Source organism: Actinoplanes xinjiangensis (assembly GCF_003148685.1).
Taxonomy (GTDB): domain Bacteria; phylum Actinomycetota; class Actinomycetes; order Mycobacteriales; family Micromonosporaceae; genus Actinoplanes; species Actinoplanes xinjiangensis.
Genome location: NZ_QGGR01000009.1, coordinates 1 through 230,686, shown reverse-complemented (window position 1 = coordinate 230,686; position 230,686 = coordinate 1). Strand labels below are relative to the sequence as shown.

Genomic DNA, 230,686 nt, shown 5'->3' with positions numbered 1-230,686 from the left:
CGCCCGGCCGCCGACCACGACACCGCCGCGGGCGACCTTCGTGCCGTGCTTCAGGTAGGGCTCGAAGACCTCCCGCAATTTCGCGGCGTTCTTCTCCGAGAGGTCGATCTCGTACTGAATGCCGTCGAGCGCAAACTTCACGGTCTCGTCGGCGTCGACACCATCGATGTCATCGACCAGCTTGTGAATGATCTGCTTGGCCACGCGCCGTTATCCTCCCGAACACAGGTTCTCTCCCCAGCAATGGGAAGACAATAACGCCAGGGGCGCATCACCCGTCAATGGCGGGTGGGTAATTGTTACTCCGGGCGGACCAACGGGAAGAGGATCGTTTCCCGAATGCCGAGGCCGGTGAGCGCCATCAAGAGCCGGTCGATTCCCATTCCCATGCCACCGGACGGCGGCATTCCGTACTCCATGGCACGCAGGAAATCCTCGTCCAGCTGCATCGCCTCGGGGTCGCCACCGGCCGCCAGCAGCGACTGCGCGTGGAACCGCTCGCGCTGGATCACCGGGTCGACCAACTCCGAATATGCGGTGGCGAGTTCGAATCCGCTGACGTAGAGATCCCACTTCTCGGTCAGGCCGGGGGTGGTCCGGTGCGGCGCGGTCAGCGGGGCGGTCTCCTCCGGGAAGTCCCGGACGAAGGTCGGCTGGATCAGGCTGTCGGTCACCAGATGTTCGAACAACTCCTCGGCGAGCTTGCCGGCACCCCACTTCGGGTCGGCTGAGAGCTGCACCTTGTCCGCGTACCGCTGGAGCTGGGCGAGATCGGTGTCGATGGTGACCTCCTCGCCGAGGGCCTCGGAGATCGCGCCGAACAGGGTGATCTGCGCCCACTCGCCGCCCAGGTCGAGCTCGGTGCCGTCCTGGTGGGTGACCACATGCGAGCCGGCGACCGCGAACGCGGCCTCCTGAATCCACTCCCGCACCTGCGCCTGCATGACGTTGTAGTCGGCATACGCCTGATAGGCCTCGAGCATGGCGAACTCCGGCGAGTGCGTGGAGTCCATGCCCTCATTCCTGAAGTTGCGGTTGATCTCGAAGACCCGATCGATGCCACCGACCACGGCACGCTTCAAAAACAGTTCCGGAGCGATCCGGAGATAAAGATCGGTGTCGAGTGCGTTGCTGTGCGTCACAAACGGCCGTGCCGCGGCGCCGCCGTGGAGCAACTGGAGCATCGGAGTTTCCACCTCGAGGAAATTCCGGCGGAACAGCGACTCACGCAGGCTGCGGACCACGGTGGCCCGGGTACGCACGACGTCACGGGCCTGCGGCCGGACGATGAGATCGACATAGCGCTGCCGGACCCGGGTCTCCTCGGAAAGCGGCTTGTGCGCCACCGGAAGTGGCCGCAGCGCCTTCGCACTCATCGCCCAGGAATCGGCGAGAACGGAGAGTTCCCCACGCCGGCTGGTGATCACCTCGCCGGTGACCGCGACCAGGTCGCCGAGGTCGACCACGCCCTTCCAGTCGGCCAGCGCCTTCTCCCCCACCTTGTCCAGCGAGAACATCGCCTGGATCTCGGTGCCGTCGCCGGCGCGCAGGGTGGCGAAGCAGAGCTTGCCGCCGTTGCGCACGAAGATCACCCGGCCGGTGATCGACACCTTGTCGCCGGAGGCGGTGTCGGTGGGCAGGTCCGCGTAACGCGCGCGGATCTCGGCGATCTCGGCGGTCCGCGGGACCTCGACCGGGTAGGGCGGCACACCCTCGGCGAGCAACCGGTCCCGCTTCGACCGGCGGACCCGCATCTGCTCGGGGAGATCCTCGGCGGGGTCGATCGCTGGCGTGTTCTGCTCGGTCACGGCAAGACTTCCTTCTCGGTGCTGGGACCTCGAAAGCCTACTCAGGCGGGATCAGACGTTCCGCTCATATACCATCCGCAGCCCGATCAGCGTGATCATCGGCTCGTGGGCGGTGATCGTGCGGCACTCGTCCTTCACCAGCCAGGCCAGACCACCGGTGGCGATCACCGCGCGGACCGGGCCGATCTCCTCGATCATCCGCTCGACGATCCGGTCGACCTGGCCGGCGAAGCCGAAGTAGAGCCCGGCCTGGAGACACTCGACGGTGTTCTTGCCGATCACCGAACGCGGCTTCGTCGGCTCCACCTTGCGCAGCTGGGCGGCACGGGCGGCGAGCGCGTCGAAGGAGATCTCGATACCCGGCGCGAACGCACCGCCGAGGAACTCACCCTTCGCGCTGATCAGATCGAAGTTGGTGGTCGTACCGAAATCGACCACGATCGACGGTCCGCCGTAGAGGGCGTGCGCGGCGAGCGTGTTGACCACGCGGTCGGCGCCGACCTCCTTGGGGTTGTCGATGGCGAGCTGCACCCCGGTCTTCACACCCGGCTCGACGACCACGCTGGGCACGTCGTCGTAGTAGCGCTTCAGCATGGTGCGCAGGTTGCGCAGCGCCGCCGGGACGGTCGAGCACGCCGCCACCCCGGTGATCTCCACGGCATCGCCGGCGAGCAGGCCACGGAACTTCAGGCCCAGCTCATCGGCGGTCGAGGCGGCATCGGTCTTGATCCGCCAGTTGTGCACCAGCTTGTCGCCGTCGAAGGTCGCCAGCACGGTGTTGGTGTTACCGATGTCAATGCAGAGCAGCACGGAGGCCCCTAAGAATCACAATCAAGACCCTTATCTTGTACGGCCACGACTCCCCCGAACGCACCGGGACCGTCCCGCGGCCTTCGCGACCGCCCGGCCCGGCCGCGACCCTCGCGACCGGCCCGGTGGCCACGGGGACGGTCAGCGCGCCCGCAGATCCAGCGCGATGTCCAGAATCGGCGACGAATGGGTCAGCCCGCCCACCGACAGATAGTCCACTCCGGTCGCCGCGTAGGCGGCCGCCGTCTCCAGGGTCAGGTTGCCGGTCGCCTCCAGCTCGACCCGGTCGCCGACCGCACGGACCACCTCGGTCAGCAGCTCCGGCGTCATGTTGTCGCAGAGCAGGAAGTCCGCCCCGGCGGCGACCGCCTCCTCCGCCTCGGCGAGGGTGGTCACCTCGACCTGCACCGCCACGTCCGGGAAGGTGGTGCGGACCAGCTGGTACGCCGCGGTGATGCTGCCCGCGGCCAGCTTGTGGTTGTCCTTGATCATGGCGACGTCGTAGAGCCCCATGCGCTTGTTGGTGCCGCCGCCGGCCCGGACCGCGTACTTCTCCAGCACCCGCAGGCCGGGTGTGGTCTTGCGGGTGTCGAGCACGGTGGCGCTCGTGCCCTCCAGGACGTCGGCCCACCGGCGGGTGTGGGTGGCCACCCCGGACATCCGGCACAGCAGGTTCAGGGCGGTGCGCTCGGCGGTCAGCAGCGCCCGGGTCGGGCCGGTGATCACGGCCAGGACGTCGCCGCGGCGCACCCGGTCACCGTCGTCCACCCGGGCCTCGAAGGCGGCCCGGCCGGCGCTCGTCGCCGCGAAGACCTCGGCGGCCACCAGCAGACCCGCCACCACACCGTCGGCGCGGGCCACCAGCTCGGCGGTGTCGGTCTGCGTGGCCGGGATGGTGGACTCGCTCGTCACGTCACGCGGTGGGTCACCGAGGTCCTCGGCGAGCGCGGTGAGCACGATCCGCTGAACCTCGGCCAGATCGAGGCCGAGATCGCCGACCGGAACCTCGTCCCCGGGAAGGTCCTCGCCGGGAGAGAGGGTGCCGCCGTCGGTAATGGTCACGCCGAGCCCCCTTGCTTCGCTGCGGTGCAGTCGATCACGCTGTGCCCTCCTGGAAGTCCTGGGTCAGCACGCCGTCCGGGCCGACGGCGTTGAGCAGGTGGCCGCGCCACTCGTCGGCCGCGTTCGGGTGGTCCTCGCGCCAGTGGCAGCCGCGCGTCTCCCGGCGGCTGCGGGCCGCCGCCACCAGTGTGGCCGCCACCGTCAGCAGATTGGTGACCTCCCACGCCGCGGTGTCGGGCGTGGACCGCTGCTCGGCCAGGCGGGCCAGCTCCTTGGCCGCGGTGTCCAGCGAGTCGGCCGAGCGCAGCACCCCGGCGCCCCGGGTCATCGCGCGCTGCAACTCGGTGCGGATCGCCGGGTCGGCGACCCAGGCCGGCCCGATCGCCGCGGCACGGGCCGGCTCGGCCTGCCCGGGCAGGTCCCGGGCGATGTCGTCGGCGATCCGGCGGGCGAACACCAGGCCCTCCAGCAGCGAGTTGCTGGCCAACCGGTTCGCGCCGTGCACGCCGGTGCAGGCGACCTCGCCACACGCGTACAGCCCGGGGATGCTGGTGCGGCCGTGCAGGTCGGTGCGGACGCCGCCGGAGGCGTAGTGGGCGGCCGGGGCGACCGGGATGAGGTCGGTGGCCGGGTCGACGCCGGCGGCCCGGGTGGACGCCATGATGGTCGGGAAGCGGCCCTCGAGGAACTCTCGCCCGAGGTGCCGCGCGTCCAGGTAGACGTGGTCGGCGCCGGTGGCCCGCAGCACCCGGTAGATGCCCTTGGCGACCACGTCACGGGGCGCCAGCTCGGCCAGCTCGTGCTGCCCGACCATGAACCGCTCGCCGTTCTCGTCGACCAGATGCGCGCCCTCACCCCGAAGCGCCTCGGAGATCAGCGGCCGCTGCACCGCGTCCACCGCCGGAGCCGCGGAGGCCTCTCGGGCGGAACCCGCTTCCGCGATGCCCGCGGTGACGAACGACGTCGGATGGAACTGCACGAACTCGACGTCGGTGACCTCGGCGCCGGCACGCAGCGCGAGCGCCACCCCGTCGCCGGTGGAGACCGACGGGTTCGTGGTGGACGAGAAGATCTGGCCCATCCCGCCGGTGGCCAGCACCACGGCCCGGGCCAGGATCGCGCCCACGCCGTCCTCGGAGCCCTCCCCGAGCACGTGCAGGGTGAGCCCGCAGGCCCGCCCGTCGGCGGCACGCATCAGGTCCAGCACGAGCGCGTGCTCGACCAGCCGGATCCAGGGGTCGCGGCGGACCGCCTCGTGCAGGGCCCGCTGCACCTCGGCACCGGTCGCGTCGCCGCCGGCGTGCACGATCCGGTCGGCGCGGTGGCCGCCCTCGCGGGTCAGCATCAGCGAGCCGTCCGGGTTGCGGTCGAACTCGGCGCCCCGGCGGATCAGCTCCCGGATACGGGCCGGGCCCTCCTCGACGAGCACCCGCACCGCCTGCGGGTCGCAGAGCCCGACGCCGGCGATCTCGGTGTCATACGCGTGGGCCTGCGGAGTGTCCAGCGGGTCGAGCACCGCCGCGATGCCGCCCTGCGCCCACCGGGTCGAACCGTCATCGATGTTGACCTTGGTCACGACGGTGACGTGCAGGCCCTGCTCCCGCAGGTAGAGGGCGGCGGTCAGGCCGGCGATGCCGGAGCCGACCACGACGACGTCGGTGGTCTCGGTCCAGCCGGGCTCGGCGGCGGCAAGCCGACGCGGCAGTGCCGGTAGATCCGCGAGAGATGACATGAGGTTCAGTACACTCCGCGGCCGCGGATCCGTCGCGCCGGGGGCGGCATCAGTGGTCACCGTTACTTGTACTGGACCGGGAGGGCCTTCGTCCCCTTGCCCTTGAGCGAGCCGGTCAGCTCGGCACCGTCCATCCAGAGGTAGCAGCGCACGCCGTGGTCGCCCTGTGCCCAGACGTCGGCGTTGCCGGGCAGCGACACCACACCGGTGCGGTACTGGAGGTCGCCGTCGTCGGGCACGCCGACATATCTCGCGGCCAGGGTGCGGCAGCCGCGGTGGAACTCCTCCCACGCGGCGTCGCCCTTGGGATAGGCCACCTTGTCGCCGGCCGTCCACACCCCGACGAACTCGGCGTTATGTTTGCTGCCGCACGGGGCCGGCGGCATCCGCGTGATCGCGCCGGCGTCGTCGAGCTTGATGGCGTAGCAGGTCAGGGCCAGCGCTGAGGCCGCGTCGGCGAGCGCACCGCGCAGGCTGCCGGTCCGCTGGATCAGGGCGCCGTCGTTCTCGATCGAGTCGAGTTCCACCACCTCGCAGCGGAACCAGCGGCTGCCACCGCTCCATGCGGCCGGCGACGGGTGGGTGACGCCGATCCACAGCCGGGCGTGCCGCCACGGGCCCCCGACGTACTGCGTCGTCTTCTGATCGCAGATCCGGTAGGCGGCGCGGGCTCCGGCGGAGGCGCCGGACGGCGGTTCGGCCGCGTCGGCGGCGGGCCCGGAGTACTCGCCGACGAAGACGGTCTCGGTGCGGTGCAGAACGCCGCAGTCGGTCTCCTCGTAGGTGGAGCGCGGGCCGGAGACGGCGAAGTTGGAGAGATGGCATGTCTCGGCGACCGGCACGAAGCCGGTCGCCGGAGACATCGCACCCCAGTCGTTGGTCAGGTCCCCGTCGACATCGCCACCGCTTCCGCAGCCGGCGACGGCGAGAAGAGCTGCCACAGCGACCATCCCCCATCGGAGTCGCATGAACCGTGCCTCCCGAGCCTCGGCAGCTGTATCCGATTCGCCCACTGTATGGGCATATCTCAGGCTCGGGAGGTGGAATGCCGAATTATTGGACGGAAGCCAGCGTCAGGTCTCCACGTACCAGGTCACCGGCCATGCCCTCGGCTGCGGCGGCCGGATCGGCGCCCAGCTCGATGATCCGGTTATCGGCGTCCACGTGCACGATCCGCGGCTGCCAGGCCCGCGCCTCGGCGTCCTCCATCTGCCCGTAGGAGATCAGGATGACCAGGTCGCCCGGGTGCACCAGGTGGGCGGCCGCGCCGTTGATGCCGATCACGCCGCTGCCCCGCTCACCCGGGATCACGTAGGTCTCCAGGCGGGCGCCGTTCGTCACGTCGACGATCGCCACCTGCTCCCCCGGGATCAGGTCGGCCGCCTCCAGCAGATCCAGGTCGACGGTGACCGATCCGACGTAGTGGAGGTCCGCCTGGGTCACGGTGGCCCGGTGGATCTTCGACTTGAGCATGGTCCGGAGCATCAGGCGCCCTTCTGGAGAGTCAGCGGAACGTTGTCGATCAGACGGGTGGCGCCGACCCGGGCGGCCACCAGCAGGCGCGCCGGGCCCTCGTCCGGGGCCGGGCCGAGGTCCGCCCCGGTCAGGGAGAGGTAGTCCGGGCGTACCCCCGGCTCCTCGGCGAGAACCTTGTGGGCGGCCGCCAGAACCGCCTCGGCGTCGCCGTGCGCCGTGCCCTCGCGCAGGGCGCGGGAGAGGACCAGCGCGGCGTTGCGCTCCTCCGGCGAGAGATAGCGGTTGCGGCTGGACAGGGCGAGACCGTCTTCCTCGCGTACGGTCGGAACGCCCACGATCTCGGCGGGCAACTCCAGGTCGCGCACCATCCGGCGGATCAGCGCCAGTTGCTGGTAGTCCTTCTCCCCGAAGTACGCCACGTCGGCGCGGGTGAGCATGAGCAGCTTCTCGACGACCGTGAGCATCCCGGAGAAGTGCCCGGGTCGGCTGGCGCCCTCCAGGATCTCGCCGAGCGGCCCCGGGTGCATCGTGACCGACGGCGCCCCGTGCGGGTAGACGTCGTCGCGTCCCGGGGCGAACACCACGGCCACGCCCTCGGCCCGGCAGGCCGCCAGGTCCTCGTCCAGAGTCCGCGGATATCTCTCGAAGTCCTCACCCGGCCCGAACTGCAACGGGTTCACGAAGATCGTCACCAGCACGAACGCGGACCGCTCCCGGGCCACCCGCATCAACTGCCGGTGTCCCTCGTGCAGCGCGCCCATCGTCATCACCACGGCGATCTCCCCGGTCGCCGCGTCCAGCGCGGCGGCCAGGTCAGCGCGGGTGTGCGCCAGAACGGTCACGCGTCGTCCCCTTCTCGTCGTGTACGGCGGCGGTCCGGGAGTCGTGTCCGGCCCGGGACAGCACGTCCAGCAGCGCGGTGGCGTCCTGCGGCCGCAGTCGCCCGGAGGCGATCGCCCGGTCCGCGGTGCGCCGGGCCATCGCCAGGTAGGCCGGCACCGCGTCGGCCGGCATCCGGTCCAGGTGCTTGGCGACCGTGCCGGCGTCACCGCGGGACACCGGGCCGGTCAGGGCGGCGTCGCCCATCCGCAGCGCGTTGTCCAGCGCCGCGGTCAGCAGTGGGGACAGCACCCGGCCCGGCTCGCCGACCCCGGCCGCGCGCAGCAGGCCGGCGGCCTCGTTGACCAGGGTGACCAGGTGGTTCGCGCCGTGCGCCAGGGCGGCGTGGTAGAGCGGGCGGGACTCCTCGGCCACCCACTCGGGCACCCCGCCCAGGTCCGCCACGAGCCGGGTGGCGAACACCCGGTCCGGAGCGGTCACGCCCCAGGCGATGCCGGGCAGGCGCTCCAGGTCGGTGTCCGCCCCGGTGAAGGTCATCGCGGGGTGCAGGGCCATGCCGTTCACATCGCCCAGCACGTCCAGTCCGTGAGCCCCCGAGGTGTGCGCCACCACCTGGCCGGCGCGCAGGGCCCCGGTCCGGTCGAGGCCGGCGATCACGGCGGCCAGGGTGTCGTCGGGAACGGCGAGCAGCAGCAGATCGGTGGCGGCGCGGGCCACCTCGTCGGCCGGGAGGATCGCGGCGCCCGGCAGGAGGCGGGCGGCCCGCTCCCGGGAGGCGGCGGAGACGGCGGCGGCGGCGACCACCCGGTGCCCGGCCGCGTTCAGTGCCGCGCCCAGCACGGCACCGACCCGGCCGGCGCCGACGACGCCGACGGTCAAAGCGTTCATCTGGATCCAGTCCTCGTTGCAGGGGTACCGGTCGAGCGCCAGTATGCGCCGTTTTAACACGCCGGTGACAAGCACGTGTGAAGAACAGCACCGGCGTCGATGCACCGCCCCGGCACGCCCCTCCCGATCGGCCACCGCCCCGCCCTCCTGAGACAGCCGGCGGTCTGCGGGCGGGGCTTCGGCTGGCCCTCACCGCTGTCTCAGGCCGTCCGAGACAGCGGTGACAGCCAGCCGGCCCGCGGTCTGCGCGCGGAAGTTCGGCTGGTCCTCACCGCTGTCTCAGGCCGTCCGAGACAGCGGTGACAGCCAGCCGGCCAACGGCCTGCGCGCGGGAGTTCGGCTGGCCGGCCCGCGCCGTGCGGTGGATCACGGGACGGGTGGTGCGGGTGGGTGCGGCGGGCGGCGTACCGGAGAAGGGTGTTGAAGTTGGGCCTAGGGTGTCGGGATGGGTGTCGGGTGGCGGTTGGCCATGCAGGCGGCGCTGTACGGCGGTGACGGCTTCTTCGTCCGCGAGCGCGAGGGCCCCGCTGATCACTTCCGGACCAGCGTGCACGCCTCGCCGCTGTTCGCCGGCGCACTCGCACGCCTGGTCGAGCGGGTCGACGCCGACCTCGGCCATCCCGACGTGTTCGACCTGGTGGACGTGGGCGCCGGCCGCGGGGAGCTGATCACGGCGCTGCTGGCGTCGTTGCCGGGCCCGCTCGCCCGGCGGATCGTTCCGGTCGCGGTCGAGGTGGCGCCGCGTCCGGCCGGGCTGGATCCGGCGGTGCACTGGCGACGGGACGTGCCCGCGGAGATCACCGGGGTGCTGGTGGCGACCGAATGGCTCGACAACGTGCCGCTGGACGTGGTCGAGACGGACGAGCACGGCCGGCTGCGGAAGGTGCTCGTGGACCGGGCCACCGGGGTCGAGACGCTGGGAGCCGAGGCCGACCCGGCCGACCTGTTCTGGATCAGCCGCTGGTGGCCGGGGCCGGGACGGATCGAGATCGGGTGGCCCCGGGACGCGGCGTGGGCGGATGCGGTCGGCTCGATCCGGCGCGGCGCGGCCCTTTGCGTGGACTACGGGCACGTCAGGGCGGAGCGGCCGGTGCTCGGGACGCTGACCGGGTTCCGGCGGGGCCGGCAGGTGCACCCGGTCCCGGACGGCGGCTGTGACGTCACGGCGCACGTGGCGATGGACGCGGTGGCGTCCGCGCCCGGGGTTCCCTATCGGATGGTGCGGCAGCGGGAGGCGCTGCGGGCGCTCGGTGTGGACGGTTCGCGGCCGCCGCTGGAACTGGCCCGTACCGATCCGGGCCGCTATCTGCGGGCGCTCGGCGAGGCCGGGGCGGCCGCCGAGCTGACCGATCCGGCGGGGCTCGGCGGTCACTGGTGGCTCTGGCACACCATCGGCCTCGGCGATCGTGGCACGATGCTCGGGTGAGCGACGCCCTGCGGGAGATGACAGTAGGCACCGGAGCCGGGCTGGACACGGCCGACATGGTGCTCAACATCGGCCCCCAGCACCCCTCCACGCACGGTGTGCTCCGGCTCAAGCTCACCCTCGACGGTGAGCGAGTGATCGCCTGCGAGCCGATCGTCGGCTACATGCACCGCGGCGCCGAGAAACTGTTCGAGGTGCGCGACTACCGGCAGATCATCATGCTGGCGAACCGGCACGACTGGCTCTCCGCGTTCTCCAACGAGCTGGGTGTCGTGCTGGCCGTCGAGCGGCTGATGGGCATCGAGGTGCCCGAGCGGGCCACCTGGCTGCGGATGGCCCTAGCCGAGCTGAACCGGGTGCTCAACCACCTGATGTTCCTCGGTTCCTACCCGCTGGAGATCGGCGCGATCACGCCGATGTTCTACGCGTTCCGCGAGCGGGAGACGCTGCAGGCCGTCATGGAGGAGGTCTCCGGCGGCCGGATCCACTACATGTTCAACCGGGTCGGCGGCCTCAAGGAGGAGATCCCGGCCGGCTGGACGAAACGGGCCCGGCAGGCGGTCGCCGCGGTCCGGCGCCGGATGCCGGACATCGACAACGTGATCCGGCGCAACGACATCTTCATGGCCCGCACGGTCGGCGTCGGCGTGCTGAGCGCGGCCGACGCGGCGGCCTACGGCGCCTCCGGTCCGGTGGCCCGGGCGAGCGGTCTGGACTTCGACGTACGCCGGGACGAGCCGTACCTCTTCTACGACCAGATCGACGTGCCCGTGGTGACGCGGACGTCCGGGGACTGTCACGCCCGGTTCGAGGTGCTGCTGGAGCAGGTGATGGTCTCCCTCGATCTGGTCGACGAGTGCCTGGACCGGGTGGACCGCACCGGCGGCCCGGTGAACGTGCGCCTGCCCAAGGTGGTCAAGGCACCGGAGGGGCACACCTACGCGTGGACCGAGAATCCGCTCGGCGTCAACGGCTACTACCTGGTGTCGCGGGGCGAGAAGACGCCGTGGCGGCTCAAACTGCGGACCGCGTCCTACGCCAACGTGCAGGCGCTGGCCACGCTCATCCCCGGCTGCCTGGTGCCCGACCTGATCGCGATCCTCGGGTCGATGTTCTTCGTCGTCGGCGACATCGACAAGTGAGCGGTCACCAGTTCTCCTGGCTGCTGTAACCGGGGTAGCCGGCGAAGTCGTCGAGGGTGCCCACGTTGGTGTCGTTCGCGGACGGGCGGTGGCGGCGGGCCTTGTACTCGGCGCTCATCTCGGGGTCGTCGCCGCCGGCATAGCCGTTGGTGGCCCCGAAGTCGCCGTCGGGGGCCTCCGGCCGGCCGTACTGGGTGCCGCCGGGGCGGACCGTGACGGCCGCACGGGCCGGCGGGGGCGCCATCATGCCGTTCGGGCCGGGCGGCATCGCGCCGGGGACCGACGCGGCGGCACGGGGGCGCGGCACCGGCCGGCCGATCGGGGGCCCCGGGACCGCGGCGGCACGGGCCACCGGCACGGCGGGCGGAACCGCGGCGGCACGGGCCACCGGCACGGCGGGCGGAACCGCGGCGCTGGCACGACCGGCGGGCACACCCTGCGCCGCGAAACCCTGCGCCGCGAACCCTTGCGACGTGACACCTTGCGCCGCGAACCCTTGCGACGTCGTGCCCTGCGCCGCGAAACCCTGCGACTGGGCCGGGGAGACGGGCTGGACGATGCCGGGGACCGAGGCCCGGCCGCCGGTTGCTCGCGCCGGCACCGGCGCCGGTGCCGGCTGCTGGTAACCCTCGTCCTGGTAGCCGGGATCCTGGTAAGCCGGATCCTGGTAGCCGTCGTCCGGATACCCGTCCTGGTAGCCGTCCTCCTGGTACCCGTCCTGATAGCTCTCCGGCTGGTACCCCTCCTGGTAGCCCTGCTGCTGGTAGCCGGTCGTCTGGTCGTCGTACCCGTACCCGGTCTCCTCGTAGTGGTACTCGGGTTCGGGCTCGTCGAGGACCACCGGCTCCGGCTGGTGCACGAACGTCGGCCGGCCCGGCGGCGGAGTGAAGGCGGCCGGCGGCGCGACCTGGGCCCGCCCACCGGGGTGGTGCGCCGGCGGCGGTGGTCCCGGGTCCACCTCGGGACCGGCCGGGGCAGCGGTCGCGAACTCGGCGCGCAACTGCCGCCGCAGCCCGTCCACCTCCTCGGCGACCCGGTCCTCGACGTCCATCCGGAGCAGCACCGGATCAGCGCGGACCAGCATCGACGCGCCGATCAGCACGACGCTGACCGCCATCAGCAGGACCGCGAAGCGGATCGAGCTGGAGTCGCCGCCGATCAGCACGACGGCGGCTGCGATCGGGGCGAGGACCACACCCGCCCAGACGAGGCCACGGAGCAGTCGCGCGCTGTGTCCTGATTGGGTGTCCCGTTCCGGCATGGCCGCAGATGTTACCGAGACCACGTCTCTGACAAAACAGCCGAACGTGGTACGGCACATTCGGCCGGTGACGTGGGGACCCCGCGGCTACGGGGTCCCCACTGGTCAGCGGGTACCGCGCCAGCCGCCGAGGGAGGCCAGACCGACGATCCAGCCGACGAAGAAGCCGTACCCGGCGCCGGATCCGGCCGCGTTGAAGGCGCCCAGCAGCGACGGGTTGGTGAGGAACAGGGTGGCCAGGAGCGCGGCGAACGCGCCCGCGAAGATGTACGCGGCCCAGCCGGCCAGGAACTGGCTGACCGTGCCGCGGGCCCGGGCCAGTTGGGAGCCGGGCAGCAGGTAGAGGAAGACGAAGGTCAGGACGACCACGAGGATCGCCTTGAGGTCGCCGACGATCACGTCACGGAGCGAGTCGTCGGTGTCGAAACTCCACGACGGCCAGGCCAGCAGCCGCAGCCACCAGCCACCGGCCGTGTTCGGGTTCGTGTTGTCCTGGGCCCAGTCCGAATACCACGGACTGCCGAAGACCAGGACGAGTATGAGCGCGGCGAGAGTACCCGCACCGGGTGCGGACTTGTAACGGTTTCCGAGAGCCATTCCCAGCTTTTTCCCAGCCGGGTCCGGCTTTCAAACGACAGCCGTCACTACCTGCTCGAACGTCCCGACACTACCTGCTCAGATAGTCGATGAACGCGGCACGTAGCAGCGGTTCCCGGTCGCCGAGGTCGCGGCCCTCGAACTCGCGCCACAGGGCGACGGCCTCGTCGACGGTCGGGCCGATCGAGTTCGGCGCACCGTCCAGGGAGGCGGCGTCACCGGCGTCCGGCAGGTTCTTGAACACCGACCAGAAGAAGCCCACGTCGTGCTTGGCGCGGGCCTTGGCGAAGGCCTGCTCCCGCAGCGACTCGGTGGTCAGGGCGTCCAGTTCGGCGAAGCTGGGCGAGGTCATGTCCGAAAGCATACTTTCAGCGGGTGGCGCCCCACGGGCCGTCGTCCCATCGGTCGCTGCGGGGTGCCGGGGTGGCCGGGGTGTTCCAGGTCTCCGGCAGGGTCGGCGACCAGTTCGCGCCGCCGGACGGTGCCGCGTTCCAGTCCTCGCCGGCACGCGAGGCGTACGGGCTGCCGTACGACTCGACGAAGCGGGTCACCACCAGACCGGCGGCGAAGACGGTGCCGGCGATCGCGAACAGCGCGATGTCCAGGTCGCGGAGGTTCTGGTACCGCAGGAACAGGGTGAGCGCGGTGACCGCGAACAGGGTGCCGAAGATGCCGCCGCGCCGACCGTACGCACTGGTGCCGGCGAGCAGGGCCAGGCCCATCGCGATGCCGGTCCACTCGAACCCGGTCCCCGGGACGATCGGGCCGTCCGCGCCGGCCGCGATCAGCACCCCGGCGCCGGTGGCGAACAGCGAGGACACGACGAGCGTGAGGATGGCCGGTACCGCGGCCGCGGTACTGCGGCGCTGGGCCGGGTCGCCGGTCGGGCGCATCCGGCCGAGGAACCGGCGCACCGGGCCGAGCGCGCCGAGCGCCGCACCCAGCACGGCGAGCACCGCGAACGCTCCGAACAGCACGAACGCCTGGCTGGTCGGATCCCAGTCGCCCTGCACGGCCACCGGCTCGGGACGCAGCTGGACGTAGACGATGACACCGCAGGAGGCGGCCAGCGTGGCGGCCCAGGCGGGCACGTGCAGGACGGTCACGATCAGGCCGGCCACGAGACCACCGGCCGCGGCGAGGATCAGCGCGGGGACCACGGCCTGGGCCAGTCCCTTGTCGCTGTTCTCCGCATACTGCATGGCGGCGGCCAGGGCGATCGGGCCGAGCGCGAGGTTGGGCACGCCGGCCCGCAGGGTGAGGCCCGCGCCGAGGGTGAGCAGCCCGATCGCGGCGCCGGTGACGAGCAGCGCGTCCAGAGCCGGCCGCTCGAGGGCCGCCGGGTCCTCGCGCTGGAGCAGGAACCCGAGGACCGCGGCGAGGACCAGGAGGATGACCTCCCAGCCGAGGTGGATGCCGAGCCGGTCGCGCCCGTCCTCCTCCACCGCGGGGATCGCCCCGGTCGTGGTCACCGGGTTCTTGAGGGACTGGTCGAGCGTGGTGCCGGCGGTATCGTCGTACTGCACCCGTCGCCGGTAGGCGGCCGGATCGGGATCGGTCGTCTCGTCGCCGGGCCGGCGGAAGGTGGTGTCGTCGTACGCCATGGTCCGCGCCTCCTTACGCCTCCACGAGCGGTCCGAGGCGCACGCTACTCCTGGCTCATCCCCGCCCGCCGCAAAGCATACGGAAACGAGACCCGCTCAGTTCAGAGCGGAATATCGTTCGAAGATCGTCAACGGACTATGGCCGACGGAACCGTCGACGAGGTCACCGCCGGGGCGTCGGCCGGTCCGAGTCGTCGTCCTCGCGGTCGGGCCGGTCCGGGACGCGGCAGGCCCGCTCCAGCCAGAGTGCGGCGGCGATCAGGGCGATCGCGGTGACCAGCGTGGTCGCCGCGGTCGGCACGCTCGACCCGGCCTCCTTGGTCGGCTCCAGCAGCAGCCAGATCAGCAGCCCGGCGGAGAACCCGGCGGACAGGGCGCCGACGAGCGAGGAGGCCTTGGCCAGGGCGGCGAAGCGGGCGACGGCCAGCGGCTGGACCGGGAGCGCGCCGGGCCTGCGCTCGATCCGGGCCGCGGTGTTCTGCGCCAGGTAGGCCTCGGCGATCGCCAGCACACCGAGCACGCCGGCACCGGTCCACGGCAACGGCGAGATCCGGTAGAAGAGGTCGTTGGTGGAGATCAGCAGCCAGGCCACCGCGGCGGCGGCGAGGGCGGCCACCACCAGCGTCGACATGCTCGTCGGCCGCAGCGAGGGATCGGTGTTCCGCGGGGATCCGGGGTCCGGGTTGACGCTCACTCCATCGACTCTAACGACAGCTCCGGACAGAGCGTGACACCGGCGACGTCGGCCGCCACCTCCGGCGACGTCAGCAGCGCGGCGATCGGGCCGTACCCGGGCAGTTCGGCGTCCGGCCGCACGGCGTGCCACGGCACCAGCACGAAGGCCCGCAGGTGGGCACGCGGGTGCGGCAGGGTGAGTTCGGGGTCGCCGCTGACGACCGGGGTGCCGTCGTCCGACCAGACGGCGATGACGTCCACGTCCAGGGTGCGCGGCCCGAAGCGGCGGTCCGGGTCGCGGACGCGGCCCCCGGCCGCCTCGCACGCCCGGGCGCGGGTCAGCCAGTCCCGGGCGGTCGCGGTCCGATCCTCGACCAGGACCACGGCATTGAGGTACGGCGGTTGGGCGCCGTCTCCCCAGGGCGGCGTCCGATAGACCCCGGAGACTCCGACGACGGCCGTGCCCAGTCGTTCGACGGCGGCGCGGAGGTGGGCGTGGGAGTCGCCCAGGTTGCCGCCGATCGAGAGGACCGCCCCGGTCATGACGCGGCCCCGCCGGGCTGCCGACCGCTCACGACCGGCTCCGGCGCAGGGTGACCGCCACGTCGGCGAACTCGTGCGGGATCGGTGCCTGTGGTTTGTGCACGGTGACCTCCGCGGACTCGACCCGGGCATCGGCCAGGCAGACGTCCAGCAGCCGGTCGGCGAGGCGTTCCAGCAGATTGACCGGTTCGCCGGTGAGCACGCCGACCAGTGCGGTCGCCAGCTCACCGTAGTGAACGGTGTCGGCCACGTCGTCGCTGCCCGCCGCCGGGCCCAGGTCGAGATCGAGGGTGACGTCCACGACGAAGTCCTGGCCCTCCGCACGCTCGAAGTCGTAGACACCGTGGTGGCCCCGGGCCCGCAGGCCGGTCAGCGTGATCCGTCCGGTCATCTCTTCTCCCCGGTGTCGGTCGGCCCGCCGAGGGTCGTGGCCGCGCGGGACGGACCAGGCCGGGCGGGAGCGGTGGTTCGCGGTCGGGGGCGGCTCACGGCGTACCGCGGAATCGTGGGGAACCCGTCGCCCGCCAGACGGCGAGCGCGTCCGCGGTCGCGCCCACCTGGTGGACCCGGACGCCCCAGGCGCCGGAGGCGACCGCCAGCAGTGAGGTGGCGAGGGTGGCCGCCTCGCGGCCGTCGACCGGCCGCGGCATGCCGTCCGGACCGGCCAGCAGACGACCCAGATAGGTCTTGCGGCTCGCCGCGAAGAGAACCGGGAAGCCGAGGCCGACAAGAGCGTCCAGGTGGGCGCTGAGCGCCCAGTTGTGCTCGGGCAGCTTCGCGAAACCGAGTCCCGGGTCGAGGACGATCAGGCCGGGGTCGACGCCGGCCGCGATCGCCGCGTCGGCCCGCTCCCGCAACTCGTCGCGGACCTCGGCGACCACGTCGTGATAGACGGCCAGTCGCTGCATGTCGCGCGAGTGACCGCGCCAGTGCATCAGGATCCAGGGGCAGCCGGCCGCGGCCGCGACCGCCGCCATGCCGGGGTCGGCGAGTCCGCCGGAGACGTCGTTGATCACCACGGCGCCGGCGGCGAGGGCGGCCTCGGCGACCGCCGCACGGGTGGTGTCGATACTGACCGGTACGCCCTGGGCGAACAGCCGCTCGATCACCGGTACGACCCGGGCGATCTCGGTCGCCGCGTCGACCCGCTCGGCACCCGGCCGGGTGGATTCTCCGCCCACGTCGATGACGTGCGCGCCTTCCTGAAAAAGTCCGACGCCGTGCTGAACCGCGGCGTCGACGTCGGTGTATCTACCACCGTCAGAGAAGGAGTCCGGCGTCACGTTGAGGACACCCATCACGACCGGGTGATCCACACGTAGCAGATCAGCCCCCGTGAGCTGCGCGTCTGTCGGCGAATTGGACACAGGTGAAGGGTACGGGGCAGCAGTGATTCGAACAGGCGTACGATGCCATGTGACTGTGAATCACGCACTCCTTCACCTTGGGTAACGAAACGGGCGCTTGTTGCTCGCAAGTACGAGCCGTACTCTTCGGATCTGGGCATCATGAAGTGACCGAAGAGAGCAGAGACGAGCATGGCAGTGCCCGAACGACTCACTCGACGCGGTGAGTCAGAGGTAGCACCATATGGGCGTTGCCGTACGGCTTCACAACTGCAGCGTGTCCGTACCCCCCACGGACACCGGGAGGTTTACCGATGATCGCCACCGAGTTCCTCATCCTGGCGGCCGAGCCGGCAGGCAACATCAATACCGAAGGCATCGTCACCTTCTTCGCGAGCAACATCGCACCGATCCTGCTCGCCGTGCTCGGCGTCATCTTCATCGGCCGGGCCAGCCGTGGCGAGATCTCGAAGGTCCTCACCAGCTCGGCGATCGCGATCGTGGGCCTGGCGTTCATCGCCGGCGCCGCGACGCTGTTCTTCGTCGGCGAGTCGATCATCGACCTGATCTTCAACTGAGATGCGGCTCCGGACCGACGACGACATCTACCGGGCGCGCCTGGTCTACCTCGGCCCGCCCGGTTACACCCTGCCCGTCCATCTGCCCTACGCGCAGTACGGGATGTTCGTGGTCCTGGTGCCGCTCTTCATGGCGATCCACTATGCGCTGACCCTCGAGTTCGACCCGTTTCCGGCCTGGGAGATCGCCCTGGCCATGGTGACGACGTCGTACGTTTTCCGGCATGTCGACCCGGACCGTCCGGCTCGCGTCGTCATCCGTACCGCGCTCACCGACTGGCGCCGCACCCGCGAGCCCGCCGTGGAGCAGCGCGATCCCAGGCTTGTCGCCACTCGCATCCGGGTTCGGGAGGAGTTGGTATGACCAGTTGCCAGGTCGTCCGCGCACGTGAGGCCCACGCATGACCGGAACGTATCCGCACGGGCATCCCCGGGCGGCCGCCTCGTCCCCGGGCAGGCAGAGTAACGGTGTGCGTTCGGACAACTACTCCTCGCCTGATTCGCTCGACGACGCGGAAGACCTCGTCGCCGCGCCGGGACACGGTGGAGTGGGCGTATTCCAGGCGCCACAACCCGTGCGGCCGCGCGCCACCGTCGTCGACTCCAGTATGGACATCGACTCGCCGTTCCTGGACCTGTTCGGTGGAGCCGCTGTTCCCCGTACGAGTGATCCGCAAACCCCGGCCGCCCCGCCGGCGGCCTCCGCGCCCCCGGCTCCCGTGCCGGTCCCGTTGCCGGTACCGGTGCCAGTCCCGGTGCCAGTCCCGGTCCCGGTCCCGGACAGCGCGCCCTTCACGCGGGCGCCCGCCGGACCCGAGCCGGACTTCTTCCGGGAGAACGGGCACGCCGCCGCGCCGGCACCCGTCGATCCCGATCCGGTCGACGACGACGACCACGAGTGGACCGACTTCGAGGAGTGGCCGCCGCCCGCCGCGCAGCCGCCCGCTCTCTGGCAGCAGCCCGAGCCGGTGCAGGCCCCGGTTCCGCTTCCGGTCCCCGCGCCCGCCCCGGCACCGCTGCCGGTCCCCCCGCCGGAGAAGGCGCCGGCCCGGCGCTCCGAGAAGGCACCGGCCCGTCGCAAGGAGAAGAAGGAGCCGAAAGCGGCCCCGCTGCGGCCGCAGAAGCTCAAGTTCAAGGACCGCGATCCCTCGGTCGAACTGGCCGTCAGCGAGATCGCCGGGCACCTGACCTTCACCCAGAGCACCGTGACGGCGTGGTATCACCTGCCCGAGGTGCGCTGGGCGTTCCGGCCCGACGCCGAGCGGGAGGCGCTGCTCAGCGCCATCTCCGAGCAGTATGCGGGCCTCGCCGGCTTCCGCCTGCACCTGCGCCGCACCACCCGCCCCTTCCCGGCCGACGAGTGGGCCCGCACGGTCGACTCGTTCACCCCCAAGCCGCTGCCCGACGTGCACGGCGCCACCTCCTGGTCCGATCACCTGGTCGCGGCACAGCGGCACCTGCTGTCGGTCAACCACGCCGAGGGGCAGACGTTCCTCGGCGTGACGTTCGCCCGGCGCTCGCTCGGCGACACGTTCACCGAGCGGATCCTGCGGGCCTTCGGCAAGGGCACCTCCGACGGTGAGCGCCGCAAGCTCGGCCGGACCGTCGAGCAGTTCGACGAGGTGCTCAACGCGTTCGGCATGCGCGGCCGGCGGGTCACCCCCCAGGAACTGGAGTGGCTGCTCTACCGCTCGGTGGCGCTCGGCATGGCCCCGCCCGGACTGCTCTCCCCGGTCACCAACGGGCACTGGGAGACCGGCGACCTGCTCGCGCTCACCGAGGCGGTCGAGCGGTACCGGACGCCGTACGGGTCGACGGTGAAGCTGGTCAACCGGATGTCCGGCGAGGAGCGGCACGTCGCCGTCCTCTCCGTCGGCCGGATGGAGCCGCTGGAGATCCCGGAGAAGCACGAGCCGTGGATGCACTTCCACGAACGGCTCCCGTGGCCGATGGAGCTCTCCTCGCGGATCGACATCCTCGGCTCCAACAGCTCGTTCAAGAATCTCGAGCACCGGCTCCGGATGATCCGGTCCCAGCAGCTCGACTACGCCGAGCACGGCATCGACGCTCCGCCCGAGCTGGAGCGCCTCGCCAAGCGGGCGCTGGTGATCGGCGACGAGATGACCACCGGGCTGCCGACCGACTCCGCCCGCGCGCACGGCTGGCACCGGCTGGCGGTCAGCGGCGCGACCCGCGAGGAATGCCTCGAACGCGCCCGGCGGCTCATCCAGCTCTACTCCCGGGAGCTGCGGATCTCCCTGCAACACCCGAAGAACCAGGACCAGCTGGCGCGGGAGTTCATCCCGGGCGAGCCGATCGCCAACACCGGCTACGTCCGCCGGATGCCGGTCAAGCTGATGGCCGCGGCCCTGCCCCAGGCGGCGTCCACGGTCGGTGACCGGCGCGGCGACCTGATCGGGCGGACCGCGGGCACCTGCCGCCGGCCGGTCTTCCTCGACCTGCACTTCCCGATGGAGGTACGGGAGCGTTCCGGGCTCGGCGTGCTGGTCGCCGAGCCGGGTGGTGGCAAGTCGACCCTGATGGGCGCCCTCGGCTACCTCAACGCCCGCCGTGGCGTCCAGGTGACCCTGCTCGACCCGTCCGGACCGCTCGCCCGGCTCTGCCAGATGCCGGAGCTGCGGCCGTACAGCCGGGTCCTCAACCTGACCGGCTCCGAGCAGGGGACACTCGCACCCTACTCGCTCATCCCGACGCCGGTGCGGTCCGAGTTCCCGACCGGGCCGACCGGCGACCGGGAGTTCGAGATCGCGGTCTCCAACGCCCGCGCCGAACGCCGCATGCTCGTCCAGGACATCTGCTCGATGCTGGTGCCGCCGCAGGTGGCCAAGGAGGCGTCCACCGCCACCCTGCTGCGCCACGCGGTGCGCCAGGTGCCGGCCGAGGAGACGTCGACCCTCGACGACGTCGTGCGTACCCTGCAGGCCCTCGACAACGATGAGGGCAAGGAACTGGCCAACCTGCTCCTCGACACCGCCGAGATGCCGCTGGCGCTGCTCTTCTTCGGCCACCCGCCGGCGCACCTGCTCGGCGCCGACGCGGCCCTCACCGTGATCACCATGGCCGGGCTGCGACTGCCCGACCTGAAGATCGAACGCGAGTACTGGTCCGCGGAGGAATCCCTGGCCCTGCCGATGCTGCACACCGCCCACCGGCTGGCGGTCCGCCGCTGCTACGGCGGATCGATGGCCTCCCGCAAGATGGTCGGCCTGGACGAGGCCCACTTCATGGAGGGCTGGCGCTCCGGCCGGTCCTTCCTGGTCCGGCTCGCCCGCGACTCCCGGAAATGGAACCTGGCCGCCTTCGTGGCCTCCCAGAACCCGCGCGACATCCTCGGCCTCGACGTGCAGAACCTCGTCTCCACCGTCTTCGTCGGCCGGATCGCCGAGGACCAGGAGATCGCCTCCGAGGCACTACGGCTTTTGCGGGTCCCCGTCCACGACGGGTATGAGGCGACGCTCGCGTCGCTCTCCCAGGTCGACTCCGCCTCCCAGCACCGGCTCGGCTTCCGAGAGTTCGTGATGCGGGACGTGGACGGCCGGGTCCAGAAGGTGCGCGTCGACGTGTCGTACGTCGACGGACTGCTCGAACACCTGGACACGACACCGGGCGTGGCGCCGCCGACGACGGCTGTGTCACTTCCGTCCGACCTGGAGGTTTGAGATGGTGCGGCGGGGGCTGGCGTTTCTGGCGGCGTTGCTCGTGCTGACGGTGGCGTCGATAGCGTGGGCGGTCGCCACACCGGCAGCGGCGGCGGCCGCCCCGCCGGCTCAGGTCCCCGGCGGCGCCTGCAGCGTCGAGGAGTGGCAGCAGAACTTCAAGGGCTGCGTGGACCGGCTCGCCGAGGTCGTCGACACCCGCGTCGGATGTCTCAACCCGCCGACGCCGAACACCCCGGACTCGGGGCTCGCCGGCTGGTTCGCCGAACGCCCCGCCTCGTCCACCAAGAACAGCTTCCCCGGCATCTACAGCGACTACGGCTACGCCGGCTACACCTTCGTCACCTATGACCTGGAGGGTGGCTGCGCGTCGCCCATCGTCGACGCGGATCAGAAGTTCGAGACCACCATCGCCAACGGCGAGTTCATGATCGCCACCGCGGTGATCGGGGCCTCGAACGCTCTCCGGGAGCGCGCCTGGAACCCGGAGACCCTGTGGGGCTGGGCCGATCCGCTGGTCGACCAGGCCACCAAGGCCGTCTACCAGAAGGTGTTCACCGTCTTCGGCGTGGTCACCCTCGCCGTGGTCGGCCTCTACCTGCTCTGGCGGTCCCGGCAGGCGGAGATGGGCGCCGCGACGACCACGGCCGGCTGGGCGATCTTCATCATGGTCGTGGTCACGGCCATCGCGGCGTGGCCGGTGCAGTCCGCCAAGCTCGCCGATCAGAGCCTGATCACCTCGCTCAGCGTCGTCCATGATGCGGTGGGACCGCAGCCCAAGGAACTGGTCGGCGAGTGCGCGCTCGGGCCGGAGGCCTGCAAGGACAACCGCCCGCCCGCGGTACGTGCGAGTGACACCGCGACCGAGACCATGCTCTACCGCAACTGGCTGCGCGGGGTCCTCGGCTCCGCCGACAGCGAGACCGCGAAGAAGTATGGGCCGGCGCTATACGACGCCCGCTCACTTCGGTGGGACGAGGTGGAGAAGATCCGTTCCAACCCGGCTACCCGCGATGCGACGCTGGAACGGAAGAAGACCCAGTGGATGAAGGTCGCCGAGCAGATTCGGACCGAGAATCCCGAGGCCTACGAATACCTTCAAGGTGCCAAAGGCATGGAACGGGTCGGCGCCGGCTTCATCGCGATGCTGGCGGCGTTCATGTACGCGATGTTCGACATCACCGCGTCTATCCTCGTCCTTCTCGGCTTCCTGATCTTCCGCTGGGCCGTGATCGCGGCGCCGATCCTGGGCACCATCGGTCTCCTGCGACCCGCGAGCGGCGGTGTCCGACGGCTGGGTAACGCGGTGGTCGCCGCAATCTTCAACATCGCCATCTTCGGCACCGGGGCGGCGATCTACCTGTTCGCCGTCGACCTGGTGATGAACACCGCGAGTCTGGCCGGCTGGCTCCAGGTGGTCCTGGTCTGGCTGTGCGGCGTGGTCGGCTGGCTGCTGCTCCGGCCGTACCGCCGGATCACCCAGCTCGGTGGCAAGGACGGCGCCGGCACCATCGCCTCCGGCGGATCCTGGCACCGGCGGTTCTTCCGCGACATGCGCGAGGCCGCGAAGCTGGAGGTCGCCGAGGGCGGCGGCACCCGCGAGCCGACCTTCGGCAAGGGCATGCTCGAACAGCGCAGCCTCCGGCCGGAGGCGCGCCTGGAGGATGCCTCGACCGTTCCGCGCCGCGAGGTCGAGGTCGTTCCCGCCGCGGCCCCGACCCGTCCGGACGGCAACGAGACGGTAGGCGATCAGAGCCCGGCGCCCGTGACGGCCGAAAAGGATCGGGCCACCCCGGCCCGCGCCCGCGGCGGCTCCGGCTGGACCGAACCCGATGTCTCCGAGCGGCCCGCCTCCTACGCGATCTACCGGCCCGAAACCGGGGCGACAAGTGAGGAGCCGGCCAGCCCGCGGGTACGTTCCGAGGCACGGTGAGTGGAATGTCCGGGCTGATCACACGCACCCTCAACGGGATCTTCCGCTCCCGCTGGGGAGTCGCCATCGTCCTCGGTGCCATCGTGCTGGCGGTCGTCGGGATCGGGCGGCTCTTCTCGGACGGGGCGGCCACCGCGCCCCTGGGCGGGAGCAGTCCGGCACCGGCGATCAGCATCGATCCGTTGGACGACGACAGCATCGCCTCGTCCGATCCGCCGCCGACCCCGAAGACCGAGCCCGGGCGGGCGCAACCGGAAGCGGTGGCGTACGCGTTCGCCTCCGCCTGGGTCGACCACAGCGACATCACCGCGAAGAAATGGCTGAGCCGCCTCCAGCCCAACGCCACACAGACCCTCACCGAGCAGCTGCGGGGAGTCGACCCGGCCGCGGTGCCGGCCGACCGGGTGATCGGTAAGCCCAGCCTGGTCGCGGTCAGCGACACCCTGGTGAACGCGACCGTGACGATGGACAACGGCAGGCTGGTCCTGCGGATGGTGGCGCCGGACGGCGCCTGGCTGGTCGACGGCATCGACTGGGTGCCGGCATGAGCCTCCGGCGCCCGCGCAAGGCGGTCCTCATGGTCGCCCTGGTCGTCACGCTCGCTCTGCTCTGCTGCGGTGGCAGTGTCACCCTCCTGCTCTGGAACGGGCTGCGCAACGACAGCGGCGACCGTTTCATCAACGCCTCGCTGGCCTGCGGAAAGGGCGGAGCGCTCGACCCGGACACCGCCCTGCCGGAGATCAGTCCCTACGACACGGGACAGATCCGCAACGCGGCGATCATCATCAACGTCGGGGCGGACATGAGCCTGCCGCCGCGGGCGTGGGTGATCGCGGTCGCGACCGCGATGCAGGAGTCCAATCTGAACAACCTCGGGCATCTCGGCGAGCGGAACGACCACGACTCGCAGGGCCTCTTCCAACAGCGGCCGAGTTCCGGGTGGGGATCACCGAAGCAGGTCCGCGACCCGATCTACGCGAGCACCAAGTTCTACGCGAAGCTCAAGACGGTCCGGGGCTGGGAGAAGATGGCCCTGACCAGAGCCGCTCAGGCGGTGCAGATCAGCGCCTATCCCGACGCGTACGCCAAGCACGAACCGGTGGCGACGCAGATCGTCAACCTGCTCGCCAACGGCGCCGCCAACGCCGTGGGTGATTCGGTGACACCGCAGTGCGCCGTGTCCGGAGCGATCGCCGCGTCGGGCTGGACCATTCCGCTGAAGGGCCCGGTCGGCTCCGGGTTCCGGACCGCCTCCCGCCCCAGCCACCAGGGTGTCGACATCAGCGTGGACAAGTACCGGCCGATCTATGCGGTGGCCAGCGGCACGGTCTCGGTGGTCAAGTGCGACGAGGACTTCCGCGGCCGCAAGTCCTGCAATGTGGACGGCTACCCGGGTAAGGGCGGCTGCGGGTGGATGGTCGAGATCGTCCATGCGGGCAACGTGATGACACGCTACTGTCACCTGGTGCAACAGCCCTTCGTGCGGAGAAACCAGCAGGTCGTGGCGGGTGAGCAGATCGGGCGCGTCGGCAGCAGCGGCAACTCGTCCGGCCCGCACCTCCACTTCGAGGTGCACCTGGGCAACGACCGGTCGAGCACGGGCGCGGTCGACCCGGTCCAGTTCATGCAGGGGCAGGGCGCCCCGTTGGGCAACGAGGGATGAGCAGCGGATCGATGCCGGACCCGTTCAGCGGCCGGCGTGACGGAGCGCTGGACTCGCCCCGTCCGATAGTGCCCACCCCGGCGACCATGGCCGGCGATCTGCGCGGCCGACGCGTCCTCGTCGGGCTGCCCGGCCACGGCTGGCGGGGTGATCTCCGGGCCGACGAGAAGGTGATACAGGGCAGCCGCACGTACGTTCCGGTGATGCCCGAGTCGGAGTGGTACCGCGCGGAGGCCGAACGTACCGAGGTCTTCGCGGCCCTGGTCCCCGTCGAGCGGGTGTGGGTCGAGGAGCTGGGCTTCGCCGGCACCACGACACCCGGTGCGAAGGTGAATCAGCTGGTCTCCCTCGACGAGCCGCCCCGCCGCCCGCCGGTGTCCGCCATCGACGCCGACACGCTGACCGGCCGCCGGGTGACACAGATCCTCGATGACGGCAACGAACGGCGTGATCTCCGGGCGGTGACCGAGTCGCACGTCAGCGACGACGGGACGGTCAGCGTGCGGGTGGCGCAGGAGCTCGACTGGTACCGCTGGGGCTGGAGCGGCAAGCTGCCCCGCACGCTCGAGGTGCCCGCGCACCTGGTCTGGGTCGAGTAGTACTCAGCCGATCTTCGTGGCTCCGCAGACACGCCACCCGTCCTCTTCCACCACCGCGAACTGCCAAGAGGTGCTGTCCCGGCCGGCCCGGCCGGAGATCGTGCGCGTCAGATCCGCGCTCACGGTGCCACTGGTTCCCGTGACGTTGACGTCCAGACTCGACCAGGTGACCGAGATACCGACCGCAAAGTCCTTCTCCCGTTTCACCGTGTCATCCCGGAACTGCACGATCTGCTGAAAATCACCGCCCGATTTGCACTGGTAGAGCAGCGCCTCCTGATCGTTCCTGGCCACCAACGTCGCCGCCAGGAAGCTGTCCACCACCGCGTCCGGCTCGGTCCGCTTGACCTCGGTGGCCTCGTCGTAGAGAACGAAGAAGGCGCCCACCCCGCCCACGCACAGCAGAGCCAGGAACCCACCGGTCAGAGCGAGAGCCAGCCGGGCCCGGCGGCTCTGGAGACGCCCTCGCCGCACACCCGGCCGGCTCCCCGGCGGTGCCGGCTTGATCACGGCCTCACCATCCGTCCGGGGCGCCGGTGGCGTGAAGCCGGCGTCGGTCTCAGGCTCTCGCGGTCCCATGTGTACGACAGTAGTTCGTCCACCGGCCCCGTCCATGATCGACATAGCGCGTGGGCCGTCATCATCCCCGATCGAGGGTGATGAACTCGGTCTCGGATCCCCAGTACCGAAGCACCTCGACCACCGCGTCCTTGATGACGGTGAGATCCGCCGCCGGGATCGGCTCGCCGTCCTCCCAGGCCGGAATCACCGGCAGATAGATCCCGTGACTTCCGATCCCCCGATCGACCGGCAGAATCATGCTGCGGCCCCGGTAGTCGGCCCGCAGAGTCTCCCGGTCGACGCTGCGCAGCACCACGCCCGTGTCCGTCCGCGCAGCCTGGCTGCGGATGTTCTCGACGCCCATCCCATCTCCGTCCGACGTCACGCTTCGGGATCGATGACACCAATCTTCGTCACTGCGGGATTCCGATCCAAGGCCGGCCTCTCCACGGTGTTCCAGATGCTGTTCACCCGCGGGTTGTGCGACCAGGCCGTCACCTCGCCCTGAGCGCCTTCGGCGTACCTCTCGGAAAGCCTTGCCCAGACCCCTTCGGCCTGGTCGGACCGGATCGGCGAGCGATCCTCGAAGAGGAGCATGTCGTCGAATCGTGAGCCGCCCGGCGTCTGTTCCAGTGTCACCCGGGTGACGCCGTCGGTGTGTTTCTCGGCGATCTCACGCATCCGGGTACCGTCCTCGAGCTTCCCGGAGTAGAAGTTGGCGCCGTCGACCGGGCTGCGGACGTCGGCTCGTTCGACCTCACGCATGAGCCGGTGGAATTCGGAGTTCTGGCCGAAATGGCGGGCCAGTTGCCCGGCGTGCTGAGCCGCGGCTTTGGTCCCGGCGGTGCGCAGCAGCGCCGCCGCCTGGGTGAACATGTCCGCGATCTCGCCCTCGACGACCTGTAGCGCCTTGTGGACGAGTTGCCGGCACGCGACCCTGCTGGCGGCGACGAAGATCGGGATCTCGGCGAGGGTGACGCCGGCCGTCGCGACGGAGGTGGCGAGCGCCTGACCGACCTGGAAGGCAAGGAGGGTGAGCTGGGCGAGGTAGGCGGTCTTGAGGGCGACGGTGACGCCGGCCATGGCGATGAGGCCGGCGCCGATGAGTTCGACGGCGGTGGCGGCGTCGTCGAGGTGCCGCCCGGGCCCGTCCTCACTGTTCCACCACTGTTCGAAGGCGTCCACGGAGGCGCCCTCGTTCTCCAGCCAGACCCGGCGGGCGGCTGTGTCGGCCTCGACCGCGTGCCGGCGCAGCCGGGTGGCGTGTTCGATCCAGGCGAGGCCGTCGGCGTGCAGGCGGTCCTCGTCGGCCTGCGGCCAGCTGAGCCCGAGCCAGGACAGCGGCTCGGTGAGCTCAGCGGGCAGCTCGATGGTCATGACGGCCCCCCGGGGCGCGAGGCGGCCGGCTCCATGGTCATGACGGGCTCCCGGGGCGCGAGGCGGCCGGCGCGGTGGCCGTGACCGGTTCCGCGGTGAGCCGGGCGGCGGCTTCGGCGTCGACCGCGGCGATGGCGCGGGCCTGGGTGTGCAGGTCGATGGCGGCCTCGCCGATCTGCTGGACGTGGCTGCCGAGCGCCTGCAGGGCATGGCCGAGCACGGACTGGTAGGCGAGGGCGAACATGCTGCCGCTCTCGTCGTCACCCCAGGGCGCGGCCGGTCCGGTGACGGTGGTCTCCAGGGCGGCGATGTCGTCGGCCATCCGCTGGGCGATCCCGGCGAGGGCACTGCCGGCGGCGGCCACGGTCTGCGGGTCGAGATGCACGCGTACGTTCATCGCCGGCCCGCCCGCCGGGAGAGGTCGTGCAGGGCCGCGGAGATCTCCGCGAAGCGCCGTTCGGCCGCGGTGTTGACGTCGGCGACGGATGCCTCGAAGTCGGGTACCGGCAGGCCGCCCTGGGCCGCGGTGATGGCGTCGAAGAGGGCGGTGCGCAGTTCCTCGACGGTGAGTTCGGTGACCTGCGGGTCGAGGACGACGTCCCACAGCCGGCCGGTGCCGTCGAGTTCGATGCGGACGAGCCCGTCGGCTCCCTCCCCGACGGAGGCGATGTAGTCGGGGGAGGTTTCCGCCTCCCGGGTGGATCGGGCGTGCTCGTCGTACCCCTGGGTGACGTCCATCTCGGCCTCCCTTCGTGCGGTTCCTGTGCAAGCGAGTACCGCTGTTACACGCTCCGAGTTCAAACCGGCACGCAACGTTTCGCCGGAAGTCGAGATTGGACGGATGCGGCCGGGTCCGGCACGAAAGTCACACCGGGTACGCAACGCGGTGACCGGACGGGTCTGGGATAGGTTTTATTCCGCGGACAGGAGGTGATGGCAGTGGCGGATTCGACTCTGCGGGTCCGGCAGGCCGCTGCTCTACACCGGCAGGCGGTGGCGACGGCGGATGCTGCCGCGGTCGCACTGGAGGCGTTCGCGCCGGCCGCTGCCGACCCGCGTGAGCAGCATCGCCTCGCCGACAGATTGCGGGCGGCCGCGGCGCAGCTGGCGCCGGGCTGGCTGGGCTCGACGCTGGGTGCCCTGTCGACGGTGGCGCCGCTCGGCGGGACGGCCATTCCGCAGTTCGTGCGGGTGGGCCTGGCCCAGCCGCTGGACGACGTGCGGTTCCCGGCGGTGGTGCCGCTGCTGGGCACCGGCCATCTGACGGTCGACGCGTCGGCCACCGATCCGCGGGTGTTCGGGCTGCTGCGGTCGCTGCTGCTGCGCCTGCTGGCGACCGCTCCGGCGGGCTCGCTGCTGGTGCGTGCGGTGGACGGTGTGGGCGGCGGCGCGGTGTTCGCGCCGTTCGAGGAGCTGGCCGATGCCGGTCTGATGTCACCGCCGGCCACCGATCGCCAGGGTCTGCGCGACGTGCTGGCCGAGGCGGAGAAATGGCTGCGCCCGGCGCGGGCCGGGGCGGGCCGGCGGACCCGGCGTGACCGGGTCCTGCTGGTGGTGATCGCGAGCCTGCCGGAGATGACCGAGGGCGAGGAGCTGCGGCGGATCGCGGCGCTGGCCCAGCAGGGCCCCGACTCGGGGCTGCACCTGATCGTGGCGGGCTGGCCACCACCCCCGCTGACCGCCGAGACGACGCAGGCGCCGCTGCCGCGGACGACGGCCATCTCGGTGCGTAACCCGTATGCGATCGTCGGCGATTCGCCCGGCGGCACGTTCGGGTCGGCGCCGGAGACGCGGTGGCTGAACGCTCCGGTGTTCCTGGACGAGGATCCCCCGCCGCATCTGATCGACGCGGTCTGCCGGGAGCTGGCGGCCGATTCGGCGGAGGCGTCCCGGGTGGCGCTGGCCGATCTGCTGCCGGAGCCGGCCGAGGAGCTGTGGTCGCAGGACGCGGCGGCCGGTGTGGAGACCGTGGTGGGACATCACGGTGACGTGCCGCTGGTGCTGCGGTTCAACGACCTCACCCCGCACTGGATGGTGGGTGGCCGGTCGGGTGCCGGCAAGACGGCTTTCCTGATCAACGTGCTCTACGGGCTGGGCGCCCGCTACAGCCCCGACCAGTTGGCGCTCTACCTGCTGGACTTCAAGGAGGGCGTGTCGTTCTCCGAGTTCGTGCCGACCCAGCGGGACCGGACGTGGCTGCCGCACGCGCGGGCCGTCGGCGTCGAGTCCGACCGGGAGTACGGCCTGGCCGTTCTGCGTGAGCTGGACGCCGAGATGGGCCGCCGGTCGCTGGCGTACAAGCGGGCCGGGGTGTCGCGTTTCGCGGATCTGCGGGCGGTCGCCGAGGAGGAGGGCCGGGGCCGTCCGATGCCCCGGGTCCTGTGTGTGATCGACGAGTTCCAGGTGCTCCTGGCGGGTAACGACCCGATGGCCGCCGAGGCGGTGGCGCTGCTGGAGTCACTGGCGCGCAAGGGCCGGTCGTATGGGATACATCTGGTCCTGGCCAGCCAGACGGTGCTGGGTGTCGAGGCGCTGTATGCCAAGCGCGACTCGATCTTCGGTCAGTTCCCGGTCCGGATCGCGCTGCCGGGTGGCGGTGACGTGCTGGAGCCCACCAACGACTCGGCGGCGGGCCTGCCGATGGGCAGCGCGGTGGTGAACACGGCGGGCGGCCTGGGCGGTCCCCGGGGCGCGACCCGCGGGCACGAGCGGGTGGTCCGGTTCCCCGATCCGCACGCCGACCAGACGCTGCTCAGTGACCTGCGGCACCGGCTGTGGACCGGCCGGGACCCGGAGTCGCAGCCGCCGAAGGTCTTCGCGGGTTACGCGCAGCAGCATCTGGCCGACGACCCGACCTATCGGGCGGCGCTGGCGGGCCGGGTGGCCCGGCCGGCCGCGATGCTGGGCCGGGTGATCGACGTGGCGCTGTCGACGGCCGCGTTCCCGGTCGACTCGTCGCCGGGCCGGCATCTGGCGATCCTGGGCTCCCAGACGGCCGGCGCAGAGGCGCTGGACGCGGCGGCCCGCAGCCTCGCCGCCTGTCATCCGCCGCGGACCGCCCGGTTCGTGATCGCGTCGCTGGTGGCCGAGGGGGACGCACGGGCGGCGGCGCTGACCGCCGAGGTCGGGCACCGGCAGGACGTCGAGGTCGTCGACGCCGCCGGTCTGGCCGCTGAGCTCGCCGCGGACCGCCCCGGGTACCGCGTGGTGTTCGGGATGGACGCGGCTCCTCCGGGCACGCTGGGCGGCCTGCGGCAGCTGTTGCGGGAGGGCCCGAGCCACGGGGCGCATCTGCTGTCGTGGTGGCGCGGTGTGCGCCGGTTCAGTGAGGAGACGGGCGGCAGCATGGGCCGGGAGGACGTGGCCGGGCTGCTCTTCCTGAACGTGCCGCAGTCCGAGGTGTCGCTGCTGCTGGGCCGGCCGGTGGACTGGCAGCCCCGGGCCAACCGCGCGTTGCTGCACGACAGGCACGCCGACCGCACGGTGACCGTGGTCCCGTTCGTAGACCCGGAGAGTGACGAGCCGTGACCGAGCAGGCCGAACAGCACGGTGTGATCCCGGTGCAGACGGGGCCGCCCGTGCCGGGCCCGTGGGAGGAGTACCTGGCTGCCGCGCAGGAGCTGGACGCGGTGCGCCGTGCGGCGAGTTCGGTGGCCGGGGAGCATGCCGCGACGGTCGCTGCCGCGCGGCAGGAGCTGACCTCGGTGCGGGCGCGGCTGGCACCGCAACGGGCGAGGCTGGCACGCGATTTCCGCGTACCGGAGAATGATCTGATGCCGCACCCGGCGGACCAGGCGGCGGCGATGGAGCGGGTGGCCGGTGGGCCGCCGGCCGTCCTGTCGGCGCTGCGCGAGGCCCGGGCCACCGCGGACGCCGCGGACAATGCCTTCGTCGGGCCCGGTCCGACCGGTCCGGAGCGGCCGTGGGCGCGCAACCTGGTGGTGTACGGGCCGTTCGCCGTCGCGGTGCTGCTGGTGCAGGTGCTGCTGTTCGTGGTGGCCCCGTCCGGGTCACCGTCGACGCCGGCGCTGCTGTGCGGGTTGAGCATACCGCTGCTGGCGTTCGGGCTCGGCTGGGCGACGATCGGGTTCGTCTACGGCGGTGAGGGTGTGCCGGTCGACCGGACGCCGGTGGTGGGCCTGATCACGTGCCTGACGCCGGTGCTGCTGACCTGCGCCGGCACCGGCCTCGAGGCGCTTTTCTAGAGAGGGGACGCGGTGGCGAACGTCGAAGAGGTCAAGGTCAACGTGGCTGCCACGGTGGACGGTGCGCAGCGGGCCGTCGCCGGGATCAAGGCGGTGTCCGACCAGCTGGACGAGGCGCTGGCCCGACTACGGGTGACCGCGGTGGGTTCGTTCCATCCGGCCGCGGCGGCCGCGATCGCGCAGCTGGAGCAGGCCCGGACCCGGCTGGACGAGTCGGTACAGCTCACCCACGCGGCGATCGACTCGGCCAACCAGTTCCGCAGCACGATCTGACCCCCGCTCCGGGCAGGACCCCCGCTCCAGGCAGGGAGAAGGCCGGCCCTGCGGGCGCGGAGAGCGGCCCGCCGGCACGGAAGAGGCCGGCCAGCGGCCCGCCGGCATGGAAAAGGCCGGCCCGCGGGTGCGGACCGGCCTTGACGAGGCTGTTCAGCGGGCGTTTATCAACGCCATCACTTCGGCGCGGACCTTGCCGTCGGTCTGGAAGCCACCGCGGACCGCGCTCGTGACGGTACGGGCGCCGGCCTTCCGGATGCCGCGCATCTCCATGCAGAGGTGCTCGCATTCCAGGACGACGATCGCGCCGCGGGCACCGAGCTGCGCCATCAGCAGGTCGGCGATCTGCGACGTGAGGCGTTCCTGGACCTGCGGGCGGCGTGCGAAGACCTCGACGAGCCGGGCCAGTTTCGACAGGCCGGTGATGCGCCCGTCGGTGCCGGGGATGTAGCCGATGTGCGCCACACCCTTGAACGGCAGCAGGTGGTGCTCGCACATGCTGTGCAGCTCGATGTCACGGACCAGGACGAGTTCCTCGTGGTCCGCCTCGAACGTGGTGGTGAGCACGGTGGCCGGGTCGACCCGGAGCCCCGCGAAGAGTTCGGCGTAGGCCCGCGCGACCCGGGCCGGCGTCCGTTGAAGCCCGTCACGGTCCGGGTCCTCACCGACGGCGATGAGGATCTCCCGGACCGCTTTCTCGATCCGCCCGAGGTCGACGGCCTGCTCGACCGGTGTACCGGTGAGCTTGCCGTCGACCAGCCGGGCGGCGAGATAGTCGAGTTCATCCGACAAGTTGATCAGTTGCTGCTTTCCGAACCGTTCGCATTCGGGTTGTGCCCGACCGCGATCTGCCCGTCGGCCTCGGCCTGAGCCTTCAACTTCTCCCGCTCGGCGGGGGTGACCACCGGCGGTGCCTCGGAGGGGAGCCGCTTGCCGAAGCCGTTGAACGGCGACATCGGCGGGCGCTTGGCCACCCGGGCACAGATCCGGTTCATGTCGTCCTGAGTGATGGTTTCCTTCTCCATCAGCTCGAGGACCATGCTGTCGAGCACGTCGCGGTACTCGACGAGGATCTCCCACGCCTCGTCGTGCGCCAGCTCGATCAGGGCCCGGACCTCGCCGTCGATGTCGGCGGCGACCGCGTCCGAGTACGACTTCTCGTGCCCCATGCTGCGGCCCATGAACGGCTCGTCGCCGGTGGTGCCGTACTTCACGGCGCCCAGCTTGGAGCTCATGCCGTACTGCGTGACCATGGCCTTGGCGAGGTTGGTCGCCTTCTCGATGTCGTTGCCGGCGCCGGTGGTGGGCTCGTGGAAGACGAGCTCCTCGGCGGCCCGGCCACCCAGCGCGTACGCCAGGGTGTCGATCATCTCGGCCCGGGTCTGCGTGTACTTGTCCTCGGTCGGCAGGACCAGCGTGTGACCCAGCGAGCGGCCACGCGGCAGGATCGTCACCTTGTGCACCGGTGCGGAGTGCGGCAGAGCGTAGGCGACCAGCGCGTGTCCACCCTCGTGGTACGCGGTGATCTTCTTTTCCTTGTCGCTCATCGCCCGGGTGCGGCGCTCGGGGCCGGCGATGACCCGGTCGATCGCCTCTTCGAGGTACTCGTTGGAGATCGCCCGCTTCTCGTGCCGGGCGGTCAGCAGCGCGGCCTCGTTGATCACGTTGGCCAGGTCGGCGCCGGAGAAACCGGGCGTGCGGCGGGCCACCGAGTCGAGGTCGACGTCGGGCGTGAACGGCTTGCCCTTGGCGTGCACCCGCAGGATCGCCTTGCGGCCCTCCATGTCCGGGTTGTCCACCGGGATCTGCCGGTCGAAACGGCCCGGGCGCAGCAGCGCGGGGTCGAGGATGTCGGGCCGGTTGGTGGCCGCGATCAGAATCACGCCGCCCTTGGTGTCGAAGCCGTCCATCTCGACGAGCAGCTGGTTGAGCGTCTGCTCACGCTCGTCGTGGCCACCGCCCATGCCGGCGCCACGGTGCCGGCCCACGGCGTCGATCTCGTCGACGAAGACGATCGCCGGAGCGTTCGACTTCGCCTGCTCGAACAGGTCGCGGACCCGGCTGGCACCGACACCGACGAACATCTCGACGAAGTCGGAACCGGAGATGGAGTAGAACGGCACACCGGCCTCACCGGCGACGGCCCGGGCGAGCAGCGTCTTACCGGTACCCGGGGAGCCGAAGAGCAGCACACCCTTCGGGATCTTGGCGCCGAGAGCCTGATACTTCGTGGGGTTCTGCAGGAAGTCCTTGATCTCCTGCAGCTCCTCGACCGCCTCGTCGGCACCCGCCACGTCGGCGAAGGTCGTCTTCGGCGTGTCCTTGGTGATCATCTTCGCCTTGGACTTGCCGAAGTTGAGCACCCGGGAGCCGCCACCCTGCATCTGCGACATGAACAGCAGCAGGAGGACCACGAGAATCGCGATCGGCAGCAGGTTGATCAGAATGCTGAGCAGAATGTTGTCGCCGGAGACCGAGACGTCGACCGGGCCGGTCACGAACTTCTGGGCCCTGGCCTGCTCGGCTTTCGCGAAGACCTCGTCGGTCAGCTCATAGGGATACTGAGCCTCGATCTGTTTGGTGGACTTGCCGTCGAACGTCTCCGAGTTGGCGAGATCGATCTGGAGCGTCTGCTCCTTGTCCTTCTGGACGATCTTCTCGATACCGGCGCTGTTCAAACGGTCAAGCGCAACCGATGTCTCGACCCTCTGGTAGCTCGGACCACTGGTGAAGAGCATGCTCAGCCCGAGTACGCCGATGATCACCAGAATGATCCAGACCACCGGGCGGCGGAAGAAACGCGTACGTTCCATACTGTTGTCGGGCGCCAAGCGCCCGGACCCTCCTGATCGGCCGTCCTGGTCACCTCAACGTCGCCGCCCACCGGCGGCTGCCGAGGCCGTTTCCGGCCCCAGCCCCTCCGGCGCTTGTGACACCACGCCATCGGTCACTCGACCGTACACCGTAGGTACCGACTACGAACCCGTGAGCCCGCAGGGCGAACTAGGCATACGCCCGGTTCAATCAGGGCGGTTCAGGTGCAAAAACGCCCATAATGAACCAATACTGAGAACACGCTGAGAAAGCGGTTCAGCTACGGGCGTACACCTCAGGCTTGAGAACGCCCACATAAGGCAGCTCCCGATACCTCTCGGCGAAGTCCAGGCCGTAGCCGACCACGAACTCGTTGGGGATGTCGAAACCCACGTACCGAACCGGGACCTGCACCTTGACCGCGTCGGGCTTGCGGAACAGCGCCACCACCTCGACGCTGGCCGGCTGCCGCGACTCCAGATACTTCATCAGCCAGGAGAGGGTCAGACCGGAGTCCACGATGTCCTCGACGACGAGCACGTGCCGTCCGGCGATGTCCCTGTCCAGATCCTTCAGGATCCGCACCACGCCCGACGAGGTCGTCCCCTGCCCATACGACGAGACGGCCATGAACTCCATCTCGGTCGAAGGGCCGTGCTTGCCCAGCGCCCGGGCGAAGTCGGCCATGAACATGACCGCGCCCTTCAGCACACAGACGAGCAGGATGCCGTCGTCGGCGCCGGTGTGGTCCACGGACACCTGCTTGGCCAGTTCGTCGATCTTCTCCCGGATCTGTTGCTCCGAGATGATCACGTGGTCGATGTCGGTGTCGTACCAAGAGCCATCAGCCATGGCCCTAAGCCTGCCGTATGGAAGTTACCGTTCAGCGAACGGGGCCGGTATCCGAACCGGAGGCCTCAGCTGATACCGGCGGGAACCACCCGCACGAGGTCATCCGAACGGCGTGCCACCCCGATTCCGGCGGGCAGGAACACCGGTCCCTGACCGTGCCAGTCGGTCACCAGCGCGTCCAGGGCGACCACATGCCCGTACGCCAGAGCCCCGCCCGGCGCACCCAGCTCCCGCGCCCACCGGTGCAGCGCCCGGCCCCGGATCGCCGGCAGCATCGCGGCCAGCACCGGCACCGACAGCCCCACCTCCGACCGGGCCGACTCCAGAGCCTGCGCCGACAACTCGTCCAGAGCGGCGTTGTCCGCCGCGACCAGCGCCGCCGTCCGGGCCAGATTGGGCAGAACGGCCGGGCCCAGCGCGTCGACCAGGGCCGGCAGTGCCGAAGCGCGGACCCGCGAACGCGCGTACGCCGGATCGGTGTTGTGCGGATCCTCCCAGGGCGCCAGGCCCAGGGCGGCGCACGCCTTCCGGGTGTCCGCCCGGGCCACCTCCAGCAGCGGCCGCCGGAAGACCCCGCGCCGCGCCGGCATCCCGGACAGCCCGCGCGGCCCGGCGCCCCGGGCCATCGCCAGCAGAACCGTCTCGGCCTGGTCGTCGCGGGTGTGCCCGAGCAGGACCGCGGCGGCACCCAGCTCGTCGGCGGCCGCGCTCAGCGCCGCATACCGCGCGGTCCGGGCGGCCGCCTCCGGGCCACCGGGCAGGCCGGCCACCGAGACGGTCTCGATCCGCACCGGGTCCAGCCCGGCGTCACGCGCCCACGCCGCCACCGACCGGGCACGCCGGTCCGAACCCTCCTGCAGACCGTGGTCGACCGTGACGAGGCCGACACGGCGGCCACCGAACCGGGCCGCCGAAGCGAGTGCCAGAGAATCGGCTCCACCCGAGCAGGCCACCAGGATCAGCGCCTCTCCGGGAAGGTCGGCCAGGCCCCGGCGCACCGCCATGCGCACTGCCGCCACCGGCGGCGGGATCCTGGCCATGGTCAGCCGTGCACCCGCGCCACCCAGGCGTCCGGGTCGCCGAGCTCCTCCAGCCGGGGCAGCGTCAGCGGGGACTCGAAGATCTTGTTGAAGCCGGCCATGCCGACCCGCTCGTGCACACCGTGGACGAACTTGCGGCCCTCCGCGTACTGCCGCATCTTGACCTCGATGCCCAGCACCCGGCGCAACGCCTTCTCCAGCGGGTTGCCGCCCTCGCGGCGCCGGTTGAACTTGGCCCGGATCGACTCGACCGTGGGGATCACCTCGGGGCCCACCCCGTCCATCACGAACTCGGCGTGCCCCTCCAGCAGCGTCATCAGGGCGGTCAGCCGGTCGAGCACGGCACGCTGCCCCGGGGTCTGCACGATGTCCAGCACGGACACCCGGCTCTCCTCGTCACGCAGCGCCTCGGAGAGCGTGGCCACGCCGCGGCGCAGCCGCTCCAGGACGTGCTCGCCACCCTGCGAGGCGTCGACGAACGCCTGCACCTCGCCGAGGAAGTAGCCCCGCATCCACGGGACCGCGGTGAACTGGGTGCGGTGGGTCACCTCGTGCAGGCAGACCCAGAGCCGGAAGTCACGGGGATCGGCGTCGATCTTGCGCTCGACCTCGACGATGTTCGGCGCGTTCAGCAGCAGCTGACCCGGCTCGCCGGAGAACACCTCATACTGCCCGAGGACACGGCCGGACAGATACGCCAGCACCGTCCCCGCCTGCACCCCGGTCACCCGCGAACCGATCGCGTCGACCAGCGGGCTCGGCTCCTTGTCGCCCGACAGCCGGGTGACCAGCGGGCCGATCACCCGTTGCAGGCCGGCGATGTTCACCTTCGCCCAGTCCCGCCGGTCCACCACCCGGACCGGCGGCACCTCGGTCTGTGAGGTCAATCCGGTGTACGCCGCGACGTGCACCGCCGCCTCGTCAGTCAATGCCCGCAGCTCGGACACCACCTGAGTGGCCTCCTCGAAGGAGACCGCCGGCCCCGATTTCGACAGCGCGCCCGCGGTTGCGGCGGCCAGATCCCAGTCAACGAACTGCGCCATGCAGCCCACCGTACCCGCGCGGTTCCAGACCGCACTCAGGTGAAACCCCGGATCAACGGGGACTCACCCGGAGATCAGCAGCCGCACGCCACCAACCTGGCCGCCACCTGGTCGATCGCCGCCCGGGCCGCGAGGACGTCCGCACCGCCCTTCGCCATGATCGCGAAGGCGAGCACCCGCCGCTCCCGGGTGACCAGCACCCCGGCCAGCGTGTTCACCCCGCTCAGGCTGCCGGTCTTGGCCCGGACCACACCCTGCGCCGTGGAATTGTCGCTGGGGGTGGCGAACCGCGTCTCCAGGGTCCCCGACCAGCCGGCCACCGGCAGCCCGTTGAAGATGTTGCCGAGCACGGGTTCCGAGCCGCCGGCCGCCAGCGCCAGCGTCTCCACCAGCAGGGCCGGCGTGATGACGTTGCGGTTGGAGAGGCCGCTGGCGTCGTACAGCTTCGCCTGGTCCGAAGGAAGCCCCAGCTCGCCCAGCTTGCCGGCCATCGCCTCGGCCGCACCGGCGAAGCTCGCCTCCTTGCCGGCCGCCAGCGCCACCTGCCGGCCCAGCACCTCGGCCAGCACGTTGTCACTCTGCTGCAACATCCAGTCGACGACCTGCACCAACGGCGGCGACTGCACCTTGCCCAGCTCGGCGCCGGGCGTCCAGGGCCCGGCCGGATCCGCCGACGGCGGCGCATCGGCGGCACGGCCCGGAGCCGTGCCCTTCCGCGTCTGCGGGGCACCGATCATCTTCGCGAACAGCTTGCCCGCCGACAGCGCCGGATCGGTGTAACGCGGATCCCCGCCGAACTCGTTGTGCACCGGCTCGATCCGGCCGGCGTTGGTCATCAGCGACTGGATCCGAGCCACCTGACCGCCCGGCGAGACGTCATCGTCGCTCCAGCCCAGCGCCGTCTCCGGCCCCTCGAACAGCGACGTGTCCACCAGCACCCGGGTCGGCTTGACGCCGCCGAGCGCCTTCTTCACCTGCGCGGCCAGGTCGTCCAGACGGGCCGCCCCCGGGAACAGGTCCTCGTCGCCCTCCCGCACCGCGAGCGTCGCGTCACCACCACCGATGATCACCACCTCGCCGGGACTGCTCCCGGCCACCACCCGGGTCTCCAGCCGGTAGGCGGCCCCCCGCGCGGCCAGCACGGTCGCCGCGGTCAGCACCTTCGTGGTCGAGGCCGGCGTGGTCGCCGACGCCGGATTACGCTCGTACAGGATGGTGTCGCTCGCCACATCAAGCACCTGGATGTTCACGGTCGGGCCGAGCGCCTTCGCGTTCACCAGCGGATCCAGCGCCGCCTTGACCGCCGCCGCGTCCGGCACCGCGCCGTCCGCCTCCGCGGCCACCAGAACCGGCGTGGGCGTCGGCTCCGGCGTGGTCGGCGCGGGGGCCGGCGTCGTCCGGGCCGGCTCACCGGTCAGCGCGTCCAGCCATCCGTCGACCGGTCCCGGCCGCACGATGACGCCGACCGCGCCGGCCATCACCACCAGGATCAAAGCCGCAACCACCCATTTGGTACGGGACCCGCGCCCCGAAACCACGGCAGCCGCCGGCGCGCCGTCACGCGATCCGGCCTGGGTTCCGGAAGGCGCGGTGGGCACACTCGCCCGAGCAGCGTTCGACGGTACGACCGCACGCCCGTACTTCCCGGCGTCAGCCGATCCGGCCTGCCCGGCAGCCCCCGCACCCCGCGCGGCCCCGCCGGCGAACCCGGCCTGCCCAGCCCCGGGCACCGCCGGCCGTCCGACGCCGGGCGCAGCCGCCTTCGCCGTCGCGGACCCACCGGCCACCGACGCGGCTCCGGCGACCGGCGCCGCACCACCCGCCGCCCTGCCGACCTGCGCGGCACCCTTCGCCGTCGCTGAACCACCACTGGTCGGCGCAGATCCCTTCGTGGCCGACGAACCGGCAACGGATGCTGCACCCGACGTCGCCGAGCTGCTGCTCGACGCTGTTCCCTTCGCCTGTGCCTGTCCGGCGGCTCCCGCGGCCCCGGCCTGGCCGAGGTTGACGGTGCGGTCCGGGTCCACCGGGCGCTGAAGGCTGACGGTGCGGTCCAGGTCGACCGGCTGCTGCGGACGCGCGGGACGGTTCGGATCCACCGGATGCTGAAGGCTCGCGGTGCGATCCAGGTCCACCGGACGCTGAAGGCTCGCCGTGCGATCCGGATCCACCGGGCGCTGGAGGCTCGCCGTGCGGTCTGGATCCACCGGGCGCTGGAGACTCGCGGTCCGATCCGGGTCCACCGGACGCTGAAGATTCGCCGTGCGACCCGGATCATCGGAACCGGGAGTCACCGGCCGGTCCGCGGCTGCGGTTCGGTCGATCATGGCGGTCTGATCAGGGTCGATCGTCTTGCCCTGATCCGCGGGCCGACCGCGGCCGGCAGCCGATCCACCCGGCTCGGCTGCCTGACCCGCCGTCTCCGAGTCGCGTTGCACCGCCGGCTGACCCGCACCGGCGGCATTGCCGCCCTGTTCCGGTGCGCGGCTCGGCGCGGCTTTCCGAACGGCCTGCCCCTCGGCAGAACCGGCACCCTGATTACTCAGATTCGTGGCGCGGCCCGAACCGGCACCCTGATTACTGAGATCCGTGGCACGGCCCGAAGCGGCGCCCTGATTGCTCAGATCGGTAGCACGACCCGAACCGGCGCTCTGATTGCTGAGGTCCGACGCGCGACCCGAACCGGCACCCCGGTTACTCAAATCCTTGGCGCGACCCTTATTGGTGAGGTCCGACGCAGCGCCCGAACCGGCGCCCTGATCGCCGAGGTCCGGCGCACGACCGATGTCACCGTCCTGGTCGCTGGGGTCCGACGCGCGACCGGAGCCGGCGCCCGAGCCGGACCCAGCGGCCTGACCTGCCTTGATGCCGGGTCCGCTCCCCGAGCCCGACTCGACCGGACGGCTCGGAACAGCACTCCGTCCGGGATCGTCGGCCTGAACCGGCAGGGGGCTCGCACTCTGCTCACCGCCGCCGGTGGGCTCGGGAGTGCGGGCGGGATCGCTGCTGGAGGCGGAGGCACTTATTGGCCCCGGTGGGCCAGCCGCCCAAGCACCAGGCGTTGCACCCTGACCCGATTGCCCACCCGGCCAGTTCCCGGCCGGTCCTGGCCCACTCGGCGGATATTGCCCGGGCTCACGAACCTGCGGCGCGGCAACTCCCTGCCCGGCGTGCCCGACCTGCGGCACAACAGCACCCTGCCCGGCACGCTCCACCGGCGCAGCCACCACAGCGCGACCGCCACGCTCCACCGGCGCGGCCGCCACAGCGTGCCCGGCACGCTCCACCGGCGGAACCGCCGTAGCCTGCCGGGCGCCCTCGACCTCGGGAGCCGTCGCCTGTCCCGGCACGGAAGGGATCCCCGCCCGGCCCGGAGCCACGGGAGTTGTCGGAGCCGCGGGACTGGCCGGACGGACGGGACTCGAGGAGACCGTCGGTTGGCTGGAGGCGGCTGTTGCTCCGGACCCTCCCGGAGCCGTCACCGGACCAGCAGCAGGTCCGTGCGAGCCCGCCGAAGCCTGGGCCGGAACAGAAATCGGTACCCCCGCCGCCGACGCCCCCGAGCCTTGTCCGGGTATGGGCGTTTGTGCACCAGAAGAAGACGCTGGGGATGGCGCCGTGGACGGCGGAACGGTCGAGTTCCCCGAGGCCGACTCGCCGGCGGACTTCTCCCCTTGGAGGAACGTCAGCGGCAGCGGCCCTTGGCCGGGTCGATTCGCTGCGGCGGCCTGCCCTGCGGCGGGGGCCTGCCCTGCGGCCCCGGTTCCGGCAGACGGCATCGACCGAGCGGTCCCCTGGGCGGCATTCCCCGAGGATGGCGGCACCTTCGTCGACGGCCGGACATCGGCACGCCCGGACGCCTCGGACGAGGTAGGCGCATCCGAGGGCTGGTCAGCCAGCGGCCGAGCCACCGACGAGGAGGCGCCCGCAGAGCTGGCGGACGGCGACTCAGGCACGGAAGCCTCGGCGCCGACGGATGCCGGCCCTGCCGCCGGCGTGCCGGCCCCGGCGGTCGCCAGGCCAGATGGCGGAGCAGTAGACGCCGAGCCAGATGGTGGAGCAACAGGCTCTGAGCCGGCCAGCGGCGCGGCAGACGCCGGGCCAGCCGGCGGAGCGACAGGTGACGTGGACGCCGACGGCGCGCTACCACCTGGGGGCTCTTCCTCCTGCCACGGGAAGGGCCGGCGGTCGTCGGTCGTCGATGTCGGAACCGTTACCCCACCGGGCGACGCGGCCGAATCCGGGCGCGACGGATCCACCTTGCCCGTATTGTCAGGCAACGTCGGGGTTGAGGGTGACGAATCGGTCGTTCCCTTACCCTCCATAGGGTCAGGTTGCGAACCCGACACGCCGTCTTTCTCCGGACCGTCATGTGAATCTTGCCTCGTCACACGCCCCTCCTCGCCCGTGGCGTCAGACTTAGGGGAGACTAGCGACATCCGGCACACCGTTGCGCGCGGATCCTGCGGGCCCTTGCTTCCATGCCCCGCTTCCCCGCCCGGCGGACCACCGGTCTATTCAAGCGGGCAAGCAAAAGGGGAGCGAATAATGGATTTCGACGTCTTGGTTGAGATCCCCAAGGGGCAGCGCAACAAGTACGAGGTGGATCACAAGACCGGACGTATCCGCCTGGACCGGACGCTCTTCACCGCGACACAGTATCCGGCGGACTACGGCTTCATCGAGGGCACCCTCGGCCAGGACGGCGACCCCCTGGACGCTCTGGTGCTCATCCAGGAGCCGACCTTCCCCGGATGTCTGGTGCGTGCGCGCGCCATCGGGATGTACCGGATGACCGACGAGAAGGGCCGCGACGACAAGGTCATCTGCGTCCCCTTCGAGGACCCGCGTCAGGAGCACCTGCGCGACATCCACCACCTGGGCGAGTTCGACCGCCTGGAGATCCAGCACTTCTTCCAGGTCTACAAGGACCTGGAGCCGGGCAAGTCGGTCGAGGGCGCGACCTGGGTCGGCCGGATCGAGGCGGAAGCCGAGATCCGCGCCTCCTTCAAGCGTGAGGAAGCCGCCCAGGCCGAGGGCGAGCACGGCGAGCACTGACCGCAAGCTCCCGCGAACCGCTGACGACCGCACCTGCGGGGCCCTGGGCCTCGCAGGTGCGGTCGTATCACGCAACGGTCAGAGCCTCCGGCCGGAACCAGCGCCGTTCACGCAGCGGTCAGAGCCTGCGGCCGGAACCAGCGCCGTTAACGCAGCGGTCAGCTCAGGCCGGAGACGGCGCCGTACAGGCCGAGCACGGCGCAGGCGACCGGGATGACCGAGACCACGATCAGGGCGTCCACGATGTCGGCGGTCCGGCCCAGGTAGGGCGAGGGCGGCCGGTCCGCGTACCGCGCTCCGGCGACGACGGTGACCAGCGCCACCACGACCGCCCCGGCGATCACCGCGGGCAGGGCGTCGCCCGCGCCGCTGAGAAGATCGACGCCGAGGGCGGCTCCGCCGGCGAGTCCGGCGGCGAGCACCGGCACCCGGTGCCGCTGGGTGACGAAGAGGCGCGAGCGCAACAGCAGCGCGAGTGAACTGACCGCGATCAGGGCACGGGACGCGAGCGTCCCGGCGGTGGCGAGCACGGCGAAGGCGCCGACGGCCAGCACGGCGTGGCCGAGGAGCAGACCGGCGAGAATCTCATCGGTACGGGCCACCGAGGCGAACACCGCGCCCCGTTCGGGAAGTTTGCGCACCGGGTCGGACACGGGCCGGGGCGTCTCGTCGGTGATCGATTCGGTGCCCGGCGGCAGGGCGATCGGTGGTAGCGGGGTACGCCCGAACCGCACCGCGAGCAGCGGCAGCATCCCGATCCCGCAGACCAGCACCGAGATCAGGATCGCCGCACCGCCCGCGGCCGTGGTGAACAGCCCGGTGGTCGCGGTGACCGCCCCCAGCAGTCCGACCGCGACGCCGGCGGTGAAGAACCGGGCTCCGGCGGCCACTCCGGCCCCGGCGATCGCCGACACGAGCAGCACCGCGACCGAGCCGGCGAGCAGTTCCGGCCCGCCCATCCAGGGAACCGGGGTGAGGACGCCGCCGGTCTCGTACGAGGTGATCAGAAGGGCCCCGCCGATGAAGGCGTAGGGCAGGGCGTATCCGCCGAGGGCCATGCCGGCGCGGGCGTCCCCGTAAGCCCGCGAGGCGACCGTCCCGACCAGGGTGAGCAGAATCGCGACGCCGAGCCCGACCACGCCCGGTACACCGCCGGAGCCGGCCGCGAGCAGGGCCGGGATGCCGAGGCCGAGGGGCACCGCGGCGGCTGCCAGGGTGGCCGTGCGGCTGGCGTCGGGGGTCCACACGCCGCCCCGTCGGCGGGCGCCCTCGGCGATGGCCTCGACCACGTCGTCGTATTCCAGTTCCGGCCACTCCTCGCCGGCCGGCACCAGGTGGAGCACCTCTCCGTCGCGTACCCCCTGGGGGTGCAGTCCCTGAGCGGTGGCCAGGGCGACGCCGTCGCCGCGCCGCAGCACCCACCCGCCGTGCCGTTCGCCCTCGTCGGCGAGACCCTCGCCGGCGTGCCGCAGCACCTCGGGCAGCAACTCGGCCAGGGGCACCTGCTCGGGGAGGGCCACGTCGACCCGCCGTTGCGGCGCGCTGATGGTCACGCGGGCCAGACCGACGCTCACCTGGTAGTCCTTCCGTTCGTCCACAGCCAGTGACGGAGGTTATGCACATCGACCGGGACGAGGCTGCGGGATCGACGGAACTTTACCTAGAGTGGGCCGGTCGTGAAGTCCCGAGATCTGGCGGGGCTGCCGGAGCCGGATTTCAAGGGGGCGGGGATGGGCACCGTGATGATCAAGCGGGCGGCCCGTCGAGCGGCTCCGGAGATCCCGGAGGGGCAGCTGACCGTCGAGCCGCCGCCGGAGATCCCGGAGGCGACGGGTTCGCGCTGGCAGCAGTGGCTGATGGCCCTGCCGATGCTGGGCGGCACGATGGCCATGGCGATGATGATGGGTCAGGGGCGCGGGGGCGCGTACTCGTACGTGATCGGTGGTCTTTTCGGGGTCTCCTCGCTGGCCATGATGATGACCTCGTTCGGCGCCTCGGGGGCACCGCGCAAGGCGGAGATGATGGCCGCCCGCCGGGAGTATCTGCGGCATCTCGCCTCGCTGCGCAAACGGGTCCGGGAGACCGCGCGGGTGCAGCGGCTCGGCCTGCTCTACCGGCATCCGGATCCGGAGCGGCTGTGGTCGACGGCCGACAGCCACCGGGTGTGGGAGCGGCGTCCCGGCGACCCGGATTTCGGTGTGGTGCGGGTGGGCCTGGGCCCGCAGACGCTGGCGACACCGCTGGTCCCGCCGGTGACCCGGCCGCTGGATGAGCTGGAGCCGATGACCGCGGGCGCGCTGCGCCGGTTCCTCGACGCCTATTCGGTGGTGCCGGATCTGCCGGTGGCAATGTCGCTGCGCGGGTTCGCCCGGGTGTATGTCCGCGGCGACGCGCCGGGCGCGGAGGGGCCGCGGGCGCTGGTCCGTGCGGTGCTGACCCAGCTCGCCGTCTTCCACGCCCCGGAGGATCTGGTGATCGCGGTCTGCGCGGGCCGGGAGGCGCGGCCCTACTGGGAGTGGGTGAAGTGGCTGCCGCACGCGCAGCATCCGACGCTGACCGACGCCCTGGGCCCGGTCCGGCTGGTGGCCGGTGACGAGCCGCGGCTGGCCGAGGTGCTGGAGCAGGTGATCGGTTCGCGCCCGCGGTTCCAGCCCGGTGGCAGCGGCGGGAGCACCCCGCACGTGCTGGTCGTGGTGGACGGCGCGGAGCCGGCCAACACCCGGCTGGACGACGCGCTGGACGGGTTGACCGTTCTCGACCTGGACACCATGCCGCCCCGGCTGCTGGACCGGTCGTCGCTGGTGCTGGAGGTGCGCACCGACGGCATCCTCGGTACCTGGACGATGGATCACGAGAGCGAGGCGGGGCGGGCCGACGGGCTGACCGTCGACGAGGCCGAGTCGGTGGCCCGGCGGCTCGCGCCGCTGCGCCTGGCGACCGCACCGGACCCGGGCGGCGGCACCCCGGCCGCGGCCGAGACCGGTCTGCCGGAGCTGCTGGGCATCCCCGACCCGGAGAACTTCTCCGTAAGCCGCGGCTGGCCGGCCCGCCCGCACCGGGACCGGCTGCGGGTGCCGATCGGCGTGAGTGACGAGGGCATGCCGGTCGACCTGGACCTGAAGGAGTCGGCGCAGGACGGCATGGGCCCGCACGGCCTGCTCGTCGGGGCGACCGGCTCCGGCAAGTCGGAGCTGCTGCGCACGCTGGTGCTGGCGCTCGCGGCCACCCACTCGTCGGAGATCCTCAACTTCGTTCTGATCGACTTCAAGGGCGGCGCCGCGTTCGCCGCGTGTGACCGGCTGCCGCACACCGCCGCCCTGGTCACCAACCTGGAGGACGCGCTGCCGCTGGTCGACCGGATGGCCGACGCGCTGGAGGGTGAGCTGAGCCGGCGGCAGGAGCTGCTGCGCAAGGCCGGTAACTACGCGGGCCAGTTCGACTACGAGAAGGCGCGTCTCGGTGGGGCTCCGCTGGCGCCGCTGCCGACCCTGTTCGTGGTCTGTGACGAGTTCACCGAGATGCTCGAGAAGCGGCCGCACTTCATCGACATCTTCCTCCAGATCGGCCGGCTCGGCCGGTCGCTCGGCGTGCACCTGCTGCTGGCCAGTCAGCGGCTGGAGGACGGCCGGCTGCGCGGTCTGGACACGCACCTGTCGTACCGGATCGGCCTGCGGACGTTCTCGGCGCTGGAGTCCCGGGCGGTGCTCGGTGTGCCGGACGCGTATGAGCTGCCCCGCTCCCCCGGTAACGGCTACATGAAGTTCGGCACCGAGCCGCTGATCCGGTTCAAGGCCGCCTACGTGGGTGGCCCGGTGCGCCGGACCGGCCGCTCCGGTGGGCGCGCCGATCAGGGCGGGGTCCAGGTGCTGCCGTGGACCACCCAGCACGTGGCGGCTCCGGTGGCCGCGCCGAAACCGGTGCGGGCGGCCGACGAGGACGGGCCGAAACTGGCCGACGTGATGATCGAGCGGATGGTCGGGCAGGGGCCGCCGGCGCACCAGGTGTGGTTGCCGCCGCTGGACGAGTCCGCGGTCCTCGACGAGCTGCTCGGCCCGGTCGGTGTCACGCCGGGCCGCGGGCTGACCTTCACCAACCCGGCGTTGCACAACCGGCTTCAGGTCCCGATCGCGGTCATCGACAAGCCGCGGGAGCAGGTCCGCGACGTGATGTGGCTGCAGCTGGCCGGTGCGGCCGGGCACGTCGCCGTGGTCGGTGGCACACAGAGCGGCAAGTCGACGGCGCTGCGGACCCTGGTGTGCGGGCTGGCGCTCACCCACACTCCGACCGAGGTGCAGGTCTACTGCATGGACTTCGGTGGTGGCGGTCTCGGGACGCTGCGCGATCTGCCGCACGTGGGCGGGGTGTTCGCGCGGCTCGATGCGGAGGGTGTCCGGCGTACGGTCGGCGAGATGGTGACCCTGCTCGCCGAGCGGGAGGCCCGGTTCGCCGAGCTGGGGGTCGAGTCGATGGCGGCCTACCGCAGCCGGCGTGCGGGCGGCGGCAACGATCCGTTCGGCGACGTGTTCCTGGTGGTCGACGGCTGGAGCACGGTCCGCAAGGACTTCGACGAGCTGGAGCCGGTCCTCACCGACCTGGCCACCCGCGGCCTGTCGTACGGCATCCACCTGGTGGCCGCGACCTCACGCTGGATGGACTTCCGGCCCGCCGTGCGGGACCTCTTCGGATCCCGGCTGGAGCTCCGGCTCGGTGACCCGTCGGACTCGATCATCGCCCGGCGCGCGGCCGAGTCGGTGCCGGACGCGGCGCCCGGCCGCGGCATGATCCCGCACCCGGCCGACCGGGCCAAGGGGCTGCACCTGCTCACGGTCCGGCCGGAGGTCAGCTCGATCGGTGACACCTCGGCGCTCGTCAAGTCGATCGCGGCGGCCTGGGAGGGGCGGCCCGCTCCGCGGGTGCGCCTGTTGCCGGCGGCGGTGCCGTACACGTCACTGGACGTGGACCGGGGCAGCGGCCTGCGGATCCCGATCGGCATCGCCGAGGCCGACCTGCAACCGGTCGAGATCGACTTCGCGTCCGACCCGCACTTCCTGCTGTTCGGCGACGCCGAGTCGGGCAAGACGTCGTTCCTGCGGTCGATCGCGACGACGCTGACCCGGCGGTTCCGGCCGGAGGAGTGCCGGATCATCCTGGTCGACTACCGCCGCAGCCTGATGGACCTGCCCGAGTCCGAGCACCGCATCGGGTACGGCATGCAGGCCCAGCAGACCCAGGATCTGATCCTGTCCGCCGCCGGTTACATGCAGCGGCGCCTGCCCGGGCCCGACGTGACCGCCCGCGAGCTGCGGGAACGCTCGTGGTGGACCGGGCCGGAGCTGTTCGTCCTGGTCGACGACTACGACCTGGTCGTGTCCGGCCCGACGAACCCGCTGACGCCCCTGGTGGAGTATCTACCCCAGGCCCGGGACATCGGACTGCACCTGGTGCTGACCCGACGGTCCGGCGGGGCGGGGCGGGCGCTCTACGAACCGGTCATCCAGCGGCTCCGGGAGCTGTCGGCGCCCGGCCTGGTGATGTCCGGGTCGCCGGAGGAGGGCGCGCTCATCGGCAACGTCAAGCCGTTCCCCCTGCCACCTGGCCGTGGTCGCCTCATCACGCGACGTGAGGGGACGCGGCTGATCCAGGTCGCCCACGTCCCGCCGTTCCGTGATCCGGGTAAATGAACAGACACCCCGTGCGATTGAGCGGGACGGACCGCAGCGACACGCCGGTACGAGGGAGTAATCTCCCTCCATCGACTGACGATGCGATCCACCGACCCCGCTGCGATTGACCGAAGCCACGACCGACCCGTCTGGAGAATGGCGACGCCGACCCGTGACCAGTGAGCATCGAAAACCGGCCGGACCGGCCGCGTGGGGTGGCACCCTCCGGCGGCCCGCGGCACTGAGCCGCGGCGGACAGCGTCTCGGGGCGGCCGCGCTGGCCGGCCTCATCGCCTTCGGCGTGCCGGCCGGCGCGGGTGCGGCGCCGCTGACGGCTTCCCCATCGCTGGCCGAGCCGATTCTCAACGGTGACAACGTCCGGTCCGACCAGTGGCATCTGGACGCTCTCCGACTGCGCGAGGCGTGGACCTATTCGGACGGTGCCGGTGTCACGGTCGCCGTCATCGACTCCGGTGTCGACGCCCATCACGTCGATCTGGAGGGGCAGGTGCTGCCCGGCGTCGACCTGGTCGACAGCAAGACCGGCGGGGAGAGCGACCCGGTCGGTCACGGCACCACGGTGTCGGCGATCATCGCGGGCCGCAACGACGATCAGGCCGGTGTCGTGGGCATCGCCCCGAAAGCCCGGATCCTGCCGGTCCGGGTGCTGGATGAGGACAATCGTTACGACGACGCCCTGATCGTGGCCAAGGGCGTGCGCTGGGCGGTCGACAACGGCGCCAAGGTGATCAACCTGTCGCTCGGTGGCAGCGGCTCCAGTCCCACTCTCGCCGCCGCCATCGACTACGCGTTCGCCAAGGACGTCGTGGTGATCGCCTGCACCGGCAACGCCACCGGCACGAGCACGGCGAAGACGTCCAACTACGGGGTGTGGTATCCGGCTCGCGAACCGGGGGTGATCGCCGTCGGCGGTACCGAACGCGACGGTGAAGGCCTCTGGGCGGGTTCGATCCGCGGCAAGGAGACCGTGGTGACGGCGCCCGCGACCGACCTGGTCGGGGCCCGTCCGCGCGGCTACTGGAAGGTGCAGGGCACCAGTTTCGCCTCGCCGATGGTGGCCGCGACGGCGGCACTGATCCGGTCCCGCTGGCCGGACATGTCGGCGCCCGAGGTGGTCAACCGGATCATCCGGACCGCGTCGGACCGGGGCGCTCCCGGGCGGGACGCCGAGTTCGGGTTCGGCGTCATCGACCCGGTCAAGGCGCTCACCGCCGACGTTCCGTATGTCACCGGCAACCCGCTCGACAACACACCGTCGCCGGGGGTGGCCCGGTTCGGCAGTGCGCCGGCGTCCGGCCAGGCCCAGTCGGCGCCGCAGGAGAGTGTCGAGCCGACCGGCACCGCTCCCGCGGTTCCGGGCGGCAACACCGGCGGGTGGGCCGCGCCGGCGGATCCCGAGCCGGCCGGTTCGCCGGTGGCCCGCTGGATAGCGATCGCCCTGTTCCTGGTGTCGGCAATCGCCGCCGCGATCACCATCCGCCGCTTCGCGGCCACGACTAACTGACCGCCACCGGGAACTGACCGCCACCGGGGCACGTGGACGGTCGCGAGGTGCCGCCTCAGCCCGGAAGTCGCGTTCGGGCCGTGCCGGGCCGCTCCGGTCGCGTGGCCGCCACGGAAGGATCAGCTGCGGTCGGGGAGGTGTGGACCGTACAGAATGGGTATGGGTTGAATCATGCGCGGGACGGGCGGTGAAGGCTCAGGCGCACTCGCCGGTGCGGACCTCGCGGGTGTTGACCCGGCCGTTCTGGGCGACCGGCGCGGCCTCGTCCGCGGTGAGGGCGAAGCCGACGTTCTTGTCGTCGGCCGCCGCCGCGAAGATGACGCCGAGGACGTTGCCGTTCGGGTCGATCAGCGGGCCGCCCGAGTTGCCACTGCGGACCAGCGACTTGATCGTGTAGATGTCGCGGGTCACGTCGCTGGACTCGTAGATGTCCGGGCCGGTGATGTCGCCGACGTCGCGGATCCGGGCGGACTGCGCGTTGTAGGGCCCGTCCTGCGGGTAACCGAGGACGATGGCGCTGGCGCCGGTCGCGGCCTCCTTGCGGACGAAATTCATCACCGGGGCCTTGAGGCCGGGCACGTAGAGGACGGCCAGGTCACGTTTGGGGTCGTAGACGACGACCTTGCCCTCGATCTGGCGGCCGCCGCTCTCCACGACGACCTCGCGGGTGCCGGCGACCACGTGCGCATTGGTCATGACACGTTCGTTCGCGTAGACGAATCCGGTGCCCTCGATGCGGCGGGAGCAACTCGGCGCCGAGCCGAGGATCTTCAGCACCGAGCTCTTCGAGTCCTTGACCACCTTGGAACCGGCGAGCGCCGGGTCGGGGGCGGCGACCTCGCGGGCCTGGGTACGGGCGAGACCGCCGAAGACGTCGGGGAAGCCGTTGGTGTCGAGGGTGTCGCGCAGCCCGGAGGAGAGGGCCCGCACCTCCTCGGGGACGAGCTCGGTCACTCCACCGAGGATCGCGCTGTCCCGGACCGCCGCGTTGATCCCCGGGAACGGCGTCGAGCCGAACGGGACGGCGACCAGCCAGGCCGCGAAGAGGACCGCGATCACCGAGACGAGCGCGCCGCCCGCGTCGTCGAGATACTGCACCGGCTTGCTCTGGATGACCTGCCGCAGGTTGGTGCCGAGCCAGCCGGCCAGGGTCTGGCCGAGGACCGCGAGGATGAGGATGACGCCGAGCGCGACGACCAGCCGCACGGTGCCGTTGTCGAACTGGCGGGCCAGCAGCGGACCGAGTTGCAGACCGATGAGAACACCGCTGAAGAAGCCACCGAGCGACAGCGCGCCGATGACGAAGCCCTGGCGGTATCCGCTGATCGCGAACAGCACCATGACCACGATCAGGAAGATATCGACCACGGGCACTCACTCAGCGTAGAAGTCGGGAGCCAACTCACGGCACCACCTCATCCGGCGCACCGCCGCGGGCGGCCGGAACGGGGGCGGTGGCGTCCGGCAGTTCGACGATGCGGCCCGGCTCCCAGGGGAGCGCCCAACCGGCCATGTCCAGCAACGCAGCGATCACCCCAGCCGTGAAACCCCAGACGAGCAGCCCCCGGACCTGGAACGCGGGCCCGATCCAACCGCTCGGATGTCGCACCCGAATACGGTTCGCAGGGTCGGTGAGTTCACTGATCGGCAACCTGTCGACGTGAGCGACCTCGGCCGGCTGCAACGGATGCACCGGATGTGGCTTTCGCCACCAGGCGAGAACCGGGCTCACCACGAAGCCGCTGACCGGGATCCACAGTTCCGGCAGGAGCGCCAGGACCTCGGCGGAGGTGGGGTCGAGACCGACCTCCTCCTGTGCCTCGCGCAGCGCGGTGGCCGGGGCGTCGGCGTCCTCCGGGTCGGTGGCGCCGCCCGGGAAGGCGGGCTGCCCGGCGTGGTTGCGCATGGTCGCCGCCCGCTGAAGGATCAGCAGGTCAGGGCGGTCGGGATGCTCCTCGTCCTGACCGATCAGGACCAGGACGGCGCTGGACCGGCCACCGGCGCCGGTCGGCCGCCGCAGCGCGGTGAAATCCTCGGTACGGCACTCGCCGATCCTGGTGAGCAGCGGCTCGAACCAGTCGGGCAGACCGTCCGGTCGCCCCAGCACCTCACCCCGGCTCATCGGGCCACCGTAACGCCGAACTGTTTCCTGACCTGGTCGATCAACTGGTCGACGTCCATGGCGTTGCGATGCACGTACATCCCCCCGTCGGCCTTGATGAAGACGGTGGCGGGCAGCATGGTGACGCCGAGGGCGCCGATGAACCGCTGCTCCGGATCGAAGAGAGTCGGAAAGGTGACACTCCGGTCGGTGGCGAATGCGGCGGCCTTGGACCGGTCGTCGTGGGTGTCGACGCCGATGACGGCGAACCGGCCGTCGGCCCGGTCGGCGAGCCCCTGCATGACCGGAAGCTCCTCGCGGCACGGGCCGCACCACGAGCCCCAGACGTTGATCACCGCGGGGCCGCGCAGGTCGGGGAGTCGTATCTCGGCACCGCCGGTGAAGCAGGGCAGCGTGACATCCGGTATCTCGGATCCGGACCCGCCGGTGAGGCCGTCACATGCCGCGAACGGCGACGGTATCTCCGGCTCCTCCACGGCGTCCGCGCAGCCGGCGAGCAGCATCGCGGCGGTCAGCGCGGGAAGGAGCCGCCTCACGGTTCCTCCGGGGCCGCGACGGCGGCGGCCGGGACCAGGCCGGGATCGACGCCGGCCGCGACCGCCAGGTCGCGTGCCCGCGGGCCCTTGAGCAGTTTCGCCGCCGGCACGGCCTCGGTCGGGCCGGTCCCGTACGACGGGCACATGCTCGCCAGCGTGCAGGCCCCACAGGCGGGTGTCCGCGCGTGGCAGACCCGCCGCCCGTGGAAGATCACCCGGTGCGACAGCATCGTCCAGTCGCGTTTCTCGATCATGCCGGCGACCGCGAACTCGATCTTCACCTCGTCCTGCTCGTCGACCCAGCCGAAGCGGTTGGTGAGCCGCCTGAAGTGGGTGTCGACGGTGATGCCGGGGACTCCGAACGCGTTGCCGAGCACCACGTTCGCCGTCTTGCGCCCGATGCCGGGCAGTTTGACCAGCTGATCCAGCTTGCGCGGGATCTCGCCCCGGTGCCGTTCCAGCAGCGCCTGACCGAGCCCGATCAGCGAGTTGGTCTTGGCGCGGAAAAAGCCGGTGGGCCGGAGCAGCGCCTCCATCTCGGCACGATCGGCGGCGGCGTAGTCGGCAGCCGTCCGGTAGAGCCGGAACAGCTCCGGGGTGACCTGATTGACCCGGACGTCGGTGGTCTGCGCGGACAGGATCGTCGCGACGGCCAGCTCCAGCGGGTTGCTGAAGTCCAGCTCGCAGTGCGCGTCCGGATGGGTCTCGGCGAGCACGCGGGCCATCTTGCGGGCCCGGCGCTTGCGGCCCAGCTCCGTCTCGCCCGCGAGGCGCTGGGGCGCGAGCGTCGCGGCGCGGGGTCGGGTCACCGGTAAAGAGTACGTCGGCCGGTCAGGCCGACGGCTTGATGCTGCCGTCGGTCCCGATGACGGCCGCGGTCTCGGCGAAGTCGGCCTCGGACAGCTCGGCGACCATCTTCCGCCCGCGGTCGTCGGCCTTGTCGCGGGTCGGCACGCCGGCGTCGTTCAGGTAGGTGGAGACGAACTTCCCGTCCACGTACTCACCCTCCCTGGTGAGCGACACGTGCAGCACGCCGGAGTATTTGAGGACGCCGTTGCGGGACAGGGTCCGTCCACCGCCGGCGAAGTTCCCGAGGCTGTACGCGATCAGCTTGCCCTTGTAGAACTCCATGCCCCGGAGCACGTGCGGCCCGTGCCCGACGACCAGGTCGGCCCCCGCGTCGATCACGGTGTGGCTGAACTTGATCGGGTCGCCCCGGTTCTCGCCGAAGTACAGCTCGCTGCCCGGTTTCACGTGCGTCCGGTCGGAACCCTCGGCGCCCATGTGCACCTGCACGACCACGAGATCCGCCTGGTCCTTCGCCTTGCCGATCACCGACGCGGCGGCGTCCAGGTCGTTCAGATCGTTGGCGCCGGCGTACGGCGAGAAGCCGACCACCGCGACCTTGACGCCCTTGACCTCGACCACGGTGATCTGGTCCTCGGCCCCGGTGTGTTCCAGGCCGGCGGCCTCCAGCGCCTCCACGGTGTTGCGGTAGCCCTGCGCCCCGTAGTCCTTGGAGTGGTTGTTCGCCGTGTTGAGCAGCTGGAAACCGGCCTCCTTGAGGTGCTCGGCGTAGGCCGGCGGCGACCGGAAGGCGAAGCAGTTGGGCCGTTTCGGCGTGCCGCACTTGGAGGTGCCGGTGTCGCCGGTGAGCGGCTGCTCCAGGTTGCCCATGACGAGGTCGGATTTCAGCGCCTCGGTCACCGAGTCGAAGAAACCCTCGCCGTCGTTGGCCGGAAGCTTGCCGGGCGCATCGCCCATGATGATGTCGCCGGTCGCCGAGAGACTGATCGACTCGACCTGCGCGGACTCCTCGACCGGTTTCCCGCTGACGCCGGCGGCCGGCGCCGAGGCGGCCGGCGATTTCCAGACCGGGTCGGAGTCACCGCCGCCGCCGAGGCCACATCCCCCCAAAGCGCCACCGGATAGGACGAACGTAGCGATAGTGGCCGCCAGAAGGGGCCGACTTCGCCGGCGGGACCGGGAGTACGAATTCATCGATGCGGACGATACCGTCGTCTCGCAAGCGGTATCGACAGACGAAAGGCCTGTCCTGATATGCCCGGACCGCTGATTTGTGACCGCGGTCAGGGCATTTCCGGTTACCGTCCAGTATCTGGATCAAGGGGTGGCCGCCCGTTTCCCGCCCGCGTGCGCCTAGACTGATCGAGCGCAGACGTTGCGCGTTTTCGAAAGGTGCGGCGATGGATGAGGTACTGGCCCGGAGCGGAATCTTTCAGGGTGTAGACCCGGAAGCCGCTGAGGCGCTCGCCAAGGAGATGGACACGATCGAAGTCCGCAAGGGCGACGTGGTCTTCAACGAGGGCGAGGCCGGCGACAGCCTGTATATCGTTCTGTCCGGCAAGATCAAGCTCGGTCGCCGAGCCGCTGACGGCCGGCAGAACCTCGTTTCCATCATGGGGCCCTCCGACATGCTCGGCGAGCTTTCCCTCTTCGACCCCGGGCCGCGTACGGCCACCGCCACCGCGGTGACCGACAGCCGCCTGGCCCGGTTGAAGAAGTCGTCGCTGCGCCCGTGGCTGAACAACCGGCCGGAGATCGCCGAGCAGCTGCTCCGCGTCCTGGCCCGCCGGCTGCGCCGCACCAACGACGCGCTCGCCGACCTGATCTTCACCGACGTGCCCGGTCGCGTCGCGAAGAACCTGTTGCAGATGGCGGGCCGCTTCGGCACCCGTGACGGCGGTGTCCTGCGGGTGACCCACGACCTCACCCAGGAGGAGCTGGCCCAGCTGGTCGGCGCCTCCCGGGAGACGGTCAACAAGGCGCTCGCCGACTTCGCGTCGCGTGCCTGGCTCCGCCTCGACGGCAAGAGCGTGATCATCCTGGACCCGGAGCGCCTCGCGCGCCGCGCCCGCGTCTGACCACCGCCTGATAAGGGGCTGTTCTTAACCGGACAGCCCCTTAGTCGTGCTGTTCCACCTGTCCGTGTCGCATCACCTCGGCCACTCGTTACGGAGGTGGCCGAGAGGCATCGGTACGGACAGGAGAGGGCGCGGCATTGAAGGCAGGCAGGGGTGTGGCGAGATGACCGTGCTCGACACCACGCTGGACCCGCGTGACCCCGCCTATCTGGAGGGGCGCGGGACCACCCTGGAACGCCTCGCCGCGCTGGAGTCCGCTCTCGACGAGGCCCGGGCCGGGGGCGGCGAGAAGTACGTCACCCGGCATCACGCACGTGGCAAGCTGCTGCCCCGGGAACGTATCGAGATGCTGCTCGACCAGGACAGCCCGTTCCTGGAGCTGTGCCCGGTCGCGGCGTGGGGCTCGGAGTTCCCCGTCGGTGCCAGCGTGGTCACCGGGGTCGGAGTGATCGAGGGCGTCGAGTGCGTCGTGGTCGCGAACGATCCGACCGTGGACGAGGGCGCGGTCAACCCGTACACGGCCGAGAAGATCCGGCGCGCGACCGCGATCGCCACGACGAACCGGCTGCCCCTGATCAATCTGGTCGAGTCGGCCGGTGACAGCGGCTCGGCGGGCGGCCTGTTCCCGCCGGACCTGGTCCCGTCGATCTGCGTGGTCTTCGGCGCCACCACCGGCGACGCCGCCTACCTGCCGGCGCTCTCCGACTACACGATCCGGGTACGCGGGCACGCGAAGGTGCTGACGATCCACCCGCAGCCGATAAACGGTCACGCGGGTGTCGACGTGCGCGCCACCCCGGTGGTGCCGGCCGGTCCGACCGGGCCGGCCGACCAGCTCGCCGAGGACGAACGGGACGGGCTCCGCCTGGCCCGGCAGTGCGTCCGCCGGCTCAACTGGCGCAAGCTCGGCCCGGCACCGCGGACCCGGCGTCCCCTCCCGCCCCGGCACGATCCGGAGGGCCTGCTCACGCTGGCGGCCGCCGAGCCGGCCACGTTCGAGCCGCGCGAGGTGTTCGCGCGGGTTCTCGACGACAGCGACTTCGACGAGTTCAAGCCGGGTCACGGCGCCGCGATGGTGGCCGGGTGGGGTGAGCTGCACGGATACCCGCTGGGGGTGCTGGCGAGCCCGGTCCGGTCGTGTTCGGCGGCCGAGGCGCAGAAGGTCGTCCACTTCCTGCACCTGGCGAACACCACGGCCACCCCGGTGCTGTTCCTGCGGCACGTCGGGACATCCGGCGAGGAGGAGCAGGACACCCGGTACGACGCCCCGATGGCGCACGCGATAGCCCGATCGACCGTTCCGCACCTGGTCCTCACCGTCGGTGACGTGACCGGCGAGCGCACCGATGAGCCACGGTTCCGGTTCAGCTGGCCGTCGGCCGACAGGAGTCGAGCCGATGACGGCGTCATCGATCCACGCGACACCCGTACCGTCCTCGGCCTCTGTCTCTCCGCGGTGCACAGCGCGGCCGTGGTGGGTGCCGGTCACGTCGGCGTGTTCCGATCTTGAAAGGTAGACCAGTGATCCGACGACTTCTGGTGGCCGACCGGGGAGAGGTCGCCCGCCGGGTGTTCGCCACGTGCAGGCTGGTCGGCATCGAGACGGTGGCCGTCTACTCCGACGTCGACGCCGACGCGCCGCACGTCATCGAGGCGGACTACGCGGTACATCTGCCGGGCAACACGCCGTCGGCGACCTACCTGCAGACCGAGGCACTGATCGCGGCCGCCCAGCGGGCCGGGGCCAACGCCGTGCACCCGGGGATCGGCATCCTCGCCGAGGACCCCGACTTCGCGAGCGCGGTGGTCGAGGCCGGGATGATCTGGGTCGGGCCGCCGCCGGCCACGTTGCGCACTCTGGCCGACAAGATCGAGACGAAGAAACTGGTGGCCGAGGCCCAGGTGCCGGTGCTGCCGACCTTCACCGCCCCGGACCAGGTGCCCGGTTTCCCGGTGCTGATCAAGCCGGCGGCCGGTACCGGTGGCCACGGCATCCGGGTGGTCCGGGACGCGAGCACGCTGGCCGAGGCGATCGCCTCCACCCGCCGCGAGGTCGGCGGGGAGGTGTTCTGCGAGCCGTACGTCGGCAACGCCCGCCACATCGAGGTCCCGATCCTGGCCGACGCCCAGGGGGCGGTCGTGCCGTTCGGTGAGCGGGAGTGCTCGGTCCAGCGGCGTTACCAGAAGATCATCGAGGAGACCCCGTCCCCGGCGGTCGACGCGGCCCTGCGTGAGGACCTGTGCCGCGCGGCGATCATCGCGGTCCGGGCGCTGGGTTACGTCGGGTCGGGCGCGGTCGAGTTCCTGCTGGACGCGCAGGGCGACTTCTGGTTCCTGGAGCTCACCCCGACCCTCCAGGCCGACCACGCGGTCACCGAGTGCGTCTCCGGCTACGACCTGGTCCGCCTCCAACTGCTGGTGGCCGAGGGCGGCACCGTGCCGATGCCGGGGCCACCGCCGATCCGCGGCCACGCCATCGAGGTGCGGATCTGCGCCGAGGACCCGGCGTACGCGTGGCTGCCCGCGACCGGCACCCTGCACCGGTTCGCCGTGCCGGACATCGCCGGCTGGTTCCGCCCGCTCGCCCAGCCCGGCCTCCGCCTCGACGCCGGGGTCGCGGACGGGTCGGTGATCGGCATGCACCACGACCCGATGCTGGCGAAGCTGGTGGCCTGGGCACCGAGCCGGCAGGAGGCCGCCCGGATGATCGCGTCGGCGCTGGCCCGTACCCATCTGCACGGGGTCGTCTCCAACCGCGACCTGCTGGTCCGGGTGTTGCGGCACCACGCCTTCCGCGCCGGTGACCTGGACACCGGGTTCCTGGACCGCCACCCGGAGGTGTTCGCGCCGCTGCTCTCCTCGGTCGACGCCGTGCGCCTCTCCTGCCTGGCCGCCGCCCTCGCCGGCGCCGCGGCGCGGCGAGCCGCCGCTCCGGTGCTCAACTCGCTGCCGTCCGGCTGGCGCAACGTCCCCTCGGGTTCACAGACCGCGGTGTACGACGGCCCGACCGGCCCGGTCGAGGTCGGCTACCGGATGAACCGCCGCGGTGACCTGGCCGGCTGGTGGGTCCGGGCGGTCGACCCGGAGGAGCTGGATCTGGCCGGGCTGGGGCAGGCCCCGGTCGCCGGCGAGCACCCGGCGGTGGTCGTGGTGTCGGCCGACAGCGACCGGGTCGTCCTCAACGTGCAGGGCATCCGGATGGCCGTGCACGTTCACCGGGTCGGCGACGTCTCGTATGTGGACAGCCCGGAAGGGTCGGTCGCGCTCCGGCAGATCTCCCGTTTCCCGCTGCCCGCCCCGGAGGCGGTGGAGAGCTCGCTGATCGCGCCGCTGCCGGGTGCGGTGCGCCGGATCCTGGTCGTGCCCGGCCAGCGGGTCCGGGCCGGTGAGCTGCTGCTCACGCTGGAGGCGATGAAGCTGGAACATCCGGTGCACGCGCCGTCCGCCGGGGTCGTCTCGTCGGTGCCGGTCCAACCCGGGGCCGAAGTGGACACCGGCGAACTGCTCGCCGTTCTCGATCCGGAATAAACGGACATGCATCGATAGCGTCGATCCGGTATCGTCCCCCCGTCTTTGATCGACGGGGGAAAATGGAATGGCAGCACGGCACCACGGAGCGCTGATAGCGCTCACCGCAACGCTGGCCCTGGCCGGTTGCGGCAGTGCCCCGGCGGCGCCTCGGGAGAGCGCGACGCCACTGGGCAGCACGACGCCTCGGGAAGGTGCGACGCCCCCGGTGAAGGCGGCGCCTCCAGCCGCTCCCAAGATCGCGCCGACCGCGGCCATCGGTGCGGCGAAATCCGAGATCCGCCGCAACGGCAAGGCCGTCAAGTCCGCGCCGGGCGAGAAGTACCAGGCCGTGGACGCCGTCGTCGACGACGGCGGTGAACAGCACGTCCGCTTCCAGCGCACCCACGAAGGTCTGCCCGTCCTCGGCGGCGACTTCGTCGTCCACTCCACCGCCGACGGCTCCTTCCGCAGCGCCACCGTGGCCCAGGACCAGGCCATCGACATCCCGGCCACCACGAAGATCAGCCGCGCCGACGCGATCGAGACAGCCGGACTGACCGGCAGGACCGAAACCCGCAAAGTCGTCGACGCCCTCGACGGCAGACCGGCTCTCGCCTGGGAGGTCACCGGCCACGCGAAAGTCGTGATCGTCGACGCGACCACCGGGAGGGTCCGCCTCGCCTACGACACCGTGCACACCGCCGAGAAGGGCACCGGCCACGGGCTTCACGCCGGCGAGGTCGAGCTGAACACCACCCGCCGGGCGGACGGCACGTATGCGCTGGTCGACACCGAACGCGGTGGCAACACCGTCCGCGACGCCCTGAACGACTACTACTACTCCGGCATCGGGAAGTACGCCGAGTTCAGCGACAGCGACAACGCCTGGGGTGACGGCACCCGCGCCGACCGCGCGACCGCCGCCGTCGACGCCCTCTACGGCATGGCCCAGACCTGGGACTATCTGAAGGACACCTTCGGCCGCCGGGGCATCGGCGACGACGGCAAGGGCGTCACCGCGTACGTCCACCACTCCACCGACCAGGCCAACGCCGCGTGGTTCGGCACGTCGTGCGCCTGCATGACCTTCGGGGACGGACGGGCGACCGGTGCGCCGTTCACCGCCCTCGACGTCGTGGCGCACGAGATGGCACACGGTCTCACCGACCACACCGCCAACCTGGTCTACCGTGGCGAGTCCGGCGCGCTCAACGAGGCCACCAGCGACATCTTCGGCACGCTCGTCGAGTTCTACGCGAACAACCCGGTCGACCCGCCGGACTACCTGGCCGGTGAGCAGACCCGTACCCGGGAGCCGGCCCTGCGCCGGATGGACGAACCGAGCCTGGACGGCAAGTCGGTCTCCTGCTGGACACCGACCGCCAAGGACCTGGACGTGCACCACTCGTCCGGGATCGGCAACAAGTTCTTCTACAACCTGGCCGTGGGCAGCGGCACCTCACCGTGGGGCCAGAGCACCCCGTGCGGCGACGCCGGCCCGGTCACCGGCATCGGCAACGACAAAGCGGCGCAGATCTGGTACCGGGCGCTCACCCTCTACATGGTCTCGAACACCGATTACGCCGGTGCACGCGTGGGCACGCTGCTGGCCGCCACGGATCTCCACGGCCAGGACAGCGTCGAGTGGAGCGCGGTCGACGCCGCCTGGCGGGCGGTCGGCGTGGACGGGTCGCAGCCGGGCTGGGGCACCCCCGAGTTCGGGCCGATCCCGGACTCCGTGCCGACCCCGCGGGCCGGGGAGACCGTCAGCTACCAGCTGACCGCCCGGGACCCGCAGCGTCAGGAGGTGACCTTCAGCGCCACCGGCCTGCCGCCCGGCGTCTCCATCACCCCGGCCGGTCTCATCTCCGGCGCACCCACGACGAGGGGCGAGTACCGGAGTTCGGTCACCGCGACCGATCCGGACGGCAACAGCACCGAATCGTCGATGCGGTGGGTGGTCAAGGGGCCGCCGCTGGTGGATTCGGCACCGGCGGACATGATCATGCAGATGGGCGCCATCACCACGGTGGGCATCTACCACGTGACCTTCACCGACGCCCCCGATTGGCAGGTCGATCCCACCAACTCGTTCAAGGCGTCCGTCACCGGTGCGCCCGACGGCTTCAACGCGCGCATCCGCTCCCAGGCCCAGGGCACTTTCATCGCCGAGGTCTCCGGCGTCGTCCGTACTCCGGGTTCGGGAACCGCTGTGGTGACCGGCACCGACGCCGACGGTGACCAGGTGACCGTATCGATCCCGTGGGAGGTCCGGCCGGCCAAGACGCCCAGCGCACCGATCGGGGTCCAGGTGACCGGCGGCAACGGCACCGCCCTGGTGACGTGGGACCGGCCGACCCCGGGAATCGGGAAACTGCTGCCCGAAGGCTACGTCGTGCGGGTCTCGCCGGGTGCCGAGACGAGGGTCGGCGAGGACGCCCGGTCGCTCACGCTGACCGGCCTGGATTCCCGCCGCGCCTACACGGTCGGCGTGCGGGCGACCAGCAAGTCGGGTGACGGTCCGGAACAGACGATCACTCTCGCTCCCACCGGCCTGCCGCTGTCCGCGTCGCCGGCGGCGATCACCTACGGCCAGGCGTCCACCGTCAGCGGCCGGGTGCTGCGTGACAACACCACCCCGGTCGCCGGTGCCACCGTCATCGTCGAGCACCGGCCCGCCGGAAAGACGACCTGGAGCCGGTTCGCCACGGTCAGGACCGACAGCAAGGGCGTCTGGCGAGCCACCGCGAAATCCGCCACCACCAGCGCCATCCGCGCCCGCTACACCGGCTCGGCCGGCCTGTGGCCCGCCACCTCCGCCCACGCCTGGATCTCGGTCCGCTACACGATCACCGCCAAGGCGAGCACGACGAAACCCAAGGCCAACAAGAAGATCAACGTCTCGGGTACGGCCAAACCGGCCCGTGGTGGCGTCAACGTCACCCTGCAATACCGGAAGGGCACCCGCTGGATCACCATCACCAGCACCAGGACGACCGCCACCGGGGCGTACACCTTCTCCCGCGCTTTCAAACGCGGCACCTGGCACCTGCGCACCGTCATCAGCGGCGGCAGTTACAACACCACAAGCACAAGCGCATCGGTGAAGATCAAAGTCACCTGAATCGACGTCGATCCGCTATCGTTCCACCGTCTTCAATCGACGGGGGAAGATGGATATGGTCGTACGGCATCGCCGTGCCCTGATCGCAGTCACCGCAACGCTGGCTCTGACCGGCAGCGGCTGCGCGATCACCGAGCAGGAACCCACAGTGGAGTCGGCACAGCGACTCGCCGCAGCCACCCGGGAGCCGGCGCCACCGCCGGCTCCCGGCACGACCGTTTCGGCGACCCCGGCGACGCCGAAACCACGGGCGACCCGCGCCGCGGCGGTCGACGCGGCGCGTACCGAGGTCCGCCGCAACGGCAGGGTCGTCAAATCGGCGCCGGGCGAGAAGTACCAGGCCGTGGACGCCGTCGTCGACGACGGCGGTGAACAGCACGTCCGCTTCCAGCGGACCCACGAAGGTCTGCCCGTGCTGGGCGGCGACTTCGTCGTCCACTCCACCGCCGACGGCTCCTTCCGCAGCGCCACCGTGGCCCAGGACCAGGCCATCGACATCCCGGCCACCACGAAGGTCAGCCGCGCCGAAGCGATCGAGACAGCCGGACTGACCGGCCGAACCCAGGCCCGCAAAGTCGTCGACGCCCTCGACGGCAGACCGGCTCTCGCCTGGGAGGTCACCGGACACGCGAAAGTCGTGATCGTCGACGCGACCACCGGGAAGGTCCGCCTCGCCTACGACACCGTGCACACCGCCGAGAAGGGCACCGGCCACGGACAGCAGGTCGGCAAGGTCGAGCTGAACACCAGCCGCCGGGCGGACGGCACCTACACGCTGATCGATCCGGATCACGGTGACACCACCATCCGCGATGCGAAGAACCAGCACTACTACCTCGACATCGGGACGTACGACGAGTTCAGCGACGCGGACAACGTGTGGGGCGACGGCACCCGCACCGACCGCGCCACCGCAGGCGTCGACGTGCTCTACGGTCTCGGAAAGACCTGGGACTACCTGCGGGACACGTTCGGCCGCGCGGGCGTGGCGGGCGACGGCAAGGGCCTGATCGCGTACGTCCACCGCTCCGTGAACGAGGCGAACGCCGGGTACCGTCCCTCCTGCAACTGTCTGATGTTCGGAGACGGCCTGGCCACCGGCGCCCCGTTCACCAGTCTCGACGTGGTCGGGCACGAGATGGCGCACGCCCTGGACCGGCACACCGCCAACCTGATCTACTCCGGCGAGTCCGGGGGTCTGAGCGAGTCCCACGCCGACATCTTCGGCACGCTCGTCGAGTTCGCCGCGAACAACCCGGCCGACGCCCCCGACTACCTGGTCGGCGAGAAGACGCTGACCCGCCAGCCGGCCCTGCGCCGGATGGACGAACCGAGCCTGGACGGCAAGTCGGTCTCCTGCTGGACACCGACCGCCAAGGACCTGGACGTGCACCACTCGTCCGGGATCGGCAACAAGTTCTTCTACAACCTGGCCGTGGGCAGCGGCACCTCACCGTGGGGCCAGAGCACCCCGTGCGGCGACGCCGGCCCGGTCACCGGCATCGGCAACGACAAGGCCGCACAGATCTGGTATCGCGCGGTCACCGTCTACATGGTCTCGACCACCAACTTCGCGGGTGCCCGGGAGGCGACCCTGCGCGCCGCCGCCGACCTGCACGGCGCGGAGAGCATCGAGCGGAACACGGTCGACGCCGCCTGGCTGGCGGTCGGCGTGGACGCCGCGCAGGTCCCGAACGCCGCACCGGCGATCACCCCGCTGCCGTCCTTCGTGGCGGTGCCGCGGGCCGGGGCGGAGGTCCGGGTCCAGGTCCTCGCCCGGGAGCCGCAGGGCCAGCCGCTGACCTTCAGCGCCACCGGTCTTCCGGACGGCATGTCGATCGATGTGAACGGCCTGATCAGTGGTGCGCCCACGACCCGGGGCCTCTACCCGGTCCAGGTGACGGCCACCGACCCGGACGGCAACACCGACACCAGGAAGACGGAGTTCGTCGTCAAGGGACCGGTGCTGCTCCAGTCGGCCTCCCCACCGGTGATCGCGTACCTCGCCCCCTCCAGTAGGCCCATCTTCCAGGCCCTGTTCGCCGACCGGCCGGACTACTCGATCGACCGTTCCGACACGTTCACGGTGACCGCCACCGGATTACCGGACGGCCTGGCCCTCCACCGCGTGGAGATCGCCGACCTGGGCGTGTACCGGGCCGTCATCGACGGGAAGCCCACGACGGCCGGTTCCGGCACCGCGCTGCTGGTCGCCACCGATGCCGACGGCAACCAGGCGACGGCCTCGATCCCGTGGGAGATCCTGCCGCCGGAGAAGCAGGCCGAACCCACCGCCGTGCTGCTGACCGGTGCCAACGGCACCGCCCTGGTCGAGTGGGACCGGCCGTACCTCGACCCGCGGAAGTTCCCGGTCACCGGCTACGTCGTCCGCGTCGCCCCGGGAGGCGAGACGCGACTCGACGCCGGCGCCCGGTCGCTGACGCTGAGCGGTCTGGACCCTCGACGGGCGTACACGGTCGGCGTGCGGGCGGTCAGCGTGGCCGGTGACGGCCGGGAGAAGACGGTCACGCTGACGCCGACCGGTCTACCGGTGGCCACGTCGCCTGCGGCGATCACCTACGGCGCTACTTCCGTACTCAGCGGCCGGGTCCTGCGGAACAACACCTCAGCGGTCGCCGGGGCCACCGTCGTCGTCGAGCAGCGGCCCGCAGGGAAGACCACCTGGAGCCGGTTCGCCACGGTGAAGACCGACGCGAAGGGCGTCTGGCGGGCCACCCCCAAGCCGGCGATCACCACCGCCTACCGGGTTCAGTACACCGGTTCGCCGGGCATGTGGCCGGCGACGTCGGGCAACGCGTGGACCTCGGTGCGCTACGCGGTCACGGCCAAGGCGAGCACGACGAAACCCAAGGCCAACAAGAAGATCAAGATTTCCGGTACGGCCAAACCGGCCCGCGGCGGCGTCCAGGTCACGCTGCAGTACAAGAAGGGCACCCGCTGGATCACCATCACGGGCACCAGGACGACCGGCACCGGGGCGTACACCTTCTCCCGCGCCTTCAAACGCGGCACCTGGAACCTGCGCACCGTCATCAGCGGCGGTGGCTACAACACCACCGGCACGAGCACGACGGTCAGACTGACAGTCAAATGATCACGCGGGGCGTGGGCCGGTCCGCCGGTCCGCGCCCCGGGTGCGTGTCTCAGCCGCCGAACCATTTCTGGAAGAAGCCCTTGCGGCCCGGAGCGTGCTGCACCGTCGGGGTCTCGTCGAGCGTGGGCGTGCTCGGCGGGATCGGCCGTGGTCGCGGTGGTGGCACGTGGTTCGTCGACGTCGACGTCGAGCGGTAGACGGTCGGCGGCGGCTGCGGTGTGCTCGGGTCCAGGTGCAGGTTGTTGAGCAGGTCGCGCAACTCCTCGGCGGTGGGCCGGGAGGCGGGGTCGTTGTTCATCCCGTAACGGAGCACGTCGGTCAGCGCCCGCGGGGCCGACGGCAGGTCCGGGATCGGCTGGTGGAAGAGGTCCATCAGGGTAAGCAGGCTGGGACTGCGGTTGGTCGCCCAGCGCGGCGGGCGGCCGCTCATCACCGCGTAGAGGGTGGCGCAGAGCGCGTAGACGTCGGCGGCGCCGGACGGGGTGTCGTGGCGGAACATCTCCGGCGGGGCGTAGGCCGGGGTGAGCACTTCCAGGGTCACCGACGAGTCGCGCATCTCGCCGAGCACGGCGAGGCCGAAGTCGGCGAGGACGGCCGCGTTGAATTCGGAGTAGAGGATGTTGGCCGGCTTGACGTCGCGGTGCAGCACCCCGTTGGCGTGTGAGTGCACCAGCGCGTCAGCGATCTTGATGCCGACGTCGCGGGCCTCGACGGCGTTCAGCGGCGCCACCCGCATACGGTCGAGGTACGACCCGTCGCACAACTCCATGATCAGGTAGGGGTGCTGGTCGACCGTGACGCCCACGTCGAACAGGTCGACCACGTGCGGGTGCGACGACATGCGCCCGGCCGCCCGCGCCTCCCGGAGGAAGCGGGCCTGATCGCGGGCGTTGTCGAGGGTCCGGTTCTCCATCTTGATGGCGACGTCACGCCCGACCGAATCCTGAGTGGCGCGATACACGGTGGCATAACCACCGCGCGCCATGACCGACAATCCGGACATGCCTGGCACGTAGGGTACGGGCAGGGCGCCAGGCGGAGTCTCCGTCACGGAATAGAAAATACGCCAGGCCGAGCGAAGATCATCCGGGCACGTCAGACGCGTACGCGACAGTTTCCTCGACGACCGTCACCGCAAGGGTTTTCCGCAGCTCCTCGGCGGCCGCCCGCTCGCTGGCCTGCTCGGTCGAGTGGGCCAGTCGGACCGCTTCCTCGGCCGCGGTCCTTGCCTCCTCGCAACGATCGGCGGCGGCCAGCACACGGGCCCGGACCATGGCGCAGATCACACCGCTGCGGACGTCCTCGGCCGGTGCGGCGGCGGCCCGCTCGATCCAGGTGAGCGCCGTGTCCACCCGGCCCTGGGCGAGCAGCGCCGAAGCGTACGACGCCAGCGCGTGCCGCCGGGAGAAGAGCAGCGACGGCGTCGACGTGTCACTGGCGATCGGCGCGAGCAGCCCGACCGCGGTCGCCGCGTCACCCGACCTGGTCCGCGCCTCGGCCAGCAGCACCCGCGGCCCCACCTGGGCGGGCGCCAGCGGGTTGTGCGGCTCGACCGCGGTCATCACCCGGCGCGCGTCGGCCTCGGCCGTCTCCAGGTCGCCCCGTTGCAGGGCGACGAACCCGCGCAGTGTCCCGGCCATGCCCAGCAGCAGCGGATGCCCGGTGCGGTCGGCATAACCCAGGGCGTCGGTGAGCAGATCGGTGGCGTGGTCCCATTCGCCCAGCCCGCGCGCGATCGCGCCGCGCACCACCAGCGCGAGACCACAGCCCCAGTCGTCGGAGACCTCCAGGAACTCCCGGTACGCCCGGCGTGCCTGACCGTCGGCCGCCCCGAGATCGCCGAGTTCGGCCGCCGCGTACGCCTCGACGACCCGCAGCGTGCCGACCGCCCAGCCCTCGCCGACCCGGTCACCGAACGGCAGGAAGAGCCGGGCCAGCCTGCGTGCCTCCTGCAACCGGCCGGCCAGCAGCCGGGCGAACGCCGTGGTGCCGCGCAGCCAGGCCCGGCCGACCGGGTCACCGAGCTCGGCGAAGAGCCGTGCGGCCCGGCCCAGCACCGCGTCGGTGCCGGCGAAGTCTCCGCGGGTGGTGGTCACCCAGGCCAGGCTCTGCAGCGCCCAGGCCTGCCCGTGCCGGTCCCCGGCCGCGAGCGTCACCTGGTATGCCGCCGCGAACCGGCTGCTCGCCTGGCTGAGCCGCCCGTTCAGGAAGTCGGCCATGCCGAGCCGGCGCATCGCGTTCGCGCGCTCCGGCAGCAGCTGGGCCTCGGTCGCCACGTCGAGGGCCTCCTGCCAGGAGGCCACCGCCCGGCCGGTGTCGCCGAGCGCCTCGTAGGCCCGGCCCACCACGATCATCGCCTCGGCCCGGCAGACCGGTTCCTCGGCGGCGGCCACGGCGATCTTCTCGCCCAGGGCCAGCGCCTCCTCGGCCCGGCCCAGGCGCAGCTGCGCGCGGGCCAGCACCAGCTGGTCGGGCAGCGGGAGGTCGCCCTTGGCCAGGACGGTCGCGCGCTCCGCATACTCGATGGCGGCGGCCGGCTCGATGTCGGCCAGGGCCCGCCGGGCCAGCCGGCCGAGCGCCGCGACGCCGAGCGGGGCGACCTCGCGGGCCGGCGCGTCCGGCCGCAGCCGCACCGCGTCGGCCAGTTCGACCGCATGCTCGGCGTGCAGGGCGATGAACGCGTCCCGCTCGCCGCCGGTCAGGTTGAGCCGGACCGCACCGTCGTGGCCGGGCTGTGGCACACTCTCCGGCGCCGCCCAGGAGGCCAGGTAGGCGTGCCGCTCGGCCAGGTCGCCCTTGCCGATCCCGGCGTACGCCGCCTCCCGCATCAGCGGGGTGCTGAACTGGTAGCCGCCGGACCGCGACCGGTGCAGCATCCGGCGCTGGAGCAGTTCGTCGACGGCGCGTTCGAGTTCGACCGCGACCACCACACCCGGCCGGGTGTCGGCGACCGCCCGGCGCTCCTGGAGCGCCTCCAGCACGCCGCTGGGCACGGTCGCCCCGGCCACCGAGGCGTCCCGCAGCACCGATCGCGGCTCCGGGGAGAGTGCGTCGATCCGGGCGGCGAGGACCGCGGCCAGGTCGCGGGAGAGCAGCCGGCTGCCGAGCGATCCGGCGGCCAGCTGCCACCGGCCGGCCGCGTTGGCCCCGACCGCCGGGGTTAGCGCGCCCCGCTCCATCAGCAGGGTGACCATCTCGGCCAGGTAGAACGGGTTGCCCTGGGCGGTGGCGAGCAGCCGGTCACTGTCGGCCGGGGGCAGCTTGCCACCGTGCAGATAGGAGGTGAGCAGCCGGGACGCGTCGGCGCCGCGCAGCGGGGGCAGACTGTGCACCTCGGCGTCGGCGAGGCGGGTCATCGCGCCGGCCGTCCGCACCAGCTCGGGCCGGCCGAGCAGCAGCGCCACGACCGGGCCGTCCAGCTGGTTCAGCGTGAGGCCGATCGCCTCCAGTGTGGTGTCGGTGGCGTCGTGCAGGTCATCCACGATCACCACCAGCGGCTCCTCGGCGGCGAGCGCGTTGAGCAGGTCGGCGACGGCGATCGAGATGGCCTCGGCGTCGATGCGGCGGGCGGTGGCCGGGCGGTCGGTGGGCGCGGTCGGGCCGACCGTACGGTCCGGGGCCTCGCCGTAACCGAGCAGCACCAGCAGCCGGTCGTTGTCGAGCGTGACGTTGAGCCGGCCGGCCAGTTTGCGCAGCCGCTCGTCGGCGACCGTGCGCGCGACCGTGGTCGCGACGTCCTTGGGCATGCCGGCCGCCTTGCGGACCAGGTCGGCGAGCGGCGCGTACCGCCGGCGCTCGCCGAAGGCCCGGCAGCGCACCCGCAGCACCCGGGCGGCATGCCCGGAATAGCCGGTGGCCAGGCGCTTGACCTCGCCGGCGAACCGGGACTTGCCGATACCCGCCTCGGCGGTCATCACCAGGATCTTGGGAACGCCGGTGTCGATCGCCTCGCCGAGCCGGCCGGAGAACCGGCCCAGTTCGGCCTCACGGCCGACGAACGGCGCCTCGTCACCGAGGCCGGAGCGGGTGCCCGGAGCATCATGCAGACCGAGCAGCTCGTACGTCGGAACCGGCTCCCGTTTGCCCTTGAGGCGCAGCGGCCGCAGCTGTCGCCAGGAGGCGACGTGCCGGGTACCCCCACTGGTCCGCTCGCCGGCATAGACCGTGCCGACCGCGGCGGCGTCGGCCAGCCGGGCCGCGGTGTTCACCGTGTCGCCGATGACCGTGTACTCGATGCCGGCCTGTACGCCGGCGACCACCTCGCCGGTGTTCAGCCCGACGCGCAGCCCGAGCGGGGCGCCGCCGCCGCGCTCGTCGTCGAGCACCCGGCGGACGGCACGCTGCATGCTCAGGGCGGCCCGGACCGCGCGCTCGGCGTCGTCCTCATGGGCCACCGGGGCGCCGAAGACCGCCATGATGCCGTCGCCGGTCAGCTTGTCGACGTGCCCGCCGAAGGTCTTGACCGCCCCGGCCAGCGAGGCCAGCACCCGGTCGGTCACCGCACCGACCCGTTCCGGGTCGAGGTCCTCGGAGAACGAGGTGAAGTCGGAGAGGTCGCCGAAGAGAACCGTGACGATGCGCCGCTCGGCGGCCGGCAGCAGGGCGGCGGCCGGCAGCCCGGCACCGCAGTGATGACAGAAACGGGCGCCCGGAACCGGGACGGTCCCGCAGACGGGGCAGGTCACGGCTGCTCCCGGCGCAGATACTCGATCTGCGCCGCCGCGGACCACTCGGCGGCGAACCGCAGCGCCGGATCCAGGTCCGGATAGACCAGGTCGACGACGGCGCCGGGGGTCTCCGCTCCGGCCGCCATGGCGGCCCTCACCTGCGCCAGCCGCTCCCGGCGATGCCCCAGATAGAAGCGGGCACGCTCGGCGGTGTCGCCGCGGGCCGGTCCGTGGCCGGGCAACATCAACACCTCGGGGTACGCACTGAGCAGCTCCAGGCTGTCCAGGTAGGCCCCCAGATCGCCGTCGGGTGGGGCCACCACCGTGGTGCCCCGCCCGAGCATGGTGTCACCGGTGAACATGGCGCGATCGTTCCCACACTCGACGAGAAAGGACACCGAGTCGCTGGTGTGACCCGGAGTCTCCATCACCCGTATTTCCAGCCCGTTCCCGTCCAGGGACTCGTGCGGGTCGAAAGGCTCACCACCCAGGCAGTGGACCGGTGAGCCGGCCCGCACCGGGGCCCCGCCGAGCAACTCGGAGAGGCGGGCGGCACCCTCGACATGGTCATGATGACCGTGTGTGATCAGAATGCGCTCGATCGGGCCGTGCTCGGCGATCCGGCGCAGATGGCCCTCGTCCAGGGGCCCGGGGTCGACGACGGTGGCCCGCTCGGCGCCGGGCGCCCGCACGATCCAGGTGTTGGTGCCGTCCAGCGTCATCGGCCCCGGGTTGGGCGCCAGCAGCAGCGTCACCCAACCCGGTAGCCGGTCGACCTCGGCCGACTCGGGCTCAGCAGCCCCCATGACCCGAATCGTACGTCGGCCCGGCGACGATGACCGAGACACGATGTCCGATCCGGTCACCATCGGTGAGCAAATACGCTCGAATCACCGCAAGATCACGCCACTTCGGCGATGACCTCGACCTCGACCGGGGCGCCCAGCGGCAGTTCGGCGACGCCGACCGCGCTGCGGGCGTGCCGGCCCTGCTCGCCGAGAACCGCGCCGAACAGGTCGGACGCACCGTTGACCACGGCCGGATGACCGGTGAAGCCGGGTGCCGACGCGACGAAGCCGACCACCTTGACGATCTTCACGACCCGGCCGAGCCCGACCAGGGCGTCGATCGCGGCGAGCGCGTTGAGGGCGCACAGCCGGGCCAGACCGGCCGCCTCCTCCACACTGACCTCGGCGCCGACCTTGCCGGTCTGCGGCAGCTTGCCGTCGACGAACGGCAGCTGGCCGGAGGTGTAGACGTAGTTGCCGGACTGGACCGCCGGCACATACGACCCGACCGGCGCCACCACCGTCGGCAGGGTCAGCCCCAGCTCGGTGAGCCTGGCGTAGGCGTCGACGGCGCCGTCACCCGCGATCGGGGCGGGCGTGGTCACGACTTGGGCCGCTTCAGGTAGGCGACGAGCTGCTCCGGGTTGGGCCCCGGGACGACCTGGACGAGCTCCCAGCCGTCCTCGCCCCAGTTGTCGAGGATCTGCTTGGTCGCGTGGACCAGCAGGGGCACGGTCACGTACTCCCACTTCTGCATGGCTTGCGCTCTCCTGTTCGTCGGATACCGGCACAGCTTAGGACCCGGGCGACCGGCCGGTTGGCTAGGCTGAGCGGAGTCGTGTACGCAGCGCGCACATGCCATCACTTAGTGCAATGAGCGGAGGGTGACATGACGCAGAACGCACGGAATGAGCCGGGCGGGCATCCGGAACCACCGCCGTCACCGGAGCCGGAACCACCCCCGCCGATGCCGCCGGACGATCCGGTCCCGCCCGAACCGCCACACGTCGCCGCCTGGGAGCAGGCCGGGTCCGGTCATCCCGCTTCGCCGGATCACCCTGCTTCGCCGGGCCGGCCCGCTTCGCTGGAACACACCGCCGAGATGATGCCGATCGCGGGCGGGCCGCCACCGGACGTCGACACCGCCGAACATCCGGTGGTGTCGGCCGAGGTGATCCCGCCCACCCCGGTGTGGCACCAGCCGCCGCCGGCCGGGCCCTGGCACGCCCAGCACGAGAAACCCGGCGAGTGGCGGCATCCGCCCCCGGAGCACCTGGCGTACCAGCACTCGCCGCCCGCGGAGATCCAGCCGCAGCCGGAACCGATCTGGATGGGCCCGCCGATCGGCCGGCTGCCGTCCGGAAGCGACCCGCGCCGCCGCGCGACGATGTTCCTCTCGATGGCGTTCGTGGCCACCCTGGCCCTCTGCGGCGGCGGCGCGGTCTCGGCGTACTACCTGCTCCGGGACGCCGACAACCCCGGCTCGCCGGACCCGACCACCGCGGTCAACCGGTTCCTCACCGCGGTCTACACCCAGCAGGACCCGGCCGCCGCGCGTGATCTGGTCTGCAGCAAGTCCCGGGACGAGGCGAGACTGGCCACCCGGGTGGAGCAGATCAGCTCGTACGCGGACGGATATCAGGGCCCGGTCTTCCGCTGGGACGAGCCGGCGGTGACCGATCGGGACGAGGAACGGGCCCGGGTCGACGTCCGCGTGATGATGTCGACCGAGGACGAGAAGGCCGCCGCCCAGGATCTGCGTTTCACCGTCGTACGCAAGACCGGCTGGCTGGTGTGCGAGGTCGCAGGCTGACGGATGCCCGTCCGGCTGACACGTGCCCGTAACGTGGGACGTATGGGCGAACACCGCAACTGGCCGGAGCGGCTGCACGTGGTGACCGGCAAGGGCGGCACCGGTAAGAGCACCGTGGCAGCGGCTCTGGCGCTGGGTCTGGCGGCCGGTGGCCGGCGCACGCTTCTCGTCGAGGTGGAGGGCCGGCAGGGCATCGCCCAGTTGTTCGGGCTGGAGCCGCTGCCCTACGCGGAGCGGCGGGTCGCGCAGACGACCGGCGGCGGTGAGGTCCGGGCGCTGGCCGTGGACCCCGAGGAGGCCCTCCTCGAGTATCTCGACATGTTCTACAAGCTCGGCGCGGCCGGGCGGGCGCTGCGCAAGGTCGGCGCCATCGACTTCGCCACCACGATCGCCCCGGGTCTGCGTGACGTTCTTCTCACCGGCAAGGTGAAGGAGGCGACCACGCGGTCGCGCGACGGCAGCCGGGTCTACGACGCGGTGGTGCTGGACGCACCGCCGACCGGCCGGGTGGGCCGCTTCCTGAACGTGACCGAGGAGACCGCCCGGCTGGTCAAGGTGGGCCCGATCAAGACGCAGAGCGAGGGCGTGGCGTCGTTGCTGCGCTCGCCGATGACCGCGGTGCACGTGGTCACCCTGCTCGAGGAGATGCCGGTCCAGGAGACGCTGGACGCGATCGCCGAGCTGACCGCGCTGCACATCCCGGTGGGCCGGGTGGTGGTGAACGGCGCACGTCCCCCGCTGCTGGCCGGCGGGAAGGTGACGAAGGCGGAGATCAAACGGGGGCTGACCGCGGCCGGCCTTCCGGCGGCCACGGCCACGGTGAGCCGGCTGACCACCGAGGCCCAGGCGCACCTGACCCGGCGCGAGCTGGAGGAGTCACTGCGACTGGAACTGGCCGAGCTCGACCGGCCGATGGTCGAGCTGCCGCTGCTGCCGGACGGCGTGGACCGCGCCGCTCTGGGTGAGCTGGCGGCGCTCCTCATGCGAGCGTGATCCGGGCGACCTCCGATCAAGACGCACTACCCTGAAACGGTGGCTGAATTGACGGCTCCACGGCTCGACGTCGACGGTCTGCTGTCCGACCCGTCCATCCGCATCGTGGTCTGCTGCGGGGCCGGCGGAGTGGGCAAGACGACCACGGCCGCCGCCCTCGGCCTGCGGGCCGCCGAGGTGCACGGCCGCCGCACGGTGGTGCTGACCATCGACCCGGCCCGGCGGCTCGCCCAGTCGATGGGCCTGACCGAGCTGGACAACACGCCCCGGCATGTCAAGGGCATCGACACCGAGCGGACCGGTGGCGAGTTGCACGCCATGATGCTGGACATGAAGCGCACCTTCGACGAGGTGGTCGAGCAGCACACCACCCCGAAGCGCGCCGCGGAGATCTTCGCCAACCCCTTCTACCAGGCAATGAGCTCGACCTTCGCCGGCACTCAGGAGTACATGGCGATGGAGAAACTGGGCCAGCTGCGGGCCGGTGACCAGTGGGACCTGATCGTGGTGGACACCCCGCCGTCCCGGTCGGCGCTGGACTTCCTGGACGCGCCGGCCCGGCTGTCCCGTTTCCTCGACGGCCGGATGCTGCGGATGCTCCTGGCTCCGGCCCGGACCGGCGGCCGCAGCGTGTTCAGCCTGGTCACCGCGTCGTTCGGGCTCTTCTCCAAGACCGTACAGAAAGTCCTGGGTGCGCAGCTGCTGACCGACCTGTCCGGCTTCGTCGCGGCGCTGGACTCGATGTTCGGCGGGTTCCGGCAGCGGGCCGATCAGACGTACCGGATCCTCCAGGACCCGCAGACCGCGTTCCTGCTGGTCGCCGCCCCCGAGCGGGACGCGATCCGGGAGGCGGCGTATTTCGCGGAGCGGCTGGTGGCCGAGCGGATGCCGCTGGCCGGCCTGGTACTGAACCGGATGCACCCCATCGAGCCGGCCGGGCTGAGTGCCGCGGACAGTGAGGCCGCCGCCGACCGGCTGGACGAGACGGGCGACCAGCAGGTGACCGCGGACGTGCTGCGGATCCACGCCGCGCTGCTGCGCCAGGCCGAGCGGGAGGCCGGCGTGGCGACCGGCTTCACCGGGGCGTTCCCCTCGGTGCCGACCACGTCGGTCGCAGCGCAGCCCGCCGACGTCCACGACGTCGACGGGCTGCGAACGATCGGAGCGTTGCTCGCCTGATCACCAGGTTCGCTGATCAGGCGGGCCCCGCCTGATCAGCGGGTGGAGACGAGCACCTTGTCGGCGCCCTTCTCCCGCAGTGCGGCCTCGAACATCTTCCGCCAGCTCGCCACATGCGGGTGACGGCGGAGCAGGGCTCGCCGTTCCCGTTCCGTCATGCCTCCCCAGACGCCGAACTCGATACGGTTGTCCAGGGCGTCGGCGAGGCACTCGTAGCGGACCGGGCAGCTGCGGCAGATCCTCTTCGCCACGTTCTGCTCGGCGCCCTGCACGAACAGCGCGTCAGGGTCGCCACTCTGACATGCCGCCATGCTGGGCCAGTCGCTGATCATCCCCACGGTAAACGTCCCCCCTTGTTTCACCCCCTGACGCCGGGCGGCCCCTGTTCCCCCGTGCCGCATCGGCGTCCGTGTCTCGCCGCACCATCATGCTCTGTAGTTGGGTGATTACGCAACGTTGTCCCTCAAATACGTATAGGCCGGTAGTTCCGGGCATACCGGCAAAGTCAGGGGGGCCGAACGGGGGTATCTTTGGTGCAGAAGCGGGAAAACGGTCCGCCGTGAAGGGTGACAGGTCACACTCGTATCGGGCGGAGTCGTCCTTTCCGACGGGCGGTCGCGTGCATGCTTCGCGTACCCTGCTCGGGTGACCTCCTGGTTTCGCAGACGCGATCACAACATCTTCACCAACGCGACCTCACTACTGGTCTGCGGCCTACTGGCCGGCGTAGTGGTGGCAGCCGCGGCGTTCCCGGCCGCGGCGATGACCGGGCTGGCGGCGAAAGCCGGCGGCCAGACGTTCGCGGGTCTGCCCAGTGAGCTCAAGGAATTCAGCTCCCCGCAGATCACCCGGGTCTACGCCTCGGACGGCAAGACCCAGATCGCGGTGTTCTACGACGAGTTCCGCAGCGACGTTCCGCTGAAGGACATCTCGAAGAACATGCAGGCCGCCATCCTGGCCGCGGAGGACCGCAAGTTCTACGAACACAACGGCGTCGACCTCAAAGGCGTCGCGCGTGCGTTCGTGAGCAACAACCAGGGCGGCGCACAGCAGGGCGCCTCGACTCTCACCATGCAGTACGTGCGGATGTCGCTGGCCTACTCGGCCACCAACCCGCAGGAGGTGATCGACGCCACCGAGGACAGCCCGAAGCGCAAGATCACCGAAATGAAGTACGCGCTGCAGATCTCGAAGCAGCTCTCCAAGGACCAGATCCTGGAGCGCTACCTCAACATCGCGCCGTTCGGAAACCAGACCTACGGCATCTTCGCCGCGAGTCACGTCTACTTCAACAAGAAGCCGAAGGACCTTTCCGTCGCCGAGTCGGCCATGCTCGCCGGCATGGTGAAGGCGCCGAGCAGCTTCAACCCCACCACGCCGAGCGGCCATGAGCTGATCACCGACCGCCGCAACAACTACATCATCCCGGCCATGGTCGAGATGGGCGTGGTCACCGCGGCGGACGCCGAGAAGGCCAAGAAGCAGGCGGTCCCCACCAAGGTCAAGCAGGTCGGCCGTGGCTGCGCCTGGGTGGCGAAGAACAACTGGGGCTTCTTCTGCGACTTCTTCTACCGCTGGTGGCTGGAGCAGGAGTCGTTCGGTGCGACCACCTACGACCGGGAGCGGCGCCTCAAGAGCGGCGGCTACCGGGTGGTCACCACCCTCGACCTCAAGGGCCAGGCGGGCGCCCGCCGGGAGATCTCCGAGCGCCAGTCGGACAACAGCCAGAACGCGCTGCTGCTGGCCGGTATCGAGCCGGCCAGCGGCAAGGTGCGCCTGCTCGCGACGAACCGCAAGTTCAAGCTCGACGACCCGGACAACCCGCAGAACAAGGTCTCCTCCGACCCGAGGAAGGCCAGGGAGGGCATCCGGGGCACCCACCCCAACACGACGAACCCGCTGATGAGCGGTGGCGGCGACATCACCGGTTACCAGTCCGGCTCGGTGTTCAAGATCTTCCCGATCATCGCGGCCCTGGAGAACAACTATCCGCTGAGTTACCCGATCATGGCGGAGAAACAGTACGTCTCCGGCTACATCGTGGGCCCCGGCCCGGCGACCTGTAACGGGCACTTCTACTGCCCGAAGAACGCGGGTGGCGGCGGCGGAAAGATGTACAACATGTGGTCCGCGTTCGCGAACTCGATCAACACGTACTTCATCCCGCTCCAGGAGCGGGTCGGCGCCGACAAGGTCGTCGCGGTGGCCAAGCGCTTCGGCGTCCAGTTCCGCGTTCCCGACCCGGACGCGAAGTTCGCGAACGACCCCGCCTCGGCGAAGCAGTGGGGCGCCTTCTCGCTCGGCGTGTCGGCCTCCACCCCGCTCGACATTGCGAACGCGTACGCGACCCTGGCCGGCGACGGCAAATACTGCTCGCCCACCCCGATCGAGCAGATCAGCACGCAGGACGGCCAGAAGATCGACGTCGGCAAGCCGTTCTGCAACCAGGCCACCACCACGGACGTGGCCCGGGCCGCCCTGGACGCGGCACGCTGCCCGGTCGGCGACTCGGCCCAGCTCGGTTCCTGCAACGGCGCCACCGCCCCGGACACCCGCGGCATCGTGGGCCACCCGGTCTTCGGCAAGTCCGGCACCACCGACGCGGAGAAGACCGCCTCGCTGGTCGTCGGCACCACGAAGATCGTCGTGGCGGGCTACATGGCCAACCCGGACTGGCCGGACCACCGGGACCAGATGAAGCACGGCATCATCAACCCGACCGTTCAGTACACCGTCAAGGAGTACATGAAGGACCGGGAGAAGGCGCAGTTCAAGAAGCCGAAGAGCTCGAAGATCATCTTCGGTGAGCAGCGCTCGATCCCGAACGTGGAATGCGACTCCGTCTCGTCGGCCACCAACCGCCTCGAGGACCTGGGCTTCCACGTGTCGAAGGGCGCCGAGGTCGACTCCGACTGCCCGGCCGGCACCGTCGCCGGCACCGACCCGTCCGGCCGGACGATCCGCGGCGGCGCGGTGGTCCTCCAGATCAGTAACGGCAAGCCGACCACACAGGTGCCCACACCGGGCAACAGCGGCCCACCGGGCGGACCGGGTGGACCGGGTAGGCCCAACTAGCCACAGCACCGGAAACGGGCGGGAGATCGAATCTCCCGCCCGTTTTCCGTACCCCTGGAAAGGTTTTTCGTCAGACGAGCCGGCGCCGCACCTCGGCGGCGACCCGGCCGCCCTCCGCACGCCCCGCCACGGCGGCCTGCGCCGCCTTCATCGCCGGGCCCATCTGCGCCTTGCCGGTGAATCCGCCGGCCGCCAGCGCCCCGGCCACGATCTCGGCGATCTCGGCGTCGGTGAGCTGCTTCGGCAGGTAGCGGTCGAGGACCTCACCCTCGGCCGTCTCCTTGGCCGCCTGGTCGGCGCGCCCCGCGCCGGAGAAGGCGGCCGCCGCCTCGCGACGCTTCTTCGCCTCCTTGGTGAGGACGGCCAGCACCTCGTCGTCGGAGAGCTCACGGGCCTCGTCACCGTCGACCTCAGCGATCCGGACGGCGGACAGGGCCATCCGCAGCGTCGACGTGATCAGCTCGTCCCGGGCCTTCATGGCCGTGTGCAGGTCCTCGTTCAGGCGGTCTTTCAACGTTCCCATGGCGGAGAAACTACCCTTGCGGGCATGCGTAAGCGCTCCCTTATTTCCGCCTTCGCCGCTCTCTCCGCCGCCGGCGCCGCGACGCTCGCCTATGCCGCCCTCGTCGAGCGCAACATGTTCACCCTCCGGCGCTTCGACGTCCCGGTGCTCGAACCGGACGCGGAACCGCTGCGCATCCTGCACCTCTCCGACCTGCACATGATGCCCGACCAGCGACGCAAGCAGGAATGGGTGGCCGGCCTCGGTGGCGCCGACCCGGACCTGGTGATCGTCACCGGCGACAACATGGCCGACCCGGAGTCGCTCCCCGGCGTCCTGCGCGCCCTCGACCCGCTCCTCGGCGTGCCCGGCGCGTTCGTCTTCGGCTCCAACGACTACCGCGGCCCGGTCTGGAAGAACCCGATCCAATACCTGATGCCCGACCGGGAGTACGTCCAGGGCGTCGACCTGCCCGCCGACGAACTGCGCGCCGCCCTGATCGACGCCGGCTGGGCGGACCTCAACAACGCACGGACCGTCCTCAAGGCCGGCGGCCGCTCGATCGAGCTGGCCGGCGTCGACGACCCGCACATCGAACGCGACGACTACCCGTCCGTGGCCGGCCCGATCAGTGCCGGCGCCGACCTGCACCTCGGCGTCACCCACACCCCCGCCTCCCGGGTCCTCGACGCGATGGCCGCCGACGGTTTCGCCCTCCTGCTGGCCGGCCACACCCACGGCGGCCAGGTCTGCGTACCCGGCGTGGGCGCCCTCACCACCAACTGCGACCTGCCCACCTCGATGGCGAAGGGCCTGCACCGCTGGCCCGGCTCCGACGCCTGGCTGCACGTCTCGGCCGGCCTGGGCACCCACCCCACCGCGCCGATCCGCTTCGCCTGCCGCCCGGAGGCCTCCCTACTCACCCTGATTCCCCGCTGAGCTGTGGGTTTGCCTTTCGGGGATACCGGTTGTGGAGGCCCCCTGGGCCTCCGCTAGTATTTATCTCGCAGCAGCGGGGTGTGGCGCAGCTTGGTAGCGCGCTTCGTTCGGGACGAAGAGGCCGTGGGTTCAAATCCCGCCACCCCGACCACAGTTGCAGCAGGTGAGGGCCGGTCTCCGGAAACGGAGATCCGGCCCTGAACTGTTTCTGGGCCCTCCAGGGATGGCTCGCCAGCGGCATTGTTCCCCTCTGATTCCCTCCGCCATCCTTGGGCTACCGCGGACGGCTCGCCACGAACTCGGACATACTGCTGGCAGCCCGCACTACGCCGCATTCAACGGACCTGTCGCATCCACGTCGGCGGTGGCGCCCGACGGCCCGGTCAGCGGCCTCCGGGAGCCGATCTTTCGAGGTGAACAGCATGTCGAAGTCCCTCAAGATTCTTGCCATTGCCGTGTTCGCCGGACTGTCCACCGGAGCCTGCACATCCTCGACGACGGACACCGCGGCTCCCGCGCAGGAGGGAACTGCGTCCGCCACGCCGGCAGGAAAGATCGACACCTCGGTATTCCGAGGAAGCGAATACGACTACATGGTGTTCGAGAGCCCGGAGGAGCTGGCGGGGACGAAGGGCACCACGGCGGTATTCACCGGCGATGTCGAGGGCTTCTCGCAGGGTCGTGTGGTCTCCAGCCCCGGCCTCGAGGAGAAACACGTGGTCATGAAGGTTTCCCTGAGCGAGACCTTCAAGGGAACGCGTGACGGTGACGGCTTCGCCTACGTGGAACTCCCGCAACCCACCTGCGCCGGCGACGTGCCCTGCGCCACCATCGCGGACTTCACCAGGGCCATCCCGGCCGGCACTAAGGTCCTGGTGTTCGGTGAGCCCGCCCCCGAGGCGGCACCTCCCGGTGGACGGCTCCTCGACGACGACGCGGGACGACCGGCCGGTGCCCGCCTCATCCAGCCCCATCCCCAAGGACTGCTCTTCGAGAGCGCGACCGCAACCGGAGCGACCGTTGTCGGGGCCTACGAAGAAGTCGAGAACATGCCCGAAGCCTGGCGCAAGAACCCCTCATCCGGAATCGGCGGCCTGACAGCACGACTCAAAACCGCCGAGATCAGGGACTGACATCCGGCCGATCGGCGATATCGATCATTGCGTCGCGAGTCTTGCCGAGCAGGGCTACATCTACCCACGTCGCCTGTCCCGGCCGGCAGTCGGCCCGCGTGATCCCCACCCGAGTGATCAACGCATCAGAGGGCCAACTGTGGGCCGACCGTGCGAGGGGCCATCTGTTGGGGTACCGCGTACGGGCCGATCATCGACTCCACGACCGGTGCGATGGAGGGACGCTCGTTGAGCTGCATGAGTCTGGTCGCGCGGGCCAGGGAGCCGGTCTCGCCGTCGCGGAAGCCCTCGCGGTAGCCGCGTTCGTAGCGTTCACCACGCCCCAGAGCACGGCCGAGGGCGAAGCAGGACGATCCGGCGAGAGCGAGCAGGAAGAGCATCGCGAAGGGCGTCACAGAACTATCCTTCCGGGGCACAAGCCACTAATTAGGCGAAAATTACCCTAGACAGGCATACTTTGCGCTAGGGCGGAGATCAAGTACGCCAATGGGTGACCGTTTCGAGCCCTTCGCGAGCCCCGTTCCACCGACGCGGGGCGTGCTGCCCGATCGCCGGCAGCTGAGCTCGATGAGCGCCGTGCTGCCCGATCGGCGGGCTCAGCTCGATGAGCGCCGTGCTGCCCGATCGCCAGCAGCCGAGCTCAATAAGCGCCGTGCTGCCCGATTGCCGGGAGCCGGGCTCGATGAGCGCCGCACCGTCGGCTGGAGCGGTCTTCACCGGCGCGCCAGGCGAGATCGCGGGCCGGTGTCGTCCGGGTGGCCCGTGAGCCGGGACCGAGGGCACCGGAGCGGAAGCAGGGGTGCCGTTCGGCGGGTCCGGCCAACCTGACAAGGTGAGACCTTGTGACTGACTCCATCGACCTCGCCCGCAAGGTCCGCAGCGTGAGCCGCCTCACCGGCGAGTTCACGCTCCGCTCCGGCCGCACCGCCACCGAATACTTCGACAAGTACCAGTTCGAGGCCGACCCGGTCCTGCTCGACCAGCTGGCCGAACGCCTCGCCGTCCTCATCCCCGAGGGCACCGAGGTTCTCGCCGGCCTGGAGATGGGCGGCATCGCCGTGGTCACCGCGCTCGCCCGGCACGCGAAACTGCCCACCGCGTTCGTCCGCAAGCAGGCCAAGAAGTACGGCACCGCCCGCCTAGCCGAAGGTGCCGAGGTGGCCGGCCGCCGCGTCCTGATCGTCGAGGACGTCGTCACCTCCGGCGGCCAGGTCGTCCTCTCCACCGGCGACCTGCGCAAACTCGGCGCCCACGTGGACCACGCGCTCTGCGTCATCGACCGTCAGGAGGGCGGCTCCCAGGCCCTCGCCGCCGAAGGCATCACGCTGCGCGCGCTCCTGACCCGAGCCGACCTCGACGCCGCCGCCTGACGGCCCTCCGTTCGACGGTCACCCCACCGGGCGGTGCCGCACAGCCCGGTGGGCCTTCCCCACCACCGCACCCCACCCACGGCAGACGCTGTCCCCGGCCCCGCCGCGCAGGCGCTCCCCACCCAACGGTCGCGCACCGCAGGCGTTCCCCACCCGCAGCCCTGCACGGCAGGCACTCCACACACACGACCCCGCACGGCAGGCACTCACGAAGGGGTCACCAACCCTTCCGCCGCTCCTGAGGGCTCACGCTGGTAGGCGCCCACGACGCCGCTTCTCGGCGCATGCCGGTGGCCGCCGATCTTCTTGGCTGGCCGCCACCGCTGTCCCACGATCCTCGATACAGCGGTGAGCACCAGCCGGCGTTATCCACCGTGTGCGCTCGCGAGCCCTGGACCGGCACGGCCGCCCACGGCGCGCGGTCTTGACTCCGGTAGGGGCATTCGATCTTCGTGGCTGGGAGTCACCGCTGCTTCCAGCGCGGTGAGACAGCGGTGACGACCAGCCGGATGAAACGGTGACCGACCTCGATCGGGCGCGCCCCAGAACGGTGACCCCGGGCTTCCGCCCGGCGGGCGCGCTGCGGTCCGGACCACCGGGGACCTCGCGTGGTAGCCCGGGGACGGGCTGGTTCGGCGGGACGGGCCGGCGCGTACAAGAAAGGCGTCGCCACGCAGCAGGGAGCGCCTGCCGGGCCGTGGACGGCTACCGGGTGGAAGGAAAGGCCCCACGAACCGGAAGACACCGGCTGCCGGGCGGGACGGAGTACGCCGCGACGCGGACGGGGGGTCAGGGGGTGCGTTTGGCGATTTCGGTGGCGATCAGTTCGGCGATCTGGACCGTGTTGAGGGCCGCGCCCTTGCGCATGTTGTCGCCGGTGATGAAGAGGGAGAGCGCCCGCGGGTCGTCCATAGCGCGGCGGATGCGGCCGACCCATGACGGGTCGGTGCCGACGGCGTCGATCGGCATCGGGAATTCGCCGGCTTCCGGGTCGTCGACGAGGATGACGCCGGGGGCGTTGCGCAGCACCTGGCGGGCGCCGTCGGCGGTGACCTCGGAGGCGAAGACGGCGTGCACGGCGACCGAGTGGCCGGTGACGACCGGGACGCGTACGCACGTGGCGGAGACCTTGAGGGCCGGCAGGGCGAGAATCTTGCGGGACTCGTTGCGGAGTTTCATCTCCTCCGACGACCAGCCGTTGTCCGCGAAGTCGCCGGACCAGGGCACCACGTTGAGTGCGAGCGGGGCCGGGAAGGGGCCGAGGTCGTCGCCGACGGCCTGGCGCACGTTGCCGGGGCGGGAGCCGAGCAGGCGGTCGCCGGCGACCTTGGTGAGCTGGTCGTGCAGGGTGTCGATGCCGACCTGGCCGGCGCCGGACGCGGACTGGTAGGAGGCCAGGACGAGTTCGCGCAGACCGTACTCGTAGTGGAGCGGTGCCAGCGCGATGATCATCGCGGCGACGGTGCAGTTGGCGCTGGACACGATGCCGGCCGGGCGGTGGGCGGCGTCCTCGCGGTTGACCTCGGGCACCACCAGAGGCACGTCGGGTCGCATGCGGAAGGCCGACGAGTTGTCGACGACGACGGTGCCGCGGCCGACGGCGATCGGCGCCCACTGCTCGGACACCGCGTCGGGGACGTCGAACATCGCCACGTCGACGCCGTCGAAGGCGCCGGGGGTCAGCTCGTGCACCTCGAGACGCTCGCCGCGGCAGGTCAGCGACTTGCCGGCGGACCGGGCCGAGGCGAGCAGGCGGATCTCGCCCCAGACGTTGCGCCGGGACGAGAGCAATTCGAGCATGACGGAACCGACGGAGCCGGTGGCTCCGACGACGGCGAGCGTGGGCTGCGCCATCGCTCGGGTTACCGGCCTGTACCGCCGTAGACGACGGCTTCCTCGTTGCTACCGAGCTCGAACGCGGCGTGCACGGCACGCACCGCGGTGTCGAGGTCGGTGTCGCGGCAGACGACCGACACCCGGATCTCCGAGGTGGAGATCATCTCGATGTTGACGCCGGCGGCACCGATGGTGGCGAAGAACTCGGCGGCGACACCGGGGTGCGAGCGCATGCCCGCACCGACCAGCGAGACCTTGCCGATGTGGTCGTCGAAGAGCAGGCTCTTGAACTTGACGTCGCCCTTGATCTTGTCGAGCGCGTTCATCGCGGTCTGGCCGTCGGCCTTCGGCAGGGTGAACGAGATGTCGGTCCGCCCGGTGCCCTCGGTCGACACGTTCTGCACGATCATGTCGATGTTGATCTCGGCTTTGGCGACCGTCTCGAAGATGCGGCCGGCCGCGCCCGGCTCGTCGGGCACCCCGACGATCGTGATCTTGGCATCGCTGCGCTCGTGCGCGACCCCGGTGATCAGTGCGTTCTCCACGTCAGGGTCCTCCATCGAGCCGGTGACTAGCGTGCCTTCTTTGTTCGAGTACGAAGAGCGTACGTGGATCGGGACGTTGAAACGCCGCGCGTACTCCACGCATCGCAACATCAGCACCTTCGCGCCGCCGGCGGCGAGGTCCAGCATCTCCTCGTAGGTGATCTTCTTGATGTGCTTGGCGTCGGGCACGATCCGCGGGTCCGCGGTGAAGACGCCGTCCACATCGGTGTAGATCTCGCAGACGTCGGCGTGCAGGGCCGCGGCCAGGGCGACCGCCGTGGTGTCCGAGCCGCCGCGGCCGAGCGTCGTGATGTCCTTGGTGTCCTGTGACACGCCCTGGAAGCCGGCGACGATGGCGATGGCGCCCTCGTCCAGCGCGGTCCGCAGGCGGCCGGGGGTGACGTCGATGATCCGGGCCTTGCCGTGCACCGAGGTGGTGAGCACGCCGGCCTGGGATCCGGTGTACGACCGCGCCTCATACCCCAGGTTGTGGATCGCCATGGCGAGCAGCGCCATCGAGATCCGCTCGCCCGCGGTGAGCAGCATGTCCAGCTCGCGGCCGGGTGGCAGCGGGCTCACCTGGTTGGCCAGATCGAGCAGCTCATCCGTGGTGTCGCCCATCGCGGAGACGACGACCACGACGTCGTCGCCGGCCTTACGGGCGGCGACGATGCGCTCGGCCACCCGCTTGATGCGTTCAGCGTTCGCTACCGACGAACCACCGTACTTCTGCACCACTAGAGCCACGGCGAAACCATTCCTTCGGCGATACGGAACAACGACGCCGGTCAGGGCAGTCGCCACCACACTAGCCGCGCGGCGGCACAGCCTCGACAGGCGATCCCAGAATCCGGCCAACGTCACCGCGACACGCCGGTGACTCATCGGCGGCCGTGTCGCGTGCGGCGTGCCGTCCGGGGGTGAGAATGTCGCGATGCGCCTTCCCTCCGCGTTGCCGGTCGCGCTGTTGACGGCCGTTCTGGCCGGCTGCGGTGTCAGCGACGCCACGCCGGAGCCCGCTCCCGGCCCGCCGTCCGCCTCGCCGTCCGCCGCCGCCCCGGCTCCCGAGGCCAGGAACGAGTTCGCCGGCCTGGCCGCGCTCGCCCTGGACCGCCGGTACGCGGCGCTCTACACCCTGGAGTCCGACGGCTCCAGCCGGGAGATCGTGGCCGCGGTCGCCGACGACGGCACGTGGCGGGTGGACATCCCGGGCGGTGCGCTGGGCGGCACCGCGGGGGTCACCGTCATCAGGGTGCCGGCCGGTCTGTATCAGTGCACGCTGTCCACCCCGAGCGCGCCGGTCAGCCCGACGTGCGTCCGGGTGGCCGAGCGCGGTGACAAGGTGCCCCGGCGGTACGACCCACGCGTGCAGCGCCTGTTCCGGCAGTGGCTGCCCGTCTTCATCGACCGTAAGGCCCCGCTGGCGGTATCCGCGGTGCAGCCGCTGGCCGGTGTGGAGGGCTCCTGTTACGCCGTCGACTCGGTGACCGCCGCACTGGACCGGCCGGTGGACGTCGGCATCTACTGCTATTCCGCGGACGGCATGCTGACCGGGGCCCGGGTGGACTTCGGCCTGCTCAAGCTGGTCCGGCAGGTGGCCGGGCCGAAGTCGTTGCAGCTACCGGGCCCGGAGGTGGCCGGCGAGCCGATGGGGTTGACCGCCCCGCCACCGGCGCCGGTGCCGAGCCTCGTCGCCCCGTCCTGACCGCTGCCGGCTTCCCACGATCCGGGCGTTCGGTTAGCCGATGCGATTTCGATGACGTAACGTGGCTGGCGACATGTGGCAGGTGACTCTTCTCCTTCGCTGCCGCGACGAGGCCCCATTCCAGGCCGGCACCTCGTCGCGGAGGTGACGCGCGCCGCCTGCTCGTCTTTCTCTTGACTGGAGCAGTCCCACATGTCCGTTTTTGATACTCAGCGTCCCAGCGCCATGCCTTTCCAGCGGTACGAGTCGTACCAGAAGCAGTTCCCGGTGAGCCTGCCCGATCGGCAGTGGCCCTCCCGGGTGACCGAGAAGGCGCCCCGCTGGTGCGCGGTCGACCTGCGTGACGGCAACCAGGCCCTGATCGACCCGATGTCACCGGAACGCAAGCGGCGGATGTTCATGCTGCTGGTGAAGATGGGTTACAAGGAGATCGAGGTCGGCTTCCCGGCGGCGAGCCAGACCGACTTCGATTTCGTACGGCAGCTGATCGAGCAGGACCTGATCCCGGACGACGTCACCATCCAGGTGCTGGTGCAGTGCCGCGAGCACCTGATCGACCGCACGTTCGAGTCGATCCGGGGTGCCAAGCGCGCCATCGTGCACTTCTACAACTCGACGTCGACGCTGCAACGGCGTGTGGTGTTCGGTCTGGACCGCGACGGCATCACCGACATCGCGACGACCGGTGCCCGGCTCTGCCAGAAGTATGCGGAGATCCACACCCCGGACACCGAGATCTTCTACGAGTACTCGCCGGAGTCCTACACGGGGACCGAGCTGGAGTACGCGCTGGAGATCTGCTCGGCGGTGATCGACGTGATCGACCCGACGCCGGACCGCCCGCTGATCATCAACCTGCCTGCCACGGTCGAGATGGCCACGCCGAACGTGTACGCCGACTCGATCGAGTGGATGCACCGCCACCTGCCCCGGCGGGACAGCGTCATCCTGAGCCTGCACCCGCACAACGACCGGGGCACCGGGGTCGCGGCCGCCGAGCTGGGCCTGATGGCCGGCGCCGACCGGATCGAGGGCTGCCTGTTCGGCAACGGCGAGCGCACCGGCAACGTCGACCTGGTGACGCTGGGGCTGAACCTGTTCTCGCAGGGCATCGACCCGCAGGTGGACTTCTCGAACATCGACGAGATCAAGCGGACCGTCGAGTACTGCAACCAGCTGCCGGTGCACGAGCGTCACCCGTACGCGGGCGATCTGGTCTACACCGCGTTCTCCGGCTCGCACCAGGACGCGATCAAGAAGGGTTTCGTGGCGCTCCAGGCCGACGCCGACGCCGCGGGCACCGAGATCGACGACTTCACCTGGGGTGTGCCGTACCTGCCGATCGACCCGAAGGACGTGGGTCGTACCTACGAGGCGGTCATCCGGGTCAATTCGCAGTCCGGTAAGGGCGGCGTCGCGTACATCATGAAGGAGGAGCACAAGCTGGACCTGCCGCGGCGGCTGCAGATCGAGTTCTCCGGGGTGGTGCAGCAGCACACCGATTCCGACGGCGGCGAGGTCTCCCCGCAGCAGATGTGGGACTACTTCGCCACCGAGTACCTGATCGAGCACCAGGCGACGACCGCCTTCAAGCTGGAGAGCTACAGCACCGCCACGGTCGACGGCAAGGTGGAGATCGACGCGCAGGTGTTCCACCGCGGTGTGCGGCGGCCGCTGGTCGGTGTCGGTAACGGCCCGATCGACGCGTTCGTGCAGGCCATCGCCCCGCTGGGGATCACCGCCCGGGTGCTGGACTACAACGAGCACGCGCTGACCTCCGGTGGCGACGCGCAGGCGGCCGCCTATGTGGAGGTCGAGGTCGGTGACGTCACCGTCTGGGGTGTCGGCATCGACGCCAACATCGTGAGCGCGTCCATCAAAGCGGTGACGAGCGCGATCAACCGCGCCCGCTGATTGGCGCACTGCAAGATCCGGTACGAGACTGAGCTACGTGCCCCCACGTAGCTCAGTTCTCGTCGCCGCCCTCGTCACTCTGATCACCTCCGCCGGTTGTGAGGTCACCTCCGCCGGCGACCCCGGCAACCCGGACCCCGGCGCCCCGCCGAGATCCGGTGGCGGCGCTGCGGCTCTCGACACCCTGACCGTCGCCGAGGCCCGTTCGATGAAGGGCTACAGCCGGGAGAAGTTCCCGCACTGGCGGGATGCCGGCGAGAACTGCGACGTCCGCGACACCGTCCTCAAACGTGACGGTGACAAGGTCAAGTTCTCCGGTTGCAACGTCGTCGCCGGCACGTGGGACAGCTGGTACGACGGCAAGAAGCTGGACGTGCCCACCCAGGTCGACATCGACCACATGGTTCCGCTCGCCAACGCCTGGCGCTCCGGCGCCGACGGATGGACCAACGACGAGCGCGGCGACTTCGCCAACGACCTGGACCGGCCCCAGCTGTTCGCCGTCTCCGCCTCGTCGAACCGGTCGAAGGGCGACCAGGACCCGTCCACCTGGAAGCCGCCGGCGAAGGACGCCTGGTGCACATATGCCGAGGACTGGATTGAGGTGAAGAGCTACTGGAAACTGACGATCACGCAGAAGGAGAAGGAAGCTCTCACCGACATGCTGGGGACCTGCTGATGAGCAAGACCACCGACATCGTGCCGGGACCGGGCGGCGTGATGACCGACGAGGCCGGCGTCGTCACCGGCGACCTCACCCTGCGCACCGAGCTGTCCGAGGCGGGCGAGGCGGTGCTGTCCGTGCAGTACAAGGACGCCGAGGAGTGGTATGCGGTGACCGGCGGCCGGACGAAACTGACCGACCCGGCCGACCTGGACGCCGTCCACACGATCGCCGTCGGCCTCCTCCACCGCCCGGAAGGCTGACGGTGGCCCCTGGACCGCGCTGGCTACGGTCGGGCGGGTGCGTCTCTTCCGCCTGACCCTCGCCCTGGTCGTGGCCCTGCCTCTGGTCACCGCGACGGCCTCGGTGGCCTCGTTCCGGGAACGTGTGCCGATCGCCCTGACCGGTGTCCTTCCCGCGGTGGCCGACGCGGTGCCGGCGCCGGGCGACGACTTCCAGATCACCGAGGACACCGTGATCGTCGGTTCCGGCGACGTCGCCGGGCAGCTCGCGGCGATCCTGCGACCCGCGACCGGCTTCGTCCTGCCGGTCGTGACGCGGCCGTCGAGGAACGCCGTCCTCCTGCGGCTGGAGCCGGGCCACGGTGACGAGGGCTATCGGCTGGTGATCCGCCGGGAGAGTGTGGAGCTGCTCGCGACCGAGCGGGCCGGGCTCTTCAACGGGGTGCAGACGCTGCGCCAGCTGCTGCCGCCGGCGATCGAGGCGGACGTCCCGCAACGCCGACAGTGGATCGTCCCGGGTGGGACCATCACCGACCGGCCGCGGTACGCCTACCGCGGCACAATGCTCGACCTGGCGCGCCACTTCCCCACGCCGGACGAGATCCGCACCCACATCGACCGGATCAGCCGGTTCAAGATCAACCACCTGCATCTGCACCTGAGCGACGACCAGGGCTGGCGGATCCGGATCGACGCGTGGCCGAAGCTGACCGAGATCGGCGGCGCGCCCGGGACCGGGGTGGGCGGTCACGGCGGCGGCTTCCTGACCAAGCAGGACTACCGGGACCTGGTCCGTTACGCCGCCGACCGGAACGTCACGATCGTCCCCGAGATCGACATGCCCGGTCATGTGAACGCCGCCCAGACCGCCTATCCCGAGCTGACCTGCGACGGTGTGGCGCCGCGACGGCGTACCGACATGCGGGTCGGTTACAGCACCCTCTGCGTCGGCGAGGAGGTCACCTACCGGTTCGTCGAGGACGTCATCCGGGAACTGGCCGAGATGACGCCCGGCCCGTACCTGCACATCGGCGGTGACGAGACGTTCGCCACCTCGCACGGCAGCTACCTGGCCTTCCAGCGCCGGGTGCTCCCGCTGGTCCACAAATACGGCAAGATCCCGTACGGCTGGCACGAGATCGGGCAGTCGCCGGCCGCCACCGGCGCGGTGCTGCAGTTCTGGGGCCGGGAACGCAACCACCCGTCGGTGGCCACCGCGGTCGCCGCCGGCGCGAAACTGATCATGTCGCCCGCGAACCGCACCTACCTGGACATGGAGTACGACCTGCTCACACCCGGCGGTCTCGACTGGGCCGGCGCGATCGAGGTGAGCACCGCCTACGGCTGGGATCCGGCGACCCTGCTCCCCGGCATCCCGGAGCCGAGCATCCTCGGCGTCGAGGCGCCCCTCTGGTCGGAGACCCTGCGCACCCAGGACGACATCGAGTTCCTGGCCTTCCCCCGCCTGGTCGCGATCGCCGAACTCGGCTGGTCCCCCCGCGCCACACACGACTGGAACTCGTTCCGTGCACGTCTCGGGGCCTACGGCCCGCGGTGGGTCCGCGACGGCGTCCGATTCCACCGATCTCCCGAGATCCGCTGGTTCTGAGACCCTCCTCGGGTACGACAGGAGGCCGCCCCGAATCCGGAGCGGCCTCGTCGCGTACCCATGAATGGTGTCAGACCACCGGACCGCCGGGCGTCTCCAACGCGGTCTCCAGGGCGCCGTGGGCGTCCCTCGCCCCGGCGCCGTCCGCGATGAGCTCGGCCTTCACCGCGTGCGACCGGATCTCGCCGGACTCGATCTGCTCCGCCCAGTGGCAGGCCACCCGGTGCGTGCCGGTGCCGATGATCCGCAGGCCCGGCCGTTCGTCGCGGCACCTGGTGGGCTGCGCCCACGGGCATCGCGTGTGGAACCGGCAGCCGGTCGGCGGGTTCGCCGGTGACGGCAGATCACCGGCGAGCAGGATGCGTTCCCGCCGGTCCTCGATCTCGGGGTCGGGCACCGGGACCGCCGACATCAGCGCCCGCGTGTACGGGTGCAGCGGCTGGCGGTACAGGTCGTCGCTCGACGCCTCCTCGACCAGGGCGCCCAGGTACATGACGCCGACCGTGTCGGAGATGTGTTTGACGACCGCCAGGTCGTGGGCGATCACCAGGTAGGTCAGGCCCAGTTCCTCCTGCAGATCCTCCAGCAGGTTGATCACCTGTGCCTGGATGGAGACGTCCAGCGCCGAGACCGGCTCGTCGGCGACGATCAGGTCCGGGTTGAGCACCACGGCCCGGGCGATGCCGATGCGCTGCCGCTGACCGCCGGAGAACTCGTGCGGGTAGCGCGACAGCGCCCACTGCGGCAGGCCGACCGCGTCCAGTGACTTGGCGATGATCTTCCGTCGCTCGGTCCGGTCGCCGCCGAGGCCGTGTGCCTGGAGGCCCTCGGTGAGGATCGACTCGACGTTCTGCCGCGGGTCCAGGCTGGACATCGGGTCCTGGAAGATCATCTGCATGCGCCGGCGCATCGACCGGAGCTGCTTGGCGGGCAGGGTGGTCAACTCGGTGCCGTCGAAGTTCACCCGGCCCCCGGTCGGCGGGGTGAGCTGCAACAACGCGCGGCCCAGCGTCGACTTGCCGCAGCCGGACTCGCCGACCAGCCCGTACGTCTCGCCCTTGTTGATCCGCAGGTCGACACCGTCGACCGCCTTGACGTGCCCGACCACCCGGTCCAGGAAGACACCGCGCTTGATCGGGAAATGCACTTTGAGGTCGTCGACCTCGACCAGCGTTTCGGTCACGACGGCACCTCCACGGTCCGCGACTCGGGATTGACACAGCGGTACGCGTGCCGGTGCACACCCTCGACCAGCGCCGGGGGCTCCCCGACACAGGCGTCGACGCGGCGGTCGCACCGCGGGGCGAAGGCGCACCCGTCCGGCCACGGCAGGACATCGCGCACCGAGCCGCGGATCGCGTGCAGCCGCTCGCCCTTGCCGGCGTCGAGACGCGGGACCGAACCGAGCAGACCCGTGGTGTACGGGTGCCGCGGGTCGGCGAACAACGGCTTGCGGCGGGCCGACTCGACGACCCGGCCGGCGTAGAGCACGTTGACCGTGTCGCACATGCCGGCCACCACACCCAGGTCGTGCGTAATCATGACGAGCGCGGTCCCGGAGTCACGGACCAGGCCGCGCAGCAACTCCAGGATCTGCGCCTGAATGGTCACGTCCAACGCGGTGGTCGGCTCGTCGGCGATCAGCAGCTTCGGCGCACAGGCGACCGCCATGGCGATCAGCGCCCGCTGCCGCATACCGCCGGAGAGCTGGTGCGGGTACTCCTTGAGGCGCCGCGTCGGGTCCGGGATGCCGACCCGGTTGAGCAGGTCGGTGGCCTCCGCGGTGGCCTTCGCGCCGGTCAGGCCGCGGTGCCGGGTCAGGACCTCGGTCACCTGGATGCCGATCGGGATGACCGGGTTCAGCGAGGACAGCGGATCCTGGAAGATCATCGCGACGTCCCGGCCCCGGATGTCGCGCATCGTCCGCTCGTCGGTCTTGAGCAGGTCGGTGTCACCGAACATCGCGGAACCGCCGATGGTCACGCCACGCTGCTTCGGCAGCAGCCCCATCAGTGCCAGCGACGTGACGCTCTTGCCGCAGCCGGACTCGCCGACCAGGCCGACGACCTCACCGGCCTCGACCGAGAACGACACCCCGTCGACCGCCCGTACGGTGCGCTGACCGCGTCGCGCGAAGGTGACGGACAGATCCTTTACATCGAGCAGTGGCATCGCGGCCTCACTTCCGCAGTTTCGGGTCGAGGGCCTCGCGCATCGCCTCACCGAGCAGGGTGAAACCGAGCGCGGTGATGATGATGCCCAGCGCCGGATAGATCGCCAGGCCGGGCCGGATGTCCAGGAATCGCTGCGCCTCGGCGAGCATCAGACCCCACTCCGGGGTCGCCGAGTCCGGGTTGCCCAGGCCGAGGAAGGACAGGGCCGCCGCCTCGATGATCGCGGTGGCCAGGGTCAGGGTCGCCTGCACGATCACCGGAGCCAGCGAGTTCGGCAGGATGTGCCCGATCGCGATCTTGGTGCGCTTCACGCCCAGCGAGGTGGCCGCCAGCACGTAGTCGCTGTTGGCCTGCGCCACCATGGCGCCGCGCAGCAAGCGCGCGAAGATCGGCACCGAGACCACGCCGACCGCGATCATCACGGTGGTCAGGCTCGCGCCGAGCAGAGCGGCGATGCTGACCGCCAGCAGCAGGCTCGGCAGGGCCAGCAGCATGTCGACGATGCGCATCAGCACCGAGTCGACGGCCCGGCCGACCCGGCCGCCGAGGCCGGCGGCGGCACCGGCGATGCCACCGACCAGCGCGCCGATGGTGAGACCGATCAGCGTGGAGATGATGCCGACCAGCAGCGTCTGGCGGGCGCCGACCAGCAGCCGGCTGAGCTCGTCCCGGCCTTGATGGTCGTAGCCGAGCCAGTGTTCGGCGGACGGGCCCGGAATGATGCCCTGCCCAGACCTGACCTCGCCTTTGCCGATGAAATCGGTCGGCGAGTACGGGGCCACCCACGGTCCGATGATCGCCACCAACACGAAGATCACCAGAATCGCGATCCCGACCAGGGCGGTCGGGTTGCGGCGCACCCGGCGGAACGCTTCGGTCCACAGGCTGACGCCGTGCTCGTCCTGCTTCGCCGCGGTCAGTTCGCCGAGGCGGTCGATCTTGTCGGTCTTGGTGCTCATCGGACCCTCACCCTCGGGTCGATCAGGCTGTACGACACGTCGACCAGCAGGTTCACCAGGACGTAGAAGACCGCAATGATCATGATGAAGCCCATCAGCACCGGATAGTCACGGTTGCTGATCGCCTCGTAGAGGAACGCTCCGATGCCGCTGAATGCGAACACCGTCTCGGTCAGCACCGCGCCGGAGAGCAGGCCACCGGTGAGCAGGCCGATCACCGTGACGATCGGCAGCATCGCGTTGCGCAGGATGTGCCGGCCCCGGATCGTACGCTCGTTCAGGCCCTTCGACTGGGCCGTCCGGACGTAGTCCTCGCTCAGCACCTCGAGCACGCTGGCCCGGGTGATCCGCACGATGATCGCCAGCGGAATGCTGGCCAGCGCGATGCCGGGCAGGATCAGATGCCACAGTGCGTCGAGCGCGGCATCCCACTCCCGGGTCATCAGCCCGTCCAGGACGAAGAAGTTGGTGATACGCGTGGCACCGAGCGTCGGATCCTGCCGTCCACTGGACGGGAACAGCTGCAGGTTCTCCGAGAAGATCGCCTTCAGCACGTACGCCAGGAAGAAGACCGGGACACAGATGCCGATCAGTGAACCACCCACCGAGGCGCTGTCCAGAAAGCTGCCACGGCGGCGGGCGGCCAGGTAGCCCAGCGGGATGCCGACGCCGATCGCGATGATCATCGCGGTGATGGTGAGTTCGACGGTCCCCGGGAAACGCTCCAGGAACTCCGTCATGACCTCGCGCTTCGTCGAGATCGAGGTGCCCAGGTCGAGCTTGAGCATGCGCTTCATGAACCGGCCGTACTGGATCAGCAGCGGCTCGTCCAAGCCCAGGTTCTTCCGGATCTGCGCACGCAGCTCCGGGGTGCCGCGCTCACCGAGGATCGCGGTCTCGGGGCCGCCGGGCAGGCGGCGCAACCAGATGAACAGAAGAATCGACAGACCGAACAGCGTCGGAATCAGCTGTAGCAGTCGTCGCACGATGAACCGAATCAAGGCCGCCTCGTAAGGTGGGAGGTCGACAGCGGGCGAGCGTCAGGGTATGACGCCCGCCCGCCGGTAGAGCAATAGGAAGATGCCGGATTACGGCTACGGCTCAGGAGAAGGTGGCCCCGACGAAGCGCTCGTCGGTCAGCGGGCTCGGCGTGATGCCGGTGAGGCCCTTACCGAAGACGATCGCCGGCGGCGAGTGCGAGATCGGGACACCCGGCGCGAACTCCGCGATCGCGGCGTTCAGAGCCTTGTACTTCTCCACCCGCTGGGCCTGGTCGGCCGTGCTGTCGGCGTCCTTGAACTGGGCGAAGAGAGGCGCGTTGTTGAAGCCCCACTCGTCCTTCTGCCGGTCGAACATGGTGCCGATGAAGTTGTAGGCGTCACCGTAGTCACCGGTCCAGCCCAGCAGGTGCAGGTCGTGCGCGCTACCCGAGGTGGTGGCGTTGAGGTAGTCCGGGCTCCACTTCAGCGGAATGCCCTCGACCTCGATACCGACCGCCTTCAGGTCGGCCGCGAGCAGCTCGTAGATGTCCTTCGGGCTCGGCATGTACGGCCGGGTGACCTCGGTCGGGTAGTGGAACTTCAGCTTGAGGTTGCTCGCACCGGCCGCGGCCAGCAGCTTCTTGGCTTCCTCGACGTTGTAGTCGTACTTCTTGACGTCCGCGTTCCAGCCCTCGACCGTGTCCGGCATGAACTGGCTGGCGGCCTTGGCGCCCGGGGGCAGCTTCGAGTCGACCAGGGCCTGACGGTTGATCGCGTACGAGATCGCCTGGCGAACCTCGGGCTTGGCCAGCGCCGGGTTGCCCTTCTGGTTGATCGCCATGTAGAGGATGTTGAACGCCGGACGGGTGAGGACGTTGAAGCCCTCGCCCTTCAGCGGCTCCACGTCCGCCGGGCCGACCAGGTCGAAGCCCTGGATGTCGCCGGAGCGCAGCGCCTGCTTACGGGCGTTCTCGTCGGAGATCGTACGGAAGACGATGGTCTTCAGCTTCGCCTTGTCGCCCCAGTAGGCGTCGTTCCGCTCGATGGTCAGCGACTTGTTCGGCTTGTCCCAGGTCTTGAACTTGAACGGGCCGGTGCCGGTCGGGTGCTCCATCGCGTACGACGGGTACTTGATGTCGTCGGCGGTGCCGGTGATGTTCGACGCCTCGTACTGCTTGAGGGCGGCCGGGCTGTGGATCGCGAACGACGGCAGCATGAGCGCCGACGGGATCTTGCTGGTGACCCGGGTGAACGCCATGTCCACGGTCGTGGCGTCCTTGGCGGTGCACGACTTGAAGAGGCTCGGCGGCAGCTCGGCGCTCTCGTTCTTCGCGAAGCCACCCATCACGTCCTGCCAGTACGGCGTGACGTCCGGGCTCTGCATCAGACCGGTCGAGTTGTACCAACGGTCGAAGTTCGCACAGACCGCCTCGGCGTTGAAGTCGGTGCCGTCGTGGAACTTCACGCCGGACCGGAGCTTGAACGTCCAGGTGGTGCCGGCCGCATCCGGGGTCCAGCTCTCCGCCAGACCGGGCGACGCCTTGGTGCCGCCCTCCTCCGGGCGCACCAGCGTCTCGAAGATCTGCCGGGCGACGCGCAGCGACTCACCGTCGCTGGCGAGGCTCGGGTCCAGCACCTTGGGGTCACCGGCGACACCGAAGACCAGCGTGTCCTTGACGGCGGTGTTGCCACCAGATCCGTCACGCTCGCTCTCGGCGCAGCCGGAAGCTGCCAGAACAGCGACTGCGGCAACCGCGATAGCGGCCCTCCGCCTCGATGTACGCATCGTGCTTCACCTCTGCCTTGTGGGGTGGTCAACGCGGTGGAGTGTGCCACCGATGCGACGGACATTAACGGCCCGGTAAGTTTCCTGGGAGCCGTTGGTATCCAATCGTGTTGTTACAAGGCTGCTTCGTAACGCAACCACCCCGGCACAGAGCGCTCAGACGGCGCGCCGCCCCTCGAAAGCTCGACCCAGCGTGATCTCGTCGGCATACTCCAAGTCACCGCCGACCGGCAGACCACTGGCCAACCTGGTCACCGTGAGGCCCATCGGTTTGATCAGCAGCGCCAGATAGGTCGCCGTGGCCTCACCCTCCGTGTTCGGGTCGGTGGCCAGGATCAGCTCCTTGACCTCACCGGTCCCCACCCGGAACAGCAGCTCCCGGATCTTCAGGTTGTCCGGCCCGATGCCCTCCAGCGGGTTGATCGCCCCGCCGAGCACGTGATAACGCCCCCGGAACTCGCCGGTGCGCTCGATCGCCACGACGTCCTTCGGCTCCTCCACCACACACAACACCTCGTTGGTGCGGCGCGGATCCCGGCAGACCCGGCACTGCTCCGACTCGGCCACGTTGAAGCAGGTCGTACAGAAACGCACCAGGTCCTTGACCTTGCGCAGCGCGGTGGCCAGCCGATTCACATCAGCCGGATCCGCGGAGAGGACGTGAAAGGCGATGCGCTGCGCCGACTTCGGGCCCACACCCGGAAGCCGGCCCAGCTCATCGATCAAATCCTGGATGGCGCCTTCATACACGGGATCAGAACCCCGGCAGGGAGAGGCCGCCGGTCGCCGGGCCCATCTTCGTCTCGGCCAGCTCACGCTGCTTCTCGGCCGCGCTGTGGATCGCCGCGAGCACCAGGTCCTCCAGCGTCTCCACGTCGTCCGCGTCGACCACCTTCGGGTCGATCTTCACCGACTTGAACTCACCCAGACCGGTGATCACCACGGTCACCAGGCCGTTGCCGGCGGTCGCGGACAGCTCGGCCTCGGCCAGCTCGGCCTGCGCCCGGGCGACCTGCTCCTGCATCTTCTGCGCCTGCTTCATGAGCTGCTGCATGTTGGGCTGTGCACCGGGCCGCATGGCACCGCTCCTCGTCTAGTCGGTCAGTTGTCCACCGTCGATACGGCGCGGCGGTCGAAGTTACCGCGCCAGCGTAGCCGCCACCCGATCCATGCCCGCTGCGGCGCCACGACAACCACGCCCGCCCGTCCGGCGCTCGCACCGGGCGCCCCGGTGACGCCCTTCGGGCCGACGGGACGTGGCCGTGGGCATCAGCATGCTGCCGATGACCGGTGGATGCTCCACCGGCGACCTGCATGCCCAGGTCGCCGGGTCCTTCGACGCCTCGGTTTCGCCGGCACCGGTCAGAGTTCGGCGATCTTCTCCGCGCCGAACGCCTCCCGGAGCAACTGCATGGCCAGTTCCTCGCTGCTCTGCCGCGCGGTCTTCTCGTCGATCACGTCGTCGAGCGGCTCGTCCCCCGGGTCGAAACCCTCGTAGGCGGTGGGCGGGCCGTCATACTCCGGGTCGTAGGGCGCCTCCTCGACCGGCGGGGCGTCCGACCAGGAGCGTGCCGCACCACCTCCGGCCGCCACGGCCGGGCGGTTCGGCGCCGCGCGACCCGCCGGAGGCGCGGCCCCGCCACTGCGGGCGTTGGCCAATGCGGCCCGCGCGGCCGCCGCGCCACTGGAACCCTCGACTCCGGTACGCGCAGCCGCCCGGGCCGCCTCCATCGCAGCCGACCTGGCCGGCGCGGCAGCGCTCCGTGGTGCCGCAGCACTATGTGATGCCTGTGGTACCGCCGCCGGTGCCGCAGCACTCCGTGGCGCCGCCGCCGCTGCCGGTGCCGCCGCACCCGGCGAAACCGCGCCTTGGTGAGTAGCGCCCGGTGGAACCGCGCCTTGATGAGTAGCGCCCGGTGAAACCGCGCCTTGGTGAGTAGCGCTCTGCGGAGCAGCCGGAACTGCCGCCCCGCCGAATGCCGAGCCACCGCCGAGCCCGCCACCACCGGAAACCGGCGCCGCCGGTCCACCCCGCGTCACCGCAGAGGCCGGACCTGCTCCGGCGACAGACGCGCCCGCTCCCGGCCGGGCAGGCTCGGGCCAACTCTCCGCCGAGGCATCCCCCGGCGCCCGGGCCGTGGCACCGGTCGCATTCGCCGCTGCCGAACCGGGCCGCACAGGCTCGGGCCATGCGGTATCCGCATCGGCGGCTGCCGCCCCACCGGGCCGAGCCGGCTCCGGCCACCCGGAATCGTCACTCGGTGCCGCCACGGACCTCGCGCCACCCGGGCGCGCCGGTTCGGGCCAGCCGGTATCCGCATCGGCCGAGGCGCCGCCACCCGGACGGGCCGGCTCCGGCCAGCCGGAACCGCCACCCTCAGTCGCAGGCGTGGAGCCCGGCCGAGACGCCTCCGGCCGAGACGCCTCCGGCCGAGACGCCTCCGGTCGAGACGCCTCCGGCCGCGCCGGTGCCGGCCGGTCGACGGCGTTGGGGTTTGCCGGGACGGCGGGAGATGCCGCCGCCGGCCAATCCTCGTCGGCGTCCGCGGCCGGGGGCCGCTGCGGCCGGGACGGGCGTGACTCGGTGCGGCCCGTGTTGCGTTCCGGCGCCGACGCGGCGGCGGCTGCTTGCGGGGCCGGGCGTTCGGAACCACCGGACGGGCGACGACCCGCCGGCTGGTCACGGCCGTCGGCTCGCGACGGTCCCCGGGCCGGACCGGCCTCGCCGACCTCACAACGGATCCGCCACTCGCCGCCCGGAGACTTACGGAACTCGGTGGCGATCGCCTCGCGCCAGTTCAGGAACCGATCCACGAGCGCCTGGGTCGGCGCGGCGAACACGACGGTGTCACCCTCGACGTCGCGGATGCCGATGCCGTACTCCTGCATGGCCCGCACCTTCGGCTGCTGCTGACCGAGGGTGTGCCACGCGGCGCGAACCCGCTCCGATCGCTCGTCGACCGGCTCGCCGCTGTCACCGCCGTCACCGCCGGTCGCCCCGGCCCCCAGGTGGTCTTCCGGCTGCACGCCGGCGGCGGGACAGCTCTCCGTCTGCCCGCTGGCAGCGGGACGGCTCTCCGTCTGCCCGCTGGCAGCGGGACGGCTCTCCGTCTGCCCGCGAGTGGCAGACCGGCTCTCCGGCTGAGCGTTTGCCGCGGGAGGGCTCTCCAGCTGCGGTGAGGGCGGCGCGTCGTGGGCCGGTTCGTCGTCCCAGGGCGGCTCCTCGTCGTAGTCGCCGGAGTCGACCGGGTCGGGATGACCGCCGTCAGCGACCTGGTTCCAGTCCGGTTCGCCGTGCCCACCGGGTTCGCCGGCCGTCGAAGGCACCCCCGGAGCCATCACCGGACCGGACGGTGCCGCGGGACCCGCGGACGGCACGGTCCCAGCGGTGGACGGCACAGTCCCAGCGGCACCGGCAGCGGGCGAATCCGGCTCCGCAGCAACGGACGGAGCGGAGCTTCCCGGCGCACCGGCGTGAATCGGGCCGGTCGTAGCCGAGGAGGTCGGACCCGCCCCGGCTGCCGCCGGGCTGGTCGGGGCCGGGCTGGTCGGAGCCGAGGCGGTCGGAGCCGAGGAGTTCGTGGTCGGGGCGGCTGGTGAAACCGGCCGCGCGGACCCACCGCCGGCCGGACGACCGGAACCGGAGCCGGCCGCCGCCCGGGCAGCGGCGGCAGCAGCCATGGCGGCCGCCTTCCCACCGCCCCCGACCCCGCCACTGCCCTGGGAACCGCCACCACCGCTGTGCGAACCGCCACCGGCGTCACCGACAGAACCGCCAACACCGTGAGAACCCACACCCGCAGAACCGCCGCCATCCCCGGCGGCACTGTCGGCACCGGCCGTCGGGCGGGGCGCCGCGACACCGGTGTCCGCAGCGGGGCGCTCAGCTCGTACCCCCGAACGCTCCAATCTCTCCAGGCGCTGGAGCAAGGCGGAAGCGTCCGCGCCCGGCAGCAGCATGCGGGCGGTGACCAGCTCGAGCAGCAGGCGCGGCGCGGTCGTGCCGCGCATCTCGACCAGGCCGTTGTGCAGGATGTCCGCGCAGCGGGAGAGCGTGGCCGCGCCGAGCCGGGCGGCCTGCCCGGCCATCATCTCCAGCTGGTCGGCGGGGCCGTCGATCAGGCCTTTGGCGACCGCGTCCGGCACCTGCTGGAGGATGATCAGGTCACGGAAGCGTTCGAGCAGGTCGGACGCGAAGCGGCGGGGCTCGTGCCCGGCTTCGGCGACGCGGTCGATGGTGGCGTAGGCGGCGGCACCGTCACCGGTGGCGATGGCGTCGCACATCTCGTCGATGAGGGTGACGTCGGTGACGCCGAGAAGGCCGACGGCACGGGCGTAGGTGACACCCTCCGACCCGGAGCCGGCGATCAGCTGGTCGAGGATCGACAGACTGTCCCGGGCGCTGCCCCCGCCGGCCCGCACGACCAGCGGAAGCACCGACGGCTCGACGGTGACGCCCTCGGCGTCGGTGAGCTGCTGAAGGTACGGCCGGAGCACCGCGGGCGGGATCAACCGGAAGGGATAGTGGTGGGTCCGCGAGCGGATGGTGCCGAGAACCTTGTCGGGCTCGGTGGTGGCGAAGATGAACTTCACATAGTCCGGCGGCTCCTCGACGAGCTTGAGCAGCGCATTGAAGCCGGCCGACGAGACCATGTGGGCCTCGTCGATCACATAGATCTTGAAGCGGCTGCTGGCCGGTGCGAAGAACGCCTTCTCCCGCAGCTCACGGGCGTCGTCGACACCACCGTGGCTGGCCGCGTCGATCTCGATGACGTCGATCGAGCCGGTACCGTCGTTGGCCAGCGACTTGCAGGACTGGCACACCCCGCACGGGTCGGGGGTGGGGCCCTGCTCACAGTTGAGCGAGCGGGCCAGGATCCGGGCGCTGGACGTCTTGCCGCAGCCACGTGGACCCGAGAAGAGATAGGCGTGGTTGAGACGCCCGCTGCGCAGCGCCTGCGACAGCGGCTCGGTGACGTGCTCCTGGCCGATGACCTCGGCGAAGGTGCGCGGCCGGTACTTGCGATAGAGGGCGAGTGCCACTCCTGCCACCTCCTGAACGACCGCGTCATTCTCCGTCGGGGGTCCGACAAGAACAAACGACGTGCCCCGGAAGTGACCGGAAAGCAAGGACCCCCCGTGCACCCGCCAGAGCCCGCTTATCCTTGCTGCCTTCCGGCCCTGGGGAGGTTCACAGGATGACGCCGCACGAGGGGCTGACCAAGAGCCTACCTGGCCGCCCCCAGCCGCGCACGGACCCCCTCCCCGCGGGCGAGCCCACCGAAAGAGTCTGTATTCTGGCGCACGGAGGATTCGCCTAGAGGCCTAGGGCGCACGCTTGGAAAGCGTGTTGGGGGAAACCCCTCACGAGTTCGAATCTCGTATCCTCCGCCAGCTTCACCAGCGGAAACATGCAAGGCCGGACCCAGCGGGTCCGGCCTTCTTGCTGTGGCCGCTTCGACCGGCGTTTGCCGGCCGCTAGATGACCCCGCAGACTCACTCCAACTTGCCCGCCCTACCGGGATCGGGGCCATCGTGCCACCAGCGGTAGCACCCAAGGTACTACCGCTGGTAGGATCCGAACATGAAGATTAGTGTCAGCCTTCCCGAAGAGGATGTCAGGTTCCTCGATGAGCAGGGCGCGAATCGCTCCGCGACCCTCCATGAGGCTGTCACTCTCCTTCGCGACCGGCGACTGGCCGACCAGTACGCAGAGGCGTTCAGTGAGTGGAACGACTCCCCCGACTCGGCTCTGTGGGACACCACGACTGCCGACGGCCTCGCCTCGTGAGGTGGGGCGACATCGTGCGAGTCGATCTGAACCCGGCTACCGGGAGCGAGGCGAACAAGGTCAGGCCCGCGGTCATCGTCAGCAATGACGGTGCCAACCGTGCCGCAGAACGGTTCGGACGCGGCGTCATCACGGTCGCACCGATCACGTCCAATGTCACCAAGGTCTATCCATTTCAAGTGCTGATCGCGTCTGATCAGATCGGTACAGGCCTCACCGCCGAATCCAAGATCCAGATCGAACAGATTCGCGCCGTCGACGTGGCACGCGTCAGCCGGCACCTGGGGCGGCTTCCCACCACCTTGCAGGAGCCACTCCGCGAAGCTCTGGCGCTGCATCTAGGATTGCGAACCGGTCGATCTACCTAGGTCGACGGCGTCAGCCCGTCTCGGTCTCCGTCTCGTTCGGGCTCGACCGCTGATGACCGGAGACATCCGGTTGCCCCACCTCAGCCCTTGAGACGTGCAGGTATGGAAGCGGACGGACGGAGAGACACAGAATTGGAAAGCGTGTTGGGGGAAACCCCTCACGAGTTCGAATCTCGTATCCTCCGCCAGCCTGAACAGGGCAGACGTTGAAGGCCGGACCCCAGGGTCCGGCCTTCACCCGTTGTGCCCCGCGTATCAACGGCCGGTGAGGTGGGTCTATCCTCGGTCCTGAAAACAGTGCGGGCGAGGGCCGGCTCCCGATCGGAGCCGGCCCTCGCCTCTTTCGTTCCGGAGAGCTACTTCCGTTCCGGCGAACTACTCCCGGTCCGGCGAACCACTCCCGGTCTGAAGAGCTACTTCTTGATCTTGACGGTGCCGCTTGTCGCACGGCCGTAGTAGTGACCGGTCCGCTGGGCGACCACGGTCACGGTCAGCTTCCTACCGGCCCACGCCTTCTTCAGCTTTGCCGACGCCGACGTGGCCACCAGCTTGCCGTTGACGCGCCACTCGTACCGATAGGACGTCGCCCCGGGCGACCACACGCCGACCGAGGCCTTGACACTCTTCCCCACCCTGGCCGTCCCGGTGATCTTCGGCCGGGCGGTCGCCCTGGGCGCCGCGCCGTATCCGACGGTCACCCCAGCCGACGACACCGGCGTGTCAGCCCGATGGGCACGCCTGGCGGTCACGGTCACCGTGAGCCGTTTCCCGCGGAGGGCGGCGGGGATGACGTACGCCGCCCCGGTCGCTCCCTTGATCGCCACCCCACCGGCAGCCCACTGGTAGCCGTACGAGCCGGGTGCCGGGCTCCACGTGCCTTGCGCGACCCGGACCGTCGCGCCGACCCGGGCGGTGCCGCTGACCGACGGCGCCCGGACGACGCCGAGCCGGGCGGCCCGCACGGTGACTCCGCCGGCGAGCGTGACGGTGACCGGCCGGAGCCCGGAGGTGGCGACGACGTCCCAGGCGCCGGGTGCCACGCCGGTGACGTCGGCCCGCACGGTGACACTGGCACCGCCGGTGCCGACGGTCAGCACCTGCGCCTGGATCGGTGACGCGCCGGCCCGGGTGAGCTGGATCCGGTCGGAGGAGCCGAACCCGGTACCGGTCAGCACGACGGTGGCGGCTCTGTCGTTCGGCAGGGCGGCCGGTGACACCGAGCCGAGGTGGTAGGCCGGGGTGTCGTCGGTGCGGGTCATCCGGTAGGTCGAGCCGACGGCGGCCACCCGCAGCATGACCGTGTAGTCCTCGGCGGCGGCGAGCCGGCAGCGGACGACCCGCTCCGCGTAGACCTGGCCGGCCGTGAACGGCTGGCCGCAGACGACGGCACCGGCCGCGTCGAGCACGTTCAGGGCGGCACCGGCGGTTCCGGCCGTCCGGGTGAAGGCGAGCGTGGTGAGGGCGCCGGTCCCGGTCACGGTGTAGCAGGCGGCGATCCGGTCGGCGGTGGTGGTCACGGTGGCGCCGTCGGTTCCGGCCGGCAGGACCGGGCAGCCGGTGTCCCGGTCGATCCGCTGGGCGGCCAGCCCGTAGGCGGCGGTGTGGTCACCGTCCACGGCGCCCCGGACCGGGGCGAGCAGCAGCCGGTACGGGGCCGGCCCGCTCAGGGTGCAGGCGGCCGTACCGCAGTCGACGACCGCGCCGGTCGCGTCGATCAGCCGGGCGCTGGGCTCGGGGCCGTCGGTCCGGGGCGGCCGGATCAGGCTGACCACGGCGCCGGCCGGGCTGGGCAGGGCGAGGCAGTGGGTCTGGCCCGGTCCGCTGAACGCCGCCCGGTGCGCGCCGGTGGTCAGGCCCTGGTCGCTGACCGGTTCGCAGCCGGCCGCGGTGACCGGCACGAAGACGGTGCGGAACTGCTCGTCCCAGCGGTTCCAGGCCGCCCGGGCGACAAGCGTGTGGGTGCCGGCCCGGAGGTCGCAGATCTCAGCCGCGATGCAGATCCGGGTGCCGTCGGGGGCGTACAGGTCGTGGCTCTGCTTGGCGTAGTCGGTTCCGACCGCACCCACCAGGTAGCGGCCGGCGGCCGGCACGTGGAGCGCCCGGCAGCGGATGCCTCCGGCCACCGGGCCCGGCACCGTGCCGAACCGGGCCGGCTCGACGACCGGGCAGCCGACCGGAGCGGTGAGGCCGCCGATCCGGACCGTGATCGGTGCGGTGCCGGCCGCTTCGCTCAGGATCCGGTACGGACCGGCCCCCGGGAGCACACAGCCGTCCTCGGGCACGAAGTACTGCGGCCGGCCGCAGACCGGGTCGGCGGCCGCGTCGGCGAACCAGTGGCGGTCGCCGGTGGAGGCGACGACGACCCGCTCGCCCGGGGTCGTGGTGATCGGCTGACAGAGGATCTCCACACCGGTCGCCGGTTGGAAGGTGACGTCCGGGGTGGCCCAGGACGTGCCGACCGCGGGCGCGCAGCCGTCGGCGGAGTTCAGCCGGATCAGGGCGGCCGTGTAGGCGGACGGCGCGTCGAAGTGGTCCGGGCTGCTCAGGTTCAGCGTGTAGGTGCCGGCGGACGGCAGGTCACACTCGACGGGGACGGTGGTGCTCTCGCAGGTGTAGCCGCCGGGGCCGGTGAGCGCCCAGGCGATCTGGGAGATCGTCGTGGACTCGACCAACCGGACCACGTGGGCACCGGCCGCCGCGTCGATGGTGCGGCAGGCGGTCGTACCCGGTGTCAGCTCGCCCTGTGCCAGTTGGGCGGCGGCGAGGTCACCGAACGAACCCACAGCCAGCGTGCCGCATCCGGCGGCCAGCGCCGGTGCGGCGGGCCCGGTGACCGGCAGGCCCAGAAGGAACAGCAGGCCGCCCAACAGGGCGGCACCCCGACGTCTCACGATGACCCCCGCCCGACATGGATCTTGGCAGGGGAGGTTATCAATGACTCGGGCGTACGTGGTGACGGCCCCGTATCGATCTAGATCCGGGCGGCCGCTATCGCGTCGTCGACCTCGGGAAAGATGGCGAAGTAGCGGCTCAGCCCGACCGTTTCCAGGAGTTGCGCCAGGAACGGGTCGGCACCGGCGAAGCTCAGCCAGCCGCCGCGCGAGGCGATCACCTGCTTGCTGACGATGAAGGCGCTGAGTCCGATCGAGTCGCAGAACTTGAGGGCGGTCAGGTCGACCACGATGCGGGGCACCGGCCTCTCCAGGAGGCCGGCCAGGGTGGCATGCAACTGACCGGCGGTGTCGGCGTCGAGTTCGCCGCGGAGGTGCAGCACTGCGACTTCGGCCCGGTGGTCGGTGACTGTTGCGTGCATGATGATCGGCTTCCTACCCGTGCGATGGAGATTCAGCCTAGATCCCGACCATCTCCGCACATCGGACAGCACGTGTGTCAGACAAAGCGAACGGGCCGGACCCACTGGGGGTCCGGCCCGTTCGAGGCTGGCCGGGGTCGGTCAAGCATTTGCGGCGCAGCCGGGGGGCTCCTGGCGCGACCTCAGAGTTCGCGCCACCGCCAGCGTGGACCACGCCACGCGTCGGCCAGGATCATCGCTGATGCCTTGCCGGGGCACTGCTGCACCTTCGACTTGCCCTCGGGGCCGCCCATCTGGGCCTCGACCTCCCATTGCGCGCCGTCGGTGCGGACGTAGACGTCCCGGCGCGCGAGCCGGACGTCGCCATTCCACCAGTGATGCTCAACTCTCACATGACAAATCTAGGACAGACATCGAAGAATCTGCGTAGGCGGTTCTGTGAGAGTTTCTCGACGCCCGGTCGGAACCACATTGTCTGATCCGGTGTATTTGGCTCGCGTGACTTGCGCAACACCCTACGTATTAGGGCCGTCCGCACTCAACTACATACCGTAATTCCTAGCCGTGAGCTGGGACGAAACACCACCGTTACATCCGTGGCGCTGATCATGGAGAACAACCGAACGGACGAGTCTCCACTCCGGCGCTCGGTGGACCCGGCCGACGGGCACGGACAGTAACAGCCCGCAGGGCAGAAAACCAGAGAGCCCGATCCGGGGGATCGGGCTCTCTGTATGGCGGTGGCGGCGGGATTTGAACCCGCGGAGGGCGTAAACCCTCACACGCTTTCGAGGCGTGCTCCTTAGGCCACTCGGACACACCACCGGGAAGTACGTTACCGGACGCCGCAACGGCTTTGCCGCGGGGTCACCCATAACCCAGCGCGACCGCGCTGACCTGGCAAGATCGACGCTCTGGCAACAGAAAAACGGAGGATTGAGATGAGCGTGCACATCGGCGGCAAGCCGGGCGACATCGCCGAGCGGGTGCTACTGCCCGGTGACCCGATGCGGGCGAAGTGGATCGCCGAGACGTTCCTGGAGGACGCGGTCTGCTACACCCAGGTCCGCGGGATGCTCGGCTTCACCGGCACCTGGCAGGGCGTGCGGGTCTCGGTGCAGGGTTCCGGCATGGGCATGCCGTCGGCCTCCATCTACACCCACGAGCTGATCAACGAGTACGGCGTGAAGTCGGTGATCCGGATCGGCTCCTGCGGCGCCCTCGCCATGGACCTGAACCTGGGCGACGTGATCGCCGCGATCGGCTCGGCGACCGATTCCAACATGAACCGGACCCGCTTCGACGGTCTCGTCGACTACGCGCCGGTCGCCGACTTCGGCCTGCTGCGCACCGCGGTCGACGCCGCCGAGGCGCTGGGCACCCCGATCCGGGTCGGCCCGATCCTGGCCGCCGACGCCTTCTACACCGACCGCCCCGACCTGTACGACAGCCTCGCCGACTACGGCGTGCTCGCGGTCGAGATGGAGTCCGCGGCCATCTACACGATCGCCGCCCGCTACAAGGCCAAGGCCCTGACCATCCTCACCGTCAGCGACCACATCAAGCGCGGCGAGGCGATGGATTCCGCCCAGCGCGAGCAGGGCTTCAGCAACATGGTCAAAATCGGCCTGAACACGGCGATCGCCGACGCCTGACCGCGTCGACGGTGGGCCAGGAGCCTCCTCTTGTACGAGCCACCCCGCCCACCACCGCCCTACACCGCCCCGTGGCGGCCACGCGACGTGGCTGCCCACTCCGGCCCGCACCGCGACCGCCGGGCGTATGCGACGGTCACCGGCTGTTTCCCACCGCTGTCTCACCCGCCCCGAAACAGCGGTGGGAACCAGCCGGCCCTTCGCGGCTGGACGTCACCGCTGTCTCGGCTGTGCTGAGGCAGCGGTGGGGGCCAGCTGAGGGGGAACGTCTACCGGAAGAAGTCGCGCATCAGGGTGGCGCATTCGGCTTCGAGCACTCCGGCGTAGACGTCGGGGCGGTGGTTGAGGCGGGTGTCGCGGACCACGTCCCAGAGGGAGCCGACCGCGCCCGTCTTCGGTTCCCAGGCGCCGAAGACCAGCGTCGAGATCCGGGCCAGAACCAGTGCGCCGGCACACATGGTGCACGGCTCCAGGGTGACCACGAGGGTGCAGCCGGCCAGCCGCCATTCGCCGATCCGGGCCGCGGCCCGGCGGATCGCCAGTATCTCGGCGTGGCCGGTCGGGTCCCCGCTCAGTTCACGTTCGTTCCCGGCGGCGGCCAGCTCGGTGCCGTCGGGCCCGAGGATGATCGCCCCGACCGGGACGTCCTCGGGTGAGGTGGACGCGACGGCGAGTGCCCGTCGCATCCACTCCTCATGCTGCACACGGCGTATCACGCCTCGCGCAGCTCCTCCATCTCGTCGCCACACCCGATCTTCTGGCAGATCTCGGCGGTGACGTCGGACGGCAGCATCCCCTCCCTACCGCAGAGGGCGAGCAGCCGCTGGGCGTTGAGCCCCAGATCGCCGAGCAGGTCGGCGTCACCGACCGGGTCGGCGTCCGGGTCGGCCGGCTTGTCCTCGTCGTCCTCCACGGCCAGGTCGTCCAGCCCGAGGGCCGGGGTCTCGATCTCGCCGAGCAGCACGGAACCGATCCGCGACTCCTCGGCGAAGCCCGAGTCCGAGCCGAACACCCGCAGGTCCTCGCCCTCGTCCAGGCGCAGGATGGCGAGGTACTCGTCGTCGCTCTCGACGAACAACAGCGCGAGGTCGGCGTCCGGCTCGGTGTCCCGGAGCGCGTCCACCACCTCGTCGATGTCGGCCAGGACCGCAAGGTCCAGCTCCGACGCCGTCCAACCGTTCTTGCTGCGGGCGACGGCGGCAGCGAAAATCGACACGATCTCCCCCAACACGACTCTTAACTCTCAGCGCCTGACGGTAGCGGGTGCGAGGGCGGGCGCATCGCGCCACGCCTTGACGAAACCGAAGTCAGTTCACCGGGCGGCGGCGATTCGCGATCAACTCGCGGATCCGGAGACCACGCAGACGAGGCGACGGTATCGAATCACGTGTCGATTTCGCCTGGGCCAGAGCGGCCAGCAGCTCTAGGCGGCGACGGCTGCGATCAGGGTCCAGCCGTGGTGGCGAGGGGGCCATGCGACCGAGAGTGCGTCAGCCGCGCGGCGTTCGTCAAGAGTCGATGAGCATGTCGGCAGACCCACTGCTCAGGGCTACCGAAAGGGCACGTCCGGTGGCGGAAATCACCACAGCGGCCAGTCCAGGGTGACGGTCCAGTGGAGGGTGACGAAGAACATCGCGATGGACAGGGCGACCCCGCTGGCCACGGCCACACCGACCGCCACACCCCGGTCGCCGAGGAGCGCCAGGACCACGGCGACGGCCCAGGCGACGAGGGCCGCGCCGATGGTCCACCACGCGTACGACCCCAGACCGCTCCCGAGACTGCCGAACAGCACGAACCACACCGTTGTGGCAGCCAGACCGCTGAGCACCGGCCCGGCCGAGACGGGGTAGGGCTCCCGGTAGACCGGCCGCGGCGGCAGCCCGGTGAACATCGGTGAGGGCGGCAGATCACGGGGTGGCAGATAGCCCGGCGGCGGTGGTGCGGCCGCGGGCCAGGAAACCTGACGGTCTGCCATCTCGTTCCTCCTCTGCACACCTGCCCTGCCAGCCTAGCCATCGGCAGGTCTGCACGATCCCCGGTCTTCTGCCAGGATGGCGCGGTGCGCCTACTCCGTACCCTCTCCGGTCTGACGATCGCGGCCGTGTGCCTCGCCGGCTGCGGTGGCGCCGGTGGGTCGTCCTCGCCGGCCGCGACCCCGAAGTTCGTGGATCCGGCCGCGCAGGCGTCGAGCGCCGGGCCGGCCGGGACGAGCGCCGCTCCGGAGGTGTCCGCGCCGGCGAGCGCGAGCCCGAGCGCGCCGGTCAAGGCGAAGCCGAAACCGAGCGCGGCCGCCACCACGAAGCCGGCGTCGGTGAAGTATGTGTTCCCGGTCGACGCGTCGAACGTGGACTGGAGCAACACGCACTCGAAATACCCGGCGACCGACCTCTTCGTCGATTGCGGCGAGCGGTTCGTGGCCACCACGAGCGGCACGGTGCTGGAGCTCAGCCTCACCGACCGGTATGTGGAGGGCAACCCGGACGGCCCGAACAACGGCGGGCTGTCGGTGGCGATCGAGGGTGACGACGGCGTCCGCTACTACGGCTCGCACCTGAGCAGGATCCAGTCCGGTATCAAGGCCGGGGTCCGGGTCAAGGCGGGGCAGCTGCTCGGCCTGACCGGTAAGACCGGCAACTCCAGCGGCGTCTGCCACGTGCACTACGGCATCTCGCCGCCGTGCGCGAAGACCGGCGACTGGAAGGTGCGGCGCGGGGTCGTCTGGCCGTACACCTATCTCGCGTCGTGGCGTAAGGGTGGTCAGAAGAGCCCGGTCGCCACGGTCACCGCCTGGGCGAAGGAGAACGACTGCAAGGCCTAGAGTCGTCGGAGTGCGGATAACGGTCATCGGGCTGGGACTGATCGGCGGATCGTTGCTGCGGGCGCTTGCGAAGGCCGGGCACGAGGTGGTGGGCTTCGACGCCGACCCGGCCACCCGTGAGCTGGCCGGGGAGAGCGGGTTCCGGGTCGCCGGTTCGGTTCGCGAGGCGGTGGCCGGCAGTGCGGTGGCGGCTCTGGCCGTACCGCTGCCGATTCTGCCGGAAGTGGTCGCCGACCTGGACGGATTCGACGGCCTGGTGACCGATGTGACGTCGGTGAAGGGTCCCGTCCGGGACCTGTTGGCGGGCCGCCGGTTCGTCGGCGGACATCCGATGGCCGGTAAGGAGACGTCCGGTTTCGCGGCGTCCGAGGCCGGGTTGTTCGAGGGTTGTGCCTGGGTGTTGTGCCTGGAGCCGCACGGGACCGACCTCGGCGACTGGCTGCTGCTGGCCGGATTGTTCACCGGGCTGGGCGCGCGGGTGGTCCCGGTGACCGCGGCCGAGCACGACACCGCCGTGGCGCAGATCAGTCACGTGCCGCACCTGTTCGCCGCCGTCCTGGCCCGGCAACTGCTGGCGAATCCGCTGGCCGGAACGCTGGCGGCCGGATCCTTCCGGGACGGCACCCGGGTGGCCGCGACCCGCCCGGAGCTGATCGCGGCGATGTGCGGCGGCAACGGGAGTGCGGTGCGGTCGGAGTTGCACCGGCTCATCGGTGAGCTGCGACAACTGGAGGCCGATCTCGAGCTTCCCGATCCGATCGGCGCGATCACCGACCACCTGCGCCCGGCGTCCGAGGCACGCCGTGCCTGGCCGGCGGCCCCAGGCCGGCCGGAGCCGGTCGCGGCGGACGTCCAGGCACTGTTGGCCCTGGGCCGATCGGGTGGATGGGTGACCGCGGTGAATGGCACGGAGCTTGTCGGAAAGCGGCCAGAAACTGACCGCTTTTCTCCCTAGCGTTAGGGGTGTCCACGACACCAGCCGCAGGGAGTCTCCGATGCCCGGTCAGGTCCGCCCCGTCACCGACGAGCAGGACGGTCTGCTCGCCTACCTCGCCCAGATGCGTTACGTGCTGAAGCTGACCGCGTTCGGGCTGACCCCGGAGCAGCTGCGGGCCACCCCGAGTGCCAGCGCCCTCAGCGTCGCCGGCCTGATCAAGCACTGCGCCTCCACCGAGGAGGGCTGGATGGCGACGGTACGCGGCGAGCAGCAGCCGATGGACTACGGCGCCTACGAGCGCAACTTCGTGCTGGCCGAGGACGAGACCGTCGAGGACCTGTTCGCGATGTACGAGCGGGTGGCCGAGGCGACGGAGAAGACCGTCCGGGACATCGCGGACCTCGACCACCGGGTGCCGATCGACCACTCGGTGCCGTGGAACCCGCAGGAGTACGACTTCTGGTCGCTGCGCTGGGTCCTGCTGCACCTGATCCAGGAGACCGCGCGGCACACCGGGCACGCGGACGTCATCCGGGAGACGGTCGACGGCGCCACGGCGTACCCGCTGATGGCGGCCGCCGAAGGCTGGCCGGAGTCCCCGTGGATGACGCCCTGGAAGCCCGCGGCCTAGGGTTTCTCGCCCCGGTCCACCCGGATCACCCGGCGGTCCGTGACGATGGCGGTGACCAGGTCGAACGGCGTGATGTCGAAGGCCAGGTTCACCGCCTCGCCCCAGGCGGTGACCTCGGCCGCGCCGCGGTCCTCGATCTCCACGTGCGCGCCGGACGGGGTGTCGTGGTCGACGGTGGACTCCGGTGCGACCACCACGAACGGGATGCCGGCCCGCCGCGCGCCGAGGGCGTGCGAGTACGTCCCGATCTTGTTGATCACGTCGCCGTTGGCGCAGATCCGGTCGGCGCCGAGGATCACCGCGTCCACCTCTCCACGGGCCATCAGGAACGGCCCGGCCGAGTCGACGGCGACCCGGTGCTCGATGCCCCAGCGGGTCAGCTCCCACGAGGTGAGCCGGGCGCCCTGAAGCAGCGGCCGGGTCTCGCTGGCGATCACGCCGGCCAGCCGGCCCCGCTGATGCAGCTCGCCGACCACGCCGAGGGCGGTGCCGACGGTCACCGCGGCGAGCGCGCCGGTGTTGCAGTGGGTGAGCAGGCGGGGCGGGGCCCCGCACAGCTCGTCGACCAGGTCGGCGCCGAGCCGGGCCATCGCCGCCGAGGCGGCGATCTCCTCGTCCCGCACGGCGCACGCCTCGGCGAGGACGGCCTCCGGCCCGCGCGGGATCAGGGCGGCGGCCCGTTGCGCGCCGCGGGCCAGATTGACCGCCGTCGGGCGCGCGGTCTCCACCTTCTGTACGGCCACCGCGAGCGCCGCCGGATCGTCGACGTGGATCCGGGCCGCCAGCGCGACGCCGAAGGCACCGGCCACCCCCAGCGCCGGCGCGCCGCGCACCGCCAGCGACTGGATCGCCGCGATCAGCTCTCCCACGGTGTGCAGCCGCAGCACCCGTTCCTCACCCGGCAGCGCCGTCTGATCGATGATCTCCACGGCGCCGTTGACCCAGTCGATGGTCCGCAAGCTATCCCGCCCGTTCGTTGATCCGGTTCAGCACGGTTTCCAGTGTGTCGCGGCTCTTGCCGAGTTGGTCGCTCGCCCACCGCTCCTTGATGGATACCGTGACACCGCCGTGCAGGTCCAGTTCCGCGTTGATCGGGACGGCCTTGGTGATCCGGGTTCCGGTCACCTCCTCGTATGGGACGAACCGGTAGTGCTGGGCCAGGACGGCCGGGTCGTTGTTGGACAGCAGCTCGTGCAGCCGCTTCTCGCCCTCGCTGCTGCTCTTCGGCGCCGGGACGAACAGGAAGCCGCGGTCCAGCAGGATCAGGTCGTGCTCCTGGTCGTCGACCCGCATGTTGGCCATCGCGCCGATGACGTCGGAGCCGCTAGCCGTGGCCCGGGTCTCGACGACCCGGGCCGCCTCGACGTGGATGCCGATGTCGGCGAGCCGCTGCCGGGCCTCGCCGACGGTCTCCGGGGAGACGGCCAGCTTGGCGATCTCGGCGTAGTCGACCGGCCGGCCGTGCCCATCGATCAGCCGGGCCGGTGCGGCCCAGGAGTGCTGCCAGTGGGCCGCGCCGGAGCGCACCGCGGCGAGGGTGATCAGGTCGTCCATCGGGTCGGCGAACGCGGCGGCCGCCTCGTCACGGCCGGCGTCCGGGTAGAACTCGGCGGCCAGCTCGCCGAGCCGGCCGCTCGCGACCAGCTCGAAGATCTCGGCCAGGCCGGCCTCCGGGACGCCGAGACGCCGGGCGGCCGAACGGAACACCCGGTCGGCGCGGCGCTGCTGCACCGCGATGATCGAGGCGGCGGTGAAGTCGGACCAGGGCAGCACGGTTCGCGGGCCGAAGTCGACGACGGCGGCCTGGAGGGCGAGGCCGGCACCGTCGAGCTGCGGCAGCAGGGACGAGGCCGCACGCCGGTCGGGTGCGTGCCGCGTCGGCGGCAGGGCCCGCATGGCCTCGATCCGGACACCGATCGCCGGGTGGGTGTCCCAGCGGGAGGTCTCGGTGTCCGGCTCCTCGTCGCGCAGCCGGGCCAGTTCCTCGGTACGGGCCGCGTAGAGCTGCCCGAACCCGCCGAAGATGTCGTCCGGGGCGTACCCGTGCTCCCAGCCGTAGGCGACGTACCGTCCGAAGTAGAGGTCCCAGGCCGCGGCGACGACCGGCAGCTCCCGCATGGCGCTGACCGCCGCGTCGACGCCGGCCACCCGGACCGACACCTGGTCGGCCTCGAACTCCTGCCGCCGGGTCACCGCGTTGCTGACCAGCAGGTAGAGCCGGCCGTAGCCCTTGAACACCCAGCCGAACACGTTCCATCTACCGACCCGGCCGAGGGTCTCGTGCATGGCGACCCGGCCGCGGTAGGCGACCGCGGAGAGCCGGGTGTGCGAGCCGGAGTAGTGGCCGAGCTCGTGCGCGAGCACCGACCGCAGCTGGTCCACGGTGAAGGTCTGGAGCAGCGGCATGCCGAGGTAGAGCCGCCGGGTGCCACCGATCAGCCCGAGCGCCTTGGTGTCCTCGCTGACGGCGGCGTTGACCTCGGGGACCAGGCGGATCTCGTCGGGTGGCCGGGTGCCGGCCTCGGCGGCCATCTCGCGGACCGTCCGCCACAGGTCGGGCGCCTGCTCGGGGTGGAGGAGCAGGCCCTCGGGCTCGCCCGGCTGCGCGCGGATCGCCTTCCACAGGCCGACGAGCACCGCGCCGACGGCGGCGAGCAGCAGCCAGCTCAGTTTGGCCGCGCCCGCACCCTGGAAGTGCGTCCAGATCTCGTAGAGCAGCCAGCCGACCAGAGCCAGCTGGAGGAGGCCGAGCAGATAGAACCCGACCAGCATGGCCACCGATACGGTGGCGCGTAGCGCGGTTGACATGACCTTTGGTTTCCTCCCCGTGTGGCCGCCCGATCGGACGGCCGTCGGAAGGTACCGATCTCGATATCCGCTGGGCAAGACCAATAGGATCACCACATGTGGCCGTTCTCCCGGGTACCGGACATCGACCCGACGCACGGTGACCCGCGGGCCCGGGCGCTGATCACCGCGATGAGCACACAGGACCGGGAGACCATCCGGGGGGTGTTCGCCTCGCTGCCCGACCCGGACGGGCGGGCCTACCTGATGGAGTTCGCCAGTGAGGTCCCCGGTGTGCAGGACTGGATCGGCCGATGGGTCGCCGACGAGCCCGGGTCGACGCTGCCGCTGCTGATCCAGGGCTGCCACGCGGTCTCCTGGGCGTGGGCGGCACGCGGTTCGGCGTACGCCGAGAAGACGTCGACGGAACAGTTCGCCGGTTTCTTCGAGCGGCTCGCGTTCGCCGAGAAGTGCCTGACCGAGGTCACCGAACGGGACCCGGCCGACACCACGGCGTGGACCTGGCTGACCACCGCGGCACGCGGGTCGCAGGTCGGGCGGGACGAGGCGGCGGCCCGGTTCAACGCGGTCGTCAAGCATGCGCCGGAGCATCTGATCGCCCACGAGCAGCGGCTTCAGTTCCTCTGCGACAAGTGGTTCGGCAGCCACGCCGAGATGTTCGCGTTCGCGCGGGAGGCCCTCGCCCGGTCGACGCCGGGCGGGCTGCTGCCGACCCTGATGGTCGACGCCCACCTGGAGTACTGGCTGCGCCTGCCCGCCGGTGAGGACGAGGCGCACATCCGGGGCGCGGAGGCCCGCCGGGACCTGGTCGTCGCGGCGCAGCACTCGGTGCTGAACGCGGCTTTCCGGCCGGTCTTCGGCTGGCCGGCGCGGGCCAACGGTCTGGCCATGATGCTGTTCCTGGCCGGCGAGTTCGGCTGGGCGGCCCGCGTCTTCGATCTGATCGGCGACCACGTCACGACGTTCCCGTGGCACTACATCACGGAGAGCGGCAACGAGGCGAAGAGATTCGTCGCGGCCCGCAAGGATGCGTACGCCTTCGGCCGCTGACCCCTAGGCTGGCGGCATGCCCTCGTCTCGTGATCCGGTCGCCGACCTGCGGCGTATCGCGTTCCTGTTGGAGCGGGCCAACGAGGCGACCTACCGGGTGCGCGCGTTCCGGTCGGCGGCCGCCGCGGTCGCGAAGACCCCGCACGACGAGCTGGTCGCCCGTGCCGAGGCCGGCACCCTGGCGAAACTCGCCGGCGTCGGCGAGGTCACGGCCCGCTGCGTGACCGAGTCGCTGGCCGGTGAGGAGCCGGTCTATCTGCGCCGGATCGCCGCGACCGAGGGCACCGACCTGCCGGCCGCGGCCGCCGAGCTGCGGGCGGCGCTGCGCGGCGACTGTCACGTGCACTCCGACTGGTCCGACGGCGGGTCGCCGATCGAGGAGATGGCGCTGGCCGCGGCCGACCTCGGGCACGAGTATTTCGTGCTGACCGACCACTCGCCACGGCTCACCGTGGCCCGGGGGCTGACCGCCGACCGGTTGCGCAGGCAGCTCGACCACGTGGACCGGCTCAACGCGGCCCTGCCCGACGGTTTCCGCATCCTCACCGGCATCGAGGTGGACATCCTCGAGGACGGCGGGCTGGATCAGGAGGACGAGCTGCTGGCCCGGCTCGATCTGGTGGTCGGCTCGGTGCACAGCAAATTGCGCGACGACGCGGCGCGGATGACCCGGCGGATGGTGACCGCGATCGCCAATCCGCATCTGGACGTGCTCGGGCACATGACCGGGCGCAAGGTGGCGGCGGCCGGCGAGGGCGACGCCGCGCACCGCAAGGCACGCACCCGGCCGCCGAGCGACTTCGACCTGGACCGGGTGATCGCGGCCGTTCTGGAGCACGGCAAGGCCATCGAGATCAACTCGCGCCCGGACCGGCTCGATCCACCGAAGCGGATGCTCACCGTGGCCCGCGAGGCCGGCTGCCTGTTCAGCATCGACACCGACGCGCACGCGCCGGGCCAGCTGGACTGGCTGGATTTCGGGTGCGAGCGGGCCGCGCTCTGCGGTGTCCCGGCCGAGCGGATCGTGAACACGTGGACCGCCGAGGGCCTCACCCGGTGGACCGCGTCACACCGGTGACGTCCCGTAGGGTCGGCACCTGTGGGACGAATTGACGAACTCGCGAACCGCTACGTCGACGAGTGGGCGGCACTGAACCCGACGGGTGCCACCGCGGCCGGCATAACCGGCTACGACGACAAGACCGACGACCTCTCACCGGAGGGCTTCGCGGCGCAGGCCGACCTGATCCGCCGGACCGTCGTCGAGCTCGACGTGATCGAGCCCGAACACGAGTCCGAGCAGGTCGCCAAGGACGCCATGATGGAGCGCCTCGGGCTTCAGCTCGCCCAGTACGACGCGGGCTACGTCAGCACCGACGTCAGCGTCATCACCAGCGGGCTGCACGAGCTGCGCATGGTGTTCGACGTGATGCCGACCGAGGGCGAGGAGGCCGTCGCCAACATCACCGCCCGGCTGAAGGCGTTCCCCCGCGCGCTCGATCAGTACCGGCGGACCCTGCTGGAGGGTGCCGCCGACGGCCGGGTCAGCGCCCGCAAGCAGCTGCTGGCCGTGGCCGAGCAGTGCGAGGCCTGGACCGACCCGGCCCGCGACGACTTCTTCCACTCCCTCACCGGGCGGCTGCAGGCCTCCGGCGCCCTCGCCACCGAGCTGCGGCGCGGCGCCGAGACGGCCACCGCCGCGACCGCCGCGTTCGGTGCCTTCCTGCGCGACGAGCTGGCTCCGCTGGGCCGGGACAAGGAGGCGGCCGGCCTGGAGCGGTACACGCTGGCCTCGCAGTACTTCCTCGGCGCCAAGGTGGACCTCCAGGAGACGTACCTCTGGGGCTTCGCCGAGCTGGACCGCCTGGAGCGGGAGATGCGTGCGGTGTCGGCGCGGATCGCCGGTCCCGGCGCGTCGATCGACGAGGCGGTGGCCACGCTGGACGCCGATCCGGCTCGGACGATCGACGGCAAGGAGGCGTTCCGGGACTGGATGCAGGCGCTCTCCGACCGGGCCATCACCGAGCTGAACGGCACGCATTTCGACATCGAGCCGCCGGCCCGCAAGCTGGAGTGCCGTCTCACCCCGACCAGTGACGGCGGCATCTACTACACCGGCCCCAGTGAGGACTTCTCCCGGCCGGGCCGGATGTGGTGGGCCGTGCCGGAGACGCAGCAGCAGTTCTCCACATGGCGTGAGGTGACCACCGTTTACCACGAGGGTGTGCCGGGCCATCATCTCCAGATCAGCCAGACTCTGCTGCGGGCCGATTCGCTGAACCGGTGGCAGCGGCTGCTCTGCTGGTCGTCCGGGCACGGCGAGGGCTGGGCGCTGTACGCCGAACGCCTGATGGACGAACTCGGCTACCTGGGTGATCCGGGTGACCGGCTGGGCATGCTCGACGGCCAGTCGCTGCGGGCGGCCCGGGTGATCGTCGACATCGGCATGCACCTCGAGCTGGAGATTCCGCGCGACAATCCGTTCGGTTTCCACCCGGGTGAGCGATGGACACCGGAGCTGGGCTGGGAGTTCCTCCGGGCGCACTGCCGCATGCAGGAGGAGGTGCTCCGCTTCGAGTGGAAGCGCTACCTCGGGTGGCCGGGCCAGGCGCCGGCGTACAAGGTCGGCGAGCGGATCTGGCTGCAGGCCCGCGACGAGGCAAAGGCTCGCAAAGGAAGTGATTTCGACCTCAAGGCCTTCCACCGCGACGCCCTGAACCTCGGCTCGCTCGGCCTCGATCCGCTTCGTAAGGCACTGGCCAGGATTTGAGTCATTCGGGTCTCTCCGTACCGAAACCGGTCGGAGGGGCCCGCTTTTCTGTATCGGCTCGACTACTGTGCGTTGACTAATTCCGCAGAGCAATCACGCAGGCACGATCAGTGAATGCAAAGTCGCCGAGACGTAACAAATCCGAAGTAGAACTCATATTCACGTCTCGCCAGGGCGGCGGATACGATCTCCCGCGGCACCCCTTCCTTGGCCCGAAAACCGCGTGGACTGCAGCGTGGCCGCTCGTACAGCGAAGTCGGGAGTGCCGCGTATCCCCCGATCAGCCGAGCGAACTCTGACCCTTGGAAAGGGGTTTTCTGAGGATTTCTCGGATAGATTGACCCGGATCGGTGCGCCCGCATGGCTACTCTCCGTAGCCCCCCACTGGCCCATCGCGTGTGCATGGCGGAGGACTAAAGCAATGTCAGTCTCGGTGAACAGCCGGCGATCCCGTTTACGCTCCGCCCTCGCGGTGGTGCTGACGGTGCTTGTCGTGCTGCCGACCGCAGTCCTGTTTCTGCGCGTCCTGAACGAGAACAAAACTCAGCGGGACGAGACGGCCCTCAAGCAGAAGGGCATCGAGTATCTCGCCGAGCTTGCGCCGCTGATCAGCGCGCTCGCCGAGTCGCAGTCCTCGTCACTCCAGGGTGTCACCCAGGAGCCGGCCGCGCTGACCGCCGCCGTCGCGCGCGTGCAGGGCGTCGACGCGACCCTCGGCGGCGAGCTCGACACCACGAGTCGCTGGTCGGGGCTCAAGGAGAAGATCGGCCGGCTGCCCGGCGTCACCGGCACCGCCGGGGACGTCTACGAGGCGCACGTCGAGGTCGGTGACCTCGCGCTGGAGCTCTACGGCGCGGTCCGCGAGAACTCGAAGCTCAACCAGGACGCGCAGAGCGACATCTGGTTCCTCCAGGAGACCGTCACGGTCAACATGCCGGAGGCGGTCACCCACGTCAGCCGGATGGGCGACCTGGCGAACATGCTGGCCGCCGCCAAGAACAACCAGCGTGCCCCGCTGCAGGTCCAGTTCGGCGCCGAGGTCCTGGCCGTCGAGGAGAGCGTCGCGGAGCTGACCGACAATCTCCAGGCCGCCGCCGAGGACACCGACAGCTCGACCCTCGCCAGCAACACGGTCAACAACCTGGACTCGTTCCGCCGTGGTGTCGAGGCCGCCAACCGTGGCGCCAACATCGGGCAGGCCCCGGACGTCTCCATCCTGGTGACCGCGCAGAGCACCCTGACCAACGCGCTCAAGGCGCTGGCGACGGTCCTCCTCAAGGAGATGTCGACGCTGCTCGACGAGCGCATCGACGAACTCGACTACCGCCGCGCCGAGGCCTGGGTCATGCTCGTCGTCTCGATCGTGCTGCTGACCGTCGCCGCCTTCTGGACCCGCGTCCGCACCGTCCGGGCCGGCCGCGAGACGGCCTCCGAGAGCGGTCGCGACGTGTCGGTCCAGGGTGACAACCCGCCCGGCTTCGCCGGGGGCGGCTTCGGCGGCCAGCCGGCCTGGGAGCGATAAACGTGCTATTCGGAAAGTTCCGCATCCTGGGCAAGCTGGCCCTGCTGATCCTCGTACCACTGCTCGGCGTCGTCGGCCTGGCCATCCCGGTCATCTACGAGCGCATCGAAGCGGCCACCACCGCTCAGGACACCGCGAACACCGTCGCCCGGGCCACCGCGGTCAGCGCCTCGCTGATCGAACTCCAGGAGGAGCGCCTGCTCTCGGTCGGCTACCTGCTCGGTCTGGTCGAACGGCCGGCCCTGGTGCTCCAGAGCGCCGAGGCCGCCGACTCGGTGGCCGGCCTCGCCGACGACGAGGACGCCCCGCTCGCGCTGCGCCGGGCCATCGCCGGCGCGGCCAAGTTGAACAGCACCCGGCAGAACGTGCTGAACCGTTCGATCCAGCCGCCGACGGTGATCAGCGACTTCACCAGCGCGATCAACCCGCTGATCGAGGGTCTGGGCCTGTCCACCGGTGCCGACCTCACGACCAGTGTCGGCCAGCAGGTCTACGCCCTGGACCGCGCCATGCGCTCCGACGACCTGATCAGCCAGGCGTCGTGCTGGCTGGCCTCCGCGGTGGTCGCCGGCGCCGGCCGCAGCCCGCAGGATGCGGCGCTGCTGCTGAGCCAGTTCACCTCGACCTTCGCGCAGATCCAGTCGATCATCACGTCGTCGCGGGTGTACTTCACCGACGCGCAGTACAAGCTGTACCTGAGCACCCAGCAGGCGTTCACCGCGCGTGTGGGTCCCAAGTTCACCGCCGCGCTGGAGACCAACCCGGCGCTGGCACTGAACGACCTGAAGATCAACCTGCTGTTCCCGTCCCTCCAGTCGGTGACCATCCTCGGTAGCTTCGTCGAGAAGCGCGTGGCGCAGGACGTGGGCGTGGCCGTGGCCGACAACCGGTCGAGCGCCATCCGGCAGTCGGCGCTCATCGGTGGTGGCGCGTTCCTGCTGCTCATCCTGGTGATCACGCTGTCGATCCTGATGGCCCGCGCGGTCGCCCGGCCGCTGCGGCGCCTGACCGTCTCGGCGGACCGCATCGCCCGCGCCGCCGAGTCCGAGCTCGAGCGCGTGGCCGACGACGAGGCCGAGGCCCAGGTCCGGCCGATCCGGCTGGACCCGGTCGACGTCGAGGCCCAGGACGAGATCGGTGACCTGGCCCGGGCGTTCGACCGCGTGCAGACCACCGCCGCCCGGCTGGTGGAACGTCAGGTGCTCGGCCGCCGTAACGTCGCTCAGATGTTCGGCCACGTCGGTCGTCGTACGCAGAACCTGGTCGGCCGCCAGCTGTCCCTGATCGACACGCTGGAGCGCAAGGAGACCGACAGCGACCGCCTGCGCGAGCTCTACCGTCTGGACCACATGTCCAGCCGTCTGCGCCGGAACGCGTCCGCGCTGGTCGTGCTCTCCGGTGGCGCCGGTGCGAACGAGCACATGGCGCCGCTGGGTCTCTCCGACGTCGTCCGTCTCGCCCTCGGTGAGATCGAGGACTACACCCGTGTCGAGGTGGACATCCCCGAGGACATCGTCGTGGCGCCGGCCGTCCTGGCCGACCTGACGCTGCTCCTGGCCGAGCTGCTGGAGAACGCCACCACGTTCTCTCCGCCGCACACCAACGTCACGGTCAGCGCCGACGAGCTGCGTGGCGGTGCCCGCCTCGCGATCATCGACCACGGCCTGGGCCTCGCCCCCGAGCGTCTGGCCGAGGAGAACGCGCGACTGACCCGCCGTGAGCGTCTCGACCTGGCGCCCACCGAGGTGCTGGGTCTCTTCGTGGTCGGCCGGCTCGCCCGCCGGCACGGCATCGAGGTGACCCTCACCGACACCCCGGACGGCGGTCTGACCGCCTGGATCGACCTGAGCCCGTCGCACCTGATCGGCCGCGTGGAGAACCTCTCCCCGATGGCCCCCGCGGCGTACCCGTCGGCAGCGCCGGTCGAGGCCTTCCCGGCCGGTCCGGTGCCGCAGCAGCTCCAGGCTCCCGAGATGCCGATGGCGCCGGCCTACGCGGCGGCGCTGCGCGGCAACACCACCGAGGTGGCCATCGCCAGTGCCGGTGTCCGGTCGGTGCCGGGCAGCCAGCAGCCGTTCGACCCGATCAAGCTCAGCCGGGCCACCCAGGTGGTCGAGGCCGGCACCTCGTGGAACGCGTTCGGCCCGGCCGGGATGCCGGCTCTCGGCAGCGCCCCGGCGAACGCCGACCCGTACGCGGGACAGCCGGTCTACGACGCCGAGCCGGTGTACTCGCCGGGCCCGGCGTACCAGGAGCCGGCGTACCCGTCGGCCGGCAGCTACCCGGAGCCGGTCCAGTCGTACGACCTGGGCACTCCGGTCGCCGGCCGGGTTCCGTCCGCGCTGCCCGAGCTGCCGCCGGCCCAGCCGGCCTGGAGTGCCGAGGCGGCCGTACAGCCCAGCTGGAACGTCCCCGCCCCGGCCGCCCCGGAGATCCCGGTCGCCCCGCCGGCCCCGGTCACGCCGGAGCCGCAGCGCAACGGGACCGGCGCTCCCCTGCGCCGCCGGGTGCCGGGCAGCCAGCTCCCGGCCGAGAGCGTGCCGCACCAGCTCGCCGCGCCCAAGTCGCAGGACGACGCCCTCGCCGCGCGGGCCGCGTTCGACGCCTTCGAGGCGGGTGTCATCCGCGCGCACGACACGAGCGTGTCGATCCCGGCGCCGGACTTCTCCGCACCGAGCTGGAACTCCCCGGCTCCGGTGTCGCCCCCGCCCGCCCCGCAGCAGTGGAACTCCCCGGCTCCGGTGTCGGCCCCGCCCGCCCCGCAGCAGTGGGACGCCCCGCGGTGGGAGACTCCGGCACCGCCCGCCCCGCCCGCGCCCCCGTCCTCGAACGGTGGTGCCCCGTTGACCCGTCGAGTGCCGGGAGCAACCCTCCCGCGCGACGAGATGCAACCGATCACCCCGCCGGCCCCGTCCACGCTGGACCCCGAGGCCGCCCGGGCTCTCATGGATCAGTTCGAGTACGGAGTCGCACTCGCACTGAATGAAAGTCAGCCACAACACGAGGGACAACCGCGATGACTTCCCCTTACTCCCCCGCGCAAAGTCAGCTCAGCGCTGAAGCCAAAACCTTCAACTGGCTGCTTGACTCGTTCACCTCCGGTACCGCGGGTGTGATCGAAGCCATCGCCGTCTCCTCGGACGGTCTGCTGATGGCCATGTCGGCGATCAAGGACCGGCCCAACGCCGAGCGCCTCGCGGCCGTCGTCTCCGGCCTGACCAGCCTCTCCGGTGGGGCTGCGAGCTGGTACCGTCTCGGCGCCCTGAACCGGGTCATCATCGACATGGCGGACGGCTACCTGCTGGTGACCGCGATCAGTGCCGGCTCGGTGCTGGGTGTCATCGCGGACCGTTCGGCCAACCTGGGCACGCTGGCGTACGAGATGACGCTCTTCGCCACCCGCGCCGGTGGCGCCCTGAGCCCGCGCCTGATCGCCGAGCTTAAGAACGCTGTTCAGCAGTGACGTACCCGGACCCCGACGAACCGGTACCTCCGGCGCGAACCGGAGTCCGGCCCTTCCTGCAATCCGGTCCTCAGCACTCGACCGGTGGTTACACCCCTACCGGGGAGCACCCGCCGGTCGAGTCATCGACCAATACGCTGCGCCCGTTCGTCATCACGTCCGGGCGGACCGATGGAGGCGACCCCGACATCGGTATGGAGACTCAGGTGACGTTGGTGCCCGGTGCGCCACCGTCCCGGCTCTCTCCGGAAACCAGGGCGATCGTGGCTCTCTGCGAGGAGAGCCCGATCTCGGTAGCCGAGATCTCCGCACGCCTTCGTCTGCACCTGGGCGTGACCCGAATCCTGGTCGGCGACCTCCGCGCCACCGGCCAGCTCGATGTCCATGTGTTGGACAACGACACACCTGACCCCGACACCATCATGCGAGTGATCCGTGGACTTCGATCCATCAGCTAACCGCGTCGTCGGTACCGCGCGCATACCCGGCGCTCCGGCGCCCAAGAAGGCGCCGGTCCCGGTCAAGATCATCGTGGCCGGCGGCTTCGGGGTCGGCAAGACGACCACCGTGGGCGCCATCTCCGAGATCTCGCCTCTCACCACCGAGGCCGAGATGACCTCGGAGTCGGTCGGTATCGACAACCCCGGCCAGGCCACGATGAAGACCGGTACGACGGTCGCGATGGACTTCGGTGTCCTCACCATCGACCAGACCCTGAAGCTGTACATCTTCGGCACGCCGGGTCAGACGCGCTTCGCCTTCATGTGGGACGACCTGGTCCGGGGCGCTCTGGGCGCCCTGGTCGTGGTCGACACCAACCGCATAGACGACTGCTATCCGGCGGTCGACTACTTCGAGCGGGCCGGCCTGCCGTTCGTGGTCGGTATCAACACCTTCAACGGGCAGATGAGCTACAGCGTCGAGGAGGTCCGGTGGGCCCTCGCGGTGCGTGAAGACGTCCCGGTCATATCCTTCGATGCGCGCTTCCGTGCTTCGGTACGGGACGCTCTGCTCGTGGTACTGGACCAGGCTCTCGACAAGGCCATTCGGATGAAGTCGTAGGGTGTGATCCGGGTCGCCCGGAGACGGATTCCCATGGAACCCGGGGCAGGGCGGTTCCCAAACCGGCCCGCGGAGGGGCACAGTTGGGGTACCGGGCGACCGCGTAGGAAAGAGGACGGTGACGTGCGAGGCGGACTGGACGACGCGCTCGACAAGCTCGCCCGGCGGGACGAGCTGAGGCGCCGGGCCGCCGGAGAGACCAGCGGCACCCCGCCGGCGGTGACCGAGCTGGTCGAGGCGATCGCGGGTGTGGTGTCCCGTAATCCTCAGATGACGGTCACGGTCGGTGTCGAGGGTGCCGGCGATCCGGTGCTGCTCCATTTCGCGATGGCCGACGGCGTGGTGCAGGTGACCGCCGACAATCCGGTCGCCCCGCGGGCCACCGAGGCGGCGCCCCGGCATGCCGACTTCGAGATCGAGGTCGAGGAGCCGGTCGAGGAGCCGCCACCCGCGGCGCCGCCACGGGCGAGCCGCGACGATCAGGACCGGTTCGGCCCGACCACGGACTTCGAGTATGCCGAGCCGACGACCGCGGAGCAGCCGTTCGTCACCAACCGGCACGAGCAGGCCTTCGGGTACGACCAGGCCGGCTACGCCGATCAGGGCAACATCACACCGCATCCGTTCGCGGCGACACCGCCCCCGCCGGTCCCGCCGCATCCCTATGCGGCCGCGCCGCCGCCGTACGCGGAGACCCACGAGCCGCATCCGTACGCCCAGTCGTACCCCGCGCAGCATGCCGAGCAGCAGCAGCCCGGTTTCCCGGAGCCGCTTCCCGAGCCGATCCCGCTACAGGTGGAGCGCCCGGAGGAGACCGAGATGGCGGCCCGCCGCCTGGCGGCGATGCTGCGCAGCGATCCCACTCTGCTCGACGGACCGCAGTAGGTTTTTCTCACTCTCAGTAGCCGCGTAGTCGCGCTCGGGTGAATCACTCTCCGCAATGGTTTGACTCCGGGCCGGAGTGAGGCCCATTTGCCAGAATGGCGCCGATCGCGCCCGGTTTCGCCTGCTTAACGCAGTCTGAGATGTCTGGGTTCGCCCTTTTAGCCGGTCTCCTCCTCCGTTCCGATGATCGCTCTTGAGTGACGCTCGGTAGTTCCCTAATGTCCTATTACGTCCAGGGCAACAGCACGGACGGTAACGACTACGGGGGAGGTTCCGATGACCGCGTCGGACAGCTGGCAGTTCGCGGTCGCCGGTTACGCGGTCCTGCTTGCCTGGCCGATCACCACGGTGGTCCTGGTCTGGTTCGCACTCCGCTACCACGGCACGCACCGCGCCAAGGTCGTCAACCGCTCGCTCGCCGGCGGCAACGGTCGCCCCGACAACTTCTGGATCATCGTCCCGGCCCTGAACGAGGAGGCCGTCGTCGCCAACACGGTCGGCGCCGCCCTCAACCTGCGCGGCCCGGCCGGCACCCTGTCCCGGGTGCTGGTCGTCGACGATGGATCGGACGACCGCACTCCCGAGGTGCTGGCCGCCATCGACCACCCCCGGTTGCACATCATGCGGCGCGAACTGCCGGAGGCCCGGCAGGGCAAGGGCGAAGCGCTGAACGCCGCGTACCGCCACATCTCGATGCTCACCGCGCAGGCGGGTGTGGCACCGGAGAAGGTGGTCGTCGGCATCATCGACGGCGACGGCCAGGGCAGCGAGAACATCCTGGTCGAGGTGTCCCGGCTGATGCGCGACGAGCGCGTCGGTGCGGCCCAGGTGCAGGTACGCATCCGCAACCGCAACCGTCTCCTCGGCGCCGTGCAGGACCTGGAGTTCGGCGCGATCGTCGACGCCTGCCAGAACATGCGCGACGCCCTGGACACCGTCGGCCTCGGCGGCAACGGCCAGTTCAGCCGGCTCTCCACGCTGCAGACACTCGGCACCGCCCCCTGGTCCAGCTGCCTCGTCGAGGACATGGAACTGGGCCTGCGGATGCACCTGAACGGCGTCGGGATCCGCTACACCTCCCGTGCCTCGGTGACCCAGCAGGCGGTGGTCGACGTCCGCCGCCTGACCCGGCAGCGGACCCGCTGGGCCCAGGGCAACATGCAGTGCGCCCGCTACCTCGGCCGGCTCTTCGAGTCGCCGCGGGTGGCCCGGATCGCCCTGGCCGAGATGCTGCACTACCTGCTCTCGCCGTGGGCCAACGCGATCGTCACGGTGCTGCTCATCGGCACCGGGATCGCCGGACTGGGCGGCCTGCTGGTCGGTCACCCGATCGTCTTCATCCCGACCTGGGCCGCACTGGCCGAGAGCCTGGGTGTCTGGCTCGGCGTCACCACCTTCCCCGGCGTGCTCTGGGCGCTGGTGCACAAGCGCAAGCACGGCGACGAGGGCATGCCCCGAATGCTCACCGCCGCCCTCGCGTACCCCGCCTTCCTGGTCCTCGGTCTCGCCGCCACCTATCGCGCTCTGGGCCGGCAGGCCAGCGGCCGCCAGGCCTGGGCCAAGACCGAGCGCCTCGTCGAGGAACCCATCGCCGTCCCCGCCTGATCCCCCTTCACCACAACGAGAGAAAAGGCTCCCCCCGTGTCTCGTGAAGTCCACCTCGTCGGCGGCACCCGCCCCGAAGCCGTCAAGCTCGCCCCCGTCGCCCTCGCCATGCGCGAAGCCGGTCTGCTCACCCCGATCCTGCTGGCCAGCGGTCAGCACCCGACGATGGTCACCCAGGCTCTCGCCGCGTTCGACCTGAAGCCGGACATCACCCTCCAGGTCGAGCGGGAGACCGGCAGCCAGGCCGAACTGCTCACCGCGATGATCCGCGAACTGGACGAGCTGTGGTCGGTACGCACCCCGGCCGCCGTGATCGTGCAGGGCGACACCACCACGAGCCTGGCCGGCGCCCTGGCCGCGTTCTGGCGGCGCATTCCGGTCGTCCACCTGGAGGCCGGCCTGCGCTCCGGTGATCTGGAGTCGCCGTTCCCGGAGGAGGGCAACCGCCGCCTGGTCGCCCAGGTCGCCGCCCTGCACCTGGCGCCGACGCCGCTGGCCGCGATGAACCTGCTGGACGAGAAGATCCCGGTGACCGACGTGCTGATCACCGGCAACACCGTGGTCGACGCGACCCTCGCGGTGGCCGCCCGCAAGCTGCCGTTCGAGAACGCCGACGTGGCCGCGGCCCGGGCGACCGGCGTCAACCGCCTGGTCCTGGTGACCGCGCACCGTCGCGAGTCGTGGGGTGAGCCGCTGGACCGGATCCTGTCCGCGGTCAAGGAGCTGATCGCCCGCTACGACGACATCGACGTGATCCTGCCGAGCCACCCGAACCCGGCGGTCCGCGCGCAGGTGGACGCCGCCCTGGCCGGGGTGGAGCGGGTGACCGTCACCGACCCGCTGCCCTACCCGGACCTGGCCCGGTTGCTCTCCGAGGCCTACCTGGTGCTCACCGACTCGGGCGGCATCCAGGAGGAGGCGCCGTCGTTCGGGGTGCCGGCACTGGTGCTGCGGGACGTGACCGAGCGGGTCGAGTCACTGCACGCCGGCTGCGCCAAGCTGGTCGGCTCGGACCCCGCGCTGATCGTGTCGGAGGCGTCGCTGCTGCTGGACAGCCGGATGCGCCGGGACGCGATGACGGCCGGCGGTAACCCGTACGGCGACGGTCTCGCCGCGCAGCGCACCGCCCAGGCCACCGCCGCCCTCCTCGGTCTCGCGAGTTTCCCCGAGGCCATGCCCGTCGCCCCGTCCGCCCTCAAGACCGGAGCTGTCGCCTGATGCGTACCGCCATCGTTTCCCGCCGCAACGTCCTCGTCGCCGGTGCCGCCGCGGCCGCGGTCGCCGCGGTCGGCTTCAGCACCATGGAGGCGGACGCCGCCACCGCCACCGCCACCACCGCGGGGGGCCGGACCGGCAAGGCGGCTCCCGGTGGGGGCACGGCCAAGACCCTGGTCCTGTACGACACCACGGGCGACTACGGCTGGCTGGGCGAGGTCTACGCCACCCAGGTGGCGAACCTGAGCTCGCACTTCGGCTCGTGGACGGCCGCGCCGGTGACCGGCTACAAGTCCGGTGACCTGGCCGGCTACTCGGCGCTGATCTACCTGGGCTCGACCTACGACGAGCCGCTGCCGGCCGCGTTCCTGGCCGACGTCGCCGCCACCACCAAGCCGGTGATCTGGGTGCGGGACAACGTCTGGCAGCTGACCAAGGTGGACGGTTTCGCCGCGAAGTTCGGCTTCACCAGTGGTCTCTTCGACTTCGCCGACGTCGCCGAGGTGTCCTACAAGGGTCGTTCCCTGACCCGAGGTGCCGACAACAAGTCGGGCCTGATGAACCTGACCGTCTCGGACGCGTCGAAGGTCACCACGGTGGCCGCCGCCAAGCGCGCCGACGGCTCCACGCTGCCCTGGGCGGTACGGTCCGGGAACCTGACCTACGTCAGCGAGATCCCGTTCTCGTACGTCACCCACGACGACCGCTACCTGATCTTCGCGGACCTGCTGTTCGACGCCCTCGCCCCGAACACCAGGGAGCGGCACCGTGCCCTGATCCGGATCGAGGACATCGGCCCGGACTCGGACCCGGCCGAGCTGAAGGCGATCGCCGACTACCTGTCGTCGATGAAGGTGCCGTTCAGCGTCGCCGTCTACCCGCGGTACCGGGACCCGAAGGGTGCCATGAACGGCGGCAAGGCCGAGGACTACACCCTGGCGAAGAGGCCGCTGGTCGTGGCCGCCCTGAAGTACATGCAGGCCAAGGGCGGCACGCTGCTGATGCACGGCTACACCCACCAGTACGGCTCGGTGGCCAACCCGTACGACGGGGTGAGCGCGAACGACTTCGAGTTCTTCACGGCGCACGTCGACGGCAACGACCGGGTGATCTACGACGGCCCAGTCAAGGAGGACTCGGTCGCCTGGGCCACCGCGCGGATGATCGCCTCCGGCGCGGTCTTCGCGGCCACCGGGCTCGGCGCCCCGAAGATCTTCGAGTTCCCGCACTATGCGGCCAGCCCGGCCGACTACCAGGCGGCGAACACGCTCTTCGGCAAGCGGTACGACCGGGGCCTGTACTTCCCCGGCGTGCTGACCGGCGCCAAGTACCACTACGCCCGGCAGTTCGGCCAGTTCTTCCCCTACACGGTGCGCGACGTCTACGGCTCGGTCGTGGTGCCGGAGAACATCGGCAATGTGGAGCCGGACGCCTACAACGGGCACCCGTCGCGGCTGCCGGCCGACCTGATCGCCAGCGCCGAGCGCAACCTGGTGATCCGGGACGGCGTGGCCAGCCTCTTCTACCACGGTTATCTGGGCACCGACTACCTCAAGCAGTTGGTGCCGGGCATCATCAAGGCGGGATACACCTTCGTGAGTGCCGAAACCATGCTGAACGGCTGAGAACCTTGGACGTAGTGGATTTCTGGGTCAGGTCGTGGACCGCCGACGACCTGACCGGGGCCCGCAGACTGCTCGCCCCGGACGTGGAGGCCGAATGGAACCTCGACGCGCCGGTGGACGAGGAGGAACTGCTCCAGGTGCTGCACCGGATCGCCGCGTTCGCGGACGGCGTCACCGTGGTGGCCCGGACCGACGCGGTGGACGGTGCGGCCCTGGTCTATGACCTGGCGGCGCCGTTCGGCACGGCCCGCCTGGTCGAGTTCCTCGGGGTGGAGAACGACAAGATCAATGAGGTACGGCACGTGTACGACGTGACGGCGATCGACCGGTACTTCCCGGGTCTCTACGCCAATTAGGCCGGATACCGTCCTGAATCGTCGGTAGCGTGCGGGTCATGGCTTACGACTTCCAGGTCACCGTGGACTGCACCGAACCGCACACGCTCGCCGACTGGTGGGCCGAGACGCTCGGGTGGAATGTGGAGCCCCAGGACGAGGCGTTCATCAAGGACATGGTCGCCAAGGGGTACGCCACCGACGACGAGACCACCCACCACCGGGGCAAGCTGGTCTGGCGGGCCGGCTCCGCGATCCGCCACCCCGAGACCGAGCGCCGGATGCTCTTCCAGTTCGACGCGTCGGCCAAGACCGTGAAGAACCGGGTGCACGTCGACATCCGGGTCGGCGAGGAGAACCGGGACGCCGAGCGCGACAAACTGGTCGCACGCGGCGCCACCTTCCTCTGGGCGGCCAGTCAGGGACCGCACTCGTGGTTCACGCTGACCGACCCGGAGGGCAACGAGTTCTGCATCACCTGAGAGCCCGCTCCAGCAGCGGCAGCAGCGCCGCCCAGTGCCGCTTCTCGGCCTCCGGGTGGTACATCGACGTGTCGCTCATCGTGAAACCGTGTGGGGCGCCCTCGTAGAGCTCCGAGGTGTATTCCACCCCGGCCTCCGCGAGGGTGATCTCCAGGGCCTTGATCTGCTCCGGCGTCATCGAGCCGTCGTTGTCGGCGTGTCCGAAGTAGACCTCGGCGGTCAGGTTCGGTACGCCCAGGTGCGGGCTGTCCGGCTCGTCGGTGACCACTCCGCCGGCGTGGAAACTGGCCAGCGCGGCGAACCGGTTCGGGTGCTCCGAGGCCGCGACCAGCGCGTTCCGGCCACCCATGCAGTAGCCGACGATCCCGGCCGGTCCGGCCGCCGCCTCCTCGCGCCCGTCGAGGAAGTCCAGGTAGGCGGCCGTGTCCGCACTGATCCGCGCACGCGTGAGACCTCTGATCATCGGCATCAGCCGGCCGAACGCGGCACCGCGCTTCTCGGCGTCGAGCATCTCCTCCGGCTCGACGAGCGGCCCACGGGCGTCGCGGTAGAAGAGATTCGGGACGAGTACGGCGTACCCCTGCCCGGCGATCCGGACGGCCATCTCCATGAGCCGCGGCCGCAGGCCGAACGCATCCATGAAGATCAGCACCGCCGGGAACGGCCCGGGGCCCTCCGGCGTGACGAAGTACGCCTCGGCCGTACCGTCCGCGGCCGGCACCTCGACCTCGATCTGTGGCATTCCCGCCCCTCTCGTCCCGTTCGCGTCGATCATGCGGACGGTAACATCGGATCTCTGCCTTTCCCGCGGAACGTCGTATCCTGTGGCGCATGGCCACCCGGCTGCGCGCGGACGCGCGGCGTAATCGCGCGGCCCTGCTCGCCGCGGCGCGGGAGGTCTTCGCCGAGCAGGGTCTCGATGCCTCGCTGGACGAGATCGCCCGGCGCGCGGGCGTCGGCAACGCCACTCTCTACCGCCGTTTCCCCAGCCGGCGGCACCTGATCGCGGAGGTCTTCGCGAGTCACATGACCGCCGCGGTCCAGCTCGCCGAGCAGGCGCTCGATCATCCCGACCCGTGGGCGGCGTTCGTCGGCTACCTGACCCGCGTCTGTGAGCTGCAGGCGACCGACCGCGGCCTGGCCGAGCTGCTGGTCACCTCCGCCTTCGACGACGACGAGCGGCTGGCCGGGCTGCGTTCCACCGCCTACCAGCGGGCCGTCGACGTGCTGACCCGGGCCCAGCGGGCCGGGCGGTTGCGCTCCGACTTCACCGGGCGCGACTTCGCGCTGCTGATGATGGCGAACGCCGGCGTCGCCCAGCACTCGGCCGATCCCCAGGGCTGGCGGCGCGCTCTGACGCTGGTCATCCACGGTCTCGGCACCCGCTGAACCACCCCGTCATGTCGGGACGGCGAAACCCCGGCCCGCCAGATCCAGGGAGTCGCGGGCCACGTCCCAGAACCTGCGCTCGGCCGGATGCTCCAGCCAGACGTTGAGGGAGACCCGCAGCACGGCGAGGAAGGTCGCGGCGACGAGCCTTGCTCGTACCCCCGAGGGGTCCTGATCTTTGAATCGGACCGCGACCTGGTCGCTCAGCTCGCGCTCCAGCGCGGCGAAGGTCTGCACCTGCGCCGCGGCCAGGGACGGATGCCGCCGCACCAGACGGCTCTGTGCCACCCACTCCGGATCGAGATCGCCCAGCTCGGTGTAGAACTCGGCGGCGGCCGCGGTCAACGCGGTCCACGGCGGCTCGGCCGCCGGACGTGCCCGGACCAGGCCGCAGAGCAGGAGCATCCGGCGCCGGTCGGCGTGGAAGAGCGCCTCCTCCTTGTTGGCGAAGTAGTTGGAGAAGGTCCGCCGGGAGACGCCGGCCCGGTCGGCGATGGCGTCCACGGTGATCCGGTCCGGCCCGAACTCCAGGGCCAGCCGCAGCGCCGCCTCGTAGAGCGCCTGGCGGGTGGCCTCCTTCTTGCGCTCACGAAGGCCCTGCTCAATCGCCGCACTCATGATCTGAGCCTACCGGCGTGTGATTCAGTTCCCAATGGGCAAAGTTGCGCAACAGGCAAGTTCAGGAAGATAGTTGTATGCAGCAAGCATCACGAGGAGAGGCGTCCCGATGACCGCACCCACCGTCGATCGGGCGGAGCCGAGCCCGATGAGCCACCGCGAGATCATGGAGGCACTCTCCGGTCTCCTGCTCGTGCTCTTCGTCGCGATGGCCAGCTCCACCATCGTCTCCACCGCACTGCCGAAGATCATCGGCGATCTCGACGGCACTCAGACGCAGTACACCTGGGTGGTCACCGCGACCCTGCTGACCGCCACCGCGTCCACCCCGATCTGGGGCAAGCTGGCCGACCTCTACAGCAAGAAGGTCCTGGTCCAGGCCTCCATCGTGATCTTCATCCTGGGTTCGCTGATCGCCGGGTTCACGCAGAACACCGAACAGCTGATCGCCGCCCGGGCGTTCCAGGGCCTCGGCATGGGCGGCGTGCAGGCGCTGGTGCAGGTCGCCATCGCCGCGATGATCCCGCCCCGGGAGCGCGGCCGCTACAACGGCTACCTCGGTGGGGTGATGGCGCTGGCCACGGTCGGCGGCCCGCTGCTCGGCGGCCTCATCGTCGACACCGACGCGCTCGGCTGGCGCTGGTGCTTCTTCATCGGCGCGCCGTTCGCGGTGCTCGCCCTGATCGTCCTCCAGAAGACCCTGCACCTGCCGGTCATGCGCCGCGACGACGTGAAGATCGACTACCTGGGCGCCTCGCTGATCGCGGCCGGCGTCAGCGTCATCCTGATCTGGGTGTCGTTCGTGGACGGGACGTTCGCCTGGCTGTCCTGGCAGACCGGGGTCATGGTCGGCGGCGGTGTGCTGCTGCTCGCCCTGGCGGTGTGGGTCGAGGCGCGGGTCGCCGAGCCGGTCGTGCCACTGCCGATCGTCCGGGAGCGCACCACGACGCTGGCCATCATCGGCAGCCTCGCGGTCGGTATGGCGATGTTCGGCGGCTCGGTCTTCCTGGGCCAGTACTTCCAGATCGGCCGGGGCTACAGCCCGACCGAGGCCGGCCTGCTGATGATCCCGATGATGGCCGGGGTGCTGGTCTCCTCGACCGTCGCGGGCCGGCTCATCACCCGGAGCGGCCGGATCAAGCCGTACGTGGTGGCCGGCACGATCACCCTGGTCGCCGGGTTCAGCGCGCTCTCCTTCCTGGATCACGACACCCCGCTCTGGTACATCGGCACCGCGATGGCCGTCATCGGCGTCGGTGTCGGCATGTCCATGCAGAACCTGGTCCTCGCCGTACAGAACACCGTCTCGCTCAAGGACATCGGCGCGGCCAGCTCCACGATCGCCTTCTTCCGCTCCCTGGGCGGCACGATCGGCGTCTCGGTGCTCGGCGCGGTCCTCGCCCGTCACGTGGCCGACTCGATGACCGAGCAGCTCACCGCGCTGGGCGTGCCGGCGGAGTCGGCGTCGAGCGGAGCCGGCAGCCTCAACCTGAGCAGCCTGCCGGAGCAGATCCAGCACGTGGTACGGATCGCGTACGGCGACGCCACCGGGCACATCTTCCTGATCTCGGCCGCAGTGGCCGTGGTCGGTGTGATCGCCGCGGTGGCGATGAAGCCGACGACGTTGCGGTCCACGGTGGACCTTGCTCCGGAACGGCCGCTCGTCTCCTCCTCAGTCGAATAGGGCACAGATCACGCCGCACTCCCTGGGGTCAGCTCCTCACGCAGAGCTAACCTCGGGGAGCCCGGCGTTTCCCTCAGCCTCGGCTCTCACCTGCCGAATGGCGTCGCTGAGGAAGCACGCGCCGGGAGAGGGAGGCGGTTGATGGACCACCCGATCGACGCCGACGCGCTTTCGGCAGCCCTTCTCGACATCGAGGACCGGCGCTCCTGGGACGCCCACGCCGAGCTGGCGCGGGCCATCCGCCTGGAAGAGGCGGCTCAGGTGCTCGGCGATCCACTGCTGATCGCGCGAGCCCGGCTCTGCCAGGCCAACATGCGGATGCGCCTCGGCGACATCAGCGCGGCCACCGAGCAGATCTGGCAGGTCCACGAGTGGGTGGTGGCCAACGACGCCCGCGTGCTGATGGCCCGCATGCACATGCTCTGGGCCTACATCCACCAGCACCTCGGCGACGCCGAGCAGTCGCTGGAGCATGCCCTGCTGGCGGTCGAGCTCCTCGACGACGACTGCACCACCCACATGCACATCTGGCACCGCACCAAGCTGGCCGACGCCTTCTGCATGGCCGGCTCGATCGACGCGGCGCGCGTTCGCTACGCGCAGGCGGAGGAACTGGCCGTGCTCTCCGGCCACCCGGCCCTGCTGTGCCTGCTCAACAACCACGCCTACGCGGAGTACGACTCGGGAGATCAGCAGCGCGCCCAGGAGGTGGCCGACCGTCTGCTGCGGCTCGCCGACCAGTGGGACATGCCGCTCGAGCCCGCTTACCTCGACACGGTCGGCTCGATCCAGATCGGCAACGGGCGCTACGCCGAGGCCGAACGCACCCTGACCCTGTGCCTGGAACGGCATGCCGAAGGCCGCTGGGACGACGCGAACGATCTCTCCCAGTATCTGGTGACCCTGGCGCAGGCACAGCGCGGCCTCGGCCGGTTCGACCTGGCGCAGGCCAGCCTCGACGACGCCCGCCGGCACTGCATCGAGCGTGACCTCGGTGAGTCGCTGGTCCGCCTGCACCAGGAGCAGGCCGAGCTGCACGCGGCCCGGGGCGACTTCGCGGCCGCCTTCACCGCGCACAAGACCTTCTTCACCGAGTATCAGAACCTGCACTCCCTCCAGCGGGAGGCACGGACCCGGACCAGGCAGGCGATGTTCGAGACGGTCGAGGCCCGGGAGGAGGCCGAGCGCTTCCGGGAGCAGGCCCGCCGTGATCCGCTGACCGGCCTGCACAACCGCCGGTACATCGACGAGAGCCTGCCGTCCCTGATCGGCTCCGACCCCGCGCTCATCGTCGCGCTCGTCGACCTCGACCACTTCAAGCAGATCAACGACCGGCTCTCGCACAACGTGGGCGACCAGGTCCTGATCCGCGTCGCCGGGCTGCTCGCCGACGGGGTGACAGCCGGTTGCCCGGCCGGATTCACCGCCCGGATGGGTGGTGAGGAGTTCCTCATCGTGCTGCCCGGTACCACCCCCGGCCGGGCGGTAGCCCTGCTCGACGGGATCCGCCGCACGATCCGCGACCACGACTGGCACGGCATCACCCGCGGCCTTCCGGTCACCGTGAGCATAGGCGTCGCCACCAGCGCGGAGACGCCCGTTCCGACCCAACCGGCCCTTCTGTCCACTGCGGACGGTCGCCTGTACGCTGCGAAGCACGCCGGACGGGATCGCGTCGTCTCGGCCCCCCGCCGCGGCTTCGCCTCCGCCGCCTGAAAGCGGATTCCGGGGGTTAAGCCGGTCGATCGTTCGGGCTAGGCTGAGCGGGGTCGTAACGCGGGGTATTGGAGGCGGTCGTAACAGTGGACAATTCCGCATCTTCCGAGGTCGCTCCACCCGGGGTCAACATCAACGTGCCCCATTCCGCCCGCATCTACGACTACTGGCTCGGCGGCAAGGACAACTTCGCCGTCGACCGCGGGGTCGGCGAGGCGATGATCAAGGCCATCCCCGGCATGCGCTACATGGCCAAGGAGAATCGGAAGTTCGTCCACCGGGTGGCCCGCGACCTGGTGCGGAAAGAGGGCATCCGCCAGTTCCTCGACATCGGCACCGGCATCCCCACCCGGCCCAACCTGCACGAGGTCGCTCAGGACATCGAGCCCACCACGCGGGTGGTCTACGTCGACAACGACCCGATCGTGCTGGTGCACGCCCGCGCGCTGATGCTGAGCCACCCCCAGGGCCGCAGTGAGTACATCGCCGCCGACATCCGCCGCCCGCGGTCCATCCTGGAGGATGAGGCGCTCCAGGACACGCTCGACCTGAAGGAGCCGGTCGGGCTCACCCTGATCGCGATCCTGATGCTGCTCGCCGACGCCGACGACCCGTGGGCCCGGGTCGCGGAGCTGCGTGACGCCCTGCCGTCCGGCAGCTGCCTGGCGATCACCCACCCGACCGCCGACTTCAACCCCGACGAGGTGACCGCTGCGGTCGCCGCCGCCACCGGTGCGGGGATGACGCTCGTCGTCCGTACCCGCGAGGCGGTCGAGCGGTTCTTCGGTGACTGGGAGATGCTGGAGCCGGGCGTGGCGCCGGTGTCGGCCTGGCGGCCGGACGAGCCGGCGGACAATCCCGAGGCGGCCTACTACTGGGCCGGGGTCGCCCGGAAGCCGTGAGCCGGCTTTCCCTTCGGTCGGGAGCAGGTCCTCGGACCTCGCCTTTCGGCGTCTTCTCCGGCAGCCTTTTCGGCGCCTTCTCGCCGCGGTGAGTCTTCTCGCCACGGTGAGTCTTCTCCCGCCGGCAGCAGCGATGGGGGACCGGGTGGGCGGCCCAGCACGGGGAACCGCGCCGCCCACCCGGCGTCACACGGATGTGCTGCTGCGCAACACCCGTAAGCGTGGCCGCTTGGCAGCCGGCGGGACGGGTATGCACGCCGCACGGACGAGCATCTCGCGCACCGCACCCTCACGTCCGTAACGATCGATCACGACACCGCGCACGCCGAGCCAGTAGTCACCCTCGTGCGGGATGGGCTGCGACCAGTTCACCCGCTCCAGGCGCAGACGAATGGGACCGATGCCGTAGCAGTAGTCCGACTCGGCGAACTCGTACACCGGCCAGGACGGCCCACTGGGCCGCAGCCGGTTGCCGCGGACATGCGGGCCCCGCGTCTGCGGGGGCCGGGCAGGTCGCTGCTGGCGGTGGCAACGAACGAGCTCAGTCACGCGCGTCGGACTCATCCTCCTCGGCAGGCGGCCTCCGGACGGTCGTCCCGCCGGGCCGGCTCAACGCATACCTGACCCCTCCGAACCGGTGTGTCACCATGGTCGCCCGCGTCGACGCGGCGAACACCTCGTCGGTGAACGGCGCGTCACGGTGAACCAGCGAGTTACCCCAGCGTGGGCCGTCGGCCACGCCGGGGTCACCCGGTCCGGGGAGTTCTGGGCCGGCGTTCGGAATCGACATTGCTTGTCACCTCTCGCTAAGGACGCCCCCGCCAGGGAGCCTCGCGCCGAGGCCGCAGACTGTCGCTCCGCGACCGACCCGTCACCTAAAGATGTCACCCTGAGTGACACCCCTAGGGAGTAGTACGTGCGTTATCATGCTCAGAATCCCGTGACTACGCAAGGCCAGATGCACGTGCATTTGCATCGCCGCCATGTTGTGGGCACGCGGACACCACCGACTCCGGATCGATGGGCGATCCGGGGGCAAATCTAGGGAGCTTGGAATGACCAACGTGGTCAACGGCATGCCTGCCGGCGAACTGCAGGGAGTCGCCTGGCAGAAGAGCCGCCGCAGCAACCCGAGTGGCAACTGCGTTGAGTGCGCCGTCCTGCCCAACGGCGACGTCGCTGTGCGTAACTCCCGGGATCCCGAGGGTGCTGCACTGATCTATAACCGCGCTGAGATCGAGGCCTTCCTCGGCGGCGTCCGCGACGGAGACTTCGACAACCTGATCGCCTAATCGCTTCGACGTGACGATCGGCCGCTCGGTCTCAGACCGGGCGGCCGACCTCGTTCAGGAGCTTGCCGAGAATCTCGGGCGTGTGGTTCGGCGGCTCGGCGTCGATACAGACGCGCTCCATCGCCATCGCGTAGTGATCCACGTCCTCGCGCTTGTCCAGGTAGATCGCGCTGGTGAGCTGCTCCACATAGACCACGTCCGGCAGCTCCGGCTCGGGGAAGCGCAGGATCGCGAACGGCCCGCCCGCCGCGGCATGCCCGCCGACCATGAACGGGATGATCTGCAACCGGACACCCGGCAGCTTCGACGCCTCGATCAGCGACTCGATCTGTGCCCGCATCACGTCGACGCCGCCGATCGGGCGGCGCAGCACCGCCTCGTCGATCACCGCCCACAGCTGAGGGCCACCCGAACGGGTGAGGATCTGCTGGCGCTGCAGCCGCACATCGACCCGGCGGTTGATCTCCTCCGCGCTGGCACCCGCGTGGCCCAGCATGATCACGGCCCGCGCGTAGTCGGGCGTCTGCAGAAGACCGGGGACGAACTGGATCTCGTAGGTCCGGATCAGCGAGGCGGCCGCCTCCAGACCCAGGTATGCCTGGAACCAGGTCGGCAGGACGTCACCGAAGTGCTGCCACCAACCGGGATTGTTGGCCTGCCGGGCGAGGCCGATCAGCGCGTCCCGCTCGGCGGAGTCGGACACCCCATACATGGTCAACAGGTCGGCGACGTCGCGTTCCTTGAAGCTGACGCGGCCGAGCTCCATGCGGCTGATCTTGGAACCGGAGGCGCGGATCTCGTAGCCGGCCGCCTCCCGCGTGATCCCTTTCGACTCCCGCAGCTTACGAAGCTGGGAGCCGAGCAGGATGCGCAGCACGGTGGGGCCGCCACCCGGCGCCTCCTCCTGCGAACCCGCGCTCACCTGACTCCTTGTCGCTGCTCTGTGACTGCCCGGCGCAGTCCTACGCATCCTAGAGCGGAGATCGTCAACAACGAAACCGGTCCGGATCGTCGTCCCCGTACCGCTCGGTCGCTGCCTGGCGCACCGCTCGATCGATGCTTCAGCACCGCTCGATCGATGGCCTTGCGCCGCCCGATCGGTGTCTCCCGCGCCGCTCCGTCGTCGTCTCCGTCGCGCCCGTCGTTGCGGATGCACGTGCAGACGGCCTTGCGGACGCACTTGATGACGAGCATGATAGCTGACAGACACGATCCGACCGCTGACACAGCGTGCCGAAATCTTCGCCTGCTCAGATGTTGCGTCGTGCTCCGGCAAGAGTCCGCCTCAAGCCATTGGAGGCATTTCCATGCCGAACCTGACGGCGTCCACACCCACCGTGACCCCGGTGCACCGCGATCCGTCCGACGTCGCCCCGGCCGAGAGTTACCGGCCGGCCGATCCGGTGTGGGTGTATAGGGATGGCTGGCGGGCCGGCATCATCGAGGCGGCGTCTCCCCGGGCGGTCACCGTCACCTACCAGCCGGGAAATCATCGCGGCACCGGTGTGGACACCTTCACCGCGCCGTATGTGACGTTTCGCGCCGACAGCGCACCCGACCTGGACCAGCGCGGCCTGCGGCTGGTCCGCCGGAGCCCTCTGGCATGACCGGGGCGGTCACCGTCTCGGCGCTCGCCGGCCTGCTCAGCCTCCTGGCCGGTGTGGCCCTCGGGTGGTATCTGCGCAGCAGCAGTGACTGGTGCGCCGACTGCGCCCGGACCGAGCAGTCACCGAACTCCCTACAGCGCCCCCGGCGTGTAGTTTTACGTCTATGGCGGCAGTGGACGAGCAGCACGAGTCGTGCGTTCGCCGTGATGCCGCCCTGTCCCGGGCCTTCGAGTTCCTGGGCCGCCGGTGGAACGCCGCGGTCCTCGGCAAACTCCACGACGGCCCGGTCGGTTTCCGGGACCTCTCCCGCAGTATCACCGGCATCAGTGACTCGGTGCTCTCCAATCGCCTGTCCAGTCTGGCGGCGGCGGGCCTGATCGTCCGCTCCGTCGACGAGGGGCCCCCGGTGTCGGTCTCCTACACCCTCACCCCGGCGGGGCACGCCCTCATGCCGGCCCTCGAGCAGATCGCCTTCTGGGCCGACGAGCACATCCCCTGACGCCTTCCCGGGCGCTGCCTCCCGCGCGAGCCTTATCGCCGCGTTCCGTCCTGGTCCCGCGGGCTCGACCACGGCTTCGGCGGCCCTCTGCCACCGCGCGAGGGACGGGCTTCAAGCCGCCACGGGTCGTGACTGAGTTCACCGGGCGACGAGTGGCTTTCCATGAGTTAGTCGCTAGCTTTTTAGAAGTGGATACTCTTTCTGAAGCGGATGTGAACGCGGGCACACCGGACCGGCCGCGACTCGGTGACGACGGCCGGGCGCTGCTGTTCACCGAGGCACGGACCGCCTCGTCGTTCGCGCCGACGCCGGTGTCCGATGCCGAGCTTGCGGAGATCTGGGACCTCGCGAAGTGGCCGCCGACCGCGGCGAACACTCAACCGCTACGGGTGCTGTTCGTGCGTACCGAAGAGGGCAAGAGGCGGCTCATCCCGCACCTGGCCGAAGGCAATCGGCCCAAGTCGCAGAGCGCCCCGGTCGTCGCGGTTCTCGCGCTGGACACGTCGTTCCACGAGTACGTGCCCGAGGTGTTCCCGCACAACCCGGGCCTCAAGGACGTCTACGAGGCGAACGAACCGCTCCGCCTGACCAACGGCACGTTCAGTGCGGCGCTCCAGGCCGGCTACTTCATCCTCGCGGCCCGGTCGGTCGGGCTCGTCGCCGGCCCGATGACCGGGTTCGACAAGGCCGCCGTCGACGCCGAGTTCTTCCCGGACGGGCGGTTCAGGTCACTGGTCGTGGTGAACCTGGGTCACCCGGGCGAGACCCCGTGGCGGGACCGTCTTCCGCGGCTGTCGGCGGAGACCACCGTTCAGTGGGCGTGAGCGCGCCTTCACCCGTACCGAAGCGCCCGTGACGTTTCGGCCGTACCGCTGTGGGCCGTGCCGCTCGGCCCGCACTGCACTCTTCGTACCGCTCTCGTGTCCCTCTCCTCGTACCGAATCAGAAAAACGGCCCGGCGGATGACCGCCGGGCCGTTTCCCGTCGCATGGTTGTGGGTACGCCCTCGCCGCCCGCCCCTCGGATGGAGGTGATCATCGTGCTCAAACCCGAAGAACAGCAGGTCTTTGCCGGTCTGGTAGCCCGGATCGAGATCGACGACCCCGGATTCGCGCAACGCGCCGCCCGACCGCCGCTGTGGTGGGCGGTCGTCGCCGTTCTGCTGTGGACGATCGCCCCGATCTGCATCGTGTTCGGCGGATGGACCGGCCTGATCGAGGGGATCCTGGCCGGCGGTTACGGCGCCCATCTGATGCGCAAACGCCAGCGGTGGACCCTCCTGATCAGCGGTAACCGCCCGGATTGAGCAGCGGCCGCGGCTTCGATCAGCGCCAGCGGTCTCCGGTGATGCGCTCGTAGACCTCGACGTACCGGTTACGGGTGGCCTCGGCGACCTCATCCGGGATGACCGGGCCGGGCTCGGTGCGGTCCCAGTCGGTGTGCTGCGTCGACCAGTCACGGAGGAACTGCTTGTCGAGGTAGCGCGGCACCCTGCCGGGCTGCCACTCGGCGGCCTCCCAGAAACGCGACGAATCCGGCGTCAGCAGCTCGTCACCGATCTTGAGGACGCCGTTCGCGTGCCCGACCTCGATCTTGGTGTCGGCGATGATGATGCCCTTGGCCGCCGCGATCTCCGACCCGCGCCGGTAGATCTCGAGCGTCACCCGGCGCAGCTCCTCAGCGAGCTCCTTGCCGACCCGCTCGACCGTCTCGTCGTACGTCAGCGGCGCGTCGTGCCCTCCACCGACCGGTTCCTTGGTGCTGGGCGTGAAGATCGGCTCAGGCAGCTTGGACGACTCCACCAGCCCGTCCGGCAGCCGGTTGCCGGAGACCATCCGCTCCCGCTCGTAATCCTTGAGCCCCGACCCCGCCAGGTATCCCCGGGCGATGCACTCGACCATGACCATCTCGAGCCGCTCACACCGGATGGCCCGCCCCGCGAACTCGGCGGGGACATCGGTGGCCGAGATGACATGGTTGGGGATGACGTCGCTGAGCTGGTCGAACCACCAGAGGGACAGCTGGGTGAGAATCTTCCCCTTGTCCGGAATCGGCGTCGGCAGGATGACGTCATAGATCGAGATCCGATCCGAGGCGACCAGGATGAGGTCATCCCCGTCGGCATAGACGTCCCGGACCTTGCCGGAGTGCAGGAGCTCCACGTGTTCCCCTCGATGCTGGCGGGTGCAGGCACCCTCACGCTATCGAACCGCGATGTGGCCTGCGGAAAGCCACCGGGGCACACCTCCAGGGTCGCGGGACCGCGTTCCGGCCGAGTACGCCGGACACCGGCGTGAGGTGCCGGTTTCCGGCCGCCATCGCCTGACGCACGGTGCCGGCCGGTCGAGAGATCGACCGGCCGGCAACGGGGCGTTCATAGTCAGGCGGGTTGTTCGGCGGGGCGGCCCAGCAGGACGGACCAATTCAAGGCGCGTCCCTTCAACCGGACCAGCGCAACCCCACCCACCACCGCCGCGACGGTGGTGACCGCGCCGGCCGTGACCAGGGCCCCTCGGGCGCCCATCGAGTCGCAGAGCCAGCCGATCGCCGGGGCTCCGACGATGCCGGACAGCGACGAGACGATGCCGACGGTGGCGAGGACGCGGCCGCGCATCTCCTCGCGCGTGTCCAGCTGGATGCGGGTGGAGACGACGGTGTCGAAGACGACGGCGCCGGCGGCGATCGGGAGGATCAGGGCGGCGAAGCCCAGCACGGAAGGGGCCAGCCCGGAACAGAATTGCAGGGCGCTGATCAGGAATCCGGTTCCGACGAGGACCCGCAGCGTGGAGCGCCCGGTACCGGCCAGCAGCAGGCCGCCCGCGACGGCGCCGACGGCGAAGACCGTCGACAACAGACCGTACGAACCGGACGATCCACCCAGCGGGCCGGAGACCATGGCGGCCATCGACACCTGGTAGTTGCGGCCGAGGGAGCCGAGCACGAACGACAGGGCCAGGACGACCAGGATCACCGGCTGGCGCAGGAGGTAGCGGAAGCCGGCCAGGACACCGCCCTCGGAGGCGGCAGCGACGGCGAGCGGCCGCATGTCGCCGAGGCGCATGGCGAGCAGGGCGAAGATGACGGCGAGGTACGACAGCGCGTTGATCACGAACAGCGCGTTCGGGCCGGTGACGCCGATGAGCACACCGCCGAGAGCCATGCCGCCGATCCGGCCGGCGGAGCTGAGGACGGAGCCGAGTGCCAGCGCGGACGCCAGCGCGTCCTTGGAGACGAGGGCGGAGCCGAAACGGCCGAGGATCGGGCCTTCGAAGGAGCCGATCACCCCGGAGGCGAAGGCGACCGCGTAGACCGTCCAGTTGCCGCCGGGCAGCAGGAGAGCCAGTGCGAGCAGCGCCCGCGTGGCCTGGAAGGCGATCAGCAGGGGCCGGGCCGGCAGGCGGTCGGCGAGAGCGCCGCCCCAACTGCCGAGCAGCAGGACGGGCAGGGACTGCAGCATGACGACCGCGCCCATGGCGGTCGCCGAGCCGGTGGCCGACAGGATCAGCCAGTTCAGCGCCAGCACCTGCATCCACGTGCCGCCGACCGAGATGAGGTCGGCGGCCGCCCACAGGCGGTAGTTTCGCTCTCGGAGCGGCGCGAACATCGGAGCCAAGGCGGCGGCACCTCCACAAGGAAAGTGGCGCCGTCCATCGGCGCCACCTCCTCCTTCGGATCAGGTGGAAGACCGCAAAGTCCGAGACTCCAGGAACAACCCAACGGCAACCCCGGGCGGAGGTACGGCCCACCGCTCCCCAACCGCACCCGCCCACGCCCGCGGCGATCCGGAGGGCCGGCCGATACTCCGCCTCAGGCGAGGGTTCTGAGTCGTCCGGTCACCACCTGGTGGATCCGCCCGCCGGCAACGATCACCCGGCCGGTGAGGTCGGGTCCGGCGACCTTGCCGTCCGCAGCGTTCAGTACCGCTCCACCGGCGTAGATCAGCCCTCCGGCCGTGACCGGCTGCACCCCGTCGACCTTCTGCCGGACGGCCCAGATCCGTTTCCCGTCGGCGACGCCGAGCGCTTCCACGTCGCGCCCCGACACCCGGTAGACGCGTGCGGAGTCGACCGCGATCGTCTCCGACGGGCCGGCCGGGGAGGTCCATTGCGGTTGCCCGTCGGACACCCGTACCGAGCTCAGCACTCCGGTCTTGTCGGTGACGAGGAACCGTTCGGCGCCGGGTGACGCGGCCTGCGCGGTCCAGTCCGCCTTCCTGGCCCATCGCACGGTCCCGGTGGTGATCGTGATCGCGGCGGTGGTGCCGGTCGCCACCTGGTAGCCGTCGGTGACCCTGGCCAGGATCGTGCCGTCGGCCGACACTCCCGCCGCCAGGTACTTGTCCTTGCGCCACGCCTCCCGGCCGTCGCGGACGTGGTGGGCGATGATCGCGTCCTCGTCCGACGGCGATCCTCCGGAGATGACGACGAGCCCCTTGTCGACGACGACCGCATGGATCGGGATGTCGACCTGAAGCTTCCACCGGGGCAGCCCGGTTCCGGCGTCGAGGGCGATGATCTCGCCGTCCGGGTCGCTCTGTGAGTGGCAGTCACCACCGGCGACGATCAGCAGCCCGTCGCTGAGGGCGATGCGCGGTGTCTCGCTGTCGCCGGGGTACGCCCAGTCGTATCGCCAGCTCACCGCGCCGGTGGCCGCCGTGTAGGCGGAGATCCCGAGCTGGTCGCTGACGTAGACGCGCCCGCCGGACAGGATCGGCTCGCCGAATCCCGAGCAGCTCTCGTCACCGGTGCGCAGGCTGACCTGCCATTTCTGTGTGACGTGCCGGATCCGGTCGCTGGTGATCACGGTCTCGCCCGGGTTGTGGTGGCTGTCCTCGGCGTCGTACCCGGGGTGGTCCCACAGGGGCGTGGCAGCCATGACGAGCGAGACGAGTACGGCGGAACCACTGTGCAGAATCATCATTCTGTAAGAAAACCGGAAAACGGGGCAGTCCGTGATGGACTGCCCCGTATACGGAACGAACGTCAGCCCGCGAGCAGCTTGAGCATCTGCTGGACCTGGTCGGTCCGGGACTGCTTGACCCGTTCCGCGAAGGATCTGGCCAGTTCGTTGCCGCCCTTGTCGAGTTCCAGCTGGGCGAACTCGACGGCGTTGTGCTGGTGCGCCAGGAAGAGGTTGAGGAAGGCGGTCTCGAACTGTGCCTTCTTCACCGTCGTCAACGAGGCGATCTCCTTGTCCCCGGTGCTCGGCATACCACCGTGATCCGCGTGCAGGCTGATCCGTTCGTCGAGGGTGGCCGGCTTGTCCCACTCGGCGAGCCAGCTCTTCATCAGCTTGATCTCGTCGGCCTGGGTGACCTGCACGGCCTTGGCGAGTTCGGCGACCTGGGGGCGGGTGGCCCGCTTGGCCGCGGTCCGTGCCATCTCCTGACCCTGTTCGAGGTTGTCGATCAGCATCTGCAGGAACATCACGTCGGTGTCGTTGAACGTCGAGCCCGCGGTGATCTCGGCGACGTTCTTGACGTCGGCCTGTGTCGCGGTGTTCGACGGCGGGGCCGGCTTGTCGACCGCGGTGCCACAGGCGCCCAGCAGCAGCGGGGCGGCGGCGAGTGCCAGGACGGCGGCTACCCGGCGCTTCACAGCGGCAGCCAGAGGGCGAGCGTCCAGATGCCGGGCTCCCAGCTGCGGATCGACTGGTGCGCCTGGCGGCACTTGTAGGACACGCCCTCGTAGGTCACCACGTCATTGATCTTGTACGCCACTCCGGGTGCCCACGCTGTGCCGGTCGCCGGAACCGTGCCGGTCGGCGCGGCGGTCGCGGTCGGGGCCGCGGTGGTGGGTGCGGTGGTCGGCGCGGTGGTCGGCGTCGTAGCCGGCGGGGTCGTCGGCGCCGCGGTCGCCGGCGGAGCGGTCGGGGTCGCCGAGCCACCGCCGGAGCCACCGATGTTGACGTCCACGCAGTTGTAGAAGGCCATCGGGGTGTCGCCGATGTTCCACACCGCGAGGACCGTCTTGCGGCCCGAGAAGCGGCTCAGGTCGACGGTGTGCGAGACGGTGGCCGACGGGATGGCGTTCTTGTCGTCGAAGGTGGCGATCGGGTTGCCGTCCACGTAGTACACCCAGGTGGCCGTCCGGTGCCGGGCGGTCAGGACCCAGTTGAAGGTCGCCGACTTCCCGACGTTGGTGGCCCGCCAGGGCAGGGAGTCGTTGTTCAGTTCCGGGAAGGCGGCGACCCCGCCGTTGCACTGCTTCGACCCCTTCGGGGCCTCCGCGCTCTGCGGCTCGAACTGGATGGCGCCACAGTTCGCGACCGCGCCGGCGGCACACTGCGCCTGACGGCTGGGCGGCGAGGAGACGTAGCCGTGCGCCAGGGCGGGCGACGACGCGACCGCCAGGGAGGAGGCGACCATCCCGAGGGTGGCCAGCGGGTAGGCGATCTTCCTGCGCATGTCAGCTCTCCAGTGTTTCGACCTGGCAGTTACAGGGCGGAACATTAGGAGCGGCTGCCATAACGGGGCCTTAACGGAACCGGAAACCCCTTTTAAAGCCGTGATCAGCGGCGTTTGCGCTGTTCAGCGGACTCGAGAACGGGCGCGTGCAGCAGGAATCCGATGCGGGCACCCCCCAGCGGACTACGGTCCATGACGAGCTGACCACGTACCGTCTCGGCGGCCCGGCGCACGATGTCCAGACCCAGTCCGGTCGAGCCGGCGCCGCTGAACCCGCGGGTCACCGCCCGTTCCGGGTCGGGGATACCGGGGCCGGCGTCGTCGACGAGCAGTCCACTGGCCGAGACGCTGACCCGGAACGCGGTGCCGTCCGGGGTGTGCGAGAAGACGTTGCCGAGCAGCGCGTCCACCACCAGGATCACCTCGCTCGCCGGCATCGGGAGGAGCACCGGCTCGTTGCCGCCGACCACCTCCCAGGGCCGTTCCTGGTCCTCGGCCAGCACCGACCAGAAGGCCAGCCGGTCGGCGAGCACCTCGACCAGGTCGCACTGCTGCGAGCCGCGTTTCTCGATGCTGCCCAGCCGGGCCCCGGTGATGATCGCCTCCAGCTCCTCGTCGAGCAGGTCGCAGGCCTGGCGCATCCGTTCGGCGATCGGGCCGGGCGGCATCGCCTCCACATCGAGACGGAGGCCGGTCAGCGGCGTACGCAATCGGTGGGAGAGGTCCGCGGCCAGCTCGCGCTCGCGATCCAGCAACCGCCGCAGATCGTCGGCCATGGTGTTGAAGGCCTTCGCCGCGTCGTGCAGTTCGCGCGGCCCGGTGGGGGTGATCCGTTCGTTGAGTTCGCCACCGCCGAGGCGCCGGCTCGCGGCCGCGAGCTGGCGGGTGGACCGGACCAGCTGGCTGCCGAGCCGGTCGGCGAGCAGCGTCGAGCCGCCGACCAGCACGATCGCCAGGCCACCGAGGGCGAGCCAGGCGAAACCGACGCCCCGCCGCGTCTCGTCGCCGGGCACGAAGACCTCGACCACGACGGTACGTCCGTCGGTGAGCACGGTCGGCTGGAGGTACGCGACCCCGCCCTCGATCTCGGCGGTGGCGGCCCGCCGTTCCTCCGCGGCGCGCCGCACGGTCGCCTTGGTCAGGTGCGACGTCCCGATCGGGTCGAGGCCGGGCAGGTGCAGGGCGAGCCGTCCGTCGCTGCCGGCGGCGGTGCTGGCGACCGCGTTGGTCAGGGTGAACAGGTCACTGTCGACGCCGAGCACGGTCACCATCGAGGTGGCCTGCTGGCGGGCGTCGGAGATGGCCCGGTCGTAGGCGATCTGCCGGGTCGCGACGGCGAGCGGCACGAGGAAGGCGAGTGCCACCATCGAGGTGATCGCGAGTGCCAGGCGGTTGAGCGCCCACCTCATTGCGGATCGACCATCATGACGCCCACTCCCCGTACGGTGTGCAGGTAACGCGGTTTCGCGGCGGTCTCGCCGAGTTTGCGGCGCAGCCAGGAGATGTGGACGTCGATGGTCTGCTCCTCGCCGATCCGCGCCTGCTGCCACACCTGGTTCATCAGCTCGCGCCGGCTGATCACCTGGCCGACCCGTTCGGCAAGATACGCGAGGACGTCGAACTCACGCCGGGTGAGTTGCAACGGCTCGCCGCGAAGCTCGACCCGGCGCTGCCGCGGCTTGATCACCAGCTCACCGACCGTGATCGCGTTGGGTTGCTGCTCGATGGTGGTCCGGGCCCGGCGCAGCACCGCCGAGATGCGCGCGAGGATGTGCCCACCGGAGAACGGCTTGGTCACGTAGTCGTCGGCGCCGGCGCTCAGCAGCGCGATGATGTCCGCCTCGGACCGGCGGGCGGTGGCGACGATCACCGGCACGTCGGAGACGGTACGCATCATCCGCAGCGCGTCGGTGCCGTCGATATCGGGTAGTCCGAGGTCGAGAATCACCAGGTCGGGCCGCTCCTGGGTGACGATCTTCAACGCCTGGGCGGCCTGCCCGACCGGGCGCACCACATGCCCCGCATCGGTCAGGGCCCTGGTCAGAGCGGCCGTGATGATGCGGTCGTCCTCGACCAACAGGATCATCGCCATGGCGATTACCTTAGGACCAGGTGAGAGGATGGCCTCGTGCGATCTTCCAGGTGGGTGCCGATAGCCGGGTGGTGTGTGGCCACGGCGACCAGCATCGTGCTCTCCTCGGTGGCGCTGTCGCCGGTTCTCAATGCGGCCCGCGCCGACTCGGGTGAGCTGCCGGACATCGACCAGCTCCCCGCGCCGGCCGCCGTGGCGGAGACCAGCGCCGCTCCGCTGCCGGAGACCGCAGGCCCGACCCGGACGACGAGGCCCACACCGTCGCGCACCCGGTCGTCGGCGGCCGATCCGAAACCTCCGAGCAAATCGCCGTCCAGTTCCGCGCCGGGGTCCGCGAGCACCACCACACCGCCGGCGACCTCCACGGAGAACGGCTGGACAGTCACTACGAGTGACGGCGTGAAGACCTATGTGAAGTCGTTCTCCACCGAGGGCGGCATCGCGGTGATCCGGATGACGAGTAAGGGCACCGTGTCCCTCGTCACTGCGACGCCGGCTGACGGCTACCGGGTGGAGAAGCAGGGGTCGGACGTCAACCTGGCCGTCTACTTCGTCAGGACCGAGAAGAGCTTCATCGTCCACGCTCAATGGTGGAACGGCGCGCCCTTCGTCGAGGTCAGCGAAGTCGGTTCCTGAACACCTGCTGAGAAGCGCAAGGGTTTTCCCCGATTCGGTGACGCCCGTCGATCCATAACGTCTCCCCTCAAGTCACCTCGGTGTGACCTGCCGTCCCCCCGGACGGTTGAAGCCCGCCCGCCAGTCCCCCGGGCGGGAGAGGAGAAGGCGTGAAATCCCGTACCCCAGTCGTCATCGCCCTGGCCGCCGCGACCGCGGCGGCGTCGGCGATGGTGGCGGTCTCCGGACCGGCTACCGCCCGGGCACCGATCCCCACCGATCCCGCCGCGGTCGCGGCGCTCGCGAAGGACTCGGCGGCGGCGCTCATCGCCGATCGGCCCGCGGTGCTGCTGGCCGGCGCCGACGAGGCGTTCGTGCAGCGCCCGGTGATCTCGACCGACAGTCTTCAGTACGTCCCGTACGAGCGCACCTACAAGGGCCTCCCGGTCGTCGGTGGTGACTTCGTCGTCGTCACCGACCGCACCGGTCAGACCCGGTTCACGTCGGTCGCGCAGGATCGGCCGATCGGACGGCTCGCGGTCACCCCGAAGCTCTCCGCGGCCGACTCGATCCCCCTCGCCAAGGCTGAGCTCACGACCGTGAAGAACGTCGAGAGCACGCGGCTCATCGTGCTCGCCACGACCGGCACACCGGCCCTGGCCTGGGAGTCCGTCATCAACGGCACCCGGATCGACGACCACGGCGACGAGAGCGCCAGCCGCCTGACCGTCGACGTCGACGCGCTCACCGGCAAGGTGCTGCGCACCAAGGACAACATCACCCACGTCAGCGGTACGGGGACCGGCTGGATCACCGGCGCGGTCGCACTGGACACCACGCTGTCGGGCAGCACGTACAGCCTGAAGGACCCGTCTCTCACGACGCTGACCTGCCAGGACTCGTCGACCAACACGACGTTCAGCGGCACCGACAACGTGTGGGGCAACGGCACCGGTACCAACAAGGAGACCGGCTGCGTCGACGCGTTCTACGCCGCGCAGAAGCAGAAGGCCATGCTGTCCAGCTGGCTCGGGCGTACCGGCTTCACCAGCAGCGGCGGCGCCTGGCCGATCCGCGTCGGCCTGAACGAGACGAACGCCTACTACGACGGCACCCAGGTCCAGATCGGCAAGAACAGCGCCGGCCAGTGGATCTCCTCGCTGGACGTGGTGGGTCACGAGATCGGCCACGGCATCGACGACAACACCCCGGGCGGCATCTCCGGCAACGGCACCCAGGAGTTCGTCGGTGACGTCTTCGGCGCGGCCACCGAGGCCTTCGCCGCCAACCCGAACGACCCGTTCGACTACCAGGTCGGCGAGGAGGTCAACCTGGTCGGCAGCGGCCCGATCCGCTACATGTACAACCCGTCGCTCGCCGGTGACGACAACTGCTACTCCAGCAGCACCCCGAGCCAGGAGGTGCACGCCGCGGCCGGTCCCGGCAACCACTGGTTCTACCTGCTCGCCGAGGGCACGAACCCGACCAACGGGCAGCCCGCCAGCACCCGGTGCTCCGGTACCGGCGCCCTGACCGGCGTCGGCATCCAGACCGCCACCAAGATCTTCTACAACGCGATGCTGATGAAGACGTCGAGCTCGTCCTACCTGAAGTACCGCACCTGGACGCTGACCTCGGCCAAGGCCCTGGACAGCACCTGTGGTCTGTTCAACAAGACCAAGGCCGCCTGGGACGCGGTCAACGTGCCGGCCCAGACCGCCGACCCGACCTGCACCGGGACCACCCCCACCGCGTCGCCCTCCACGACGCCGACGACCGCGCCGGTGAGCTGCACCGGGACCAACGCCACCGATGTCTCGATCCCGGACGCCGGCAGCGCGATCCACAGCGACATCACGGTCAGCGGCTGCGCCCGCAACGCGTCGTCCACCTCGACCGTCGCGGTGAACGTCGTGCACACATACCGCGGTGACGTGAAGCTCGACCTGGTCGCACCGGACGGATCCACCTACGCCCTGAAGGCGACGTCCAGCTCCGACGGCACCGACAACATCAGCACCACCTACACCGTCAACCTGTCGAGTGAGGCGGCGAACGGCACCTGGCGCCTCAAGGCGCAGGACGTCTACTCGTCCGACACCGGCTACATCAACACCTGGACCCTCACCCTCTGATCCACCTGACCGTTTTCGGGGGGTCGCGACGATGCGGCGCCCCGAAAACGATCACTTCCACATCACAGTTCCTTCTTCGTGACTGCCGCTGGGGCACGGAGGGACCTATGGTTCCTCCTACATGTACGGATAGGAGGGCCTTCCGTGACTTACAGCACTTTCGGCGTGCACCCCGGGAGATCCACCGGTGTCCTGGCCGATGTGTGGGGTCGTTCCGCCGTACGTGATGTGCTTCTGCCCCTGGGTGCGGCCGTCGCCGTCGGCCTCGCCGCACAGATCGCCATCCCGGTTCCCGGCTCGCCGGTGCCGATCACCGGGCAGACCTTCGCCGTGCTGCTCGCCGGCGCGACTCTGGGTGCCACCCGGGGTGCCGCCGGCATGCTGATCTACGTCGTGGCCGGTGTGCTCGGGGTGCCGTGGTTCGCCGCCGGCGCCTCCGGCTGGCCCGGGGCGACCGCCGGTTACCTGTTCGGTTTCGTCTTCGCGGCGGCCCTGGCCGGCCAGCTCGCGGGCTTGGGCGCGGATCGCCGCCCGTCACACACGATCGGGCTGATGGCCGCCGGTAACGCCCTGATCTATCTGGTCGGGGTGCCGTGGCTGGCGTTCTCGACGGGTATCGATCTGACCGCCGCGGTCAGTGCGGGCCTCGTGCCGTACCTGATCGGCGACGTGCTGAAGACGCTCTTCGCGGCCGCGCTGCTGCCGGCCGCCTGGCTGCTGATCCACCGGCGCAGCGACGCCAACGACCGTTACTGATCACTCACCGGCCCAGGGGTCGGTGATCTCCCGGAGCCGGCCGAGCGCGTCGCGCAGCTGTGCCATCCGTCGCGCGCCCAGGTGCGCCGCCCACTCCGCCTCCACCTCGGTGACCACCGCGGCCGCGACCTCTCCGGCCGCCCGGCCCCGCTCCGCGATGCGCACCAGCCGCGCCCGGGCGTCGGTGGGATCCGGGACCCGCTCGACATAGCCGGCCCGCTCCAGCTGGTCCACCAGGAAACCTGCCGTCTGCTTGGTGACCTGCGCCTGCTCGGCCAGCTCCCCGAGGCGGGTGCCGGCCGGCCCGATCCGTTGGAAGATCCGCGCCTGGGCGGCCGTGATGTCGAAGCCGGCCGCGGCGACGGCGTCGAGCACACGTCTCTCCATCGCGCGGTGGGCGGTGAACATCAGCAGCCCGGCATTGAGCGCCATGTGCACACCCTAGCGTGAAAGTCAGATTCTCTGACGAATGTAGTCAGATAATCTGACTATGAACCGAGACGAATCCTGGACCGTCATCGCCGAGCAGCGTGGTGCGGTGGCCGATCTCCTCGCCGACCTGACCGATGCGGAATGGGACATCCCGTCACTCTGCGCCGGGTGGCGGGTGCGTGACGTCGCCGCTCATCTGGCGCTGGCGCCGCAGCCGCCCGGCCCGTTCACCATGGCCGCCGAGGCGATCCGGGCCGGTGGCCGGTTCCACCGGCTCAACCACGACATCGCGGTGCGGCACGCGAGCCGGCCGGGCGCCGATCTCGTCACCGAGTTGCGGCAGCATGCCGGCTCACGGCGACTGCCCGCGGTGACGAACTATCGCAACACCCTCTTCGACGTGCTGGTGCACGCCCAGGACATCGCGGTCCCGCTGGAACGCCCGCTCGTCATGCCGATCCGGGCGGCGGCGGCCGGAGCGACCCGGGTGTGGACGATGGGGTGGCCGTTCTGGGCACGACGCCGGCTGCGGGCGGTGCGACTGGTCGCCACCGACACGGACTGGTCGGCCGGCGCCGGTGCGGAGGTGCGCGGGCCGATCGCGGCGCTGCTCCTGCTGATGACCGGCCGCCGGGCGGCGCTGCCCGCGCTCTCCGGCCCCGGAGCCGCACAGTGGTGAACCCGAACCCACAGGCTGTGCACACAGCCTGTGGATAACTCGAACACCTGTGCGAATGCGGTCAGCGGACGAGGCGCGGGAGCCCGATCCGGGTGCGCACGCCCGGTGACGAGTGCACCAGCGGGGCACCGTGCGGCGGCGGCAGGCCGGCCGCGGTGGTCAGGTCCTGCTCCAATTCCAGCACCTCGGCCCGGTACAACGCCCAGGGCGGATGCCACACGTCGACGCTCACCAGCCGGCCGGCCACGACGGTGTAGAGGCGGTACTGGGTGGTCAGGAAATGGTCGATCGGTCCCAGCTCCGGCTCCGGGAACGGCTCGCCGGAGCGCACCCGTAGCCGATAGCCGGCGCCCCGTGGCTCGGCGAAGCGGCTGCCCCGGTACTCGGTCAGGTCACCCTTCGTGCGCATCGACATCCGGGACCAGCGGTACGGCAGATTGAGCCCCGCCCGCGCCATCACCACCGCGGGCAGCCGGGCCGCGTCCAGGGAGAAGAAGAAGATCCCGGTGCCGCCGTCCGGCCCACGGACGTACGTCCGAAGGTTCGTCTCCGGGAAGGTGGACAGCCACGGGACCGATGGGAGCCGGGGCGGGCGCACCTCGTCCATCAGGAACGGGAGCAGACCCACCCAGACCCGGTCGTCGTCGGTGTCCGGCGTGAGGCCCTCCGGAAGCAGCGGGCGCACGTCGTCCACGGGATATCGCCAGTGCAGGAACGTCATCCGCCGCCACTGCTGGATCATCATGGCGGTGGGGACCTCCGCCATCGGGGGCGCACGCACGGCCCCAGTCTAGACGTCCAGACCACCCTCGATCCGCTTCAACTGGTGACGGGCCAGTGCCAGGTTGGCCCGGTCCTTGTTCAGCGCCAGATAGAGGAACAGGCCCTGGCCGGAGCGCCCGGTCAGCGGCCGGATCAGGTGGTACTGGGTGTCCAGCGTGATCAGGATGTCCTCGATCTTCTCGTGCAGGCTCAGCATCTCCATCGTGCGCAGCTTCGCCCGGACCACCTCGGTGTTGGCCGCCGACGCCACCTGTAGATCGAACTCCCTGCCCCCGCCGGCGATGCCCAGTGCCATGCCACTGGAGCGGTCGACCAGCGCGACGCCGATCGCGCCGTCGATCTGCATCGCGTCCTTGAGGGCTACGTCCATGTCCGGCATATCGGTCCTCCACTCGGTCCGGGTCTGCGCCGAGCGTGTACGACACCGGCCGGAACCGGTCGCACACGATGTCCGCCTGCGGTCACCGGGATCGTGGGTTCATGGATCGTGTAAGCGCCCACTTGACGATTTCTTCAACTACGAAACTGCACATCACTTCATTCAGCGGTACGCCGTAACCGAGCCCGAACCTCAGCGGTTGGACGCCGGTGGAGCCGGATTCTCGGCGGAGGGGACGAAACGTGTCAGTGCCGCTGTACCAGGCGAAGGCCGAGATGTTCCGGACGCTCGGCCATCCGGTCCGGATCCGGGTGCTGGAGCTGCTCCAGGACGGCCCGAAGCCGGTCCGGGATCTGCTGGCCGAGATCGACGTGGAGGCCTCGAACCTGTCCCAGCAGCTCGCCGTCCTGCGCCGGGCCGGCATCGTCACCTCGTTCCGGGACGGGGCACTCGTCATGTACGCGCTCAGCACCCCGGACGTCGCCGACCTGCTCGCCGCGGGCCGCCGCATCCTCGGGGCCGTCCTCACCGACCGGGACGGGCTCCTGGTGGAACTCCGCGCCCAGGGCCGGCGCCGCTGAGCCGTCAGAGCCCGTCCGCGGGCGCCGGGTGCTCGTCGCGGCCGGACGCGGCGATCTCCGCGATGCCGGTCTCCGGCAGCGCCGCCCGGTAGGCGCGCACGTCGTCGATCGCCCCGTGGAACCGGTCCGACCAGACGCCGTCGTACCAGGCTCGGCCCGCCTGCACCGGGCCGGTCGCGTTCCAGCCGACCGGGTGATCGGCGCTGTCCTCGGCCACCCCGTCCACGAAGATCGTGATCTTCCGGGTGGCGGTGTCGAAACTGGCCGCCAGGTGCGTCCACGTGTCGATCCGGGGCCGGGTCGTCGACGTCGCCCCGTCCACCACCGGCGACCGGCTGTCGGTCTGCGGCATCGTGAGCCGCCACGAGTCGGTCGCCCGCTCGTACTTCAGGATGAAACCGCTGCTCACCGTGCCGGGCTGGGACAGCACCCCGTGCGTTCCGTCGGTGTCGCCCAGGTTCACCCAGGCCATCACCGTGAAACTGCCGTCGGTCCGGACCGCCGGGGCCAGCCCGCTGGCGTGACCGCCCGCGGCCTCCGCGGTGAACCGCATGGCCGCACCGGCCGACGACCAGCCGGCCCCCGTGCTCAGCGTCGCCCGGTTACCGCTGCCGGAGACGTCGCACACCGTCGTCCCGGTGCCCTCGTCGGCCGGCCACCACAGGACCGCCGAACCCGCGTCGCCGGCCGCCGTCGTGGCGCAGAGCGGCGGCACCACGGCCTTGTCCGGGAACAGGTGGACCGCGCCGTACCCCAGCGGCAGCAGCGCCACCAGGGCCAGCATCGAGAGGGAGCGCTTGCCGGCGTACCCCTCGGGCTTGTGCATGTCGGGTTTGTGCATCTCGGGCGGCGCAGCCGGGGTGATCTCGCCGGGCGGCGCGGCCGGGAGCGGATCCGCCACATCGGCCGCGTGCCACACCTGCCGCAGCCGGGCCGCGAACACCGCCATCGAGTCGATCGCCGGAACCGGCGTCAGCACCTCGTCGAGCAGGCCGGTCAGGCCCGGCCAGGCCGCGATGGCCCGGTCGTCGGGTTCGCCGCGACCCGGCCAGGGGTTGCCGGTGAGCGCGTGGAACAGCAGCGCCGCCAGGTCGGTCACGTCACCGCTCGGCCTCGGCCCGGGAGCGCCGGGCGGGCGCGGCGCGGAGAAATCGGTGATCATCGGGATGCCGGCCGGGCTGACGACGACGTGCTCGGCCCGGATCCGCCCGTGCAGCATCGGCGGGCGCAGCGAATGGGCCCAGGTCAGTGCGTCGGCCAGCAGAGTCACCAGGCGCAGGGCCTCGGCCGGCGGCGGACCGTCCCGGAGCACCTCGCTCAGGAGACGGCCCTCGGCCCGGTCGAGAGCCAGCCACGGACGGCCGGTCGCGGTGATCCCACCGGCCCGGACCGGCACGATCGACGCGTTGCCGACCAGCCCCAGCGAGGCGGCGACATGCGTGGCGAACGCCGCCTCCTCGGCCCGCCCGGCGACGAAACGGTGGAAGAGCCGCAGCATGGCCCAGCGGCCGGCACGCTCGTCCCATGCCTGGTAGACGTCGGCGTCGGCACCGGTACGCACCCGATCGAGGCGGGTGTAGCCGGCCGGAGTGTCGATCCCCGCCACCAGCCCCTCCCCTCGCGTAGCCCTCCGTAGTGTGAACTACGGATCTCACCCGACCGGGCCCGCCTCGGCAAGCCCGTGCGGGCGGACTCCGGTCCGCTACCCGGGGTGTCCGCCGGAGGACCGGTTCGCGGGCGTCGTTGACCGCGAACCGGCAGTCATCTCCGGTCGAAGACGCGGCGCCCGCCGGCGATGGCGTCGTCGATCGGCGCGGCGTCCCGGTACCAGCGGGCCTCGTGTTCCAGCACCACCGGGCCGGTGAACCCGGCCGCGCGGGCCAGGGTCAGTACCTCGGCGTTCGGCACCGCTCCCGTCCCGGGCACCAACGGCACCAGGTCGGCCGGGCCGGCCACGTCCTTGATCTGCACCTCGCCGAGCCACGGGCCCAACTCGACGGCGGTACGCACCGGGGGCTCGCCGGACCGCCACGGGTGCAGGGCGTCCCACACCGCGCCGGCCTCCGTGTGGCCGGCGCCGGACAGTTCGAGCAGCCGGCGCACGTCGGCGCCGCGCAGGAACGCGTCGTGCGTCTCCACGAGCAGGCGGACACCACTGCCCCTGGCGGTCACGACGGCGTCGGCGAGCACGGCGGCCGCCCGGTCCAGCAGCGGCGCCGGGTCGCCGGTACCGCCGGGCATCAGGCGCAGGGTGGTCGCGCCCAGGTCGTACGCCAGATCGAGGTGCCCGGCGAGACCGGCCGCACCGTCGGTGAGCCGCACATAGGTGGCCAGACCGACGAGCCGGAGGCCGTCGAGCGTGTCCCGTGCCGCCCGGCGGTCGGCGGGGCTCAGACCGGTGTGCACCGGCTCGTCGTCGGCGCAGCGCAGCTCCACGGCGCCGACGTCGTGCCGGCGCAGCAGCCGGGCCACCCGGTCCAGGGGCAGACCGGGACAGCCCAGTGTGGACACGCCGAAGAACATCAGATGCTCTGGTACCCGGCCAGGGTGTCGGCCAGGATCTCCGGTCCGGGACGCTGCCAGAGCTCCTCGTTCATCACCTCGACCTCGATCGGGCCGGTGTAGCCCGCCTTCTCCACCGCGGCGTGGAAGGCCCGGAAGTCGACGCAGCCGTCGCCGGGCAGGCCACGGCCGGTGAGGACGCCGGCCGGCAGCGGGGTGATCCAGTCGGCGAGCTGGTAGATCGCGATCCGCTCGCCGGCCGCCTCGATCTTCGGCAGCACGGTGTCGTCCCACCACAGGTGGTAGGTGTCGACGGTGACGCCGACCTGACCGACCGGGTGCTGCTCGGCGATCGCCATGGCCTGGTCCCAGGTGCTGATGACGCAGCGGTCGGCGGCGTACATCGGGTGCAGCGGCTCGATCGCCAGGGTGACCCCGGCGGCGGCCGCGTGCGGGACGAGCCGGGCGATGGCGTCGGCGACGTGGGCGCGGGCACCGGCGATGTCCCGGGAGCCCTCTGGCAGCCCGCCGGACACCAGCACCAGCACCGGTGCGCCGAGTGCGGCGGTCTCGTCGATGGCCCGGCGGTTGTCGTCGAACCAGCCGTCGAGCTGGAAGAACCCGCTGCGGCAGAGGGTCGTGACGGTCAGTCCGGCGTCACGGACCAGGGCGGCGGAGCGCTCCAGGCCGTACTCGGCGACCGGCTCGCGCCACAGTGCGACCTTGTCCACGCCGGCGTCCACGACGCCCTTGACCAGCTCGGTCAGCTCCCAGTGCTTCGCGGTGATCTGGTTGAAGGAGAAGCGGCTCATCGGATGCTCACCCCTTCACCCGCGGTGACCTCGAAGAAGCGGTTCGCCCGGTGGGCGGCCAGGTCCGGGTCGGTCAACAGGCCGGCGGCGTCGGCCAGCTCGATCAGCTCGGCGAAGTGCGGCACCGAGCGGCCCGACTGGAGGCCACCGACCATGGTGAAGTGGTCCTGGTGGCCGTTGAGCCAGGCGAGGAAGACGATGCCCGTCTTGTAGTAGAACGTCGGCTTCTTGAAGATGTGCCGGGACAGCGGCACGGTGGGGGCGAAGATCCGCTCGTACTCGTCCAGGTCACCCCGGTCCAGGGCGGCGAACGCGGCCGCCGCCGCCGGGGCGATCGCCGCGAAGATGCCGAGCAGCGCGTCCGAGTAGCCCTGCTCGTCGCCCCGGATCAGCTCCGGATAGTTGAAGTCGTCGCCGGTGTAGAGGCGGACCCCCGCGGGCAGCCTGCGGCGCAGGCTGATCTCGTGATCGGCGTCGAGCAGCGAGATCTTGATGCCGTCGACCTTCGCCGGATTGCTGTTGATCAGCTCCAGCACGGTCTCGGTGGCCTTGTCCACCTCGGACGAGCCCCAGTAACCCTCCAGCGCCGGGTCGAACGCGATACCCAGCCAGTGCAGAACGACCGGCTTGTCCGACTCGTCCAGCAGCTCCCGGTAGACACCCAGGTAGTCGTCGGCGTCGCGGGCCGTCGCGGCGAGGTGCCGGCTGCACATCAGCACCGGTGCGGCACCCGCGGTGAGCACGTCGGCGAGCTGCTCGGAGTAGGCCCGCCGGACCTGGTCGAGAGTGACCTGACCGGGGGCGAGCTGGTCGGTGGCCACGCCGGCCACGATCCGCCCGCCGGCCGCGGCGGCCTCGGCGGCACTCCGGCGGATCAGCTCCCGGGTGGCGGTGTAGTCCAGGCCCATGCCGCGCTGTGCGGTGTCCATCGCCTCGGCCACGCCCAGGCCGTGCGACCACAGGTGGTGGCGGAAGGCGAGGGTCCGCTCCCAGTCGAGAGCGGCGGCGGCGCCGGGGGCGTTCTCGGCGTGCGGGTCGGCGACGACGTGCGCGGCGGCGTAGGCGATCCGGCTGGTGGGGGCGTTGTCCGGCTTGACCCAGTCACGCGCCGAGAGGGTCAGGGTGCGCCCGCCGGGCAGGTTGACGGTGCTCATACCGAGATCCGCCGGCCCTCACGCGCGGACTGGAGACCGGCCTCGGCCAGCCGGACGCCGCGGGCACCGGACCGGAAGTCCCAGTGGAACGTCTCGTCCGCGACCACGTGCCGCAGGAACGCCTCCCACTGCACCTTGAAGCCGTTGTCGAACTCCTCGTTGTCCGGCACCTCGGCCCACTCGTCCCGGAACGACTTCCCGGTGAGCGGCAGGTCCGGGTTCCAGACCGGCTTCGGCGTGCCCGCCCGGTGCTGGATCTTGCAGCCGCGCAGACCGGCCACCGCGCTGCCGTGGGTGCCGTCGACCTGGAACTCGACCAGCTCGTCCCGGTTCACCCGGACCGTCCAGGAGGAGTTGAGCTGGGCGATGATGCCACCCTCCAGCTCGAAGATCGCGTAGGCGGCGTCGTCGGCGTCGGCGGCGTACTCCTCGCCGCGCTCGTCGACCCGCTTGGTGATGTGCGTCGCGGTGGTCGCCTGGACCGTACGGACGTTGCCGAACAGCTCCTCGAGCACGTAGTTCCAGTGCGGGAACATGTCCATCACGATGCCACCGCCGTCGGCGAGCCGGTAGTTCCAGCTCGGCCGCTGCGCCACCTGCCAGTCGCCCTCGAACACCCAGTAGCCGAACTCGCCGCGCACCGACAGGATCCGGCCGAAGAAGCCGCCGTCGATCAGGCGCTTGAGCTTGCGCAGGCCGGGAAGGAAGAGCTTGTCCTGGACGACGCCGTTGCGGATGCCCGCGGACTCGGCCAGCTCGGCCAGCTCGAGCGACGCCGCCGAGCTCTCGGCCAGCGGCTTCTCGGTGTAGACGTGCTTGCCGGCGGTGATCGCCTGACGGATCGCCTTCTCCCGCTGCGCGGTCACCTGGGCGTCGAAGTAGATCTCGACCTCCGGACGGGCGAGGGCCGCGTCGAGGTCGGTGGTCCACTCGGTGAGGCCGTGCCGGGCCGCGATGGCGGCGAGTTTGTCGGGGTCACGGCCGACCAGGATCGGCTCGGGCCAGATGTGGCCGCCACCGGCGAGCGGCACGCCGCCCTGCTCACGGATGGCCAGAAGGGAACGGACCAGGTGCTGGCGGTAGCCCATCCGGCCGGTGACACCATTGACGACGATGCCGATCGATCTACGCGCTGCCATTCGGTATCCCTCCGGAATTTACTAGGAAAGCGCTTTCCTGCTGCTGGCAGCGTAGGCGTCTTCCGCGCTCCGGACAAGAGCCAGTTGATCTCGGGTGACGGTCAGCCCTGCCAGGCCCGCTTCACACGTGTCCACCATGTGGACGGTTGCTCCGGCTGCGGCTCGGGGCCACCGCCGGCTCCGGCTCCAGGAGCCAGGTCAGCAGCCAGGGACGGCAGATGTCCGGAGCGTTCCACTCGGCGAACGGGTCCGGCACCGGCGGCGACTCCGGGTACGGCCCGTCGGTCTCCTGGTCCCAGCGCATACCCGGCGACGGGAAGTAGAGACCGAGCCGCTCACCGGCCGGCTCGGCACCGCAGACCGCCGGCGATAGCACTCGTCCCCGCTCGGCAGGGTCCCGCCGATCCGGCACACCTCCGGATACAGCGGGTGGGACGTCGACTCGACCACGGTGCTGTAGCGCGCGTATCGCTCGGTGCCGTCAGGGAATCGGATCGTCGCCAACCAGGTACCCACACGCACCGATCCTCGCGCGCCCCGCGCCTCAGGTGAGCTCCGCCAGCAGCCGCGCACCCACCTCGGCGACGTCGGCGGCGGTCCACTCCAGAGCGTGCCCGGCGATCGTGACCTCGGTCACCGCATAACCGGGCACATCCGCGTCCTGCCAGCCACCGGCGAACCAGACCCCGTCCCGCTCGGCCATCGCCAGAACGGCCGCGCCCAGCTCACCCGCCGGAAACGGCAGCCAGAGACGGAACTGATGGGTGTGCGGCGGCTGCGGGAAGACCTTCGCCCCCGGCAGAAGCGACAAAGCGTCAGCAATGGTACGGGCATGGCGCACATACTCCGGAAGCCGAGGCAGTTCCCGGTCGAGCCCGGCCAGCGCGGTGAGCACGGCCGGCCACTGCTGGAAGATCGTCCCGCCGTACCGGTGCCGCCACGCCCGGGCGTAGTCACCCAGGTCGGCGGTACCGGCGAGCACCGCCCCGCTGATCCCGTCGAGCGACTTGTAGAACGACACGTAGACGCTGTCCGCGAGCGCCGCCACCTCCCGCAGCGAGCGGCCCAGGTACGGCGTCGACTCCCAGATCCGGGCCCCGTCGAAGTGCACCCGGGCATCGATCGCGCGAGCCGCCTTCGCCACCGCCACCAGCTCGTCCCAGGACGGCAGCACGAACCCGGCGTCCCGCATCGGCAGCTCGATGACGACCGTGCTCACCGGCTCACCCAGCCGGGCGATCTCGGCCGCCGTGGGATTGCGCCGCTCGATCGTGGAACGGACCCCGCGCAAGCCGGTGAGCTCCGCATACGCGTGCCGTTCATGCACCTCCTGGTGACCCAGCGGGTGCAGCGCGGCCGCCGGGACACCGCTCCGGTCGGCGCCGTAGCGCAACGCCACCTGCTGGGCCATCGTGCCGGTCGGGAAGAACACCGCGGCCTGGGTGCCGAGCAGCCCGGCGACCCGTTCCTCCAGCACCTCGACCGGCCCGTCACCGTAGAAATCCGGCCATCCGTCCAGGTCACCACCGGCTTCGAGGTCGGCGAGCCGGTCCCGCATCGTCTTCGGCCGGACACCGGACAGAATCCGGTCACAGTCACGCATCGCGTTGAGTCGGCGCAGCCTCTCGTCGGACATCTGCGGATGATCGCATGATCTTCAAATCTTGTCGGACCCTGTCGATACTGTGCGCGCCATGCGGAGTTTCGAGTTCGTCGACGGCAGCTCGGCCAAGTTCTGGGCGATCTCGCGCGAGGGCAGCGAGGTCACCGTGCGGTTCGGCCGGATCGGCGCGCAGGGGCAGACCGGCGTCAAGACGCTGCCCGACGAGACCACCGCGGTGGCCCACGAGACGAAGCTGATCAACGACAAACTCCGCAAGGGGTACGTGGAGACGACCGCCGCCTCGCCCGTTCCCGCTCCGGTCGCTCCGGCCTCGGTCGCCTCTGCTTCGACCTCGGCTGCTCCCGCCTTCGCCTCGGCTGTTCCGGTCTTTGTGGATGAGGACGCGCTGGTGCTTTCGTCCGCCTGGCTGCGGCATCGGTCGCCACGCCGGGGTGGCTCGCGGGTGGGCATGTTCGCCCCCGATCCGAAGGCGCGCGGCGTCGTCGATGCGAAGCTGGTCGACGCCCGAACCCATCTCGACCGGGTGCTCGGCGCGCCGACGACCGCCGAGTCCACCTGCCATGTCGCGAGGCAGTGGCTGAGCGGTTCACCGGATGCCCCTCCGCTGGGCGCGGCCGCCGTCGCCGCCACCGCGTATTCGTATCGATGGGCCGGCGACGAGTGGGCGAATCCGTTCGCCGACGTGTGGATCGCCGAGCGGGGGCTGCCCTTCGCCGCCGAGGCCGCGATCACGCTGATGGCGCTGACCGTGATCGACGACAACGCGCCACCGTCCACGGGCCGCCGGCCCGGCCACTCGCCGGGCGTGCGCCATCTGCGCCCCTACGAGACCCGCCCGGGGTGGTATGCGGATCCCGCGATGCAGGCACTGCTCCGGGTCCGGCACGCGCTCGCGGCCGCCCCCGAGGAGGATCACGCCCGGGTGGTGGCCACTCTGGAGGGTTACCGGGAGGCCGTCCTGTTCGCCCGCTCCGCGACGTCCGTGCTGCTCCCGGAGCGGCGCGACTGGTTCGAGCAGGACCGGGCGGACGCGGTGCGCCTGGCCGACCCCTATCTGTCGGCGCTGCTCCTGACCGCCGCGTCGACCGGGGAGGACGTGCGGCAGCTGTTGCCTCTGGCCGATGCGAACATCATGACGGGCTCGATCGGCCTGCTCGCCACGCTGGTCGAGGGAGTCGGCCCGGCCGCGGCCCCGGCCCTGTTCCAGTGGCTGGACGCGGCCGGGGAGGCGGACGCCCGCAGACGTCTGCTGTCGGTACTGACCGTCCTTCCCGGTGACGAGGTCACCGCCGGCCTGATCGAGCGCGCCGACGCCAGATACGTCACCCCCGCCCTGGTGACCCACAGCGACCGTTTCCCGGCCCGGGCCCTGCGTCTGCTCGCCGCGTCCACCGGCCGCCACGGCGCCTCCGGCCTGCTCCGCGGCCATGTGCTGAAGCACCGCGCCCTCGCCGCCCAGGTCGTGCCCCAGCTCGGCCCGGCGGCCGCGGACCGGGTCCGCGAGATCCTCTCCGACGCCACCCCGGTCGCCCCGGCTCCACTGGCCGCGGTGCCCGGGGTGCTCGCCGACCCGCCGTGGAAGAGGACACCCCAGCGCGCCGAACCGATCATCGTCACCGGCCTCACCTGCGACGACCCACCCGCGACCGTCTGGGCGAAAGGTGAGCGCGAGCGATGGGGCGCGTTGACGGCCCGCAACTACACCCCCACCGTGGTCCGCGATCCGCGGATCCCCCGCAACGCGGTGATCCCCGACCAGCTGTCGCTGCGCGAGGCGGTCGCCTTCCTCTTCGAGCTGCCGGACGACCTGGCCCGCCGGGCCCTGGCCGAGTGGCGCCCCGACGAGGCGTGGGCGGCGGAGAGCTACCTGCGCCCGGTCGCCGCCCGGTTCGGGACCGATGCGCTGCCGATGTTCCTGGCGCTCGGCAGGCGCGCGCCGGGTGAGACCGCCGGACTGTTCCGGCCGTTCACGTCACCGCAGGTGGCCACCCTGATGGCGGACTGGCTGTCCCGGCTCAAGACGGTCCGCGAGGACGCCCTCGACTGGCTGCGCCGGCATCCCGCCGCCGCGGCCCGCGCCCTCATCCCCCCGGCGCTCGGCAAGGCCGGTGTGGCCCGGCGGCAGGCCGAGACCGCACTGCTCGCGATCCGCGACAACGACGACGTCGACGTGCTGCGCGAGGCCGCCCGGGGATACGGGGCGGAGGCCGCGGCCGCCGTCGAGGCTCTGCTCGCCACCGACCCGGCCACCCTCGCCCCCGTCAAGATCCCCCCGGTCCCGGGCTGGACGGCGGTGGACGCACTCCACCCGGTGCTCCTGCGGGCCGGCGCGGGCGCACTTCCCGCGGCGCCGGTCACCAACCTGATCACCGTACTGGCGATGTCCCGGCTGGAGACCCCGCATGCCGGCGTGGCCGAGGTGCGTGCCGCATGCGAGCCGGGCACTCTCGCCACGTTCGCGTGGGGCCTCTTCGAGCAATGGCGGGCGGCCGGTTCACCGTCGAAGGACAGCTGGGTCCTGGACGCGCTCGGCCTGCTCGGCGACGACGACACGGTTCGCCGGCTGTCCCCGCTGATCCTGGCCTGGCCGGGCGAGGGCGGCCACCACCGGGCGATCACCGGGCTGCACGTGCTGGCCCGGATCGGCAGCGACGTCGCCCTCATGCATCTGCACACCATCGCGCAGCGCGCCAAGTTCAGCGCCCTTAAACACGCGGCGCAGCAGATGATGGCGTCGGTCGCGGACGGGCTCGGGCTGACCGCCGAGCAACTGGCCGACCGGCTGGTGCCCGACTTCGGGCTCGACGTGGACGGCAGTCTGCGCCTCGACTACGGGTCCCGGCAGTTCGTCGTGGGGTTCGACGAGCAGCTCCGGCCGTACGTCACGGATGCCGCCGGAAAGACCCTCAAGACGTTGCCGAAGCCGGGGGTGCGGGACGACGCTGTCCTGGCGCGGGCCGCCTACCAGCGGTTCACCGGCCTGAAGAAGGACGTCCGCACGATCGCGGCCGACCAGGTCCACCGTCTGGAGCGGGCGATGGTCACCAACCGCAGGTGGACCGGTGCCGAGTTCCACCGGCTCTTCGCCGGCCATCCGCTGCTGTGGCACATCGTGCGGCGCCTGGTCTGGGTCACCTTCGACGCCGACGGCACCCCGGACGGGGCGTTCCGGGTCGCCGAGGACCGCACACTCTCCACCGTGGACGACGAGGAGACCACGCTCGCCGACGACGCCGTGGTCGGGGTGGCGCACCCGCTGCATCTTGGTGGGGAGGTCGCGGCGTGGGGCGAGGTGTTCGCCGACTACGAGATCCTCCAGCCGTTCTCCCAGCTGGGTCGGGAGGTGTTCGCCCTGGCCGAGGGCGATCTGCGGGCCGGCCGCCTGATCCGGTTCCACGGCACGAAGGTGCCGGCGACGAAACTGCTCGGCATGGAGAGGCGCGGCTGGCACCGGGAGGCACCGCAGGACGCCGGTGTGCAGAGCCGCCTCGAAGTCGCCGTCGGCGACGGCATGCAGATCATCGTCGACTTCGAGCCCGGCATCGCGGCCGGCGGCATCGGCTACTTCCCCGAGCAGGAACTGAAGGACGTCTGGTTGCAGAGAGGCACCGCACACCGCTGGAGCCACAACGGCAAGGGGCACGTCGCCCTGGACCGCCTCGACCCGGTCACCGTCTCAGAGCTTCTCCGCGACCTCACCGACCTCACCACCTGATCCCGCAGCGCTCAGATGATCTCCAGATCTTTGTCGGACCCGGTCGCTAATGTGCGCGCCATGCGGAGTTTCGAGTTCGTCGAGGGCAGCTCGGCCAAGTTCTGGGAGATCAGCCGGGCCGGCTGTGCGGTCACGGTCCGGTTCGGCCGGATCGGCACGCAGGGCCAGAGCAGTGTCAAAACCCTGGCCGACGAGACTGCCGCCGCGGCACACGAGACAAAGCTGATCAACGAAAAACTGCGCAAGGGGTACGCGGAGACGACCGGCCCGTCCACGTCGGCCGCCACTCCCATCCCGGTCTCTTCCGGCCCGGCCGCCTCCAGCCCGATTGCCTCCCGCCCGGTTGCCTCCGGCTCGGCCGTTGGGGAGCTCGTTGATGAGGACGTTCTTGTTCTTCCGCAGGCCTGGGCCCGGTCGCGCACACCACGTCGCGGCAGTGCCGGGGTCGGCAAGTTCACGCCGAGCGCCAAGGCTCGCACCGCCGCCGAGGCCGAGCTAGCGCGGCACTCGCAGCGGACCGTGGCCGTTCTCGAGGCGCCCACCACCGAGGAGGAGACCCGCCGGGAGGGACTCGCCTGGCTGGCCGGTGAGCCGGATGCGACCCCGCTGGGAGCGGCCGCCGTCGTGGCCACCGCCGACCACGGCCACTGGGACTCGAGCGACTGGGCCAACTGCTTCGCCGACATGTGGATCCGCGAGCGTGGGCCGGTGTTCGCCGCCGAGGCCGCGGTCAGGATGAACGAGCTGATCGTGGTGGACGACGACTCGTTGAGCGCGTACGCCCAGCGTCCGGGTGTGCGGCACCGCCGACCGGGCGAACGGCACCCGGTCCGGTATCCCTCTGCCGCGATCCGACTTCTGCTGCGGGTGCGCCAGGCGCTCGCGGCCGCCCCGGATCACACGTATGCGGAGGTGGTGGATGCGCTCCGGCCGTACCGTGCGAGGGGTTCCCATGCCCGTGCCGCGGTCGCCGTCCTCGTCCCGGAGGAGCGGGCCTGGTTCGAGCAGGACCGCGACGAGGCGGCCGCCGCGGGTGACGACCATCTCGGGACCCTGCTGCTCCTGGCGGCCGGCACCGCGGAGGACGTGACGGCGCTGGCGCCGATCGCCGAACAGGACGCCTTCATCAACTCGATGAATCTGCTCGTCACCATGATCGACGGGGTCGGTGGGGCCGCCGCTCCGATGCTGTTCAGCTGGTTGGACGGCTCCTACAATTTCGCCGACGATCAGCGGCGTCTGCTCTCGGTGCTGGCCGTGCTCCCCGGCGACGAGGTGACCCGGGGCCTGATCGAGCGGATCGGCACCAGATACGCCAAACGCGCCCTCCTGGAGAACACCGAGCGATACCCGGCACGGGCGCTGCGCCTGCTCGCCGAGAGCGCCGGGGATCCGGCCGTCACCGACCTGTTCCGCGGCCACCTGCTGAAACACCGGGACTTGGCGAGCCGGGTCATCCCCCTCCTCGGCGTGGAGGCCACCGAGCGGGTCGAGCAGATCCTCGCCGAAGCCGACACCGTGTCGGCCGCCCCGCTCTCCGCGGTGCCCCCGGTCCTCGCCGACCCGCCGTGGCGGCATCTCCCGGAACCGGTGAAACCCCTCGTCATCAAAGGCCTGACCTGCGGCGACCCGATGACCTTCAGCTGGTTGCCGGGCGAGCGTGAGCAGTGGGCGGCCCTGCCGTTCCAGCGGTATGACCACGACGGCCGATGGGATCCGGAGGTTCGGCGACAGGCCGTGCTCGGCAACCAACTGCCGCTGCGGGATGCGTGCCTGTTCTTCCTCGACACCGCCGAGGAGATCACCCGCCCGGCGCTGGCGGCGTGGCGGCCGTACGACCCGTGGATGGCCGGCACCTACATGCGCCTCATCACCGCGCGGTTCGGCAGCGACACGCTGGCGGCACTGCTGAGCCTGGCGCCACACTCGCCGGTCGATGTCGCCCCGGCGTTGCAGCCGTTCGCGACGCCGGGGATCGCGGTGCTGATGGCCGACTGGCTGGCCCGCCTCAAGGGTGTCGGCGACGATGCGCTGGCGTGGCTGCTCCGGCATCCGGCCGAGGCCGCCCGCGCCCTGATCCCACCGGCGCTCGGCAAACCCGGCCCGGCCCGGCGGCAGGCGGAGGGCGCGCTGCTCGCCCTGCATGCCAACGGCCACTCCGAGACCGTGCGAGCTGCCGCCCGGGGCTACGGCGATGCGGTCGCGGCCGCCGTCGCGACCCTCGTCGACACCGATCCGGCCGCCCTCGACCCGTCCACCATTCCCTCGGTCCCGGTGTGGGCGACGCCCGGTGTGCTCCAGCCGATCCTGCTGCGGGACGGGTCCGGGTCGCTGCCCGGCGAGGCGGTGGAGAATCTGTTCGTTCTGCTCGCGCTGTCCCCGCTGGACGCGCCCTCGCCGGAGCTGGCAGCGGTTCGCGAGGCGTGCGAGCCGTCGAGTCTCGCCGCCTTCGCGTGGAGCCTCTTCGAGTTGTGGCAGACGTCCGGATCCGTCTGGAAGGAGAGGTGGGCCTTCGAGGCGCTCGGGCACCTGGGTGACGACGACACGGTCCGCCGGCTCACACCGCTGATCCTCGCCTGGCCGGGAGAGAGCGGCCACAACAAGTCGGTCATCGGGTTGCAGGTGCTCGCCTCGATCGGAACCGATGTGGCCCTCATGCACCTGCACACCATCGCGCAACGGTCGAAGTTCACCGGTCTCAAGAACGCCGCCGTGCAGAAGATGGACCAGATCGGCGCCACCCTGGGTCTGACCGCCGAGCAACTGGCCGACCGCCTGGTGCCCGATCTCGGCCTGGACGCCGACGGCAGCCTGCGGCTCGACTACGGCCCCCGGCAGTTCGTGGTCGGCTTCGACGAGCACCTCCAGCCGTACGTGGCCGAGCCCGCCGGCAAACGACTCAAAGCGCTGCCCAGGCCCGGTGCCCGTGACGACGCCGCCCTGGGCCCGGCCGCGTACCAGCGGTTCACCAGGTTAAAGAAGGACGTCCGCACGGTCGCCGCCGACCAGGTGCGCCGCCTGGAACACGCGATGGTCACCAACCGCCGCTGGTCCGGCGCCGAGTTCCGCCGCCTGTTCATCGACCACCCGCTGCTGTGGCACCTGGTCCGCCGCCTGGTGTGGGCCCGCTTCGACCCACCCCTTCCCGAGACGGTGGCCGGCACACCGGAGGTGGCGGTCGGCGCACCCGAAGTCGCGGCCGGTGCGCCCGAGGTGGCGGCCGGTGCGTTCCGAGTCGCTGAGGACCGGACGTTCTCCACCGTGGACGATGAGACGACCACGGTGCCGGATGACGCCGTGATCGGCGTCGCTCACCCACTTCATCTGGGAGAAGATCTCGCCGCGTGGGCCGAGGTCTTCGCTGACTACGAGATCCTGCAACCGTTCGCGCAGCTGGGCCGGCCCGTCTTCACGCTGACCGAGGAGGAGGCCAGAAGCAGTCGGCTGGTCCGGTTCCAGGGTGTCAAGGTGCCGACCGGCCGACTGCTCAGCCTGGAGCGTCGAGGCTGGCGGCGCGAGACACCGAAGGACGCCGGCCACCAAGGCAGCATCAGCTTGGTGATCGATCCCGGCCGCGAGCTGATCGTCGAGTTCGAGCCCGGCTTCTCCATCGGATACATCGACATGTCGGCAGATCAGGAGCTGACCGACATATTCCTGTACGCCGGAAGCGACAACCGCTGGCGCCGAAACGACAGCGACTACAAGCCCTTCGCCGAACTCGACCGGGTCACCATCTCCGAACTGCTCCACACCCTGACCGACCTGGCGCCCGCATAGTCAGCCAAACCCGGCCGCGGCCCTCGTGCAATCGGCTGCCGAGTGCAATCGGCAGCCCAGCCCCACGCCCAAGCGGATCCAGCAGTGGGGTCTTGCCCCAGCTGGTTCCCACCGCTGCCTCACGCCTCCCGAAGCGACGCCGAGAACCAGCCCGACCTGCGCGGCTGGCCGCGACCGCTGTCTCGCGCCACCCGAGACGACGGTGACAACCAGCCCGACCTGCGCGGCTGGCCGTGACCGCTGTCTCGCGGCGGCTGAGGTGGCCGTGCGGATCGGTTGTCAGGATGGGACGTGGCGTGCGCGGGCCGTTGGTGAGCGGACGCGGTCTTGGGGTGGGCGGTCTGATGGGTCAGGCGGCGGGGGCCAGGTCTTCGGGATTCTCTGGGTAGAGGGTGCCCAACTCGACGAAGACGGCCGCGTTGAAGCGGAAAGCCAGCTGCGCCTCGTCGATCAAGATGGTCGCGTCGTCGTCCGGGAGCGTGAGAGCGTCAAGGCGCTGCCGGTAGGAGATCTTGTAGGCGCGGGCGTCGGTGATCTTGTCGAAGCGGTAGAACGACGTGCCGGCCTCGCCCAGGCCGTAGAGGTTGGAGAGGGTTCGGCCGATCATCTGGCCGCCACTGAGGTCGCCGAGGTAGCGGACGTAGTGGTGGGCGATGAAGTGGGTGGGCGAACCGGCCGCCAAGTCGCGGAGACGGTCGGCGTAGGCACGGGTGGAATCCAGGACGGTGATGGTCGACTCCCAGTCCGGTCCGTACAGGTGGGCCAGGTCGGCCTCCAGGGACGGGACCCGGATCAGGGCCGGATCGGCGAAACCCGCGGCGGGGCCGGCTCCGGCTCGCATCCGGTCGGCGGCGGCCTCCAGTTCCCGGTACACGGCCAGGTACTGCGCGGTCAGGGCGGCGAAACCGGCCATCGGGACGTCGCCGGCCATCAGCCTGGAGATGAAGCCGCGGGTCTCGGCCTCGCGGTGCTCGACCATGGTGGCGCGGCGGAGGCGGGTGGAGAACTCGGTCATGTCGGCTCGTCCTTCCTGATCATCGAAGTGGTGGCGCGGTCGGGAAGTCGGTCGGTGAGTTCCCGAAGCCGGTCCACGAGCCGGAACCTCTGCCGGTCCAGGCCGGGGACCTGTCCGGGCGGTGGACCCGTCCGGGCCGTGAACCTGTCCGGGCCGTGGACCCGTCCAGGCCGTGGACCCGTCCGGGCCGTGAACCCGTCCGAGCCGTGAACCCGTCCGAGCCGTGAACCCGTCCGAGCCGTGAACCCGTCCAGGCCGTGGACCGGTTCCGCGGGTGGCGGGAACCGGTTGTCACCGGGTGGCGACACGACGTCGATGTCGTACTGATCATCCTCATTGCGCGGGGGCCGGGTCCAGTGTTGTGGGCAGGTTCTTCGGCCGCCGCCGGGACGACCGGTGGCGGATGAATCGGAAAATCAGGTACAGGAGGGCCAGGGAGAGCAGTACGACCAGCGCCCATGGCCACGCCCAGACCGTGGTGCCGCGGGTTACGGCGGGGAGTTTCTGGTCGAAGTTCGCCGGTTCGATGCTGATCTCGGCGTTGAGGCGGACGGCCGGCTGGAGTCCGATGATCTTCTCGGTGACGGTCACTGAGCCGCCGGGTAGGAGTTCGGGGATCGCCATGGCCTCGGTGCGGGCCAACTCCCAGCCGAGCGGGCCGGTCACCCGCACCGCGCCGGTGCCGCGGAGGCGTAGGTTGCCGGTGTTGCGGACCAGGTAACGGACCGTCATCTCACCGCCGTCGGTCGGGTTCGTGGACTGGGTGTACTCCAGCCGTACCGTATCGATCTTGAGGGTGGGTGCGACCGCACCGGCGACGGTGAGGTAGACGCGGGCCGCGACCCGGCGATCCACCAGGACCTTCTGGCCCTGGGCGTCGAGCGTCTCCTCGGCGATCGACGTGATCACGCCGCCCGCGTGGTCGCCGGGAGTGGCGTCGACCGGAACCTTGATCGAGAACGGTACGTCCAGGCGGGTGTTCGCCGGAACCGTGTACTTCGCGGCGCCGAATCCGATCCACGAACCGATGTCGGTGGCCTTCTCCGCGGCCGGCAACAGCGCGAACGAACCGTCGTCGGTGTTGTAGGCGTCGGTGCCGTACACGGTGAAGGCCAGCGGCCGGGTGGTCAGATTGGTGATACCGACGTAGTCGGTGAGCGTCTCGCCGGGAGCCGCCCGCCGGATGATGAAGTCGCGGCCGTCCGGGCCCTTGGCGCTCGACGGCTGCACCGACCAGCGCACATCCGACGTGCCCGGTGCGACGGCGGACAGGCCGGTGGGGGCGGCGCGCGCCGGGGCGGGAACGAGGATCAGCAGAAGAACCGCGGCCAGCACGCCTCGGACGGTCATGTTGCTCCTTACGATGGGGCGGGCCGGCCGGGAATTGTTGCGGAATTCCCGGCCGGTTCCCTCGCCCGGAAACCGGAACCACGAACCGGACCGGACCGGATCCGACCGGTGGCCCAACCGGACGAAATGAAGCCGGACCGAACCGAACCGAGCGGAACCGAACCGAGCGGAACCGAACCGAGCGGAACCGAACCGGAAGCCGGACCGAACCGGAAGCCAGACCAAACCGGAAGCCAGACCGAACCGGAAGCCAGACCGAACCGGAAGCCGGAACCGGACCCGACCGGACCCGGGACCCGAGCCTCGAGGGGCCGAAGGCTCGGGTCAGGGCCGTGGGATCAGGCGAGCGTCAAGGTGAGTACGGCGCTGTACTCACCGGCGGCGCTCGATTCCGGAATACCGAGGTTCAGGGCCGCGCCGCAGGTGGCGCTGCCCAGGCTGTTGCCGGTCTCGGCGCTGCACAGGGTGCGGCTGGTGCCGAGTCCGGCGCCGGGAGCGATCGGACCGCCCGCGGCGACCTTGTTGGTCACGCCGTTCGCGGCTACCAGGCTGGTGGCCGCGACCTGGGCGGTCGGGGTCCAGCCGAGGTTCGCGGCCGGGATGGTTCCGCCGCCGGTGGACTTGAACTCGGTGACCTGGCCGACCAGGTCCCAGCCGGCGTTGGTGCCGCGCAGGTCGCTGACGGTGACGGCGTTGAGGGCGCCGGTCGCGGTCTGACCGGGCGACGCCGCCGACAGGTTCACGGCCGCGCCCGCCGACGTCAGGGTCAGGGCGCCGCCACTGACGGCCGCCTTGATCGTCTGCGCCGCCGAGCCGTTGCCCGTGCCGGGGTCGGCCGGATCGGTCGGGTCCGTCGGGTCAGTGGGATCGGTCGGGTCGGTCGGGTCGGTCGGGGTGGTGGAGTCCGATGCCGTGGCGGTCACCGGGTCGAGCGCGGTGCCCGCCTGGTAGAAGCCGGCGAACGCGGACGCCCCGGACGCGGTGAGCGTCGCGGCGAGCGCGTTGAACGAGACGTCGCCGTCCGTCACGGTCGGTGCGGTGGTCACCAGGGTGGCGATCTCCGCTTGGTCGAGGTGACTCTCGGTGGTGCCGTTGTTGGCGATCAGGTCCACATCGGCCAGCAGTGAGCCGGTGCCGTCACCGTCGACGACCAGGGTCGGGTTGGAGACGGTGATTTCGAACATGTGCAGGGGGTACGAGAACACGACCGTTCCGCCGTAGCTGACAGTTGCGGTGCCAGCTGCGGCGTCGTAGGTGCCCCCGGTGGCGGGGAAGTCGAAGGTGCCGTCCGTGTTGCGGCCGGCCCCGTTACTGGCGGCGATCGGCGGGGTGCCGTTGCCGGCTCCGACGTAGGCCCGGAACGAGGCCTTGAAGCCCCAGTCCAGGCTGCCACCGGCCACGTTGACCGGCGCGGCGAACGCCGGGGTGACTCCGGTGAGCGCCGTGGAGGCGCCGAGGGCGATGGCGCTCGCGAACAGGGCGGCCCGATGCGAGCCGTTCAGTGTGCCCACGCTCTTTCCTTCCGATGAGCTTCGAAGTGATGAGGTCCGAAGAGGGCGGTGACCCACGATTGCGGGTTCAGTTAGGGTAGCCTCACCTAACTCTCGCGATCTATCAAGGTCATGTGAGATCGAATTCGTTGGAGGAGGCCGCGATGCGGATCGGGTCGCGGGTGGCGGTCGCCGCCATGGCACTGCTGATCGTCGCCGTCACCGGGACACCCGCCGTCGCCGCGAAGCGTCTGACCGTCTCCAAGACCAAGGGCATCGAACGAGCCGGCGAGACGGTCACCGTCACCGGCCGGGGGTACGACGAGACCAAAGGCATCTACGTCGCGTTCTGCCTGGACAACGGGCCCGGCGTGATGCCGTCGCCGTGTGGGGGCGGCGCTGACATGTCCGGCGGTTCCGGGGCGTCCGTGTGGATCTCGTCGAATCCACCGTCCTATGCCGAGGGACTGACCACGCCGTACGGGAGAGGCGGCAGTTTCCGCGTCTCGATCCGGGTCGGTCAGATGATCGGGGACGTCGACTGCGCGGTCCGCGGCTGTGCCGTGGTGACTCGCAATGATCACACCCGGACCGGCGACCGGTCCCAGGATGTGCGCATCCCGGTGCGGATCGCGGCCCCGGAATCAGGTGTGGCCGATCCCGCACCGACCGCGGCGCCCGTCACCGGCGGGCCCGCGACCGGGACCGGCGGCGGCAGGCCCACCGGAAAGCAGAGCACCCCGGCCGGACCGCCCACCGGGAAGCTGGCCACCGCCGGGCCGCCGGCCACCGCCGCCGTGGTCGCCCTGGACGCTGCCGAACCGGCACTGAGCCGCACCAGCAGCGCCACCCCGCTCGGCCACTGGTGGGCGATCGGCGGCGCGTTCCTGGTCGGGGTCCTCGTGACCGGCCTCGCCGGCCGTATCCGCAACCGCCGCCGCAGCGGCTGACGAGAGACCGATGGCAGAGCCGGCCGCATCCGCAACCGCGCCGCCTGCCGGGAGAGACCGCCGGAGACCGACGGCAGAGACTGACGGGAGAGATCATGCGAATCGTCGCGAGGGTTCTCGTGCTGGCGAGCCTGGCGCTCGCGGGCTGCACCTCGGTCAGCGAGGTCGGGCCGGAGCAGACGGCCGGCGGCTGCGGGGTCACCACCGCGAAGCTGGCCGACGAGGACGTCACGCCGCTCGACCCGCGGCCGGTTCCGCACCTGCCGGTGACCGTGAAGTCGGCGGACGGGCGGGATGTCACGGTCCGGTCGGCCGACCGGATCCTGGCCGTCAACCTGTACGGATCATTGGCCGAGATCGTCTTCAGCCTCGGGCTCGGGGACCGGGTGATCGGCCGGGACACGTCGACCGCGTTCCCGGCGGCGGCCGCGCTGCCCCTCGTCACACCGCAGGGCCATGACCTGTCGACGGAGGCGATCCTCAAGCTGAACCCGACGGTGCTGATCGCGGACGACAGCATCGGCCCGGCGACGGTGTTGCAGCAGCTCCGGGACTCCGGGATTCCGGTGGTCATGGTCGATGACGAGCAGACGCTGGAGGCGGTTCCGGCGCACATCCGGGCCGTCGCCGGTGCGCTCGGGGTAGCCGAGGCCGGGGAGCGGTTGGTCGCCCGCGTGCAATCGGAGATCGACACGGCACGGGGGTCGGCGCCGAAGGACGGTACACCGCCACGGATCGCGTTCCTCTACGTGCGGGGCACGGCGGGGGTGTATCTGATCGGCGGGGACGGCGCCGGGTCGGACGCGATGATCGAGGCGATCGGGGCGGTGGACGCCGGGACCGAGGCGGGGCTCCAGAAGTTCCGGCCCTTGACCAGCGAAGGACTGATCAACGCGGCACCCGACGTGATCCTGGTGATGACCGAGGGACTGCACTCGGTCGGCGGGGTGGACGGGCTGCTCAAGCTGCCGGGCGTGGCGCAGACGCCGGCCGGGATCAACCGGCGGATCGTCGACATGGAGGACGGCGTCCTGCTGAACTTCGGGGCACGCACCGGCAGGGCCGTCGAGGCGCTCGCGACAGCGGTCTACGGCCAGTGCTGACCGAAAACGACCGGAGCGACCAGACGGGGCCGATGTCCGAGGATGATCGGAGCGGCCGAGCGGGGCCGACGTCCGGAAAGGATCGGCGTGGGCGCCTCAGCTCCGGCCGGAGAACCCCGTGGCCGTACCGGAAGACGGGGTTGATCCTGGGGTTGGCGGTGGGGCTCGCGGTCGTGAGCCTGTTGGCCGCCGGGCGCGGGCAGGTGCCGATCTCGCCGGCCGAGGTCGCCGGTTCGGTGTTGCACCGGCTCGGCATCGATCTGGGCCCGCTGCCGGCCGCGATGCAGGGCGAGAATGCGTTGTGGCTGGTCAGGTTCCCGCGAGTGGTGCTCGCACTGATCGTCGGCGCGGCGCTCGGCTGCGCCGGCGCACTGATGCAGGGCGTGTTCGGCAACCCGCTCGCCGAACCGGGTGTGGTGGGCGTCTCGTCCGGAGCGGCGGTCGGCGCGGCCGCGGCGATCGTCAGCGGGATCACCGTCGCCGGGATCTGGACCACCGCGGCGGCCGCGTTCGCCGGGGGCGTGCTGACCACGCTGATCGTGTACGCGATGTCGCGCGCCCAGGGCCGGACCGAGGTGGTCACGCTGGTCCTGACCGGTGTGGCGGTGAACGCGACGGCCGGCGCCCTCCTGGGCCTGCTGATGTTCATGACCGATGACGACGGGGTCCGGGCGATCGCGTTCTGGCAGCTGGGCAGCCTGGCGCAGGCCACCTGGGGTGCCGTCGCGGTGGCCGGCCCGTGCGCGGTGACCGGTCTGACCGTGGCCGTCGTGCTGGCCCGCCGTGTCGACCTGCTGGCTCTCGGTGAACGCCCGGCCCGGCACCTCGGCGTCGACACCGAACGGCTGCGGATCGTCGCGATCGTGACGACCGCTCTGCTCACCGCGTCGGCGGTGGCGTTCACCGGGATCATCAGCTTCGTCGGTCTGGTGGTGCCGCACCTGATCCGGATGGTCGCCGGGCCGGGGCATCGGGTGCTGATCCCGGCGAGCGCGCTCGGCGGCGCCCTGGTGGTGGTCACCGGGGATCTGATCGCCCGGACCGCGATCGACTACCAGGAGTTGCCGCTGGGGGTGCTGACCGCGGTGGTCGGCGGGCCGGCGTTCTTCTGGCTGCTGCGCCGGACCCGGGCGCGGGCGGGAGGCTGGGGATGAGGGCGGTCGGCACACATGTCGATCTGGGCGGCACGACCGTCGTCGACGGTGTGGATCTGCACGTCGACGCCGGTGAGGTCGTCGCGCTGGTGGGGCCGAACGGTGCCGGCAAGTCCACCTTGCTCGCCGCCCTCGCCGGGGACGTGCCGGCAGGTGGCCGGATCGAGATCGACGGCCGGGAGGTACGCGCCTGGAAGCCGGTCGAGCTGGCCCGGCGGCGTGCGGTGCTGCCGCAGAGGGCGATGGTGTCGTTCCCGTTCACGGTCGGTGAGGTGATCGCGATGGGGCGGGCGCCGTGGACGGGCCGGCCGGAGAGCGCCGAGGACGAGGACGCGGTGGCCGAGGCGATGCGGCTGACCGAGACGACCGGATTCGCGGGGCGGACGTTCCCGGCGCTGTCCGGTGGTGAGCAGGCGCGGGTGGCGCTGGCCCGGGTGCTGGCGCAGCGTACGCCGGTGCTGCTGCTCGACGAACCGACGGCCGCGCTCGACCTGCGGCATCAGGAGCTGGTGCTACGGGCCGTGCGGGAGCGGGCCGGGAACAGCACCCGCGTCGTGGTGGTGCTGCACGATCTGGGGCTGGCGGCGGCGTATGCGGATCGCACGTATCTGCTGGCCGCGGGCCGGGTCCGGGCCGAGGGGACGCCGCGTGAGGTGTTCACCGCGGACCTGTTGAGCGACGTCTATCAGCACGAGGTCGAGGTGTTCGAGCACCCGCGGACCGGGGCGCCGATGGTGGTGCCGCGACGCTGACCCGCATCGATCAGGGCGGCCTTCTCGCGGTTGATGATCGCGGCGGCGCCGTCCCGGCCGCAGAGGGCGAACGTGCGGGGGCGGACCGCGGTGAGTATCGCGGCGATCGTCCGGCGGGTGAGGCGGGTGAGCTCGGCGAGTTCGCCGACCGGATCGAGCATCCGGTCGGTGGTCACCGGGTGGATCCGGGTGCTGTCCGCGGTCTGCACGACGTACTGCCGCGGCGCCAGGCCGTCATCGAGAGCGGCCACACACCGCGCCACCAGTTCGGCGGAGTCGAAGGCCACCCGATGGACGGCGGTGCGGGCGGTCCGGGCGACCGGGGCCGGGGAACGCCGCACCCGCCGCCCGTCGGTGATCGCCCGGAGATCACCCTCGGCCTGCAACCCGGCGACGAAGGACGCGTACGACTCGTCCGCCACCACGGTCAGCTCGTTGATCCCCTCCATCCGCTCGCCGTGCCGGTCGACCGCCAACCGCAGTCCGCGGCCCACCTCCTGCCGGCGCGAGACGATGTCGTCGCTGCTCTTGAGCATCCCGATGACGAAGACGTTCGGGTTGTCCCAGCCCTCCCGCAGCGCCGAGTGGGAGAACACGAACCGCACCGGCTCGTCGAGGGAGAGCAGGCGTTCCCGGTCGCGCAGGATGAGGTCGTAGGCGTCCACATCGGAGGCGGTGCCGTCGATCATGCGCCCGGTCCGCCGGTCGATCGCGAAATAGCCCTGGTGGGTCCGTTCGACCGGGATGCCGTCGAGGTAGCGCCGGTACGGTCCGTCCGGTTCGCCGGCGGTCAGCGACCGGTACTCCTCCGCGAAGATCCGGGCGTAGTCACCGAGCTGGTCCTCGCGCGAATAGTCGCGATATCTGATCACCTGGTCGATGAAGAGCAGCGACAGCACCTTGACGCCCCGGGCGTACAGCTCGCGCTCCTTGTCCAGGTGGGCGCGGATCACCTCGCGGATCTGGACACGCCGGCGGGCCGGCCCCGGCTCCCCCTCGATCCCCACCACGGTGATCCGTTTGACGAGCTTCCTCCGGTACGCCGTGAGCGCGTCCAGCCGGTGCACGAGGTCGTGGCGAACCCGGTGGGTCGCCGAGTACCGCAGGACCATGAGCGGCGCGAACCGGCTCAGCGACTCCAGGGAGCGGGCCGATCCGATGCGCTGCGGCTCGTCGATGATCACGATCGGGCGGGACGCGCGGATCACGTCGATCGGCCGGCGGGACCCGAACCCGTCCTGCTCCTCGTAGATGCGCCGGTTCTCGCGGGACGAAGAATTGAACGCCTGCAAGTTGATGATCATGACCTGTACCCCGGCACCGGAACGGAACCGGTCCAGCTCGTGCAGTGCGGAGGAGTCGTACGTGAAGGGGCGCGGGCGGGTCCCGTACATCTGCCGGAAGTGCTCGGCGGTGAGCTCGAACGCCTTGCGCACGCCCTCCCGGATGGCCACCCCCGGCACCACGACGATGAACCGTGACCAGCCGTAACGCCGGTGCAGCTCCATGATCGTCCGGATGTAGACGTAGGTCTTGCCGGTGCCGGTCTCCATCTCGACGTCGAGGTGCGGTGCGTCCGGCGCCGCCTCACTGGTGGCGAGCGCGGTGGAGAGCGGCAGCCCGCCCCGGCGCTGCACGGCCCGCACGTCGTCGAGCAGCCGCTCCGTCCGGAGCGGGGCGTTGCACGGGCCGGGCGCGGACCGGGGCTGGCCGGCGAAGCAGTCGACGACCGCGGCCACCGCCTCGGTCTGGAACCGCTGGACCTTGAACTGGAGCCGCACCGGTCACAGGACCTTCACGTCGGTCGACGGCGACAGCTCGGCGAAGATCTGATCGGCGTTGATCCGTGCCGCGTCGTCGACGAAACCCGCGTCCCGGAAGACGGCACGCCGCGGCCGGCGGGCGGCGATCGCCCGGACCACCTCCTCGGTGGCCCGTTCCCGGAAGCAGGCGATCAGTTCGTGGTCACCGGCGACGTACATCCCCTCGCCGGCCGTGATCGGCAGCCCCGGGTCGAGACCGGAGTCGAGCAGGACCTGAAACAGCAGATCCTCGTCGGTACGGTCCGGTTTGACCCGGTCCACCAGCGACGCCACCTGAGCCTGCGCGAGATCATCGGGCGGATCGGCGAGGTTCGGCGAGTCCCACCGCAACACCCGGAACCCGAGATCGCCCGGCACGCCGGCGGCCCGCAGCTCGGCGGCCACGTTCCGGAGCCGGGTCAGCCCGATCTCGAAGATCGACGCCAGACCGTCCTCGGCGACCGGGAGCGGCTCGGGGATCTGCACGCTGATGAACCGCCGGTTGCCGCCGTCCGCCCGGTTCTGCGCCAGCACGGCGTGCGCGGTGGTCGCGCTGCCCCCGAAGAAGTCCAGGACGATGTCGCCGTCACCGGGCCGGCCGGCCAACTGGAGGATGCGCTGCAACAGCTCGACCGGCTTCACCGAGTTCAGCACGTTGGCGGTGTGCTCGAACGGGACATACCGCAACAGGCTGCGCTTGGCGTCCTGGGTGTGCCCGACCTCGCCGTAGAACCACAGCGTCTGCGGGGTACGCCCGGCCGACACCTCGGACAGGAACCGCTTCACCGCCGGGGAGTTGTCGCCGCCGCTGCCCCACCAGATCCGGTCGTCCGCGTTCAGCTCGTCGAACCGCTGCCGGGAGATCCGCCAGTAGCTGCCGCGCGGAGGGCCCTCGATGAGCCGGCCGGACGGGGTGGTGATCGGGTAGACGCCGGCGTCGTACCGGTTGCGGGCCGACATGTTCTCCGGCTTCCACGGCCCACGCGGGTCGTCGTCCGGATTGCGGTACCGCGCCTCCATCTCCGCGGTCCGGGCGAGCGGGCGCGGCTGCCAGCGGTCCCGGTTCCGGGCGAAGACCAGGATGTAGTCGTGGTCCTCGGAGAACCACCGGGCGGAGTTCTTCGGCGCGTACACCTTCTGCCAGATGATCTGGGCGACGAAATTGCGCTCCCCGAAGATCTCGGCGCAGATCTTCCGCAGGTTGTCGATCTCGTGGTCGTCGATCGAGATGAAGACGACCCCGTCGTCGGTCAGCAGATTCCGGGCCAGCGCCAGCCGCGGATACATCATGCTCAGCCAGTTCGAATGGAACCGCCCGCTCGACTCCGGATTGGCCACCAGCGGTATCCCGGCCGCGTCGACCTGCCCCGATCCGGTGAGATAGCCGGTCCTGGTCTGCGAGAAGTCGTCGTCGTAGAGGAAATCGTTGCCGGTGTTGTACGGCGGATCGATGTAGATCACCTTGATCCGCCCGAGGAACGACTCCTGCAACAGTTTCAGCACGTCGAGGTTGTCGCCCTCGATGAGCAGATTCCGGGTGCCGTCGAAATCCTCGGACTGGTCCCGCCGCGGCCGCAGCGTCCCCGCGACCGGCTCCCGCGCCGCCCGCTGCGCCCGGCGCTTCCCCGGCCAGTCCAGCTGATAACGCTCCGGCGCACCCTCCGTCACCTGATCACCGAGATACTGCCTGAGCAGGTCGAAGTCGATGACCCGGACCGGTCTCCCGGAGGCGTCCGCCACCTCGGTCACCGCCGCGGGGAACAACTCGGCGAGCCGGTCGACGTCGTGCGTCGCCGGATCGGGACTCGTCAGTTTCTCCACGGAGCCGTCCCAGGTGGTCCTACGCGTCCTAGGTGCTGGAAACCAGCACCCTACCGCCCTTCGACGACAAAAGTCCCATTCCTCCAACGGAAAGGCCTTAAAACCCTTTTTAGGTACGCTCCACCACGGCACCGTGGCTACCCCGCGACGTTCCCCCGGCGCCCGGCCGAAGCGCGGCCGCCGGGCTGAATGCGATGGTCACCGGCAGTGTTGTGCCATGATCAGCCATCGATTCCATCCGACGGGGTTTGGTGGATGTCTCCCTTCCTGAAACGCACCCTTTCCACGGCCGCGCTCATCCCGGCCCTCCTTCTCGGCACGACCGGACCTGCGGTCGCCGCCACGAACACGCTCACCATCACCGCGATCAACCGTTCCGGCGCCAAGGTCTCGATCTGGACCACTGCGGTCAACCTGAGCACCTACGAGGATTTCCAGATCCGCACCAACGTGAAGCGCAAGCTTCCGAAGGGCAACTACGCGGTCCTCGCCGCCATCACGACCGGAACCACCGATACGCTCGGCGGCCGCACCGTGAAGGTGTCCGGCGCGTCGACATTGACCATCGATGCCCGGCACGGCAAACCGGTCAAGCTCGCCCTGAGCCCGGCAGTGGCCACCCAGGGCCACCGGATCAGCGCTGTGATCTGCAGCAACACCGGCGGCGGCGCCGACTACAAGGTCGACGGCTGGGCCGGTGACGGCCGCACGCTCTACGCCATCCCGACCGCGTCCAAGAAGATCGCCTTCGCGGCGATGGGCTCCTGGTACGACCACTACGGCCTTCAGGACAGCTACGCGGTCCTGCACCGGACGGTCGGCGTGCCGAGCAACCCGAGCCGCACCTTTCACCGGTCCCAGCTCGGAACCATGACCGTCGAGTCGCGGCGCGGCCCGACCGGGACCGAGTACAGCGACGTCGCCGCCCAGCCGGCATACGAGGGCTGCGGCGGATACATGCACGCACCACTGTGGAGCCGGAGCGAGGCGAGCACCTCGAAGATCCACTTCTCGCCTGGGAGGTGGAGCGTTCGCGCCGATCTTCCGGCATATACGAAGACCGGCGAGTACCGCTCGCTCGGCGAGGAGTCCGCCGTCCGGAGCATCGCCTCCGGACGGCCCTACTTCGTGCGCTTCTTCGGATCGGCCTGGGGACCGGGCTTCCATCTGCCGATGACCAGCTACGGCCGGATCATCTTCCCTCTCTACGACATGTTCCGGAACCCGGCCTACAACGACCTCAACGGCAACCACGCGAGCATCGCCGGCGAACGGTCGAAAGCCACCCTCACGTTCGGCGGCAAGGTGGTCAAGACCGCCTACAACCGGGGCCTCGGCCACTACGCGCCGGTACTGGAGTACAAGGTCAAGAAGGCCGGCTGGTACACGGTCACCAACACCGCCAACCGTTACCACACCGACGTCACCCTGCAGAGCGGCATGCTCTCCACCGGCTCGACCGTCACACACCGGTTCTACGCGAAGCCGAACACCAGCCTGTTGGCGCAGGCCGCCACGATCCAGCACATGCCGACCGGCCTGAACAGCTACAACCGAGCCAAGCCGGGCAGTGTCACCACCGTGGCGATCAAGCTCAATCGCTACCTGATCTGGGGTGACGTCAAGCGGGGTGCGAACCCGACGCTGAAGTCACTGACCACGAAGGTCTCCTTCGACGGCGGCCGGACGTGGAAGGCCGTACCGGTCAAGAAGATCAACGGCGTGTGGGCCGCGGTCGTCACCAACCCGGCCTCCGGCGCGGTCTCCCTGCGGACCCGGGCCGGCTACACCAGCGGCGGATACACCGAGGCCGGCATCCAGCGGGCCTACGCCATCGGCTGACCCGGGGCGGCCCGGCAGTCGCCGGGCCGCCCTTCACGGGTGTGACGCCCGCAGGGTCATGCCGCCACGGATCAGGGCGCCGATCGCGTAGCCGAGAAGGAGCACGCCGACACCGGTGCCGACCACCTTGCCCGGCGGCACCGACGACGTCATGCCGGCGATCAGGCCGACCATCGCGGCCAGGCAGATCAAGCCGGCGAGGACCCGCAGAGCCGGGTCGCGCAGGACCGGGGCGAGCGGCCAGAAATGGAGGCCGACGACCGCGCCGACGAGCACCGGAACATACGGGGCGTGCCCGGTCACCGCGAGCAGCACCGCACCGAACCCGGCGGCGGCCAACTCGCCCGCGAGGATCACCAGATAGATCCGATCGGCGATGGCGTCCCGCCACAGCGGCCCCTCCGCCCGGGACCGGACCGCGAGCGCGCCACCGGCACCCGCTGTGAGCAGGGCAGCGATACTCGCCGTCACCAGGAGCACGCCGAATGGTGGCTCGGTCTCCGGCACGCTGAGCCAGACCGTCGCGAAGATGCCGAGGTACAGCGCCGTGAGCCCGGCTCGCCGCCGGGCATCCGCCATTGCCGTCACCAGTGGTTCTCCTTCCACAGCCCCCGTCATGACCGCCCGCCGGGCGATCCAGCGATTATCACGAATGGTTACGGATCGTGGGCCCCCGCGGATGGGTCGTCTCGTTCTTGACACTCAGCGCTACCAACCGCGTGCCCGGCAGCACCCGGTGTGTGCGGTGCACGACTATGATCTTCGACTGAGCGCCATCGATGTCCGCCGGATCCCCTGGCGCGGTCCACTGTGGCTCCGGGGGACTGCACGGTGACGGGCCGGACACACCGTGCACGTCGATCGGCGCCGGCCGGCCGGGTGGTCCGGCGACCGCTCAGTTACGGGGTTGCGGGGTCAGCCGGCGCCACAACCAGGACGGGAACACGCTCAGGCCGGAGCCGAAGGCGCTCTGCAGGAACAGGTCGGTGCCGATTCCCGCACTGCCCGGGGCGTGCCGGACCACGTGCAGCATGTGCCGTGCCCCGCCGCGCCGGCCGGTCAGTTTGAGGGCGACACCGAGGGCCAGCTCGGCACGGAGTGTGTTGGCGTGGATGTCACCGAGGGCGGCCCGGAAGCCGTGGAAGGCCCCGGCGAAATGGTCGGCGGCGTCGGCGTTGCGGCGTCCGCGGGCGGCGGCGAACCCGAGGATCAGCTCGGCACGGAACCGGACCGGATGCTCCGGGGCGAACCGGTCGAGCACGTCGTCGCGTACCCGCTGAAGGGTGTCGCCCGGACGGCCGAGGGCGGTGAGCGCCTCGCCGTGGGCGACCGTGAGGGCCAGGGTGACGCTGTGCCGCGACCCGTGCGTGGCGGACCAGTGGTCGCGGAGCCGGCGCAGCTCACGTTCGGTGTCCGCCCAGATCGGCCGGTCCTCGCGGGGATCGGTGAGCGGCGGGGTCAGGCGGGCGTCGACGAGCACCCGGACCGCCTCGGCCACGGTCGGATGATCCTGCAGATCGGGGCCGGCATACGCGGCGATCACCCGGGCGGCCCGGCGGCGGGCCTCCGTCTGGGCGCCGTCCTCGATCTCGGTACAGGCCAGCTCGAGCCGGGCCAGCTGCACCAGGTCGAGCATCGAGTACCGGATCTCGTGCCGGTCGATGAACTCGGCCAGTCCGTTCCGTGCCTCGTCGTACCGGCCACGCAGCCGCCGCGACCGCAGGAACCGCAGTTCGGTGTCGGCGCCCGGCGCGGTGCCGGCGGACCGGGAGGTATCGGTGGCCGGTGAATCGGTGCGCAGCAGGGTCCACAGGTGCTCGGCACGGCCGGTGTCGCCGAGTTCGTCGAGGATCTCGGCGAGCATCAGCCGCGCCCGGTGCCGCAGCTCCGGGTCGACGGCGAGCGGCACGGCGCGGTCGGCGAAGTCGCGTGCCTCGTCGAGGGCGCCGACGGTCCGCATCAGTTCGGCCGCCTCGACCAGCACCACCGGGTCGTCGAAGTGCCGTTCGGCCAGCTCCCGGTGGTGCGGCGCGGTGAGGGCCGGCTCGCGCAGGGTGATCACCCGCCGGTGCAGGCGGTCCACTATGGCCAGCGGCAGGTCGGGTCGGCCGGCGAGCCGGTCCGCATGACGGATGACCAGGAACGATTCCGCCGGGTCGGACCACGGGTGGTCGATCACCGCGTCGGCGAGCCGGCGGGCCAGCGCGGTCCAGTCGACCGGCGGCAGGTGCTGCCGGGCCGCGTCGCGGACCACCGAGTGCACCTGGAGCGCGTCGCCGACCGGGGTGGCCAGCAGTTCCCGGTACAGCTCGTCGACCGCCTCCTCGGTGCCGGGCCGGCCGAGCAGCAGCCGCAGCACGCCGGGCGGCAGGGCTGCGGGCGAACTGAGGGCGGAGAACCGCAGCACCCGGGACGCGGCCTCGCCGAGGCCGTCGAACCGGTCGCGCAGCAGCACGGTCAGCGGCGTGGGGCCGTCGGCGATCCGGTCGGCCAGGTCGGCCGGGCTGTGTTTGCGCAGTGCCGGGCCGGCCAGCCGGAGTGCCATCGGGTGCCCGCCGAGGAGTGCGAGGAGTTCCGGGTCGTCGTTGCCGAGCAGCTCGGCCGCGTCGGCGTCGGCCATCGGCCCGAGTTCCAGGACCGGCACGGGGATGCCCGGCACCCGGCGGGTGATCAGGACGGTACGCAGACGCCGCCCGGCCGCCCGCACGACGAGACGCTCGACCAGTTCCTCGGTGAGCGCCGGGATGTCGTCGACGATCAGCAGGCTCGGCTCGGGTTCCCGCGCGACCTGCTCGGCGAAGACGCCGACGATGTCGGCCTCCGGTGGGTTCCCCATCCGGGCACGCAGCGCGGCGGCGAGGGTGCCGGCCATCTCGTCCGGGTCGGCGCTGCTGCCGGCCAGGCTCACCGTCCACGCCTCCGGTGGCGCGTAGGCGGCCGCGAGCGCGGACTTGCCGATGCCCGCCGGCCCGGTGAGCACGCACATCCCGCTCTCGGTCAGCGCGGTGCGCAGTTCCCGCAGTTCGTCCTGGCGTCCGATGAACACGCGCAGGAACATACCGAGCCTCCGGCCGGTTCGTGCGGCTGGCTCTCCGCGCCGTTACCAACATGATCCGCAATCGCCCGCCGGCCGGGGTGACCGGGCCTGACCTGCGTGATCGTTCACCTCCAGAGGTGGCGCCGCCGGGCGCCCCGACCGTCGCCGACGGCGGTCTCAGGACCGGTGTCGTCGGCACGGCCGGCGGCAGCTCACCGGGTCGCCGGCACCGGCGCGACGCCACGGCCGACGCCAGCGGCCATCAGCCGCCTCGCGATGACGAGTCCGATCTGGATGAACACCGTCGTGCTGCCGAACAGCAGGACGAAGAAGCCCGCCTGCGCCGCGGTCGTCATGTCGTCGATGTTGAAGTACGCGTAGGCGCTGATCGCGTAGTAGACCTGGAACAGGGCGCCGGTCAGGAAGAACAGCCAGGGCCGCCAGACCCGGTAGAGGGTGATCAGGAAGCCCAGCTCCAGCGCGGCGCCGACCATCAGGTTCGTGAGAATGGCACTCGGGCCGGCCGGGGTCGCCACGTTGATGATTCCGGCGAGGAACATGGTGAGCACCGCCGCGCCGGGCCGCCGCAGCACGGCGAGCGCGACGACCGGGCCGAGGAACCACACGCCGGCCATCGCGGCGTAGGCCAGCGGGACGGTCGCGGAGATCGCGAACGACACGAAGAACGCGGGTATCAGCAGGACACCGGTGGCCGCGCCGATCGCCGCGCACGCCATCAGGTAGCGGGTGGTCAGATTCTTCATCCGAGGACTCCAGACAACAGGTGGGGAACGAGACACACAGCGAGTAGCCAGAGCGCCAGGACGGCGTCGCGGAGGCGCAGCGGGACGTGACGGCGCTCGGTACGGGTCCGGAACGCCCCGAATCCGCGCGCCTCCATCGCGAGCGAGACCCGGTCCCCGTGCCGCATCGCCCCGGCCAGCAGCGGTACGGCGTACCCGTTGTACCGGCGCAGCGTGGCCACCGGCCCGCGCCCGCCGTCCACGCCGCGTACCCGGTGCGCCAGCCGGATGATCTCCAGGTCACGCCGGAACCGGGGCACGAACCGCATCGCCGCGAACCCCGCGTACCCGATCCGGTAGGGCATCCTCAGGTGCGCGATCATCGACCGGACCAGGTCGGTCCCGTCGGTGGTGAGGCCCGCGATCAGGGCGAGCAGCATCACGGCCACCACCCGCAGCCCGGTGGCGAGCCCGGTCTCCAGCGCCCCCGACCAGAGCGTGAACGGCCCGAGAGTCAGCAGCGCGGTGGTGTGGTCGACCAGACCCGGATCGGTCCACACACCGAACGACACGGTCAGCAGTGCCACCAGCAGCGGCGGCCCGGCGATCGTCCACAGCAGGGCCCGGCCGCGCAGCCCACCGCCGACCAGCAGCATGACCAGCGCGATCACCGCGAACACGGCGGGCGTCCACGGGTCCCGCGACAGTGCCGTGACGATCATCGCGGGCACCGGCGCGAGCACCTTGACCACCGGGTTGTACGACCGCAGCGACCCGATCGAGTCGCTCATCGGGTCGGCTCCAGCACGGGCAGGTCGGCCAGCCGGGTCACGCCGTGCCAGCCGGGGTGGTGGGTGAGCGCGCGGGCGGCCTGCGCGATCGGTGGTGGCCGCAACCCGGCCGCGGCCAGCACCGCGTCGTCGGCGTAGACGTCGGCGGGGCGGCCGTCGGCGATCACCCGGCCGTCGGCCAGCACGATCAGCCGGGTCGCGTACTCGGCGATCAGGTGCATGTCGTGGCTGACCACGACCACGGTGGTGCCGTCGGAGTGCAGGCAGTCGAGCAGGTCGAGCAGTTCGGTGGCGCGTTCCCGGTCCTGGCCGAACGTCGGCTCGTCGAGGACCAGCACCTTCGGCCTGGTCACCAGGGCGGTGCCGACGGAGAGCCGGCGTTTCTGGCCGCCGGACAGCAGGAACGGGTGCACCTCCCGCAGCTCGCGCAACCCCAGCCGGTCCAGCAGGTCGCCGACCCGGGCGTCGATCTCGGCCGGCGGCCTCCTCAAGACCTTCAGGCCGTACGCCAGCTCGTCCTCGACCCGGTTGGTGAGGAACTGGTGCTCCGGGTTCTGGAAGACGAACCCGGCCTGCCCGGTCACCCGGACCGTCCCGCGCCGGGCACCGGTCACCCCGGCGATCGCCTGGGCCAGCGTGGTCTTGCCGGCCCCGTTGGCCCCGGCCACCGCGACGAACTCGCCGGCGGCGACGCTCAGCGACACGCTGTGCAGAACGGGCCGGCCGCCGCGGTGGACGGTGAGGTCGCGTACCAGAATCGCGGTCCCGGCGGCGACGTCGACGGCCGGCCGGTCCCGGGGAGCCGGCAGCACGGGCACCGTGTCGAGGGCGGTGGCCAGTTCCCCCGGGGTCAGCGGCAGCGGCTCCAGCGTGATCCCGGCCGCCCGCAGGCGCAGCGCGGCGAGGGTCGCCACCGGCAGCCACACGCCGAGCGCGACCATCTCGTCGACGTGCCCGGTGAGGGTGGCGCGGGCCGGGCCGTCGAAGGCCACCCGCCCGTCGGCGTCGAGCACGAGCACCCGGTCGACGAAGCCGATCGCCGCGTCGAGGTTGTGCTCGACCAGCAGCACCGCCCGGTCACGGTCGGCGGCGATCTCCCGCAGCGTCCGGTAGACCTCCTCGACGCCGGCCGGGTCGAGGTTCGCGGTCGGCTCGTCGAGCACCAGGACGGGGGTACGCAACGCGAGCGCGCAGGCGATGGCGAGACGCTGCCGTCCACCGCCGGACAGGTGCTCCGGATCGTCGCCACGGCGCTCCCAGAGCCCGACGCGGCGCAGTGCCTCCTCGGCCCGCGCCAGCACCTCGCCGGCCGGGAGCAGCAGGTTCTCCGGGCCGAAGCAGACCTCGTCGAGCACGGTGGCGGTGACGATCTGGGCGTCCGGGTCCTGGAACACCATGGCGACGTCCCGGGCCAGCGCGGGCACCGTGGTCGCGGTCGTGCCGGTACCGGCGACGGTCACCGTGCCGTCCATCCGGGAGCCGACGACCTGCGGGATCAGGCCGTTCAGGGTGAGCGTGAGGGTGGATTTGCCGCACCCGGACGGCCCGAGCAGCAGCACCACCTCGCCGGCCCGCACCTCGGCCGTCACGTCCCGCGGGCGTGGCACGCCATGGCTCACCGCACCGGCCTCGTCGTACACCTCGTGCCGCACGGACACCCCGGTGAGCCGCAGCAACACTTCGGACATGCGGATAAGGATAGGCATACCTCATATCGACGGAAGGCCGTGATCAAACCGGGTCGCGTAGCGCTCCTTCCAGCCGATACCCTTCGGTGTTCCGTTTCCGACCAGGGAGTCCCTCTTCGTGAAGTTCATCGTCGCAGCAGCATTCGCGACCTCTGCCACTGTTCTCGCCGCCACCCCCGCGCTCGCGGGACCCTCGCTCCACACCCGAGCCGCCTCGATCGCCCCTTCGGCCGCCGCGGGGGCCGCCGGAGCCGTCTCGATCGTGACCGGCACCGGGCTCACCGAGGGCCAGCTCCTCCCGCAGTATCCGCAGGTTCGCCCGGTGTTCGCCGACGGCGTCACCGTCTCGACGGCCGAGGTGCTGGTCAACGGCGTCCTCGCTGAGACGTTCACCGCGCCGGTGCCGGCCGACCTGCGCTTCTCCTGGCCGGATCCGGTGAAACTGCACGACACTGATGCTGCGGTCACCATCCGGGCTTCCGGTACCGACGGCTCCCTCGGGGAGGCGAGCACCCGGGTCCGGGTCGACATCCTCGCCCCTCAGGCGACCCTGACCCCCGCCGACCGGGCGATCGTCAGCGGCGTGGTGCCGCTTCAGGTCGCCAGCCGCCACCCCGACGTGGCCCGCGTCGAGGTGCGCGCGTGGGGCGGGCGGATCGTCGGGACCGCCGACCGTGCACCGTGGATCGTGAACTGGAACACCGCCGGGCTCAACGGCTCGACCTTTCTCATGGTGAACGTCTACGACCACGCCGGTAACGCCTGGCCGCTGGGGCGGGACTATGAGGTCGACAATGCCGGCCCGTCGGTGAAGTCCATCACGCCGGCCCACGGCTCGCTGGTCCGCGGCGCCGTGCGCACCAGCATCAGCGCCTCCGACCCGAGCGGCATCGCGTCCGCCTCGGTCCGTGGCGGCCGGGCCACCGCTTCGCCGTACACCTGGACGGCCAAGCCGACCGCGCAGGGGCCGTTCACCGTCGAGTGGACCGTCACCGACAAACTCGGGCACCGCACGGTCGCCCGGCGGACGGTGATCAACGACACCGTCAAGCCGGCCGTCCGGGTCACCAGGGCGCCGAAGAAGGGCGCGAAGCTGACGAAGTCCGTCACGGTGACCGCCGCGGCGGCCGACCGTTACGGTGTCGCCCGGGTCCAGCTGCTGGTCAACGGCAAGGTGGTGGCCACCGACACGAAGGCCGCTTACGCCTTCACGCTTAACCCGAAGCGGTACGGGAAGAAGTTCACCGTCCAGATCCGGGCGTACGACCGCGCCGGGAACGTCACCACGACCACCAGGGTGACGTACCGCCGCTGAGGCGGAAGTTGACCTCAATCCAGGTTGAGGTTCTAGCGTCGTCCCGGACGGTTGCGAGGGGCGAGGGATTTTGTTGAGCAGCATCGATACCGGTATCGGGGAGCGGATGAAGGCCGCCTTCCGCCGCTTCCCGACCGGGGTCGCGGTGATCGCCGCGGCCGGGCCACGGGGGCCGGCCGGGCTCACCGCGTCGAGCGTGGCGTCGGTGTCGCTCGAGCCGCCCGCGTTGTCGTTCTCGGTGATGGGCGGACGCTCGGCGCGGGTGATCCTCGACGCGCCGAGCTTCACCGTCAATCTGCTGGGCTCGGCGCATGCCGGACTGGCTCACGACTTCGCCCGCGACGGCGGGTCGCGTTTCACCCCGGAGCAGGGCTGGGACGTGCTGCCGACCGGTGAGCCGTTCCTGCCCGGCGCGCAGGCGAACCTCCGGGTCGCACCGCTGCATCTGATCGGAGTCGGCGACTCGACCGTCGTCGTCGCCGCGATCCTCGACGTGCTGCTCGGCCCCGCCGGTGGCCGGCTCGTCCACCACGACCGCGAGTTCCTTGTCCACGAAGACGGAGACGATTACTGATGCGACTGCCCCGCCTGTTCACCCCGCGCACCGTCGTGAGCGCCCACTGCGACCTGCCGTGTGGCGTCTACGACCCGGCCCAGGCCCGGATCGAGGCCGAGTCGATCAAGGCGATCGCCGAGAAGTACCAGGCGAACGAGGACCCGGAGTTCCGTACCCGGGCGCTGATCATCAAGGAGCAGCGGGCCGAGCTGGTCAAGCACCACCTGTGGGTGCTGTGGACCGACTACTTCAAGGCCCCGCACTTCGAGAAGTACCCGCAGCTGCACCGGCTGTTCAACGAGGCGACCAAGCTGGCCGGGGCCGGCGGCGCCAAGGGCTCGGCCGACCCGGCCGTGGCCGATCAGCTGCTCGGGAAGATCGAGGAGATCTCCAAGATCTTCTGGGAGACCAAGCAGAACTGACCTCAGCGTGGCCGGCACCGGGTACGCCCGCTGCGTCCGCTGATCGTCAGTTCCCCTCGGGGAAGTCCTTGACGTCCTCGTATCCGGCCGGGGCGGGCGGCTCGACGGGCGCGTAGATCACCCGGATCACCCCGGTCGGGAAGGCCTCGGTCGCGAGCACCTTCAGGTGCTGGACCGGGGCGCCCTCGACGAACAGCTTCTCGCCCTTGCCGGCCGCCACCGGGTGGATGAGCAGGCGCAGCTCGTCGATCAGGCCGGCGGCGAGCAGCTGGTGCACGACGTCGAGGGAGCCCGGGATGACGATGCCCTTGATGCCCTCGTCCGCCTTCAGCGCCCGGACGGCGTCGGTGAGCTCGCCGTCGATGAGCTCCGAGTTGCGCCAGGTGAACTTTAGGTTCTGCCGGGACGCGACCACTTTGCGCATGTCGCCGAGCTGCTTGGCGAACGGTGCGTCGTCGCCGCCGGCGGCCTCGCGATCGGGCCATGCGCCGGCGAAGCTGTCGTACGTCGTCCGCCCGATCAGCAGCACGTCGGCGGTGTCGTAGTCCTCGCTGACCGCGCGGCCCATGTTCTCGTCGAAGTACGGGAAATGCCAGTCCGGGTCGATCTCGGCGACGCCGTCGGCGGAGATGAACAGGGTGGAGATGACCTTAGCCATGATGGCGGCCCTTTCGTGTCGGCAGTCTCGGTTGAGTAGACCGGGCTGCCGACACGAACTCATCGGTCTCGCCGAAATCAGTTGAGGGCGTTGAGGAACGGCTCGTGGCTGTTCTTGAACTCCCAGCCGTAGAACCGGTCCCAGTTGATCGACCAGGTCATCAGACCCCGGAAGTCCGGGTTGAGACCGCTCCGCGGCGTGTAGCCGCCACAGTTCGAACCCTTGACCAGGCAGTTCACCGCCTGCTGCACACCGGCCGGCGCGACGTGTCCGTTGCCCGCGCTGACCGAGCTGGGTGCGCCGAACGCGATCTGATCCTCACGCAGCCCGGGGAACACGTTGGCGGTGTTGCCCGCGACCGGGAAGCCGGCCAGCAGCATGTCGGTCATCGCGATGTGGAAGTCGGCGCCACCCATCGAGTGGTACTGGTTGTCCAGGCCCATGATCGGGCCGGAGTTGTAGTCCTGCACGTGCAGCACGGTGATGTCGTTGCGCAGCGCGTGGATGACCGGCAGGTACGACCCGGCGCGCGGGTCCTGGCCGCCCCACGGGCCCGAACCGTAGTACTGGTAGCCGAGCTGGACGAAGAACGTCTCCGGGGCCATGGTCAGGACGAAACCGGCGCCGTATCGGGCCTTCAGCGACCGCAGTGCGCTGATCAGGTTGACGATGACCGGGGTGGTCGGGTTCTTGAAGTCGGTGTCGCCGGTGTTCAGCGACAGCGAGTGGCCCTCGAAGTCGACGTCGACGCCGTCCAGCCCGTACCTGTCGATGATCGCGCTGACCGAGCTGACGAACCTGTCCCGGGCCGCGGTGGTGGTGAGCTGCACCTGACCGTTCTGGCCGCCGATCGAGAGCAGCACCTTCTTGCCGGCCTGGCGCTTCGCCTTGATCGCGGCGATGAACTCGGCCTCGGTCTCCACGCCGGGGCACTCGGTGGCCGGGCAGAGCGTGAACCGGATGTCGCCGGAGGTGACGCTGGTCGGTTCGCCGAACGACAGGTTGATGATGTCCCACTCGGCGGGCACGTCGGCCATCTTCAGGTAGCCGGCGCCGTTGGCGAAGCTGGCGTGCAGATAGCCGATGAGCGCGTGCTTCGGCAGGCCACCGACGGGGATCGGGGTGCTCGGCGAGGTGGACGGACTCGGCGAGGTGGAGGGGCTCGGCGACGTGGAGGGCGATCTCGACGGTGACGGGCTGGACGGTGACGGGTTGGTCGTGCCGCCACAGGTCCCGTTGTTGATCCAGACGTCCCACTGCCCGCTCTTGGCGACCGGGTCCTCACCCTGGGTCCACCACTTGGCGGTGTAGTTGTTGCCGCCCTTGGAGGCGACGTTGTCCTTGACGTAAACGGCGGAGGCGCTCCAGGACGGGGCGCACGCCACGGCGGCGCTCGCGGTGGAGGCGACATAGACGAGGGAACATGCGGCGGCCAGCGATACCGCCGACGCGAGGAGTACGGATCGACGCATGGCTAATTATTAGGACTGTTAACTGTATAAGTAAATAGCGCCGATCGAACCCGGTGGGGCTTCGGGCCGTACTGCAACTAAGGTGGCACCGGTCACCTCGGCCCCGGCGATGGTTGCCTCGGTGTTGCCAGAGCGTGGGATCATGCGTGTTCGATGTCGGAGCGGGGCTAGGAGACGGGTTGCCCAAGTCAACGAAACGCCGCACGCCACTGTGGGCGAGGCTGTGTGCCGCCTTCGGCGCCGTCCTGCTCATCGTCAGCGGCGGCACGCTGGTCACCGGCCAGACCCTGATCGCCAAGTACACCAGCGGCATCACCAACGAGGGCCTGCTCGACGGCGACGCCGCACAGGCGGCGTCGAAGAAGGAAGACATCGAGGGCCCGCTGACGATCCTGCTCGTCGGTATCGACCCGCGTAAGCCGGAGACTCCGCCGCTGTCCGACTCGATCCTGATCGCGCACATTCCGGCCGACATGAGCACGGCGTACCTCTTCTCGATGCCCCGCGACCTGTATGTGGAGATCCCCGCCGACTCGAATTCCGGTGTCCGGGCACACCGCGGGAAGATCAACTCAGCGATGGCGCTGGGCAGCCAGGTGGACGGCAAGATCGACGTCACCAACGGCTTCAAGCTGCTCTCCAAGACGGTCCGCAACTACACCGGGATCGAGCAGTTCGACGCCGCGGCGATCATCAACTTCGGCGGCTTCAAGGACATGGTCGAGGCGCTGGGCGGCGTGTCGATGGTCATCGACATGGACGTGAAGTCGGAGCACCTGACGCCGGAGGGCAGACAGCGGCCGCGCAAGGCGAGCTGCCCGGTCACCTCCAAGTGCGAACACCCGTACACCGGGCCCCAGGCGTACTACAAGAAGAGCACCAAGCCGGTCCGGCTCCAGCCGTGGCAGGCGCTCGACTACGTCCGCCAGCGGTACCCCAACGTCGAGGGCGTCGCGATGAGCGACTACGACCGGCAGCGGCACCAGCAGCAGTTCATCAAGGCCATGGCCAAAGAGGCGATGAGCAAGGGCGTCATCACCGACGTCGGCAAGATGACGAAGATCCTGGACGCGGCGGGCAAGTCGCTGACCTTCGCCGGTGGCGGCAACAGCCCGATCGAGTGGGCGCTGGCGCTCAAGGACGTCAACGTCGACGACATGGTCACGGTCAAGCTGCCCGGCGGCGGCAAGTACGAGAACCCGGCGAACAACACCGGCTACCTCGGTGAGGAGTTCCGCCCGGTATCGGTGGCCGAGGACTTCTTCGCGGCCGTCAAGGAGGACCGGGTCGCCCAGTTCCTGCTCGACAACCCGGGCATCGTCAACATGGACAGCTAGCCCTCCACCAGAACCGGAAAGGGGCGCCGCGGAGAATCCGCGGCGCCCCTTCGGTGTCTCCGGTCAGGCCCGGGTCCACTTCTGGTTGGCGGTGCCGCCGCAGTCCCAGAGCTGGAGCTGGGCACCGTTGGCGTTGTTCCAGCCGGCGATGTCCACGCACTTGTTGGCCGAGACGTTCACCAGGTCACCGGCGGCGGAGAGGGTGAACCGCTGCACCGGGTTGCCGTTGCAGGTGACCAGCTGGACCGGGGTGCCGTTGGTCAGCGCGCCGCCGGCCGGGTCCATGCACTTGCCGAGCGCCCGCATCGTCCCGTCGCTGTTGGCGGCCCACTGCTGGGCGGCGGTGCCGTTGCAGTCGTACATCTGGAGGCGGGCGCCGTCGTTGGCCGTACCGCCGGGGATGTCGATGCACTTGCCGTTGAGGTTGCTCTTCAGGGCGTTGCCGCCGGCCGGGGGCGGAGTGGTCGAGTCGTTCCAGGCCGAGACGCGCACCCAGTCGACCAGCATGGTCTGCGGGAACGAGGTGGAGGCGTCCGGGCTGCCCGGCCAGTTGCCGCCGACCGCCACGTTGAGGATCAGGAAGAACGGGTGGTCGAAGACCCACTGACGGCCGCCCAGCGAGGCCGGGGTGACCCGGAAGTACTCACTGCCGTCGAGGTACCAGACGATCAGGTTCGGCGACCATTCCACCGCGTACGAGTGGAAGGCATCTCCGAGCGGCGCGGAGAGGGTCCGGCTGCCCCCGATGGCGCTGCCGCCGGAGTAGCCGGGTCCGTGGACCGTGCCGTAGAGCTTGTTCGGCTCCTTGCCGACGTTCTCCATGATGTCGATCTCGCCGGACTGCGGCCAGCCGACGCTGCCCAGGTTGTCGCCGAGCATCCAGAACGCGGGCCAGATGCCCTGCCCCCGCGGCACCTTGATGCTGGCCTCGAACCGGCCGTAGCGCTGGGTGAACTTGCCGGAGGTGAGGATCCGGCCGGAGGTGTACTGGCACGTGCCGTACCAGCACTGGAGGTTGGACGGGTTCTCCTTGCGCGCGGTGATCGCGAGGTGGCCCTGGCCGTCCTGGCGGACGTTGTTCGTGGAGTTGGTGTAGTACTGGAGCTCGCTGTTGCCGAAGCCGCCACCGCCGACGTCGAAGTTCCACTTCGCACCGTCGATCGCCGCGCCGGCCGCGCCGTTGAACTCGTCGGACCAGGTCACCGGCCCGACGGCGGCGTCCGCCGTGTCGCTCTGGGAGGCGATGGTCAGGCTGCCGGCCAGCGTTATCGCAACGACGGCTGCGCCCAGCAGAGTGCGTAACCCACGCATGGGGATCCTCCTGGGGGAGAGGCGTCAATATTGAAAATATTGTTAATAGTTCGATGGTCGCCGGTCAATGGGGACGGGTTCCGGAACCGTCGATAACACCTTCTTCCTGCGCGATCCCGGCACACCGGCGCTCACTCTCCGGATTCGGACCATTTCAGCGCTCGAAATATGCCGTCGATTAAACAATCGTTAAGGCATTAAGAACGCCTATCTGTGGGCTACGCCACCATTCCGGAGAAGGTTGCGGTGCTGCTGTATGTTCGGTTGCGCCGGAGCGGTGGGGGACCCGCTCCGAGCTGCCCAAAAGGCATTGCAAAACAATTCTTCGGAGAGTCATACAATGACGCCATCAACGTCGGTCAATAGACGCGATGTTCTTCGCTATGGCGCCGCCACCGCGGCCGTCGTCAGTGGAGTCGCCGGCGCACAAATGCTCGCCACTCCGGCGGCCGGTAAGGACCCACGCGACTTCGAGCTCGAATACCGGGGCAAGCGGATCCGCGGCGTGCACGTCGGCGCCCAGGAGGTCCGGTCGCTCGCCCGGGGCCGGTCACGGTCGCACGAGGTCTGGATCAACGACCGGAAGCTGTCCGTCATGGAGGTCGATCTGCCCGGCGCGACGATCGGGTTCATCAGTGCGATCAACCACTACCAGCCGGTGCTCATCGACACCGACCGCAACCGCGGCGGGCTGCTCGAACTCACCAAACGCGCCGTCGACGTGCTCGGCGACACCGAACTGACCGCCCTGGCCGGCGTCGGCCACGAGCACGGGAGCTGACCATGGGCGTACGCAAGAACGCACGTGACCTGACCGCCGCCGAGAGGGCCGCGTTCGTCGCCGCCGTGAAGCGGCTGAAGGCGCAGACCACCGGCCGTAACTACGACTGGTTCGTCACCACGCACATCAACTACTTCGCCGCGGTCGGCGGGATCCGGTACGCCCACCAGTCCCCGTCGTTCCTGCCCTGGCACCGGCAGTACCTGATCGAGTTCGAGAAGGCGCTCCAGGCGATCGACCCGGCTGTCAACGTCCCGTACTGGGACTGGACCACCGACCGGACCACGAGTGGCGTCCCGTTCACCGCCGACTTCATGGGCGGCAACGGCTCCGGCGGCAACGGCGCGGTCACCACCGGCCCGTTCGCCGGCTCCGCGAACTGGCGCATCACCGTCAGCTCGTCGTCGTCGACGTCGCTGCGTCGGGCCATGGGGAACACCACCCTGCCCACCTCGACGCAGGTCAACTCGGTGCTCAACATCTCGGCCTACGACGCCGCGCCGTGGAACAGCTCGGCCTCCGGCGGCATGCGCAACCGGCTGGAGGGCTGGCAGACCCCGAACCTGCACAACGCCGTCCACGTCTGGGTCGGCGGGCACATGGGCCAGCAGGACTCCCCCAACGATCCGGTGTTCTGGCTGCACCACTGCAACATCGACCGGCTGTGGGCTCGGTGGCAGACCCGGTGGGGCTTCGACGGCACCCACTACATGCCGGCTGCGAACACGTCCGGCGTCATCGACCTGAACGAGACCATGCAGCCGTGGGCGGGTGTCACCCCGGCGACCGTTCTCGATCATCGGAGCGTCTACACCTACGCCTGAGAGTGCGCCGGATCCGTCACCCGGTGGACGGGTGACGGATCCGGCGGACGATCACTGTTGGGGCGCTCCGAACTGCTGCGGCTGAGCCTGCTGCGGATATCCCTGCTGCGGATATCCCTGCTGGGGATACGCCTGCTGCTGCGGATACGCCTGCTGCTGGGGATCGCCCTGCTGGGCATACGGCTGGGGCTGCGGCGGGACCGGCGGGTGACCGTCGCCCGCTGCCACCGCCTGGTCGCCCTTACCGGCGTCCAGCACATGCCGCTTGACGATCAGGCCGGTGCCCACGACGAACATCAGCGCACCCACGCCGATCGCGCCGTACCGGAACAGCTGGTCGTGCGACTTCTGCTCCTCGAAGCTGCGCGTCGTCGAGTTGCCCTTGCGGGTCTCCACGCACTCGTCGCCCGGCTTCATCACCGAGGAGCCGCACTTCACCTCGCCGCCGTCGAGGGCGAACATGCCGAAACAGAAGATGGCGACACCGCCGATGGCCGCGCCATATCGATTACTGAGTAGTCTGCCGATCACGGCGGTGACCATAATCGATGGGAAAGCGCGCCGCCGCCCCGTCGGCTTTCGGGTAAAAGTCCGCTTAAGGCCGATGCTGCCGCTTTACTTACGTTCGTGCACGCTTTGGCCCGTACCTTTGCTGTGGCTCTCCTCCTCGCCGCCGGCACGCCGGCCGGTGCCGCGCCCGCGCCGGCCCTCTGGGATCACGTCGGCTACGACGCCGAGGACAGCTGGTTCAACCCGCGGGAGACCGCGATCACCGCGAGCACCGTGCGGCGGCTCGTCCGAAAATGGTCAGTACGGCTGCGATCCGCGGAGACGTGTTCGTCGTTCAGCGGACCGATCGTCGCGGGCGGGCGGGTCTTCGTCGGCGACCTGGCCGGAATCACGGCGTACGACGCGGCGACCGGCGCCCGGCGGTGGAGCCACGACTGGGGCGGCTCCACCGAGGGCGGTACACCCCGGATGGCGGTCGCCGACGGGCTGCTCGTCGTCGGCTACAACGACTGCACGTCGGTCAGCGACCCGAACCCCGTGCTGCTGGCGCTGGACGTGCGCAACGGGCTGCGGCGCTGGTCCGCGGACCCGCCGCTGATCGGGACGATGATCGTCGACAAGGGCGCGGTCCTCGCCTCCGGCACCGACGTCTCCGGGGACTCGCGGACCGTGGCCTACCGGGTGCGCGACGGCCGCGAACTGTGGCGGGCACCCGGAAGGCGCATCGGCGGCACCTCGGCGAACGGGACCGTCGCCGGGTTCGCCGCCGGCGGCGCGAAGGCGTACGACATCACCACCGGCACGGTGCGGTGGACCGTGAAACGGCATCTGCTCCCCGGCGCGGCCACACCCGCCGGCGACACCTTCTACGGCACCGGGGACAAGGAACGCCTGGTGGCGGTGGACGTCAAGAACGGCGCGGTCCGCTGGACGGCACTTGGCCCGAGCGAGTTGATCGCCACCGACGGCACCCGGCTCTACCGCTCCGACGGGGAGGCGATCGTGGCACTGGACGCCCGCACCGGGAAGCAGGTGTGGCGCCGGAACCTGCCGGCCTACGGCGGGCAGCCGGTCGTGGCGGGCGGGGTCGTCTACGCCGGGGGGATCGCGCTGGACGCCGCCCGCGGCACGGTGATCACCGGCCCGCCCCCACTCGGCGGCGACCTCGTCGTGACCGGCGGCGTGCTCTACCAGTCGCACGAGGGAGCACTGACCGCGTACACCGTCGGCGGATAGCGGCTCGCACCCCGCAAGGCCCGGCAGCGGCCCGCGCGCGGAAGCCCGGTCGTTGCCGGCGCCGCGGAAAATCCGTCAGCGGTTCCCACCGCGGAGATCGGTCAGCGGTTCCCACCGTGGAAAATCCGTCAGCGGTTCGCGCCGCGGAAGATCCGTCAGCGGTTCGCGCCGCGGAAGATCCGTCAGCGGTTCGCGCCGCGGAAGATCCGTAGGAAGAACAGGAACACGTTGAGGATGTCGAGGAAGATCGAGGCCGCCAGCAGGGGCGCGGACCCGATGTCGCGCGATCGGCGTAACCGCTGGAAGTCGAACATGATGAAGCCCGCGAAGATGACCAGGCCGAGCACGGAGTAGATCAGCGACCCGTTCGGGATGTTGACGAAGATCAGCACGATGCCGAACAGCAGAAGCCCCACCAGCGCCCAGAAACAGATCCGGGCCAGCGCGGACAGGTCCCGGCGGGTGGCGTACCCGGCGGCACCGAACCCGGCCACGAACAATGCCGTCGCCGCACCGGCCTGCCACAGCGCCTGCGGGTCGGTGCTCGCGTAGTAGACCAGTGTCGGGGCCAGTGCCACTCCGGTGAGCAGCCCGAATGCCCCGAGCAACACGACCGTCGTGGACGACGACCGGCGGACGGTGAAGTACATGGCGATCAGGGCGGCGAACGAGGCGAGGTACGCCAGGAAGGCGAGGAAGGCCGGAAGGTTCCGGCCGAGGTAGGCGCCGAGGGCGAACATGGCGGTGGTGCCCGCGACGTAGCCCATGGTCCGGGCGAACAGGATGTGGCCGCGGTCGCGGGTGGCGACCACGGCCGGGCGGTCCGCATAGGTTTCGTCCATCACCTGACGATGGCCCCCCACGTTCGGCTCGGCACCGTCCGCCACGGATGATCCGCGACGTCACGACGATCCGGTGCCGACTCGTCCGTTCGGTTGATCAACTTCACTGGCGACGTCGCATAGGCTGCCCGGGCCCGCCATCCGCTCCGACCGATCCGAGGTGCCCATGCGTGTCTCCCGGGCCGTGCTCGCGGTGACCGTTCTCGCCGGCTCCTCGGCAGTGGCGTTCGCCGTCTCGACGGGATCCGCCTCCGCCGCCGAACTGGAACCGCAGATCCTGCCGGCGGCGGCCGCCCGGCTGCTGCCGGTCACGAGCGTCAGTGACGTACTCGTCGACCCCGCGCACCGGCACATCCTGATCAGCGACCACGAGGCCGGCCGCCTGGTGGTGACCAACTACGGGGGTACGGTCCTCGCACGCCGCGACGGGCTGGCCGGTATCCGCGGACTCGCACTCTCCAGCGACTCGTCGACGATCTACGCGGCCCGTACCGACGCGCGCGCGATCGTGGCCTTCGACGCCGCGACCGTCACGCCGAAGGCGAGTTACCCGCTCGGCGACACGGTGTATCCGTACGACGTGGCGGTGGCCGGCGGCAAGGTGTGGTTCGGCTACATGGGCGCCTGGAGTCCGGACGGTGATTTCGACGGCAACTTCGGCTCGGTCGACGTCGCCGCCGCCGAGCCCGTGGTCCACCTGCACGACAAGGCCGCCGACGGCAGTGCCTTCGACATGGCGCCGCTCGTGGTGTCGTCGCCGGCCGCCCCGGATCGCCTGGTCGTCTCGGACATCTCGCACCACGAGACGACCTCCGCGACCGCCGCGTCCTACGACGTCTCCGGTGGCACCGAGCGCCGGATCAGCGCGGGCACGGTCGTCAACGGCTACACCAACGAGGCGGTCCTGAGCGCCGACGGGTCCGCGCTCCTGACCGCCGGGTTCGGCATCTGGAGCAGCGGCCTGGGCGGACTGGGCACCCGGACCCGGCTGACCGCGGACAACTCGGCCACGAGCAGTCTCGCTCTCCTCGCCGACGGCCGCCTCGCCGCGGGCCTCCCGAACAGCATGGCGACGGAACCGGACGTCGCGGTCTACCCGGCCGGATCGACGACACCGGACGCGGGCTTCAAGCTGAGCCAGGTCGAGAGGTACGCGCTACCGCTGGTGCACCGCGTCCTCGCCGAGCCCGAGGGTCGCCTGTTCGCCGTGTCGCGCGGCGATCAGTACCACTTCTGGCAGCTCAGCGGGCCCGCGTTCGCGGCGCCCACGATCACTGTGGACGCACCGGCGACCGGCGTCCGCGGTCAGGCTCTCACCGTGACCGGGACGATCGGCGGCGCGATCGGGCTGCCGGACGGCACCGGGCTGGCCGTCACCCGTACCGATGTGGAATCGCCCTACGGCAAGGCCGTGACCACGGTGAAGGTCGAGTCCGGGCGCTTCGGGTTCGACGACGTACCGCTGGCCGGTGGCCCGGTGAAGTACACGGTCTCGTACGCGGGGAGCGAGGCGGCCGACGCCGCCACCGGCAACGACACGGTGCAGCTCCCGCGGGCCACTCCGGCGCTCGCACTGACCGGCGACAAGTCGGTCCACACGACCGGTGACACGGTGACGGTCACCGCGACGCTGGGCACCACGTACACCAACCGGACCGTCGAGTTCTGGACGCAGCGGGCCGGCGACGGGGTGAACACCCACCCGGCCTCGACGGTGAAGGTGACCAGCGCGGGCAAGGCGTCGCTGAAGCTGGCGCTCAGCCGGAACACCACGGTGACGGTCCGGTTCGCCGGTGACGGCCGGTATGCGCCGCGATCGGCGGCCGCCCTGGTCTACGCCAAAGCCAAGATCAACACTGGTCTCTACAACCACTACAAGACCGGCAGGATCGGATCCCAGACGTACGGGTACCTGCGCACCTCCAAGGACCCGAAGTTCGTCCACATCGTGACGCCGTACCCGAACCGCACGGCCCGGACCGTCGTGCAGTACTACTCGGGCGGCAGGTGGAAGACGTGGCGCACGGTGACCACCAAGCTGTCCTCGACCGGCAAGGCCACGCTGACGCTGACCGGCACCTACAGGGCCGGCGTGAAGTGGCGGGCCCGCGCCGAGTACCTCTACGGCACCTCCGGCGACAAGGTCAACGCCACCGCGGCGGGCGCATGGAAGTACTACACCTTCACCCGGTGAGCATCTGAGCACCACGGGGCCGGTCGCCGACCGGCCCCGTTCTCGATTTCAGGATGTTTAAGGTTCGGCCTCTTTACTTTCACTGTTAACAGTCCTAAACATTGATGCATCCCCAGATGCATCCATGGAAGGACTCCGATGAGGCGTTCCCGATCGTTAATATTCGCCACCGTCACGGCGCTGGCCGCCGGTGGCGCGGCGACCTACTTCGCGGGGAACGCATCGGCCGCGACGGCCTGCGCCCCCGCCTGGAGCGCGTCCGCGGTCTACGTCAAGGACAACGTGGCCTCGCAGAACGGTCACAACTACACCGCCAAGTGGTGGACCCAGAACGAGTCGCCGTCCGTCCGCAGTGGTCAGTGGGACGTGTGGGCGGACAACGGGGTATGCGAGGGCGGCACCAACCCCTCACCGTCACCCAGTTCCTCACCGTCGTCCTCGGCCTCCCCCTCGACCTCGCCTTCGACCTCGCCGAGCACGTCCCCGTCGCCGAGCAACCCGGCCGGGCCGCTGCCCAAGCACTTCCTCACCGGCTACTGGCAGAACTTCGACAACGGCGCCGCCCCGCTCAAGCTCGCCGCCGTCCCGGCCACCTACGACCTGATCGCGGTGGCCTTCGCCGACGCCACCGGCACCGCCGGCGCGGTCACCTTCAACCTGGACCCGGGCCTGGCCACCGCGGTCGGCGGCTACACCGACGCCCAGTTCAAGGCGGACATCGCCACGCTGCACTCGCGCGGCAAGAAGGTCGTCATCTCCGTCGGCGGCGAGAAGGGCACGGTCGCCGTCAACAGCGCGGCCGCCGCCACCGCCTTCGCCGACTCGGTCCACCGGTTGATCCAGACCTACGGCTTCGACGGCGTCGACATCGACCTGGAGAACGGGCTCAACCCCACCTACATGGCGAGCGCACTGCGCAGCCTGCGGGCCAAGGTCGGCAGCAGCCTGATCATCACGATGGCACCGCAGACCATCGACATGCAGAACCCGCAGTCCTCGTACTTCAAGCTCGCGCTCGACATCAAGGACATCCTGACCGTCGTCTTCACCCAGTACTACAACTCCGGCGCGATGCTCGGCTGTGACAACAACGCCGCGTACGGCCAGGGCAGCGTCAACTTCCTGACCGCGCTCTCCTGCATCCCGCTGCAGAACGGGCTCCGCCCCGACCAGATCGCGCTCGGTCTGCCGGCGAGCACCCGCGCCGCCGGTGGCGGCTACGTCGCCCCGTCCGTGGTCAACGCCGCGCTCGACTGCCTCGCCAAGGGCACCAACTGCGGCACCTTCAAGCCGCCGGCCACCTATCCCGGTATCCGCGGGGCGATGACCTGGTCGATCAACTGGGATGTGACCAACGGCAACGCCTGGGCCAACACCATCGACCCGCACCTCGCCACTCTTCCCTGATCGGGGTCCCCCATGAAGCTGAGCAGAAGAATCGCCCTCGTGGCATCGGTCGGCGCGGTCGGTACGGCCGCCGCGGTCCTCCCGATGGCCACCTCGAGCGCCGCCGCCGCGTGTGCCCCGGCGTGGAGTGCGTCCGCGGTCTACGTCAAGGACAACTCGGCCTCGCAGAACGGCCACAACTACACCGCCAAGTGGTGGACGCAGAACGAGTCGCCGGCCACCAACAGCAGCCAGTGGGCGGTCTGGACCGACAACGGCGTCTGTGGCGGCACCACCCCGCCGACGACGCCGACGACCCCGCCGACCGGTCCGACCACCCCGCCGCCGGCCACCGGCACCAAGATGGCGGCCGCGCCCTACCTCTACCCGGGCTGGGGCAACCCGCCCGCCCCGGCGACGGTCGTGCAGGCCACCGGCATCAAGGCCTTCACCATCGCGTTCGTGCTGGCCAGTAACGGCTGCAACCCGGCGTGGGACGGTTCGTCCGGACTGACCGGCGGCGCGCACGCCGGCACCATCGCGGCGATCCGGGCGGCCGGTGCCGACGTCGTCCCGTCGATCGGCGGCTGGAGCGGCAACAAGCTCGGCCCCAACTGTTCGACCGCCGAGGCGCTCGCCGGCGCGTATCAGAAGGTGATCGACACCTTCCAGCTGAAGGCGATCGACATCGACATCGAGAACACCGACGAGTTCGAGAACTACGTCGTCGCCGACCGGATCGTCGACGCGCTGAAGATCGTCAAGCAGCGCAACCCGAGCGTGAAGACGATCCTCACCTTCGGCACCACGACGACCGGCCCGAACGCCCACGGCATCCGGCTGATCCAGCAGGCCAAGGCGAAGGGCGCGAACATCGACATCTTCACCCAGATGCCGTTCGACTTCAGCGGCGGCGCCGACATGTACGCCTCGACCGTCGGCGCCACCGAGGGCCTGAAGAACGTGCTCAAGTCGACGTTCGGGTACACCGACGCCCAGGCGTACTCGCGGATCGGGATCTCCGGCATGAACGGTCTCTCCGACCAGCAGGAGGTCACCTCGGTCGACACCTGGACCCGGATCCGTGACTACGCCAGGAGCAAGGGCCTGGCCCGCTTCTCCTTCTGGGCGGTCAACCGCGACCGTGGCTGCGCCGGCGGCGGCGTGGTCAGCGACTGCTCCGGTATCGCCCAGGCCGACTGGGCGTTCACCAGGGTGAGCGCCGGCTTCTGAGAAAACGCCGACGCGCGGTCGCCCCGGTGGGCGGCCGCGCGTCGTGGTTTCCCGGTGCGGATCAGGGCAGGTTGATCGGGCGCAGCACCCGGTCGACGCCGTGGGCGATCTGCCGGTTGTTCTTGTTGATGTCGATCCGGACGACGCGCGCGTTGCGGTCGCTGAAGTCGAGGTCGATGATCGAGATCTTCCTGCCGTGCCCGTAGACGTTGACCTTGATCGGGGAGCCGGCGGCGGTCTTCAGCTTGGCGTTGTCGGACTTCAGCGCCGTCCTGCCGTTGATCCGGGCGCCCGGCACGACGTGGTAGAGCAGCACCGACTCGACGGTGTCGATGCCGAGGCCGGCCACCGCGGTGAACGCCTTCTTCTCGCCGGGCAGCTTCTTGGACCTGGTGATGTCCTTGACCAGCAACTGGAAGGCCCGGTCGTTGGGCAGGAACGCGGTCAACGGGGTCTTGCCGTCGGCGAGGACCTTGACCGCGCTGGACGGCTTGGCCTTGAGCACCGCCTTCACCGCGGCGGTCAGGATGTCGTAGTCGTGGCCGTTGTGGTCGAAACCGCTCTTGTCAGCGGTCAGGACGGCGGCGAGTGACTTGGTGCCGAGCGGCTTCTTGCTGTGCGCGGCGGCCGGAGCGGCGGACAGGGCGGTGGCGACGACGGCCGCGGTCGCGACGGCGACGGCCCGGGCGCCCACTCGGGTGAACCTCATCTTCAGACGTCCTTTCCGGTACGGGGTGGCGGCTGCGGTGCCGCCACCCCGTACTTCGCTCGGTCTGAACCCGGTGGATGCAGCAGATCCCAGATTTCTTCCGGAACCCGGTCTGGGCCTAACCGGTCATCGCGTCACCTTGACCGTGATCGGTGAGCCGGCCGACCTGGTGACGGTGCCGGAGCCGCTGTACGTGGCGGTGATCCGGTAGGTGCCCTTCGGCAGCGAGCCGAGGTGGAGAACGGCCGTGCCGCGGCTGTTCAGGCGGACCGTGCGGACCACCGTGGTTCGGCCGCGGGCCGCGACGATCCGCACGGTGCCGGCCGGCGTGACCCCGGAGGCGGTGACCTTCACCGTGAGCTGCTTGCCCTTGACCGACAGCGTGGTCCTGGAAGCCGCCGCGACGACCTTCAGCGTCACCTCCGTGGCGGAACCGGCGTACCGGCTGTCGCCCTGGTAGACCACCCGCAGCTTCCGGGTGCCGACACCGATGTTCCGGGCCAGCTTGACCGTGGCCTTACCGGCGGACAGGGTGCCGGAGCCGACCGCGGTGGAGCCGAGCAGCACCCGTACCGTGCCCGACGGTTTGGCCGGAAGGGCGCCGCTGACCGTCACCTGGACCACGGGAGCCGTGCCGTAGGAGACCTTCGCCGAGGTCAGCGCGGCCTTCGTGGTGCTCGGGGCGAGGACCACGCCGGCCGGTGGGAGGACCGCCTGATTCGTCGTCTCGACGTTGCCGGCCACGTCGACGGCCCGGTAGAGGACCGTCGCGTTCAACGGCACGGTGTACGGCTGCCACGTCGAGCCGCCGTCCCGCGAGTACTCGACCCGGCTGACCCCGGACGTGTCGTCGGCGGCCCGCAGGGTCACGGTCCGGCCCTTGACGTCGACGGTCGCCTGCGAGACCGGGGCGGTCCGGTCGATCCGCACGGTCAGCGAGCCGATGCCGGAACTGTTGCCCGCGGCGTCGACTGCCACGTATTCGACCAGGTGGATGCCGTCGCGGTCGATGGTGAGCGGCACGCTCTGGTCGGTCCACGCACCGGCCGGCTCGCCGGAGCGGGTGACCCGGACCTTGGGGACGAGCGGGCCGTCCACCTCGTCACCGGCCGTGACGGTCACCGTGACCGGTCCGGTGAACCAGCCACCGGCGGGCGCGGCCGGTGTGGCCGTGGCGGTCACCGTCGGCGCACCCTCGTCGGGCACGGTCACCACGGCGGTGGCCTTGACGTTCTGGCTCTCGGTGATGGTGCCGGAGACCGAGAACCGGCCGGGCCGGGCGTACGCGGATGCGGGCACGGCGTCCCAGGTGACCGCGACACTCGACGACGAGCCGTCCGCATACTTCGCCGTGACCTGCGCGGGAAGGGTCGGAGCGGTACCGGCCCGGGTGGTCAGCGGAACCTCGTCGACGCCGGTCACCAGCAGGTTCGGCTGGTAGGTGGTGAGCAGGCGGTCGTACTCCTCCTGCGTGACCGGCAGGACGGTGCCGTGCCGGGGCCGCTTCGGCAGCGAGTACGAGGTGGCCTTGGTCCACACACCGGTGTCGAGGTCGGTCGAGGTGAACGGCACGTAGCCCTGGCCGCCGTACTCGTCGACGAACAGGTACCACCGGTCCTCGGTGTTCGACTTGAACACCAGCGGGCCCTCACCGGCGCTGACACCACCCGCACCGATGCAGTCCTTGACGAAGCTGTAGGCGGTGCTGCGCAGCTCGGTGGACTTCTCCTCGATGATGAACTTGCTGCACGGGGAGGTGGACGAGTTGTTCCGCTCGTCCTTGGTGAAGCGGTAGTAGGTCCCGTTGTGGTCGATCATGGTCGAGTCGATCACCGAGTACCCCGGGTCGACCCACACCTTCGCCTCGCTGAAGGTACGGAAGTCGCGGGTGGTCGCGTACATCATCTTGTTGTAGGTGCCGCCGGTGTGGTTCGGGTCGTTCGCGGCGTAGAGCTTCGACGCCCAGAAGACGACGTAGGCGCCGAGGCCGGAGTCGTAGTAGGCCTCCGGTGCCCAGGTGTTGCCGGCGGTGTCCGGCGAGACCTTCACGAGTCGCTGGTCGGTCCAGTTGACCAGGTCGGTCGACTCCCACACCATGATCGACTTGCTGCCGGTGCGCTGGGAGGCGTCCCAGTCGCCGTTGCCGTAGATCTTGAGGTCGGTGGCGATCTGGTAGAACTTGTCGCCCTCCGGCGAGCGGATGATGAACGGGTCGCGCAGTCCCTTGGTGCCCAGCGACGAGGTCAGCACCGGCTTGGCGTTGTTGACCTCGCGGTAGGAGAGCGGGTCGTTGGCCTTGCTCACCGCGAGGTAGATCTGCTCGCCGTCGGCGGTGCCCTCGCCGGTGAAGTAGCTGAACAGGTAGCCGGCCTTGGCCCGCGCCGGGGGCAGTTCCGGCACGGTGGCCGTCATCGTCCGGGTGGCCGAGGCCGCGCCCGTGCTCACCGTCGCGGTCAGCGCGACGGTCGCGGCACCCTGGCCGGCACCCGGCCGGTGCACGATACCGGTGCCGTCGATGACGTCGGGCCGGTCCGAGGACCAGGTGACCGTCGTGCCGTGGATGCCGGTCGCCGGCAGCGTCAGGTTGCCCCGGACGTCGTCGATGTCGTGCACGACCAGCCCGGCGGCCGCGGCCTGTACCGCCTCCGCCGCGGTGAGCGCCGGGCGCACGGTGACGGTGAAGGACTTCGTGGCGGTCAGCGAGCCGCGGGTCAGCGTGGCGGTCAGTGTCGCGGTGGCGTCCGGCTGACCGGCCGCCGGCCGGGTCACCACACCGGTCGAGGTGATCACGGCGGCGTCGCCGGTGGTCCAGGTGACCTTCGAGCCGTACGGCGCGGTCGCCGGCAGTGTCAGGTCGGCGGTGACGGCGGAGGTGTCGCCCAGGTCCAGGGCGGCCCGGTCGGCGGCGAGTTCCGTGGTGACGACCGGCTCGGCCAGGGTCCTCAGCTCGGTCCCGTCGAGCGCCCGGTCGTACATCCGGAAGTCTTTGATCTTGCCCTTGAACAGCCTGTCGCCGTTGTAGTTGGACTTGCCGATGTAGTTGGCCGTCGTCTTCCCGGCGCCGATCGCGCTCGGTTTGATGGTGATCGCGTTGTTCGTGGCGATCGGCGTCCCGTCCTCGTAGAGGATCCCGGTGGTGCCGGTCTGCGTGTACGCGATGTGTTTCCAGGTGCCGCGGTCGAGGAGTCGTGCGGGCGACGGCGCGGTGATCTGCTCGGTGGACCAGTTCCCGGAGGCGATCCCGGTCCGGAGGCTGTTGCCGGTGGCGAACAGGTAGCCGTCGCCGTACCCGGTGGAACTGCTGGTGTTGCCGAAGCCGTACAGGAAGTACGGCGCGGCCTGCTGCGGATCCATCAGGACGTCGAAGGAGATCGAGACCGAATCGAGTCCGGACAGGACGTTGTCCGGCGCCTTCACGTAGGTGCTGGATCCGTCGAAGGTCAGCCCGTCGCCACCGGTCCAGGACGCCGCGCCGGTGACCGTCCCGTTCCGGTCGTGGCCGGACGAGTCGGTGGCCCGCGCCCCGGACTTCTCGTCGAGTTTGTACCAGAGGACCAGGCCGTCGGTGATCGGCGCGGCCTCGCCGGCCCGGGCCGGCGACGGAGCGACCAGGGGGAACAGCAGGAGAGCCACGGCGGCGGACGCCAGTCTCCCGATGGGTATGCGCATCTGGGGTTCCTTCGAGCGGGCAGAAGGGCGGAGAGAAGGGGGAAGCACGCCGGCCGGGAGGACGAATCCCGTACACCGGCGTGAACCGCGAGTGTGAGCGCTAACACACTGTTGGTCAACTTAACGGTTAAGTTCTCCTGCCCGGATCGTCACCAGCCCAGGTAGCTCCTGGTCACTGCGGCGATCTGCTCGACCGACCCGATGCCCTCCGCACGGGTCCGGTGCCCGTGCGACAACACCGACAGAGCGACATCGGTCTTCTCCCCCAGGATCCGGCCGGTGCTGTTGACGATCCACCGATTGTCCTCGGTGGACCGCGACATCCAGCCGTTCTTCTGCGCCGTCGACTCGCCCTCGAACGAGGCGGCACTGACGCCCCAGGTCTGATCGGCGTTGACCGACCCCATGAGCTGCAGGATCAGCGCCCGGGACTCCGCGGTCAGCGGGCCTGTGGAGCCGGTCAGCGCGGCCACCATCCGGGTCTGGTCCTTCGCCGTGGTGGTGGTCAGACCGAACCGCGGGTCCGGGTCGGTGTCGCCGAGGCCGAGCCGGCCCAGCGCCTCCTGCAATCCGCTCGCGCCACCGATCGCGGCGTACACCTGGACAGCGGCGTCGTTGTCACTGGCGACGATCATCCGGCGGACCCGCCTCTTCTCGGCGGCGGTCAGAGCACGGCCCTCGTCCTGCGCCTTCAACAGCAGCGCGGCCAGCATTGGCAGCTTCACCACACTGGCGGTCTCGAAATCACGGTTGCCCCGGTAGTCGTACCGCTGCCCGGTCCTGCGATCGGTGAGAGAGACCGCGAAGTCCAGCCCGGACGAGGTGTACCTGTCCAGCACGGCGTCCAGCCGGGCCGCCCGCTCGCTCCAGGTGCCGACGGCCAGCGACCGGTCGACCTGGTCACCCTTGCGCGGGCCCTGGTAGATCTGCCCGGGGACCATCTTGACGTCGCCCTCGATCGTCTCCAGGTCACCCGACTCCGGGCGTCCCACATGCGCCGCCCGCGGCAGATCGCGCACCGGCTGACCGGCGAGGGCACCGGAGAGGAAGTTCCGGAAGATCTCGTACGGCATACCGTCACCGTTGATCGCCCGGCCGCCGCTGGTGCGGATGGGCCCCGGCTTGTCACGGCCCACCCAGACGGCCGCGGCGAGACCGGAGGCCCACCCGGCCGTCCAGGCATCCGAGGAGTCGGCCGTGTCGCCGTACTGCTGGGAGCCGGTCTTCGCGGCGGCCTCGACTCCGGGCACCCGGCCCTCCTCGTCGACGACCTGCGACAACACGGCGCCGACATCGGCCGCCACACCCGCGTCGAGCACCCGGTCCGGCCGCACCTCGTGCCGGTGCAGGACGGCACCGCCGGCCGCGGTGACCGACACGACGAAGTGCCGGTTCACCCGCTCACCACCACCGGCCAGCGTGGCGTAGACGCTCGCCATGTCGGCCGGGGCGACCGCGTACCGGCCGATGGCGATGTCCGCGCGGGTCCGGCCGGGAGCCGGCTCGCCCTTCAGGTCGACCATGGTGACCTGCTTGCCGTACCGCTCCGGTACGCCCAGCCGCCGGGCCAGGTCACGGATCCGGTTCGGGCCGATCTGCTCGGCAACGGCGTAGAACGGCGTGTTGAGCGAGTGCACCATCGCGATGTCCAGCGGGCACACCGGGCACTGGAGGTTGTCCTGGTTGTAGAGCGGCGCACCGCCACGATCGGAGAACACCCGGGGAGAGGTGCCGTTGTAGTACGACTGGAAGCCGATGCCGCGCTCCTCGGCGGCGGCCAGCACCAGCGGTTTGAAGGTGGAGGCGGGCGGCCGGGCGGCGAGGGCGTCGTCGTAGAAGCCGCGGCCCCGGTCGCCGCCGTAGTAGGCGCGGACCCCGCCGTCTCGCGGGTCGATCGCCACCAGGGCGGTCCGCAGCACGTCCGGCTGACCCTTCAGGGCTTTGGCGATGCTCGCGGTGGCGGCCCGCTGCGCGGGGGCGTCGAGCGTCGTCGTGATGTTCAGGCCACCGGTACGGATCTGCTGCCGGGTGATGCCCGCGGCCACCAGTTCGTCCTCGACCCGGTCGGTGATCAGCCCGATCGGGCCGTCGATCGCGGCCGCGGTGACGGACTCGTCCGCGACCGCCGGGTACGGCGTCTGATCGGCGGCCCCGTCCGGCAGCCAGCCCGCCTCACTCATCGCGCGCAGGATCCACTTCCACCGGTCCAGCGTCCACTCGGGATCCTGTGCCGGATCACCACGCGTCGGGTCCTTGACCATCGCCGCCAGCACCGCACCCTGGGCGGTGGAGAGCCGGTCGACGGACACCCCGAAGAAGGCGTGTGCCGCGGCCTCGATGCCGTAGGCACCCCGGCCGAAATAGATGGTGTTGAGGTAACGCTGGAGGATCTCGTCCTTGCTGTACCGGTTCTCGACCTTCACCGCGAGAGCCGCCTCCTTGGCCTTGCGGCTGACCGTCCGCTCCTGGGTCAGGTAGGCGTTGCGGACGTACTGCTGGGTGATCGTCGACGCACCCTGCCCGCTGTCGTCCACCACGTTCGACCAGAGCGCCCGGACCAGACCGCGCACCGAGACGCCGTAGTGGTCCTGGAACCCCCGGTCCTCGGCGGCGAGGAACGCCTGCCGGACCCCCTCGGGAACCCGGTCCAGGGTGACGTCGGTGCGGTCGGTGAGGCCGATCCGCGCGAGAACCGTCCGGCCGTCGCGGTAGTAGAGGACCGAGGCCTGCGGGGGCGCCGCGTCCGGTGGCAGGTCCACACTCACCACGTAGCCGGCGGCGGCCGTCACCAGCGCGATCTGCACCGCCACGAGCGCCGCCACCGTCCGGCGGCACCATCGGGGCCACCGCCCGAACCAGGCCTTGACCGAGCGCGGCCCCTGCCGTAGCGCCGCGCCGATCCGTGCCGGCATCGGAGACCCTGACATGCGTTCTCCCTCCACGACCTTTTTCGGCATCGACGCCCATCCGCTCTGGGGACGTATCAGGAGGCCGCTTCGGGTGCATGACGACAGAGAGAGTGCTAAATGTCTCTATTCCGGCTTCGAGGTAACCTGCGAACACATTTGGGCCGGCATCCTGCTGGATGCCGGCCCACATGCGGTTACTGCTACTTGGTGAACTTCAGGTAGGAGTAGGGGGTGTACGTCGTGTAGTTCACGTTGTCGCCCGAGCCGCCCTTGCGGTAGGCCGCCCGTACCCGCAGCTTGTAGCCGACCAGGCCACCACCACTGAGCGCGACCAGCGCGGTGCCGCCGGACGTCGGGAAGTAGTCGTACGCCAGGTTCTGCCACCTGCCGTTGTGGTGCACCTGGAGCTGCACGAACGCCTTCCGCCCGGAGTGGGCGGGCATCCGCACGGTGAACTGGGCGGCGGTCTTCTTGCGGAAGAGCTTGTAGCCGCCCGACGACCGGTAGTGCCTCGACAGCTTCAGCGACACCGGGACCTTGACGTAGACCGTCGCGCCCGCCGTCTTCGGAGCCGTGCGGGCGTCACCGGTGAAGGTCGCCGTCACCGCGGTGTTCCGGTACAGCTTCAGGTTCACCGCGATGGTGCCCTTGCTGTTCACCACGGCCCGCTTGAGCAGGCGACGGCCCAGGTCGCCACCGTACGGATCGGCCCAGATCTCCACGGTCCGGTTCTTGTACGTCGTACCGAGGCGCGCCGTGAAGGTGGCCGTCGACCCGTACCCGTACACCTTGCCGTTGTTGTTGATCGCCAGCGACGGTGCCGTCCGGGAGACCGCGACCGCCTTGGTCGCCGACACCGCCGCATGCGTCGCGTCCCCGGCGTAGGAGACCCGGTAGGTGACCGTGCCACCGGCCGACGTGGTGTCGGTGAACGAGAACGACCCGTTGGCGGCGGTCGTCCTGGTGCCCAGCGCCTTGCCGGACGGGTACTCCAGGTCGGTGCGGGTGACGGTCACCGGGGTGCCGGCGGGCAGCGGGAGCGAAGCGGTCAGCGAGCCGGTGATGGTGATCGGCTTCGCCCGGGTCGCCGACGCCGGACCGGACAGCTTCAGAGCCGGCAGTGACTTCTTCGGCTCGGTGTAGACCCGCAGGTGGTGGATCTCCGAGTAGTTCTCGGTGACGGCGAACAGCCGGTTGCCGCCCGGCTCCCAGGCGAGCCCCCGCTCGGCCACCCGGTCGTTGCCGGAGGAGACCGGGTCGGTGTCCGGGAGCGAGTACTCGCGGATCGGTGCGGTGCCTCCGGGTGCGAAGACCTTGAGGGTCGGCCCGGCGGTCGCCACGGTGCCGTCCGAGGCGGCGGCCACCGCCCAGCCCCAGTCGCCGATCGGGTAGGAGCCGGCCTCGGCCAGATCGGCGCTGCCGGCGATCGTGACGCCGTCCGTGTCGGCGACGAGCACCTGGGCGGCGTCCGGCGTGAACGCCACCGACCGGGTGTAACCGTTGCCGACCTGCCCGGCCCTGGTCCGGGTGAAGGTGCCGCCGGAGACGTTGTAGACACCGATCGTGCCACCGGAGGAGTGCGGGTCGAAGGCGGCGAGCAGCCCGCTGTCGCCCGGTGCGGACGTCAGCTCGGGTGCACCGTGCCAGATGCCGTAGGCGCCGGTGGTGTCGAGCGGCGCCGTCACCGCCGGCTCCGCGCCGCTCAGGTCGAGGGAGCCGATGTTGCCGTCCGCGCCGGCGTACGGGAACGAGCCGAAGTCGTCGTAGGTGAACCAGAGCTTGCCGGCCACGTTCTCCAGCGCCACCGGGTAGACGCCGGTGCCGAGGTCGTACCGGACCGGATCGGTGAGGCCGGCGGCCGAGAGGGCGACGATCGCCCGGCTCGACTCCAGCGCGCCGTAGAGCTTGCCCCCGTCGGCGGAGAGCGCCAGACCGGTGACCCGCGGCAGGCCGGTCGCGGTGGCGACGATCGTGCCGTCATAGGTGGTCGCCACGATCTTGCCGCTGTCCGGGTCGCTGACGAAGACCCGCTGGTGGACGCCGTCGACGACCAGGTCGCCGACCGATTTGATGGAAAGGTTCCTGCTCGAGTCGGCCAGCGCCGGGGCGGGCGCCGTCGCGACGGTGCCGAGCAGAACGGAGAACGCGGTGGTTGCAGCCCCCGCGAACCGCATCTTCATGTGGTCCCGCACTCCTCTGAGGAGATATCGGCCGCGATCGTTCGAGGCCGGGCGCTGATCATAGCTGGCGACGTGACTGGACCGTAACGACGAATCGGCATCGGTCTGCCGTACGATCGGCCGACGCCGATGCTGAGAATGGGGAGCGGAATGGTTCGTGGGAAGTCGGGTCTCGGTCGCCGGCTGATGGCGGGAGCCACCGTGACGGCGGCTGTCGCGGGCGGCATGGCGCTGACGTCGGGCACCGCCCGGTCCGCCGAGCAGGACCATGCGGCTCATCAGGCACTCGCCGCGGCCACCGGCGCCGCGCAGGTGACCGTCGGGTCCACCCGGATCGCGCTGAACCAGCCCGCCGATCCCTACTTCGGCAAGGTCCGCCCGCGGGCCGACGCCCACCTCATCGGGGCGTATTCGTCGCAGGTGGCGTGGCCGCTGGTCGGCATCCACACGGCGCTGCTGCCCAACGGCCACGTGGTCAGCTACGGCACCCCACCGGGCGAGGCGAAGCAGGGCGGATTCTCCTACGACGACTGGGACCCGGCCGCCGGCATCGGCACCGGCGCGCACCGGCAGACGGCGTCCATGCATTCGTACGACGCCTTCTGCAACTCGCTGGAACGGCTGCCCGACGGCCGGCTGCTGATGGTGGGCGGCAACTCCACCACCGCGACCATGATCTACGACCCGGCCACCGGCGCGCAGGCGATGGGCGCCCAGCTCAAACGCCAGCGGTGGTACGCCTCGGTGCTCCGGCTCCCCGACGACCGGATGCTGGTCCTCGGCGGCGGGAACTCGTACAACGTCGACGCCTTCCAGAAGCCCGACGACAACTCGACCGTCGCCACCACCCCGGAGATCGGCAACGGGAGCGGGGCGTGGACCCGGCTGACCGGCGCGGACAGCACCGTGGCGTTCGGCGCCCGGGACAACCGCTGGTGGTACCCGCGGGCTTTCGTCGCACCGGACGGCAAGGTCTTCGGCGTCTCGTACGACCGGATGTGGAAACTCGACCCGTCCGGCGCCGGTAAGGTCACCGCGCTGGGCACGCTGCCCGCCCCGATCGGCGTCTCCGGCTCCTCGGTGATGTACGCGCCCGGCAGGCTGCTGTTCGCCGGCGGCGGTCAGTACAACAACGGGAGCAACCAGGTCGCCACCGACCGGGCCACCCTGGTCGACATCAACGGCACGACCCCGAGGACCAGCGCGACCCAGTCGATGCGGCTCGCCCGCAACTGGCTCAACCTGACGGTCCTGCCCAACGGGGAGGTGCTGGCCAACGGCGGCACCCGGGTCGGCACCCAGGCGGGCGCGGCCAACTCCACCTACGACTCGGAGATCTGGAACCCCGCCACCGGCCGGTGGCGGGACGCCGCCAGGGCGCAGCGGATCCGCAGTTACCACTCCACCGCGGTGCTGATGCCCAGCGGCTCGGTGCTGACCGTGGGCGGCGGGGTGCCCGGGCCGGAGGACAACTTCAACGCCGAGATCTACTACCCGCCGTACCTGTTCACCAAGGGCACGGACGGACGGGTGCGCTGGGCGAACCGGCCGCGGATCACCGGGATCAGCGGCTCGCTGGCCTACGGCGGCACGGTGTCGCTCGGCCTCGGGGACAGCCGCAGGCTGACCTCGCTGTCGCTGATCCGGGCCACCAGCGTCACCCACTCCTACAACACCGACCAGCGTCGGGTGCCACTGTCGTTCCGGCAGAACGGCGCGACCGTGACCGCCACCATGCCGGCCAACGCGAACCTGCTGCCGCCCGGCTCGTACCTGCTGTCCGGAGTGGACGAAAACGGCGTGCCGACCCCGGCCCAGATGGTCACCGTCAAGCGGTCCGGCGCCGGCACGGTCACCGTGTACGAGAAGGACCGCACCGCCGCCGACCTCACCGGCCCGAGTGTCAAGGTGCGGTTCCCGGTCACCGACGGTCACGTCAAGGCGGGCGCGAGCCTGCGGGTCGAGGCCACCGACCCGCGCGGGATCGCCGGCACCGAGCTGTGGATCAACGGCCGGCGCCAGACGTCGCTGCGCTGGGACCCGGCGGCGAAGGACGGCACCGCCACCATGACCGTCCGGGTCTACGACTCGCTGAACAACCTCACGCAGATCTCCCGCAAGGTGGTCGTCGACAACCGCAAGCCGACACTGCGAATCACCGGCGCTCCGGCGAACAACAGCAGGCTGCGCGGCAAGGTGACCATCACCGCCACCGCCGCGGACAAGAACGCCGTCACCCGGGTCGAGATGCTCGTCGACGGCAAGGTCGTGGCCACCGACAAGAAGGCCGCCTACCGCCTGGCCCTGGACCCGAAGAAGTACGGCAGGAAGTTCACCGTGCAACTGCGGGCGTACGACCGCGCCGGGAACGTCATGTACAGCACGAAGCGCACGTACCGGCGCTGAATCATGGGGGATGTCGTGAAGCACACCGGACTCGTCACCGTGGCCGCCCTGGCCGCCTCGCTGGTCAGCGCACCACCCGCCTTCGCCGCCGGCGTCGCGCCGAAGGTATACGCACGTACCGCCGGGCACTGGGTCGGCGGTGTCACGCCGGTGACCTTCGAGACGCAGCCGAGCGAGGACCTGTCCGCCGTCACCGGCCTCACCGTGTACGCCGGCGGCCGGGAGATCGGCACGGACACCGCCGCGCCGTGGGGCATCGACTGGGACACCACGGGCTTCGACGGCCTGGTGACCCTGACCACCCGGGCGACCACGGCCGACGGCTCACTGACGACCGGCGGTTTCACCGTCCATGTCGACAACCGGGCGCCGACCGGGCTGACCGTCCGCTTCCCGCGGAAGGACGGCTACATCGGCCAGGGCGGTGAACTCGCCGTGGACGCCGCCGACAACGTCTACGTGATCGGCTCCGAGCTGATCGTCGGCGGACAAACGATCGCGTCGAAGGACCTCATGGGCGGCGGCAACCTCGATCTGCGCTGGAACGTCAAGGTCCCGAACGGCAGGACCCCGATGACGGTCCGGGTACGCGACCAGGCCGGCAACGTGACAGCGGTGACCCGGACCGTGACCGTCGACAACGACCGCCCGGTGATCACCGGCCGTACCAGCGCGGGCCGCGCGGTCCGGGGCGACTTCACCGTCTCGCTCAGCGGATACCGCGACGCCAGCCCGTTCGCCTCCTTCGAGGCCTCCCTGAACACCCCGAGACACCTGCGCTCGTACGCCCAGGAGAACTCCCGCACGGTCACCATCCGCAGCCGTGAGGTGCCGGACGGCTGGTACACGCTCGGCTGGCACGCCGTCGACGCGGCCGGCAACGAGACGGTTCTGAAGCGGTCCCTCCTGGTCGACAACCGGGTGCCGTCGGTGTGGATCACCAAGGCGCCCCGGAACCGGGCGAAGGTCACCAGGACGTTCACGGTCACCGCGGCGGCGAGCGACACGTACGGGATCGCCAAGGTGCAGCTGCTGATCAACGGCAAGGTCGTGCGGACCGACACCACGGCCGGTTACACGTTCGCGATCAACCCGAAGAAGTACGGCAAGAAGTTCACCATGCGGTTCCGCACCTACGACCGGGCCGGCAACGTCCGGTACACCACCAGCCGCACCTACCAGCGGTAGCCACATCGCCGAGCGGCCGGGCATGCGACACGGGTGCCCGGCCGCCTCGTGCGGGAACGCCCCGCCAGTGACGTCGGTTACCGGGCGAACGCGGAGGATCGGCGGCACCGAACCGATTTTGTGCTAGTGTGGCCGAGTTGCAGTTTTGATTTCCATAGACGTTTTCGGCGCCTGCTGGGTTTCAGATAATCCAGCCAGGCGCTTTTTCGTTTTTCGTGTCGTTCCGACGCGGGTGATCAACGCGGCGGCGTAAGGGCCCGCACGGTGCGGTCCCTGACAGCCTGCGAAGGAGTAGACATGGTTACAGGAACTGTGAAGTGGTTCAACGGTGACAAGGGCTTCGGCTTCATCGCCCAGGACGGCGGCGGCCCCGACGTCTTCGCCCACTTCTCCGCGATCTCGGCGAGCGGTTTCCGCAGCCTGGACGAGAACCAGCGGGTGGAGTTCGACATCACCCAGGGCCAGAAGGGCCCGCAGGCGGAGAACATCCGCGCGCTCTGATTCATCTCTCGTCAACGGCGGCCCGACTGGTTCAGCGGGCCGCCGTTCGGCGTTCACCCCACGATTCCTCGTACCCCGGGAATCGCCTGCGTGCCGCATTCACCACCGGCCCAGGAACGGCGTTTACGATCGTGAAACGGCATGGGCCTGGATTGATGAGGGTGAGTCATGGAGCTTAGTCGTTCTACCAGCCGGATCCCCCCGGTCTACCGAGCGGTCATGGCGGCGGCGGGGCCGATCGTGCGCTGGTGGGGCCGCCTCGAAGTGGTCGGCCTGGACCTCCTCCCACTGGAGGGCGCGACGATCGTCCCGGCCAACCACGACAGCGCGTGGGATCCGGTGGTGATCGCCTTCGCCGCCCGCCGGCAGCGGCAGATCCAGGCCCTCGCCAAGGACACCCTCTGGCGGAATGCGCTGCTGCGCCGCGTACTCGACGGGATGGGCCAGATCCCCGTCCGGCGCGGGAAGGCGGACATGGACGCGCTGGACGCCGCGGTGCAGTGCCTTTCGCACGGCGGTTGCCTCGGCATCTTCCCCGAGGGCACCCGTTCCCAGGGCCGGCAGCTGCGCGCCCGGAGCGGTGTCGGACGCCTCGCTCACGCTGTGCCGCAGGCCCGCATCGTCTGCGCGGCGGTCTCCGGAACGGTGGACATCGCCCGTTTCCCGCGACGCCCCCGGCTGAAGGTCACGTTCTTCGAGCCCACCCCGGCGCCCCCGGCGGAGTCCGCGATCGAGCTGGCCGCCAGGCTGACCGCCGAGCTCCGTGCCGTCGCCCCGGTGCCGGCGGCCGGGCAGGACTCCTGACCGACCGCCTCGGCCCGGGTTCGGGCATCACGCCTGTGGGAGGGCGGCGACCAGCTTCTCGGTGAAGGCCGGCAGGTCGTCCGGCTTGCGGCTGCTGATCAAGGGGAAACCGTCGGCGTCCACCACGATCTCCTGATCCACCCACGTGGCGCCGGCGTTGGTGAAATCCGTGGCCAGTGACGGCCAGGAGGTGATCGTCCGGCCCTCGACCACGCCCGCCTCGATGAGCACCCAGCCGCCGTGGCAGATCACGGCGATCGGTTTGCCGGCGGCGGCGAACGCCTTCACGAACTCGACGGCCGGCTGCTGGGTGCGCAGGAGATCACCGTTGGGGACGCCACCCGGAAGAACCAGCGCGCTGTAGTCCGCCACCCGGGCGTCGTCCAGAGTGATGTCCACGTCGAAGGTGTCGGCCTTGTCGAGGTGGTTGAAGCCCTGCACGGTGCCCGGCTTCAACGAGATCAGCGCCGGTGTCGCACCGGCCTTCTCGACAGCCTGCCAGGGGGCGGTCAGCTCGACCTGTTCGATGCCCTCTTCCGCGACCAGGAATGCCACCCGCGTACCTGTGGAGATCGTCATCATCGTCCTTTCCGCGATCCGATACGGCTGCCATGCCCGTCCCGGAACCACCAAAACGTGACTCTCCCCGCGGCAGGGAACTCCCGCGTCCCCATGACGAGGGCCCCGGCGCTTTGCGCGCCGGGGCCCAGGGTTACGGGTTTACTACACCATCTACCGACAGTTAAGTCGGCTTGTCGTATCCACACCGGCCGCGCACTTCAACGGCTTGCGGTGTGAGGATCGCATACGCGTGACCGGAGACCACCTCACGTTCGAAGAGACTGCGGTGTCCACCCCCAGAACCAGAACTGCATCCTGACGGCAGGCGATCCAACGGTGCCGAACCCTCCCTTTCCTCTGCTTCCATTACCTGTGCTGTTGTACTGCAACCTGCCGGTGCCGGAGCCCCACGCAAACTTCACGGCCCCAAACACGTACGACAGAAACCTGCCTCTCAGGCAGAGCCCCGAACGCGCATCGGCCCTACCTGCATGTGCCCTGACCTGGAACTACGTCAAGGTCTTGACTACAACTTCTACTTCCACTCTTGGTTGCATCAGGCGGAGCCCTGAACCCGCATCGGCCCGGCCTGCTCTCGTCTTGCCACTACTTGCCTTGCCACTTGCTGGGGTGCGGTCATGCACTCCATCGCAGTCCCGAGCGAGCCACGAACTTCCGGGCCCTACTTGACGCTCGAACCGCTACGTCTGCGTCTTCAACGATCTTTGCTGTCAACGAAAGAAACACTAACCGGCCCTGCCAAGAAAGTCTAGTAACTTCGACCCAGATTTTCTGAGCCTCTGCTCCCACCTTGTACAGCGAGTAATCCGGCCGCGGTAGCGCCTGGTCATGCGCCGCAGCGGGGAGCCGCGCGGAGCCCTACGTGGACCAGGTCGGCTAGACCTGCCCAGCGCCGGCAACCTCTCGAAGTCGCGCACGGTCCAGCGCACCACCGGCCGGAGTCGCTCCAGGCCGGTCGCGGGTACGACAAACGGTCCCTCTCACGCAGGAGAAGGACCGTAGGGCGATGGAATCAGGCAGCGTCCGCGTGCTGTCGGCGCTGGTAGCTCTGATGGTGCCGGAGAGCGTCTTCGAGCTGGTCTTCGAGGATGATGATCCGACAGGCCGCCTCCAGGGCGGTGCCGCGGTCGACCATCTCCCGAGCCCGTGCGGCCAGACGCAACTGATAGCGGGAGTAACGACGGTGCCCGCCTGCGGACCGGAACGGCGTGATCAGTTTCGCCTCGTCGAGTCGGCGCAGGAAGTCGGGCGAGGCGCCGGTGATCTCCGCGGCGCGACCCATCGTGTAGGCGGGGAAGTCCTCATCGTCGAGCAGGTCATGCGGTGGGGCCATACAGGTACCTCCGTGACGAGGGCCCCGGCGCAGAAGCGCCGGGGCCCAGGGTTACGGGTTTACTACACCATCTACCGGCAAAAACGCCGGCTTGTCGTATCCACACCGGCCGCACACTTCAACGGCTCGCGGTGTGAGGATCGCATACGCGTGACCGGAGACCACCTCACGTTCGAAGAGACTGCGGTGTCCACCCCCAGAACCAGAACTGCATCCTGACGGCAGGCGATCCAACGGTGCCGAACCCTCCCTTTCCTCTGCTTCCATTACCTGTGCTGTTGTACTGCAACCTGCCGGCGTCGGAGCCCCACGCAAACTTCACGGCCCCAAACACGTACGACAGAAACCTGCCTCTCAGGCAGAGCCCCAAACGCGCATCGGCCCTACCTGCATGTGCCCTGACCTGGAACTACGTCAAGGTCTTGTCTTGCCACTTCTACTCTCGGTTGCATCAGGCGGAGCCCCGAACGTGCATCGGCCCGGCCTGCTCTCGTCTTGCCACTACTTGCCTTGCCACTTACTGGGGTGCGGTTCATGCACTCCATCGCAGTCCCGAGCGAGCCACGAACTTCCGGGCCCTACTTGACGCTCGAACCGCTACGTCTGCGTCTTCAACGATCTTTGCTGTCAACGAGAGAAACACTAACCGGCCCTGCCAAGAAAGTCTAGCAACTTCGACCCAGATTTTCTGGGCCACTGCTCCCCACTCTGAAACACGTACCGGGAGCCGGCGTCCGCCGCGTCAGTGCGCAGCGAGCAGACCGGCCGCGGTTGCACTGATCATGCGCTGGAGGGTGGGGCGGAACGGCGGGAACACCCGCGCGATCTCCGGCTCCCGGTCGTACAGCTGCTGCAGCGCTTCCGGGGGACGAGTGATCGGGAACAGTTTCGCGACGAACGCGCTGGCCGCCATCACGAGCGAGGCCCCATCGGTGTCGGTCAGCTGCGGGCAGGCGAGGGTGATCTTCCGCCCGACGGTGAAGTAGGTGTCGATGGCCCAGAGTTTGTAGACCTTCAGGGCCGCTACCGACACGTTGTGTTCCAGCATGGTCTCGGCATGCGTGGTGAGGTCGCAATACAGCGGACGGTCGACGTAAGCGTCGGTGAGTGCGGCCGCCACCGCGAGGTGGCCACTCGCCTTGTCCAGCGCGCTGCCCGCCGCGGCTGCCCAGTCTGTGCCCTCCCGCATCGTGAGCTGCAGGTAGATCTCCTCACGGGTGCCGAAATAGCGCAGGATGTTGGACTTGGCCAGCCCCACCTTCGCGGCGATGTCGCCCAGGCTGACCTGGGCTACCCCGGAGTCATGTGCGAGTTCGGCGGCGATGGCGAGAATCGCCTCGCGCCGCTGATTCTTCTGCTCCGGGCGCCGCGCCCGCTGAAACGACGTGTCCATGGCAGCCCTCACCATAGCCCGCCGCAGTAAGAGAACGATGTTCTGTTGTTAAGAGAACATCGTTCTTGTATGGTTCCGCCATGACCGTCACCAGCACCGATCTCGAACGAACCATCGACGCGTTCGTAGCCGCCTTCAACGAGCCGGAGCCGGATCTCGAACGGGTCATGTCGTTCTTCGCCGAGGACGCCCGGTATCTCCCCGGCCGCGCCCCTGAGCGTCGGGGCCCGGCCGAGATCCGGGCGGAATTCGCGCCCCAGTTCGCCGGGCGGTACGGCGCCATGACCTTCGACGTCTACGACAAGGTGATCGATGCGGAGCGCCGCCGGGCGACGATCCGGTGGGCGTGCCGGCTCGACCTCTCCGGCGCCCACGGCCGGCGTGCCATGCCGGTGCTGCGATGGTTCGCCCGCCTGCGCTTCGGCGGCCGTTTGCAGTGGCACGGACTGGACGTGTTCCATTTCGATGCCGACGGCCGCATCACCGGCAAATACACGTATGCCACGTTCCGCCTGCCGCTCATGCAGCGCGACGGGCAACGGATCGGGTAGCAGGAATCGGCGGATCCAGCCGTCGACGCGGGCACGGCGAGCGCCAGTCGTCCCGGTACCGGAACGCGCGCCGGGGAGGCCCCGGGTGACCCGGCGATCTACGGGTTCGCCCCGGGGCCTGCCCTCGACCGCTCCGCTTGGGTGGTCAGGCCTTGGCGGCGTTGGTCACCACGGCGTCGACGATCCGGTCCCAGGCGCGCTCGGGCAGGTCGTGGCCCATGTCCGGGATCAGGACCAGCTCCGCGCCGGGGACGGCGGCGGCCGTTGCCCGTCCGCCGCTCACGTCGACCAAACGGTCGGCCTCGCCGTGGATGACCACGGTGGGTACCTTCAGCGTACGCAGGCTGGGGGTGCGGTCCGCAGCCGTGACGATCGCGGCGAACTGCCGGGTCGTGCCGGCCGGATGGTAGGCACGGTCGACCTTCGCGGCGGCGCCGCCGACCCGGTCGTCCTCGCTGATCTCGACACCGGGCGAGCCGATCAGGCGGTAGAGGGCGACGTCCGCGGCGATCGCGGCCTCACGGTCGGCGCCGGGCCGGGGCATCAGGACGGAGACGTCGTCGAGGGTGGCCTGCCCGACCGCGCGGTCGCCGGTGGTCGACATGATCGAGGCGAGGCTGGCGACGAGGTCGGGCCGCTCGACGGCGACCAGCTGCGCGATCATGCCGCCCATCGAGACGCCGACCAATGCGCCCGGTGCACGCCGAGGGCCTCGATCAGACCGGCGGTGTCGGCGGCCATGTCCGACAGCCCGTACCGCACCGAGGACCGGTCACCGGTGAACAGCGCGGGCACATCGACGTCACCGAGGTCGTCCAGCCAGGTCGAGAGGCCGACGTCGCGGTTGTCGAAGCGGATCACGTGGAAGCCCCGGGCGGCGAGGGCCGCACAGAACCCGTCGGGCCAGGCGATCATCTGCTCGCCGAGGCCCATGATGAGCAGCATCGCCGGGTCTGCCGGATCACCGAAGGTCTCGTAGCAGAGGTCGACGGCGTTCGAGCGTACGAAAGGCAAGGTGTACTCCCATTCTCAGGACCCGGCTGGCCACCACGCGGACTTTCCGCACCGCATGCGGAAGTCGATCACTGGATCGTTCCACGCTCCGTCAACGCAGCACAGTGGACGCTCGCCGGGTCGGCGGTGCCCATGTCCCCACATGGCACCGGGTTACGCGTCCGGCGTGATGTCGGTGGAGAAGGCCAGCTCACGGCCGTTCTCGACATCGGCGGTCAGCGCCTCGATGCGGGCCTTCGCCAGCCCGTACGAGTCGGAGCCGAGCAGCTGGTGCAACGGGGCCTTACCGGCGGTGGCCACGTCGATGATCGCGGCGGCGGCCTTGACCGGGTCGCCGAGCTGGGTGCCGGGCATCGCCAGATGCGCCTCGGTCATCTCCCGGATCGCCTCGTAGCCGGCGATCGTGGTCGACGGCAGACCGAGAGAGGTGGTGCGCAGGAAATCGGTACGCGTGTACCCGGGCTCGACGAGGTTGACCTCGATGCCGAAGCCGGAGACCTCGGCATCGAGTGCCTCGGTGAGGCCCTCCAGGGCGTACTTTCCGGCGCAGTAGAGACCCCAGCCCGGGAACGCGGTCATGCCGAGGATCGATGAGATGTTGATGATGCGGCCGCCGCGCCGGGCCCGCATGGCCGGCAGCACCGCCCGCAGCACGTTCCAGACCCCGAAGATCTGTACGTCGAACATCTGCCGGGCCTCGACGTCGGAGACCTCCTCGACCGCGCCGAGGAAGCCGTACCCGGCGTTGTTGACGACCACGTCGATCTGACCGAAACGCCGGGTGCACTGGTCGACGGCCGCCGCGACGGCCGCCTCGTCGGTGAGGTCGAGCTCGAGGGTCAGCAGCCGGGACCGATCGACTCCCCCGAGTGCCTCGTCGAGGCGCCGCGCCGTACGGGTGGTGGCGGCCACGGTGTCGCCGCGGCGCAGCAGTCGGGTGACCAGTTCCAGTCCCAGGCCACGCGACGTGCCGGTGACGAACCAGGTGGTGGGGTGCGACATGGCGTTCTCCTCATGGTGTTCGGATCTCGACAGGTTCCATCCTGCGAGCGGCACCACCGCCGCCGACAGGTCCGAACTGGCCCAGCGCTACCTGGGAACGCCATGCCCCCTCACGCCCTTCTCGCAGGCAGACGGACCGCGCCATAATTTCCGGCATGGCGGCGAACACGGACCTGAGCGACTTTCTGCGGACGTGCCGAACCAACACGGCCCCCGAGACGGCCGGGATCGTCGCACCGGACGCGACGGCCGGGCGGCGGGTACGCGGGTTGCGCCGGGAAGAGGTGGCGCATCTCGCCGGAGTGAGCGTCGACTACTACACCCGTCTGGAGCAGGGCCGCCACAGCACCCCGTCGGACGCGGTCGTCGACGCCCTGGCGCGGGTGTTCCGGCTGGAGCCGGCCGCCCGCGCACACCTGGCCGATCTGGCGCGACCGACCCGGCAACGCACCAGGCAGACACCGCCACAGCGTGTGCGCCCGGCCATGCAGCAGATGATCGCCTCGATGACCGAGCACCCGGCGATGATCCTGGGCCGGCGCACCGACGTACTGGCCGCGAATCTGCTCGCCCGGGCCCTGCTCACCGACTGGACGCGCCTGCCGGCCCGGGACCGCAACTACACGCGGTGGATCTTCCTCGACTCCGGCGCCCGCGCCGCTTTCCTCGACTGGCCGTCCGTGGCAGCCGACGTCGTCGGCACGCTGCGTCTCTACGCCGGCCGCAACCCGGACGACACCAGGCTCAACGAACTGGTCGGCGAACTGACGATCAAGAGCCCTGAGTTCCGTACGTGGTGGAACAGCCACAAGGTGCACGAACGCACCCACGGCACCAAGCACATGATCCACCCCGCGGTCGGGCCGATCACCCTGCGGTACGAAGCGTTGACACTGCCCGGCGACGAGGACCAGACGCTCTTCCTTTACACCGCCGACCCGGGCAGCTCGTCACAGGAGAACCTGCGACTGCTCGGCCTGACCGTCAACCCCGGTGATTGAGCCCGGCACCCTCCTTCCCTCCCTCGTCATCTGCTGACCGCAGATCGGCTTGGCCGGCGGGCGCCGTCGCGTCGATGGTGGAGACGGCACGCAGGGCCGAGCCGGAGGAGAGAACCATGCATCCATTCACTGCCGCGACGCCGGGCGGGACCGGGTCCGTCGACGACCAGCTGTCCATCCAGCTGCTGCACCAGCGCATCATCGTGCTCGGGTCCGAGGTCGACGACCCGATCGCCAACCGGATCTGCGGGCAGCTGCTGCTGTTGTCCGCGGAGGACCCGCTGAGCACCATCAACCTGTACATCAACTCGCCGGGCGGTTCGGTCACCGCCGGGCTGGCGATCTACGACACCATGCGGCTGATCCCGAACGACGTCAGTACGCTGGCCCTCGGGCTCGCCGGGAGCATGGGGCAGTTCCTGCTCACCGCCGGGACTCCCGGCAAGCGGTACGCCCTGCCGCACGCCCAGATCCTGATGCACCAGGGCTCGGCCGGGTTCGGCGGCACCGCGGCGGACGTGGAGATCTACGCCAACCAGCTGGAGCGGCTCGGCCAGACGCTGCTGCGCCTGACCGCCGAGCACACCGGCCAGCCGATCGACACGGTCGAACGCGACAGCCGGCGGGACCGCTGGTTCACCGCCGAGGAGGCGCTCGAGTACGGCCTCATCGACCGGGTGCTCGACAGTGTCGACGACGTGCGCCCCGAGATGGCCCGTCAGCCGATGGGACTGGGCGCATGAGCCACTACACCATCCCGACCGTCGTGGAGAAGACGCCGAGCGGGGAACGCGCCTTCGACATCTACTCCCGGCTGCTGTCGGACCGGATCATCTTCCTCGGCACCGAGATCGACGACGGGGTCGCCAACGTGGTGATCGCCCAGCTCATCCACCTGGAGTCCACCGGGGAACAGGAGATCGGGCTGTACATCAACTCCCCGGGCGGATCCTTCAGCGCACTGACGGCGATCTACGACACCATGCACTTCATCCGTTGTGACATCGCCACCACCTGCGTGGGACAGGCCGCGTCGGCGGCCGCGGCGCTGCTGGCGGCCGGCACCCCCGGCAAGCGGTCGGTGCTACGGCACGCGAAGGTCACCCTGCACCAGCCGTCCGGCCAGGCCCGCGGCACGCTGCCGGACCTGGCCGTGGAGGCCAAGGAGGTGGCCAAGGTCCGCGCCGAGATGGATCAGATCCTGGCCGAGCACACCGGTCATTCGGTCGCCAGGATCCGGGAGGACACCGACCGCCGGATGACGCTGGCGGCCCCCGACGCCGTCGCCTACGGCCTCGCCGACCGGGTCATCACCCGGCGCGAGCCGCGCGGTTACCGCCTCAACGCCGCCTGATCAGGCGGCCAGCAGGACGACATCGCCGGACCGGGAACCGCGTGGCGCCTGTGCCGCGCGACGCAGCCGGGCCGTCTCCAGCCGGAGGACCGGGGCGCGATGCACCGTGAGGTCGCGCCCCACCTCGGCCAGCAGGTCGCCCAGCCCGATGCCCAGCGAATCGCAGACGGCGGCCACGATCTCCGAACTCGCCTCCTTGCGGCCGCGCTCGACCTCGGACAGATACTGCACCGAGACGCACGCGTCCCGGGCCACCTCGGCAAGGGTCCGCTCCTGCTCCAGCCGGCGGCGCCGCAGCACCTCGCCGAGCAGGGTGCGCAAGAGAGGCCGGGGTCGGTACGTCACGTCTGCCATGCGCCGACGGTAGTGAGCCGTCGCCGTCCCCGACACCCGATCCGGCCCGGTTCTGCCAGCAGCGTAGGAGCCGCTTCGGCTTCGAGGCGCCCTCCGTCAGCGGCGGCCCGGTCCGAGCCGCCGATCTCTTCCGCGAAGTGCTCCGTGGTCGCGGGTCCGCGGTGTGACACGAAAACGGGAGATGCCCCATCGACCGTCCTCATAGGATTCACGTATCAGCAGCCAGGGACGGGGTTCACATGTTCAGTCTCCACCGTAGGAAGCTCGCCGCAATCGGCTTCGCGGCCGCCGCCACCACCGCGCTGTTCGCCTCGCCGGCACAGGCCGCCTCGGCCGCCAAGGCCGAGGTCGTGGGGAAGAACAGCACCGTCGTCCGATTCACCGCGGCCGCTGGTCAGGCCAACTCGCTGGTCATCACCGTCTCCGGCCGGACGATCACCCTGAACGACACGGTCGCCATCAAGGCAGGCAAGGGCTGCAAGGCGGTCAAGGGCGACAAGACCAAGGTCAAGTGCACCACCGCAAAGAAGCCGACGGGACTCGACGTCACGCTCGGAAACATGAACGACTTCGTCGACAACGACACCGCGGTCCCCCTGACCGCCAACGGCGGGACCGGCGACGACACGGTCTTCGGCGGAACCGGAAAGGACACCCTCACCGGCGGCGACGGCATCGACGACGTGCAGGGCGCCTCCGGCAACGACACCCTCCGCGGCGGCCGCGGCAACGACCACGTCGAGGGCGGACCGGGCAAGGACAGGATCTACGGCGAGACCGGCCACGACGACCTGATCGGCGGCGACCTGGACGGCGAACTGGCCGACAGCGGCGACACCATCTACGGCGGCGCGGGCAACGACTTCCTGCTCGGCGGCTACGGCAACGACACCCTCTACGGCAACGCCGGCAACGACAACCTGTCCGGCGGCTTCGGCAACGACAAACTGGTCGGCGGGCCCGGCAACGACACCGCCACCCAGTAACAGCCAGACGAAGGCGCTGGGCGACCTTCGCACCAACCGCCGGCACCAGGAGCGCCAAAGGCCGTGACCTATGTTTCCACAGGTCACGGCCTGATTGCGCGGGGGCCAGCCGCGCGGGTGGCGCTGTGTCAGGCCGGCGTCGCGAAGTTCTGGGTCCAGTACTGGGTGCCCGAGGACGACTTCGCCAAGCCGACGCCGATCTCCGTGTAGGCGCAGTTGAGGATGTTGGCCTTGTGGCCGGGACTGTTCATCCAGCCGTTCATGACGCTCGCGGGGCTGGTGTAGCCGGCGGCGACGTTCTCGGCGACGCCTCGCCACCGGTAGCCCTCGGCGGTGACCCGGTCGCCCATGCTCGCTTCCCCGGGCAGCTGGTGCGACATGCTGTTCTGCGCGGCCTGGAGCTCGGAGTGCTTCTGCGCCGCCGCCTCCAGGCGCGACTCACCGCTGAGGCCGGAACAGCCGGCTTTCTGCCGTTCGATGTTGACCAGCCGGATCACTTCGGCCGTGACCGAGGAGGAAGCGGTGCCGTCGCTGGCCGGCGTCGAAGTCGCCGGCGTGGAGACTCGGGGCCGCCGCTTGATGGACGACGTCGGCTGGGTCGACGGCCGGACGGTCGTCAGGGTGCTCCGTGGCGGCACTACCGATGCGGATACCGACGGCCCGGCAGACTTCGACACCGCGGGCGTGGCCGTCGGCGACGTGTCCGGTAGAGCCTCCACGGTCTCGGCAGGCGCGCCAGTGGCGGTCGTCCGCTCAGCGCCGGGAGCAGCCGCGGTCAGGCGAACCTCACCGTCACCGGAAGCGGTCCCCGCGACGATCGATGCGGACCCGGCGGCGATCAAGCCGAGTGCGCCTACGACAGTCAGGGTGTTGCGGATCCGCCGGTTTGGGGGGATGGGCACGGACTTTCACCTCGTCGGCTCGCGGCGCAGCGGTGCTGCTGCTGGAGCTTCCGGATCTCGGAAGCAGCCGACTTACTATTCATGCCTGAACCGGACAGAGATCGATAATAAGGAATCATTAAGGTTCGCTTCATCGAGAACTAACGGTCACCGACCCACCATGATCGTCACCTTCGGCAGGCTACGACCCGCTGATTGCCTTCGCCGGCAGCTCGGAGCAACTCCCCCACTCAACTGACTCGACGTCTTTCCGTAGAACAGAGTGAAGCCGAGCTATAGAGCCTGTTTCTGATCTATATAACTGGTCATCTGGTACGGGTGACAACGGTCGGCGTGGCGGCCATCGATAGCAGACGGGCTCTTGGTAA

The 230,686-nt window shown here is 70.4% G+C and carries 200 protein-coding genes, 3 tRNA genes, 1 other RNA gene and 3 pseudogenes (1 of these 207 cut by a window edge); 95 read left to right on the top strand and 112 right to left on the bottom strand.

Annotation, left to right across the window (positions count from 1 at the left end; all coding sequences use genetic code 11):
* From BC793_RS21770 to BC793_RS21730, 9 genes are all read right to left on the bottom strand, one after another.
* Positions 1–204 carry the 5' portion of a histone-like nucleoid-structuring protein Lsr2 gene (locus BC793_RS21770; RefSeq protein WP_093619447.1) on the bottom strand. 153 nt of this gene lie to the left of the window's left edge, so the window shows 204 of its 357 coding nt (coding positions 1–204); its start codon is at positions 202–204; its stop codon lies off the left edge, out of view.
* 95 nt (positions 205–299) lie between these two features.
* Positions 300–1,808: a lysine--tRNA ligase gene (gene lysS, locus BC793_RS21765; RefSeq protein ID WP_109595037.1), complete on the bottom strand. Its 1,509-nt coding sequence runs from the start codon at positions 1,806–1,808 to the stop codon at positions 300–302.
* Between the two features lie 51 nt (positions 1,809–1,859).
* Positions 1,860–2,618, bottom strand: a complete 759-nt coding sequence (locus BC793_RS21760) for a type III pantothenate kinase (protein ID WP_109595035.1) — start codon at positions 2,616–2,618, stop codon at positions 1,860–1,862.
* Between the two features lie 141 nt (positions 2,619–2,759).
* The gene (gene nadC / locus BC793_RS21755; protein ID WP_239170240.1) at positions 2,760–3,596 is read right to left on the bottom strand and encodes a carboxylating nicotinate-nucleotide diphosphorylase; all 837 of its coding nucleotides are present in this window, start codon (positions 3,594–3,596) and stop codon (positions 2,760–2,762) included.
* A 118-nt stretch (positions 3,597–3,714) separates the two neighbouring features.
* Positions 3,715–5,412, bottom strand: coding sequence for an L-aspartate oxidase (locus BC793_RS21750; protein WP_109595277.1), 1,698 nt, complete (start codon positions 5,410–5,412; stop codon positions 3,715–3,717).
* 62 nt (positions 5,413–5,474) lie between these two features.
* Complete coding sequence (locus BC793_RS21745) at positions 5,475–6,353, bottom strand: septum formation family protein (protein WP_373871242.1); 879 nt, start codon at positions 6,351–6,353, stop codon at positions 5,475–5,477.
* Between the two features lie 112 nt (positions 6,354–6,465).
* The gene (gene panD, locus BC793_RS21740) at positions 6,466–6,897 is read right to left on the bottom strand and encodes an aspartate 1-decarboxylase (protein WP_109595031.1); all 432 of its coding nucleotides are present in this window, start codon (positions 6,895–6,897) and stop codon (positions 6,466–6,468) included.
* Positions 6,897–7,730, bottom strand: coding sequence for a pantoate--beta-alanine ligase (panC, locus tag BC793_RS21735; RefSeq protein ID WP_109595029.1), 834 nt, complete (start codon positions 7,728–7,730; stop codon positions 6,897–6,899). The genes panD and panC overlap by 1 nt, the downstream gene beginning before the upstream one ends.
* A complete protein-coding gene (locus BC793_RS21730; protein WP_109595275.1) occupies positions 7,702–8,616 on the bottom strand; it encodes a Rossmann-like and DUF2520 domain-containing protein in 915 nt (304 codons plus the stop codon). The genes panC and BC793_RS21730 overlap by 29 nt, the downstream gene beginning before the upstream one ends.
* Positions 8,617–9,061: 445 nt before the next feature.
* Here BC793_RS21730 and BC793_RS21725 point away from each other — a divergent pair, with 445 nt between their 5' ends.
* Entirely contained in the window at positions 9,062–10,042 is a 981-nt protein-coding gene (locus BC793_RS21725) for an SAM-dependent methyltransferase (RefSeq protein ID WP_109595027.1), read from the top strand.
* Between the two features lie 17 nt (positions 10,043–10,059).
* A complete protein-coding gene (locus BC793_RS21720; RefSeq protein WP_109595269.1) occupies positions 10,060–11,184 on the top strand; it encodes an NADH-quinone oxidoreductase subunit D in 1,125 nt (374 codons plus the stop codon).
* Between the two features lie 4 nt (positions 11,185–11,188).
* On the opposite strand, the gene BC793_RS21715 is transcribed toward BC793_RS21720, so the two are convergent.
* The 8 genes from BC793_RS21715 to folP form a co-directional block, all read right to left on the bottom strand.
* Positions 11,189–12,445 carry a hypothetical protein gene (locus tag BC793_RS21715; RefSeq protein ID WP_109595025.1) on the bottom strand — a complete coding sequence of 419 codons (1,257 nt, stop codon included), beginning with the start codon at positions 12,443–12,445 and terminating at the stop codon, positions 11,189–11,191.
* Between the two features lie 105 nt (positions 12,446–12,550).
* On the bottom strand, positions 12,551–13,042 hold the full coding sequence (locus BC793_RS21710; protein ID WP_109595023.1) for a hypothetical protein: 492 nt from the start codon (positions 13,040–13,042) through the stop codon (positions 12,551–12,553).
* Between the two features lie 70 nt (positions 13,043–13,112).
* Complete coding sequence (locus BC793_RS21705; RefSeq protein ID WP_239170219.1) at positions 13,113–13,394, bottom strand: hypothetical protein; 282 nt, start codon at positions 13,392–13,394, stop codon at positions 13,113–13,115.
* A gap of 16 nt (positions 13,395–13,410) precedes the next feature.
* Positions 13,411–14,646 (bottom strand): ABC transporter permease, encoded by a 1,236-nt coding sequence (locus BC793_RS21700; protein ID WP_109595019.1) that lies wholly within the window; start codon positions 14,644–14,646, stop codon positions 13,411–13,413.
* Between the two features lie 163 nt (positions 14,647–14,809).
* On the bottom strand, positions 14,810–15,277 hold the full coding sequence (locus BC793_RS21695) for a DUF3180 domain-containing protein (protein ID WP_109595267.1): 468 nt from the start codon (positions 15,275–15,277) through the stop codon (positions 14,810–14,812).
* 59 nt (positions 15,278–15,336) lie between these two features.
* Positions 15,337–15,864, bottom strand: a complete 528-nt coding sequence (gene folK / locus BC793_RS21690; RefSeq protein WP_109595017.1) for a 2-amino-4-hydroxy-6-hydroxymethyldihydropteridine diphosphokinase — start codon at positions 15,862–15,864, stop codon at positions 15,337–15,339.
* Between the two features lie 28 nt (positions 15,865–15,892).
* Positions 15,893–16,255 (bottom strand): dihydroneopterin aldolase, encoded by a 363-nt coding sequence (gene folB, locus BC793_RS21685; protein WP_109595014.1) that lies wholly within the window; start codon positions 16,253–16,255, stop codon positions 15,893–15,895.
* Between the two features lie 94 nt (positions 16,256–16,349).
* Positions 16,350–17,162, bottom strand: a complete 813-nt coding sequence (gene folP, locus BC793_RS21680; RefSeq protein ID WP_109595265.1) for a dihydropteroate synthase — start codon at positions 17,160–17,162, stop codon at positions 16,350–16,352.
* A gap of 362 nt (positions 17,163–17,524) precedes the next feature.
* Between folP and BC793_RS21675 the strand changes: the two genes are divergently transcribed.
* Genes BC793_RS21675 through BC793_RS21645 form a run of 7 tightly spaced genes read left to right on the top strand, consistent with a single transcriptional unit; the run spans position 17,525 to position 25,660 of the window.
* Positions 17,525–17,788, top strand: a complete 264-nt coding sequence (locus BC793_RS21675) for a hypothetical protein (RefSeq protein ID WP_109595012.1) — start codon at positions 17,525–17,527, stop codon at positions 17,786–17,788.
* A 1-nt stretch (position 17,789) separates the two neighbouring features.
* Entirely contained in the window at positions 17,790–18,152 is a 363-nt protein-coding gene (locus tag BC793_RS21670; protein WP_109595010.1) for a hypothetical protein, read from the top strand.
* 37 nt (positions 18,153–18,189) lie between these two features.
* Positions 18,190–21,468 carry an ATP-binding protein gene (locus BC793_RS21665; protein WP_109595008.1) on the top strand — a complete coding sequence of 1,093 codons (3,279 nt, stop codon included), beginning with the start codon at positions 18,190–18,192 and terminating at the stop codon, positions 21,466–21,468.
* Position 21,469: 1 nt separating this feature from the next.
* Positions 21,470–23,398 carry a DMT family transporter gene (locus BC793_RS21660; RefSeq protein WP_109595006.1) on the top strand — a complete coding sequence of 643 codons (1,929 nt, stop codon included), beginning with the start codon at positions 21,470–21,472 and terminating at the stop codon, positions 23,396–23,398.
* A gap of 5 nt (positions 23,399–23,403) precedes the next feature.
* Positions 23,404–23,946 carry a hypothetical protein gene (locus BC793_RS21655; RefSeq protein ID WP_109595005.1) on the top strand — a complete coding sequence of 181 codons (543 nt, stop codon included), beginning with the start codon at positions 23,404–23,406 and terminating at the stop codon, positions 23,944–23,946.
* Positions 23,943–25,061, top strand: a complete 1,119-nt coding sequence (locus BC793_RS21650; RefSeq protein ID WP_109595003.1) for a M23 family metallopeptidase — start codon at positions 23,943–23,945, stop codon at positions 25,059–25,061. The genes BC793_RS21655 and BC793_RS21650 overlap by 4 nt, the downstream gene beginning before the upstream one ends.
* Positions 25,058–25,660 carry a hypothetical protein gene (locus tag BC793_RS21645; RefSeq protein WP_109595001.1) on the top strand — a complete coding sequence of 201 codons (603 nt, stop codon included), beginning with the start codon at positions 25,058–25,060 and terminating at the stop codon, positions 25,658–25,660. The genes BC793_RS21650 and BC793_RS21645 overlap by 4 nt, the downstream gene beginning before the upstream one ends.
* A 3-nt stretch (positions 25,661–25,663) precedes the next feature.
* Here the strand turns inward: BC793_RS21645 and BC793_RS21640 are convergent, their stop codons facing one another.
* From BC793_RS21640 to BC793_RS21620, 5 genes are all read right to left on the bottom strand, one after another.
* Positions 25,664–26,170, bottom strand: coding sequence for a hypothetical protein (locus BC793_RS21640; RefSeq protein ID WP_239170220.1), 507 nt, complete (start codon positions 26,168–26,170; stop codon positions 25,664–25,666).
* A gap of 130 nt (positions 26,171–26,300) precedes the next feature.
* A complete protein-coding gene (locus tag BC793_RS21635; RefSeq protein WP_109594999.1) occupies positions 26,301–26,585 on the bottom strand; it encodes a hypothetical protein in 285 nt (94 codons plus the stop codon).
* 17 nt (positions 26,586–26,602) lie between these two features.
* Positions 26,603–27,598, bottom strand: coding sequence for a WXG100-like domain-containing protein (locus BC793_RS21630; RefSeq protein ID WP_109594997.1), 996 nt, complete (start codon positions 27,596–27,598; stop codon positions 26,603–26,605).
* Positions 27,599–27,635: 37 nt separating this feature from the next.
* A complete protein-coding gene (locus BC793_RS21625) occupies positions 27,636–27,995 on the bottom strand; it encodes a hypothetical protein (RefSeq protein ID WP_109594995.1) in 360 nt (119 codons plus the stop codon).
* Positions 27,992–28,336, bottom strand: a complete 345-nt coding sequence (locus BC793_RS21620) for a hypothetical protein (RefSeq protein ID WP_109594993.1) — start codon at positions 28,334–28,336, stop codon at positions 27,992–27,994. The genes BC793_RS21625 and BC793_RS21620 overlap by 4 nt, the downstream gene beginning before the upstream one ends.
* Before the next feature lie 195 nt (positions 28,337–28,531).
* Between BC793_RS21620 and BC793_RS21615 the strand changes: the two genes are divergently transcribed.
* From BC793_RS21615 to BC793_RS21605, 3 genes are read left to right on the top strand one after another with little or no spacing between them, the layout of a single operon-like run.
* Positions 28,532–31,126 (top strand): FtsK/SpoIIIE domain-containing protein, encoded by a 2,595-nt coding sequence (locus tag BC793_RS21615; RefSeq protein WP_109594991.1) that lies wholly within the window; start codon positions 28,532–28,534, stop codon positions 31,124–31,126.
* Positions 31,123–31,803 (top strand): hypothetical protein, encoded by a 681-nt coding sequence (locus BC793_RS21610; protein WP_109594989.1) that lies wholly within the window; start codon positions 31,123–31,125, stop codon positions 31,801–31,803. Before BC793_RS21615 ends, BC793_RS21610 begins: the two co-directional genes overlap by 4 nt.
* Before the next feature lie 12 nt (positions 31,804–31,815).
* Positions 31,816–32,076, top strand: coding sequence for a hypothetical protein (locus tag BC793_RS21605; RefSeq protein ID WP_109594987.1), 261 nt, complete (start codon positions 31,816–31,818; stop codon positions 32,074–32,076).
* Between the two features lie 153 nt (positions 32,077–32,229).
* Here the strand turns inward: BC793_RS21605 and folE are convergent, their stop codons facing one another.
* The 6 genes from folE to dacB form a co-directional block, all read right to left on the bottom strand.
* A complete protein-coding gene (gene folE / locus BC793_RS21600) occupies positions 32,230–32,868 on the bottom strand; it encodes a GTP cyclohydrolase I FolE (protein WP_239170221.1) in 639 nt (212 codons plus the stop codon).
* Between the two features lie 5 nt (positions 32,869–32,873).
* The gene (gene ftsH / locus BC793_RS21595; protein WP_109595260.1) at positions 32,874–34,889 is read right to left on the bottom strand and encodes an ATP-dependent zinc metalloprotease FtsH; all 2,016 of its coding nucleotides are present in this window, start codon (positions 34,887–34,889) and stop codon (positions 32,874–32,876) included.
* 277 nt (positions 34,890–35,166) lie between these two features.
* Positions 35,167–35,742 (bottom strand): hypoxanthine phosphoribosyltransferase, encoded by a 576-nt coding sequence (hpt, locus tag BC793_RS21590; protein ID WP_109594985.1) that lies wholly within the window; start codon positions 35,740–35,742, stop codon positions 35,167–35,169.
* A gap of 65 nt (positions 35,743–35,807) precedes the next feature.
* Entirely contained in the window at positions 35,808–36,782 is a 975-nt protein-coding gene (gene tilS, locus BC793_RS21585) for a tRNA lysidine(34) synthetase TilS (RefSeq protein WP_109594983.1), read from the bottom strand.
* A 2-nt stretch (positions 36,783–36,784) separates the two neighbouring features.
* Positions 36,785–37,825 carry a zinc-dependent metalloprotease gene (locus tag BC793_RS21580; protein ID WP_109594981.1) on the bottom strand — a complete coding sequence of 347 codons (1,041 nt, stop codon included), beginning with the start codon at positions 37,823–37,825 and terminating at the stop codon, positions 36,785–36,787.
* Positions 37,826–37,899: 74 nt separating this feature from the next.
* Positions 37,900–39,330 (bottom strand): D-alanyl-D-alanine carboxypeptidase/D-alanyl-D-alanine endopeptidase, encoded by a 1,431-nt coding sequence (gene dacB / locus BC793_RS51475; RefSeq protein WP_239170222.1) that lies wholly within the window; start codon positions 39,328–39,330, stop codon positions 37,900–37,902.
* An 85-nt stretch (positions 39,331–39,415) separates the two neighbouring features.
* On the opposite strand from dacB, the gene BC793_RS51470 reads away from it, so the two are divergent.
* The gene (locus BC793_RS51470; protein ID WP_249037384.1) at positions 39,416–39,862 is read left to right on the top strand and encodes a hypothetical protein; all 447 of its coding nucleotides are present in this window, start codon (positions 39,416–39,418) and stop codon (positions 39,860–39,862) included.
* Positions 39,863–42,373: 2,511 nt separating this feature from the next.
* Positions 42,374–42,883, top strand: a complete 510-nt coding sequence (locus BC793_RS21570; RefSeq protein WP_109594978.1) for an inorganic diphosphatase — start codon at positions 42,374–42,376, stop codon at positions 42,881–42,883.
* A gap of 158 nt (positions 42,884–43,041) precedes the next feature.
* On the opposite strand, the gene eccD is transcribed toward BC793_RS21570, so the two are convergent.
* A complete protein-coding gene (eccD, locus tag BC793_RS21565; RefSeq protein ID WP_109595258.1) occupies positions 43,042–44,457 on the bottom strand; it encodes a type VII secretion integral membrane protein EccD in 1,416 nt (471 codons plus the stop codon).
* A 156-nt stretch (positions 44,458–44,613) separates the two neighbouring features.
* On the opposite strand from eccD, the gene eccCa reads away from it, so the two are divergent.
* Positions 44,614–48,564 carry a type VII secretion protein EccCa gene (eccCa, locus tag BC793_RS21560; protein WP_109595256.1) on the top strand — a complete coding sequence of 1,317 codons (3,951 nt, stop codon included), beginning with the start codon at positions 44,614–44,616 and terminating at the stop codon, positions 48,562–48,564.
* 223 nt (positions 48,565–48,787) lie between these two features.
* The gene (gene mycP / locus BC793_RS21555) at positions 48,788–50,071 is read left to right on the top strand and encodes a type VII secretion-associated serine protease mycosin (protein ID WP_109595254.1); all 1,284 of its coding nucleotides are present in this window, start codon (positions 48,788–48,790) and stop codon (positions 50,069–50,071) included.
* Between the two features lie 195 nt (positions 50,072–50,266).
* On the opposite strand, the gene BC793_RS21550 is transcribed toward mycP, so the two are convergent.
* From BC793_RS21550 to BC793_RS21530, 5 genes are read right to left on the bottom strand one after another with little or no spacing between them, the layout of a single operon-like run.
* Positions 50,267–51,445: a MarP family serine protease gene (locus BC793_RS21550; RefSeq protein WP_109594976.1), complete on the bottom strand. Its 1,179-nt coding sequence runs from the start codon at positions 51,443–51,445 to the stop codon at positions 50,267–50,269.
* Positions 51,446–51,473: 28 nt separating this feature from the next.
* A complete protein-coding gene (locus BC793_RS21545; RefSeq protein ID WP_109594974.1) occupies positions 51,474–52,193 on the bottom strand; it encodes an NUDIX hydrolase in 720 nt (239 codons plus the stop codon).
* Positions 52,190–52,729: a TlpA family protein disulfide reductase gene (locus tag BC793_RS21540; RefSeq protein ID WP_239170223.1), complete on the bottom strand. Its 540-nt coding sequence runs from the start codon at positions 52,727–52,729 to the stop codon at positions 52,190–52,192. The genes BC793_RS21545 and BC793_RS21540 overlap by 4 nt, the downstream gene beginning before the upstream one ends.
* Positions 52,726–53,538, bottom strand: coding sequence for an endonuclease III (gene nth, locus BC793_RS21535; protein WP_275416224.1), 813 nt, complete (start codon positions 53,536–53,538; stop codon positions 52,726–52,728). The genes BC793_RS21540 and nth overlap by 4 nt, the downstream gene beginning before the upstream one ends.
* Positions 53,539–53,560: 22 nt before the next feature.
* Positions 53,561–54,730 carry a CapA family protein gene (locus tag BC793_RS21530; RefSeq protein ID WP_109594972.1) on the bottom strand — a complete coding sequence of 390 codons (1,170 nt, stop codon included), beginning with the start codon at positions 54,728–54,730 and terminating at the stop codon, positions 53,561–53,563.
* Positions 54,731–54,936: 206 nt separating this feature from the next.
* Between BC793_RS21530 and BC793_RS21525 the strand changes: the two genes are divergently transcribed.
* From BC793_RS21525 to BC793_RS21505, 5 genes are all read left to right on the top strand, one after another.
* On the top strand, positions 54,937–55,614 hold the full coding sequence (locus BC793_RS21525; RefSeq protein ID WP_014447921.1) for a Crp/Fnr family transcriptional regulator: 678 nt from the start codon (positions 54,937–54,939) through the stop codon (positions 55,612–55,614).
* Between the two features lie 163 nt (positions 55,615–55,777).
* Positions 55,778–57,124 carry a carboxyl transferase domain-containing protein gene (locus BC793_RS21520; RefSeq protein WP_109594970.1) on the top strand — a complete coding sequence of 449 codons (1,347 nt, stop codon included), beginning with the start codon at positions 55,778–55,780 and terminating at the stop codon, positions 57,122–57,124.
* An 11-nt stretch (positions 57,125–57,135) separates the two neighbouring features.
* On the top strand, positions 57,136–59,142 hold the full coding sequence (locus BC793_RS21515) for an ATP-binding protein (protein WP_109594968.1): 2,007 nt from the start codon (positions 57,136–57,138) through the stop codon (positions 59,140–59,142).
* Positions 59,143–59,209: 67 nt separating this feature from the next.
* A complete protein-coding gene (locus tag BC793_RS21510; RefSeq protein WP_146246383.1) occupies positions 59,210–62,248 on the top strand; it encodes a M4 family metallopeptidase in 3,039 nt (1,012 codons plus the stop codon).
* 55 nt (positions 62,249–62,303) lie between these two features.
* Positions 62,304–65,363, top strand: coding sequence for a M4 family metallopeptidase (locus tag BC793_RS21505; protein WP_158319327.1), 3,060 nt, complete (start codon positions 62,304–62,306; stop codon positions 65,361–65,363).
* A 52-nt stretch (positions 65,364–65,415) separates the two neighbouring features.
* On the opposite strand, the pseudogene BC793_RS21500 reads toward BC793_RS21505, so the two are convergent.
* From BC793_RS21500 to sp36, 5 genes and pseudogenes are all read right to left on the bottom strand, one after another.
* Positions 65,416–66,414 (bottom strand): annotated as a pseudogene (locus BC793_RS21500) (serine/threonine-protein kinase); the annotation flags it as partial.
* A gap of 31 nt (positions 66,415–66,445) precedes the next feature.
* Positions 66,446–70,048, bottom strand: coding sequence for an adenylate/guanylate cyclase domain-containing protein (locus BC793_RS21495; protein ID WP_109594961.1), 3,603 nt, complete (start codon positions 70,046–70,048; stop codon positions 66,446–66,448).
* On the bottom strand, positions 70,045–70,836 hold the full coding sequence (locus BC793_RS21490) for an MBL fold metallo-hydrolase (protein ID WP_109594959.1): 792 nt from the start codon (positions 70,834–70,836) through the stop codon (positions 70,045–70,047). The genes BC793_RS21495 and BC793_RS21490 overlap by 4 nt, the downstream gene beginning before the upstream one ends.
* A gap of 95 nt (positions 70,837–70,931) precedes the next feature.
* Positions 70,932–71,423: a RidA family protein gene (locus BC793_RS21485; protein ID WP_109594957.1), complete on the bottom strand. Its 492-nt coding sequence runs from the start codon at positions 71,421–71,423 to the stop codon at positions 70,932–70,934.
* Complete coding sequence (sp36, locus tag BC793_RS21480) at positions 71,420–71,575, bottom strand: Sp36 family protein (RefSeq protein ID WP_093619400.1); 156 nt, start codon at positions 71,573–71,575, stop codon at positions 71,420–71,422. Before sp36 ends, BC793_RS21485 begins: the two co-directional genes overlap by 4 nt.
* A gap of 132 nt (positions 71,576–71,707) precedes the next feature.
* Between sp36 and BC793_RS21475 the strand changes: the two genes are divergently transcribed.
* Genes BC793_RS21475 through bagB form a run of 3 tightly spaced genes read left to right on the top strand, consistent with a single transcriptional unit; the run spans position 71,708 to position 74,803 of the window.
* Positions 71,708–72,631: an Rv0361 family membrane protein gene (locus BC793_RS21475; RefSeq protein ID WP_146246382.1), complete on the top strand. Its 924-nt coding sequence runs from the start codon at positions 71,708–71,710 to the stop codon at positions 72,629–72,631.
* Between the two features lie 42 nt (positions 72,632–72,673).
* Entirely contained in the window at positions 72,674–73,624 is a 951-nt protein-coding gene (bagA, locus tag BC793_RS21470) for an ATPase BagA (RefSeq protein ID WP_109594953.1), read from the top strand.
* A 48-nt stretch (positions 73,625–73,672) separates the two neighbouring features.
* Positions 73,673–74,803, top strand: a complete 1,131-nt coding sequence (bagB, locus tag BC793_RS21465) for an ArsA family ATPase (protein ID WP_203896333.1) — start codon at positions 73,673–73,675, stop codon at positions 74,801–74,803.
* Positions 74,804–74,838: 35 nt separating this feature from the next.
* Here bagB and BC793_RS21460 read toward each other — a convergent pair whose 3' ends face one another.
* Positions 74,839–75,141 carry a WhiB family transcriptional regulator gene (locus BC793_RS21460; RefSeq protein ID WP_041832981.1) on the bottom strand — a complete coding sequence of 101 codons (303 nt, stop codon included), beginning with the start codon at positions 75,139–75,141 and terminating at the stop codon, positions 74,839–74,841.
* A gap of 307 nt (positions 75,142–75,448) precedes the next feature.
* Here BC793_RS21460 and BC793_RS21455 point away from each other — a divergent pair, with 307 nt between their 5' ends.
* On the top strand, positions 75,449–77,878 hold the full coding sequence (locus tag BC793_RS21455) for a transglycosylase domain-containing protein (protein ID WP_109594949.1): 2,430 nt from the start codon (positions 75,449–75,451) through the stop codon (positions 77,876–77,878).
* Positions 77,879–77,948: 70 nt separating this feature from the next.
* Here the strand turns inward: BC793_RS21455 and BC793_RS21450 are convergent, their stop codons facing one another.
* The gene (locus BC793_RS21450) at positions 77,949–78,401 is read right to left on the bottom strand and encodes a GatB/YqeY domain-containing protein (RefSeq protein WP_109594947.1); all 453 of its coding nucleotides are present in this window, start codon (positions 78,399–78,401) and stop codon (positions 77,949–77,951) included.
* Between the two features lie 24 nt (positions 78,402–78,425).
* Here BC793_RS21450 and BC793_RS21445 point away from each other — a divergent pair, with 24 nt between their 5' ends.
* The 3 genes from BC793_RS21445 to BC793_RS21435 all read left to right on the top strand — a co-directional run bounded on the left by BC793_RS21445 (position 78,426) and on the right by BC793_RS21435 (position 80,452).
* Positions 78,426–79,319, top strand: a complete 894-nt coding sequence (locus tag BC793_RS21445) for a metallophosphoesterase (RefSeq protein WP_109594945.1) — start codon at positions 78,426–78,428, stop codon at positions 79,317–79,319.
* A 74-nt stretch (positions 79,320–79,393) separates the two neighbouring features.
* Positions 79,394–79,470 (top strand) — tRNA-Pro (locus BC793_RS21440).
* Positions 79,471–79,741: 271 nt separating this feature from the next.
* Positions 79,742–80,452 carry a hypothetical protein gene (locus BC793_RS21435; RefSeq protein WP_146246381.1) on the top strand — a complete coding sequence of 237 codons (711 nt, stop codon included), beginning with the start codon at positions 79,742–79,744 and terminating at the stop codon, positions 80,450–80,452.
* Between the two features lie 125 nt (positions 80,453–80,577).
* On the opposite strand, the gene BC793_RS21430 is transcribed toward BC793_RS21435, so the two are convergent.
* Entirely contained in the window at positions 80,578–80,847 is a 270-nt protein-coding gene (locus BC793_RS21430) for a hypothetical protein (RefSeq protein ID WP_109594941.1), read from the bottom strand.
* Positions 80,848–81,294: 447 nt separating this feature from the next.
* On the opposite strand from BC793_RS21430, the gene pyrE reads away from it, so the two are divergent.
* Positions 81,295–81,822 carry an orotate phosphoribosyltransferase gene (gene pyrE / locus BC793_RS21425; protein ID WP_109594939.1) on the top strand — a complete coding sequence of 176 codons (528 nt, stop codon included), beginning with the start codon at positions 81,295–81,297 and terminating at the stop codon, positions 81,820–81,822.
* A gap of 789 nt (positions 81,823–82,611) precedes the next feature.
* Here pyrE and BC793_RS21420 read toward each other — a convergent pair.
* On the bottom strand, positions 82,612–83,676 hold the full coding sequence (locus BC793_RS21420; RefSeq protein WP_109594937.1) for an aspartate-semialdehyde dehydrogenase: 1,065 nt from the start codon (positions 83,674–83,676) through the stop codon (positions 82,612–82,614).
* A gap of 8 nt (positions 83,677–83,684) precedes the next feature.
* Positions 83,685–84,950: an aspartate kinase gene (locus BC793_RS21415; protein WP_093619389.1), complete on the bottom strand. Its 1,266-nt coding sequence runs from the start codon at positions 84,948–84,950 to the stop codon at positions 83,685–83,687.
* Positions 84,951–85,137: 187 nt separating this feature from the next.
* On the opposite strand from BC793_RS21415, the gene BC793_RS21410 reads away from it, so the two are divergent.
* The 5 genes and pseudogenes from BC793_RS21410 to BC793_RS21390 all read left to right on the top strand — a co-directional run bounded on the left by BC793_RS21410 (position 85,138) and on the right by BC793_RS21390 (position 90,337).
* The gene (locus BC793_RS21410) at positions 85,138–85,908 is read left to right on the top strand and encodes a hypothetical protein (protein WP_109595248.1); all 771 of its coding nucleotides are present in this window, start codon (positions 85,138–85,140) and stop codon (positions 85,906–85,908) included.
* Positions 85,909–86,133: 225 nt separating this feature from the next.
* Positions 86,134–87,822, top strand: coding sequence for a 2-isopropylmalate synthase (leuA, locus tag BC793_RS21405; protein ID WP_373871244.1), 1,689 nt, complete (start codon positions 86,134–86,136; stop codon positions 87,820–87,822).
* A 37-nt stretch (positions 87,823–87,859) separates the two neighbouring features.
* Positions 87,860–88,501 (top strand): HNH endonuclease family protein, encoded by a 642-nt coding sequence (locus BC793_RS21400; RefSeq protein WP_170167257.1) that lies wholly within the window; start codon positions 87,860–87,862, stop codon positions 88,499–88,501.
* Between the two features lie 5 nt (positions 88,502–88,506).
* Positions 88,507–88,749: pseudogene (locus BC793_RS21395) on the top strand (hypothetical protein); the annotation flags it as partial.
* Between the two features lie 37 nt (positions 88,750–88,786).
* Positions 88,787–90,337 (top strand): beta-N-acetylhexosaminidase, encoded by a 1,551-nt coding sequence (locus BC793_RS21390; protein ID WP_109594932.1) that lies wholly within the window; start codon positions 88,787–88,789, stop codon positions 90,335–90,337.
* Between the two features lie 70 nt (positions 90,338–90,407).
* Here BC793_RS21390 and BC793_RS21385 read toward each other — a convergent pair whose 3' ends face one another.
* From BC793_RS21385 to ffs, 10 genes and pseudogenes are all read right to left on the bottom strand, one after another.
* Positions 90,408–91,520, bottom strand: coding sequence for an ABC transporter ATP-binding protein (locus BC793_RS21385; RefSeq protein WP_109594930.1), 1,113 nt, complete (start codon positions 91,518–91,520; stop codon positions 90,408–90,410).
* Positions 91,517–92,509 carry an ABC transporter ATP-binding protein gene (locus BC793_RS21380; RefSeq protein ID WP_109594928.1) on the bottom strand — a complete coding sequence of 331 codons (993 nt, stop codon included), beginning with the start codon at positions 92,507–92,509 and terminating at the stop codon, positions 91,517–91,519. Before BC793_RS21380 ends, BC793_RS21385 begins: the two co-directional genes overlap by 4 nt.
* Positions 92,510–92,516: 7 nt before the next feature.
* A complete protein-coding gene (locus BC793_RS21375; protein WP_109594926.1) occupies positions 92,517–93,470 on the bottom strand; it encodes an ABC transporter permease in 954 nt (317 codons plus the stop codon).
* Positions 93,467–94,471: an ABC transporter permease gene (locus BC793_RS21370; RefSeq protein ID WP_109594924.1), complete on the bottom strand. Its 1,005-nt coding sequence runs from the start codon at positions 94,469–94,471 to the stop codon at positions 93,467–93,469. The genes BC793_RS21375 and BC793_RS21370 overlap by 4 nt, the downstream gene beginning before the upstream one ends.
* Positions 94,472–94,571: 100 nt before the next feature.
* A complete protein-coding gene (locus BC793_RS21365) occupies positions 94,572–96,236 on the bottom strand; it encodes an ABC transporter substrate-binding protein (RefSeq protein WP_109594922.1) in 1,665 nt (554 codons plus the stop codon).
* 156 nt (positions 96,237–96,392) lie between these two features.
* On the bottom strand, positions 96,393–96,986 hold the full coding sequence (gene recR, locus BC793_RS21360) for a recombination mediator RecR (RefSeq protein WP_093619379.1): 594 nt from the start codon (positions 96,984–96,986) through the stop codon (positions 96,393–96,395).
* Positions 96,987–96,990: 4 nt separating this feature from the next.
* Positions 96,991–97,314: a YbaB/EbfC family nucleoid-associated protein gene (locus BC793_RS21355; protein ID WP_109594920.1), complete on the bottom strand. Its 324-nt coding sequence runs from the start codon at positions 97,312–97,314 to the stop codon at positions 96,991–96,993.
* Positions 97,315–97,690: 376 nt separating this feature from the next.
* A complete protein-coding gene (locus BC793_RS52840) occupies positions 97,691–98,224 on the bottom strand; it encodes a pentapeptide repeat-containing protein (protein ID WP_428839527.1) in 534 nt (177 codons plus the stop codon).
* Between the two features lie 1,429 nt (positions 98,225–99,653).
* Positions 99,654–101,279, bottom strand: a pseudogene (locus BC793_RS52835) (DNA polymerase III subunit gamma and tau); the annotation flags it as partial.
* Between the two features lie 82 nt (positions 101,280–101,361).
* Positions 101,362–101,457, bottom strand: an RNA gene (ffs, locus tag BC793_RS21345) — signal recognition particle sRNA small type.
* Between the two features lie 85 nt (positions 101,458–101,542).
* On the opposite strand from ffs, the gene BC793_RS21340 reads away from it, so the two are divergent.
* The 3 genes from BC793_RS21340 to BC793_RS21330 all read left to right on the top strand — a co-directional run bounded on the left by BC793_RS21340 (position 101,543) and on the right by BC793_RS21330 (position 102,395).
* Positions 101,543–101,630 (top strand) — tRNA-Ser (locus BC793_RS21340).
* Between the two features lie 190 nt (positions 101,631–101,820).
* Positions 101,821–102,027, top strand: a complete 207-nt coding sequence (locus BC793_RS21335; RefSeq protein ID WP_109594916.1) for an antitoxin — start codon at positions 101,821–101,823, stop codon at positions 102,025–102,027.
* Positions 102,028–102,041: 14 nt separating this feature from the next.
* On the top strand, positions 102,042–102,395 hold the full coding sequence (locus BC793_RS21330) for a type II toxin-antitoxin system PemK/MazF family toxin (protein ID WP_203896327.1): 354 nt from the start codon (positions 102,042–102,044) through the stop codon (positions 102,393–102,395).
* 413 nt (positions 102,396–102,808) lie between these two features.
* Here the strand turns inward: BC793_RS21330 and BC793_RS21325 are convergent, their stop codons facing one another.
* From BC793_RS21325 to BC793_RS21310, 4 genes are all read right to left on the bottom strand, one after another.
* A complete protein-coding gene (locus tag BC793_RS21325; RefSeq protein WP_146246380.1) occupies positions 102,809–105,286 on the bottom strand; it encodes a hypothetical protein in 2,478 nt (825 codons plus the stop codon).
* 80 nt (positions 105,287–105,366) lie between these two features.
* A complete protein-coding gene (locus BC793_RS21320) occupies positions 105,367–105,708 on the bottom strand; it encodes an STAS domain-containing protein (RefSeq protein ID WP_109594910.1) in 342 nt (113 codons plus the stop codon).
* Positions 105,709–105,890: 182 nt separating this feature from the next.
* Entirely contained in the window at positions 105,891–106,100 is a 210-nt protein-coding gene (locus tag BC793_RS21315; RefSeq protein WP_092551478.1) for a hypothetical protein, read from the bottom strand.
* A 343-nt stretch (positions 106,101–106,443) separates the two neighbouring features.
* A tRNA-Ser gene (locus BC793_RS21310) sits at positions 106,444–106,533 on the bottom strand.
* A 116-nt stretch (positions 106,534–106,649) separates the two neighbouring features.
* Here BC793_RS21310 and deoD point away from each other — a divergent pair.
* Positions 106,650–107,363 carry a purine-nucleoside phosphorylase gene (gene deoD, locus BC793_RS21305; protein ID WP_109594908.1) on the top strand — a complete coding sequence of 238 codons (714 nt, stop codon included), beginning with the start codon at positions 106,650–106,652 and terminating at the stop codon, positions 107,361–107,363.
* Positions 107,364–107,632: 269 nt separating this feature from the next.
* On the opposite strand, the gene BC793_RS21300 is transcribed toward deoD, so the two are convergent.
* From BC793_RS21300 to BC793_RS21290, 3 genes are all read right to left on the bottom strand, one after another.
* Positions 107,633–108,079 (bottom strand): nucleoside deaminase, encoded by a 447-nt coding sequence (locus tag BC793_RS21300; RefSeq protein ID WP_275416226.1) that lies wholly within the window; start codon positions 108,077–108,079, stop codon positions 107,633–107,635.
* A complete protein-coding gene (locus tag BC793_RS21295; protein ID WP_109595245.1) occupies positions 108,076–108,579 on the bottom strand; it encodes a tRNA adenosine deaminase-associated protein in 504 nt (167 codons plus the stop codon). The genes BC793_RS21300 and BC793_RS21295 overlap by 4 nt, the downstream gene beginning before the upstream one ends.
* Before the next feature lie 363 nt (positions 108,580–108,942).
* Positions 108,943–109,341, bottom strand: a complete 399-nt coding sequence (locus tag BC793_RS21290) for a hypothetical protein (protein ID WP_109594906.1) — start codon at positions 109,339–109,341, stop codon at positions 108,943–108,945.
* A gap of 84 nt (positions 109,342–109,425) precedes the next feature.
* Between BC793_RS21290 and BC793_RS21285 the strand changes: the two genes are divergently transcribed.
* From BC793_RS21285 to BC793_RS21275, 3 genes are read left to right on the top strand one after another with little or no spacing between them, the layout of a single operon-like run.
* Positions 109,426–110,184, top strand: coding sequence for a M23 family metallopeptidase (locus BC793_RS21285; protein ID WP_109594904.1), 759 nt, complete (start codon positions 109,426–109,428; stop codon positions 110,182–110,184).
* A 10-nt stretch (positions 110,185–110,194) separates the two neighbouring features.
* Positions 110,195–111,139 carry a prephenate dehydrogenase gene (locus BC793_RS21280; RefSeq protein ID WP_109594902.1) on the top strand — a complete coding sequence of 315 codons (945 nt, stop codon included), beginning with the start codon at positions 110,195–110,197 and terminating at the stop codon, positions 111,137–111,139.
* A 40-nt stretch (positions 111,140–111,179) separates the two neighbouring features.
* Complete coding sequence (locus BC793_RS21275) at positions 111,180–111,752, top strand: DinB family protein (RefSeq protein WP_109594900.1); 573 nt, start codon at positions 111,180–111,182, stop codon at positions 111,750–111,752.
* Here BC793_RS21275 and mtnA read toward each other — a convergent pair.
* A complete protein-coding gene (gene mtnA / locus BC793_RS21270; RefSeq protein ID WP_109594899.1) occupies positions 111,749–112,711 on the bottom strand; it encodes an S-methyl-5-thioribose-1-phosphate isomerase in 963 nt (320 codons plus the stop codon). The genes BC793_RS21275 and mtnA overlap by 4 nt on opposite strands.
* Before the next feature lies 1 nt (position 112,712).
* Entirely contained in the window at positions 112,713–114,560 is a 1,848-nt protein-coding gene (locus BC793_RS21265) for a M48 family metallopeptidase (protein ID WP_109594897.1), read from the bottom strand.
* A gap of 96 nt (positions 114,561–114,656) precedes the next feature.
* On the opposite strand from BC793_RS21265, the gene BC793_RS21260 reads away from it, so the two are divergent.
* The 14 genes from BC793_RS21260 (at position 114,657) to BC793_RS21195 (ending at position 130,574) form a co-directional block, all read left to right on the top strand.
* A complete protein-coding gene (locus BC793_RS21260) occupies positions 114,657–115,610 on the top strand; it encodes a DUF4034 domain-containing protein (RefSeq protein ID WP_109594895.1) in 954 nt (317 codons plus the stop codon).
* Positions 115,611–115,626: 16 nt separating this feature from the next.
* Positions 115,627–116,688 carry a PHP domain-containing protein gene (locus BC793_RS21255; RefSeq protein WP_109594893.1) on the top strand — a complete coding sequence of 354 codons (1,062 nt, stop codon included), beginning with the start codon at positions 115,627–115,629 and terminating at the stop codon, positions 116,686–116,688.
* 21 nt (positions 116,689–116,709) lie between these two features.
* Positions 116,710–118,380, top strand: a complete 1,671-nt coding sequence (locus BC793_RS21250; RefSeq protein ID WP_109594891.1) for a DUF885 domain-containing protein — start codon at positions 116,710–116,712, stop codon at positions 118,378–118,380.
* Positions 118,381–118,873: 493 nt separating this feature from the next.
* On the top strand, positions 118,874–119,902 hold the full coding sequence (locus tag BC793_RS21245) for a hypothetical protein (RefSeq protein WP_146246379.1): 1,029 nt from the start codon (positions 118,874–118,876) through the stop codon (positions 119,900–119,902).
* Positions 119,903–119,904: 2 nt separating this feature from the next.
* The gene (locus BC793_RS21240; RefSeq protein ID WP_109594888.1) at positions 119,905–122,922 is read left to right on the top strand and encodes a sensor histidine kinase; all 3,018 of its coding nucleotides are present in this window, start codon (positions 119,905–119,907) and stop codon (positions 122,920–122,922) included.
* Positions 122,919–123,365 (top strand): roadblock/LC7 domain-containing protein, encoded by a 447-nt coding sequence (locus BC793_RS21235; protein WP_109594886.1) that lies wholly within the window; start codon positions 122,919–122,921, stop codon positions 123,363–123,365. The genes BC793_RS21240 and BC793_RS21235 overlap by 4 nt, the downstream gene beginning before the upstream one ends.
* On the top strand, positions 123,362–123,823 hold the full coding sequence (locus tag BC793_RS21230; protein WP_109594884.1) for a DUF742 domain-containing protein: 462 nt from the start codon (positions 123,362–123,364) through the stop codon (positions 123,821–123,823). Before BC793_RS21235 ends, BC793_RS21230 begins: the two co-directional genes overlap by 4 nt.
* Positions 123,801–124,427, top strand: a complete 627-nt coding sequence (locus BC793_RS21225) for a GTP-binding protein (RefSeq protein WP_109594882.1) — start codon at positions 123,801–123,803, stop codon at positions 124,425–124,427. The genes BC793_RS21230 and BC793_RS21225 overlap by 23 nt, the downstream gene beginning before the upstream one ends.
* Positions 124,428–124,550: 123 nt before the next feature.
* The gene (locus BC793_RS21220; RefSeq protein ID WP_109594880.1) at positions 124,551–125,312 is read left to right on the top strand and encodes a hypothetical protein; all 762 of its coding nucleotides are present in this window, start codon (positions 124,551–124,553) and stop codon (positions 125,310–125,312) included.
* A gap of 276 nt (positions 125,313–125,588) precedes the next feature.
* Positions 125,589–126,917: a glycosyltransferase gene (locus BC793_RS21215; protein WP_109594878.1), complete on the top strand. Its 1,329-nt coding sequence runs from the start codon at positions 125,589–125,591 to the stop codon at positions 126,915–126,917.
* 36 nt (positions 126,918–126,953) lie between these two features.
* Positions 126,954–128,135 (top strand): non-hydrolyzing UDP-N-acetylglucosamine 2-epimerase, encoded by a 1,182-nt coding sequence (gene wecB, locus BC793_RS21210; RefSeq protein ID WP_109594876.1) that lies wholly within the window; start codon positions 126,954–126,956, stop codon positions 128,133–128,135.
* Complete coding sequence (locus BC793_RS21205) at positions 128,135–129,757, top strand: DUF2334 domain-containing protein (RefSeq protein WP_109594874.1); 1,623 nt, start codon at positions 128,135–128,137, stop codon at positions 129,755–129,757. Before wecB ends, BC793_RS21205 begins: the two co-directional genes overlap by 1 nt.
* A gap of 14 nt (positions 129,758–129,771) precedes the next feature.
* On the top strand, positions 129,772–130,113 hold the full coding sequence (locus BC793_RS21200) for a hypothetical protein (protein ID WP_239170224.1): 342 nt from the start codon (positions 129,772–129,774) through the stop codon (positions 130,111–130,113).
* A 38-nt stretch (positions 130,114–130,151) separates the two neighbouring features.
* A complete protein-coding gene (locus BC793_RS21195; protein WP_109594870.1) occupies positions 130,152–130,574 on the top strand; it encodes a VOC family protein in 423 nt (140 codons plus the stop codon).
* On the opposite strand, the gene BC793_RS21190 is transcribed toward BC793_RS21195, so the two are convergent.
* Positions 130,567–131,316 carry a dienelactone hydrolase family protein gene (locus tag BC793_RS21190; RefSeq protein ID WP_109594868.1) on the bottom strand — a complete coding sequence of 250 codons (750 nt, stop codon included), beginning with the start codon at positions 131,314–131,316 and terminating at the stop codon, positions 130,567–130,569. The two genes, BC793_RS21195 and BC793_RS21190, sit on opposite strands and share 8 nt — an antisense overlap.
* An 89-nt stretch (positions 131,317–131,405) precedes the next feature.
* Here BC793_RS21190 and BC793_RS21185 point away from each other — a divergent pair, with 89 nt between their 5' ends.
* Entirely contained in the window at positions 131,406–131,963 is a 558-nt protein-coding gene (locus tag BC793_RS21185) for a TetR/AcrR family transcriptional regulator (RefSeq protein WP_109594866.1), read from the top strand.
* A 9-nt stretch (positions 131,964–131,972) separates the two neighbouring features.
* Here the strand turns inward: BC793_RS21185 and BC793_RS21180 are convergent, their stop codons facing one another.
* Positions 131,973–132,581: a TetR/AcrR family transcriptional regulator gene (locus tag BC793_RS21180; RefSeq protein WP_203896328.1), complete on the bottom strand. Its 609-nt coding sequence runs from the start codon at positions 132,579–132,581 to the stop codon at positions 131,973–131,975.
* Positions 132,582–132,690: 109 nt separating this feature from the next.
* Here BC793_RS21180 and BC793_RS21175 point away from each other — a divergent pair, with 109 nt between their 5' ends.
* From BC793_RS21175 to BC793_RS21165, 3 genes are all read left to right on the top strand, one after another.
* Complete coding sequence (locus tag BC793_RS21175; protein ID WP_109594864.1) at positions 132,691–134,265, top strand: MDR family MFS transporter; 1,575 nt, start codon at positions 132,691–132,693, stop codon at positions 134,263–134,265.
* Positions 134,266–134,406: 141 nt separating this feature from the next.
* Positions 134,407–135,981 carry a GGDEF domain-containing protein gene (locus BC793_RS21170; RefSeq protein WP_109594862.1) on the top strand — a complete coding sequence of 525 codons (1,575 nt, stop codon included), beginning with the start codon at positions 134,407–134,409 and terminating at the stop codon, positions 135,979–135,981.
* 86 nt (positions 135,982–136,067) lie between these two features.
* A complete protein-coding gene (locus BC793_RS21165) occupies positions 136,068–136,883 on the top strand; it encodes an SAM-dependent methyltransferase (protein WP_109594860.1) in 816 nt (271 codons plus the stop codon).
* A 186-nt stretch (positions 136,884–137,069) separates the two neighbouring features.
* Here the strand turns inward: BC793_RS21165 and BC793_RS21160 are convergent, their stop codons facing one another.
* Together BC793_RS21160 and BC793_RS21155 are read right to left on the bottom strand one after the other, a co-directional pair.
* Positions 137,070–137,432, bottom strand: coding sequence for a hypothetical protein (locus BC793_RS21160; protein WP_239170226.1), 363 nt, complete (start codon positions 137,430–137,432; stop codon positions 137,070–137,072).
* Positions 137,425–137,673, bottom strand: coding sequence for a hypothetical protein (locus tag BC793_RS21155; protein WP_146246378.1), 249 nt, complete (start codon positions 137,671–137,673; stop codon positions 137,425–137,427). The genes BC793_RS21160 and BC793_RS21155 overlap by 8 nt, the downstream gene beginning before the upstream one ends.
* A 265-nt stretch (positions 137,674–137,938) precedes the next feature.
* Here BC793_RS21155 and BC793_RS21150 point away from each other — a divergent pair, with 265 nt between their 5' ends.
* Entirely contained in the window at positions 137,939–138,175 is a 237-nt protein-coding gene (locus BC793_RS21150; RefSeq protein WP_109594857.1) for a DUF397 domain-containing protein, read from the top strand.
* Positions 138,176–138,206: 31 nt separating this feature from the next.
* Here the strand turns inward: BC793_RS21150 and BC793_RS21145 are convergent, their stop codons facing one another.
* Complete coding sequence (locus BC793_RS21145) at positions 138,207–139,097, bottom strand: helix-turn-helix domain-containing protein (protein WP_109594855.1); 891 nt, start codon at positions 139,095–139,097, stop codon at positions 138,207–138,209.
* A 385-nt stretch (positions 139,098–139,482) separates the two neighbouring features.
* Here BC793_RS21145 and BC793_RS21140 point away from each other — a divergent pair, with 385 nt between their 5' ends.
* From BC793_RS21140 to BC793_RS21125, 4 genes are all read left to right on the top strand, one after another.
* Positions 139,483–139,782, top strand: a complete 300-nt coding sequence (locus BC793_RS21140) for a hypothetical protein (protein ID WP_109594853.1) — start codon at positions 139,483–139,485, stop codon at positions 139,780–139,782.
* A 163-nt stretch (positions 139,783–139,945) separates the two neighbouring features.
* On the top strand, positions 139,946–140,281 hold the full coding sequence (locus tag BC793_RS21135; RefSeq protein ID WP_109594851.1) for a winged helix-turn-helix transcriptional regulator: 336 nt from the start codon (positions 139,946–139,948) through the stop codon (positions 140,279–140,281).
* Positions 140,282–140,469: 188 nt separating this feature from the next.
* A complete protein-coding gene (locus BC793_RS21130; RefSeq protein ID WP_239170227.1) occupies positions 140,470–141,105 on the top strand; it encodes a malonic semialdehyde reductase in 636 nt (211 codons plus the stop codon).
* A 215-nt stretch (positions 141,106–141,320) separates the two neighbouring features.
* Positions 141,321–141,587, top strand: a complete 267-nt coding sequence (locus BC793_RS21125) for a DUF3040 domain-containing protein (RefSeq protein ID WP_146246377.1) — start codon at positions 141,321–141,323, stop codon at positions 141,585–141,587.
* A 19-nt stretch (positions 141,588–141,606) separates the two neighbouring features.
* Here the strand turns inward: BC793_RS21125 and BC793_RS21120 are convergent, their stop codons facing one another.
* From BC793_RS21120 to BC793_RS21090, 7 genes are all read right to left on the bottom strand, one after another.
* Positions 141,607–142,443 (bottom strand): phosphoribosylaminoimidazolesuccinocarboxamide synthase, encoded by an 837-nt coding sequence (locus BC793_RS21120; protein ID WP_109594845.1) that lies wholly within the window; start codon positions 142,441–142,443, stop codon positions 141,607–141,609.
* A gap of 218 nt (positions 142,444–142,661) precedes the next feature.
* Positions 142,662–143,885 carry an MFS transporter gene (locus tag BC793_RS21115; protein WP_109594843.1) on the bottom strand — a complete coding sequence of 408 codons (1,224 nt, stop codon included), beginning with the start codon at positions 143,883–143,885 and terminating at the stop codon, positions 142,662–142,664.
* A 203-nt stretch (positions 143,886–144,088) separates the two neighbouring features.
* Entirely contained in the window at positions 144,089–145,201 is a 1,113-nt protein-coding gene (locus tag BC793_RS21110) for an outer membrane protein assembly factor BamB family protein (RefSeq protein WP_109594841.1), read from the bottom strand.
* A 62-nt stretch (positions 145,202–145,263) separates the two neighbouring features.
* Positions 145,264–145,878, bottom strand: a complete 615-nt coding sequence (locus tag BC793_RS21105) for a DUF305 domain-containing protein (RefSeq protein WP_109594840.1) — start codon at positions 145,876–145,878, stop codon at positions 145,264–145,266.
* Positions 145,875–146,687, bottom strand: a complete 813-nt coding sequence (locus tag BC793_RS21100; RefSeq protein WP_109594838.1) for a lytic polysaccharide monooxygenase — start codon at positions 146,685–146,687, stop codon at positions 145,875–145,877. The genes BC793_RS21105 and BC793_RS21100 overlap by 4 nt, the downstream gene beginning before the upstream one ends.
* A 104-nt stretch (positions 146,688–146,791) precedes the next feature.
* Positions 146,792–148,096, bottom strand: coding sequence for a sensor histidine kinase (locus BC793_RS21095; RefSeq protein WP_109594836.1), 1,305 nt, complete (start codon positions 148,094–148,096; stop codon positions 146,792–146,794).
* A complete protein-coding gene (locus BC793_RS21090; RefSeq protein WP_109594834.1) occupies positions 148,093–148,779 on the bottom strand; it encodes a response regulator transcription factor in 687 nt (228 codons plus the stop codon). Before BC793_RS21090 ends, BC793_RS21095 begins: the two co-directional genes overlap by 4 nt.
* A 36-nt stretch (positions 148,780–148,815) precedes the next feature.
* Here BC793_RS21090 and BC793_RS21085 point away from each other — a divergent pair, with 36 nt between their 5' ends.
* The 3 genes from BC793_RS21085 (at position 148,816) to BC793_RS21075 (ending at position 152,285) form a co-directional block, all read left to right on the top strand.
* Entirely contained in the window at positions 148,816–149,415 is a 600-nt protein-coding gene (locus tag BC793_RS21085) for a DNA mismatch repair protein MutL (RefSeq protein WP_170167256.1), read from the top strand.
* A gap of 149 nt (positions 149,416–149,564) precedes the next feature.
* Positions 149,565–151,529, top strand: coding sequence for a M4 family metallopeptidase (locus BC793_RS21080; RefSeq protein WP_109594830.1), 1,965 nt, complete (start codon positions 149,565–149,567; stop codon positions 151,527–151,529).
* A gap of 144 nt (positions 151,530–151,673) precedes the next feature.
* The gene (locus tag BC793_RS21075; protein ID WP_239170228.1) at positions 151,674–152,285 is read left to right on the top strand and encodes a biotin transporter BioY; all 612 of its coding nucleotides are present in this window, start codon (positions 151,674–151,676) and stop codon (positions 152,283–152,285) included.
* On the opposite strand, the gene BC793_RS21070 is transcribed toward BC793_RS21075, so the two are convergent.
* Positions 152,286–152,717: a MarR family winged helix-turn-helix transcriptional regulator gene (locus BC793_RS21070; RefSeq protein WP_109594826.1), complete on the bottom strand. Its 432-nt coding sequence runs from the start codon at positions 152,715–152,717 to the stop codon at positions 152,286–152,288. It lies immediately after the preceding gene.
* A gap of 58 nt (positions 152,718–152,775) precedes the next feature.
* On the opposite strand from BC793_RS21070, the gene BC793_RS21065 reads away from it, so the two are divergent.
* The gene (locus BC793_RS21065; RefSeq protein WP_109594824.1) at positions 152,776–153,396 is read left to right on the top strand and encodes a maleylpyruvate isomerase family mycothiol-dependent enzyme; all 621 of its coding nucleotides are present in this window, start codon (positions 152,776–152,778) and stop codon (positions 153,394–153,396) included.
* 61 nt (positions 153,397–153,457) lie between these two features.
* Here the strand turns inward: BC793_RS21065 and BC793_RS21060 are convergent, their stop codons facing one another.
* On the bottom strand, positions 153,458–154,177 hold the full coding sequence (locus BC793_RS21060; protein WP_146246376.1) for a YqjF family protein: 720 nt from the start codon (positions 154,175–154,177) through the stop codon (positions 153,458–153,460).
* 9 nt (positions 154,178–154,186) lie between these two features.
* Positions 154,187–154,558, bottom strand: a complete 372-nt coding sequence (locus BC793_RS21055; protein WP_109594820.1) for a hypothetical protein — start codon at positions 154,556–154,558, stop codon at positions 154,187–154,189.
* 242 nt (positions 154,559–154,800) lie between these two features.
* Between BC793_RS21055 and BC793_RS21050 the strand changes: the two genes are divergently transcribed.
* A complete protein-coding gene (locus BC793_RS21050; RefSeq protein WP_109594818.1) occupies positions 154,801–155,139 on the top strand; it encodes an ArsR/SmtB family transcription factor in 339 nt (112 codons plus the stop codon).
* A gap of 4 nt (positions 155,140–155,143) precedes the next feature.
* Here the strand turns inward: BC793_RS21050 and BC793_RS21045 are convergent, their stop codons facing one another.
* The 7 genes from BC793_RS21045 to BC793_RS21015 form a co-directional block, all read right to left on the bottom strand.
* Entirely contained in the window at positions 155,144–156,745 is a 1,602-nt protein-coding gene (locus tag BC793_RS21045; RefSeq protein ID WP_109594816.1) for a LamG-like jellyroll fold domain-containing protein, read from the bottom strand.
* A gap of 155 nt (positions 156,746–156,900) precedes the next feature.
* Positions 156,901–157,650, bottom strand: a complete 750-nt coding sequence (locus BC793_RS21040) for a sugar phosphate isomerase/epimerase family protein (RefSeq protein ID WP_203896330.1) — start codon at positions 157,648–157,650, stop codon at positions 156,901–156,903.
* Between the two features lie 11 nt (positions 157,651–157,661).
* Positions 157,662–158,453 carry a sugar phosphate isomerase/epimerase family protein gene (locus BC793_RS21035; RefSeq protein ID WP_109594812.1) on the bottom strand — a complete coding sequence of 264 codons (792 nt, stop codon included), beginning with the start codon at positions 158,451–158,453 and terminating at the stop codon, positions 157,662–157,664.
* Complete coding sequence (locus tag BC793_RS21030; protein ID WP_109594810.1) at positions 158,450–159,607, bottom strand: dihydrodipicolinate synthase family protein; 1,158 nt, start codon at positions 159,605–159,607, stop codon at positions 158,450–158,452. Before BC793_RS21030 ends, BC793_RS21035 begins: the two co-directional genes overlap by 4 nt.
* Positions 159,604–160,746 (bottom strand): Gfo/Idh/MocA family protein, encoded by a 1,143-nt coding sequence (locus BC793_RS21025; protein ID WP_109594808.1) that lies wholly within the window; start codon positions 160,744–160,746, stop codon positions 159,604–159,606. The genes BC793_RS21030 and BC793_RS21025 overlap by 4 nt, the downstream gene beginning before the upstream one ends.
* A 121-nt stretch (positions 160,747–160,867) precedes the next feature.
* Entirely contained in the window at positions 160,868–161,122 is a 255-nt protein-coding gene (locus BC793_RS21020; protein WP_109594806.1) for a hypothetical protein, read from the bottom strand.
* Positions 161,123–161,290: 168 nt separating this feature from the next.
* Positions 161,291–162,382 (bottom strand): threonine aldolase family protein, encoded by a 1,092-nt coding sequence (locus BC793_RS21015; protein ID WP_109594804.1) that lies wholly within the window; start codon positions 162,380–162,382, stop codon positions 161,291–161,293.
* Between the two features lie 58 nt (positions 162,383–162,440).
* Here BC793_RS21015 and BC793_RS21010 point away from each other — a divergent pair, with 58 nt between their 5' ends.
* Entirely contained in the window at positions 162,441–166,085 is a 3,645-nt protein-coding gene (locus tag BC793_RS21010; protein ID WP_109594802.1) for a DUF4132 domain-containing protein, read from the top strand.
* A gap of 60 nt (positions 166,086–166,145) precedes the next feature.
* The gene (locus BC793_RS21005) at positions 166,146–169,865 is read left to right on the top strand and encodes a DUF4132 domain-containing protein (protein WP_109594800.1); all 3,720 of its coding nucleotides are present in this window, start codon (positions 166,146–166,148) and stop codon (positions 169,863–169,865) included.
* A gap of 349 nt (positions 169,866–170,214) precedes the next feature.
* On the opposite strand, the gene BC793_RS21000 is transcribed toward BC793_RS21005, so the two are convergent.
* From BC793_RS21000 to BC793_RS20985, 3 genes are all read right to left on the bottom strand, one after another.
* Complete coding sequence (locus BC793_RS21000) at positions 170,215–170,880, bottom strand: biliverdin-producing heme oxygenase (protein ID WP_109594798.1); 666 nt, start codon at positions 170,878–170,880, stop codon at positions 170,215–170,217.
* 333 nt (positions 170,881–171,213) lie between these two features.
* A complete protein-coding gene (locus tag BC793_RS20990) occupies positions 171,214–172,230 on the bottom strand; it encodes a WxL protein peptidoglycan domain-containing protein (RefSeq protein WP_146246374.1) in 1,017 nt (338 codons plus the stop codon).
* A gap of 338 nt (positions 172,231–172,568) precedes the next feature.
* Positions 172,569–173,741 (bottom strand): HtaA domain-containing protein, encoded by a 1,173-nt coding sequence (locus BC793_RS20985; protein WP_109594793.1) that lies wholly within the window; start codon positions 173,739–173,741, stop codon positions 172,569–172,571.
* Positions 173,742–173,884: 143 nt separating this feature from the next.
* Here BC793_RS20985 and BC793_RS20980 point away from each other — a divergent pair, with 143 nt between their 5' ends.
* From BC793_RS20980 to BC793_RS20965, 4 genes are all read left to right on the top strand, one after another.
* Complete coding sequence (locus BC793_RS20980) at positions 173,885–174,670, top strand: hypothetical protein (protein WP_146246373.1); 786 nt, start codon at positions 173,885–173,887, stop codon at positions 174,668–174,670.
* 95 nt (positions 174,671–174,765) lie between these two features.
* Positions 174,766–175,773: a heme/hemin ABC transporter substrate-binding protein gene (locus BC793_RS20975; protein WP_109594789.1), complete on the top strand. Its 1,008-nt coding sequence runs from the start codon at positions 174,766–174,768 to the stop codon at positions 175,771–175,773.
* A gap of 173 nt (positions 175,774–175,946) precedes the next feature.
* On the top strand, positions 175,947–176,927 hold the full coding sequence (locus BC793_RS20970; RefSeq protein WP_239170229.1) for a FecCD family ABC transporter permease: 981 nt from the start codon (positions 175,947–175,949) through the stop codon (positions 176,925–176,927).
* On the top strand, positions 176,924–177,679 hold the full coding sequence (locus tag BC793_RS20965; RefSeq protein WP_109594787.1) for a heme ABC transporter ATP-binding protein: 756 nt from the start codon (positions 176,924–176,926) through the stop codon (positions 177,677–177,679). The genes BC793_RS20970 and BC793_RS20965 overlap by 4 nt, the downstream gene beginning before the upstream one ends.
* Here the strand turns inward: BC793_RS20965 and BC793_RS20960 are convergent.
* Both BC793_RS20960 and BC793_RS20955 read right to left on the bottom strand, forming a co-directional pair.
* A complete protein-coding gene (locus BC793_RS20960) occupies positions 177,613–179,460 on the bottom strand; it encodes a DEAD/DEAH box helicase family protein (RefSeq protein WP_109594785.1) in 1,848 nt (615 codons plus the stop codon). The genes BC793_RS20965 and BC793_RS20960 overlap by 67 nt on opposite strands.
* A 3-nt stretch (positions 179,461–179,463) precedes the next feature.
* On the bottom strand, positions 179,464–181,302 hold the full coding sequence (locus BC793_RS20955) for a site-specific DNA-methyltransferase (RefSeq protein ID WP_109594783.1): 1,839 nt from the start codon (positions 181,300–181,302) through the stop codon (positions 179,464–179,466).
* Positions 181,303–181,557: 255 nt separating this feature from the next.
* Here BC793_RS20955 and BC793_RS20950 point away from each other — a divergent pair, with 255 nt between their 5' ends.
* Positions 181,558–183,144, top strand: a complete 1,587-nt coding sequence (locus tag BC793_RS20950) for a hypothetical protein (protein ID WP_109594781.1) — start codon at positions 181,558–181,560, stop codon at positions 183,142–183,144.
* Between the two features lie 33 nt (positions 183,145–183,177).
* Here BC793_RS20950 and BC793_RS20945 read toward each other — a convergent pair whose 3' ends face one another.
* From BC793_RS20945 to BC793_RS20925, 5 genes are all read right to left on the bottom strand, one after another.
* The gene (locus BC793_RS20945; RefSeq protein WP_146246372.1) at positions 183,178–183,732 is read right to left on the bottom strand and encodes a hypothetical protein; all 555 of its coding nucleotides are present in this window, start codon (positions 183,730–183,732) and stop codon (positions 183,178–183,180) included.
* A 307-nt stretch (positions 183,733–184,039) separates the two neighbouring features.
* Positions 184,040–186,190, bottom strand: a complete 2,151-nt coding sequence (locus BC793_RS20940) for an AAA family ATPase (RefSeq protein ID WP_146246371.1) — start codon at positions 186,188–186,190, stop codon at positions 184,040–184,042.
* Positions 186,191–186,393: 203 nt separating this feature from the next.
* A complete protein-coding gene (locus BC793_RS20935; RefSeq protein ID WP_109594775.1) occupies positions 186,394–186,945 on the bottom strand; it encodes an ECF transporter S component in 552 nt (183 codons plus the stop codon).
* Positions 186,942–187,715 carry an energy-coupling factor transporter transmembrane component T gene (locus BC793_RS20930; protein WP_109594773.1) on the bottom strand — a complete coding sequence of 258 codons (774 nt, stop codon included), beginning with the start codon at positions 187,713–187,715 and terminating at the stop codon, positions 186,942–186,944. Before BC793_RS20930 ends, BC793_RS20935 begins: the two co-directional genes overlap by 4 nt.
* Positions 187,712–189,403, bottom strand: coding sequence for an ABC transporter ATP-binding protein (locus tag BC793_RS20925; protein ID WP_239170230.1), 1,692 nt, complete (start codon positions 189,401–189,403; stop codon positions 187,712–187,714). The genes BC793_RS20930 and BC793_RS20925 overlap by 4 nt, the downstream gene beginning before the upstream one ends.
* Before the next feature lie 118 nt (positions 189,404–189,521).
* Here BC793_RS20925 and BC793_RS20920 point away from each other — a divergent pair, with 118 nt between their 5' ends.
* The 3 genes from BC793_RS20920 to sodN all read left to right on the top strand — a co-directional run bounded on the left by BC793_RS20920 (position 189,522) and on the right by sodN (position 191,696).
* Positions 189,522–190,718 carry an Ig-like domain-containing protein gene (locus BC793_RS20920; protein WP_109594769.1) on the top strand — a complete coding sequence of 399 codons (1,197 nt, stop codon included), beginning with the start codon at positions 189,522–189,524 and terminating at the stop codon, positions 190,716–190,718.
* Between the two features lie 73 nt (positions 190,719–190,791).
* Positions 190,792–191,292, top strand: coding sequence for a flavin reductase family protein (locus tag BC793_RS20915; protein ID WP_239170231.1), 501 nt, complete (start codon positions 190,792–190,794; stop codon positions 191,290–191,292).
* Positions 191,292–191,696 carry a superoxide dismutase, Ni gene (gene sodN, locus BC793_RS20910; protein WP_109594764.1) on the top strand — a complete coding sequence of 135 codons (405 nt, stop codon included), beginning with the start codon at positions 191,292–191,294 and terminating at the stop codon, positions 191,694–191,696. Before BC793_RS20915 ends, sodN begins: the two co-directional genes overlap by 1 nt.
* Positions 191,697–191,742: 46 nt before the next feature.
* Here sodN and BC793_RS20905 read toward each other — a convergent pair whose 3' ends face one another.
* Together BC793_RS20905 and BC793_RS20900 are read right to left on the bottom strand one after the other, a co-directional pair.
* Positions 191,743–192,354 carry a dihydrofolate reductase family protein gene (locus tag BC793_RS20905; protein ID WP_109594762.1) on the bottom strand — a complete coding sequence of 204 codons (612 nt, stop codon included), beginning with the start codon at positions 192,352–192,354 and terminating at the stop codon, positions 191,743–191,745.
* A 77-nt stretch (positions 192,355–192,431) separates the two neighbouring features.
* A complete protein-coding gene (locus BC793_RS20900; RefSeq protein WP_109594760.1) occupies positions 192,432–193,826 on the bottom strand; it encodes a chitinase in 1,395 nt (464 codons plus the stop codon).
* A gap of 179 nt (positions 193,827–194,005) precedes the next feature.
* Between BC793_RS20900 and BC793_RS20895 the strand changes: the two genes are divergently transcribed.
* Complete coding sequence (locus tag BC793_RS20895; protein WP_109594758.1) at positions 194,006–195,163, top strand: LCP family protein; 1,158 nt, start codon at positions 194,006–194,008, stop codon at positions 195,161–195,163.
* Positions 195,164–195,226: 63 nt separating this feature from the next.
* Here the strand turns inward: BC793_RS20895 and BC793_RS20890 are convergent, their stop codons facing one another.
* Positions 195,227–196,474 carry a glycoside hydrolase family 16 protein gene (locus tag BC793_RS20890; RefSeq protein ID WP_109594756.1) on the bottom strand — a complete coding sequence of 416 codons (1,248 nt, stop codon included), beginning with the start codon at positions 196,472–196,474 and terminating at the stop codon, positions 195,227–195,229.
* Positions 196,475–196,730: 256 nt separating this feature from the next.
* Here BC793_RS20890 and BC793_RS20885 point away from each other — a divergent pair, with 256 nt between their 5' ends.
* On the top strand, positions 196,731–197,255 hold the full coding sequence (locus BC793_RS20885; protein ID WP_109594754.1) for a tyrosinase family oxidase copper chaperone: 525 nt from the start codon (positions 196,731–196,733) through the stop codon (positions 197,253–197,255).
* Positions 197,256–197,257: 2 nt separating this feature from the next.
* Complete coding sequence (locus BC793_RS20880; protein ID WP_109594752.1) at positions 197,258–198,079, top strand: tyrosinase family protein; 822 nt, start codon at positions 197,258–197,260, stop codon at positions 198,077–198,079.
* A gap of 51 nt (positions 198,080–198,130) precedes the next feature.
* Here BC793_RS20880 and BC793_RS50670 read toward each other — a convergent pair whose 3' ends face one another.
* Positions 198,131–198,610 carry a hypothetical protein gene (locus BC793_RS50670; protein WP_203896331.1) on the bottom strand — a complete coding sequence of 160 codons (480 nt, stop codon included), beginning with the start codon at positions 198,608–198,610 and terminating at the stop codon, positions 198,131–198,133.
* Positions 198,611–198,733: 123 nt separating this feature from the next.
* Here BC793_RS50670 and BC793_RS20870 point away from each other — a divergent pair, with 123 nt between their 5' ends.
* Complete coding sequence (locus BC793_RS20870) at positions 198,734–199,825, top strand: outer membrane protein assembly factor BamB family protein (RefSeq protein ID WP_158319325.1); 1,092 nt, start codon at positions 198,734–198,736, stop codon at positions 199,823–199,825.
* 182 nt (positions 199,826–200,007) lie between these two features.
* Here the strand turns inward: BC793_RS20870 and BC793_RS20865 are convergent, their stop codons facing one another.
* Positions 200,008–200,667: a Bax inhibitor-1/YccA family protein gene (locus tag BC793_RS20865; protein WP_109594748.1), complete on the bottom strand. Its 660-nt coding sequence runs from the start codon at positions 200,665–200,667 to the stop codon at positions 200,008–200,010.
* A 166-nt stretch (positions 200,668–200,833) separates the two neighbouring features.
* On the opposite strand from BC793_RS20865, the gene BC793_RS49685 reads away from it, so the two are divergent.
* The 3 genes from BC793_RS49685 to BC793_RS20850 all read left to right on the top strand — a co-directional run bounded on the left by BC793_RS49685 (position 200,834) and on the right by BC793_RS20850 (position 205,480).
* Complete coding sequence (locus tag BC793_RS49685; protein WP_158319324.1) at positions 200,834–202,861, top strand: YncE family protein; 2,028 nt, start codon at positions 200,834–200,836, stop codon at positions 202,859–202,861.
* 138 nt (positions 202,862–202,999) lie between these two features.
* The gene (locus BC793_RS20855) at positions 203,000–204,268 is read left to right on the top strand and encodes a chitinase (RefSeq protein WP_109594746.1); all 1,269 of its coding nucleotides are present in this window, start codon (positions 203,000–203,002) and stop codon (positions 204,266–204,268) included.
* Positions 204,269–204,280: 12 nt separating this feature from the next.
* Complete coding sequence (locus BC793_RS20850; protein WP_109594744.1) at positions 204,281–205,480, top strand: glycosyl hydrolase family 18 protein; 1,200 nt, start codon at positions 204,281–204,283, stop codon at positions 205,478–205,480.
* Between the two features lie 61 nt (positions 205,481–205,541).
* Here the strand turns inward: BC793_RS20850 and BC793_RS20845 are convergent, their stop codons facing one another.
* From BC793_RS20845 to BC793_RS20830, 4 genes are all read right to left on the bottom strand, one after another.
* Positions 205,542–206,189: a fasciclin domain-containing protein gene (locus BC793_RS20845; RefSeq protein WP_109594742.1), complete on the bottom strand. Its 648-nt coding sequence runs from the start codon at positions 206,187–206,189 to the stop codon at positions 205,542–205,544.
* Between the two features lie 126 nt (positions 206,190–206,315).
* Positions 206,316–209,858: an immunoglobulin-like domain-containing protein gene (locus BC793_RS20840; protein WP_109594740.1), complete on the bottom strand. Its 3,543-nt coding sequence runs from the start codon at positions 209,856–209,858 to the stop codon at positions 206,316–206,318.
* A 149-nt stretch (positions 209,859–210,007) separates the two neighbouring features.
* A complete protein-coding gene (locus BC793_RS20835; protein ID WP_239170234.1) occupies positions 210,008–212,785 on the bottom strand; it encodes a transglycosylase domain-containing protein in 2,778 nt (925 codons plus the stop codon).
* A gap of 182 nt (positions 212,786–212,967) precedes the next feature.
* Complete coding sequence (locus BC793_RS20830) at positions 212,968–214,947, bottom strand: Ig-like domain repeat protein (protein ID WP_146246370.1); 1,980 nt, start codon at positions 214,945–214,947, stop codon at positions 212,968–212,970.
* Between the two features lie 201 nt (positions 214,948–215,148).
* Here BC793_RS20830 and BC793_RS20825 point away from each other — a divergent pair, with 201 nt between their 5' ends.
* The 4 genes from BC793_RS20825 to BC793_RS20810 all read left to right on the top strand — a co-directional run bounded on the left by BC793_RS20825 (position 215,149) and on the right by BC793_RS20810 (position 219,846).
* Positions 215,149–217,353: a galactose oxidase-like domain-containing protein gene (locus BC793_RS20825; protein WP_146246369.1), complete on the top strand. Its 2,205-nt coding sequence runs from the start codon at positions 215,149–215,151 to the stop codon at positions 217,351–217,353.
* Between the two features lie 15 nt (positions 217,354–217,368).
* Positions 217,369–218,541, top strand: coding sequence for an Ig-like domain-containing protein (locus tag BC793_RS20820; protein ID WP_158319323.1), 1,173 nt, complete (start codon positions 217,369–217,371; stop codon positions 218,539–218,541).
* A gap of 297 nt (positions 218,542–218,838) precedes the next feature.
* On the top strand, positions 218,839–219,042 hold the full coding sequence (locus BC793_RS20815) for a cold-shock protein (RefSeq protein ID WP_109594730.1): 204 nt from the start codon (positions 218,839–218,841) through the stop codon (positions 219,040–219,042).
* A 219-nt stretch (positions 219,043–219,261) separates the two neighbouring features.
* Entirely contained in the window at positions 219,262–219,846 is a 585-nt protein-coding gene (locus BC793_RS20810; protein WP_239170235.1) for a lysophospholipid acyltransferase family protein, read from the top strand.
* Between the two features lie 27 nt (positions 219,847–219,873).
* Here BC793_RS20810 and BC793_RS20805 read toward each other — a convergent pair whose 3' ends face one another.
* From BC793_RS20805 to BC793_RS20795, 3 genes are all read right to left on the bottom strand, one after another.
* Positions 219,874–220,428: a type 1 glutamine amidotransferase domain-containing protein gene (locus BC793_RS20805; protein ID WP_275416232.1), complete on the bottom strand. Its 555-nt coding sequence runs from the start codon at positions 220,426–220,428 to the stop codon at positions 219,874–219,876.
* Positions 220,429–221,440: 1,012 nt separating this feature from the next.
* Entirely contained in the window at positions 221,441–221,761 is a 321-nt protein-coding gene (locus BC793_RS20800) for a MerR family transcriptional regulator (protein ID WP_109594724.1), read from the bottom strand.
* A gap of 742 nt (positions 221,762–222,503) precedes the next feature.
* The gene (locus BC793_RS20795; protein ID WP_158319322.1) at positions 222,504–223,154 is read right to left on the bottom strand and encodes a TetR/AcrR family transcriptional regulator; all 651 of its coding nucleotides are present in this window, start codon (positions 223,152–223,154) and stop codon (positions 222,504–222,506) included.
* 80 nt (positions 223,155–223,234) lie between these two features.
* On the opposite strand from BC793_RS20795, the gene BC793_RS20790 reads away from it, so the two are divergent.
* Positions 223,235–223,705: a YybH family protein gene (locus BC793_RS20790; RefSeq protein WP_109594720.1), complete on the top strand. Its 471-nt coding sequence runs from the start codon at positions 223,235–223,237 to the stop codon at positions 223,703–223,705.
* Between the two features lie 145 nt (positions 223,706–223,850).
* Here BC793_RS20790 and BC793_RS51460 read toward each other — a convergent pair whose 3' ends face one another.
* The 3 genes from BC793_RS51460 to BC793_RS20780 all read right to left on the bottom strand — a co-directional run bounded on the left by BC793_RS51460 (position 223,851) and on the right by BC793_RS20780 (position 225,721).
* Positions 223,851–224,369, bottom strand: a complete 519-nt coding sequence (locus BC793_RS51460) for an alpha/beta fold hydrolase (protein WP_239170236.1) — start codon at positions 224,367–224,369, stop codon at positions 223,851–223,853.
* Positions 224,366–224,719 (bottom strand): alpha/beta fold hydrolase, encoded by a 354-nt coding sequence (locus tag BC793_RS51455; RefSeq protein ID WP_239170237.1) that lies wholly within the window; start codon positions 224,717–224,719, stop codon positions 224,366–224,368. The genes BC793_RS51460 and BC793_RS51455 overlap by 4 nt, the downstream gene beginning before the upstream one ends.
* 153 nt (positions 224,720–224,872) lie before the next feature.
* On the bottom strand, positions 224,873–225,721 hold the full coding sequence (locus BC793_RS20780) for an SDR family NAD(P)-dependent oxidoreductase (RefSeq protein ID WP_109594718.1): 849 nt from the start codon (positions 225,719–225,721) through the stop codon (positions 224,873–224,875).
* Between the two features lie 155 nt (positions 225,722–225,876).
* Between BC793_RS20780 and BC793_RS20775 the strand changes: the two genes are divergently transcribed.
* The 3 genes from BC793_RS20775 (at position 225,877) to BC793_RS20765 (ending at position 228,076) form a co-directional block, all read left to right on the top strand.
* Positions 225,877–226,722 (top strand): helix-turn-helix transcriptional regulator, encoded by an 846-nt coding sequence (locus BC793_RS20775; protein ID WP_109594716.1) that lies wholly within the window; start codon positions 225,877–225,879, stop codon positions 226,720–226,722.
* A gap of 116 nt (positions 226,723–226,838) precedes the next feature.
* Entirely contained in the window at positions 226,839–227,465 is a 627-nt protein-coding gene (locus BC793_RS20770; RefSeq protein WP_109595233.1) for a ClpP family protease, read from the top strand.
* Positions 227,462–228,076 carry a ClpP family protease gene (locus BC793_RS20765; protein WP_109594714.1) on the top strand — a complete coding sequence of 205 codons (615 nt, stop codon included), beginning with the start codon at positions 227,462–227,464 and terminating at the stop codon, positions 228,074–228,076. The genes BC793_RS20770 and BC793_RS20765 overlap by 4 nt, the downstream gene beginning before the upstream one ends.
* On the opposite strand, the gene BC793_RS20760 is transcribed toward BC793_RS20765, so the two are convergent.
* Positions 228,077–228,430 (bottom strand): helix-turn-helix domain-containing protein, encoded by a 354-nt coding sequence (locus tag BC793_RS20760; protein WP_109594712.1) that lies wholly within the window; start codon positions 228,428–228,430, stop codon positions 228,077–228,079.
* Positions 228,431–228,669: 239 nt separating this feature from the next.
* On the opposite strand from BC793_RS20760, the gene BC793_RS20755 reads away from it, so the two are divergent.
* On the top strand, positions 228,670–229,416 hold the full coding sequence (locus tag BC793_RS20755; protein ID WP_109594710.1) for a calcium-binding protein: 747 nt from the start codon (positions 228,670–228,672) through the stop codon (positions 229,414–229,416).
* Positions 229,417–229,544: 128 nt separating this feature from the next.
* Here the strand turns inward: BC793_RS20755 and BC793_RS20750 are convergent, their stop codons facing one another.
* On the bottom strand, positions 229,545–230,318 hold the full coding sequence (locus BC793_RS20750) for a CAP domain-containing protein (protein WP_109594708.1): 774 nt from the start codon (positions 230,316–230,318) through the stop codon (positions 229,545–229,547).
* Between the last annotated feature and the right edge of the window lie 368 nt (positions 230,319–230,686).

Coding starts and splice junctions, on each gene's coding strand:
- BC793_RS21750 (WP_109595277.1), bottom strand. CDS start 5,412: ATGTCATCTCTCGCGGATCTACCGGCACTGCCGCGTCGGCTTGCCGCC.
- panD (WP_109595031.1), bottom strand. CDS start 6,897: ATGCTCCGGACCATGCTCAAGTCGAAGATCCACCGGGCCACCGTGACC.
- BC793_RS21730 (WP_109595275.1), bottom strand. CDS start 8,616: ATGAACGCTTTGACCGTCGGCGTCGTCGGCGCCGGCCGGGTCGGTGCC.
- BC793_RS21725 (WP_109595027.1), top strand. CDS start 9,062: ATGGGTGTCGGGTGGCGGTTGGCCATGCAGGCGGCGCTGTACGGCGGT.
- BC793_RS21720 (WP_109595269.1), top strand. CDS start 10,060: ATGACAGTAGGCACCGGAGCCGGGCTGGACACGGCCGACATGGTGCTC.
- BC793_RS21715 (WP_109595025.1), bottom strand. CDS start 12,445: ATGCCGGAACGGGACACCCAATCAGGACACAGCGCGCGACTGCTCCGT.
- BC793_RS21710 (WP_109595023.1), bottom strand. CDS start 13,042: ATGGCTCTCGGAAACCGTTACAAGTCCGCACCCGGTGCGGGTACTCTC.
- BC793_RS21705 (WP_239170219.1), bottom strand. CDS start 13,394: ATGACCTCGCCCAGCTTCGCCGAACTGGACGCCCTGACCACCGAGTCG.
- BC793_RS21700 (WP_109595019.1), bottom strand. CDS start 14,646: ATGGCGTACGACGACACCACCTTCCGCCGGCCCGGCGACGAGACGACC.
- BC793_RS21695 (WP_109595267.1), bottom strand. CDS start 15,277: ATGTCGACGCTGGTGGTGGCCGCCCTCGCCGCCGCCGCGGTGGCCTGG.
- folK (WP_109595017.1), bottom strand. CDS start 15,864: ATGACCGGGGCGGTCCTCTCGATCGGCGGCAACCTGGGCGACTCCCAC.
- folB (WP_109595014.1), bottom strand. CDS start 16,255: ATGACCGGACGGATCACGCTGACCGGCCTGCGGGCCCGGGGCCACCAC.
- folP (WP_109595265.1), bottom strand. CDS start 17,162: ATGGGTGTCCTCAACGTGACGCCGGACTCCTTCTCTGACGGTGGTAGA.
- BC793_RS21675 (WP_109595012.1), top strand. CDS start 17,525: ATGATCGCCACCGAGTTCCTCATCCTGGCGGCCGAGCCGGCAGGCAAC.
- BC793_RS21670 (WP_109595010.1), top strand. CDS start 17,790: ATGCGGCTCCGGACCGACGACGACATCTACCGGGCGCGCCTGGTCTAC.
- BC793_RS21665 (WP_109595008.1), top strand. CDS start 18,190: ATGACCGGAACGTATCCGCACGGGCATCCCCGGGCGGCCGCCTCGTCC.
- BC793_RS21660 (WP_109595006.1), top strand. CDS start 21,470: ATGGTGCGGCGGGGGCTGGCGTTTCTGGCGGCGTTGCTCGTGCTGACG.
- BC793_RS21655 (WP_109595005.1), top strand. CDS start 23,404: ATGTCCGGGCTGATCACACGCACCCTCAACGGGATCTTCCGCTCCCGC.
- BC793_RS21650 (WP_109595003.1), top strand. CDS start 23,943: ATGAGCCTCCGGCGCCCGCGCAAGGCGGTCCTCATGGTCGCCCTGGTC.
- BC793_RS21645 (WP_109595001.1), top strand. CDS start 25,058: ATGAGCAGCGGATCGATGCCGGACCCGTTCAGCGGCCGGCGTGACGGA.
- BC793_RS21635 (WP_109594999.1), bottom strand. CDS start 26,585: ATGGGCGTCGAGAACATCCGCAGCCAGGCTGCGCGGACGGACACGGGC.
- BC793_RS21630 (WP_109594997.1), bottom strand. CDS start 27,598: ATGACCATCGAGCTGCCCGCTGAGCTCACCGAGCCGCTGTCCTGGCTC.
- BC793_RS21625 (WP_109594995.1), bottom strand. CDS start 27,995: ATGAACGTACGCGTGCATCTCGACCCGCAGACCGTGGCCGCCGCCGGC.
- BC793_RS21620 (WP_109594993.1), bottom strand. CDS start 28,336: ATGGACGTCACCCAGGGGTACGACGAGCACGCCCGATCCACCCGGGAG.
- BC793_RS21615 (WP_109594991.1), top strand. CDS start 28,532: ATGGCAGTGGCGGATTCGACTCTGCGGGTCCGGCAGGCCGCTGCTCTA.
- ftsH (WP_109595260.1), bottom strand. CDS start 34,889: ATGGAACGTACGCGTTTCTTCCGCCGCCCGGTGGTCTGGATCATTCTG.
- hpt (WP_109594985.1), bottom strand. CDS start 35,742: ATGGCTGATGGCTCTTGGTACGACACCGACATCGACCACGTGATCATC.
- tilS (WP_109594983.1), bottom strand. CDS start 36,782: ATGGCCAGGATCCCGCCGCCGGTGGCGGCAGTGCGCATGGCGGTGCGC.
- BC793_RS21580 (WP_109594981.1), bottom strand. CDS start 37,825: ATGGCGCAGTTCGTTGACTGGGATCTGGCCGCCGCAACCGCGGGCGCG.
- BC793_RS21570 (WP_109594978.1), top strand. CDS start 42,374: ATGGATTTCGACGTCTTGGTTGAGATCCCCAAGGGGCAGCGCAACAAG.
- eccCa (WP_109595256.1), top strand. CDS start 44,614: ATGGGCACCGTGATGATCAAGCGGGCGGCCCGTCGAGCGGCTCCGGAG.
- BC793_RS21545 (WP_109594974.1), bottom strand. CDS start 52,193: ATGAGCCGGGGTGAGGTGCTGGGGCGACCGGACGGTCTGCCCGACTGG.
- BC793_RS21530 (WP_109594972.1), bottom strand. CDS start 54,730: ATGAATTCGTACTCCCGGTCCCGCCGGCGAAGTCGGCCCCTTCTGGCG.
- BC793_RS21525 (WP_014447921.1), top strand. CDS start 54,937: ATGGATGAGGTACTGGCCCGGAGCGGAATCTTTCAGGGTGTAGACCCG.
- BC793_RS21520 (WP_109594970.1), top strand. CDS start 55,778: ATGACCGTGCTCGACACCACGCTGGACCCGCGTGACCCCGCCTATCTG.
- BC793_RS21510 (WP_146246383.1), top strand. CDS start 59,210: ATGGCAGCACGGCACCACGGAGCGCTGATAGCGCTCACCGCAACGCTG.
- BC793_RS21505 (WP_158319327.1), top strand. CDS start 62,304: ATGGTCGTACGGCATCGCCGTGCCCTGATCGCAGTCACCGCAACGCTG.
- BC793_RS21490 (WP_109594959.1), bottom strand. CDS start 70,836: ATGGGGGCTGCTGAGCCCGAGTCGGCCGAGGTCGACCGGCTACCGGGT.
- sp36 (WP_093619400.1), bottom strand. CDS start 71,575: ATGCAGAAGTGGGAGTACGTGACCGTGCCCCTGCTGGTCCACGCGACC.
- BC793_RS21475 (WP_146246382.1), top strand. CDS start 71,708: ATGACGCAGAACGCACGGAATGAGCCGGGCGGGCATCCGGAACCACCG.
- bagA (WP_109594953.1), top strand. CDS start 72,674: ATGGGCGAACACCGCAACTGGCCGGAGCGGCTGCACGTGGTGACCGGC.
- BC793_RS21450 (WP_109594947.1), bottom strand. CDS start 78,401: ATGGGAACGTTGAAAGACCGCCTGAACGAGGACCTGCACACGGCCATG.
- BC793_RS21445 (WP_109594945.1), top strand. CDS start 78,426: ATGCGTAAGCGCTCCCTTATTTCCGCCTTCGCCGCTCTCTCCGCCGCC.
- BC793_RS21435 (WP_146246381.1), top strand. CDS start 79,742: ATGTCGAAGTCCCTCAAGATTCTTGCCATTGCCGTGTTCGCCGGACTG.
- BC793_RS21420 (WP_109594937.1), bottom strand. CDS start 83,676: ATGGCGCAGCCCACGCTCGCCGTCGTCGGAGCCACCGGCTCCGTCGGT.
- BC793_RS21410 (WP_109595248.1), top strand. CDS start 85,138: ATGCGCCTTCCCTCCGCGTTGCCGGTCGCGCTGTTGACGGCCGTTCTG.
- leuA (WP_373871244.1), top strand. CDS start 86,134: ATGCCTTTCCAGCGGTACGAGTCGTACCAGAAGCAGTTCCCGGTGAGC.
- BC793_RS21380 (WP_109594928.1), bottom strand. CDS start 92,509: ATGCCACTGCTCGATGTAAAGGATCTGTCCGTCACCTTCGCGCGACGC.
- BC793_RS21375 (WP_109594926.1), bottom strand. CDS start 93,470: ATGAGCACCAAGACCGACAAGATCGACCGCCTCGGCGAACTGACCGCG.
- BC793_RS21365 (WP_109594922.1), bottom strand. CDS start 96,236: ATGCGTACATCGAGGCGGAGGGCCGCTATCGCGGTTGCCGCAGTCGCT.
- BC793_RS21355 (WP_109594920.1), bottom strand. CDS start 97,314: ATGCGGCCCGGTGCACAGCCCAACATGCAGCAGCTCATGAAGCAGGCG.
- BC793_RS21335 (WP_109594916.1), top strand. CDS start 101,821: ATGAAGATTAGTGTCAGCCTTCCCGAAGAGGATGTCAGGTTCCTCGAT.
- BC793_RS21320 (WP_109594910.1), bottom strand. CDS start 105,708: ATGCACGCAACAGTCACCGACCACCGGGCCGAAGTCGCAGTGCTGCAC.
- deoD (WP_109594908.1), top strand. CDS start 106,650: ATGAGCGTGCACATCGGCGGCAAGCCGGGCGACATCGCCGAGCGGGTG.
- BC793_RS21290 (WP_109594906.1), bottom strand. CDS start 109,341: ATGGCAGACCGTCAGGTTTCCTGGCCCGCGGCCGCACCACCGCCGCCG.
- BC793_RS21275 (WP_109594900.1), top strand. CDS start 111,180: ATGCCCGGTCAGGTCCGCCCCGTCACCGACGAGCAGGACGGTCTGCTC.
- BC793_RS21265 (WP_109594897.1), bottom strand. CDS start 114,560: ATGTCAACCGCGCTACGCGCCACCGTATCGGTGGCCATGCTGGTCGGG.
- BC793_RS21260 (WP_109594895.1), top strand. CDS start 114,657: ATGTGGCCGTTCTCCCGGGTACCGGACATCGACCCGACGCACGGTGAC.
- BC793_RS21255 (WP_109594893.1), top strand. CDS start 115,627: ATGCCCTCGTCTCGTGATCCGGTCGCCGACCTGCGGCGTATCGCGTTC.
- BC793_RS21235 (WP_109594886.1), top strand. CDS start 122,919: ATGACTTCCCCTTACTCCCCCGCGCAAAGTCAGCTCAGCGCTGAAGCC.
- BC793_RS21215 (WP_109594878.1), top strand. CDS start 125,589: ATGACCGCGTCGGACAGCTGGCAGTTCGCGGTCGCCGGTTACGCGGTC.
- BC793_RS21205 (WP_109594874.1), top strand. CDS start 128,135: ATGCGTACCGCCATCGTTTCCCGCCGCAACGTCCTCGTCGCCGGTGCC.
- BC793_RS21195 (WP_109594870.1), top strand. CDS start 130,152: ATGGCTTACGACTTCCAGGTCACCGTGGACTGCACCGAACCGCACACG.
- BC793_RS21190 (WP_109594868.1), bottom strand. CDS start 131,316: ATGCCACAGATCGAGGTCGAGGTGCCGGCCGCGGACGGTACGGCCGAG.
- BC793_RS21185 (WP_109594866.1), top strand. CDS start 131,406: ATGGCCACCCGGCTGCGCGCGGACGCGCGGCGTAATCGCGCGGCCCTG.
- BC793_RS21180 (WP_203896328.1), bottom strand. CDS start 132,581: ATGAGTGCGGCGATTGAGCAGGGCCTTCGTGAGCGCAAGAAGGAGGCC.
- BC793_RS21175 (WP_109594864.1), top strand. CDS start 132,691: ATGACCGCACCCACCGTCGATCGGGCGGAGCCGAGCCCGATGAGCCAC.
- BC793_RS21170 (WP_109594862.1), top strand. CDS start 134,407: ATGGACCACCCGATCGACGCCGACGCGCTTTCGGCAGCCCTTCTCGAC.
- BC793_RS21155 (WP_146246378.1), bottom strand. CDS start 137,673: ATGTCGATTCCGAACGCCGGCCCAGAACTCCCCGGACCGGGTGACCCC.
- BC793_RS21150 (WP_109594857.1), top strand. CDS start 137,939: ATGACCAACGTGGTCAACGGCATGCCTGCCGGCGAACTGCAGGGAGTC.
- BC793_RS21140 (WP_109594853.1), top strand. CDS start 139,483: ATGCCGAACCTGACGGCGTCCACACCCACCGTGACCCCGGTGCACCGC.
- BC793_RS21135 (WP_109594851.1), top strand. CDS start 139,946: ATGGCGGCAGTGGACGAGCAGCACGAGTCGTGCGTTCGCCGTGATGCC.
- BC793_RS21115 (WP_109594843.1), bottom strand. CDS start 143,885: ATGTTCGCGCCGCTCCGAGAGCGAAACTACCGCCTGTGGGCGGCCGCC.
- BC793_RS21110 (WP_109594841.1), bottom strand. CDS start 145,201: ATGATGATTCTGCACAGTGGTTCCGCCGTACTCGTCTCGCTCGTCATG.
- BC793_RS21100 (WP_109594838.1), bottom strand. CDS start 146,687: ATGCGCAGGAAGATCGCCTACCCGCTGGCCACCCTCGGGATGGTCGCC.
- BC793_RS21095 (WP_109594836.1), bottom strand. CDS start 148,096: ATGAGGTGGGCGCTCAACCGCCTGGCACTCGCGATCACCTCGATGGTG.
- BC793_RS21090 (WP_109594834.1), bottom strand. CDS start 148,779: ATGGCGATGATCCTGTTGGTCGAGGACGACCGCATCATCACGGCCGCT.
- BC793_RS21070 (WP_109594826.1), bottom strand. CDS start 152,717: ATGGCGCTCAATGCCGGGCTGCTGATGTTCACCGCCCACCGCGCGATG.
- BC793_RS21065 (WP_109594824.1), top strand. CDS start 152,776: ATGAACCGAGACGAATCCTGGACCGTCATCGCCGAGCAGCGTGGTGCG.
- BC793_RS21055 (WP_109594820.1), bottom strand. CDS start 154,558: ATGCCGGACATGGACGTAGCCCTCAAGGACGCGATGCAGATCGACGGC.
- BC793_RS21035 (WP_109594812.1), bottom strand. CDS start 158,453: ATGAGCCGCTTCTCCTTCAACCAGATCACCGCGAAGCACTGGGAGCTG.
- BC793_RS21030 (WP_109594810.1), bottom strand. CDS start 159,607: ATGAGCACCGTCAACCTGCCCGGCGGGCGCACCCTGACCCTCTCGGCG.
- BC793_RS21025 (WP_109594808.1), bottom strand. CDS start 160,746: ATGGCAGCGCGTAGATCGATCGGCATCGTCGTCAATGGTGTCACCGGC.
- BC793_RS21015 (WP_109594804.1), bottom strand. CDS start 162,382: ATGTCCGACGAGAGGCTGCGCCGACTCAACGCGATGCGTGACTGTGAC.
- BC793_RS21010 (WP_109594802.1), top strand. CDS start 162,441: ATGCGGAGTTTCGAGTTCGTCGACGGCAGCTCGGCCAAGTTCTGGGCG.
- BC793_RS21005 (WP_109594800.1), top strand. CDS start 166,146: ATGCGGAGTTTCGAGTTCGTCGAGGGCAGCTCGGCCAAGTTCTGGGAG.
- BC793_RS21000 (WP_109594798.1), bottom strand. CDS start 170,880: ATGACCGAGTTCTCCACCCGCCTCCGCCGCGCCACCATGGTCGAGCAC.
- BC793_RS20990 (WP_146246374.1), bottom strand. CDS start 172,230: ATGACCGTCCGAGGCGTGCTGGCCGCGGTTCTTCTGCTGATCCTCGTT.
- BC793_RS20980 (WP_146246373.1), top strand. CDS start 173,885: ATGCGGATCGGGTCGCGGGTGGCGGTCGCCGCCATGGCACTGCTGATC.
- BC793_RS20975 (WP_109594789.1), top strand. CDS start 174,766: ATGCGAATCGTCGCGAGGGTTCTCGTGCTGGCGAGCCTGGCGCTCGCG.
- BC793_RS20965 (WP_109594787.1), top strand. CDS start 176,924: ATGAGGGCGGTCGGCACACATGTCGATCTGGGCGGCACGACCGTCGTC.
- BC793_RS20950 (WP_109594781.1), top strand. CDS start 181,558: ATGTCTCCCTTCCTGAAACGCACCCTTTCCACGGCCGCGCTCATCCCG.
- BC793_RS20935 (WP_109594775.1), bottom strand. CDS start 186,945: ATGAAGAATCTGACCACCCGCTACCTGATGGCGTGCGCGGCGATCGGC.
- BC793_RS20930 (WP_109594773.1), bottom strand. CDS start 187,715: ATGAGCGACTCGATCGGGTCGCTGCGGTCGTACAACCCGGTGGTCAAG.
- BC793_RS20925 (WP_239170230.1), bottom strand. CDS start 189,403: ATGTCCGAAGTGTTGCTGCGGCTCACCGGGGTGTCCGTGCGGCACGAG.
- sodN (WP_109594764.1), top strand. CDS start 191,292: ATGCGACTGCCCCGCCTGTTCACCCCGCGCACCGTCGTGAGCGCCCAC.
- BC793_RS20905 (WP_109594762.1), bottom strand. CDS start 192,354: ATGGCTAAGGTCATCTCCACCCTGTTCATCTCCGCCGACGGCGTCGCC.
- BC793_RS20900 (WP_109594760.1), bottom strand. CDS start 193,826: ATGCGTCGATCCGTACTCCTCGCGTCGGCGGTATCGCTGGCCGCCGCA.
- BC793_RS20890 (WP_109594756.1), bottom strand. CDS start 196,474: ATGCGTGGGTTACGCACTCTGCTGGGCGCAGCCGTCGTTGCGATAACG.
- BC793_RS20885 (WP_109594754.1), top strand. CDS start 196,731: ATGTTCGGTTGCGCCGGAGCGGTGGGGGACCCGCTCCGAGCTGCCCAA.
- BC793_RS20880 (WP_109594752.1), top strand. CDS start 197,258: ATGGGCGTACGCAAGAACGCACGTGACCTGACCGCCGCCGAGAGGGCC.
- BC793_RS20865 (WP_109594748.1), bottom strand. CDS start 200,667: ATGGACGAAACCTATGCGGACCGCCCGGCCGTGGTCGCCACCCGCGAC.
- BC793_RS49685 (WP_158319324.1), top strand. CDS start 200,834: ATGCGTGTCTCCCGGGCCGTGCTCGCGGTGACCGTTCTCGCCGGCTCC.
- BC793_RS20855 (WP_109594746.1), top strand. CDS start 203,000: ATGAGGCGTTCCCGATCGTTAATATTCGCCACCGTCACGGCGCTGGCC.
- BC793_RS20850 (WP_109594744.1), top strand. CDS start 204,281: ATGAAGCTGAGCAGAAGAATCGCCCTCGTGGCATCGGTCGGCGCGGTC.
- BC793_RS20845 (WP_109594742.1), bottom strand. CDS start 206,189: ATGAGGTTCACCCGAGTGGGCGCCCGGGCCGTCGCCGTCGCGACCGCG.
- BC793_RS20840 (WP_109594740.1), bottom strand. CDS start 209,858: ATGCGCATACCCATCGGGAGACTGGCGTCCGCCGCCGTGGCTCTCCTG.
- BC793_RS20835 (WP_239170234.1), bottom strand. CDS start 212,785: ATGTCAGGGTCTCCGATGCCGGCACGGATCGGCGCGGCGCTACGGCAG.
- BC793_RS20830 (WP_146246370.1), bottom strand. CDS start 214,947: ATGAAGATGCGGTTCGCGGGGGCTGCAACCACCGCGTTCTCCGTTCTG.
- BC793_RS20815 (WP_109594730.1), top strand. CDS start 218,839: ATGGTTACAGGAACTGTGAAGTGGTTCAACGGTGACAAGGGCTTCGGC.
- BC793_RS20810 (WP_239170235.1), top strand. CDS start 219,262: ATGGCGGCGGCGGGGCCGATCGTGCGCTGGTGGGGCCGCCTCGAAGTG.
- BC793_RS20805 (WP_275416232.1), bottom strand. CDS start 220,428: ATGATGACGATCTCCACAGGTACGCGGGTGGCATTCCTGGTCGCGGAA.
- BC793_RS20800 (WP_109594724.1), bottom strand. CDS start 221,761: ATGGCCCCACCGCATGACCTGCTCGACGATGAGGACTTCCCCGCCTAC.
- BC793_RS20795 (WP_158319322.1), bottom strand. CDS start 223,154: ATGGACACGTCGTTTCAGCGGGCGCGGCGCCCGGAGCAGAAGAATCAG.
- BC793_RS20790 (WP_109594720.1), top strand. CDS start 223,235: ATGACCGTCACCAGCACCGATCTCGAACGAACCATCGACGCGTTCGTA.
- BC793_RS51460 (WP_239170236.1), bottom strand. CDS start 224,369: ATGATCGCGCAGCTGGTCGCCGTCGAGCGGCCCGACCTCGTCGCCAGC.
- BC793_RS20780 (WP_109594718.1), bottom strand. CDS start 225,721: ATGTCGCACCCCACCACCTGGTTCGTCACCGGCACGTCGCGTGGCCTG.
- BC793_RS20775 (WP_109594716.1), top strand. CDS start 225,877: ATGGCGGCGAACACGGACCTGAGCGACTTTCTGCGGACGTGCCGAACC.
- BC793_RS20770 (WP_109595233.1), top strand. CDS start 226,839: ATGCATCCATTCACTGCCGCGACGCCGGGCGGGACCGGGTCCGTCGAC.
- BC793_RS20765 (WP_109594714.1), top strand. CDS start 227,462: ATGAGCCACTACACCATCCCGACCGTCGTGGAGAAGACGCCGAGCGGG.
- BC793_RS20760 (WP_109594712.1), bottom strand. CDS start 228,430: ATGGCAGACGTGACGTACCGACCCCGGCCTCTCTTGCGCACCCTGCTC.
- BC793_RS20755 (WP_109594710.1), top strand. CDS start 228,670: ATGTTCAGTCTCCACCGTAGGAAGCTCGCCGCAATCGGCTTCGCGGCC.